209 protein-coding genes, 2 tRNA genes and 2 pseudogenes (1 of these 213 cut by a window edge) are annotated in these 226,870 nt (G+C 71.4%); 102 read left to right on the plus strand and 111 right to left on the minus strand.

What is annotated here, in order from left to right; all coding sequences use genetic code 11:
* Positions 1-560: 560 nt before the first annotated feature.
* Positions 561-956, plus strand: a complete 396-nt coding sequence (locus QSK36_RS26235) for a hypothetical protein (protein WP_183542310.1) — start codon at positions 561-563, stop codon at positions 954-956.
* A 5-nt stretch (positions 957-961) separates the two neighbouring features.
* Here the strand turns inward: QSK36_RS26235 and QSK36_RS26240 are convergent, their stop codons facing one another.
* Positions 962-2,557 carry an ABC transporter substrate-binding protein gene (locus tag QSK36_RS26240; protein WP_139579224.1) on the minus strand — a complete coding sequence of 532 codons (1,596 nt, stop codon included), beginning with the start codon at positions 2,555-2,557 and terminating at the stop codon, positions 962-964.
* Between the two features lie 175 nt (positions 2,558-2,732).
* On the opposite strand from QSK36_RS26240, the gene QSK36_RS26245 reads away from it, so the two are divergent.
* Both QSK36_RS26245 and QSK36_RS26250 read left to right on the plus strand, forming a co-directional pair.
* Positions 2,733-4,742, plus strand: coding sequence for a sensor histidine kinase (locus QSK36_RS26245; RefSeq protein ID WP_285784231.1), 2,010 nt, complete (start codon positions 2,733-2,735; stop codon positions 4,740-4,742).
* Positions 4,739-5,110 (plus strand): DUF742 domain-containing protein, encoded by a 372-nt coding sequence (locus tag QSK36_RS26250; RefSeq protein ID WP_239109313.1) that lies wholly within the window; start codon positions 4,739-4,741, stop codon positions 5,108-5,110. Before QSK36_RS26245 ends, QSK36_RS26250 begins: the two co-directional genes overlap by 4 nt.
* A gap of 24 nt (positions 5,111-5,134) precedes the next feature.
* Here QSK36_RS26250 and QSK36_RS26255 read toward each other — a convergent pair whose 3' ends face one another.
* From QSK36_RS26255 to QSK36_RS26340, 18 genes are all read right to left on the minus strand, one after another.
* Positions 5,135-6,844 (minus strand): hydantoinase B/oxoprolinase family protein, encoded by a 1,710-nt coding sequence (locus tag QSK36_RS26255; protein WP_285784232.1) that lies wholly within the window; start codon positions 6,842-6,844, stop codon positions 5,135-5,137.
* A complete protein-coding gene (locus tag QSK36_RS26260) occupies positions 6,841-8,853 on the minus strand; it encodes a hydantoinase/oxoprolinase family protein (RefSeq protein ID WP_285784233.1) in 2,013 nt (670 codons plus the stop codon). Before QSK36_RS26260 ends, QSK36_RS26255 begins: the two co-directional genes overlap by 4 nt.
* 43 nt (positions 8,854-8,896) lie before the next feature.
* A complete protein-coding gene (locus QSK36_RS26265) occupies positions 8,897-10,378 on the minus strand; it encodes a helix-turn-helix domain-containing protein (protein ID WP_285784234.1) in 1,482 nt (493 codons plus the stop codon).
* Positions 10,362-11,345 (minus strand): ABC transporter ATP-binding protein, encoded by a 984-nt coding sequence (locus tag QSK36_RS26270; protein ID WP_183542337.1) that lies wholly within the window; start codon positions 11,343-11,345, stop codon positions 10,362-10,364. Before QSK36_RS26270 ends, QSK36_RS26265 begins: the two co-directional genes overlap by 17 nt.
* Positions 11,342-12,133: an ATP-binding cassette domain-containing protein gene (locus tag QSK36_RS26275; RefSeq protein ID WP_285784235.1), complete on the minus strand. Its 792-nt coding sequence runs from the start codon at positions 12,131-12,133 to the stop codon at positions 11,342-11,344. The genes QSK36_RS26270 and QSK36_RS26275 overlap by 4 nt, the downstream gene beginning before the upstream one ends.
* A complete protein-coding gene (locus tag QSK36_RS26280) occupies positions 12,130-12,987 on the minus strand; it encodes an ABC transporter permease (RefSeq protein ID WP_182900052.1) in 858 nt (285 codons plus the stop codon). The genes QSK36_RS26275 and QSK36_RS26280 overlap by 4 nt, the downstream gene beginning before the upstream one ends.
* Complete coding sequence (locus tag QSK36_RS26285) at positions 12,984-14,000, minus strand: ABC transporter permease (RefSeq protein ID WP_139579232.1); 1,017 nt, start codon at positions 13,998-14,000, stop codon at positions 12,984-12,986. Before QSK36_RS26285 ends, QSK36_RS26280 begins: the two co-directional genes overlap by 4 nt.
* A 2-nt stretch (positions 14,001-14,002) precedes the next feature.
* The gene (locus tag QSK36_RS26290) at positions 14,003-15,637 is read right to left on the minus strand and encodes an ABC transporter substrate-binding protein (RefSeq protein ID WP_183542341.1); all 1,635 of its coding nucleotides are present in this window, start codon (positions 15,635-15,637) and stop codon (positions 14,003-14,005) included.
* A 17-nt stretch (positions 15,638-15,654) separates the two neighbouring features.
* A complete protein-coding gene (locus QSK36_RS26295; protein WP_285784236.1) occupies positions 15,655-17,202 on the minus strand; it encodes a hydantoinase/oxoprolinase family protein in 1,548 nt (515 codons plus the stop codon).
* Positions 17,199-18,281, minus strand: a complete 1,083-nt coding sequence (locus tag QSK36_RS26300; protein ID WP_285784237.1) for an S-methyl thiohydantoin desulfurase family protein — start codon at positions 18,279-18,281, stop codon at positions 17,199-17,201. The genes QSK36_RS26295 and QSK36_RS26300 overlap by 4 nt, the downstream gene beginning before the upstream one ends.
* Positions 18,282-18,380: 99 nt before the next feature.
* On the minus strand, positions 18,381-19,634 hold the full coding sequence (locus QSK36_RS26305; RefSeq protein WP_285784238.1) for an NAD(P)/FAD-dependent oxidoreductase: 1,254 nt from the start codon (positions 19,632-19,634) through the stop codon (positions 18,381-18,383).
* Between the two features lie 116 nt (positions 19,635-19,750).
* Positions 19,751-21,292 (minus strand): PucR family transcriptional regulator, encoded by a 1,542-nt coding sequence (locus tag QSK36_RS26310; RefSeq protein WP_285784239.1) that lies wholly within the window; start codon positions 21,290-21,292, stop codon positions 19,751-19,753.
* A gap of 117 nt (positions 21,293-21,409) precedes the next feature.
* Positions 21,410-21,486, minus strand: a tRNA-Met gene (locus tag QSK36_RS26315).
* A 202-nt stretch (positions 21,487-21,688) separates the two neighbouring features.
* Positions 21,689-21,765: transfer RNA gene (locus QSK36_RS26320), tRNA-Met, on the minus strand.
* Positions 21,766-21,848: 83 nt separating this feature from the next.
* The gene (locus QSK36_RS26325) at positions 21,849-24,809 is read right to left on the minus strand and encodes a UPF0182 family membrane protein (RefSeq protein WP_352240942.1); all 2,961 of its coding nucleotides are present in this window, start codon (positions 24,807-24,809) and stop codon (positions 21,849-21,851) included.
* Positions 24,810-25,014: 205 nt separating this feature from the next.
* Entirely contained in the window at positions 25,015-26,061 is a 1,047-nt protein-coding gene (locus QSK36_RS26330) for a YlbL family protein (RefSeq protein WP_139579238.1), read from the minus strand.
* Positions 26,062-26,104: 43 nt separating this feature from the next.
* Positions 26,105-26,530 (minus strand): molybdenum cofactor biosynthesis protein MoaE, encoded by a 426-nt coding sequence (locus QSK36_RS26335; protein WP_139579239.1) that lies wholly within the window; start codon positions 26,528-26,530, stop codon positions 26,105-26,107.
* Positions 26,531-26,557: 27 nt separating this feature from the next.
* Positions 26,558-27,628, minus strand: a complete 1,071-nt coding sequence (locus QSK36_RS26340) for an NAD-dependent epimerase/dehydratase family protein (RefSeq protein WP_285784241.1) — start codon at positions 27,626-27,628, stop codon at positions 26,558-26,560.
* 82 nt (positions 27,629-27,710) lie between these two features.
* On the opposite strand from QSK36_RS26340, the gene QSK36_RS26345 reads away from it, so the two are divergent.
* The 3 genes from QSK36_RS26345 to QSK36_RS26355 all read left to right on the plus strand — a co-directional run bounded on the left by QSK36_RS26345 (position 27,711) and on the right by QSK36_RS26355 (position 30,633).
* Complete coding sequence (locus tag QSK36_RS26345) at positions 27,711-28,976, plus strand: zinc-dependent metalloprotease (RefSeq protein WP_406540615.1); 1,266 nt, start codon at positions 27,711-27,713, stop codon at positions 28,974-28,976.
* Positions 28,977-29,017: 41 nt separating this feature from the next.
* Entirely contained in the window at positions 29,018-29,560 is a 543-nt protein-coding gene (locus QSK36_RS26350; RefSeq protein WP_182900045.1) for an NUDIX hydrolase, read from the plus strand.
* Between the two features lie 65 nt (positions 29,561-29,625).
* Positions 29,626-30,633, plus strand: coding sequence for an endonuclease/exonuclease/phosphatase family protein (locus QSK36_RS26355; protein WP_285784242.1), 1,008 nt, complete (start codon positions 29,626-29,628; stop codon positions 30,631-30,633).
* A 16-nt stretch (positions 30,634-30,649) separates the two neighbouring features.
* On the opposite strand, the gene QSK36_RS26360 is transcribed toward QSK36_RS26355, so the two are convergent.
* Positions 30,650-31,225, minus strand: a complete 576-nt coding sequence (locus tag QSK36_RS26360; RefSeq protein ID WP_139579243.1) for a glycosyltransferase family protein — start codon at positions 31,223-31,225, stop codon at positions 30,650-30,652.
* Complete coding sequence (locus QSK36_RS26365; protein WP_183542359.1) at positions 31,222-31,737, minus strand: M48 metallopeptidase family protein; 516 nt, start codon at positions 31,735-31,737, stop codon at positions 31,222-31,224. Before QSK36_RS26365 ends, QSK36_RS26360 begins: the two co-directional genes overlap by 4 nt.
* Positions 31,738-31,937: 200 nt before the next feature.
* Between QSK36_RS26365 and QSK36_RS26370 the strand changes: the two genes are divergently transcribed.
* Positions 31,938-33,026, plus strand: coding sequence for a ThiF family adenylyltransferase (locus QSK36_RS26370; protein WP_285784243.1), 1,089 nt, complete (start codon positions 31,938-31,940; stop codon positions 33,024-33,026).
* A 9-nt stretch (positions 33,027-33,035) separates the two neighbouring features.
* Here the strand turns inward: QSK36_RS26370 and QSK36_RS26375 are convergent, their stop codons facing one another.
* Positions 33,036-33,917, minus strand: coding sequence for a LysR family transcriptional regulator (locus QSK36_RS26375; protein WP_285784244.1), 882 nt, complete (start codon positions 33,915-33,917; stop codon positions 33,036-33,038).
* Between the two features lie 93 nt (positions 33,918-34,010).
* On the opposite strand from QSK36_RS26375, the gene QSK36_RS26380 reads away from it, so the two are divergent.
* Complete coding sequence (locus QSK36_RS26380) at positions 34,011-35,048, plus strand: nitrilase family protein (protein ID WP_285784245.1); 1,038 nt, start codon at positions 34,011-34,013, stop codon at positions 35,046-35,048.
* Between the two features lie 190 nt (positions 35,049-35,238).
* Positions 35,239-36,591, plus strand: a complete 1,353-nt coding sequence (locus QSK36_RS26385) for an ABC1 kinase family protein (RefSeq protein ID WP_502883336.1) — start codon at positions 35,239-35,241, stop codon at positions 36,589-36,591.
* Between the two features lie 16 nt (positions 36,592-36,607).
* Here QSK36_RS26385 and QSK36_RS26390 read toward each other — a convergent pair whose 3' ends face one another.
* From QSK36_RS26390 to QSK36_RS26415, 6 genes are all read right to left on the minus strand, one after another.
* Positions 36,608-37,012 carry a hypothetical protein gene (locus QSK36_RS26390; protein ID WP_285784247.1) on the minus strand — a complete coding sequence of 135 codons (405 nt, stop codon included), beginning with the start codon at positions 37,010-37,012 and terminating at the stop codon, positions 36,608-36,610.
* A gap of 220 nt (positions 37,013-37,232) precedes the next feature.
* A complete protein-coding gene (locus QSK36_RS26395) occupies positions 37,233-37,415 on the minus strand; it encodes a hypothetical protein (protein ID WP_139579248.1) in 183 nt (60 codons plus the stop codon).
* 37 nt (positions 37,416-37,452) lie between these two features.
* Positions 37,453-37,716: a WhiB family transcriptional regulator gene (locus tag QSK36_RS26400; protein ID WP_030507395.1), complete on the minus strand. Its 264-nt coding sequence runs from the start codon at positions 37,714-37,716 to the stop codon at positions 37,453-37,455.
* A 121-nt stretch (positions 37,717-37,837) separates the two neighbouring features.
* Positions 37,838-38,119, minus strand: coding sequence for a hypothetical protein (locus tag QSK36_RS26405; RefSeq protein WP_183542369.1), 282 nt, complete (start codon positions 38,117-38,119; stop codon positions 37,838-37,840).
* A gap of 121 nt (positions 38,120-38,240) precedes the next feature.
* Complete coding sequence (locus QSK36_RS26410) at positions 38,241-39,137, minus strand: acyl-CoA thioesterase (RefSeq protein WP_285784248.1); 897 nt, start codon at positions 39,135-39,137, stop codon at positions 38,241-38,243.
* Between the two features lie 24 nt (positions 39,138-39,161).
* Complete coding sequence (locus QSK36_RS26415; protein WP_225898723.1) at positions 39,162-41,216, minus strand: ATP-dependent DNA helicase UvrD2; 2,055 nt, start codon at positions 41,214-41,216, stop codon at positions 39,162-39,164.
* Positions 41,217-41,363: 147 nt separating this feature from the next.
* On the opposite strand from QSK36_RS26415, the gene QSK36_RS26420 reads away from it, so the two are divergent.
* Complete coding sequence (locus QSK36_RS26420; protein WP_285784249.1) at positions 41,364-42,347, plus strand: alpha/beta hydrolase; 984 nt, start codon at positions 41,364-41,366, stop codon at positions 42,345-42,347.
* A 76-nt stretch (positions 42,348-42,423) separates the two neighbouring features.
* Entirely contained in the window at positions 42,424-42,663 is a 240-nt protein-coding gene (locus QSK36_RS26425) for a mycoredoxin (RefSeq protein WP_139579251.1), read from the plus strand.
* 1 nt (position 42,664) lies between these two features.
* Here the strand turns inward: QSK36_RS26425 and nudC are convergent, their stop codons facing one another.
* Complete coding sequence (gene nudC, locus QSK36_RS26430) at positions 42,665-43,579, minus strand: NAD(+) diphosphatase (RefSeq protein WP_406540654.1); 915 nt, start codon at positions 43,577-43,579, stop codon at positions 42,665-42,667.
* A gap of 129 nt (positions 43,580-43,708) precedes the next feature.
* On the opposite strand from nudC, the gene QSK36_RS26435 reads away from it, so the two are divergent.
* The 4 genes from QSK36_RS26435 to QSK36_RS26450 are packed head-to-tail and all read left to right on the plus strand — an operon-like array spanning position 43,709 to position 49,232.
* A complete protein-coding gene (locus QSK36_RS26435; RefSeq protein ID WP_285784250.1) occupies positions 43,709-44,872 on the plus strand; it encodes an ATP-grasp domain-containing protein in 1,164 nt (387 codons plus the stop codon).
* Entirely contained in the window at positions 44,857-46,476 is a 1,620-nt protein-coding gene (locus QSK36_RS26440) for an IucA/IucC family protein (RefSeq protein WP_285784251.1), read from the plus strand. The genes QSK36_RS26435 and QSK36_RS26440 overlap by 16 nt, the downstream gene beginning before the upstream one ends.
* A 3-nt stretch (positions 46,477-46,479) precedes the next feature.
* Positions 46,480-48,132 (plus strand): IucA/IucC family protein, encoded by a 1,653-nt coding sequence (locus QSK36_RS26445; protein ID WP_285784252.1) that lies wholly within the window; start codon positions 46,480-46,482, stop codon positions 48,130-48,132.
* Positions 48,129-49,232 (plus strand): type III PLP-dependent enzyme domain-containing protein, encoded by a 1,104-nt coding sequence (locus QSK36_RS26450; protein ID WP_285784253.1) that lies wholly within the window; start codon positions 48,129-48,131, stop codon positions 49,230-49,232. The genes QSK36_RS26445 and QSK36_RS26450 overlap by 4 nt, the downstream gene beginning before the upstream one ends.
* Here the strand turns inward: QSK36_RS26450 and QSK36_RS26455 are convergent.
* Complete coding sequence (locus QSK36_RS26455) at positions 49,229-49,990, minus strand: ABC transporter permease (protein ID WP_285784254.1); 762 nt, start codon at positions 49,988-49,990, stop codon at positions 49,229-49,231. The genes QSK36_RS26450 and QSK36_RS26455 overlap by 4 nt on opposite strands.
* The gene (locus QSK36_RS26460; RefSeq protein WP_285784255.1) at positions 49,977-50,876 is read right to left on the minus strand and encodes an ABC transporter ATP-binding protein; all 900 of its coding nucleotides are present in this window, start codon (positions 50,874-50,876) and stop codon (positions 49,977-49,979) included. Before QSK36_RS26460 ends, QSK36_RS26455 begins: the two co-directional genes overlap by 14 nt.
* A 48-nt stretch (positions 50,877-50,924) precedes the next feature.
* Here QSK36_RS26460 and QSK36_RS26465 point away from each other — a divergent pair, with 48 nt between their 5' ends.
* Complete coding sequence (locus QSK36_RS26465; RefSeq protein WP_183542387.1) at positions 50,925-51,620, plus strand: TetR/AcrR family transcriptional regulator; 696 nt, start codon at positions 50,925-50,927, stop codon at positions 51,618-51,620.
* A 26-nt stretch (positions 51,621-51,646) separates the two neighbouring features.
* On the opposite strand, the gene QSK36_RS26470 is transcribed toward QSK36_RS26465, so the two are convergent.
* Positions 51,647-52,369, minus strand: coding sequence for a hypothetical protein (locus tag QSK36_RS26470; RefSeq protein ID WP_183542389.1), 723 nt, complete (start codon positions 52,367-52,369; stop codon positions 51,647-51,649).
* A 450-nt stretch (positions 52,370-52,819) separates the two neighbouring features.
* Between QSK36_RS26470 and QSK36_RS26475 the strand changes: the two genes are divergently transcribed.
* Positions 52,820-53,557, plus strand: a complete 738-nt coding sequence (locus QSK36_RS26475) for a Uma2 family endonuclease (protein WP_285784256.1) — start codon at positions 52,820-52,822, stop codon at positions 53,555-53,557.
* Here QSK36_RS26475 and QSK36_RS26480 read toward each other — a convergent pair.
* The 3 genes from QSK36_RS26480 to QSK36_RS26490 form a co-directional block, all read right to left on the minus strand.
* Positions 53,532-56,789 (minus strand): ATP-dependent helicase, encoded by a 3,258-nt coding sequence (locus QSK36_RS26480; RefSeq protein ID WP_285784257.1) that lies wholly within the window; start codon positions 56,787-56,789, stop codon positions 53,532-53,534. The two genes, QSK36_RS26475 and QSK36_RS26480, sit on opposite strands and share 26 nt — an antisense overlap.
* Positions 56,783-59,944, minus strand: a complete 3,162-nt coding sequence (locus QSK36_RS26485) for an ATP-dependent helicase (RefSeq protein WP_285784258.1) — start codon at positions 59,942-59,944, stop codon at positions 56,783-56,785. Before QSK36_RS26485 ends, QSK36_RS26480 begins: the two co-directional genes overlap by 7 nt.
* 131 nt (positions 59,945-60,075) lie before the next feature.
* Complete coding sequence (locus QSK36_RS26490; protein WP_285784259.1) at positions 60,076-60,927, minus strand: helix-turn-helix transcriptional regulator; 852 nt, start codon at positions 60,925-60,927, stop codon at positions 60,076-60,078.
* 38 nt (positions 60,928-60,965) lie between these two features.
* Between QSK36_RS26490 and QSK36_RS26495 the strand changes: the two genes are divergently transcribed.
* Entirely contained in the window at positions 60,966-61,796 is an 831-nt protein-coding gene (locus QSK36_RS26495; RefSeq protein WP_285784260.1) for an SDR family oxidoreductase, read from the plus strand.
* 20 nt (positions 61,797-61,816) lie between these two features.
* On the opposite strand, the gene QSK36_RS26500 is transcribed toward QSK36_RS26495, so the two are convergent.
* From QSK36_RS26500 to QSK36_RS26545, 10 genes are all read right to left on the minus strand, one after another.
* Positions 61,817-62,407, minus strand: a complete 591-nt coding sequence (locus tag QSK36_RS26500; RefSeq protein WP_183542399.1) for a Uma2 family endonuclease — start codon at positions 62,405-62,407, stop codon at positions 61,817-61,819.
* Between the two features lie 217 nt (positions 62,408-62,624).
* Positions 62,625-63,035, minus strand: a complete 411-nt coding sequence (locus tag QSK36_RS26505) for a DUF6010 family protein (protein ID WP_285784261.1) — start codon at positions 63,033-63,035, stop codon at positions 62,625-62,627.
* A 261-nt stretch (positions 63,036-63,296) separates the two neighbouring features.
* On the minus strand, positions 63,297-63,773 hold the full coding sequence (locus QSK36_RS26510; RefSeq protein ID WP_221264359.1) for a signal peptidase II: 477 nt from the start codon (positions 63,771-63,773) through the stop codon (positions 63,297-63,299).
* Positions 63,774-63,865: 92 nt separating this feature from the next.
* On the minus strand, positions 63,866-66,763 hold the full coding sequence (locus QSK36_RS26515) for a CDP-glycerol glycerophosphotransferase family protein (RefSeq protein WP_285784262.1): 2,898 nt from the start codon (positions 66,761-66,763) through the stop codon (positions 63,866-63,868).
* A 228-nt stretch (positions 66,764-66,991) separates the two neighbouring features.
* Positions 66,992-67,315 (minus strand): MGMT family protein, encoded by a 324-nt coding sequence (locus QSK36_RS26520; RefSeq protein ID WP_502883337.1) that lies wholly within the window; start codon positions 67,313-67,315, stop codon positions 66,992-66,994.
* Positions 67,312-67,680, minus strand: coding sequence for a hypothetical protein (locus QSK36_RS26525; protein WP_139579266.1), 369 nt, complete (start codon positions 67,678-67,680; stop codon positions 67,312-67,314). The genes QSK36_RS26520 and QSK36_RS26525 overlap by 4 nt, the downstream gene beginning before the upstream one ends.
* A 101-nt stretch (positions 67,681-67,781) precedes the next feature.
* Positions 67,782-68,954 carry a S8 family serine peptidase gene (locus QSK36_RS26530; RefSeq protein WP_285784264.1) on the minus strand — a complete coding sequence of 391 codons (1,173 nt, stop codon included), beginning with the start codon at positions 68,952-68,954 and terminating at the stop codon, positions 67,782-67,784.
* Positions 68,948-69,853, minus strand: a complete 906-nt coding sequence (locus QSK36_RS26535; RefSeq protein ID WP_285784265.1) for a hypothetical protein — start codon at positions 69,851-69,853, stop codon at positions 68,948-68,950. The genes QSK36_RS26530 and QSK36_RS26535 overlap by 7 nt, the downstream gene beginning before the upstream one ends.
* 9 nt (positions 69,854-69,862) lie before the next feature.
* Entirely contained in the window at positions 69,863-71,128 is a 1,266-nt protein-coding gene (locus tag QSK36_RS26540) for a S8 family peptidase (RefSeq protein WP_139579268.1), read from the minus strand.
* Positions 71,122-71,841, minus strand: a complete 720-nt coding sequence (locus QSK36_RS26545; RefSeq protein WP_225898727.1) for a hypothetical protein — start codon at positions 71,839-71,841, stop codon at positions 71,122-71,124. Before QSK36_RS26545 ends, QSK36_RS26540 begins: the two co-directional genes overlap by 7 nt.
* Before the next feature lie 151 nt (positions 71,842-71,992).
* Between QSK36_RS26545 and QSK36_RS26550 the strand changes: the two genes are divergently transcribed.
* Both QSK36_RS26550 and QSK36_RS26555 read left to right on the plus strand, forming a co-directional pair.
* Entirely contained in the window at positions 71,993-72,460 is a 468-nt protein-coding gene (locus tag QSK36_RS26550) for a hypothetical protein (protein ID WP_183542410.1), read from the plus strand.
* A complete protein-coding gene (locus QSK36_RS26555; RefSeq protein ID WP_285784410.1) occupies positions 72,460-72,771 on the plus strand; it encodes a winged helix-turn-helix domain-containing protein in 312 nt (103 codons plus the stop codon). Before QSK36_RS26550 ends, QSK36_RS26555 begins: the two co-directional genes overlap by 1 nt.
* A 63-nt stretch (positions 72,772-72,834) precedes the next feature.
* Here the strand turns inward: QSK36_RS26555 and moeZ are convergent, their stop codons facing one another.
* On the minus strand, positions 72,835-74,013 hold the full coding sequence (gene moeZ, locus QSK36_RS26560; RefSeq protein WP_183542412.1) for an adenylyltransferase/sulfurtransferase MoeZ: 1,179 nt from the start codon (positions 74,011-74,013) through the stop codon (positions 72,835-72,837).
* Positions 74,014-74,126: 113 nt separating this feature from the next.
* On the minus strand, positions 74,127-75,041 hold the full coding sequence (locus QSK36_RS26565; protein ID WP_285784266.1) for an alpha/beta fold hydrolase: 915 nt from the start codon (positions 75,039-75,041) through the stop codon (positions 74,127-74,129).
* Positions 75,042-75,434: 393 nt separating this feature from the next.
* On the opposite strand from QSK36_RS26565, the gene QSK36_RS26570 reads away from it, so the two are divergent.
* The 6 genes from QSK36_RS26570 to QSK36_RS26595 all read left to right on the plus strand — a co-directional run bounded on the left by QSK36_RS26570 (position 75,435) and on the right by QSK36_RS26595 (position 81,610).
* Positions 75,435-76,007 (plus strand): hypothetical protein, encoded by a 573-nt coding sequence (locus QSK36_RS26570; protein WP_183542417.1) that lies wholly within the window; start codon positions 75,435-75,437, stop codon positions 76,005-76,007.
* Positions 76,008-76,410: 403 nt separating this feature from the next.
* On the plus strand, positions 76,411-77,010 hold the full coding sequence (locus tag QSK36_RS26575; protein ID WP_183542419.1) for a hypothetical protein: 600 nt from the start codon (positions 76,411-76,413) through the stop codon (positions 77,008-77,010).
* 761 nt (positions 77,011-77,771) lie between these two features.
* Positions 77,772-78,245: a hypothetical protein gene (locus QSK36_RS26580; protein ID WP_183542421.1), complete on the plus strand. Its 474-nt coding sequence runs from the start codon at positions 77,772-77,774 to the stop codon at positions 78,243-78,245.
* Between the two features lie 692 nt (positions 78,246-78,937).
* Positions 78,938-79,471, plus strand: a complete 534-nt coding sequence (locus QSK36_RS26585; protein WP_183542423.1) for a hypothetical protein — start codon at positions 78,938-78,940, stop codon at positions 79,469-79,471.
* Between the two features lie 693 nt (positions 79,472-80,164).
* A complete protein-coding gene (locus QSK36_RS26590; RefSeq protein WP_285784267.1) occupies positions 80,165-80,707 on the plus strand; it encodes a hypothetical protein in 543 nt (180 codons plus the stop codon).
* A gap of 600 nt (positions 80,708-81,307) precedes the next feature.
* Entirely contained in the window at positions 81,308-81,610 is a 303-nt protein-coding gene (locus QSK36_RS26595) for a hypothetical protein (protein ID WP_183542427.1), read from the plus strand.
* A gap of 226 nt (positions 81,611-81,836) precedes the next feature.
* Here QSK36_RS26595 and ku read toward each other — a convergent pair whose 3' ends face one another.
* Positions 81,837-82,757, minus strand: coding sequence for a non-homologous end joining protein Ku (ku, locus tag QSK36_RS26600; RefSeq protein ID WP_183542429.1), 921 nt, complete (start codon positions 82,755-82,757; stop codon positions 81,837-81,839).
* Between the two features lie 104 nt (positions 82,758-82,861).
* Here ku and ligD (QSK36_RS26605) point away from each other — a divergent pair, with 104 nt between their 5' ends.
* The 5 genes from ligD (QSK36_RS26605) (at position 82,862) to QSK36_RS26625 (ending at position 85,970) form a co-directional block, all read left to right on the plus strand.
* Positions 82,862-83,806, plus strand: a complete 945-nt coding sequence (gene ligD / locus QSK36_RS26605; protein ID WP_285784268.1) for a non-homologous end-joining DNA ligase — start codon at positions 82,862-82,864, stop codon at positions 83,804-83,806.
* Positions 83,803-84,684, plus strand: coding sequence for a non-homologous end-joining DNA ligase (gene ligD / locus QSK36_RS26610; RefSeq protein WP_285784269.1), 882 nt, complete (start codon positions 83,803-83,805; stop codon positions 84,682-84,684). The genes ligD (QSK36_RS26605) and ligD (QSK36_RS26610) overlap by 4 nt, the downstream gene beginning before the upstream one ends.
* A 22-nt stretch (positions 84,685-84,706) precedes the next feature.
* On the plus strand, positions 84,707-84,952 hold the full coding sequence (locus QSK36_RS26615) for an Rv3202a family protein (protein WP_285784270.1): 246 nt from the start codon (positions 84,707-84,709) through the stop codon (positions 84,950-84,952).
* 72 nt (positions 84,953-85,024) lie between these two features.
* Positions 85,025-85,645 carry a TetR/AcrR family transcriptional regulator gene (locus tag QSK36_RS26620; RefSeq protein ID WP_030507436.1) on the plus strand — a complete coding sequence of 207 codons (621 nt, stop codon included), beginning with the start codon at positions 85,025-85,027 and terminating at the stop codon, positions 85,643-85,645.
* Positions 85,646-85,739: 94 nt separating this feature from the next.
* Positions 85,740-85,970, plus strand: a complete 231-nt coding sequence (locus QSK36_RS26625; protein WP_183542433.1) for a DUF3107 domain-containing protein — start codon at positions 85,740-85,742, stop codon at positions 85,968-85,970.
* Between the two features lie 436 nt (positions 85,971-86,406).
* On the opposite strand, the gene QSK36_RS26630 is transcribed toward QSK36_RS26625, so the two are convergent.
* Positions 86,407-87,066, minus strand: coding sequence for a ferritin-like fold-containing protein (locus QSK36_RS26630; RefSeq protein ID WP_285784271.1), 660 nt, complete (start codon positions 87,064-87,066; stop codon positions 86,407-86,409).
* Positions 87,067-87,522: 456 nt separating this feature from the next.
* Between QSK36_RS26630 and QSK36_RS26635 the strand changes: the two genes are divergently transcribed.
* The 3 genes from QSK36_RS26635 (at position 87,523) to QSK36_RS26645 (ending at position 91,568) form a co-directional block, all read left to right on the plus strand.
* A complete protein-coding gene (locus QSK36_RS26635) occupies positions 87,523-89,460 on the plus strand; it encodes a DEAD/DEAH box helicase (RefSeq protein WP_285784272.1) in 1,938 nt (645 codons plus the stop codon).
* Positions 89,461-89,764: 304 nt separating this feature from the next.
* On the plus strand, positions 89,765-90,646 hold the full coding sequence (locus QSK36_RS26640; RefSeq protein ID WP_285784274.1) for an alpha/beta fold hydrolase: 882 nt from the start codon (positions 89,765-89,767) through the stop codon (positions 90,644-90,646).
* 10 nt (positions 90,647-90,656) lie between these two features.
* Positions 90,657-91,568 (plus strand): oxygenase MpaB family protein, encoded by a 912-nt coding sequence (locus tag QSK36_RS26645; protein ID WP_285784275.1) that lies wholly within the window; start codon positions 90,657-90,659, stop codon positions 91,566-91,568.
* Here QSK36_RS26645 and QSK36_RS26650 read toward each other — a convergent pair.
* Genes QSK36_RS26650 through QSK36_RS26660 form a run of 3 tightly spaced genes read right to left on the minus strand, consistent with a single transcriptional unit; the run spans position 91,519 to position 93,886 of the window.
* Complete coding sequence (locus QSK36_RS26650; protein ID WP_183542441.1) at positions 91,519-92,484, minus strand: RecB family exonuclease; 966 nt, start codon at positions 92,482-92,484, stop codon at positions 91,519-91,521. The two genes, QSK36_RS26645 and QSK36_RS26650, sit on opposite strands and share 50 nt — an antisense overlap.
* Positions 92,485-92,488: 4 nt before the next feature.
* Positions 92,489-93,199, minus strand: coding sequence for an MBL fold metallo-hydrolase (locus QSK36_RS26655; RefSeq protein ID WP_139579288.1), 711 nt, complete (start codon positions 93,197-93,199; stop codon positions 92,489-92,491).
* A gap of 42 nt (positions 93,200-93,241) precedes the next feature.
* Positions 93,242-93,886, minus strand: coding sequence for a DUF6758 family protein (locus QSK36_RS26660; RefSeq protein WP_183542443.1), 645 nt, complete (start codon positions 93,884-93,886; stop codon positions 93,242-93,244).
* 72 nt (positions 93,887-93,958) lie between these two features.
* On the opposite strand from QSK36_RS26660, the gene QSK36_RS26665 reads away from it, so the two are divergent.
* The gene (locus tag QSK36_RS26665) at positions 93,959-94,366 is read left to right on the plus strand and encodes an NUDIX hydrolase (protein WP_139579290.1); all 408 of its coding nucleotides are present in this window, start codon (positions 93,959-93,961) and stop codon (positions 94,364-94,366) included.
* On the opposite strand, the gene QSK36_RS26670 is transcribed toward QSK36_RS26665, so the two are convergent.
* From QSK36_RS26670 to QSK36_RS26680, 3 genes are all read right to left on the minus strand, one after another.
* On the minus strand, positions 94,353-97,691 hold the full coding sequence (locus tag QSK36_RS26670) for a hypothetical protein (RefSeq protein ID WP_285784276.1): 3,339 nt from the start codon (positions 97,689-97,691) through the stop codon (positions 94,353-94,355). The two genes, QSK36_RS26665 and QSK36_RS26670, sit on opposite strands and share 14 nt — an antisense overlap.
* Positions 97,692-97,826: 135 nt before the next feature.
* Positions 97,827-98,930, minus strand: coding sequence for a CPBP family intramembrane glutamic endopeptidase (locus QSK36_RS26675; protein ID WP_285784277.1), 1,104 nt, complete (start codon positions 98,928-98,930; stop codon positions 97,827-97,829).
* 28 nt (positions 98,931-98,958) lie between these two features.
* On the minus strand, positions 98,959-99,897 hold the full coding sequence (locus QSK36_RS26680) for an HpcH/HpaI aldolase/citrate lyase family protein (protein WP_285784278.1): 939 nt from the start codon (positions 99,895-99,897) through the stop codon (positions 98,959-98,961).
* Positions 99,898-99,932: 35 nt separating this feature from the next.
* On the opposite strand from QSK36_RS26680, the gene QSK36_RS26685 reads away from it, so the two are divergent.
* Positions 99,933-100,310, plus strand: a complete 378-nt coding sequence (locus tag QSK36_RS26685) for a hypothetical protein (RefSeq protein WP_285784279.1) — start codon at positions 99,933-99,935, stop codon at positions 100,308-100,310.
* A 3-nt stretch (positions 100,311-100,313) separates the two neighbouring features.
* Here the strand turns inward: QSK36_RS26685 and QSK36_RS26690 are convergent, their stop codons facing one another.
* Positions 100,314-101,258 (minus strand): EamA family transporter, encoded by a 945-nt coding sequence (locus QSK36_RS26690; RefSeq protein ID WP_182899994.1) that lies wholly within the window; start codon positions 101,256-101,258, stop codon positions 100,314-100,316.
* 85 nt (positions 101,259-101,343) lie between these two features.
* Between QSK36_RS26690 and QSK36_RS26695 the strand changes: the two genes are divergently transcribed.
* From QSK36_RS26695 to QSK36_RS26705, 3 genes are read left to right on the plus strand one after another with little or no spacing between them, the layout of a single operon-like run.
* Entirely contained in the window at positions 101,344-102,549 is a 1,206-nt protein-coding gene (locus QSK36_RS26695) for a magnesium transporter MgtE N-terminal domain-containing protein (RefSeq protein ID WP_183542460.1), read from the plus strand.
* Entirely contained in the window at positions 102,546-103,040 is a 495-nt protein-coding gene (locus QSK36_RS26700) for a DUF1003 domain-containing protein (protein ID WP_183542462.1), read from the plus strand. Before QSK36_RS26695 ends, QSK36_RS26700 begins: the two co-directional genes overlap by 4 nt.
* A 17-nt stretch (positions 103,041-103,057) precedes the next feature.
* The gene (locus QSK36_RS26705; protein WP_167538812.1) at positions 103,058-104,197 is read left to right on the plus strand and encodes an Mrp/NBP35 family ATP-binding protein; all 1,140 of its coding nucleotides are present in this window, start codon (positions 103,058-103,060) and stop codon (positions 104,195-104,197) included.
* Between the two features lie 7 nt (positions 104,198-104,204).
* On the opposite strand, the gene QSK36_RS26710 is transcribed toward QSK36_RS26705, so the two are convergent.
* The 4 genes from QSK36_RS26710 to sigE form a co-directional block, all read right to left on the minus strand.
* A complete protein-coding gene (locus QSK36_RS26710) occupies positions 104,205-104,552 on the minus strand; it encodes a sec-independent translocase (protein WP_139579298.1) in 348 nt (115 codons plus the stop codon).
* Positions 104,553-104,645: 93 nt separating this feature from the next.
* Positions 104,646-105,935, minus strand: coding sequence for a S1C family serine protease (locus tag QSK36_RS26715; protein WP_285784280.1), 1,290 nt, complete (start codon positions 105,933-105,935; stop codon positions 104,646-104,648).
* Between the two features lie 106 nt (positions 105,936-106,041).
* Entirely contained in the window at positions 106,042-106,605 is a 564-nt protein-coding gene (locus QSK36_RS26720) for an anti-sigma factor family protein (RefSeq protein WP_139579300.1), read from the minus strand.
* Entirely contained in the window at positions 106,602-107,210 is a 609-nt protein-coding gene (sigE, locus tag QSK36_RS26725; RefSeq protein WP_079319394.1) for an RNA polymerase sigma factor SigE, read from the minus strand. Before sigE ends, QSK36_RS26720 begins: the two co-directional genes overlap by 4 nt.
* Positions 107,211-107,395: 185 nt before the next feature.
* Here sigE and QSK36_RS26730 point away from each other — a divergent pair, with 185 nt between their 5' ends.
* Positions 107,396-108,025, plus strand: coding sequence for an O-methyltransferase (locus tag QSK36_RS26730; protein ID WP_142564496.1), 630 nt, complete (start codon positions 107,396-107,398; stop codon positions 108,023-108,025).
* 24 nt (positions 108,026-108,049) lie between these two features.
* Here the strand turns inward: QSK36_RS26730 and QSK36_RS26735 are convergent, their stop codons facing one another.
* The 3 genes from QSK36_RS26735 to QSK36_RS26745 form a co-directional block, all read right to left on the minus strand.
* Positions 108,050-108,457 carry a hypothetical protein gene (locus QSK36_RS26735; protein WP_285784281.1) on the minus strand — a complete coding sequence of 136 codons (408 nt, stop codon included), beginning with the start codon at positions 108,455-108,457 and terminating at the stop codon, positions 108,050-108,052.
* A 105-nt stretch (positions 108,458-108,562) separates the two neighbouring features.
* Positions 108,563-110,011 carry a leucyl aminopeptidase gene (locus tag QSK36_RS26740; RefSeq protein ID WP_285784282.1) on the minus strand — a complete coding sequence of 483 codons (1,449 nt, stop codon included), beginning with the start codon at positions 110,009-110,011 and terminating at the stop codon, positions 108,563-108,565.
* A 77-nt stretch (positions 110,012-110,088) separates the two neighbouring features.
* Positions 110,089-110,256 (minus strand): DUF3117 domain-containing protein, encoded by a 168-nt coding sequence (locus QSK36_RS26745; RefSeq protein WP_076433904.1) that lies wholly within the window; start codon positions 110,254-110,256, stop codon positions 110,089-110,091.
* Positions 110,257-110,436: 180 nt separating this feature from the next.
* Between QSK36_RS26745 and QSK36_RS26750 the strand changes: the two genes are divergently transcribed.
* Together QSK36_RS26750 and QSK36_RS26755 are read left to right on the plus strand one after the other, a co-directional pair.
* Positions 110,437-111,207: a PaaX family transcriptional regulator gene (locus tag QSK36_RS26750; protein ID WP_139579303.1), complete on the plus strand. Its 771-nt coding sequence runs from the start codon at positions 110,437-110,439 to the stop codon at positions 111,205-111,207.
* A 51-nt stretch (positions 111,208-111,258) separates the two neighbouring features.
* Positions 111,259-112,038 carry an enoyl-CoA hydratase-related protein gene (locus QSK36_RS26755; RefSeq protein ID WP_285784283.1) on the plus strand — a complete coding sequence of 260 codons (780 nt, stop codon included), beginning with the start codon at positions 111,259-111,261 and terminating at the stop codon, positions 112,036-112,038.
* 86 nt (positions 112,039-112,124) lie between these two features.
* On the opposite strand, the gene QSK36_RS26760 is transcribed toward QSK36_RS26755, so the two are convergent.
* Together QSK36_RS26760 and QSK36_RS26765 are read right to left on the minus strand one after the other, a co-directional pair.
* The gene (locus QSK36_RS26760; RefSeq protein ID WP_285784284.1) at positions 112,125-112,706 is read right to left on the minus strand and encodes a DNA-3-methyladenine glycosylase I; all 582 of its coding nucleotides are present in this window, start codon (positions 112,704-112,706) and stop codon (positions 112,125-112,127) included.
* Positions 112,707-112,721: 15 nt separating this feature from the next.
* Entirely contained in the window at positions 112,722-113,168 is a 447-nt protein-coding gene (locus QSK36_RS26765; RefSeq protein WP_285784285.1) for a hypothetical protein, read from the minus strand.
* Between the two features lie 43 nt (positions 113,169-113,211).
* Between QSK36_RS26765 and QSK36_RS26770 the strand changes: the two genes are divergently transcribed.
* The gene (locus QSK36_RS26770) at positions 113,212-113,484 is read left to right on the plus strand and encodes a hypothetical protein (protein WP_183542475.1); all 273 of its coding nucleotides are present in this window, start codon (positions 113,212-113,214) and stop codon (positions 113,482-113,484) included.
* 8 nt (positions 113,485-113,492) lie between these two features.
* Here QSK36_RS26770 and QSK36_RS26775 read toward each other — a convergent pair whose 3' ends face one another.
* Complete coding sequence (locus QSK36_RS26775) at positions 113,493-114,071, minus strand: LOG family protein (RefSeq protein WP_183542477.1); 579 nt, start codon at positions 114,069-114,071, stop codon at positions 113,493-113,495.
* Between the two features lie 9 nt (positions 114,072-114,080).
* Positions 114,081-114,827, minus strand: coding sequence for an LOG family protein (locus QSK36_RS26780; RefSeq protein ID WP_183542479.1), 747 nt, complete (start codon positions 114,825-114,827; stop codon positions 114,081-114,083).
* 122 nt (positions 114,828-114,949) lie between these two features.
* Between QSK36_RS26780 and QSK36_RS26785 the strand changes: the two genes are divergently transcribed.
* Both QSK36_RS26785 and QSK36_RS26790 read left to right on the plus strand, forming a co-directional pair.
* The gene (locus QSK36_RS26785; RefSeq protein WP_285784286.1) at positions 114,950-115,498 is read left to right on the plus strand and encodes a hypothetical protein; all 549 of its coding nucleotides are present in this window, start codon (positions 114,950-114,952) and stop codon (positions 115,496-115,498) included.
* Positions 115,499-115,517: 19 nt separating this feature from the next.
* Positions 115,518-117,716, plus strand: coding sequence for a bifunctional polysaccharide deacetylase/glycosyltransferase family 2 protein (locus QSK36_RS26790; protein ID WP_285784287.1), 2,199 nt, complete (start codon positions 115,518-115,520; stop codon positions 117,714-117,716).
* Positions 117,717-117,791: 75 nt separating this feature from the next.
* Here QSK36_RS26790 and dapE read toward each other — a convergent pair whose 3' ends face one another.
* From dapE to fdxA, 5 genes are read right to left on the minus strand one after another with little or no spacing between them, the layout of a single operon-like run.
* Positions 117,792-118,847 carry a succinyl-diaminopimelate desuccinylase gene (gene dapE / locus QSK36_RS26795; RefSeq protein ID WP_285784288.1) on the minus strand — a complete coding sequence of 352 codons (1,056 nt, stop codon included), beginning with the start codon at positions 118,845-118,847 and terminating at the stop codon, positions 117,792-117,794.
* A gap of 24 nt (positions 118,848-118,871) precedes the next feature.
* Positions 118,872-119,636, minus strand: a complete 765-nt coding sequence (locus QSK36_RS26800; protein WP_221264408.1) for a hypothetical protein — start codon at positions 119,634-119,636, stop codon at positions 118,872-118,874.
* Positions 119,637-119,693: 57 nt separating this feature from the next.
* Positions 119,694-120,329 (minus strand): DUF4178 domain-containing protein, encoded by a 636-nt coding sequence (locus QSK36_RS26805; protein WP_182899978.1) that lies wholly within the window; start codon positions 120,327-120,329, stop codon positions 119,694-119,696.
* Positions 120,330-120,340: 11 nt separating this feature from the next.
* On the minus strand, positions 120,341-121,420 hold the full coding sequence (gene dapC / locus QSK36_RS26810) for a succinyldiaminopimelate transaminase (protein WP_285784289.1): 1,080 nt from the start codon (positions 121,418-121,420) through the stop codon (positions 120,341-120,343).
* A 44-nt stretch (positions 121,421-121,464) separates the two neighbouring features.
* Entirely contained in the window at positions 121,465-121,791 is a 327-nt protein-coding gene (fdxA, locus tag QSK36_RS26815; protein WP_030507471.1) for a ferredoxin, read from the minus strand.
* 97 nt (positions 121,792-121,888) lie between these two features.
* Between fdxA and QSK36_RS26820 the strand changes: the two genes are divergently transcribed.
* The 7 genes from QSK36_RS26820 (at position 121,889) to QSK36_RS26850 (ending at position 131,103) form a co-directional block, all read left to right on the plus strand.
* On the plus strand, positions 121,889-122,122 hold the full coding sequence (locus tag QSK36_RS26820; protein ID WP_183542491.1) for a putative acetyltransferase: 234 nt from the start codon (positions 121,889-121,891) through the stop codon (positions 122,120-122,122).
* Between the two features lie 102 nt (positions 122,123-122,224).
* Positions 122,225-123,316 carry an ABC transporter substrate-binding protein gene (locus QSK36_RS26825; RefSeq protein WP_285784290.1) on the plus strand — a complete coding sequence of 364 codons (1,092 nt, stop codon included), beginning with the start codon at positions 122,225-122,227 and terminating at the stop codon, positions 123,314-123,316.
* 125 nt (positions 123,317-123,441) lie between these two features.
* Positions 123,442-124,218: a class I SAM-dependent methyltransferase gene (locus QSK36_RS26830; RefSeq protein WP_183542493.1), complete on the plus strand. Its 777-nt coding sequence runs from the start codon at positions 123,442-123,444 to the stop codon at positions 124,216-124,218.
* A 65-nt stretch (positions 124,219-124,283) separates the two neighbouring features.
* Positions 124,284-125,909 carry a hypothetical protein gene (locus tag QSK36_RS26835; RefSeq protein WP_285784291.1) on the plus strand — a complete coding sequence of 542 codons (1,626 nt, stop codon included), beginning with the start codon at positions 124,284-124,286 and terminating at the stop codon, positions 125,907-125,909.
* A gap of 3 nt (positions 125,910-125,912) precedes the next feature.
* Entirely contained in the window at positions 125,913-127,973 is a 2,061-nt protein-coding gene (locus QSK36_RS26840; protein WP_285784292.1) for a UvrD-helicase domain-containing protein, read from the plus strand.
* A gap of 55 nt (positions 127,974-128,028) precedes the next feature.
* A complete protein-coding gene (locus QSK36_RS26845; protein ID WP_183542499.1) occupies positions 128,029-129,894 on the plus strand; it encodes a sigma factor-like helix-turn-helix DNA-binding protein in 1,866 nt (621 codons plus the stop codon).
* 54 nt (positions 129,895-129,948) lie between these two features.
* Entirely contained in the window at positions 129,949-131,103 is a 1,155-nt protein-coding gene (locus tag QSK36_RS26850; RefSeq protein ID WP_285784293.1) for a cysteine--tRNA ligase, read from the plus strand.
* 56 nt (positions 131,104-131,159) lie between these two features.
* Here QSK36_RS26850 and QSK36_RS26855 read toward each other — a convergent pair whose 3' ends face one another.
* A complete protein-coding gene (locus QSK36_RS26855) occupies positions 131,160-131,330 on the minus strand; it encodes a hypothetical protein (protein WP_285784294.1) in 171 nt (56 codons plus the stop codon).
* Positions 131,331-131,834: 504 nt separating this feature from the next.
* Between QSK36_RS26855 and QSK36_RS26860 the strand changes: the two genes are divergently transcribed.
* A complete protein-coding gene (locus tag QSK36_RS26860) occupies positions 131,835-133,649 on the plus strand; it encodes a DUF222 domain-containing protein (RefSeq protein ID WP_285784295.1) in 1,815 nt (604 codons plus the stop codon).
* Positions 133,650-133,684: 35 nt separating this feature from the next.
* Here QSK36_RS26860 and rraA read toward each other — a convergent pair whose 3' ends face one another.
* Entirely contained in the window at positions 133,685-134,167 is a 483-nt protein-coding gene (rraA, locus tag QSK36_RS26865; RefSeq protein WP_285784296.1) for a ribonuclease E activity regulator RraA, read from the minus strand.
* Positions 134,168-134,323: 156 nt separating this feature from the next.
* Between rraA and QSK36_RS26870 the strand changes: the two genes are divergently transcribed.
* Positions 134,324-134,620: a hypothetical protein gene (locus QSK36_RS26870; protein WP_285784297.1), complete on the plus strand. Its 297-nt coding sequence runs from the start codon at positions 134,324-134,326 to the stop codon at positions 134,618-134,620.
* Here QSK36_RS26870 and QSK36_RS26875 read toward each other — a convergent pair.
* The 4 genes from QSK36_RS26875 to mshB form a co-directional block, all read right to left on the minus strand.
* The gene (locus QSK36_RS26875) at positions 134,555-135,403 is read right to left on the minus strand and encodes an MBL fold metallo-hydrolase (protein WP_225898730.1); all 849 of its coding nucleotides are present in this window, start codon (positions 135,401-135,403) and stop codon (positions 134,555-134,557) included. The genes QSK36_RS26870 and QSK36_RS26875 overlap by 66 nt on opposite strands.
* Before the next feature lie 263 nt (positions 135,404-135,666).
* Entirely contained in the window at positions 135,667-136,104 is a 438-nt protein-coding gene (locus QSK36_RS26880; RefSeq protein WP_285784298.1) for a hypothetical protein, read from the minus strand.
* A 47-nt stretch (positions 136,105-136,151) separates the two neighbouring features.
* Complete coding sequence (locus QSK36_RS26885; protein ID WP_183542509.1) at positions 136,152-136,583, minus strand: DUF6113 family protein; 432 nt, start codon at positions 136,581-136,583, stop codon at positions 136,152-136,154.
* Between the two features lie 9 nt (positions 136,584-136,592).
* A complete protein-coding gene (gene mshB, locus QSK36_RS26890; protein ID WP_285784299.1) occupies positions 136,593-137,498 on the minus strand; it encodes an N-acetyl-1-D-myo-inositol-2-amino-2-deoxy-alpha-D-glucopyranoside deacetylase in 906 nt (301 codons plus the stop codon).
* A gap of 42 nt (positions 137,499-137,540) precedes the next feature.
* Between mshB and QSK36_RS26895 the strand changes: the two genes are divergently transcribed.
* A complete protein-coding gene (locus QSK36_RS26895) occupies positions 137,541-139,616 on the plus strand; it encodes a DPP IV N-terminal domain-containing protein (RefSeq protein WP_285784300.1) in 2,076 nt (691 codons plus the stop codon).
* A gap of 1 nt (position 139,617) precedes the next feature.
* Here the strand turns inward: QSK36_RS26895 and QSK36_RS26900 are convergent, their stop codons facing one another.
* Both QSK36_RS26900 and QSK36_RS26905 read right to left on the minus strand, forming a co-directional pair.
* Positions 139,618-141,378, minus strand: a complete 1,761-nt coding sequence (locus QSK36_RS26900) for an ABC transporter ATP-binding protein (RefSeq protein ID WP_285784301.1) — start codon at positions 141,376-141,378, stop codon at positions 139,618-139,620.
* Between the two features lie 2 nt (positions 141,379-141,380).
* Positions 141,381-143,111, minus strand: coding sequence for an ABC transporter transmembrane domain-containing protein (locus QSK36_RS26905; protein WP_285784302.1), 1,731 nt, complete (start codon positions 143,109-143,111; stop codon positions 141,381-141,383).
* A gap of 100 nt (positions 143,112-143,211) precedes the next feature.
* Between QSK36_RS26905 and QSK36_RS26910 the strand changes: the two genes are divergently transcribed.
* Together QSK36_RS26910 and QSK36_RS26915 are read left to right on the plus strand one after the other, a co-directional pair.
* Positions 143,212-143,445 (plus strand): RNA polymerase subunit sigma-70, encoded by a 234-nt coding sequence (locus QSK36_RS26910; protein WP_079316659.1) that lies wholly within the window; start codon positions 143,212-143,214, stop codon positions 143,443-143,445.
* Positions 143,446-144,003 (plus strand): Clp protease N-terminal domain-containing protein, encoded by a 558-nt coding sequence (locus QSK36_RS26915; protein WP_183542518.1) that lies wholly within the window; start codon positions 143,446-143,448, stop codon positions 144,001-144,003. It begins immediately after the preceding gene.
* A 36-nt stretch (positions 144,004-144,039) separates the two neighbouring features.
* On the opposite strand, the gene QSK36_RS26920 is transcribed toward QSK36_RS26915, so the two are convergent.
* The 5 genes from QSK36_RS26920 to QSK36_RS26940 all read right to left on the minus strand — a co-directional run bounded on the left by QSK36_RS26920 (position 144,040) and on the right by QSK36_RS26940 (position 148,686).
* Positions 144,040-144,390, minus strand: a complete 351-nt coding sequence (locus QSK36_RS26920; RefSeq protein ID WP_285784303.1) for an STAS domain-containing protein — start codon at positions 144,388-144,390, stop codon at positions 144,040-144,042.
* Between the two features lie 118 nt (positions 144,391-144,508).
* Positions 144,509-144,961, minus strand: a complete 453-nt coding sequence (locus QSK36_RS26925) for an STAS domain-containing protein (protein ID WP_183542523.1) — start codon at positions 144,959-144,961, stop codon at positions 144,509-144,511.
* Positions 144,962-145,112: 151 nt separating this feature from the next.
* Complete coding sequence (locus tag QSK36_RS26930; protein WP_139579333.1) at positions 145,113-145,853, minus strand: succinate dehydrogenase/fumarate reductase iron-sulfur subunit; 741 nt, start codon at positions 145,851-145,853, stop codon at positions 145,113-145,115.
* A complete protein-coding gene (locus QSK36_RS26935; protein WP_285784411.1) occupies positions 145,850-147,781 on the minus strand; it encodes a fumarate reductase/succinate dehydrogenase flavoprotein subunit in 1,932 nt (643 codons plus the stop codon). Before QSK36_RS26935 ends, QSK36_RS26930 begins: the two co-directional genes overlap by 4 nt.
* Before the next feature lie 86 nt (positions 147,782-147,867).
* Positions 147,868-148,686: a succinate dehydrogenase cytochrome b subunit gene (locus QSK36_RS26940; RefSeq protein WP_352240975.1), complete on the minus strand. Its 819-nt coding sequence runs from the start codon at positions 148,684-148,686 to the stop codon at positions 147,868-147,870.
* Between the two features lie 197 nt (positions 148,687-148,883).
* On the opposite strand from QSK36_RS26940, the gene QSK36_RS26945 reads away from it, so the two are divergent.
* From QSK36_RS26945 to QSK36_RS26975, 7 genes are all read left to right on the plus strand, one after another.
* Entirely contained in the window at positions 148,884-149,810 is a 927-nt protein-coding gene (locus tag QSK36_RS26945; RefSeq protein ID WP_182899956.1) for a LysR family transcriptional regulator, read from the plus strand.
* 84 nt (positions 149,811-149,894) lie between these two features.
* The gene (locus tag QSK36_RS26950; RefSeq protein WP_183542525.1) at positions 149,895-151,070 is read left to right on the plus strand and encodes a PP2C family protein-serine/threonine phosphatase; all 1,176 of its coding nucleotides are present in this window, start codon (positions 149,895-149,897) and stop codon (positions 151,068-151,070) included.
* Positions 151,067-152,710 carry a sensor histidine kinase gene (locus QSK36_RS26955; RefSeq protein ID WP_285784304.1) on the plus strand — a complete coding sequence of 548 codons (1,644 nt, stop codon included), beginning with the start codon at positions 151,067-151,069 and terminating at the stop codon, positions 152,708-152,710. Before QSK36_RS26950 ends, QSK36_RS26955 begins: the two co-directional genes overlap by 4 nt.
* Complete coding sequence (locus tag QSK36_RS26960; RefSeq protein ID WP_139577393.1) at positions 152,703-153,140, plus strand: response regulator; 438 nt, start codon at positions 152,703-152,705, stop codon at positions 153,138-153,140. The genes QSK36_RS26955 and QSK36_RS26960 overlap by 8 nt, the downstream gene beginning before the upstream one ends.
* Positions 153,141-153,287: 147 nt before the next feature.
* A complete protein-coding gene (gene sdhC, locus QSK36_RS26965; protein ID WP_139577392.1) occupies positions 153,288-154,073 on the plus strand; it encodes a succinate dehydrogenase subunit SdhC in 786 nt (261 codons plus the stop codon).
* A 9-nt stretch (positions 154,074-154,082) separates the two neighbouring features.
* Positions 154,083-155,969, plus strand: coding sequence for a fumarate reductase/succinate dehydrogenase flavoprotein subunit (locus QSK36_RS26970; RefSeq protein ID WP_285784305.1), 1,887 nt, complete (start codon positions 154,083-154,085; stop codon positions 155,967-155,969).
* Complete coding sequence (locus tag QSK36_RS26975) at positions 155,969-156,721, plus strand: succinate dehydrogenase/fumarate reductase iron-sulfur subunit (RefSeq protein ID WP_183542531.1); 753 nt, start codon at positions 155,969-155,971, stop codon at positions 156,719-156,721. Before QSK36_RS26970 ends, QSK36_RS26975 begins: the two co-directional genes overlap by 1 nt.
* A 51-nt stretch (positions 156,722-156,772) precedes the next feature.
* Here the strand turns inward: QSK36_RS26975 and QSK36_RS26980 are convergent, their stop codons facing one another.
* From QSK36_RS26980 to QSK36_RS27035, 12 genes are all read right to left on the minus strand, one after another.
* A complete protein-coding gene (locus QSK36_RS26980) occupies positions 156,773-157,819 on the minus strand; it encodes a hypothetical protein (RefSeq protein ID WP_285784306.1) in 1,047 nt (348 codons plus the stop codon).
* 93 nt (positions 157,820-157,912) lie between these two features.
* On the minus strand, positions 157,913-158,314 hold the full coding sequence (locus tag QSK36_RS26985) for a (deoxy)nucleoside triphosphate pyrophosphohydrolase (protein WP_285784307.1): 402 nt from the start codon (positions 158,312-158,314) through the stop codon (positions 157,913-157,915).
* Positions 158,311-159,462: a C40 family peptidase gene (locus tag QSK36_RS26990; RefSeq protein ID WP_285784308.1), complete on the minus strand. Its 1,152-nt coding sequence runs from the start codon at positions 159,460-159,462 to the stop codon at positions 158,311-158,313. The genes QSK36_RS26985 and QSK36_RS26990 overlap by 4 nt, the downstream gene beginning before the upstream one ends.
* Entirely contained in the window at positions 159,459-160,109 is a 651-nt protein-coding gene (locus tag QSK36_RS26995) for a hypothetical protein (RefSeq protein WP_182899952.1), read from the minus strand. Before QSK36_RS26995 ends, QSK36_RS26990 begins: the two co-directional genes overlap by 4 nt.
* Complete coding sequence (locus QSK36_RS27000) at positions 160,109-162,643, minus strand: type IV secretion system protein (protein WP_285784309.1); 2,535 nt, start codon at positions 162,641-162,643, stop codon at positions 160,109-160,111. The genes QSK36_RS26995 and QSK36_RS27000 overlap by 1 nt, the downstream gene beginning before the upstream one ends.
* Positions 162,640-165,117, minus strand: a complete 2,478-nt coding sequence (locus QSK36_RS27005; RefSeq protein ID WP_139577386.1) for an ATP-binding protein — start codon at positions 165,115-165,117, stop codon at positions 162,640-162,642. The genes QSK36_RS27000 and QSK36_RS27005 overlap by 4 nt, the downstream gene beginning before the upstream one ends.
* Positions 165,118-165,147: 30 nt before the next feature.
* Positions 165,148-167,664 carry a TcpE family conjugal transfer membrane protein gene (locus tag QSK36_RS27010; protein WP_285784310.1) on the minus strand — a complete coding sequence of 839 codons (2,517 nt, stop codon included), beginning with the start codon at positions 167,662-167,664 and terminating at the stop codon, positions 165,148-165,150.
* 22 nt (positions 167,665-167,686) lie between these two features.
* A complete protein-coding gene (locus QSK36_RS27015) occupies positions 167,687-167,974 on the minus strand; it encodes a hypothetical protein (RefSeq protein ID WP_139577384.1) in 288 nt (95 codons plus the stop codon).
* A 50-nt stretch (positions 167,975-168,024) separates the two neighbouring features.
* Positions 168,025-169,035: a conjugal transfer protein gene (locus QSK36_RS27020; RefSeq protein ID WP_285784311.1), complete on the minus strand. Its 1,011-nt coding sequence runs from the start codon at positions 169,033-169,035 to the stop codon at positions 168,025-168,027.
* Between the two features lie 352 nt (positions 169,036-169,387).
* Positions 169,388-169,972: a hypothetical protein gene (locus QSK36_RS27025; protein WP_285784312.1), complete on the minus strand. Its 585-nt coding sequence runs from the start codon at positions 169,970-169,972 to the stop codon at positions 169,388-169,390.
* Positions 169,973-170,281: 309 nt separating this feature from the next.
* Entirely contained in the window at positions 170,282-171,205 is a 924-nt protein-coding gene (locus QSK36_RS27030; protein WP_183542543.1) for a hypothetical protein, read from the minus strand.
* Entirely contained in the window at positions 171,198-171,695 is a 498-nt protein-coding gene (locus QSK36_RS27035; RefSeq protein ID WP_225898768.1) for an RNA polymerase sigma factor, read from the minus strand. Before QSK36_RS27035 ends, QSK36_RS27030 begins: the two co-directional genes overlap by 8 nt.
* A 91-nt stretch (positions 171,696-171,786) precedes the next feature.
* On the opposite strand from QSK36_RS27035, the gene QSK36_RS27040 reads away from it, so the two are divergent.
* The 3 genes from QSK36_RS27040 (at position 171,787) to QSK36_RS27050 (ending at position 176,099) form a co-directional block, all read left to right on the plus strand.
* The gene (locus QSK36_RS27040; RefSeq protein ID WP_285784313.1) at positions 171,787-172,263 is read left to right on the plus strand and encodes a GNAT family N-acetyltransferase; all 477 of its coding nucleotides are present in this window, start codon (positions 171,787-171,789) and stop codon (positions 172,261-172,263) included.
* A 533-nt stretch (positions 172,264-172,796) separates the two neighbouring features.
* A complete protein-coding gene (locus tag QSK36_RS27045) occupies positions 172,797-175,169 on the plus strand; it encodes a ricin-type beta-trefoil lectin domain protein (protein ID WP_285784314.1) in 2,373 nt (790 codons plus the stop codon).
* A gap of 612 nt (positions 175,170-175,781) precedes the next feature.
* Positions 175,782-176,099 carry a hypothetical protein gene (locus QSK36_RS27050; protein WP_285784315.1) on the plus strand — a complete coding sequence of 106 codons (318 nt, stop codon included), beginning with the start codon at positions 175,782-175,784 and terminating at the stop codon, positions 176,097-176,099.
* Between the two features lie 673 nt (positions 176,100-176,772).
* On the opposite strand, the gene QSK36_RS27055 is transcribed toward QSK36_RS27050, so the two are convergent.
* The 3 genes and pseudogenes from QSK36_RS27055 to QSK36_RS43560 all read right to left on the minus strand — a co-directional run.
* Positions 176,773-177,384, minus strand: coding sequence for a GNAT family N-acetyltransferase (locus tag QSK36_RS27055; RefSeq protein ID WP_285784316.1), 612 nt, complete (start codon positions 177,382-177,384; stop codon positions 176,773-176,775).
* Positions 177,385-177,395: 11 nt separating this feature from the next.
* Positions 177,396-177,923 (minus strand): GntR family transcriptional regulator, encoded by a 528-nt coding sequence (locus QSK36_RS27060; protein ID WP_285784317.1) that lies wholly within the window; start codon positions 177,921-177,923, stop codon positions 177,396-177,398.
* A 36-nt stretch (positions 177,924-177,959) separates the two neighbouring features.
* A pseudogene (locus QSK36_RS43560) lies at positions 177,960-178,235 on the minus strand (GntR family transcriptional regulator); the annotation flags it as partial.
* 118 nt (positions 178,236-178,353) lie between these two features.
* On the opposite strand from QSK36_RS43560, the gene QSK36_RS27065 reads away from it, so the two are divergent.
* The 11 genes from QSK36_RS27065 (at position 178,354) to QSK36_RS27115 (ending at position 185,651) form a co-directional block, all read left to right on the plus strand.
* Positions 178,354-178,674, plus strand: a complete 321-nt coding sequence (locus tag QSK36_RS27065) for a hypothetical protein (RefSeq protein ID WP_285784318.1) — start codon at positions 178,354-178,356, stop codon at positions 178,672-178,674.
* Between the two features lie 207 nt (positions 178,675-178,881).
* Complete coding sequence (locus tag QSK36_RS27070; RefSeq protein WP_285784319.1) at positions 178,882-179,022, plus strand: hypothetical protein; 141 nt, start codon at positions 178,882-178,884, stop codon at positions 179,020-179,022.
* Between the two features lie 108 nt (positions 179,023-179,130).
* On the plus strand, positions 179,131-180,096 hold the full coding sequence (locus QSK36_RS27075; RefSeq protein ID WP_285784320.1) for a hypothetical protein: 966 nt from the start codon (positions 179,131-179,133) through the stop codon (positions 180,094-180,096).
* Positions 180,097-180,194: 98 nt separating this feature from the next.
* Positions 180,195-181,052 (plus strand): FtsK/SpoIIIE domain-containing protein, encoded by an 858-nt coding sequence (locus tag QSK36_RS27080; protein WP_285784321.1) that lies wholly within the window; start codon positions 180,195-180,197, stop codon positions 181,050-181,052.
* A gap of 39 nt (positions 181,053-181,091) precedes the next feature.
* Positions 181,092-181,301, plus strand: coding sequence for a hypothetical protein (locus QSK36_RS27085; protein ID WP_285784322.1), 210 nt, complete (start codon positions 181,092-181,094; stop codon positions 181,299-181,301).
* A gap of 115 nt (positions 181,302-181,416) precedes the next feature.
* Positions 181,417-181,719 (plus strand): hypothetical protein, encoded by a 303-nt coding sequence (locus QSK36_RS27090; protein WP_285784323.1) that lies wholly within the window; start codon positions 181,417-181,419, stop codon positions 181,717-181,719.
* Complete coding sequence (locus tag QSK36_RS27095; protein WP_285784324.1) at positions 181,716-182,078, plus strand: RRQRL motif-containing zinc-binding protein; 363 nt, start codon at positions 181,716-181,718, stop codon at positions 182,076-182,078. The genes QSK36_RS27090 and QSK36_RS27095 overlap by 4 nt, the downstream gene beginning before the upstream one ends.
* Positions 182,078-182,749, plus strand: a complete 672-nt coding sequence (locus tag QSK36_RS27100) for a hypothetical protein (RefSeq protein ID WP_285784325.1) — start codon at positions 182,078-182,080, stop codon at positions 182,747-182,749. Before QSK36_RS27095 ends, QSK36_RS27100 begins: the two co-directional genes overlap by 1 nt.
* Entirely contained in the window at positions 182,746-184,344 is a 1,599-nt protein-coding gene (locus QSK36_RS27105; protein ID WP_285784326.1) for a replication initiator, read from the plus strand. The genes QSK36_RS27100 and QSK36_RS27105 overlap by 4 nt, the downstream gene beginning before the upstream one ends.
* 46 nt (positions 184,345-184,390) lie before the next feature.
* Positions 184,391-184,543: a helix-turn-helix transcriptional regulator gene (locus QSK36_RS27110; RefSeq protein WP_285784412.1), complete on the plus strand. Its 153-nt coding sequence runs from the start codon at positions 184,391-184,393 to the stop codon at positions 184,541-184,543.
* Between the two features lies 1 nt (position 184,544).
* Entirely contained in the window at positions 184,545-185,651 is a 1,107-nt protein-coding gene (locus tag QSK36_RS27115; RefSeq protein WP_285784327.1) for a tyrosine-type recombinase/integrase, read from the plus strand.
* 20 nt (positions 185,652-185,671) lie between these two features.
* Here the strand turns inward: QSK36_RS27115 and ychF are convergent, their stop codons facing one another.
* Positions 185,672-186,760, minus strand: a complete 1,089-nt coding sequence (gene ychF, locus QSK36_RS27120) for a redox-regulated ATPase YchF (protein ID WP_182899943.1) — start codon at positions 186,758-186,760, stop codon at positions 185,672-185,674.
* Positions 186,761-186,869: 109 nt separating this feature from the next.
* Here ychF and QSK36_RS27125 point away from each other — a divergent pair, with 109 nt between their 5' ends.
* Together QSK36_RS27125 and QSK36_RS27130 are read left to right on the plus strand one after the other, a co-directional pair.
* Complete coding sequence (locus tag QSK36_RS27125; protein ID WP_285784328.1) at positions 186,870-188,171, plus strand: DNA recombination protein RmuC; 1,302 nt, start codon at positions 186,870-186,872, stop codon at positions 188,169-188,171.
* Between the two features lie 10 nt (positions 188,172-188,181).
* A complete protein-coding gene (locus QSK36_RS27130) occupies positions 188,182-188,682 on the plus strand; it encodes a DUF6542 domain-containing protein (RefSeq protein ID WP_183542551.1) in 501 nt (166 codons plus the stop codon).
* Between the two features lie 24 nt (positions 188,683-188,706).
* On the opposite strand, the gene QSK36_RS27135 is transcribed toward QSK36_RS27130, so the two are convergent.
* Entirely contained in the window at positions 188,707-189,672 is a 966-nt protein-coding gene (locus QSK36_RS27135; RefSeq protein ID WP_183542553.1) for a 4-hydroxy-3-methylbut-2-enyl diphosphate reductase, read from the minus strand.
* A 116-nt stretch (positions 189,673-189,788) separates the two neighbouring features.
* Here QSK36_RS27135 and QSK36_RS27140 point away from each other — a divergent pair, with 116 nt between their 5' ends.
* Positions 189,789-190,793 carry a DUF8129 domain-containing protein gene (locus QSK36_RS27140; protein WP_285784329.1) on the plus strand — a complete coding sequence of 335 codons (1,005 nt, stop codon included), beginning with the start codon at positions 189,789-189,791 and terminating at the stop codon, positions 190,791-190,793.
* Between the two features lie 126 nt (positions 190,794-190,919).
* Positions 190,920-192,125: an exodeoxyribonuclease VII large subunit gene (xseA, locus tag QSK36_RS27145; RefSeq protein WP_183542557.1), complete on the plus strand. Its 1,206-nt coding sequence runs from the start codon at positions 190,920-190,922 to the stop codon at positions 192,123-192,125.
* 31 nt (positions 192,126-192,156) lie between these two features.
* Here the strand turns inward: xseA and asnB are convergent, their stop codons facing one another.
* A complete protein-coding gene (asnB, locus tag QSK36_RS27150) occupies positions 192,157-193,998 on the minus strand; it encodes an asparagine synthase (glutamine-hydrolyzing) (RefSeq protein WP_285784330.1) in 1,842 nt (613 codons plus the stop codon).
* A 134-nt stretch (positions 193,999-194,132) separates the two neighbouring features.
* On the opposite strand from asnB, the gene QSK36_RS27155 reads away from it, so the two are divergent.
* Entirely contained in the window at positions 194,133-194,390 is a 258-nt protein-coding gene (locus QSK36_RS27155) for an exodeoxyribonuclease VII small subunit (protein WP_139577372.1), read from the plus strand.
* Between the two features lie 14 nt (positions 194,391-194,404).
* Here the strand turns inward: QSK36_RS27155 and QSK36_RS27160 are convergent, their stop codons facing one another.
* Entirely contained in the window at positions 194,405-195,562 is a 1,158-nt protein-coding gene (locus QSK36_RS27160; protein WP_285784331.1) for an FAD-dependent oxidoreductase, read from the minus strand.
* A 58-nt stretch (positions 195,563-195,620) separates the two neighbouring features.
* Here QSK36_RS27160 and QSK36_RS27165 point away from each other — a divergent pair, with 58 nt between their 5' ends.
* Positions 195,621-196,187 (plus strand): TetR/AcrR family transcriptional regulator, encoded by a 567-nt coding sequence (locus tag QSK36_RS27165; protein ID WP_285784332.1) that lies wholly within the window; start codon positions 195,621-195,623, stop codon positions 196,185-196,187.
* Between the two features lie 29 nt (positions 196,188-196,216).
* Here QSK36_RS27165 and QSK36_RS27170 read toward each other — a convergent pair whose 3' ends face one another.
* Entirely contained in the window at positions 196,217-196,606 is a 390-nt protein-coding gene (locus QSK36_RS27170) for a RidA family protein (protein WP_285784333.1), read from the minus strand.
* A gap of 73 nt (positions 196,607-196,679) precedes the next feature.
* Between QSK36_RS27170 and QSK36_RS27175 the strand changes: the two are divergent.
* Positions 196,680-196,811 (plus strand): annotated as a pseudogene (locus QSK36_RS27175) (helix-turn-helix domain-containing protein); the annotation flags it as partial.
* Between the two features lie 85 nt (positions 196,812-196,896).
* Positions 196,897-197,211: a LysR family substrate-binding domain-containing protein gene (locus QSK36_RS27180; protein ID WP_285784334.1), complete on the plus strand. Its 315-nt coding sequence runs from the start codon at positions 196,897-196,899 to the stop codon at positions 197,209-197,211.
* On the opposite strand, the gene QSK36_RS27185 is transcribed toward QSK36_RS27180, so the two are convergent.
* Complete coding sequence (locus tag QSK36_RS27185; RefSeq protein ID WP_285784335.1) at positions 197,200-197,748, minus strand: DUF4245 domain-containing protein; 549 nt, start codon at positions 197,746-197,748, stop codon at positions 197,200-197,202. The two genes, QSK36_RS27180 and QSK36_RS27185, sit on opposite strands and share 12 nt — an antisense overlap.
* Positions 197,749-197,794: 46 nt before the next feature.
* Positions 197,795-198,388 carry a TetR/AcrR family transcriptional regulator gene (locus QSK36_RS27190; protein ID WP_183542569.1) on the minus strand — a complete coding sequence of 198 codons (594 nt, stop codon included), beginning with the start codon at positions 198,386-198,388 and terminating at the stop codon, positions 197,795-197,797.
* A gap of 146 nt (positions 198,389-198,534) precedes the next feature.
* Between QSK36_RS27190 and glpX the strand changes: the two genes are divergently transcribed.
* A complete protein-coding gene (gene glpX, locus QSK36_RS27195; protein ID WP_285784336.1) occupies positions 198,535-199,563 on the plus strand; it encodes a class II fructose-bisphosphatase in 1,029 nt (342 codons plus the stop codon).
* Between the two features lie 4 nt (positions 199,564-199,567).
* On the opposite strand, the gene QSK36_RS27200 is transcribed toward glpX, so the two are convergent.
* Positions 199,568-200,215, minus strand: a complete 648-nt coding sequence (locus QSK36_RS27200) for a DUF1707 SHOCT-like domain-containing protein (protein ID WP_183542571.1) — start codon at positions 200,213-200,215, stop codon at positions 199,568-199,570.
* 104 nt (positions 200,216-200,319) lie between these two features.
* Here QSK36_RS27200 and QSK36_RS27205 point away from each other — a divergent pair, with 104 nt between their 5' ends.
* A complete protein-coding gene (locus tag QSK36_RS27205; RefSeq protein ID WP_285784337.1) occupies positions 200,320-202,710 on the plus strand; it encodes an ATP-binding protein in 2,391 nt (796 codons plus the stop codon).
* 81 nt (positions 202,711-202,791) lie between these two features.
* A complete protein-coding gene (locus tag QSK36_RS27210; protein ID WP_285784338.1) occupies positions 202,792-204,003 on the plus strand; it encodes an MFS transporter in 1,212 nt (403 codons plus the stop codon).
* Here the strand turns inward: QSK36_RS27210 and pdxR are convergent.
* On the minus strand, positions 203,993-205,372 hold the full coding sequence (pdxR, locus tag QSK36_RS27215) for a MocR-like pyridoxine biosynthesis transcription factor PdxR (RefSeq protein WP_285784339.1): 1,380 nt from the start codon (positions 205,370-205,372) through the stop codon (positions 203,993-203,995). The genes QSK36_RS27210 and pdxR overlap by 11 nt on opposite strands.
* A gap of 67 nt (positions 205,373-205,439) precedes the next feature.
* Here pdxR and QSK36_RS27220 point away from each other — a divergent pair, with 67 nt between their 5' ends.
* The 11 genes from QSK36_RS27220 (at position 205,440) to QSK36_RS27270 (ending at position 222,242) form a co-directional block, all read left to right on the plus strand.
* A complete protein-coding gene (locus QSK36_RS27220; protein ID WP_285784340.1) occupies positions 205,440-206,402 on the plus strand; it encodes a DMT family transporter in 963 nt (320 codons plus the stop codon).
* 299 nt (positions 206,403-206,701) lie between these two features.
* Positions 206,702-208,354, plus strand: a complete 1,653-nt coding sequence (locus QSK36_RS27225) for a fumarate hydratase (RefSeq protein WP_285784341.1) — start codon at positions 206,702-206,704, stop codon at positions 208,352-208,354.
* Positions 208,355-208,452: 98 nt separating this feature from the next.
* Positions 208,453-209,952, plus strand: a complete 1,500-nt coding sequence (locus QSK36_RS27230; protein ID WP_285784342.1) for a serine/threonine-protein kinase — start codon at positions 208,453-208,455, stop codon at positions 209,950-209,952.
* A 42-nt stretch (positions 209,953-209,994) separates the two neighbouring features.
* Positions 209,995-211,431: a serine/threonine-protein kinase gene (locus QSK36_RS27235; protein WP_285784343.1), complete on the plus strand. Its 1,437-nt coding sequence runs from the start codon at positions 209,995-209,997 to the stop codon at positions 211,429-211,431.
* Positions 211,428-214,316 (plus strand): NACHT domain-containing protein, encoded by a 2,889-nt coding sequence (locus QSK36_RS27240; RefSeq protein WP_285784344.1) that lies wholly within the window; start codon positions 211,428-211,430, stop codon positions 214,314-214,316. Before QSK36_RS27235 ends, QSK36_RS27240 begins: the two co-directional genes overlap by 4 nt.
* Before the next feature lie 21 nt (positions 214,317-214,337).
* On the plus strand, positions 214,338-215,729 hold the full coding sequence (locus QSK36_RS27245) for a class II fumarate hydratase (protein WP_285784345.1): 1,392 nt from the start codon (positions 214,338-214,340) through the stop codon (positions 215,727-215,729).
* 67 nt (positions 215,730-215,796) lie between these two features.
* Positions 215,797-216,570: a 3-hydroxybutyrate dehydrogenase gene (locus QSK36_RS27250; protein WP_183542593.1), complete on the plus strand. Its 774-nt coding sequence runs from the start codon at positions 215,797-215,799 to the stop codon at positions 216,568-216,570.
* Positions 216,555-218,477 (plus strand): helix-turn-helix domain-containing protein, encoded by a 1,923-nt coding sequence (locus QSK36_RS27255; protein WP_285784346.1) that lies wholly within the window; start codon positions 216,555-216,557, stop codon positions 218,475-218,477. The genes QSK36_RS27250 and QSK36_RS27255 overlap by 16 nt, the downstream gene beginning before the upstream one ends.
* A gap of 77 nt (positions 218,478-218,554) precedes the next feature.
* Positions 218,555-219,892, plus strand: a complete 1,338-nt coding sequence (locus QSK36_RS27260) for an MFS transporter (RefSeq protein WP_183542597.1) — start codon at positions 218,555-218,557, stop codon at positions 219,890-219,892.
* Positions 219,892-221,226: a 3-hydroxybutyrate oligomer hydrolase family protein gene (locus QSK36_RS27265; protein ID WP_285784347.1), complete on the plus strand. Its 1,335-nt coding sequence runs from the start codon at positions 219,892-219,894 to the stop codon at positions 221,224-221,226. Before QSK36_RS27260 ends, QSK36_RS27265 begins: the two co-directional genes overlap by 1 nt.
* Positions 221,223-222,242, plus strand: coding sequence for an alpha/beta fold hydrolase (locus QSK36_RS27270; RefSeq protein ID WP_285784348.1), 1,020 nt, complete (start codon positions 221,223-221,225; stop codon positions 222,240-222,242). The genes QSK36_RS27265 and QSK36_RS27270 overlap by 4 nt, the downstream gene beginning before the upstream one ends.
* A gap of 30 nt (positions 222,243-222,272) precedes the next feature.
* Here the strand turns inward: QSK36_RS27270 and QSK36_RS27275 are convergent, their stop codons facing one another.
* The gene (locus QSK36_RS27275) at positions 222,273-224,237 is read right to left on the minus strand and encodes a glycosyltransferase family 2 protein (RefSeq protein WP_183542602.1); all 1,965 of its coding nucleotides are present in this window, start codon (positions 224,235-224,237) and stop codon (positions 222,273-222,275) included.
* 107 nt (positions 224,238-224,344) lie between these two features.
* Positions 224,345-225,055 (minus strand): aggregation-promoting factor C-terminal-like domain-containing protein, encoded by a 711-nt coding sequence (locus QSK36_RS27280; RefSeq protein ID WP_183542604.1) that lies wholly within the window; start codon positions 225,053-225,055, stop codon positions 224,345-224,347.
* A 252-nt stretch (positions 225,056-225,307) separates the two neighbouring features.
* On the opposite strand from QSK36_RS27280, the gene QSK36_RS27285 reads away from it, so the two are divergent.
* A complete protein-coding gene (locus QSK36_RS27285; RefSeq protein ID WP_079315655.1) occupies positions 225,308-225,982 on the plus strand; it encodes a response regulator in 675 nt (224 codons plus the stop codon).
* Positions 225,979-226,870, plus strand: the 5' portion of a protein-coding gene (locus tag QSK36_RS27290) for a sensor histidine kinase (RefSeq protein WP_183542606.1). Its footprint extends 554 nt past the window's final position; only the first 892 of its 1,446 coding nucleotides appear in the window; it begins with the start codon at positions 225,979-225,981; its stop codon lies off the right edge, out of view. The genes QSK36_RS27285 and QSK36_RS27290 overlap by 4 nt, the downstream gene beginning before the upstream one ends.

The following is a 226,870-nucleotide window of genomic DNA, read 5'->3' on the forward strand; positions in this document are numbered from 1 at the left end:
AAAGCACGAGGAGTCGCCGGCAACCAGCCCTCGCACACACAAGACAACCACCGAAGTGATCGAAGAGGAGTGCGCCGAACCGCGCCGACACCACAAGATTACCAGGGTCCGGCACCGCCATGACCCGGTTCGAGAACAACGCCCCCACCGCGCGGGCTATTCCCCGCCGGGACCGGCCCGGCCCGGACGTCCGGTCGTCCGACACACCAGCCCATGGCGGCTATTCCCGCAGGTAGGAGCCGGGAGCGTGCCCCGTCTCCCGTACGCGGCAAAACGGGCGAGCAAGCGGGGACAACCAGATCCGTCTCTCAGGCATCTACTTAGCGCCGCGGCGATCAGCCGGCAGGGCACGGACGATCGGGGAGGCACGACGTGAGGGACGACAGCCGCGCATGGCCGTCGCCCTCGCGTTCCGCGACGGCTCCAAGTGGCCGTCGTTGTCCCACGCAACCGAACGTCAAGCCGCTCGCAATCGCCCCGCGCTACGAAGACGATGCGGAAGTCCCCGTACGGCGCCAACCCGGCCGCCCGGACTTTCGTCGCTGGAGGTGGCCATCATCATGCGGTCGGAGTTCGACGACATCCGTGCCCACATCACCGCCGAGCCGCCGCGGCCGAGCGAGTTGCTCGAGCTCGCGCACTCACTGCTCGACGATCTGGAGCAGTTGCGAACCCGCGAGGCGATCCTGCGCTCGCACTACCTCGCTCTGCTGACCGCCGCTCGCGCCACCGTGGCGGCCGACGGCGCCGGGCACCCGGTGCCGCTCACCTTCCTCCAGCACGAACTGGCCGAGCACGGGCAGCTTCCCGACGGTGAGCAGGCGCAGCGGATCTTGTCGGACGCCGTGGCCGCGCAGTCCATGCTCGCTCACCTCGACGAGCCCGCGGGACCCCGGCGGTCCCGCGCCGCCCGCGGCCCCCTCTGCGGCGGAGTCAGCCGCAGTCTGCGGGGCTGAGCGGCTCAGCCGCCGGGGATGAGCTCGTGCACGAAGACGACGTTGGGGTAGGCCGGGTTGTCGGTGTACCCCTGGACGTTGCCCAGGTAGGCCCGCTGGTAGTTGGACACCCACGGCACCGCCACCACGGCCTCCTCCTCGATGAGCTTCCTCTGGAGTTCGGCGTACGCCCTCTCCGCGGCGGGACGGTCGTTCGTCAGCAGTGACGGCAGACGGTCGATCTTCGCGTCGACGTCCCTGTCCTTGAGGTAGGTGAGGTTGAAGGACACCGGCTCCGCGCTGTGGAAGACGTTGAGGAACCACGAGTACGCGTCGGCGTAGTCGGGCCACCAGTACATGACGAGGATGTCCTGGCGCTTGGCCGGGTCGGCGGACTTGCCCTGGTCCCACTGCTGGGTCCACTGCATCGCCTTCGCATCGAGCTGGACGTTCAGCTCGGCGAGCGCGCTCCTGAGCTTGCGTACGAGCAGTTCCTCGTCGTCGTCCCCCTGCGCGTACGTCAGTGTCAGGCGCAGGGGCCTGCCGCCCGGGCCGTACCCCGCCTCGTTCAGCAGCGCGGCGGCCCCGGCCGGGTCCTGCTTCTGGGTGAGGCCGGGGGTGTGCCCGAGCAGGCCCTCGGGGACGAGACCGGAGGCGGGCGCCCCCGCCCCCTTGAGCGCGGCGATCAGGCCGTCGTAGTCGACGGCCTTCTGCACCGCCTTGCGCAGCCGTACGTCCGCCAGCGGGCCCGAGGCGGTGTTGAACAGCACGAGCATGTTCTGGAACGACGGCACCTGCAGCGTGCGCACCCCGGCGGTGGTGCGAGCCTTCTGGTACAGGGTCCGGTTCAACCGCCGTACGTAGCTCGCCTCGCCGCGCAGCAGCAGCCGGTAGGCCCTGTCGAGGTCGGGCGTCACGCGGAACTCGGCGTTCCGGTAGTGCGGGCCCTCCCAGCCGCCCCAGTAGCCGTCGAAGGCGCGCAACAGCAGTTCCTTCTCGCGGCCCTTCTTCCAGCTCGCCACCGTGTAGGGCCCCGAGCCCGCGTCCCGGCCGGCCTGGAACCACTTCTTGAGGTCACCCGTGCCCGCCGCCTGGGTGTCGTAGATGTACGCGGCGTAGTCGGACGAGGCGATCAGGTCGAGCGGGGCGGCGTACTTGAGCCGGAACTCCACGGTGAGCGGGTCCTTGACCGTGATCTGCTGGACGGAGTCCCAGATGTAGGCCGCGCCGGCCCCTATCCGCTTGGTGCGCTCGATGGACGCCTTGACCGCGGATCCGTCCACCGGCCGCCCGGTGTGGAAGGTCATGCCGGAACGCAGGGTGAACGTCCAGACCTTGCCGTCGGACGAGGCCTGCCAGCGCTCGGCCAGGCGCGGCGCGGCCCTGCGCGTCCGGGGGTTGTACGTCGTCAGCGAGTCGTAGATGTTCTGCATCGCCATGATCTCGTTGGAGTACGAGCTGGCGGGGTCCCAATCGGTGACGATGTCGAGATTGGACAGGTAGACGAAGGTCGAGTCCTTCGTCGACGGAAGGTTCGCGGCCGAGATCTCCGGGACCTGACCTCCGCCGCATCCCGCGAGGGCCAGCACGGCCATCACTCCCAGCACGAGTAAACGGCGCATGCGTGCGGGTCCTTTCCGTGTCTACCATGATCGACGCTACTGCAAGATCACGATCAGACACGATATTTCCGGCTAATCGATCACAGAGCCCTCATCCGACCCACCCCACTGCTAGTCTCTATCCCTGTCGCAAAAAGGTTTTATGTGAGGCTTGTCCCTCACTGGGCGAGGTGCCATGAGTCCGCGCAGGCGTGACCGGCCGATCAGGTCCCGGCTCATCGGCCTGCTGCTCGTACCGCTCTTCTCGCTGATCGCCCTGTGGGCGGTCACCGCAGGCGTCACGATCGGCGAGAGCCTGAGTCTGCGTACGTACAACACGCTGTGGTCCACGCTCCGGCGGCCCGCCGACTCCCTCATCGTCGACCTGCAGGCCGAACGCCTGACCACGGCCCGATACCTCGGTTCGCACCGGACGGCCGGCCGCGACGCCATGGTCCTGCAGCGCCAGCGGACGGACAGGGCCAGGGACAAGCTCCGCACGCTGGCCCTGTCCGACGCCTCCCGCTCGGCCACCACTCCGGCCATGCGTACGCAGGTCGACGAGATGCTCGCGGGACTCAGCCAGGTCGACGAGATCCGGGCGGAGGTCGACGAGGGGGTCTCCGAGCGGCTGCGTGCCATCGAGACCTACAACCTGGTCAGCGACTCGATCTACCGCATGCACTACAGCCTGGCGCTGATCGACGACATCCCGATCTACCAGCAGTCGCGCGTGGTGATCTCGCTCGGGTACGCCAAGGAGCTGCTGACCCGGGAGCAGGCGCTGGAGGCGGCCGCCGGCACGTCCGGCCTCACCGACGAGGAACGCAAGCTGTTCACCCAGCTCGTGGGCAACCGCCGGTTCCTCATCGACCAGGCGCTGCCCGAGCTGGACGCCGGCCTGCGGCAGCTCCACGTCAACCTGATCACCACTCCGCTCTACCAGCGGCTGCGGCTGCAGGAAGAGCAGATCATCGAGGCCCCCAGGCTCTCGACGCGTACGCAGCGGGTGTGGCAGTCGACCTCCGACGACCTGGCCGACTCGTTCCAGAAGGCGCAGACCGAGGCGGCGGCCCTGCTCGCCGATCGCGCCGCGCCGATCGCCGACTCGATCCTGCGGCGGGCCGTGCTGGCCGGGGGCTTCGGCCTCCTCGCGGTCATCGCCTCGATCCTGATCTCGCTGCGGGTCGGCGGACGCCTCGCCCGCGAGCTGGCCGACCTGCGGCAGGCCGCGCTCGACCTCGCGAACAAGCGGCTGCCGGGCGTGCTGGTCAAGCTCAAGCGCGGCGACGACGTCGACCTGGCCGCCGAGGCGCCCCCGCTGCAGACCGCGGGCGGGACCGCCGAGATCCAGGACGTGGGCCGGGCCTTCTCGACCGTGCAGGAGACCGCGGTGGAGGCCGCCATCGGGCAGGCCCGCCTGCAGCGGGGTGTCAGCCAGGTCTTCCTCAACCTGGCGCGACGCAGCCAGACGCTGCTGCACCGGCAGCGGACCCAGCTGCACGGCATGCAGCGCCACGCGACCGACCCGGACATGCTGGAGGAGCTGTTCCGGCTCGACCACCTGACGACCCGCATGCGCCGCCACGCCGAGGGCCTGATCATCCTGTCGGGCAACGCCCCCGGCCGTGCTTGGCGCAAGCCCGTCCCGATGTACGACGTCGTACGCGGGGCCGCGGCCGAGGTGGAGGACTACGCCCGGGTGAACGTGCCGCCGATGGAGGACCACGGGCTCGACGGCGCCGCGGTGGCCGACGTCATCCACCTCATCGCCGAACTGATCGAGAACGCCACGATCTTCTCGCCGCCGCACACCACCGTGTCGGTGCGCGGCGAACTCGTCGGCATGGGCTTCGCGGTCGAGATCGAGGACCGCGGGCTCGGCATGACCAAGGAGCGGCTCGCCGAGCTGAACGAGCGTCTGGCCAACCCGCCGGAGTTCGACATCGCGGACACCGACCGCATGGGACTGTTCGTCGTCGCGCGCCTGGCCGCACGGCGGGACATCCGCGTGACCCTGCGGCCCTCGCCCTACGGAGGAACGACCGCCATCGTGCTGATCCCATCCGTGCTCATGGTTGGCCCCAACGATCCCGATCTCGCCCGTCTCGCCGCGGGAGAGGTCACACCGGAGGACATCATCCTCACCTCGCTGCAACGGGGGCCGCAGGAAAACGAGAACACCGGCGAGGAGGACCGAAAGTGACGGAACGCATGCAGGACCAGTGGCTGGACGAGGAGGCCGGCCCGATCGTGCCGGCCTACGCCCTGACCCGCGGACGCGTGCGGCCCTCCAGCCAGGAGATCGACCTCGTCGCCATCGTCACCGCGACCGGAGGGCCCACGCCGGTGAGCCTCGGTCCCGAGCAGTGGATGATCCTCAGCCTGTGCGCCCGCCCGGCGTCGCTGGCGGACATCGCCGCGGCGATCGACCTGCCGCTCGGCGTCGTACGGGTGCTGGTGGGCGACCTCCACGAGCAGGGTCTCGTGCAGGTGCGCCCACCCGCCAACGTCGCGCGCTTCCCCACCCCCGGCATCCTGACCGAGGTGATCAGCGGTCTTCGCGCGCTGTGACCCTCCTCGGTCGAGAGCGCCGGATCAGAGCGCGTGCGGGTAGTGCCGTGCGGCGTGCTCAGGGGTGATGTAGCCCTCCCGCAGGTCGGCGCGCACGGCCTCGGGGTCGCGCTCGGAGGGCGGGCCGTACCCGCCTCCCGAGCCGGTGCGCAGGTGCACGACCGCACCCTTGGGCAGGAAGATCCGCGTCTTCAGCGAGAAGTCCTCGGCGTGCCCGTCGGGATACTCCACCGTGAGCCGGTTGGGCCGGCCGGGCAGGCCGCCCTCCAGTCCCCAAGGCGCCAGCGCGGTCCTGGCCAGGCCCGCGGTGAGGTACTGGTCCTCCAGGATGCGGAAGGACAGGTCGAGCCCCAGGCCGCCGCGGTGGCGGCCGGGTCCGCCGGAGTCCTCGGCCAGGGCGAGCCGCTCGATCCGCCAGGGGTTGCGCGCCTCCCACACCTCGGCCGGGGTGAAGCGGGTGGCCGACTCCGAGATGTACATGAGCGCGCTCGCGCCGTCGGCCGACGGTGAGGCGCCCTGGCCCACCGGATGGGGCGCGCCGTCGGCCCACGGCTCGCCGGTCGCCTCGCGGTTGCCCCACCACACCAGGGCGTTGATGTCCCCGCCGCTGGCGGCCGGCACCGATTCGGGCACGGCCTCGGCCAGCGCCCTGATGATCAGCTCGATGGCGTGGTCGGAGGGGATGCCGTACATGAAGCAGGGCGCCGGCCGTACGGGGTGGAACAGCGAGCCGAGCCGGGTGACCAACTCCAGCGGGCGGAAGTGGCCCTCGTTGGGCTGCTCGCCGGCCCCCGCGAGGAAGGCCACCGCGATCCGGACGGCCGCCACCGTGGACGGCAGCGGGCAGTTGACCGGCCCGCCGACCTGGTCGGGGCAGTCGGTCAGGTCGACGGTCACCGACGAGCCGTCCACGGCGACCCGGACGCCGAACGGAATCGGCGTGCCGTTCACGCCGTCGGAGTCGATGACGCTGGACGCCTGGTAGACGCCGTCGGGCAGGCGCTCGAACCAGCCGCGCACCAGCGCCTCGCCGTGGGCGTACATGCGGGCGACGCAGCGGCGGAAGGTGTCCAGGCCGTGCCGCCGCACCAGCGCGCCGAGGGCCTCCGCCCCGGTCCGCGCCCCGGCCACCATCGCGTTGATGTCCCCGATGACCATCTCCGGCATCCGGCTGTTGGCCAGGATCATCCGGTAGACGTCGCTGACCAGCCGCCCGGCGTCGTACAGCTTGACCCCGGGGAAGATCGTGCCCTCCTGGTGGACGTCGACCGTGTCCGTGCAGTAGGGGTCCTTGCCGCCGATGTCGAGCCAGTGGGCCTTGATGACCGAGTACGCGACCAGCGTGTCGTCGTGGAAGATCGGCACCACCATCGCCGCGTCCTGGGGGTGGGAGCCGGTGCCGTACGGGTCGTTGTAGAGGATCACGTCGCCGGGGCTGAGCGCGGCGGGACCGCCGACGCCCTCGACGGCCTCCCGCACGCAGAAGCCGAGGGTGCCCATGAACGCCGGCAGCGTCGGGGCCTGCGCCAGCATGCACATGTCGGCGTCGTAGAAGGCGACGGCGAAGTCCAGCGCCTCGTAGATGATCGGCGAGAACGCGGTGCGGATCAGCGACTGCTTCATCTGGTCGGCGGCCGCGTTGAGGCCCTGCCGGATGATCTCGGTGGTGACGGGGTCGGCGCCGTCGCCCAGCCCGGGGTGGACCTCCGCGTATCGGGTGCGGACGATGGTCATGGGCGGTCCTTCCGTGTGATCATGAGACAGCCGCTCTCGTGCGCCTCCACCGCGAATCCGGCGTCCACGTAGGTCGTCGCGGTCGGCTCCACCACCAGCAGCGGGCCCTCGGCCACGCCGCCCAGGTCCTCCCGCCGTACGACCGGGGCCTCGGTCCAGGCGCCCCGGCGGAACGACCACAGCCGCGTCGTCCCCCGCCCGCCCTCGCCGGACGGCGGGGCCGGCACCATCGGGCGGTCCGCGTCGAGGACCACCCTGCCGGTGGCCCGCACCGTGACGATCTCCAGCGGGTCGGGCAGGGTGTGGCCGAAGGACCGGTGGTACGCCTCGGAGAACCGGGCGGACACCGCCGCCAGATCGTCCTCCCCGAGCCGCACCGGGATGGTCAGCGTGTGCTCCTGTCCCCGGTGGCGCAGGTCGAGGTCCACCTCGCGTACGGCTCCGGGCTGCGCGAGCCGCTCGAACAGCGTCTCCGTCACCCGCTCGACCAGCGGCAGCGCCTCGTCGTCCAAAGGACGCACCATCGTGCGGGCGGCCGACCGCACGATGTCGGCCTGCACCAGGCCGACGGCGGAGAAGTTGCCCGCGTTGGGCGGCACGACCACGGTGTCCACGTCGAGCTCGTCGGCGAGCAGGCAGCCGAACACCGGCCCGGCGCCGCCGAAGGCGACGACGGCCGCGCCGCGCGGGTCCACGCCCCGCTCCACCGTCACGCCGCGCACGGCCTGGGCCATGTGCGCGGCGGCGATCCTGACCACGCCCACCGCGACCGCGTCCACGCCGTCGATGCCGGTCGGGCCCGCGAGCGGCGCCAGCGCGCGGGCCGCCGCGTCCTCGGACAGTTCGATGCCGCCGGAGATGTGCCCGCGGGGGATCATGCCGAGGTGCAGGGCGGCGTCGGTCACCGTGGGCTCGGTCCCGCCGCGCTGGTAACAGGCGGGCCCGGGGTCGGCGCCCGCGCTGCGCGGGCCGACGCGCAGCAGGCCGCCCGCGTCGGCGTACGCCACGGAGCCGCCGCCGGCGCCCACCGACCGCACGTCCACCCAGGGGCTCTGCAGCGGCAGGCCGACGACCTCACCCTGGTAGAGCAGCGGGAGCCGCCCGTCCTCGATGAGCGCGGTGTCGAAGCTGGTGCCGCCCACGTCGGCGGCGACGGCCGTGCCGATGCCGAGGGAGGGGCCGAGCGAGGCGGCCAGGCGGGCGGTGGCGGCGGCCCCGGCCACCGGGCCGGACAGGATCGTCTCGAACGGCCGGGCCGCGGCCTCGGCCAGCGCCAGTGCGCCGCCGCCGGACCGGGTCACGAGCAGCTCGCCCGCGAAACCCCTCGCCCGCAGCTCGCGGTCGAGGTTGTGCAGGTAGGGGCCCATGCGGTGGCGGACGAAGGCGTCCACGACCGTGGTGCAGGTGCGCTCGTACTCCCGGTACTCCCCTGAGACCTCGTGCGACAGCGAGACCGGCCCGGCGAACCCGGCCTGCCTGAGCAGCTCGGCCGCGCGTGCCTCGTGCGCGGGGTTGGCGTAGGAGTTGACGAGCACGATCGCGACGGCGTCCACGCCCTCGGCCGCGAAGGCCTCGGCGGCCCGCCGCACGTCCTCCGGCTCCAGGTCGCGTACGACCGAGCCGTCGGCGGCCACCCGCTCGGTCACCTCCAGGCGTAGCCGCCGGGGCACGAGCGGCGGCGGCGGAGTCCAGAACAGGTCGTAGGGATCGTCGCGGTCGCCCCTGCGGATCTCCAGCACGTCGCGGAACCCGGCCGTGGTGATCAGGCCGACGGTCGCGCCCCGCCTTTCGAGCAGCGCGTTCAGGCCCACGGTGGTGCCGTGCACGAAGTGGCGGCAGCGTGCGAGCAGGTCCGCCGGCACCGCCGCGTCGACCGCGGCGAGGACCCCGCGTTCCGGCGCGGACGGCGTGGTGGGCTGTTTGGCGACCCTGATCTCGCCGGTCGCGGCGTCGTGCAGGACGAGGTCGGTGAAGGTGCCGCCGACGTCCACTCCGATGACCGTTGTCATGCCTGGCAACGTAGATGCGGCCGCGCGCCCCGTCGATGTGTCCTCACGACGACGAGATCGGCGTTGTTGTCCCCGGGAGACAGTCGTGGTCGAGCACCACGTGGCAGGCGAGCTGGAGCGCGAAGCGGGTCTGCGGGTCGGACAGGTCGGCGTCGAGCGCCTCGGCGATGCGCCTGATCCGGTGGGCCACCGCGTTGGGATGCAGGCTGAGCAGCTCGGCCGCCCTGGTGCGGGAGCCCCAGCTGTCCAGGTAGGCCTTCAGCGTGGGCACCGCGTGGGCGCTGAGCGCCCCGAGGCGTTCCAGCGGGGCGAGCATGTCGCGGGCGGCCACCAGCGCGCTCTCGCTGCCGCTCAACTCCGCGAGCAACGCGTGGACCCCGAGCCGGTCGAACCTGACGACCTCCCCGGCCGCGGCGCGTGCGGCGGCCGCCCGCGCCTGCGACGCCGTACGGCGCAGCCCGTCCGGTCCCGCCTGGCAGGTGCCGACCCCGGCCCCCAAGCTTCCTGCCCCCACGACCGGCGGGTGCGGCAGGCCGGCGCCGAGAGTCGTCCGCTCGTCGGCGGTGAGGAGCACGAGCACGCCGTCCTGCCACCGGGTGACCAGCGGCGGCGCGGACAGCTCGGCCGTCCCGCCGAGGCCCGTATCGCCAAGTCTCCCGTCGCCGAGTCCCAGTGCGCCGGGCAGCGCGGCGGCGGTCCCGCGCGCCTCGCGGAGCACCGGATCCGCCGACCCTGGGGCCGCCTCGCCGCCGGGGTCGCGTAGGAAGACCGCCACGTGCCAGCCGTCCACCGGCACGCCCTCGTGCCGGGCGCGGCGGGCGGCGGTCCGGGTGTCCTTGGCGCCGAGCAGGGCCAGCAGCGCCCGCTCGCGAGCCGCCTCCGCCTCTCGCGCGGCCGCCCGCACCCGGCCGAGCGTGGTCGCGACGACCTGGGCCACGATCGCCGCCGCCGGGTCCTCGCCCTCCCAGCACACGTAGCCGTCCGGCCGGCCGCCGACCCGGATCACGGTCGCGTTGGCCGCAGGGTCGGCCAGGTCGGCGACCATGTACGCGACCCCGACAGAGGCGGACGCCGCGCGCAGGATGTCGTCCTCGCCCGCGCCCTCCATCGCGCCGATGCCGTCGATCGCCTCGCGCGTACGGCGCAGCAGCAGCCCGGGGTCGGCGCGTACGGCCGCGCTGAGGCCGAGCACGGTGTCCGACAGCGAGTGGTCGGAGGCGCCGGCGAGCAGCGCGACCCGCTCCCGCCTGGCCAGCTCGACCGTCTCCGGCGTGGTGCCCGAGGGGCCGGGCAGCACGATCCCGGCCAGGCCGCCGCGTCCGGCCAGGCGCAGCGCGTCGAGCACGTCGCACGACCGCATGGCGTGGCGGGACAGGATCGCCAGCGCGCCGGGGGCCGCCGCGGCCAGTTCGCGCATCTCGTCGACGAGGACGACGCTGCCGACCTCCCGGGCGTCCCAGGGCCCGGCGACGAGCGTCAGCCTGCGGCCCGCGGGCGTCCTGAGCAGGTCACTGACGCGGCGCATCGGGGGTCTCACCTCCGTGGGGGACGCGCGGAGCCGAGGAGCCCGGGGTGTGCAGCACCTCCTCCGCACGGTGACATGCCACCTTACGCCCCTCGACCTCACGCGCCTGCGGCGTCTCCTCCCGGCAGCGGTCCACCGCGAGAGGGCAGCGCAGCCGGAACGGGCACCCCGTCGCCGCCGCGGCCGCCTCTGTCCGCCCGGCGGCGCGCGGCGGCTCGCCGCCCAGGCGCGGCACCGCGTCGCGCAGCGCCCGGGTGTACGGGTGGGCCGGCCGGGTGAGCAGTTCCCCGGTCGGGCCGGACTCGACGACCCGCCCGGCGAACAGCACCGACGACGTACGGCACAGCCGCCCCACGACGCCGAGGTTGTGCGTGATGAGCAGGTAGCCGAGCCCGTGTTCGGCGGCCAGCCTCTCCAGCAGGTCGAGGATCCTGGCCTGCACGGTGACGTCGAGCGCGCTGGTGGGCTCGTCGAGCACCAGCAGCCGAGGCTCCACGGCCAGGGCGCGGGCGATGGCCACCCGCTGCCGCTGGCCGCCGGACATCTCGTGCGGCCTGCGGGCGGCGAGCGCGGGGTCGAGCCCCACGTCGGCGAGGAGCGCGGCGACCCGGTCCCGCCGCTCGGCCCCGGACATGCGGTGGTGGGTGGTCAGGGCCTCGGTGATCGACGCCCCCGCCGTCATGCGGGGGTCGAGGGCCTCGCTGCCGTCCTGGAAGACCGGCTGCACGGCCCGGCGGAACTCGGCCCGGCCGGCCCTGCCGAGCCCGGCCAGGTCGCCGGTGCCGTACCGGACGACGCCGGAGCGGGGGCGCATGAGGCCGAGCAGGGCGCGGGCGAGCGTGGTCTTGCCCGAGCCGCTCTCCCCGATCAGGCCCACCCCGCCCTCGTCCACGGCGAGGCTCACGTCGTGGACCACCGCCGTCGCGCCGTACGCGAGGGTGACCCCCTCGGCGGCGAGCAGCGTCATGGGCCCTCCCCCTCGTCGAAGTCGGCGGGTTCTGGTAGCGCGGGCACCGCGGCGATCAGCTCGCGGGTGTAGGGGTCGCCCGGCCGGGCGAACACCTCGGCGGCGGACCCGCTCTCCACCACGGCGCCGTCACGCATCACCACGACCCGGTCGGCGATCGTGGAGACCAGCGCGAGGTCGTGGGAGACCAGCAGCACGGCGAGGCCGCGCTCGTCACGCAGCCGGCGCAGCACCCCGACCACCTCGGCCTGCACGGTCACGTCCAGCGCGCTGGTCGGCTCGTCGGCCAGCACGACCTGCGCGCCGAGCGCGAGGGCCAGCGCGATGGCGAACCGCTGGGCCTGGCCGCCGGACACCTGGTGGGGGTAGCGGCGCAGGATCTCCGGGTCGAGCAGCACCGCGCGGACGCCCTCCTCGGCCCGCTCCCGCGCGTCCGCGCCCTTGACGCCGTGCCGGGCGAGCGCGCGGCGCATGAGCGTGCCCAGGCGCATGGTGGGGTTGAGCGCGGCCTGCGGGCTCTGCATCACCAGGGCGGCCCGCGAGCCGCGGATCTCCCGCAGCCGCGCCGGGCTCGCCGTGAGGACGTCCACGTCGCCGACCGTGATCCGGCCGGAGACGTCCGCGCCGTGGACGAGGCCGAGCGTGCTGAGCAGGGTGGTCGTCTTGCCCGATCCGCTCTCGCCGACGATCGCCACGCACTCCCCCGCGGCCACGTCGAGTTCGGGCACCGACGCGATCACCCGGTCGCCGATCCGCACGACGAGGTCCTTCACGCTGATCAAAGTCATCGCGACAGCCTCGCCCTCAGTCCCTCGCCGAGCACGTTGAACGAGAACGCGGTGACCAGGATGGCGAGGCCGGGGAAGGTCACCACCCACCAGTCGGTGGTGAACAGCGACTGGCCCTGCTGGACCATCAGCCCCCACTCCGAGGTCGGCTCGTGGGCGCCCAGCCCGAGGTACGACAGCGCGGCGGCGGTGAGGATGACCCCGCCGCCGTCCAGCGACAGCTGCACCAGCACCGGCGTGAGCGAGTTCGGCAGCACGTGCCGCAGCACGATGAGCGGGGCGGGCACGCCCAGGCAGCGCGCGGAGTCGACGAACCCCCGGGTGGCCACGGACGCGGCGACCGACGCCGTGAGCCGGGCGTACCACGGCCACCAGGTGACCGCGATCGCCACGATCACGGTGGTCACGCTCGGCTGGAGCACCACGGCGAGCGCCAGCGACAGCAGCAGCGCGGGGAAGGCGAGGAAGACGTCGGTCACCCGCATGATCACGTCGCGGGCCCAGCCGCCGGCGTACCCGGCGACCACTCCCAGGACGACGCCGGCGACGCCGCTGACGGCCAGCACCGCGACGGCGATCAGCAACGAGGTGCGGGCGCCGAACAGGACCCGGCTGAGCACGTCGCGGCCGACCTGGTCGGTGCCGAACCAGTGGGCGCCGCTCGGCGGCAGCAGCGCCTCCAGGGGATGCGTGGCCGAGCCGCCGTCCTCCGGGTAGGGGGCGATCCACGGCGCGAGCAGCGCCGCCAGGACGACGATGCCCAGCAGCACGGCCCCCGCCACCGCGAGGCGGTCCACCCCCGCCAGGCGCCGCAGCGGCGTACGGCGGAACGCGGTCAGGGCCGGAGCCGTCATCGCGCCCTCACCCTCGGGTCGACCACGCCCTGGAGGAGGTCCACGGCGAGGTTGGCGACGACGTACAGCACGGCGACCAGCAGCGTGACCCCGGCGATGGCGGGGGTGTCGAGCGAGCGGATCGAGTCGGCGGCGTACCGTCCGAGGCCCGGCCAGTTGAACACGGCCTCCACGAGGAAGCCGTTCACGATCGAGTACGCGAAGACGAGCGCGATCAGCGACAGCACCGGGTTCAGCGCGGGCCGCAGGGCGAACCGGGTGAGCACCGCGGTCTCGCCGAAGCCGAGCGCGCGCTCCAGCCGGGCGTGATCGCGCGACGACTCCTCGATGAGGGCGGCCCTGGTCATCTGGGCCACCACCCCGGCCGGGTACGCCGCGATCACCAGGGCGGGCAGCACCAGGTGCGACAGCGTGCTCGTGAGGATCGGCCAGTTGCCGGTGATCAGCGCGTCCACGGCCGTGATGTTGGTGTAGAGGTGCAGGGGGCTGGTCCGGTCGAGCGACGCGTCGTACTCCCCCGCGACGGGGAACCAGCCGAGCCCGCTGGCGAAGACCGTCTGCAGGGCCAGCGCCAGCCAGAACACCGGCACCGACACGGCCAGCATCGACGACAGCCGCACCGACAGGTCGGGCAGGCGGCCCTTGTAGCGGGCGGCGGCGATCCCCAGCGGGATTCCCACGACCAGCGCGATGATCAGCGCCGCACCCACGAGTTCCAGGGAGGCGGGGAACGCCTGGAAGAGGTCGTCGCGCACGGGCTGCCGGGTGTGCAGGCTGGTCCCCCAGTCACCGCCCAGCAGGTCGCGCACGTAGTTCCACAACTGCACCGGCAGCGGGTCGTCCAGGCCGAACCGCCGCCGGGCCTCGGCGAGCTCGGCCGCCGTCGCCTTCGGCCCGGCGTACGCCACGGCCGGGTCGCCGGGCACCAGGCGCATGACGGCGAACGTGAGGACGATCACGCCGGCCACGACCAGGACGGCCTGGCCGAGCCGGCGGATCAGATACCTCGGCATGATCAGGCGCCGGGCTTCAGGTCGTAGACGAACACCACGTTGGGGTAGGCCGGGTTGTCCACGTACCCCTGGACCGACTTGGCGAAGGCCCGCTGGTAGTTCTGCACGTACGGCACGGCCACCGCCGCCTGCTCGCCGATGATCTTGTTCTGGAGGTCGGCGTACGCCTTCTCGGCGGCGGCCTTGTCGGTCGCGGTGAGCGCGGGCAGCCCGTCGATCTCCTTGTCGATCGCCGCGTCCTTCAGGTAGGAGAGGTTGAACTGCACGTCCTTCTCGCCGTGGAAGACGTTGACGAACCACGAGTAGGCGTCGGCGTAGTCGGGGAACCAGTACATGACGAAGATGTCCTGGCGCTTCGACGGGTCCTTCGCCTTGCCCTGGTCCCACTGCGTGGTCCACTGCAGCGGCTTGGCCGACAGCTTCACGTTCAGCTTGTCGAGCGCCGAGGAGAGCAGCGTGACCAGCAGCTCCTGGTCGCTGTCGCCCTGGGCGTAGGTCAGCGTCAGGTCGAGCTGCTTGCCGCCGGGGCCGTACCCGGCCTCCTTGAGCAGCGCCTCGGCGCCCGCGAGGTCCTGCTTGGGCGTCATGCCGGGGACGTTGCCGAGCAGGCCCTCGGGGACCAGGCCGCTGGCGGCCACGCCCGAGCCCTTCATCGCCGCCACGAGGCCGTCGTAGTCGATGGCCTTCTGCAGGGCCTGGCGGAGCTTCACGTCCTTGAGCGGGCCGTCGGCCGTGTTGAACAGCACGAGCAGGTTCTGGAACGACGGCGTCTGCGAGGTCTGCACGGTGTCCGTGCTGCCCGCCTGGGCGAACAGCTGCGAGTTGAGCCGCTGGACGAACGACACCTCGCCGCGCTGCAACAGCTGCCAGGCGGTGGTCAGCTCGGGCGTGACCCGATAGGCGATCTTCTTGTAGTGCTGGCCGTCCCAGCCGCCCCAGTAGCCGTCGAACGCCTTGAGCGTGAGCTCGGTCTCCTTGCCCTTCTGCCAGCTCTCGATCGTGTACGGCCCGGAGCCCGCGTCGTGGCCCTCGCCGAACCACTTCTTCAGGTCGCCGGAGGCGGCCGTGGTGTCGTAGACGTACGACGCGTAGCCGGCCGAGGCGACCAGGTCGAGCGGCGTGGGGTACTTGAGCGTGAACTCGAGCGTCGTGGCGTCCTTGGCCTCGATCTTCTTGACCGCGCCCCAGATGTAGGCCGCGCCCTGCCCCTCCTTCATCGTGCGCTCGATCGCGGCCTTGGCCGCGGCGGCGTCCACCGGCTTGCCGGTGTGGAACTTCACGCCGTCGCGCAGCGTGAACGTCCACTTCTTGCCGTCGGGCGAGGAGGTCCACGAGGCGGCCAGCCGCGGCTCGGCCTTCTTCGTCTGCGGGTTGTAGCGGGTCAGCGACTCGTAGATGTTCTCCATCGCGATGTTCTCGTTGGAATACGAGCTCGCGGGGTCCCAGTCGGTGACGACGTCCAGGTTGGGGACGTACACGAACGTGCTGTCGGCCGTGCCTCCGGCCGAGCCCGCCGAGGAGCCGGGCTGCGGGGTGGAGTCGGCGGCGCCGCGAACCTGCCCGCCCGAGCAGGCCGCGGCGGTGACGGTCACGGCGGCCACGGCCCCCGCGGCGAGAAGACGCTTGTGCCAGCGCATGTGAGGGAGTTCCTTTCCTATCCGGCCTGCCGGGTGAGGGGGCCGGCGGCCTTGACGTGCAGGCGCACCGCGGGCTCAGGAAGGTAGCTGAGAGGGATCTCGCTGAGCTCGACGATCTGAACGGTTGCGGGGTCGGCCCCGGCGGCGACGGCCCGCGCGGCCGCCTCCTCCTTGGCGTTGTCGATCAATCTAGCCCTGGAGCTCCCGCCTCCAGAAGCGGGCACGATCGTTTCGAGCCTGCCGCTGGCGAGGGCGATGGCCGCGCCCACGGCGTTGGCCACCTCGGCGTGCGCGGGACGGATCACCTCACGTGCCCCGGGCACCTGATCGGCCAGCAGGAACGCGCCGCCGCCGACCGCCACGAGCGGCCGGTCGGCGCGACCCAGCGCCACCCGGTCCACCGCGTCCGCGACGGCCTCGTCGGCCGCCCGTATGGCCCGGGCCAGCCGCTCGTGCCACTCCTCGGGGACGGGACGGGTGCCCACCGTTCCCCGCCCGGCCGCCACCGCGGCGTCGGTCATGGTGGGGGTGGAGCCGCCGAAGACGAGCGCCTCCGTGCCGATCCGGTAGCCCACAGAACGCGGCTCCGCCCCGACGATCGTGCCGCCGCCGAGCGCGATGGACAGGATGTCGGGCATCCGGAAGTTGGTCGTGACCCCGCCGATCTCGACCGCCGCGGCCGACTCCCGGGGGAAGCCGCCCACGAGCACACCGAGGTCGGTCGAGGTGCCGCCGACGTCGGCCACGATCGCGTCCGTCACGCCCGACAGGTACGCCGCGCCGCGCAGCGAGTTGGCCGGCCCCGAGCCGATGGTCAGCACCGGGTAGCGGGCCGCGTAGTCGACGGCCATCAGCGTGCCGTCGTTCTGCGCGAAGTACGTCTCGACCTCCAGGCCCCGCGCCTCGAGGGCCTCGCGCAGCGCGGCGGTGACGTCGCGGGCCACGCCGTACAGGGCGGCGTTGAGCACGGTCGCGTTCTCGCGCTCCAGCAGGCCGAGCGAGCCGATCTCGTGGCTGAGGCTCACCGGCACGTCGCCGATCTCGGCGCGGATGATCTCGGCGACCCGGTTCTCCTGGTCGGCGCCCGCGGGGCTGAACACGCCGGCGACGGCGACCGCGTCGGCGGGCGTGGTGGCCACGAACTTCCTGACCGCGTCAACGTCGAGAGGCGCGATCTCGCGCCCGTCGACGAAGTGCCCGCCCCGCACGATCGCGGTTCCCGCCGCGACGGTGTCGCGCAGGTCGTCGGGCCACTCGCTGAGCGGCGGCACGGAGGTGGTCGCCGGGGCGCCGAGACGCAGCACGGCCACCCTGCCGAGCGCGCGCCGTTCGAGGATGGCGTTGGTCGCGTGGGTGGTGCCGAGCATCACCCGCTTCACCCGCTTTTCCAGGCCCGGATCGGGCAGCTCGGCGAGGACCGCGTCGAGCGCGGCGCGCAGGCCCTCGGTCACGTCGGGGCTGGTGGGCCGCTTGGCGGTGGCGAGGACCCGGTCGTCGTCGTCCAGCACCACCGCGTCGGTGTTGGTGCCGCCCACGTCGATGCCGACCCGCAGCGTGGTCCTCATGCGATCTTCTCCACCGGCAGGTAGTCCATGTCGTAGCCGAACGCCCGCGGGCCCGCCGTCTCCAGGCCCTTCTGCGTACGCCACAGGGGGTCGCAGGGCCAGGCGAGCACGGTCACCCGCTGGCCGTACCGCAGCCCCTCGGTCTGGATCGCCGTCGCCGTCTGGCTGTCGACCACCGTGATCAGGTCGGGCACCATGGCCCTGACCCGGCCGTCCTCGACGGCGACGAGGTTCTCGTTCTGGATCTCCAGGGTCAGCGTCCTGCCCCGGTCGTCGCCGGTGCCCTCGATCGTCGCCGTGCCCCGGGCGAACCCGCCGGTGGTCCTGCGCTCCAGGTCGCCCAGCTTGCCGGTGATCAGCCGTACGGCGCCGAGCTCCGCGGTCAGGGCGGCCAGCGGGTCGGCGGCGCCCTCGGTCGCCCGGCCGACCGCGATCGCCCGGGTCACCGTGCCCTCGATCACCGCGCCCGCGCACTCGCGCGCGGTCAGCACGTAGTCGGCCATCAGGGCGCTCGACCCCGCCGCCACGCAGACGGCCCGCGCGATCTGCTCCGACCACAGGCCGTCGATCGGCCGGATCGTCACGACGTTGCCGACGACGTCGGTCATGACCACGAGGTTGGCCGGGATCCCGGCCACGTACATCGAGACCATCTGGACCTCGGGGAAGGCCCGGCCCATCGCGTCGGCGTCGAGCAGCGGCAGCCCGAGCCTGGCCGCCCAGGCCACCGGGGCGACGCCGTTGCCGCCGCCGATCTCCGAGGACATGACCGCGGCGGGCGGCCGGCCGAAGATCCGCTCGATCTCCTCGGCGATCCTGACCGGCTCGTCCGTGCCGTGGACCATCTCATTGCTGACGGTCGGGGCGCCGATCCCCGACAGCGGCAGCACGAGGGCGTCATCGGGCAGCTCGTCCAGGGTGATCAGCGGCACCTCGCCGTGCTCGCGTATCGCGCGCCGTGCGGCGATGGCGCCGGGGCGGACGTCCCCGCCGCCGCCGGTGCCGAGCACGGCGCAGCCGCGGGCCAGCGCGGCGACGTCCTCCAGTGTGATGCGGGCCTGCATGCGGGGAGCCTTCACCACCGGACGGTCCCGCCTCAATGTCACTGCGCGACACATATCGGGCGATTGTTGTCGCCCCGCGACAAGGCCCTCAAGGCGGCGCTCAGCTGAACGGGCTCAGCGCAGCGGGTCGAACTCCCGCAGGGCGGCGGGCTGCTTGCCGGTGGTGATCTGCTCGGCGAGGAGCCGTCCGGTGGCCGGACCGTGAGCCAGGCCCCACATGCCGTGCCCGCCGGCCACGTAGACGCCCGGGGCGTCGGTCGCGCCGATCAAGGGTCGCCCGTCCGGCGTGACCGGCCGCGGGCCGACCCAGACGTCGGTGCGTTCCTCCCAGCGCACGCCCCGCAGCAGGGGGCGGGCCGAGGCGATGATCGCCCGCAGCCGGGCCTCGACGGCCGGAGCGTCCGGGTCGCGGAACTCCATCGTGCCCGCGACGCGCAGCCCGCCTTGGTAGGGCGTGCACGCCACCCGCACGTCCGGCAGGTAGATCGGGCCGGGGACGGGGTGGTCCACCGGCACGGTGAAGGAATAGCCGCGGCCGGCCCGCACGGGGACGCGTACGCCCCAGCGGCCCGCCAGCCGGGACAGCCAGGCACCGGTGGCCAGCACCGCCGCGTCGGCGGACAGGAGGGTGCCGTCCCTGGCCACCACGACGACCTTCCCGGCGTCGCTGCGCACGTCGGCGACCTCGTGCTTCTCGATCGTCGCGCCCCGGGCGACGACGGCCTCGCCCAGCGCGTGGACGAAGCGGCCGGGGTCGACGTAGCGCTGCCCGTCGATCCGCACGCCCGCGGTCAAGGCCTCCGAGGCGAGCGGCAGGGCCTCGGCCAGTCGCCGTGCGTCCAGCGCGGTGTGATCGACCGGCTGCCCGGCCTCGGCCATCCTGCGCAGCTCGTGAAGCAGGCCCTGGGCCTGGCGCGGCGTCCGGAAGCCTGCGATGATCGGCGCGTCCTCGACGGGGGCGGCCACGCCGTTGGCGGCGAGCACCTCGTACGCCTCGATGCACTCGTCGTTGAGCGGCAGGTTGGCGCGCACGGCCCGGGTCCACGACGACCATCGGCAGTTGGCGGCGAAACGGGTGAGGAACGCCCACAGTCCCGGATCGACGGTCGCCGGGACGTGCAGCGGGGCAGCCGGGTTGAACAGCGAGCGCAGGCCGTAACGCAGCACGGAGGGCTCGTTCAGCGGGATGGCCAGGCCGGGCGCGATCCAGCCCGCGTTGCCCCAGGACGCGCCGGCCGCCACGCCCCGGCGGTCGACCACGGTGACCTCCACACCGCGTTCCTGCAGGAACCACGCGGTGGACAGGCCCACGATCCCCGCGCCCACCACGATGACCGACCGCGGCCAGTCGTCAACGCGCTCGGACATGTCCCACCTCCACACCAGGCGACTGCTTGCCCGGCCAGCATCGCCCGCGCGGCGCCGCACACCGTTGTAGCGGCCGCACAATCACGGCGCCCTTGTTGTGGGTTTCGGACAACCCCCTATTCGTCCTCGGCCGCCAGAGTGATGACCATGGCGAGGCGCTTGCGCGGGTCGTCCAGATTCAGCGGGGTCACCTCGCTCATCCTGCGCAGGCGGTTGCGGACCGTGTTGGCGTGCACGCCGAGCCGTTCGGCGGCGGCCATGAGATCGCCCTGGGCCTCCAGCCACGCCCGTAACGTCGCCACATAGTGGGTGTCGTGGAGCGCGTCGTGCCGGCGCAGCGCGCTCACCGGTCCACGTGCGGGCACGCGGCCCGCCCGCGCCGCGGCGCGCAACCGGTGCAGCAGGATGTCGTCCCAGGACTCGTCGTACGCGGGCGGCCCGCCGGCGGGCACGGCGTGGGAGGTGTCCCTCTCGTGCAGCGCCAGGCACTCCTCCGCCTCCCGGCGGCTCGCCGGCAGCTCCGCCGCCTGGGCCGCCGCGCCGATGCCGGCCGCGACACGCACCCGCGGCGGGAGCCCCGCCCCCAGCGCGGCCACCCATTCCCGTGCCGCCGCCGCTCCCGCGTCCGGCAGGATCGTGTAGAGCGTGTCGCCGAGCAGCGTGCTCCTCCCGGGCCTGGACCAGCCGAAACCGGTGGTGGCCCGCTCGAAGGCCAGCAGGAGCATGGCGTGCGGCTCCTCGGAGGTGTGCGTGCGGACCGCGACGACCCGCGTCTCCCGCGCGGCCAGTCCCAGGCGGCTGACCACGGTCGCGGCGTCGGCGGTGCCCTCCAGCAGCCGGACGACCAGGTCGGACTCCACCTGCCGTTCCAGGTCCGCGCTCGCCCGGGAGCGCAGCAGGTGCAACGCCACGGTGCGCGCGCCGTTCGCCAGCGCGGTGTGCCGCGTCCCGGTCAGGGGACTGCCGCACGTCACCCATACCGACCCGAGCAGCTCCCGCCCGGCCCGCACCGCCACCACCATCCGCCCGGTCATGCCGTGCGACGGGTCCGGCTCGACGAAGATCGGCTCGTCCGTCGCCGCCAGGCGGGCGAACACCCCCCGGGCCCGGAACATCTCGCGCAGCCGCTCAGGAACCTGCCGCACCAGGATCGTCTCCAGGCGAGCCGGGTCGCCCGCCTGCTGCGAGCGGGAGTACGCGAGCACCCGCGAGAGCGGGTCCTCGATGGTCACGGCGCCGCCGACGGCGTCCGCCAGGCTGTCGGCCAGCGCGAACAGGTCCGTGGGCCCCCGGCCCGACTCGGTCTCCCGCCCTTCCAGCACCAGCCCGTAGACCACTCCGACAAGGTGGCTCCACGAGACGGCGGGGTCGACGAGCATCACGGCCACGTCGTTGCTCTCGCCGGCCACGGCCGCCTCACGCGCGGTCTCGGCGCCCGCCCGCACCAGGACCACCGTGGCCTGGGCCGCGACCGCCCACCGCACCGCCTCGGTCACCGACCCGGCTCCCACGGCCACGAGCACGTCACCGGTGACCCGGCCGTCGGTGGCGTCCGGCATCGCCACGCTTCGCAGCCGAGCCGAGCGCCTCTCGGGCCGCCCGCACAGCCGTACGCCGTATGAGCCCAGCACGTTGACCAGGCGATCCAACGTGATCATGCGCTACTCCCGCCCGAGGCCGACGGCTGTGCCCGTATCGGACCGCACTGGACTGGATCAGACCCGTGGAAGGCCGAAGGCCCGGTCTCCGTTTCCGGAGGCCGGGCCTTCGACTCTTGGTAGCGGGGACAGGATTTGAACCTGCGACCTCTGGGTTATGAGCCCAGCGAGCTACCGAACTGCTCCACCCCGCGTCGTTGTGTTTGAAGCTTACCGGGCGCCGTGGACAAGTGCCAAATCGTTTGTGGTGTCAGGCGAGTTCGTACCTCCAGCCGGAGGCGAGGGAGGAGGAGACCGCGACCTCGCGGCGCCCGTGATCGTATTCGTCGACGACGGGGTGACCGGTAAACGACCAGAGGCCCGGCCTCCGTTTCCGGAGACCGGGCCTCTGACACTTGGTAGCGGGGACAGGATTTGAACCTGCGACCTCTGGGTTATGAGCCCAGCGAGCTACCGAGCTGCTCCACCCCGCGTCGGCTCTACGAGCGTATCCCGGCATCACGCCGAAGGCAAACCGGAGCCCCGCGCCCGTGGGGACGCGGGGCTCCGGAAGGGCTCAGCCGCTCGGTGTGGGGCTGGGAGTCGCACCGGCCGGTGGACTCCCGCTCGGACTCGGGCTCCCGCTCGGGACCGGAGCCTGGGACGCCGCCGGGACGGGCGTCCCGCCCTTGAGCTTGGCCAGGTCGTCCAGCGCCTTCTTCAGCGCGGTCTGCGCGTCGCCGTACGCCTTCCAGTCGGGCGGGTTCGACGACAGCGCCTTCTGCGAATCGTCGTACGCCCGCTGGGCCCGGCCGAGCGCCGACGTCAGCGCCGAGGAGTTCTCCGGCGGAGTGACCTGACCGGGTGGCTGGTTCGCCGTCTGGTGGGGTGTCTGGTCCGGCGGCGTGGCCACGGTGCCGCCGAACACCTGCTCCAGCGCGTTGCTGAGCGTGGGGCCGAAGCCGACCTTCTCGCCGTACAGCACGAGCACCCGGCGGAGGGTCGGATACTTGCCCGAGGTCTCCGCGCGCGGCTGGATGTAGACCGGCTCGACGTACAGCAGGCCGCCGCCGAAGGGCAGCGTGAGCAGGTTGCCGTACAGCACGTCGGTGCCGCCGCCGCGCAGCAGGTTGAGCTCGGTCGACACCGTGGTGTTCGACTCGAACAGGTTCTGCGCCTGTGGCGGACCCTGGATCGCGGTCGTGCTCGGCAACTGGAGGATCTCCAATGGCGGGTTCGGCGCGGCGGCCGTCGCGTCGACCGCCATGAACGCCGCCATGTTCTGCCGCTGGTTGGGCACGAACGTGGTCGTCAGCGAGAAGCGCTCGGTGTCGCTGCCCGGCATCTTCATCGTCACGTAGTACGGCGGCTGCTTGCTCTTGCCGGTCGCCGGGTCCTCGGGGACCTTCCAGAAGTCCTGGCCGCTGAAGAACGCGTTGGCGTCGGTGACGTGGTAGGAGGTGAGGATCTCCCGCTGCGCCTTGAACAGGTCGGCCGGGTAGCGCAGGTGGGCGCGCAACGCCTGGCTGATCTGCGAGGCCGGCTTGACGACCCCGCCGAAGGCCTTCTCCCAGGTCTTGAGCACCGGGTCGGACTCGTCCCAGGCGTACAGGGTCACCGTGCCGTCGTAGGCGTCCACGGTCGCCTTGACCGAGTTGCGGATGTAGTTGATCTCGTCCCTGGGCACCTGCGGCACGCCGAGACGGCTCGACTGCACGTCGGTGGTCAGCGACTCCAGGCTCTTGCGCTCTGAGTAGGGGTAGGAGTCGGAGGTCGTGTACGCGTCCACGATCCACACGATGCGCCCGTTCACCAGTGCGGGGTACGGGTCGCGGTCCAGCGTGAGGAACGGCGCGACCTGCTGGATGCGGTCCACCGGCTCGCGGTTGTAGAGGATGCGGGACTCGGCGTTGATGTTCGAGTTCAGCAGCAGGTTGGTCTCGCCGTACTTCACCGCGTAGAGCAGGCGGCGGAAGAAGTTCCCGATCGAGACGCCGCCCTTGCCCTCATAGGTGTTGTTCACCTGGCCGGTGTTGTTCTGCTGCTCGGCGCCCGCCTGTCCCTGCTGGGGGTAGTCCAGCTCGTTGGGCCTGGCCGACTGCGGCCCGCCGACGATGGAGTAGTCGGGCGAGTTCTCGCCGAAGTAGACGCGGGGCTCGTAGTCGCCAAGGTCGCCGACCGGCGGGATGTCGCGCTCGCTGAACTCCGGCAGGCCGCTGCTGTCCACCTTGTTGCCGGGCGCGGCGACGAAGCCGAAGCCGTGCGTGTAGACCAGGTGGTCGTTGATCCAGTTGCGCTGCCCGTCCGGCGGGCGGCCGATCTCGCGGACCGCCACCACCGTGTCGCGCGGCTTGCCGTCGACGGGGTACCTGTCGATGTCGAGCTGCTCGGGGAACTGGTAGTAGCCGCGGATCTGCTGCTTCTGCTGGAACGTCGGCGACAGCAGGCTCGGGTCGAGCAGGCGCATGCCGGGGATGGCCGACGCCTCGGTCTGCAGCACGGAGGCGTCGGTGTCGGTCTTGGCGCTGTACTCCGTGACCTTCGCCGTGTCGACTCCGTAGGCTTTTCGGGTCGCGTCGATGTTGCGCTGGATGTACGCCTGCTCCTTGCTCTGCTGGTTCGGCTTGACCTGGAACTGCTCGACCAGCGAGGGATACACGGTGCCGATCAGGACGGCCGACAGCACGAGCAGCCCGAACGCCACGCCCGGGAACATCCCGCCCGGCCTGATGACGCCGGCGAAGAAGATCAGCGCGCAGATGAGGGAGATGACCGCGAGGATCCCCTTGGCCGGGAGCACCGCGTGCACGTCGGTGTACGACGCGCCGAAGACCTTGCCTCGGTCGGAGAAGACCAGGCTGTACCTGTCGAGCCAGTAGGCCGCGGCCTTGAGCAGGACGAACACGCCGAGCAGCACCGACAGGTGCGCCCGGGCGGCCCGGGTGGCGTGCACCCCGCCGGGCGAGGAGATGCGGAACCCGCCGTACAGGTAGTGCACGACCGTGGCCGCGATGATCGACAGCACCACGGCCGTGAACAGGAAGTTCAGCAGCATCCGCAGGAACGGAATCGTGAACACGAAGAACGACAGGTCGAGGCCGAACTGCGCGTCCTTCTCGTTGAAGGGCGTGCGGTTCACGAACTGCAGCCAGGTCCGCCACAGCCCCGCCGTGGACGAGCCCGTGAACAGGGCGAGGACGCCCATGCCGACCAGGAAGACCAGCCGCCGGTGCGGGTCGAGCGCGACGCGGTAGCGGTCGGCGCCCTGCGGCGCCCCGAACATCCCCGGCCCGAACATCGGGCGGGTGCGGTGCGCGAGCACCATGTTGCCGCCCACGATGGCGATCATCAGGACGGCGCCCACGATGAACAGCACCACCTGGGTGAGCAGCATCGTGGAGAACACCGAGGAGAAGTTCACCGAGTCGTACCAGAGGTAGTCGGTGTAGATCCCCGAAAAGATCAGCAGTAATACGACGATCGCCACGACGGCGATCAGCACGGGTATCAGAAGGCGCGGCCGTCGGGGCAAGCGCACCGCCCGTCCGGCTCCGGGGCTCCGGAAGCTCAACGCTCAACCCCTTGTCTCAGATTGGCAGGGCCATGATTGTCAGAGGGCAACGGTCCGTGCTTGGAAACCTACACTGCGACCGGCGTGGTCGTGGTAACAGATCTGATCGTTCTCATGACGCCCCCCGGCCTCAAGACGGGCAGGTCACGGCCCCCGCGCCCCCGGCGTACGCTCAGCCGGCCGGGCAGGCGGGGACCTCGCCCGAGTGATCGCGCAGGGCGTCGATCGCCTTGATCGCGCCGTCCAGCGTCTCGACCCGCACCAGGCGCAGCCCGGCGGGCACGGCCTTGACGGCGTCGGCGCAGTTGCCCGCGGGCGTGAGGAAGACCGTCGCGCCCGCCCGGCGCGCGCCGACCATCTTCTGCTCGATGCCGCCGATCGGGCCGACCTGGCCGGCCGGGTCGATCGTCCCGGTTCCCGCGACCGACATGCCTCCGGTGAGCGCCCCCGGCGTCAGCTTGTCGTAGATGCCCAGCGAGAACATCAGGCCCGCGCTCGGCCCGCCGACCTCGCCGACGCTGATGTCGACCGTGAACGGGAACCGGTAGCCCGACCGCATCTGGACGCCGACCTTGGCCTTGCCGTCCTTGCCCGCCACGGTGCCGACCTGCACCTGCGTCGATGTGCCAGCACGCCTGACCGTGAACGTCACCTGCTCGCCGGGCTTGCGGCTCTGCACGGACGCCGCGACGGACGCGAGCTCGCCCACCGTCGTGCCGTCCACCGCCGTGATCTCGTCGCCCGGCTTGAGCTTCCCGTCGGCCGGCGCCCCCTTGTCGGTCTCGGCGACCGTGACCACCTTCTCGATGGGGACCTTGAGGGCGTTCAGCGCGGCGGCGGTGGCCGACTGCTGCGAGTCGGTCATCTCCTGCGTGTTCTGCTCCTCGACCTGCTGGGCCGAGGTGGACTTCGGGAACAGCGTCTCCTCCGGCACCACGGCGACCGTCGGATCGAGCCAGCCGCGCAGCGCGGTGAGCAGGTCGAGACGGTTGTCGGGCCCGCCCTGATAGGCGACGGTGACCAGGCTCAGCCTGCCCTGTGTGGGATAGGTCTGATGGCCCGAGATCGTGATGACCGGTTTGCCCTTGACGTCCCCGATCGTGTTCTCGGTGGGGCCGGGGCTCAGCACGACGTACGGCACCGGCAGCATGGCGCCGATCACGGCCAACGCGAGCGCGAGGAAACCCGCGACCAGCAGGGTCAGAGCGCGTCGGGACATGGACGAACTCTATGCGTTCCGGGCTCCGGGCATTTCGCGGGCGCTAGTCGCAGGCGCCCACCCATTCGGCGTCTCCGTCGGCGAACACCTGGTGCTTCCAGATGGGCACCTCGTGCTTGAGGTCGTCGATGAGCCTGCGACAGGCCTCGAACGCCTCGCCGCGGTGGGGGCAGGCGGCCGCCACGACGACGGCGATCTCCCCCAGGCGCAGGTCGCCCACCCTGTGGACGGCCGCCAGCGCCGTCACCTGGTGGTCGGCCGCCACCTTCTCCGCGACCCTGCGCAGGTGCTCCTCGGCGGACGGGTGCGCCGAGTACGACAGGAGCGTCACCGGCCTGCCGCCGTCCTGCTCGCGTACGGTGCCGACGAAGACCGCCGTGCCCCCGGCGGCATGGTCCTCCACCGCGCCCAGCACCTCGTCCACGGACAACGGGGTGTCGCGTATGCCCAGCAATCGGATGACGTCCACGTCCCCGAGGTTAACGCCTGAGCCCGATCAGGTGCGGCGCTTGCGGCGGGCGGCGCGGACGATCGCGGCCGTGCCGATGACCGCGACGGTCGCGCCCGCGGCGGTGATCGTGGCCTCCTTGCCCGACAGGCGGCGGCCGACGACCGCGTGCCTGCCCTCGCACAGTTCGAGCAGTTCCCGCAGCGCGGCCTCGTTGGTCCAGGCGGGCTTCCAGCCCGCCTCCCGCAGCGCCACGCCGTCGACCACCCAGGGATAGACCACGTAGTGCAGGTCGGTCGCGGCGGTCGGCGTGATGCCGAGCCGGTGCAGCCGCTGCGCCGTGCCGAACGTCACGCCGGCCGGCAGCTCGAACCGCTTCAGGCCGGAGATCTCCTCCACCTGCTCCATCTCCAGCCAGCCCTCGGAGCCGACCGCCACGACTCCGCCGACCTTGCCCAGGGCGGCGGCCTCCAGCGCGGACACCAGGTCGTCGACGTGGCAGAACTGCCAGCGCGGCAGGCAGCCCTTCACCACCAGCAGCCGCGGCGCCTCGAAGTGGCGGGTGATGACGGTGTCGACGCCCGGACCGACCAGGGCGGCGGGCCGCAGCACGGTCACCTCCAGGCCGGGATGCGCCCGCAGCGACCGCCGCACCAGGGCCTCGATCTCCAGGTGATCGCCCACCAGGCCGGTGTCGGGCTCGGCCGCGACCGGGGCGTCCTCGGGCAGGGGCACCGGGTTGTCGGCGGCGGCGCCGTACACCATCGCGCTCGTCACCAGCACGACCCGCCGCACCCGGGCCGCGGCGCAGGCCGTGAGCACGGTCTGGGCGGCGCGCAGGTTGTAGCGGCGGCGCTCGGCGTGATCGGTGTCGAGCGACTCGTCCGAGCCGAGATGCACCAGGACGTCCACATCGGAGATCCGGTTCGCCAAGAGCGGATCACGAATGTCGAGGACCCGCCAGGTGACGTCAGGGACGTCGCCGCGCTGCTCGTCGATGGCCACCACGCGGCGGAAATCCGCAGACGAGGCCACCTTCGCGAGGAACGCCCGGCCGAGACCGGAGGCGGCGCCGGTGACGGCGACGACGGGGGGACGCAGGCGTTTCGAGGTAGGCACGAGGTCCTCACTTTGCACTGATCCGCCCCACGGCGGATAACGTGGCGGATGTGGACTCCTCCATCCTGCACGAGGTGGCGCGGTGACTGACCTGCCAGGTCGCGAAAACGACCCCAACGACAATCCGTTCGCCATGTTCGGCAGCCCGGAGCAGATCGCCGCGGCCATGCGGCAGTTCGCCGACATGCTGTCCGCCTCACCGGAGGCCGGGCCCGTCAACTGGGACATGGCGAAGAACATCGCACGGCACGCCGTGGTCGCCGAGGGCGATCCGAGCGTCATGGAGGGCGAGCGACGTCAGATCGTCGAGGCCCTCAACCTGGCCGACCTGTGGCTCAACGAGGTGACCACGCTGCCGAGCGGCGTGACCACCCCGCAGGCCTGGAGCCGGTCGGAGTGGATCGAGAAGACGATCCCGGTCTGGAAGCAGCTGTGCGATCCCGTCGCCGCCCAGATGGTGGAGACGATGGGCGGCACGCTCGGCGGGGCGGGCCTGCCGCCCGAGGCGCAGGCCATGGCCGGGCCGCTCATGGGCATGCTCAGGCAGATGGGCAGCATGATGGTCGGCCAGCAGATCGGCCAGGCACTCGGCTCGCTCGCCCGTGAGGTGGTCGGCTCCTCCGACATCGGCCTGCCCCTGTCGGACACCGCCGCCCTGCTGCCCGGAGGCGTCGCCGCCTTCAGCAGCGGCCTGGAGACGCCCTCGGATGAGATCCGTCTCTACCTGGCGCTGCGCGAGGCTGCGCACCACCGGCTGTTCCAGCACGTGCCGTGGCTGCGGGCGCACCTGCTCGGCGCGGTCGAGGAGTACGCCCAGGGCATCACGGTGGACGTGTCCGCCCTGCAGGACAAGCTCCAGGGGCTCGACCTCAGCGACCCCGAGCGGATCCAGGAGGTCCTGGGCGGCGGCGAGCTGCTCAAGCCCGAGGAGACCGAGCGGCAGAAGGCCGCGCTCACCCGGCTGGAGACCGCGCTCGCGCTGGTCGAGGGCTGGGTGGCCACGGTGGTCGACGCCGCCGCCGAGGGCAAGCTCCCGTCCGCCGCGGCGCTGGCCGAGACCGTGCGGCGCCGCCGTGCCACGGGCGGCCCGGCCGAGCGGACCTTCGCCACGCTGGTGGGCCTTGAGCTGCGCCCGAGACGACTGCGTGAGGCGGCCGCCCTGTGGAAGGTTCTGGGCGACGAGCGCGGGGTCGAGGGCAGGGACGCCGTCTGGGGCCACCCCGACCTGATGCCCACCGCGGACGACCTCGACAACCCCGAGTCGTTCGTGAAGGGCGAGGCCGAGTTCGACCTGTCGGCGCTGGAAGAGCCCAAGGAGCCCGGCTCCGACGGGGAGAGCGGCGAGTAGCACCGGCCGCGAGGCTCGCCGGCTGTCGGTAGGCTGCGCCGGTGAGCCTGCACCGTGACGCGCAAGCCGTACTCGGCGGATGGGTCGCGCCCACCCCCGAGGAGGAGCGGCTCCGCGAGGAGTTCCTGACGCACCTGCGCGGCCACGAGGACGCGATGTGGCGCGAGTGCGCTCCCGGTCACCTCACGGCGACGACGGCCGTCCTGTCGCACGACGGCGAACGGGTGCTGCTGACCCTGCACCCCAAGGCCGGGATGTGGCTGCCCATGGGCGGGCACTGCGAGGCGTCCGACACCACGCTCGCGCAGGTCGCGCTGCGCGAGGCCACCGAGGAGTCGGGCATCCCCGGGCTGACCCTGCTGGACGGGCCGCTCGCCCTCGACCGGCACAAGGTCTGGTGCCACCCGCCGCACAGCTGGCATCTCGACGTCGAGTACGGCGCGGTCGCGCCACCGGGGGCCGAGGCGGTGATCAGCGACGAGTCCCTCGACCTGCGCTGGTTCCCGGTGGAGGAGATCCCGGAGCTGAGCGACGAGGCCACGCGGCGGCTCGCCCGCCGCGCCCGGTCGCTGTGCCGCGCCTGACTTCTGCACGGTTCGCGCACATCTCCCTTACACCGCGCTTCACATCCGGTGGTTAGTGTCGCCACATGACCAAGGTTGACGTGGGCGGTGAGATCGTCTCTCCCCCGCGCCGCAGGCTCCGGGTCTCCCCGCTCCTGGCGTGGATCGCGGTGGCGCCGTTCACGGTCTGGGCGGCGGCCCGGCTCGCCGGAATCGACGGCGTCGCTCGCCTCCGGGGAGTGGGCGTCGCGCTGATGACGGGCACGCCGTACGTCGCGGCCGCGTCGCTCCTGGCGGTGCTGATCGCACTGGCCGCCCGCCGCGTGGCCGTGATCACGGTGGCGGTGGCCGCGTCGGCCCTCCTGGCCGCCGTGGTGCTGCCCCGCGCGGCCGGCTCGGCTCCCACGGCCACCGGGCCGTCGCTGCGGATCCTGACGGTCAACCTCTTCTTCGGCGCGGGCGACGCCGCGACCGTGGTGGACCTCGTACGCAGGCTCGAACCGGACGTGCTCAACACCCAGGAACTCACCCCCGAGGCCGTCGAGGCGCTGGACGCGGCGGGCGTGGCGAGGCTGCTGCCGTACCGGCACCTGGAGGACGGGCCCGGGCCCTCGGGCAGCGGGATCTATGCCCGCCACCCCCTGACCGAAGCGCCCGACTTCGTGCCCGAGGGCGGCCACAACATGCCGAGGGCCCGGCTTACCCTGCCGTCCGGACCGCCCGTGGAGATCGTCGACGTGCACACCCTCGCCCCGCTGAACGGCCATGACGTGGCCCAGTGGACCGCCGAGCTGGCGGCACTCCCGGCCGCGTCCCCCGGCGTCGTACGCGTCCTGGCCGGCGACTTCAACGCGAGCCTCGATCACGCGGCCCTGCGCGCGGTGCTCGGGCGGGGCTACGCGGACGCGGCCGACGCGACCGGCGACGGCCTGACCACCACCTGGCCGGCCGACAGGCGGTACCCGCCGTTGATCACCATCGACCACGTGCTGTACGACCAGCGGGCGTCGGCGGTGAAGACAAGCGTTCACAGGGTCCCGGGCAGCGACCACCGGGCGTTCTTCGCCGAGCTTCGCCTGCCCGGAAGCCTGTGACCCCTGCGAGCAGGACTCAGGTCAGCAGAGCCCGGGTGTTGTCCCAGCCCTCGAGGCCGGGGTCGAGGCGGGCCACGTCCTGCGGTTTCCTGAGCCGGTGCCAGCCGGGACCGGTGGCGACCATGCGGGGACCCGGCGCCCGGCGGCGCATCGCCGCGACGACGTCGGGTTCGTCGAAATCGGGCGCGGCCCACTCGGGGACCGGCAGGCGCGCCGCCACGGCGACGGCGCCGCCGCCCTCGGCCGGGCAGACCGCGAGGTGCGCCCGTCCGAGTTCCCGGAAGAGCTTTCCGATCAGCAGCGGCGGCAGGTCGGGGGCGTCGGCGCTGACGATCACGCCCTCCTCCTCCTGAGGCAGCGCGGCGAAAGCGTCGGCGGGTGAGGCGATCGGCAGGACGGGCGTGCCCGGCCAGGCGATGTCCTCGAGCCCCGGCACGCCGGCCGAAAGGATCACCGGGCGCACCAGTTCGAGCCCGGCGACCATCTCATAGGTGTCCTCGGCCATCGCCGTCAGGAACTCGGCCGGGTCCACGCCGGGCGGAGCCGCCTCCGCCATGCCCGGCGTGACCAGCACCGCGGCGACCCGGGTCAACACTCCTCCGGGGAGCCGTTGGCGGCCATCGAGAAGCCCTCCAGGAAACCCCTGGCACGTTCCGCCCGTGGGTAGCGCTCCACGAGGGCCCAGAAACGCGGGCCGTGACTCGGCACGAGCAGGTGGACGAGCTCGTGCATGATGACGTAGTCGACGACCCAGGCCGGCATGCCCCGCAGCCGGGTCGACAGCCTGATCGTGCCGTGGTCGGGGGTGCACGAGCCCCACCTGTGGAGCTGGTTCTCCACCCAGCGCACACTGGTCGGCAGGGCCTTTCCGCCCAGGTAGCGCGCCGACAGCTCCGCCGCCCGTTCGAGCAGGTCGTCGTCGCTCGGGCGTCTTCGCTGCTCCTTCGCCGCAAGGCGGTCGAGCATGCGGCGTACCCACTGCTCCTCGTCGGTCGTGCTCAGACCGGCCGGAAGCAACACGATGGTCTTGTCTCCATCGCGGTACGCGGAAACGGTTCGCCGCCGTCGTGCGCTCCGACGAACCTCGACTGTCTCGGGGGGCACATATGAAAGGTAGCCGACACGCGCCGAATTCCACAGGGGGTGGTACACGTTCTCCCTGGTCAATCGGGCGAACGTGACCTTGCGGGCGTGAAAACTACGGGGTTGCGGATATTCACCAACCACGATCACCCCGGTAATTATCCACAGCCCCGCTGGTTCCGACGCCGGGGCTTTCCGGCGTATGGCAAGGTCTGGCGATTATGAGACCTCGCCTCAAGCCCGTGCTGCGCCGGGTCGAACGAGACGGCCGCACGCTGCAGTTCGGTGTCCATCCGCTGCGTGCCGTCGTGCTGACCGGCGTCGAGCCGCCCGTACGCCGCCTGATCGACGGCCTGGACGGCACCCGCACCCTCCATCAGGCGGTGGCCGGCAGCGGCCTCGACGAGGCGTCCGCCCAGGAGGTGGTCGCCCGGCTCGCCGCGCACGGCCTGATCGAGGACGCCGCGACCCGGCCGGAACCCCTCGCCGACCTGCCGCCGGCCGAGCGCGACCGCCTCCGCCCCGAGCTGGACAGGCTGTCGCTGACCTCCACCGACGGCGGCATGGGCGCCCTGTCGGCGCGGAGGGCGGCCCGGGTCCGCGTGTACGGCGCAGGCCGGGTCGGCGCCCGGATCGTCACCCTGCTCGCCGCGGCCGGAGTGGGCCACATCTGCGTGGTCGACCCCGGCACGGCCACCGCGGGCGACGTGGTCCCCGGCGGGCTCGGCCGCGCGGAGGCCGGAATGACCCGCGAGGAGGCCGCCGTGCTCGCGGCCCGGCGGATCTCCCCCGCCGTCAACGCCTGGCCCGGCCGGGCCGCCTCCCGCCTGTCCGACGGCGGGGTGCGCCCCGACCTCGTGATCCTCGCGCCCGCCGATCCGCTCGACGCCACGCTGGTCCACGAGATCGTCGCCGAGGGCGTGGCGCACCTGCTGGTCTGCGCCTTCGAGGGACACGGCTCGGTGGGGCCCTTCGTCGTCCCGGGGCTCACCCCCTGCCTGCGCTGCCTCGATCTCACCCGCCGCGACCGGGACCCATCCTGGCCGCTCGTGGGCGCCCGGCTCGGGGGTTACCCCGCGGGCGAGATCGCCTGCGACGTGGTGCTGTCCTGCCTGGTCGCCGCGCAGGCGGCGGGTCAGGCTCTGGCCTATCTCGACGAGGGACGCGTGCCCGACGGCCTGCTGGAAGTGTCGCCCGGATGGCGCTGGCGGCATCGCGCCCGCGAGCCGCATCCCGACTGCGGCTGCGTCCGGAGCGACCTGGCCGGCGCCGCCGTGATCGCGCCGCGAGCTCCCGGCCAGGCCGCGTGAACCGGCCTCTCAGACGGCGCGGAGGTCCCGGACCACCTCCAGGAAGTTGTGGATCACGGCGGTGCGACGCGCTCCGCTCCAGACGACGCCGATCCGCCAGACCGCGACCGGGTGGTCGATCGGAGTGATCGTCACCGTCGGCGGCGCGATACGGGCGGCGCCGGCCGGCGCGAACGCCACACCGACTCCCGCCGCGACCAGGGCCAGCACGGTCTGCAGGTCGTGCGCCTCCTGCACCACGTCCGGGAGGGCGCCCACGACGGTGCGGAGCCGGTCGACCTGCCGATCGAGCCCCGGCCCCCTGGCCGCGGCCAGCCGTACGACGCCGTGCGTCGCGGCCCACCCGGGGAGATCCGCGGCAGTGGAAGGCGGAGGACCGTGCCGGTCGGTCGCGGCGATCGCGAGCCGGTCGGTGCCGACTGTCAGGTGCTCCCACCCGTCGCCGACGGGGAGCCGGACGAAACCGACGTCGAGCTCGCCCGTTTCGAGGCGCTCGACCTGGGCCTGCGAGGACATGTCCTCCAAGGTCACGCGCACCTCGGAGTAACGGCGCCGGAAGGCCGCGACCGCGTGAGGGGCCAGGTCGATGCTCGACAGGCCGAAGCCGACCGCCAGCCTCCCGAGCTCACCGTGGGCCATGCCGGCCATCCGGGCGGACAGGGCGTCGGCCCGGCGCAGCAGATCGTGCGCGTCCGGCAGCAGGAGGACGCCGAGATCGGTCAGCATGGCCCCGTGCCGACCCCGGTGGAACAGCCTGCCGCCGACCCGCGCCTCCAGCGACTGGATCTGCTTGGTCAAGGTGGGCTGTGTCACCGAGAGATCCCGCGCCGCACGGCCGTAGTTGCGGTGCGCGGCGAGTGTGACGAACGCGCGGAGCAGGCCCAGATCCATTCCGGGATTCTATGGAAGTGCGATGAACATTCATTGGACGCATCGAAGCGGTCTGGGATGTCCTGGTGGTCCCGAGGCGATCAGGAGGACGAGATGAGACAGGTCATGGAGGACGGTGCGGCCACGAAGGCGGTGCGGTGCGCAAGCGTGCAGTTCGAGCACCGGCCCGACGACAAGGCCTACAACCTGAGCAGGATCGAGCACTTCGTCCGCTCAGCCGCGGCCGACGGGGTGAAGATCGTCACCTTTCCGGAGATGTGCGTGCTCGGCTACTGGCACCTGCGCCGGCACACCGCCGAGCGGCTGCGGGAGCTGGCCGAGCCACTGACAGGACCATCGGTCGGCTTCGTGCGCGCCTTGGCGGTCGAGCACGGCATGGCGGTGGGCGCGGGCTTCCTGGAGATCGACGAGGAGGGCCGGCTGTTCAACAGCTACGCGGTCTGCCTCCCGGACGGGCGTGTCCACCGCCACCGGAAGCTGCATGCGTTCGAGCACGAGGCCATCGGCAGCGGTGACTCCTACACCGTCTTCGACACACCCTGGGGCTTCCGCGCGGGCGTCCTCGTCTGCTGGGACAACAACCTCGTGGAGAACGTACGGGCGACCGCGCTGATGGGCGCCTCGGTGCTGCTCGCGCCGCACCAGACCGGCGGCACCGCCTCCCGCAGCCCCCACGGCATGCGGCCGATCCCGGCGGAGCTGTGGCGGCGCAGGCTCAGCGATCCCCAGGCGATCGACGCCGAGTTGCGCGGGCCGAACGGACGCGAGTGGCTGATGCGGTGGCTGCCCGCGCGCGCCCACGACAACGGCCTGTTCATCCTGTTCAGCAACGGGATCGGCCAGGACGACGACGAGGTCCGCACAGGCAACGCCATGATCCTCGACCCGTACGGCAGGGTCGTCGCGGAGACCTGGGCCGCCGCCGACGACATGGTCGTCGCCGATCTCGATCTCGAGTCGCTGCCGCTGTCGACCGGCCGTCGGTGGCTGCAGGGACGACGGCCGGAGCTGTACGGCATTCTCACCCGGCGCTTCGGGGACGAGCGGGACCCCCGAACCGCCCGGTTCGCCGTGGAGCCCGTGCCGGTCACGCGCACTCCCGGACGTACGGACCGGCCCGGTTCCGCCTGACCAGGCTCGCGCGCCGGGCACGGCCGCCGTACGGCCCAGCAATCCTTTCACCGGCGGATACTCCCGTAACGACAGCGATGATGTGACCAATGTCATAGACGGCGTATTTCCCCGAAAGGCTCGCGACCGCCGGAGCCGCGGCGGCCACACGATCGGAAATTGTGGTCGATAGCACCCTTCATCGCCGACAATGGGTCGTGTGAGTGACCTTCCCCACCGTGCCGTGACCCGCTCGGCAAAGCTCGCGACACTCCCCCTCGGGTTCGCCGGCCGCACCGCGCTCGGACTGGGCAGGCGGCTCGGTGGCGCCTCCGCGGAGATCGTCGCCCGGGAGATCCAGCAGCGCACGGCCGACCAGATCTTCAAGGTGCTCGGTGAGCTCAAGGGCGGGGCCATGAAGCTCGGCCAGGCCCTGTCGATCTTCGAGGCCGCGCTGCCGCCCGAGATCGCCGGGCCGTACCGGGCGACGCTGACCCGCCTGCAGGACGCCGCGCCGCCGCTTCCGGCCGCCACCGTCCACCGGGTCCTGACCGAGCAGCTTGGCGACGACTGGCGGGAGAACTTCCTGGAGTTCGACGACCGGCCGAGCGCCGCGGCGTCGATCGGGCAGGTGCACCGCGCCGTGTGGCACGACGGCCGCCCGGTCGCCGTGAAGATCCAGTATCCGGGGGCGGGCAAGGCTCTGATCTCCGACTTCAACCAGCTCGCGCGGCTGGGCAAGCTCTTCGGCGCGCTGCTGCCTGGACTGGACATCAAGCCGGTGCTGGCCGAGCTGAAGGAGCGGGTGGCCGAGGAGCTCGACTACCTCAAGGAGGCCGAGGCCCAGCACGCGTTCGCCGAGGAGTTCCGCGACGACCCGGACTTCCACGTGCCCGCCGTGATCGCGGCCAACGAGCAGATCCTCGTCTCCGAGTGGATGACGGGCACCCCGCTCTCCAGGATCATCGCCGACGGCACGCAGGAGGAGCGCAACCACGCCGGCCTGCTGTTCGTCCGCTTCCTGTTCTGCTCTCCGGCCCGGGTCGGGATGCTGCACGCCGACCCCCACCCCGGCAACTTCTGGCTGACGGAGGACGGGCGGCTCGGCGTGCTGGACTTCGGGGCGGTCAACCGCATGCCCGACGGCTACCCCGTCGCCTTCGGCAGGCTCACGCGCATCTTCAACCAGGGCGACATGGACACGGTCGTGCACGGGCTGCGCGCGGAGGGGTTCATCCGCCCGCACATCGAGGTCGACGTCGACGCCCTGCGGGCCTTCCTCGCGCCGTACGTCGAGCCGACCCGGGTCGAGGAGTTCGCCTTCAGCAGGGAATGGCTGCGGGAGCAGGCGGCGACCGTGGCCGACCTGCGGCCGAACAACGTGGTCCGCCAGCTCAACCTGCCCGCGTCGTACGTGCTGATCCACCGCGTGCACGCGGCCGGCGTCGGCGTGCTGTGCCAGCTCGGCGCCACCGCCCGCTTCCGCGACGAGGTGGTGCGCTGGGTCCCCGGCTTCGCCGACGAGACGGGCGAGTCCGAGGACAGCGCGCTCGCCCTGACCTGAGCCGGCAGACTCCGGGCTATCGGCCGCCCCTGCTCTCCACCGTCCGGAGATTCTGGTTGATGACGCAGCGCTTGATCCCTCTCTTGCAGTTGCCGTTGAGGGTGTTGGTGAAGACGCTGACGCTCGACACCTGCTGAATGCCCGCGAACGTGACGGCGCTGTTGGCCGCGGGGGCGTTCACGTTGCGCCGGCCCCCCGATATCTGCTTGGGCGGGCTCTTGATCGTGGGCGAGTTCGAGGTGTTGGTGCCCCCGGTGACCTGGGTCGCTCCGTCGCCGTGACCGTCGCCGTGACCGTGGCGAATCGGCGCCGCCTCGGCCCCCGGCATGACCGAACCCCACAGTCCGATGACGAGCGCGGCGACGGCGAGCCTCCGCGCACCCGCCACGAGATCAAGCGCGCCTGACGTCCGGTCGCCCATCGATGTCCCACCCACCGCTCGTGCATCGCTTCGCCTGCCGCCCGTGACCATCAGGCATCGGGGGCGCTCCGGCTCATACCCCGTGATCCTCGCCGTCTCCCACGACAGGCGATCTTCTGTGCGTCCGGTGATCTCTTCTTTACGAGAACGGCCGAAGGCCCGGGCCGTTCACCGGGCCCGGGCCTTCGGATCGCACCGTCGGTAGCGCGTCAGGCTCGCGTCACATGCGCGCCAGCGCGGAACTCAGCCGCCGGGACGCGCGCTCGGCCTGCCGGCGTGCCCTCTGCACGCTCCTGATCCGGCCGGCCAGCCGCTCCTCAGCCGCCTCGCGGTGGAGGGTTCGTATTCGCTCATGCGCCAGTTCTTGATGCAGATACAGGGCGGTGATCGGGGAGATGCTCATCTGGATCGGTTCCTTCCGGAATTGCTGTGGTTGCTGGTCAGGCGGCGACAGGGGACTTGCGCGGGCGCCCACGGGGACGCTTGCGGGGCACGACGACCCCCCGCAGGATGAGCTCCCCGCCCCAGACGCCCCACGGCTCCTCGCGCTCCAGCGCGCGGGCCAGGCAGGCCTTCTGGATCGGGCAGCCGCCGCAGAGCGCCTTGGCGAACTCCACGTCCTCGGGAGACTCGGCGAACCACAGGTCGGGCTCGGTACGACAGGGGATTTCGGCTTCGATCAGGTCCATGACCGGGGCCGCCATCTGCGTCACCTCTTCGAATGGTTTGGTCTGGGTGTCCTCGTTCTGGGGTGTGGATTCGTGGCCGACAAACAAGAAGGCCGCGGATCCTAGTGCGGATCCGCGGCCCGGAGGTGGAGACCGGTCAGGGTATGACTGGTCCTCTCCAGGCATAGTGCGGACCCTGCGCACCGCCGCGAGCGGCGGCGCGGATCTGCTCATCGCTCATCGGCCGGTTGACATAAACCGGGCGCTGGGCGGGGTTGCCATGGGTGGCCGGGCGGGCGAACGCGCCGAAGGCGGCCGAGCCCGCGACTCCGGTGACCAGAGCCTGGGCAGGAGCGGCCTCGCCACGCCGCAGTTTCGTCGGCACGACAATGGCGGCCGGGCATGCGGAGGCGAGCCACAGCGCGCGGGACGTCGTCATGTTCCTCACTGGACTCACCTCCATTTCAGTGCGATCTCGCCGGACCTGAGCGTCCGGCTGACTTGTCCAAGACCCTAAACCGCCGCGGCAGGGTGGGCAACCTATTTTCTACCTGCGATTTTCACGACTTCGTGACATCGGGATGCAGCGCGGGCGACACCCGGATGAGGCATTCCTGAACCACGGATACGGCGAGTTCCCCCGCGGCGGTGAACATCTGCCCGCGGGCGAGCCCGCGCGCCTCCCCCGACCAGGGCGACTCCTGGGCGTACAGCAGCCATTCGTCGGCCCGGAAGGGCCGGTGGAACCACATCGCGTGGTCCAGGGACGCGCCGGACACCGCCGAGGACCCCCAGGCGAGGCCGTGGGCCAGCAGCACGGTGTCCACCAGCGTGAAGTCGCTGGCGTAGGCCGCGAGCACGACGTGCAGCAGCGGGTCGTCGGGCAGGTCGGCGTCGTACCGGAACCAGACGTTGTTCTCCGGGGTGACCAGGGCGGGGTCGTGGGCCGCCTCCCACGTCAGCGCGTTCACATACCGCGCGTCCACCGGGCGCGGCTTGGCCAGCAGCTCGCGCCAGCCCGGCTCGTCGCCCACGACGTCGAGCATCCGCTCCTGGAAGGTCGGCAGGGTCTCGGGGTCCGGCACCTGCGGCATGCGCGCGGCCTGGTGGCTCACGCCCGGCTCCTGGATGTGGAACGACGCCGACATCGAGAAGATCGCCTTGCCGTGCTGGATGGCCGTGATACGCCGGGTCGTGAACGACCGCCCGTCGCGCACCCGCTCGACGTTGTAGACGATCGGGATGGCCGGGTCCCCCGGCCGGATGAAGTAGGCGTGCAGCGAGTGGACCATCCGGTCGGACGGCACCGTACGGCCGGCCGCCACGAGCGCCTGCGCCGCCACCTGGCCGCCGAAGACCCGCTGGATGCGCTCCTCCGGGCTGCGCCCCCGGAAGATGTCGAGCTCGATCGGTTCGAGGTCGAGCAGGTCCAGCAGCTCCTTCAGGGCCGAGTTCACAGGGGCCTCCAGCGCACGCGGGTATTACTCGTCGGTAACACTATCGGCGCCGCGGCAGAGCTCGAGGACCGCGTCGCCGTACCGCTCAAGTTTGACGCGTCCGATTCCGGCGATCGCGAGCAGGTCCTCCTCAGAGGTGGGCACCCGCTCGGCGATGGCCTGGAGGGTGACGTCCGTGAAGACGACGTACGCCGGCACCTTGGCCTCCTTCGCCGCCGCCGTGCGCCACGCCTTGAGGCGTTCGAGCAGGGCCTCGTCGTAGTCCGCCGGGCAGGTCGCGCAGCGGCCCAGCTTCTGCTCGGCCGCGGCCGAGAGCGTCTTGCCGCAGATCCGGCAGTGCAGCGGCGCCGCCGACCGCTTCGCCCGCCCGCCCGCGCCTCCCGGCCGCTCGGCCCTGGCCGGGCTCGCCGTACGCGGGGACAGCCCGTCGAGGAAGCGCGACGGCCTGCGGGCGCGGCGGCCTCCCGGCGAGCGGGCGAGCGCCCACGACATGTGCAGGTGCTCGCGGGCCCGGGTGATCCCGACGTACAGCAGCCGCCGCTCCTCCTCGATCTGGTCCGGCGTCTCCGCGTAGACGATCGGGACCATGCCGTCGGTGAGGCCGACGAGGAAGACGGCGTCCCACTCCAGGCCCTTGGCGGCGTGCAGGGAGGCGAGCGTCACGCCCTCGACCGGCGGCGCGTGCTGCTCCATCGCCCTGCGCTCCAGCTCGCCGACGAACCTCGGCAGGTCGGCGCCCTCGGTCGCCATGTCCTCGGCCAGATCGGCGAGCGCCTTGAGCGACTCCCACTTCTCTCTGGCCTTGCCGCCTCCGGGCGGCTCGGCGGTCAGCCCGATGCCCGAGAGGATCGCGTGCACGGCGGGCGCGAGCGGCTCGTCGGCCGACGACCGGGCCGCGCCGCGCAGCAGCACCACGGCCTGGCGCACCTCGGGGCGCTCGAAGAACCGCTCCGCCCCGCGCAGCAGGTAGGGCACGCCGGCGTCGGTGAACGCCTGCTCGTACGCCTCCGACTGGGCGTTGACGCGGAACAGCACCGCGATCTCGCGGGTGGGCACGCCGTCCGCCATCAGCTTCTTGACCGTGAGCGCGACGCCGAGCGCCTCGGCCTGCTCGTCGTCGTACTCGGTGAAGACCGGCTCGGGTCCGTCAGGCCGCTGGGCGACCAGTTCCAGCCGGTGGGGCGAGCGCGCCATGACGCGGTTGGCCAGCGTGACCACCTGCGGGGTCGAGCGGTAGTCGCGCACCAGCCTGATCACGGCCGCCGAGGGATGCTCGACGGCGAAGTTGGTCAGGTAGTGGGGCGTCGCGCCGGTGAACGAGTAGATGGTCTGGTTGGGGTCGCCCACCACGCACACGTCGTCGCGCCCGCCGAGCCAGGTGTCGAGCAGCAGCTTCTGCAGCGGGTTGACGTCCTGGAACTCGTCGACCACGAAGTAGCGGTACTGCTGGCGGATCTGCGCCGCGACCTCCCGGTGCTCGGTCATCACGGCCGCCGTGAGCTCCAGGATCGTCTCGAAGTCGATCAGGTTGCGCTGGCGGCGCAGGCTCTCGTACCCCTCGTACAGCCGCGCCACCTCCTCGGGCGCGATCGGCGGGGTGCGGCGGGCCTTGGCCGCGGCGGCCGGGTAGTCCTCCGGGCCGATCTGGGTGACCTTCGCCCACTCGATCTCGCTCGCGACGTCGCGCAGCTCACCGCGGTCGGGGTTCCTGCGCAGGCGCCTGGCCGCCTCCACGAGCAGCGGCAGCTTCGACTCGACCACCTGCGGCGGATCGCCGCCGATCACTCGCGGCCAGAAGTAGCTGAGCTGACGCAGGGCCGCCGCGTGGAACGTGCGGGCCTGCACGCCGGGCGCCCCGAGACCGCGCAGCCGCTGCTTCAGCTCGGCCGCCGCGCGGGTCGTGAAGGTCACGGCGAGCACACCCTGCGGCTCGACCACCCCGGTCTGCACGGCGTACGCGATGCGGTGCGTGATGGCGCGGGTCTTGCCGGTCCCCGCCCCGGCGAGCACGCACACCGGTCCGCGCACCGCCTGGGCGACCTCGCGCTGCTCGGGATCCAGACCGTCGAGGACGTCCAAGGAACGGCTCCCAACATGCGTTGCGGACGTTGTTACTGGCATCATCCTTCCAGCAGCCGACCGAGCATGTCCCGGGGACCGGTCGGCGCACGACGCGACATCGGGGAGGAAGACGCCGTGGCCACCGCGGTCCGAACTGCTTTAGGCATGGGCGCCGCCGCCCTCGCCGCCCTCATGCTCGCCCCGCCGGACGCCCAGGCGGCCACCTCGGCGGGCGCTCCCGTCCACCACCCCTCCGCTTCCCCGACCCCGTCCGCGACACCGTCCGCCGCGCCCTCGGCCTCGCCCTCCGCGAGCCCGTCGCCCTCGCCGTCCCCCTCGGCCTCGCCCTCGCCGGCCCTCACGCCGTCCGACGTGCGGATCCGCACCTACGCGTACGGCTCGCACGCGCGCCAGGCCATGGACGTGTGGTGGCACACCGTCGGACCGCGGCGCCCCGCCGTCTTCGTCATCCACGGCGGCTGGTGGTCAGGGGGCGACAAGAAGTACATGACGTCGATCAGCCGCAGCTACTCCCAGCTCGGCTACACGGTCGTCAACCTCGACTACCGGCTGTCGGGCGACGCGGCCTGGCCGGCGCAGCGCACCGACGTGCTGACCGCCGTCAACGCCGTGCGCAGGCACGCGGCGTTCTTCAACACCGACCCCGACCGCTACGTCCTGATCGGGTTCTCCGCCGGCGGCCACCTCGCCGCCGCCGTCGGCGCGTACGGCGACGGCCGGCCGGGGCTGCGCGGCGTCGTCGGGATCTCCCCGCCCGTCTCGCCGCTGTCGGCGTTCACGGACGGCAGCGCGTTCGGCAGCAAGGAGCAGCAGAAACTGCGCAAGGCGGCCATCAAGCTGGCCGGCGGCTGCACGCCCGCCCAGTGCCCGCGCGTCTGGTCGAGCATGGAGGTGCCCTTCCACGCCTCGGCAGGCGACCCGCCGATGCTCGCCTTCCACTCCTCCGAGGAGTTCGTCCCGCCCTACCAGAGCGAGATGCTCGAGGAGTCGCTGGCGAGCGTCGGGGTCCGGATGACCGTCAAGACGATGGCCGGCACCCAGCACAGCGCCCCGCTGTACCGGGAGCCGGGGGTCGCCGAGACCGTCCAGGCCTGGATCATCGCCCGGCTGGGGCGCGTCGCCGGGTAGCCGGGAACACGTGGCGCGCTCGCGATGTTGCCATGACTGCTCTCGGCAACAGTGATGCGCACGGAAGGGACGACAGATGGCGCTGACGGTTTACACCACAAGCTGGTGCGGCCCCTGCAAGCGGCTGAAGGGCCAGCTCACCCGGGAGGGCATCGTCTTCAGCGAGGTCGACATCGAGCGCCACCCGGACGCCGCCGACTTCGTCGCGAGCGTGAACAACGGCAACCAGGTCGTCCCCACCGTGGTCGCGGACTGTCACACCATGACCAACCCCTCGGTCGCCGAGGTGAAGCGGCACCTCGAAGGCGCCTGCTGATTCACCAGTCGGTGTCGGGGATCGGCGCTCCGTACCAGGTCTCGATCAGCCGCCGGGCGATCGAGACCTGGCCGGGCAGCACCAGGTCACCCGAACGCACCTGGGCCTCCAGCTCCTCCCGGGACAGCCAGCGGGCCTCGGCGATCTCCTCCAGGTCGGGACGCAGGTCGGTGGTGACGGCGCGGGCGAAGAAGCCGAGCATCAAACTGCGCGGGAACGGCCAGGGTTGACTGCCGAGATACCGCGGCGCGGTGACGGCGACGCCCACCTCTTCCAGGACCTCGCGGACCACCGCGTGCTCCAGCGACTCCCCCGGCTCGACGAACCCGGCGAGCACCGACATCCGGCCCCGGGGCCACTGCGGGCCGCGCGCGAGCAGGATGCGGCCCTCGTCGTCGTGCACCAGCATGATCACCGCGGGGTCGACGCGCGGGAAGTGCTGGCTGCCGTCGCGCGGGCACACCCGCATGTGGCCCGACGCGGTGACGTCCGTGAGGCCGCCGCACCTCGGGCAGTACTCGTGACTCGCGTGCCACGCCTCCAGGGCCACCGCGTAGACGAGGAGCCCGGCGTCGCGGTCGTCCAGCAGCACCGCGGCCTCCCGCAGGCCCACCGCGTCCCCGGTGCTTCCGAGGGGCTCGGGCAGCGGGGCGTTGACCGCGAAGTAGGGCACGCCGTCCTCGTCCACGCCCAGCAGGTAACGCGTGCCCTCCGGCGCCTCGGCCGGCGAGGTGAGCACCAGGGCCGCGCCGTCGGTGAAGCGGCGCACCAGCGTGCGGCCGTCGTGGATGAGGAAAACCCTCGTCTTCTCCGCCTCCCACGCGCGCCGCAGCCATTCCTCGTCGCCGCGCAGCGCCGCCGATCTGTCGATGGCGCTCCTCGCCAGGAGCAGGGGGCCGAGCAGTCCGTCCGCGATTTCCACGCCGTCATCCTTCCACTGCCGCCGCTCCGGCAATCTTCCTGCCCATGCCCGTTCCCCGGCCAAAAGGTCGACGTCCCCGGCTAAGATGCAGTCGCTTAGGTTAGCCTTACCTATGGAGGGCCGGTGCGGCTGTACCTCACCACGCTCAACCCGACCGACTCGGTGACCGGCGGGTTCCTCCCCGCCGCGGCCGCGCTGGGCTGGGACGTGACGATACTCACCGACCAGCCTGATCGGTATCCGGGGTACGACGTCGTGGCGGCGGACGTCCGCGACCCCCGGGCGGTGATCGACGCGGTGGCCGCCCACCACCGGCCCGATGTGATCTTCTCCAACTCCGACCACCTCCAGGCCGCCACCGCGCTCGCCGCCGGATATTTCGGCCTGCCGGGCAAGGACTGGCGGGCCTGCGTGACCGCCAAGAACAAGGCGCTCACCCGCCGCGCCCTCGCCGCCGTCGAACCCGTCAGGTCCGTACGGCTGCCGCCCGGCGGAGGGGTGCCGGAGGGCCTGCCGTACCCGGTCGTGGTCAAGCCCGCGCTGGGCGTGGCCAGCGAGGACGTGGTGCTGGTGGAGGGCCCGGACGCGCTGGCCGCCGCCGTGACGGCGATCAGGGAGCGGCGGCCGGAGGAGGTCCTGGTCGCGGAGGAGTTCCTCGACGGGCCGGTCCGCACGCTGGAGACGCTCGGCGACGGCACCACCCGGGAAGTCGTCGGCGGGTTCGCCACCACGCTCGGCCCGCTGCCGCACTTCGTGGAGGAGCGCCTGGACTGGCGGCCCCCCGACGCCGGCCACCTGGCCCACCTGGGCGCGGCGCTCGACGCGGCGGGGGTCGGCTTCGGGGTGTGCCACACCGAGTATGCCGTCACCCCGGACGGTCCCCGCGTCATCGAGATCAACTATCGGCTGATCGGCGACAACTGCGACTTCCTGCTGGCGGACCTGCTCGGTGTGCCCCTGCACCAGTGGATCCTGCGCGTCCACGCGGGCGAGCCGGTGTCCTCGTTCGACCTGGACGGCCTTCGCGCGGCGTACGGATCCGTGGTGAGCCTCGTGGCCGAGCGCTCCGGCACGGTGACCGCCGCGCCGCCGGACATCTCCGTGCCTCGTACGGGCGACGGCGTGCGGCTGTGGCACCGGGCACTGCGCCAGATCGGCGATCATGTCGAGGTGACGGGCACGAACCGCGACTACCTCGGCCTGCTCCGCGCCGTCGGCCCGGACGCCGCCGGCGTCGACGCCGCGATCGACACCTTCAGGAAGGAGCACCCTTGGGTGCTCGCATGATCCCGGCGGCGCGCGACCACCGGGGGGCGACGGGCGGAGAGCACTACCTGGCCGCGCGGGTGCTGAACGCCCTGCTGCGGGAGGACTATGCCGGGATCTCCGCCAGGGTCACCCACGACAAGGACGGGGTGGCGATCGTCCTCGCCTCGGGACGACGGGTCGGGCTCGCCGCGGGCGACCCGTTCCAGGACTTCGCCACGGCCCCGTACGAGCGCCTGCGCCTGGCGGAGGTGCTGGAGACGCTGGAGGCCGTCGCCCACCCCGCAGACGCCGAGGGGGTCGCCGCCTTCGAGCGGGAGTGCCACGAGACGCTCGCGGCCCTGGAGGCCCACCACCGGATGCGCGGCGAGGTGGCGCGGCGGCTGCGGAGGCGTCACGGCCTCATCCGCTACGAGTCGCTGGCGGCCGCGGTGGACCATCCGCTCTATCCGACGGCCAGGTGCCGTCTCGGGGTCTCCCCCGCCGACCTGGCGGCCTACGCCCCGGAGTTCGCCCCCGAGTTCCGCATGAGGTGGACGGCGGCGCCGCGCGAGCGGGTGACGCTCTCCCGGCCGGATCTCCCGGGGTGGTGGCCCGCGCCCGGCGACGTAGGGCTGCCGCCCGGCCTGGCCCGCACGCACGTGCTCCTTCCCGTCCATCCGCTGACGGAGCCGCTGGTGGCCGGGCTTCCCGGGCTGGTCGCGGGTCCGCAGCCGTATGTGACCGTGCGGCCGACCCTGTCGACCCGGACGGTGGAGGTCTCCGAGCGCGTCCATCTCAAGGTGCCGCTCCCGGCGAGCACGCTGGGCCTGCGCAACCGCCGGTCGATCAAACCGGGCACCTTGCGGGACGGAGCGCTGGCCGAGTCGCTGCTGCGAGAGATCCTGGCCCGTGAGCCCGGCCTGCGCGTCTGCCTCGCGGGCGAGCAGACCTACGGGCACGCGGAGCACGAATACCTGGGCTGGCTCGTCCGCGACCTGCCCGAAGGGGAGATCGTGCCGGTCGCCGCCCTGCTCGCGCCGCTCGGCGACTCCGGCGGGCGGCTCGTCCTGCACGAGGTGGCCGAGCGCCACCACGGCGGCGACGCGGAGGCGTTGCTGCGCGACTACCTCACGGCGCTGCTCGCGTGGAACGTCACGCTGTTCGTCCGGTACGGCGTCGCGTTGGAGGCCCACCAGCAGAATCTCGCGCTGGTGTTCGGCGACGGACCCGTGCGGCTGCTGGTCAAGGACAACGACGGGCTGCTGGCCTCGCCCCGGCGGCTGCACGCGGCGGGGATCGAGGCGCCCGGCTTCGGCGACGAGCGCATGCTGACCGACGACCCCTACGCGCTCGCCGACGTCTTCGTGACGATCACCCTGCACCTGGCCGCCATGGCCGTGGCCCACGGCGCGCTGCCCGGCTCCGCCGCCACGCTCGTCGGACGGGCTCTGACGGCCGCGCTGGAGCCGTACGGGGACGACCCGATGGCCCGGCTGCTGCGGGCCCGCACGCTGGAGGCCGCCCGTCTCACCGGCAAGTCGATGGTCGTCGCCGGGACGCTCGTGGCCAAGGACCGCACCGGGGCCAGGGACGTCAACAAGTTCTACGGCACGACCGGCCCCAACTACCTGAGGGGTGCCTGAGCCATGGACCGCCTGCTCCTTGATTCGCACGCCCTGGACTCACACGCCCTGGGCCCGCACACCCGTGACCCGCACGCGGCCCCGGCAGAGGAGGCGGCGCTCGGAGCGCTGCTGCGCTGCTGGCTGCGCGAGGTCGGCGGCCCCCGTGGGCACGTGCACGCCGCCGGGCCTCACCTGACGCTCCGCGTGGCCGGGACGCCGGTGCGCGTCCGCGTCAGCGGCGGCATCGCGCTGCGCTTCGACGGCCCGCCCGAGCATCTGGTGGAGGGGCGCTGGCGGCCCCTCGACCTGCCCTCGTTCGTCGCCCTGGTGGAACGGGAGCTGGATGGCGGCAACGAGGAGTTCGCCGCCCAGGTGCGGGCCGGGCGGGAGGCGGTCGCGGCGATCCTGGCCGCCCGCGCGCGGGCCGTCCCGCCCGCCGATCCGTGGCTCGCCTCCGAGCAGGCCCTCGTGGCCGGGCACCCGTTCCACCCCGCCCCCAAGGCGCGCTCGGGCGACGGCTGGCTGGACTACGCGCCGGAGACGCACGCGCGGTTCGCGCCGCGCCTGCTCGGGGTGCGCGCCGACCTGGTGGCCCAGGAGGGCGACACGACGGCGCTCGACGCGTTCGGGGACGCGCCGGCGGGATACGTCCCGCTGCCCGCCCATCCCTGGCAGCTCGACCTGCTGGCCGCCGAGCTGCGCGGGCCGCTCGCGGACGGTCGGCTGGTCGACCTCGGGACCGGCCCCCGCGCGATCGTGCCCACGTCGTCGGTCAGGACCGTGTACGACCCCGGCACCGGCATGTGCCTGAAGTTCAGCCTGGACGTGCGGATCACCAACTGCGTGCGCAAGAACGCGTGGTATGAGCTGTCCGGCGCGGTCGAGCTGACCCGGCGGCTCACCCCCGTCTTCGAACGGCTGGCCCGGAGTCTCCCCGGCACGCGGTGGCTGCCCGAGCCCGGCTACCGCTCGGCCGCCCTCGGCACCCGGCTGCTCGAAGGGCTCGGGGTGATCGTCCGTAGCGGCCCGTGGGCGGTGTGCGGGCCGGGGACCACGCCGGTCCTCGCCGGCGCCCTGGCCGCCGGCGCGGACGGGGTTCCCGAGGCCGTCCTGGCCCGCCGGGCGGCCGACCCGGTCGGGTGGTGGGAGGCGTACGTCGAGCGCGTGGCGTTCCCGGTGCTCGACGCCTTCTTCGAGCACGGGGTCGTGCTCGAAGCGCACGTGCAGAACGTGCTCGTCGGATTCGACGCCGCCGGGTGGCCGGTCGAGGCGGTCTTCCGCGACCTGGAGGGCACCAAGCTGGTCTCCGGCCGCCACGACCTGACCGGCGTGCCGGGCGAGGTGGCGGGTCCCCTGTCGTTCGACGCCGCGCGGGGCTGGAACCGGGTCGCCTACTGCCTGTTCGTCAACCACCTGGCGGAGGTGGCCGCGACGGTGGCCGGCACGGCCGACGACGTCCTGAGCGCGTTGTGGGCGGTCGCCCGGGAGTCCCTGGAGCGTTATGTCGCGGACCACACCACCGATTCGGTCGCTCCGCTGACGCGGCTGCTGGCCGGGACACCGCTGCCGGCCAAGGCCAACCTGGGCGTGCGCTGGGCGAGGGCGGCCGACCGGGCCGCCGGATATGTGCCCGTTCCGAGCCCGTTCTGCGAGGCGGAAGGAGAGCGCCGATGAGCATCGAGATCCCGGCGGGTGTGCGGAAGGTCGCCGGGTCGCTTGACGACGTCCCCGCCTACGTCTACGACCTGGCCGGGCTCGCCCGCCACGCCGCCGACGTGCGGACCGCCCTGGCGGGGACGGAGATCTGCTACGCCGTCAAGGCCAATCCCGACCCGGCGGTGCTGCGGGCGCTCGCGCCGCACGTGGACGGCTTCGAGGTCTCCTCCGGAGGCGAGTTCGCACATGCCAGGGCGGTGCTGCCGGAGGTCCCGCTGAGCTTCGGCGGGCCGGGGAAGACCGGCGCGGAGCTGGCCCTCGCCCCCTCGGCGTACCGCTGGCACGTCGAGAGCCCGGCCGAGTTGCGGCGTATGCGCGAACCCGCGAACGTGCTGCTGCGGGTCAACCTCGACGTGAACGTCAGCGGCGCGGCCCTCGCGATGGGCGGCGGCGCCACGCCGTTCGGCATGGACCCCGGCGGGGTCGCCGAGTGTCTGGCCCTGCTCGGGTCCTCGCCGGTGCGGCTGCGCGGCGTCCACGCCCACCTCGCGAGCGGCCTGGCCGCCCCTGACCTGCTCACGCTCGCCGAGGCCGTCCTGGCGTACGGCAGGAGCCTCGGTCTGCGCGAGTTCAACCTGGGCGGCGGCATGGCCGTCTCCTACACCCGCCCGGAGGAGCGGTTCGACTGGGCGGCGTACGGCGCGGGCCTGCGGGCGCTGGCCCGGCCGGGCGAGACGCTGCGCGTGGAGCCGGGACGCGCCCTGACGGCCTACTGCGGCTGGTATCTCACGACGGTGCTCGACGTGAAGCGCGTCCACGGGGAGCGCTTCGCCGTGCTCTCCGGCGGCACCCACCACCTGCGGACGCCGGTGACGAAGGGACACGACCAGCCGTTCGCCGTCCTCGCGAGGAGCGAGAAGGGCGAGGACGGGCCGGTGACCCTGGTGGGGCGGCTCTGCACGCCCAAGGACGTCTTCGCCCGCCGGGTGACCGCCGCACTCGCCGTCGGCGACGTCGTGGCCTTCGCCATGGCAGGGGCGTACGCCTGGAACATCTCCCACCACGACTTCCTCATGCACCCGAAGCCCGCCTTCCACTACCTGCCGCCGGCCGGCTAGAGCGCCACCAGCCGTCCGCTGCGTCCCCTCAGGCGTCCCACGGCCAGGGTGCCGCAGGCCAGCGCGACGGCGAGGAGAACGCCGCAGACCTCCGCCACGGTTCGCGCTTCGCCGGCGAGGGCGGCGCGCAGCCCGTTCACGGCCCAGTAGCCGGGAGAGGCCGGGGCCACGACCGCGACCCAGTGCGGCAGTTCGCCGAGCGGGACGAGCGCGCCGCCGAGGCTGCTGAGCAGCATGCCACCGATGTCGTACGCGGCCGACAACTCGCCCATGCCGCGTACGAGCACGCCGAGCAGGGCGCCGAGGGCGAGCAGGGTGCAACTCCAGCAGAGCAGGATGCCCAGCAGGAGCGGTGGCTGGGGAACACGCAGGTCCAGGACGTACACGCCGAAGCCGACAACGAGCAGTTGCTGGGCGAGCAGAGCGCCGAAGACGGGCACGGCCTTGCCCACGAGGATCTCCGCGGGGCGGAGCGCCGTGCCGCGCAGGCGGTCCCAGGTGCGGCCGAGCCTTTCGGTGAGGATCGCGCTGCCCGAGATGCTGAGCGCGAGCAGCGAGAAGGTCACCAGCGTGCCCACGACCGCCTGCTCCGTACCCGCCGCCCCGCCCTGCGCGGCCGCATACAGCGGGCGCAGCAGGGTGAGGAAGACGAGCGGCAGAATCATCCGGCTCAGGAGCGGGCCGGGCTCGCCCAGCATCAGCAGCAGGTTGTGGCGTATCAGGACGCCGATGCGGCGCACGGAATCACTCGGCTGCATCGCGCGCCTCCATGTCCTGCCCGGCGACACTGTCCTGCCCGGCGACCGCGGCTTCCAGCGAGCGGTAGAGGTCGTCCAGGCTGGGGCGACGCACGTCGACGGAGGCGGGCGTACGGCCCGACGCGAGAAGCGCGGCGAGGTCGGCGGCGGGGTCCGCGGTCGGCAGGCGCAGTTCGGGCTCGGCCGGGTCGTCGAAGGTGACCCTGAGCTCGCCCGGCAGACCTCGGGTGAGCTCCTGCTGGGTGCCGCGCGCGATGACGCGCCCGGCACGGGCGAGCGCCACCGTGGCGTCGAGATCGACGAGTTCCGGCAGGTAGTGGGTCGTGTAGAGGACGGCGGCCCCCGCCTCGGCGCGGGCCCTGACCGCCGTCAGCAGGGCCGCGCGCGTCTCCGGGTCGGCGCCCGCGGTCGGCTCGTCCAGCAGGAGCAACGGCGGTGAGCCCACCATGGCCGTGGCCGCCTGGACACGGCGGCGCTGACCGCCGGACAGGACGCCGACGGGCCGGTCCGCGAGCGGGGCGAGGTGAAGCTCGTCCAGGACGCGAACGATCTCCGCGGTCCGACGCCGCCCGCTCAGCCCTGCGAGTCCCGCGAACAGCCGCAGGTTCTCCCGTACGCTGACGCGGTTGTACAGGGCGAGCTCCTGGGGAGCCACGCCGAGCAGACGTCGCACGCCACGGCCCGCGCGGAGCGCGTCATGCCCGGCGACGCGTAGGCGCCCGGCGTCGGGGCGTACCAGGCCGGTGACGACCTCGACGAAGGTGGTCTTGCCCGCGCCGTTGTGGCCGATCAGGCCGGTGATCTCGCCGGGCGCGACCGTGAGGTCGAAGCCGTCGAGCACACGGCGCGGGCCGTAGCGCTTCACCAAGTTCTCTGCGGCGAGCATCCGATCTCCCCGGAGGGTATACAGCGTATACGTCTACACTGTATACCCGTGGGCGGCAGACGGGAAGAGATTCTGGACGCGGCGCTGGCCATCGCCGACGAGCGCGGGCTCGACGGGGTCTCGATGCGTGCGGTAGCCGAGCGCGTCGGGGTGACGCCGATGGCGCTGTATCGGCATGTCGGCGGCAAGGCCGAACTGCTCGACGCCATGGCCGGACACCTGCTCTCGGCACTCCTGCCGCCGGACGACGGCAAGGACCGGCAGGGGGATCAGCAGGGGGCTCAGCGGTGGGACGAACGGCTCGCCGCCCTCGCGCGCGGCTTCCGGGCAATGGTCCGGCGGCACCCCTGGGCGGCACCCCTGCTGTTCTCCCGGCCCGCCGTCACGCCGGACGCCGTACGCGCGGTGGACGTGATTTTCACCGCGCTCATCGAGGCCGGGGTGCCGGATCGCGAAGTGCCCCGGCTGGAGCGCCTGGTCAGCACCTTCGTGATCGGCTTCGCCGCCTCCGAGGTCTCAGGCCGCTTCGCGGGTGGCAGCCTCGATCCGCGCGGGCGCCGCGGCCGGCTTCCGGAAGGCGAGCTTCCCGCTCACGCCAGGCTCAAGCCCTGGCTCCACCTGCCCGCCGACCTCACCACCGAGTTCGAGGCCGACCTGGACGACGTCCTGCGGCTGATCGAAGCGGCCGCGCGCCCGCGGACGGACGGCGAGAGCGGGTCGTCCACGCCGCAGAGCTCCGCCTGAGGGACGGCCCGGCCGCCCCGCGGTGGTCACCAGGACAGCGTCAGCGTGCCGTCGAGGACCTTGGCGGAGTTGGCGAGGCGGGCCTGGTGGAGCGACCTGACGACGTCGAGCCGGGCGCGGTTCCGGCCGATGACCCGGTTCTGGGTCTCCACGTGGACCGTGCGGCGTACGGCGAAGTAGCCGGTCTCGGCCCGGCATCGCGCGTCCGCGACCGCGGTGTCGATCTCGGCCTGCGTGCCGCGCGGCTTGGGGCTCAGGTCGTCGTTGACGGTCGCCGCCCAGCGCGGGTCACCGGAGGCCTGGGCGGTGCTCCGGTAGTCGAAGCCCTCCGACCGCATGCAGTCGCTCCACTCGCGCTCGGCCGCCGCGATCCGCGGGTCCTTGTAGGCGAGCTCGGCCGCGCTGTCGACGTAGCGCGGGACCTCGTCGTCGTCGAACCTCTTGCCGGCATCGGCCGGGGCCACGCCCCGCGCTCCCCGGTTCAGCAGGGCGTCCGCCTTGGCCATGCAGCCTCCGGGCGGCACCGTCCGCCCGTGGAACCGCCGGACCTTCCCGTACAGCACATAGAACTCATCGTCGGTGGCGGAGTACGACGGAATGCCGGTCATCTCGTCCGGGTTTCGCCCCTTCTCCAGATATCCGGATTTGCTGGCCTGCCGGGGATCGAGCCACCCGAGGAGATCGACATTGCGCAGGTCGGTCACCGGTTCGACGGCGGGGAACCGGAAATCGAGCCCCACATGGCGCATGCATTCCTCCATCAGCATGAACCGGGCTCGTATCACCTGGGCGCGATCCTTCGCACCGAGACTGTAGGCGTCGAGAGGGAGCGTGAGATCCGGCGGTTCCGGGGGATTCACCGCTGCCAGCACCGAACACCCGGTCACTGCCGCGACGCAGGCCGCCGCCATCGCCATCCGCACAACCGACATAGGCCATTCATAGCCGATCATGAACCGGCGCGTCGGTCATCAAAAATAATCGCTCTCGCAGAAAATCCGGATCCCGTCGCAAGAAATTTGCGACAGGTACGTCACCCATGACCGATTCGCAGAGCCGGTTTTCCTCTCCCCGGTAGGGCTTTCCTTCACCTCATCGCCCCTTTCGAAGAATCTCCCTGCCATCACCCCCCTGCTACTTTCCGTGGCGTTCCAGCAACTTTCCGTACCATCAATGGAGGAGCAGGAGAGGATGGCGACATGGCCCTCACGAAGCCGACCAAGCGCGGCAGGCACGACCAGCCGGTCCCACAGAAGCAGAACGCCCCCGTCCCCGACGATCTCGTCTCGGACGAGCACGAGCCCCCAGAGGCCGGCAAGCCCGAAAGTCTCGAGGACCAGCTGCTGCGCTTGTGCCTGGCGCTCAACGAGGCCGGTTACCGGGCGGAGATCCACAACGGGCAGGTCGTCGTGAGTCCTGCGGCGAACATGCAGCACGCAGTCATTCTTGACCAGCTCTCCAACCTGCTGTATCCCCTCAAGCTGCCCAACCGCTGGCGCTTCTTCTACAACTGGGGAGTTCATATTCCACCCCAGCCCGACCTTCGACTGCCGGACCTCATGGTCCTGCCGGAGCAGGCCGAAGCGTTCGACGAAATGCGTGCGCACGGGCGCGGTCTCCTGCTCGTGGTTGAGGTGTGCTCGCCTGGGACGTACAAGGTCGACTGGCAGGAGAAGCCGCTCGACTACGCGCGGGCGGGCGTACCGCTCTACCTGATCGTGGACCCCCTGGCGTCTCCCCGCAGAGTGACGCTGATGAGCGATCCTCTCCCCGATCTGGAGCCCCTCGACTACCACCGGCAGGCGTACCGGCAGATCGTCACGGCGGAGGAGGGCGAGGTCCTGGAGCTACCGTGGCCCTTCGGGATCAAGATTGAGACGAGCGCACTCTTCGACCAGGACGAGCCGGGGGTCAGTCCTGAGGAACCCGCTGAATGAACGCGGTGAGGCCGTCCGCGTCGAGGAGGTCGACGGGGCGGACGGTCTCGTTCGAGCGGACGTAGTGGAAGGCCGCCCCGACCTTCTCCAGCGGCACCCCGGCCAGCGCGGCCCAGGCCACCCGGTAGGCGGCGAGCTGCACCGACGCGGTCTCGGCGGCCCTGCCCTGCGGCCGTTCACCGGTCTTCCAGTCGATCACCACGTAGCCGTCGCCCTCCCGGAAGACCGCGTCCATCCGCCCGCGCAGCAGGCGGTCGCCGATCATCGTCTCGAACGGGATCTCCAGGTCGACCGGCTCGCGCGCGGCCCACTCGCTCTCCTCGAACCGCTCCTGCAGCTCGGCGAGCTGGACGTCGGTCTCCGACATCTCGTCGGCGGCGCCCGGCAGCTCCAGGTCGTCGATCAGACGCTGCTGGCCCCAGCGCGACTCCAGCCACCGGTGGAAGGTGGTGCCCCTGCGCGCCAGCGGGGCGGGCCTGCGCGGCACCGGCCTGCGCACCTGCCGGGCGAACGCCGCCGGATCCTGGGCCAGCGTGACCAGTGACGACACCGACAGCCGCGACGGCAGCTCCACCACCGCCCCGGCCCGCTGGCGGTTCGTCTCCCGCTCGCGCAGCAGCAGGTCGGTGTCGCGTGCCCAGGCCCGCATCCGCTCCCGGTCCCGGTCCCTGAGGAGCACGTGACCGTCGGCCGCCGCGGGTGGGGCGTCGCCCATCATCGCCTCCTCGACGAGGCGGGCGCCGTCGAGGATCGCGTCGCGCACCGTGACGGACGGCCACTCGGCCACCGGCGGCTCGGCGAGCAGCGGATTGTCCGCACTCTCCGGATCCTCGGCCCAGCGGACGGCCCGGGCGCCCGCCTCGCGGATCTCGCGCAGGAAGTCCGACGGCTCCAGCGGCCGGGACGAGGTGCCCCAGCGGTAGCCGGAGGCGATCAGCAGGTAGTGCGCCCTCGTGACGGCGACGTACGCCAGCCGCCGCTCCTCCATCAGGTCGCGGTCGCGGCAGCGCTCGTCGAAGGCGCCCAGCGCCTCCCGGTCCAGCCCGGCCAGCTCGGGCAGGTCCGCACTGTCCCCCCGCAGCGGGTACGGCAGCTTGCGCGGGTTCTCCGTCCACCGGGAGTTGGTGACCGGGGTCGCGGGGAACATGCTGCCCTTGATCAGCCCGCCCTTCTGGGAGGTGAGCTGCGACAGGCCCGGCACCACCACGACCGGCCACTCCAGTCCCTTGGACGCGTGGACGGTCATCAGCTTGACGGTGTTGCTGTCGCCGACCCGCCCGGCCTCCAGCCCGAACTCCTCGCTCTCCGCCGCCTTCAGGTACGCCAGGAACGCGCCGAGCGTCGGGTCCTCCGAGTCTCCGGCGAACCGGGAGGCGGCGTCGAGGAAGGCGTCGAGGTCGGCACGGGCGGCCAGCGGGCTGCCTCCCCTGGCGGCGACCTCGACGTCGAGCCCGAGCCGGCGTTCGATCTCGCTGATCAGGTCGGGCAGCGGCTGCCCGGCGTGGGCGCGCAACTGGCGCAGCTCGCGGGCGGCGGCGGGCAGCCGCATCCGCGCGAGCGGGGAGAACCTCTCCAGCCAGTCGGGCCGGTCGGGCAGCTCGTCGAGCGCGTCGATCAGGCTGCCGCGTTCCTCGGCGAGGTCGGCGACGACCTGGTCGAGCGGGTCCTCCGGGCGCGGCCCTCCCCTGGCCGCCCTGATCTCCTTGTTGAGCTCGCGGGCCAGGTCACCGAGCACCTTCAGGTCGGCCGGGCCGATCCGCCGGCGCGGCCCGGCGAGCAGCCGGACCAGCGCGTCCCCTGCGGTCGGGTCGTACAGGGCGCGCAGGGTCGCCACGATGTCGGCCACCTCGGGCACGGTGAGCAGCCCGCCGAGGCCCACGACCTCCACGGGGATCCCCCGGGCCTCCAGGGCCCGGCGCAGGGCCGGGAACTGCGACCGCTTGCGGGCGAGGATCGCGACGTCCTGCGGCTGCAGGGCGGGGCCGCGCTTGACCCGCTCGCCCTCGCCCCACGGCAGGCCGTCCGGGGCGCCCTCGCCGTGCAGCATCCCGGCCAGGCCCTCGGCGATCCACTCCGCCTCGTCCTCGGCCGTCTCGTGGAAGGCGCACAGCACCCGCCCCCGGCCCGCCCGGTTGCCACCCGGCACCAGCACCGGCACCTCACGGGCCTCCCGGCGCAGGGGCACCTGGATCCGGGCCGCGACGCCGAGCACGTGCTCGCCGTTGCGGAAGCTGACCGACAGCCGCCGCACCTCCGCGGGGTCTCCGGACGCCGCCGGGAAGTCCCTGGGGAACCGGGACAGGTTGCCCGCCGACGCGCCGCGCCAGCCGTAGATCGACTGACAGGGGTCGCCGACCGCCGTGACCGGGTGGCCCCCGCCGTACAGCGAACGCAGCAGCACGAGCTGGGCGTGGCTGGTGTCCTGGTACTCGTCGAGCAGCACGACCGAGAACCGGGACCGCTCGGACGCGCCGACCTCCGGATGCCGCGAGGCGATCCGCGCGGCCAGCGCCATCTGGTCGCCGTAGTCGATGACCTCCCGGCCGCGCTTGAGCCGTTCGTACGCCTCGACCATCGGCAGCAGTTGCTCACGGATGGCCTGGGTCTCCACCGGCTTGCGCTGGTCCTTGACGATGCGCCCGGTGAGCGAGGCCAGGCGCTCGCGCAACCAGTCGCCGACCTCGCGGACGTCCGCCGGTGCGCGCAGGTGCTCGGCCAGCTCCCCGGCCAGTTCGAGCACGGCGGCGGTGACGCTGGGCGGGGACAGGTCCACCCGGTCCATCGGCCCGTCGTACTGGCCGACCACCCGGGCCGCCATCTGCCAGGCGACGGCGGGTGTGACGAGCCGCATGGTGGGCTCCAGCCCCTCCCGCAGCGCGTGGTCGGTCACCAGCCGCGCGGCGTACGCATGGTAGGTGGAGACCGTCGGCTCGGAGTCGAGCAGCTCCGGCTCGACCAGCCCGGCCGCCGCCAGCCCGGCCAGCCGCTGGCGCACCCGCTCGGCCAGCTCGGCGGCGGCCTTGCGGGTGAAGGTGAGGCCGAGGATCTGCTCGGGCCTGGCCAGACCGTTGGCGACCATCCAGACCACCCGCCCGGCCATGGTCTCGCTCTTGCCGGACCCGGCCCCCGCGACCACCACCATCGGCTCCAGGGGCGCCTCGATGACGGCCGCCTGCTCGGGGGTGGGCGGGAGGATCCCGAGCCGGCCGGCCAGCTCACCGGGCGTCAGCACACCTGTCCTCCGTTGTCGTTCACAGGGCAGGCGATTTTAGCGGCACAGGTGCGGCAGCCGTCGTTGACCGTGGCGACGAACACGTTGGCGGACATGCCGGTCGCCACCGTCTTGACCAGGTTCTCCGCCCAGTCGGGCTCGGAGTCGTCGGCGAGCGCCCGCTGCGCCTGCTCCCTGGCGTCGGCCGACTGGCCCGCCGCCTTGCCCAGGTGCAGCAGGGACGCGCCGCCCGGCTGGATGAGGCCGTGCCGCTCGAACGCCCCGAGCGTCGTGGCGAGCTGGTACACCCCGAGCTGCGGATGCCGGTCGATCTCGGTGTCCTTGGGCCTGCCGCTGCCGGTCTTGATGTCGATGATCACGGCCCGGCCGGCCTCGTCCCGCTCGACCCGGTCCACCCGGCCGGTGATCTGGATGTCGTGGCCCGGCACCCGTACGGTGAACGCCTCCTCCACCGCGACCAGGTCACGTGGTCTGTCCTTCTGCCACCGGACGAACCTGTCGACCATCTGCTCGGCGACGCGGCGCTGCTTGCGGTTGAACCACAGCCCGCCGAAGTCGAACTGGTCCCAGATGTCGTCGAGCCGCTTGACGTAGTCGGTGCCGTCCTCGGTGGACATCGCGGCGATCGCGTGGACGACCGTGCCGAGGCTCTGGGTGACGTTCGACGATCCGGCCCCGACCGCGGTCTCCAGCATCCAGCGCAGCCCGCACTTGGTGAAGCTCTCCACCGACGACGGCGAGATCTGGACGACGTCGTCGGGCCAGCCGAGCGGCCGGTCGTCGGAGATCGGGGTCAGCGCGTACCACTCGCCGGGATTGGCGCCGGGCACCCCGGCCTGGGCCAGCCTGGCGAGGTGCGCGGCGGCCTCGCGGCGCAGCGCCTCGGACTTGCTCGTGTCGCACACGGCCGCGCGCAGGTCCGCGACCAGCGCGGACATGCTGAGCCACCGGGCCCGGTCGTCCACGGTCGCCGCCTCCACGCCGCCGGGCAGCAGCTCCGTGAGGAACCGGGAGGGCCGTTCGTCGGTGTCCTCGCCGCCGACGGCGGTGACGACGAGCTTCCTGCGGGCGCGGGTGGCCGCGACGTAGAACAGCCGCCGCTCCTCGGCGAGCAGCTTGGACGCCAGCGCGGCCGTCGCGGTCTGCGTGGTGTCCAGCGCCGAGCCGCCGGCGAACTCCATCAGCGCCTCGGTGCCGAGGAGCGAGCCGCGCAGGCGCAGGTCGGGCCACAGGCCCTCCTGGACGCCGGCGACCACCACCACGTCCCATTCCAGGCCCTTGGACCGGTGCGCGGTCAGGATCCGTACGGCGTCGCCCTCGGGGGCGGACTCGGCCAGCGAATCGCCGGCGATCTCCTGGGAGGTCAGGTCGTCGAGGAACACCGCGACCCCGGCCTTGGGCAGCCGGTCGGTGAAGCGGGCCACGTGGTCGAACAGGGCGACGACGGCGTCGAGGTCGCGGTCGGCCTGGGCGCCCCGGGCCCCGCCCGCGAGGCTGGCCTCCGTCCAGCGCTCCGCGAGCCCGCTGGCCTGCCAGATCTCCCACAGCGTCTCCTCGGCGCCCCGGCCGTGCCGTACGGCCTCGCGGGCGGTCGCGACGAGCCGCGCGAGGCGTTCCGCCGGCGCCGCGACATGCGGCTCGACGCCGCCCAGCTCCCGGGCGTCGCGCAGCGCCGCGACCAGCAGCTCGTCCGACGAGCGCGGGGTGAAGGGCAGCGCCGGCCGGCCTGCCTCCTCCGCGGCGGCGGCCTCCGCGGCGACCGCCTCGTGCTCGGCGATCCGCAGAGCGCGGCGCAGCCGGCGTACGCCGATCATGTCGGTGCCGCCGAGCGGACCGGTCAGCAGCTCCTCGGCGGTCGCCACGTCGAGCGTGCCCGGCGCGGCGGCGATCCGCAGCAGCGTGATCAGCGGCCGGACGCCGGGCTCCTGCACCAGCGGGAGCTCGTCGCCCGCGACCACGACGGGCACCCCCGCGGTGACCAGCGCCCGCCGCAGCAGCGGCACGTGCCGTACGGCGCTGCGCACCAGCACCGCCATGCGCGACCAGGGCACCCCGTCGAGCAGGTGCGCCCGGCGCAGCGTGTCGGCCACCACCGCGGCCTCCTGGCTGGCGCTGTCGGCCAGCAGGACCTTCACCTCGCCCGGATCGGCGTCCGCGACCGGGATCAGGTCACGGTGGCCGCCCGTCCTGGTCTCGTGACCCGGTACGGCGGGAAGGCGGTAGGCGACGCGCCGGGAGGTCTCGAGCAGGGCCGGGCCGCTGCGGCGGCACACCCGCAGCGCGACCACCGGGGCGTCCCGCCCGCCCCGGGTCGGGAACCGCTCGGGGAACCGCAGGATGCCCTGCACGTCGGCGCCGCGGAAGCCGTAGATGGACTGGTCGGGGTCGCCCACGGCGATCAGGTCGCGGCCGTCTCCCGCGAGCTGCCTGAGCAGGAACTCCTGCGCCGGGTCGGTGTCCTGGTATTCGTCGACGAGCACCAGGTCGTACGCGTCCCGCTCGCGCCGCCGCACCTCGCCGTCGGCCAGCAGGCCGGCCGCCTCGCGGATCAGCTCCGAGTAGTCCAGCGCGGGCACCGGGTCGAGGTCGAAGCGGTCCTGGTAGCGGTAGGAGAACAGCCCGGCGGCCTCCCAGTCGGGCCTGCCGTGCTCACGGCCCAGCTGCACCAGCGCGTCGCCGTACAGGCCGCGCTCGGCCGCACGGGACAGGAAGTCGCGCAGCTCCTCGGCGAACCCCCGGGTCTTGAGCAGCTCGCGCATGTCCGGAGGCCAGTGCCGCGCGCCGTCCTCCAGCTCGCCGTGCAGCAGCCGCCGGATCTCCAGCAACTGCTCGGGACCGGTGAGCAGGCGCGGCGGCGGCTCACCGGCCAGCACCGCCTCACGGCGCAGCAGCGCGTACGCGTAGCTGTGGAAGGTGAGGGCCAGCGGGGTCCTGGTGGTCCTGCGCATCCGGGCGGTGATCCGCTCGCGCAGTTCACCGGCCGCCTTGCGGCTGAAGGTGAGGACGAGCACACGCTCGGGGTCCACGCCGCGGCGCTCGACCCGGTCGACGACGGTCTCCACGATCGTGGTGGTCTTGCCGGTGCCCGGCCCGGCGAGCACGAGCAGGGGCCCGCTCTCGTGCTCGACGACGGCGCGCTGATGTTCGTCCAGCACGGGAGCCGCGCGACGTCCCACGCCCCCGCGACGCACCAGTCGGTAGTTCTGACCACTCACAGCACAGCATTCCACCAGATCACGGAGACAGATCGTGCCCGAATGCCCACTCCGTGTCCTAGAAGGGCGGATCAGCCGGCGGTCGTCACCCGTACGTCCGGCTTGTCCAGGTCGCCGCGCCGGGCCTGCCGGAGCCCGTCCAGCGTGCGGCCGGTCGGGGAGGCCGGATCGGCGGTGTACACGACGACCAGCAGGTCGGGATCCCCGGGCAGGGCCAGGGTCTCGTACGCGAAGTCCAGGTCGCCGAGCTCCGGGTGTCGCAGCAGCTTGACCCCGAAGGTCTTCTCGGCGACCCGGTGCTCCTCCCACAGGCGGGCGAAGCCGGGGTCCGCGGACAGGTCGGCGACGAGCGGGCCCAGCAGTGGGTCGTCGGGGTGCCTCCCGGCGTACAGGCGCAGGTGGGCGATGGTCTCGGCGGCCACGGCCGCCCAGTCGCGGTAGAACGAGCGCGCCCGCGGAGTCAGGAACGTCTGGCGGGCCATGTTGCGCTCACCCGCGGGCATGGCCGAGAACCCGTTGATCCGGTCGGAGAGGGCGTTCCAGGCGAGCACATCCATCCGCGGCCCCAGGACGAACGCCGGCACGGAGTCGGCCGCGTCCAGAAGCATCCGCACTCCGGGCCGGATGCCGGCGCTGGGAGCCTGCAGGTCGTCCGGCGGGCGGAGGAGGCGGCGCAGGTGCGCCCGCTCGGTGCCGTCCATGCGCAGCACTCGGGCGACCGCGTCGAGCACCTCGTCGGAGACGTTGCGTACGCGCTGCTGCTCCAGGCGGATGTAGTAGTCGACGCTCACGCCCGCGAGCAGCGCGACCTCCTCGCGCCGCAACCCGCTGACTCGCCGCCGCCCGTGCGCCGGGAGCCCGGCGTCCTCGGGCCGGATCCGGGCCCGGCGAGAACGCAGGAACCGTCCCAGATCACCATCCATGGAGCCCAAGCCTAGTACTGGCTTTACCAGGAAAAGGCGTGCGCTGGGTAGAGCCGGCCCGTCCCGCCAGAGTGGCTCTCGTCAACCTCGAACTCGAAGGAGTCACGATGAGCTACGACAACCTGGCCGGACGCGTCGCCGTTGTCACCGGGGCCGCCAGCGGCATGGGAGAGGCGACGGCGCGGCTGCTGGCCGCCTCCGGCGCGAGGGTCGCGCTGCTCGCCCGCCGCGCCGACCGACTGGAGGACCTGGTCCGGAAGATCGCCGCGGACGGCGGCACCGCGCTGGCCGTGACCGCCGACGTCACCCGGGACGACAGCGTGGCCGCCGCCGTGGACCGTGTCCACGCCGAGCTCGGGCCTGTGGACCTGGTGGTCAACGCCGCGGGCGTGATGCTGCCCAACCCGATCGACGACGGCCGAATCGACGAGTGGACGCGGATGCTCGACACGAACATCGCGGGCGCCCTGCGGATCACGCGGGCCTTCACGGCCGACCTGCTCGCCGCGGCGGAGGAGGGCCGGACGGCCGACCTCGTCAACATCTCGTCGATCGGCTCCCACCTCGTCTTCCCCGGCTATGCCGTCTACGGGGCGACCAAGGCCGCCCTCACCCATCTGTCCGCGAACCTGCGCGCGGAGTTCGGCCCGCGCGGGGTGCGGGTGACCAACATCGAGCCGGGCCTGACGACGACGGAGCTGGGCGACCACGTCGACAGCCCGGAGCTCGGGGCGCAACTGGCCGGCATGTTCCAGGTCATCACGCCCATGACCGCGGAGGAGATCGCCGACCTGATCGCGTACGCGGTCAGCCGGGCCAAGCACGTCAACCTCCGTCAGGTCGTCGTGCTGCCGACGAACCAGGCCTGAGAAGAAGCCGGGCGTCTCACTCAAGCGAGCAGCTCACCGGTGGCCAGATCGATGTCGAACGGCGTCGGCAGCCGGAGCGACTCCCCGGCACGGACTGTCTCGACCCGCTCGTACGGCTCGCGGAGGTCGTCCATTGCGAGATCCTTGCGCGGCCGGCTCATCAGCGTCACGGTCGCGGGGTCGGTCACCGGGTCGACGATCAGGAGAAGCGGCACCCCCGCACGGGCATACTCCAGTGGCTTCTCGTCCCAGTCGATCGACCGCGTTCCCCTGGAGCACACTTCGACCACGAGCAGCGCACTGTGTCCGAGGATGTGCATGTCGTCGTACTGCTCGGCGTCCTGGGGCGCGATCATGAGATCGGGAAGCCGCATGTCGGGGAACGGCGGAATGTGCACTCCCCAGTTGGAATGGATGACCCACCGATTCTCCCGGACCGAGTCGAAAAGCTGGTTCATCAGCCGGAAGGTGACGTTCGACTGTTCACGGCTGACCTTCGGGCTCACGACGACCCGGCCATAGGTGATCTCGGCCGGGTAACCGGCATCGTTGAGTTCCTGGCACAGGCGCCGGATGTCGTCCTCGCCGTCGATCGGCTCCGGCTCGGGCACTTCGCCGGGCTCCGAGGCCGCAGATCTGAAGACATGCCGCCGTCTGCCCTGTCTCGTCGGCTTTGTGAGCGCCATCCCCTCGCCATCCTCTCCGTCTCCCTACACCTCGATGGTACGCATGGTCATTCGAGAGACACGGAAAGTAACAGATTCGAAAGGAGGTGACGACAAGAGGCGGAGAGTGTGCGCACGGCTGTAGTGGAAGAAAGCACACCCGCTAGGAGGAAACCGCATCCCGTGTGTGCGACCGGGTGACTCGGGTCCGGACGAGGCTGATGAGCGAGGGACCGCCCCAGAAGCACCACAGGGCGATGACGGGATCGCAGATGGCGCAGCCGAAGGACGAGTCGTGGGCGAAGGGAATGATCGGGCTGCCCTTGAGGTGATGGAGGATGTCCCATCCGGTGTGCAGCAGCCAGGCGATCCCGATGAACGACCACGACTCCAGGCCGCGATAGGCGCAGTACGCGACGAGGGCGGTGAAGGGGAACTCCCAGCCGCCGAGGCCCCCGCCGCTGAGGTAGGCGGCCCCCGCTCCGCCCACCATGATCGCGTTGAAGCGACGGCGGTGCGGTTCGGGGATCAACGACATCAGCACGGCGTAGGCGAGGCCGATCAGGATCGGCATGACAAGACTCATGATCGTGCGGCTCTCTCAAAGGGCTGTCGTGATGACGCGAGCAGACGGCCGGCACCGCTGATGGCGACGGCGAACCCGCGTCAGAAAGCCAACCAGCCGGCCGCGTGCCTTCCCAGGGGCATTGGCGACACATGCCGACGGGATCCCGCCAGGCGCCGGGGAGAAATGCCGAGCCCCGGGCCGCGTGGAGACGGGCCCGGGGCCGCAGAAGTCATACCGGTCAGGTGGAGAACCGCCGGGGCGGTCCGCCTACGCGGTTGGACGTCCCTGATCAGGCACGCCCCCGAGAGGGACATCGCGCAGGCTGAGCAGCAGGAGGAGGGCGCAGCCCCCCACGAGCGCGATGTCGGCGACATTGCCGACGAACAGGCCGCCGTAGTCGATGAAGTCCACGACATGGCCCTGGGCGAAGGCGGGCGGGCGGAAGAGGCGGTCGAGCAGATGGGATGTGGCGCCCCCGAGCAACGCACCCAGCACGAAGGTCCAGGCCGGCGACCGCAGCCGCCGCCCGACGTAAAGGATGCCGGCGACCGCGGCGGCCGCCGTCAGGGTGAACAGCCACGTCACCCCCGTGCCGGTCGAGAAGGCGGCGCCGGCATTCAGCAACAACCGGAACCGGATCAGCTGCGGGATCACCGTGATGCTCTCACCGTCAGAAAGCGCGGAGGTCGCCCAGAACTTGGAGGCCTGGTCCACGAGAAGAACCGTCGCGGCCAGCACGAGCATCCGCCCATATGGCCGCATACCTGGTCTCGTCCCCTGCGAACCTCGTCCGTCCGACACCCCTACCTCGCAATCCGCAACGTTCTCAGTGCCGATCAGGACGTGAAGACGCGATCGATGACCCGCGCGGTGGCCTTGCCGTTGTCGTGCGGCGCGTAGGTCCGCGTGAAGGCCGCGTAACGGTCGGTCAGCTTGGCGGTCACGGCGTTGATGTTCCGCAGGACCTCCACGACCTCGGGCGAGGTCTCCAGGCGCGGCCCCGGGCGCTGGGACTCCAGGTCGAGGTACAGCCCGCGGGACGAGCGATACTTGGCCAGGTCCGGCGTGAACAGCACGACCGGCCGCCCGGTCGCCACGAAGTCGAACATGACCGACGAGTAGTCGGTGACGAGCACGTCGGCGATCAGCAGCAGATCGGCGGTGTCGGGGTAGGTCGTCACGTCGATTGCGAAGCCGTCGTGTGCGTTCACGTGCGGGAAGGCCTGCATCATGTGCCCGCGGACCAGCACGACGTGGTCGGCGCCGAGTGCCCGCTTCGCGTCCGCCAGGTCGAGCTTGACCGTGGCGTTCCTGCGGTCGTAGTCGCGGTAGGTCGGCGCGTACAGCACGACCCGCTTGCCCTCGGGGATGCCGATCCGGCGCCGGATCTCCGCCGCCAGCGCGTCGCGCTCGCCGGAGACGAGGACGTCGTTGCGCGGGTAGCCCGACTCAAGGATCTCGCCCTCGTAACCGAAGGCCTTGCGCAGGACGGACGACGCCCACGGGCTCTGCGACAGCAGCAGGTCCCAGCCGCGGACCTCCACGGCCTGGCGGTGCCACACCGGGGGCCTGGGCTCGCGCTTCATGTGGGCCTGGTCGCGGCCGATGTGCTTGACCGGCGTGCCGTGCCAGGTTTGCACGCAGACCTGGTCCTCACGGGTGCGGAACCACTGCGGCATGAAGCCGTTGGACACGATGTAGCGGGCGCGGGCCAGCGCCTCGTAGTGCTCCCGGCTGCCCTCGCGGACGACCGTGGGCACCACGCCGTCGCCGAGCCCCAGCTCTCGCGAGCCCGGCGGGACGAACGCGCCGTCCCTGACGACCCAGATGTGCTCGCCCTCGTCGCCGCGCCGCATCCGCTCCTCGTAGATGGCACGCGGGTTGTCGGAGTAGGCGCGGCCGTCGAAGGAGACGTAGACGGTGGCCTCGCGCAGCGGCCGGGCGCGCTCGGCCGGGTAGAAGGTGCGGCTGAGCGCCCACACGCCCGCCGCGCTCCGCTCGTCGCCGGGCCGGTCCTCGGCCGCCACCAGCACCGGCACGTCGTAGCGGGTGGCGACGAACCGGTAGACCCGGCCGCCGATGAGCCTCGGGCTCTCGTCCAGCGCGTCGAGGCCGGCGTGGTCGAACCGGGCGGGCACCATGGCGGGGCCATACCTGCCGGGCGGGGCCACCGAGACGTTCCAGGTGCCCTCGGCCAGCGGCACGGCCGACCCGAAGCGCGGCATCGCGCCGGGCGACAGCCGTACGGTGAAGCGCTCGCCGTCGCGCTCGAGCGGCACGCGGATGGTGAGCCCGCCCCGGTGCCGCAGCACGAGGTCGCGCGGGCCCTGGTCGGGGTCGGGGTAGCGGCCGGTGAGCGTGATCGACCCGTCGTGCCACTCGGCCGTGGTGATCACGGGCAGGATCTTGTGACCGGAGATGACGACCCGGTCGCGCCGGTCGCCCTGCACCGTGACCTCGCGCTCGCCGAGCAGTAGGCGGGTCTCCTCCGCGCCCTCCAGCATGACGGCCGCGGCCGGGTCTCCCTTGGGCTCGACCCACAGCCGCCGGGACTCCGCGTTGAGCAGGGTGCCGACCGCGAGCGACAGCGAGAAGCGGCTGCCGCCCTCGACCGGGGCGAAGTCGGCCGACATGCGGTGGCCGCCGACACGGGCCTTGCCCTTGGTGACGGGCCGGCCCGGCAGGAAGCCGGTGAGCTCGATGTTGTCGCCGTTCAGCCGCACACCGGCGAGCTGGGCGCGGGTCGGCTGGTAGACCACCTGCAGCGCCTTGTCGGAGGTCCACACGGGCCGCACCCACCAGCGCGGGCGCACCTGCAGCCCGGCCGGGCGCTCGGTGCGGCCGATCACCGGACCGCGCAGCACGCCCTTGGCACGGGCGGCGCGGCTCCAGATCACGATCTCGGCCCGCCAGGTGGTGGTGTCCTGGACGGTGTGGCGGCGGCGCAGCACCCGCTTCGTGCCGCGCACCAGGGCCCGCACCCCGGCGCGCCAGCGTAGGGCGAACGGATGCAGCTCGGCCGTGAAGCCCGCCCAGTCGTAGTTGCATCCGGGTTCGCGGGCGGCGTGGGTGGCCTCGGGCCGGTAGGTCCTGCGGGTCCTCATCGTGACCCGGGGCAGCCAGCGGGGGCCGTGCAGCACGACGGTGGCGCGGTTGAACCGCCCGCTGCGGACCGACAGGCCCGCGATGTAGGCGTGCCCGGTCACCCTCAGGCGGTTGCCCGCCCAGGTGATGTCGTCGATCTGCGTGACCGGCACGAGGTCGGCTGCCCGCAGGCGCAGCAGCGAGGGGTCGCCGACCTCGACCGGCAGGTCGGCATACCACCGCAGGCCCCGCCGCACCCGGCGGGAGGGCTCGGCCGCGGCGGCGGCCAGCTTGGCCAGCGCGTCGCTCTCCGCGAGCTCGCCCGGGTCCTGCGTCTCGATCAGGTGACAGGCGACCCGGCGCCCGACCGGCAGCTCCCGCTTGACCTTCGGGTCGACCTCCCCGAGGTAGGGCCGGAGCGCGTCGATGGTCTGGCGGCGGCGGGCGGGCCCGCGCTTGGCTGCGGCGTCGAGGCGCAGACCCAGGGGACCGACGATCGCCTCACGGTCGACCTCCCGGCGCTGCGCGGGGCTTAGCCCCTCCGCGCGCACGAGCGCGACCAGCGCGTCGATCGGCTCGCCTCGGTCGTAAAGCTCCTGGACAGCCCGCAGTCGTTCAGCGACGGCGTCGCTCGTGGGTGCGGGTGTCATTCGGGAGGCACCACCCTTCGCCAGACCTGTGTTCAGAAAATGGTAATGCCCTCAGAACACTGCCAGACCTGACTCGCGGAAGCCTGTGGATTTCCTGTGAATCAGCGGGTGACACCCCTGTGGCACCGGGTGACGAGCGGCACTACGTCGGGGGAAGGGCGCGGATCCGACCGCCCGGGGCGCGGCTTGTCAGCCCCCGCGTCAGGGCTGGGGAACGGGCTACGATGATCACCGCGACGGTCGGTCCCGGCCGTCCCAGCGGGCCGCGCGCATGTCGGCCCGCGCGCCGCGGACCGGGGTGCCCTCCTCGCGCCACCGGACCAGGCATTCGGCCTCGAGACCGGGCGCGGGAGTGCCGTCGGCACGGATCACCCGCCACCACGGCACGGCTCCGCCCCACAGCGACATCACGCGGCCGACCTGCCGCGGGCCGCCCTCGCCGAGATACTCGGCGACGTCTCCGTACGACATCACCTTGCCGCGCGGGATCCGCTCGACCAGGTCGAGCACCCGCTCCGCGTACGGCGGCGGCTGGCCGCGGCCGTCCCTCAAGCGCTCCACTCGGTCGGCCCGGCCGCGATGATCTCTTCGAGCTTGCCGAACTCGTAGGTGGACGATCCGTTGATCTGCTCGACGACGCCGTTCCTGATGCCGTACGCCTCGCCGTCCTCACCCACGAGCCGGGCCCCCATGAGATCGGTGAGAAGTGCCAGCTGGGCGACCTGCCAGTCGGACCCGGGCCGGCCGAAAAGCCGTCCCGACCAGGTCGCGATCGGGTGCACGGAGTCGCCGTGGCGCGCGACGACCTCGCCCGCCTCGTGCGACCCGCGCAGCTCGAATCCGGCCCGCGCCGAGACGCTCGCGAGTTCGGCGTAGGCGAGCGGTGCATCCCGCTCTACGCGCAGCTCGTACCCCATGAGCCGCGACCCTAGCGAAATTTGACCTGGCCTTGTCACCGGAAACACGAACATCGGGAAGACCGCGTCCGAAATGCTGCAGAACGGCGGCCAACATGTGATCACCGGCGGCGGAGCGCCACGGCCGCGGCGCAGAAACCGCCGATTCCGAGGGCCACGGCGATGCCGTAGATCCAGAGCCTAACCGGATCCGGCCCCGGGCGCGCGGGCCCCTGCGAGACCGGGCCCTTGCCGAAATGCGCGTCGTCCTGCACCGAGGACGCGTGCCCATATCCGGTCAGTTCCGCGGCCTTCCGCAGGGCCGCCGCCGCGTCCACAACGCCGAATCCTATTTTGTCGTCATAACCCGCGGACGGATGAGGACGGGATGTCGCCGTCAAAGCACGCGACACCAATTCCGGCGGCAAATCTGGATATTTAGCCTTTATTAGTGCGATAGCGCCCGCGACGAGCGCGCTGGCCACACCGGTCCCCGACACGGCCCCCCGGCGGCCCCCTGCGAGGGTGACGGGCACGCGGTCCCCCGGCGCGGCGACCAGGACCGAGAGGTTGTCACTGCTGCCCGGCGTCTTGGCGCCCTTGCGGTCGACGGCGGCGACGCCCACCACTCCCGGGTAGCCCGCGGGGAACGCCCAGTAGGAGGTGCCGTTCTCCCGGGCGTACGGCGACCGGCCGGCGTCCCCCACGGCCGCGACGACCACCACGCCCCTCGCCAGCGCGAAGGAGATGGCGTCCCGCTCCACGCGGTCCACCGCGTACGCCGGGACGGGCAGGCAGATGACCTTGGCACCCCGGCCGGTCGCGTAGCGGATGCCGCGCGCGAGCGGACTGTCCTGCGTCTCTCCCGCAGGGCTCTCGGGCTCGACCGAGCCGCCCTCGGGACGGCTCCTGACCACGGGGAGGGACAGCACCCGCGCCTCCGGCGCGATCCCGGACGTCCCCCCGCCGCGCCCGCTCCCGGCGATCGCCGAGGCCAGCGCGGTCACGTCGTCGCCCGGCCGCACCGTGTCGTCGCCGAACATCGCGCCCGTCATGTCAGGGCCGCGCTCGACCCGGCCGCTCAACTCGGGCACGCCGGCGTCGGGCTGCCCACTGCCGAGCAGGGCGACGGTCACGCCCGCGCCCCTGCTGACCTGCCAGGCGGCCGCGGCGTTGACGGCGTCGAGCGCCCACCGCGAGTCCTCGCCGCCGGGTGCCGGCGCCGCCGCGACCGCCGGTCCGGTCCCCAGGAGGACGGCCGTGAGCGCCGCGCAGAGGAAGGCCGGCCTCAGCACACGTTCCCCTGGGTGCAGCGGGGGACGTCGGGGGGCTCTCCGAGGGCGCGCGCGATGCGCCCGGCCACGGTCTCGGCCACGGGCCACATCTCGCTGTTCACCTGTTCCTCCAGGGGGACGGAGGCACGCGTCCTCCCGTCGGTGTACCCCACAGCGGAGAAGACGATGTACGGCCCGGCGCCCACCCATCCGGTGCGCTGGCGCTGGTCCGCGCCGAAGGTGTCGGTGACCGTGCCGGGGAAGGCCACGGGCCGCACGCCCACCCGGTCGTCCACGGGCAGTTCGCCCGCCGCGTCGGCGCGGGCCTGCTCGCTCGGCAGCACGGCGACGCCCACGGTGACGGCGAACGTCGAGGTCTGGTCGACGTAGGTGGCGCGCAACACGGCCTGGCAGCCGTGCCTGCGCAGCACCGACGCCACCGGCGAGTCGACCGCCGCGGCGCACGCCGCCTCGGGGGCGATGCCCACCCTGCGCGCGTACTGCTGGGCGCGGCCGAGCGCCGTGTACGGAAGCTCCTCAGGGAAGACCATGCCCGCGGGCCACGCGCGCCACCGCCGGGCCACGTCCTCGGCCACGTAGCGGGCGCGCTCGGCGTCGGTGAGCGGCCTTGACCTGTTCTCCTGGATCAGCCCGACCGACCCCAGCAGCACGTTCACGGCGGCGACGGCGAGGACGACGCCCATGATCGTCAGATAGAGCGAGCGGAAGCGGATGCCGCGCTCGAGTTCGGCCCGCTCCCTGGCCGCCTGGGCCGCGGCGGCCCGTCCCCTCGACGCCGTCCAGGGCCGCGCGCGGGCGCGGCGGGCAGACGCGCCGAGCGGCAGTGCCCGCGGGCCCGCCCGCCGGACACCGGACGGCGTCCGCGCCGTCTGCGGGCTGCGGGACTGCTCGGGCGGCATACCTCGATGCTACGTCGGCAGGCCCGTCGGCCAAGGAGCCGGCGGCAGCGCGTCGTCTTCCTCCCGCTGTCGTCTGCGCGCCCGCCGGGTGAGCACGAGCAGGACGGCCACACCCGCGCCGGAGCCGGCGAAGGCGCCGAGCGCGATGGCGCCGCAGAGGAGGATCCCCCCCGTGTCGCGCCGCACGACCACGATGGGGTCCTGGTCGTTCGCGGCCGAGCGGACGGCACGTGCGGGGCTCTGCACGCCCGCCCCCGACGCCGTGGCGCGGTGGCGGGCGAGGGTGGCCGCGACGCTCAGCGCCCGGTACGCGTTGACCACCCCGAACCCGGTGCCGGTGTTGTACGGCCCCTTCCTGGCCGGCGACGACGTGAGCGCCTGCGCGACGAGGGCGGGCGACATGCGGGGATAACGCGACTTGATCAGCGCGGCGACGCCGGAGACGAGCGCGGTCGCCTGGGAGGTTCCCCGGCCGACCCAGTATTCGTCGCCGGGACCGGCTCCGAGGACGTCGACGCCCGGCGCGGCCACCATCACCGAGGAGTTGCGGTTGGAGAACGAGGCCCGCCGCAGTGTGGACGTGACGGCGGCCACCGAGATCACGCCGGGGATCGCCGCCGGGTAGGAGTACGGCGCGGTCCGCTTGCCCGCGCCGTCGTTGCCCGCCGCGGCGACGAGGACGACGCCCTTGGAGATCGCGTACCTGATCGCCGTACGCTCGTCCTTCGTCGGCATGTCCTTCGACAGCGACAGGTTGATGACCTCGGCGCCGTGGTCGACGGCGTAGCGGATGCCCTTGGCGACCACGGCCTCATACCGTGCGTCGGAGTTGAACGTGCGGAACCCGGGCTCCTCGTCCTCGAGGATCACCCGCACGGACAGCACCCTGGCCTCCGGCGCGATGCCGATGATGCCGTCGGCGCCGCCGGGACCGTGCCCGTGCCCGGCGATGAGCGAGGCCATGTACGTGCCGTGCAGGCGCACCGGCTGCACCCCGCGCGGGTTGGCCCCGGCCGTGAAGTCCCTCCCGGTGACGACCGATCCGGCGAGGTCGCGATGATCGGGATCGACACCCGAGTCGAGGACCGCGACGGTCACGCCCCTGCCTCTCGTCAGCCGCCAGGCGTCGTCGGCGTCGAGCGTGCGCAGCACGTCCTGCTGGCTGAGCCGTACGTCGTCGGCCCTGGCCGGGCCGGGAACGAGGAACGCGCCGCCCGACAGGGCGAGCGCGGCGGCGGACGCCGCGAGGACCGCGCGGCGCAGCGCGGTCAGCACCGCCACTCCTTGGCGGTGCAGTCCGGGGACGCCGGCGCGGTGAGGATCGCGCCGACCTCCTCGGCCAGGTCCGCCGTGAACGAGAACATGGTCTCCCGCTGCTCGCCGAGCGCACGGGCCGGGCGCCCGTCGACCTGCCCCGCCGTCGTCATCACGAGGTACGGCCCGGCCGTACGCAGGGTCAGCGACTGACGCCCGCTCGCGGTGAAGCGGTCGGTCACGGTGCCGGGGAACGGGAGGGCGCGCAGCCCGGGGGCGGCCGACCCACCGCCGGGGAAGATGGGGATGGCCGAGCGCGCCCTGAGCTCGTCGGGGAAGGCCGCAACGCCGATCGTCACCACGACGCCCTGCAGGGCGTCGAGATAGGTGGCCCGCAGGATCGCGCGACAGCCGGCCGCCGTCATCTGGCCGGCGATGGCCGTGTCGACGGCGCCGCGGCAGTCGGTGCGCGAGGAGATGCCCACCCGCCGCGCCAGCTCACGCCCGCCCTGCTCGCTCGTGTAGGCCAGGGTGGCGGGGAAGATCCGGCCGGCCGGCCAGCGCTCCCACCTCAGCGCCGTCTCGGCCGCCTGCGCCTCGCGCAGCTCCGCGGCGCTCGGTCCTCTCGTCAGCTCGGCCACGGCGGCGCTGGCCGCGATCCCGCCGACGATCGCGCAGACAAGGGTGATCGCGGAGGCCACGGCCACGGCCGGCCAGGTCCGCGTCTCGCCCACTGCGCCTCCGTTCCCTTCGCGGCCTCCCTCCTCCAGTGACCTTAACGCGACCTACCGCCCGCCATCCCCACAAATGCCCTCGGAAAGTACTTGACGCTTCGGAAAGTGAAAAGTACTTTCCAAGTTGGAAAGAGCATTGGGAGGAGCCTCCATGAACCACGAGGAAGCGGCGCGCAGCCTGGCGACGATCCGGCAGACGCAGATGAAGGCGGTCAGGTCCCGGCCCTGGTTCCCGACCTGGTACGTCGTCGCCGTCGGGCTGTTCGTGACCGGTGTGCAGTTCGTCACCGAGCCGGGCACGCCCGTTCCGGTGATGGTGATCACGGGTGTCCTGCTGTTCGCCGGCATGGGCGCGCTGGTCGCCGTCTTCGTCCGGACGCGTGCGATGACGACTCACCGCAGCCTGATTCGCCTGGACGCCATGGCGCTCTTCGCGCTCTGGCTCCTCCTGAGCATCGTGATCTGCCTGGCCGTCGCCTTCCGCCTGGACGCGGCCGAGGTGGCCTACGCCCGGACGTACGGCGGCCTCGCCATGACGGCGTTCCAGCTCGTGACCGGGCCCTTCGTCGGGCGCCGGATCTCCGCGTTGCTCGCCCGGGGGATCGAGAGCCGCTCGTGATGGAGCTCGATCCGGTCATCCACGCGCCGACCCGGCTGCAGATCGTCTCGCTGCTCGCGGCGGCCGAGGAGGCGGAGTTCGGGTTCGTCCGCGACACCGTCGGCGTCAGCGACTCCGTCCTGTCCAAGCACGGCAGCGCGCTGGAGAGCGCCGGATACGTCGCCGTACGCAAGGGATACGTGGGCAAGCGACCCAAGACGTGGTTCAAGCTCACGGACCAGGGACGGGCGGCGTTCACCGCGTACGTCGAGAACCTGCAGCGCATCGTCGCGCCCAGCGGCCTCAGCGTGGTTCCGGACGAACGCGTTTAGCGCGTGAACGGCGACGGCCGCCGCCTCGTCCGGAGGCGGCGGCCGTCGTCGTGTCGTCGCGGATCAGTAGGTCGGCAGGCTGGGGTCGACCGTCTTGATCCAGCTCAGCACGCCGCCGCCCACGTGGACGGCGTCGGAGAAGCCGGCGTTCTTGAGGACCGCGAGCACCTCGGCCGAGCGGGCGCCCGACTTGCAGTGCAGCACGATCTTCTTGTCCTGCGGCAGCTTCTCCAGGGCCGAGCCGTTGAGGAACTCGCCCTTGGGGATCAGCACGGCGCCGGGGATGTTGACGATCTCGTACTCGTTCGGCTCGCGGACATCGATGATCATGATGTCCTCGCCCCGCTCGCGCATCGCCTCGAGCTCGCCCGCGGTGATCGTGCTGCCCGCGGCGGCCTGCTGCGCCTCGTCCGAGAGCGTGCCGCAGAACGCCTCGTAGTCGATCAGCTCGGTGATCGAGGGGTTCTTGCCGCACAGCGGGCACTCGGGGTCCTTGCGGACCTTGACGTCGCGATACTTCATCTCGAGCGCGTCGTAGATCATCAGGCGGCCGACGAGCGGCTCGCCGACGCCGGTGATGACCTTGATGGCCTCGTTCACCTGGACGGAGCCGATGGACGCGCACAGCACGCCGAGCACGCCGCCCTCGGCGCAGCTCGGGACCATGCCCGGCGGCGGGGGCTCGGGGTAGAGGCAGCGGTAGCACGGGCCGTGCTCGGCCCAGAAGACGCTCGCCTGGCCGTCGAACCGGTAGATGGACCCCCACACGTACGGCTTGCCGAGCAGCACCGCCGCGTCGTTGACCATGTAGCGGGTGGCGAAGTTGTCCGTGCCGTCCACGATGAGGTCGTAGCCGGAGAAGATGTCCATCACGTTGTCGGTCGTGAGAGCGACGTTGTGGATGATGACGTTGACCAGCGGGTTGATCTCGCGCACGCTCGCGGCGGCCGACTCGGCCTTGAGGCGGCCCACGTCCGACTGCCCGTGGATCACCTGGCGCTGCAGGTTCGACTCGTCCACGACGTCGAAGTCGACGATGCCGAGCGTCCCGACACCGGCCGCGGCCAGGTACAGCAGCGCGGGAGAGCCCAGGCCGCCCGCGCCCACACACAGCACCTTGGCGTTCTTGAGGCGCTTCTGACCCGCCATGCCGACGTCGGGGATGATCAGATGGCGCGAGTAGCGGCGCACCTCGTCAACCGTCAGCTCTGCTGCCGGCTCTACCAGCGGTGGCAACGACACAGTCCCACTCCTGCTTTCCGTGTCCCGTTTTCGTGCCAATGGTCGCGCTCGGCTCCATGGGCCCAACACAAGCTCTTCTCACAACTTAACCGGGGTGGCCCCGCATTCCCCAATCACGCTGTTCGGCGCAGGGGCGTCCTCGTGTAGGCCAGCAGGCGGCGCGCCTCCCGGGCCACGAGCTCGGGATACTCCATCTGCGCCACGTGACCGGCGTGCGGAAGGGTGACCAGGCGCACGTCGCGGAAGACCCGTCCGGCCCGGTGCGCCATGCGGGCGTGGACCAGCCGGTCGCGCAGGCCGTACACGACGAGGGTGGGCGCGGAGACCCGCTCGGCCTGCCGCCAGAGGTTGTCGGGGCCCACGCGGAAGTACTCGCGCACGATCGCGCGGGCGCAGCCGACCATGGCCGCCCCCGCGTGCGGCAGGCCGTCACGGCGGCGCAGTTCCTCTATCGCCTCGTGCAACCGCTCCGGGTGGACCCGCCCGGCGTCGGCGTAACACATGCTGAGCGTCGCCTGGACGCGCCGCTCAGGCGGCAGCGCGCTGAGCCAGCGGACGGCCAGCTCGCCCAGGCGCGGGGCGGCCGACATGGCGATCCTGGCGGGGCCGTACCTCGGCCGCAGGTCGGGCAGCGCCGGCGAGACCAGCGTCAGCGACCTGACGAGGTCGGGCCGCGTGGCCGCGACCCGCACCGAGACCGCGCCGCCCATGGAATTGCCGAAAAGGTGGACCGGCCCCTCTCCCAGAGCCTCGACGAGCCGGACCAGCGCCCTGGCGTGGGCGGGGACCGAATAGTCGCCGTCCACGGGCTCCGGGGAGTGCCCGGCCCCCGGCAGGTCGAGGGCGACCCCCCGCACCTCGTCGGAGAGCTCGCCCATCAGGTCGGTCCAGTTGGTCGCCGAGCCCGCCAGGCCGTGCACGTATACAGCGGTCTCGGGCGGCCCCTTCGGGGTCGTCCGCACATGGATGCGCGCGTCCCCCACGTCGATGAGCCGGCCGGGCCACGGTGGAATCGGCTCGACACCCACGCGTCCTCCCCTGTTCGCCTCGTGCTTCTCGACCATAACCCTGCCCGTACGCCACCTCGGGAGGCACTCCCGCTACCCGGGGGACGCGGGATCGATCATCCGGGTTCGCCCCGATCAGCGAGAGCGACATAGGGGCAATATCACCCTCATTCGGACATTTCGAAATGCGGATACGAATCGCAATTCGGACCAAAGCGATCCTATCGGTGCCAACGATGCCAATAAAGCGATAAGTGAATGGCAAAAGCCGCCGACCGCCGTTTGTCGCTCCTACGGTGAGGAAAACAAGACAATGCAGGGATGATCCACCAAGGGTCATCAGTAAGGGCATTTTCCGAACGACTTGGAAAACGCCGGAGTGTCGGGGCAACAATCCTTCAAGGAGGACATGAAATGCCCAAGTTCAACAACCTGGTCGGGATCCTCGCGATCAGCGCCGCGCTCACCGGTGGTGCCGTCACCCTGGGTACCGCTGTCGCCGCCACCAGCGCGAACGCCGCGACCGTCATGGGCGGCTACGTGGGCGGCGGTGGCTACTACCCCTACGCGAACTACAACCGCAATTCGCAGCGGCAGAAGCACAAGGCGCTGAACGGCAACAAGAACAAGAACAAGAACAAGACGAAGCAGTGGCAGCACGAGCGGCAGAACCAGGGCCAGAACCAGTTCCTGCTGCGTGACTTCACGCTCGTCCTCACGCCGTTCCAGAAGACGGACACCGACGCGCGGGCGCTTCCGTACAACTGGCAGTACGGAAACACGCAGTCGTACCCGTACACCCGTACGAACAGCTACAGCGACCAGTTCAACAACCCGCGTCAGGGCCAGGACTCCCTGGCTCAGCCGAAGACGAACACGGCCACCGAGGTCGACCCGCGCGTGAAGAAGAAGGACATCGACGCGGACATCGACGTGAACATGGAGAAGGAGAAGAAGAAGGACTACCAGCCGGAGATCGTGCCCTGACCGGATCCGCACGAGCGGCCTCGGTGAACGTCCCCGGCCACGGCGGGTGACGCGGCAGCGACGGCCACCCCGTACTCGTGACGCGCGGCCTCACCTGAGGCAGGGCCCGCGAGCGACGGAAGACACACGCGAGCGATGGAGCGGCGGACACCGCCCGGCGGGATGGGCGGCGACCGGATGACCGTGAGAGACGGCACCGGCGCCACCCGTCCGCCGCTCCGTCCGCGGTCGAACGAGCAGTTGAGAGAGCAGAGCACCGGCGGCGTGTCCGAGGAGAGGACCGCCGGTGCCAGGCGAACGCATCGCGCCGCGTCACACACGACGGCGCCGAACCCACTATCACCCGCCCTGGTCCCTCACCGGACCGGGCCGGGGTCGCGATATTCAGAGGAGAAACACCCAAATGTCCGCGTTGAAGAACATCGCCGGGCTTCTCGCCCTCGGCACCGCGCTGAGCGGCGCGGCCATCGCGCTCGGTGGCGCCACCGCCGGCACGGCCAGCGCAGCGACCGTCATGGGCGGGTACATTCCCGCTCCGTCCGGCGGTGTCCGTTACGTCCGGCCGAGCTACAACTACAACAGCAACCGGCAGCGCCAGGGGCACAAGGCGCTGAACCGCAACAAGAACAAGAACAAGAACAAGAACCACGAGTGGCAGCACGCTCGTCAGTCCGAGAACCAGAGCCAGTTCCTGCTGCGTGACTTCACGCTCGTTCTCACGCCGTTCCAGAAGTCGTCGAACGGCTCCGCCGCGGTTCCGTGGAACGCCCAGTGGTCGCAGAACTCCACGATCCCGACGACGAACACCAGCGACTACAACCAGATGCACAACCGGCCCTGGCAGGACCAGTCCTCGCAGGCCGACCCGCGCACGAACACGGCCACCCAGGTCAACCCGCAGGCCAAGACCAAGGATGTCGACGTCGACGTCGACGCCGACATCAAGAAGAAGGAAGAGGAGAAGAAGGAGCACGCGCCGCGGCCTGAGGACATCACGCCCTGATTCAGGACCTACCGCGTCGCCGGATGACCGACTGTGATGAGACCCGGGCCGCGGGCCCGGGGATCGACTGAAGGGCGCCCGTGCTCACCGTGCCCGTGGACCGCGTCCACGGGCCTCCGGGGAGCACGGGCGCTCCTCGCTGTCCGCAATCCCCCGTCTCCCACCGCTCGCCCCGGTCCGGCCGCGCGACATCCGCGGGCGCGGACTTCAGGCAGTTCCCCGACAGACCCGAGGCCCGGCCGCGTCGCGAGTCCCTCCGATCGGCACGGCGCTCGCCCGAATCAGCCCGCCCCTGCCCCGCCTTCGCCCTGCCTCGCCTTCGCCCTGCCCCGCCTTCGCCCTGCCCCGCCTTCGCCCTGCCTGCCACGCGGCCTCACGCCGTCGTACGCACGCCGGCATGGCGTGCCCCACGGGCCGCACCCAGCCGTCTTTCCGTTTCCCCGTTTCCGCGTTTCCGCTGCGAACGCCTCACGCGTCCGGCGTTCACCTTGCCCCGGCACGCCGTCCGCCTACGCCGCCGCCAGCCCGGGACGAGAATCGGACATTCTAGGACAAGTCGCCCTTTATTATTCTAAGTCCCGCCATAAAGCCCTAATAGCTGATCAAAGGCTACAGAGGTGCGTTTGTCGGGCTCGCGCGTCGGACATCAACGTATCGCAGGAACCCGGCCCACGGGGGCCATAGAGATATTTCTCTCGAATCTCCAGTGAGAGAAATATCGGAGGATGCGGGGAATTCCAATCCTTTCAAGGGGGACAGCAATGCCTAAGTTCAAGAACGTTCTCGCCGGCCTCGCACTCGGCACCGCGATCGCGGGGGGCGCGATCGCCATGGGCGCCACAGCCGCGAGCGCCAGCTGTGGAGACGGCTTCTTCGGTATGGGCGGCATGCCCTGCAACAACAACACCTTCGTTCCCATCGGGCTGAACAACAACAACAACTGCCAGCCGTTCAACAACAACAACTGCAACAACAACAACTGGTGCAACAACAACCAGAACAACAGCTTCTGGAACAACCAGAACTTCTGGAACCAGAGCGCTTTCTGCGACAACCTCGACAGCGACTCCAACTTCGCCATCGTCGGCCCCTGCGCCACGATCGCCTTCAGCGACAAGACCAACCGCGAGAGCAACTGGTTCAACAACGGCCAGTTCAACAACAACAGCTGGTGGAACAACAACCAGAACAACAACTGGTGCAACAACAACAACGACAACAACTTCTGCAACTGACAAGGCGGGGCCGGCAACGGCCCACGAGACGACCGCGCCGCTCGAAATCCTGCCAGGTGAAGGGATGACGAAAACGGCCGGCCACACCGTCCTCCACCGCCTTGACAGGAGAACGGCGCCCTGAGGCGCAGTCACGTTCCCGCGGCGTCGCAAGCTCCGTGAGCACTCCAACGCTCCGGGAACGGCCGTTCGATCCAGCAGAGACAAGGGCTCCGGCGAGACTCTCGCCGGAGCCCTGACTTTTTCCCCCGTACGACGGACTCAGGCACGGAGCCCGAAGCGACAGATTCGTGTGTGGGTTCCGGCCGGCACGGAGCCTCCAGGACGCCTTTCTCGGCCCGTCCAATCGGCCGCGGCCCTGCGGCAGCATCATAGGCCGACGACGCCCACAACGCCGCAGGCGCTCAAGCTGTCGCCTCCGTTTCCGTCGCACAGCCGAGCTCCGACGCGTGAACGCTCCCGCCCGAAACCGGTCATTCAAGACATTTCTCTCTTAATACCTCTAAGTCAGTTCATAAGACTCTAACTAGTGATCAAAAGGCTTAGATGGCCGTTTGTCAGGCCAGCGCGCTGGAAATCATGACAGCACAGGAAGTTAGGGCCCAATTGGGGGCCCGAAGGATATTTCCCACAACAAAGAGAAATGTCCTAAACAAATTCAGGGATACTGAATCCTGTCAAGGGGGACACGCATGTCCAAGCTCCACAAGATCATCGCCGGTGTCGCGCTCAGCACCGCCGCTGTCGGCGGCGCGCTCGCCCTGGGTGCCGGTGCCGCCGGCGCCGCGACCAGGACCGGCGACGTCGACCGTCCCATCGTCCGGGACGGCCTGGCCAACGGTGTCGACGACAGCACGGGTGGCATCGCCCAGGGCAACAGGGGTATCGGCGAGCGCGGTGATCGGGAGAACGTCTTCCCCGTCTTCTTCAACCCGAACAACAACAACAACAACTTCGAACGGAACGACCGCAACCAGAACCAGAACCAGAACGACAACAACAACTGGTGGAACAACCAGAGCTTCTGGAACCAGGGGGCGTTCGCCGACCGGCGGGACGACTTCTCCGGTTTCGGCCTCGTCGCCAAGGACGTCGCGATCGGCTTCCAGGACAAGACGAACAAGGACAACACCTGGTTCAACAACAACTGGTGGAACAACAACAACTGGTGGAACAACAACGACAACAACTGGTGGAACAACAACAACAACGACCGCGTGAACTGAGAAGGCAGGTCAAGCGGCTCCTGCGAGACGATCGCGCCGCTCCGAGAAGGTGACGGATCCGGAGAGCCTCCCACGAGGTCTCCGACCCCGGCACACGGACTGGCGCCGTTGAGTGCAGAGACACGTTCCTCGACCGGCCGGCCGCTCGCTCACCGAGCGACGGCGGCCTGAACGGGGACGGCCGTCAATCCTCCTACAGTGACAACCAAGGGCTCCGGCGGGAAGGTTCCGCCGGAGCCCTGCTCTTTTCCCTGACCGCGGTCATCGCCACCACCCCCTTCCCTCCGCGGCCTTTCCCCCGGCCCACGATCTCAGCCACTCCCCGGCCTCGTCCGACGCGAGCGGGATGACATGCGGGCGACGGCACGCTCCCCGCACCGACCCCACCGCATCGCAATGCGGGTAAGCCGGCCCCCCACTCGCCGAGCGTCAGAACGCGGCCGCACCAGGGGGGCAAATCGTACCTATCACTACATAAGGCGCATTATCCATCGAATCAAGCCTATACGCAGCTAATCATTAATCAAAAGCAGCAGACATCAGTTTGTCGGGCCGCCCGGCAGGAAATCACCCTAGCGTCGGAAGCAAGGCTCAATAAGAGCCAGTAAGGAATTCCCGTCCGCAGCATGCGGACGAGAAATGCCGACAGACACAGGGCAATTCGAAATTGAATCCTGTCAGGGAGGAACCATAATGCCCAACCTCAAGAAGATCTTCGCAGGGCTCGCGCTCAGCACCGCGGTCGTCGGCGGGGCCGTCGCCATGGGCGCCACGGCCGCCAGCGCCGATGACAACCCCTTCTTCACGAAGAACGTCGACCGCCCCATCGCCAAGGACGGCGCGGCCAACGGCGTCGACGACAGCACGGGCGGCATCGCCCAGGACAACAAGAAGGGGGATGACTTCTTCCCGCGCACGTTCTTCCCGAACAACAACCGGGAGCGTAACGACCGCAACCACAACATCAACGACCGCAACCAGAACAACATGTGGGACACCAACAACTGGTGGGGCCAGAACCTCTACAAGGATGACAAGGCTGGGCACGACGCCTTCGGCCTCGTCGCCAAGGACGTCGCCTTCGGCTTCCAGGAGAAGGACGACCGCGCCTTCAACTGGCTCAACAACAACTGGTGGGCCGACCAGAACTGGTGGGACAACAACAACAACGACTGGTGGAACCGCAACGACCGCGAGCACATCAACAACGCCAAGAACAACAACAACAACGTCTGATCCGCGAGGCGTGACACCTCGCGCGACACCGCGCCGTCCGGCCGGGTGACGGGAGTCGGTGGGCAGGACCGCCCACCAGCTCCTCTCCGCCGCGGGCCGGAGACGACGGCGCCGGTGAGTGCAGCCGGGTGTTTCCAGCGCATCCGCGCACCGAGCGACGGGAAGCCTGGAAACACCTTCCACCGGATGGCATGAGACAAGGGCTCCGGCGAGATCCTCGCCGGAGCCCTGACCTTTTCCGGCGCCCGATCCCGCCCCGCCACCACCTCACGCACCGTCCCGAGTGAGCCGGCTAACGAGGGCCGAAGCGAACGAGAATATGGGATTGAGCGAAACCGCGGCGGGGAAGCAAAGCGTGCCCTACCCCGGATCCCGCACGGACACGTCAGACAGGAACGTCGATCAGGTCAGCGGTCGCCTAACCCGGGGCATCGTGCCACAACGCGAGCCCAAATTCCCTCCGGCCCAGTTTGCCGGCAGGCCGCATCGGCAATTAAGACGCCACGGGCGATGACCGGACATACGGGACATCACCCGGACATTTCCGACAGTCACCGGGAATGTCGCACTCGGGCACTCCATCCTTCGAGGAGGACCTCAATGCCCAAATTCCGGAACGTCATCACCGGTCTGGCGGTCAGCACGGTAATGGCCGGCGGCGCGCTCGCCCTGAGCGCCACCACGGCTCACGCAGCCACCCCTGGCACCCCGACGATCAGCAGCAACTGGGGCCACGGCACGGGCCACTGCGGACGTCGCGGACGCGGCTGCCGTAATACGGCCGTCAACCGCAACGACTTCCGCTTCTTCAAGTTCAAGAAGGAGAAGAAGGTCAATCGGAACACCGCGGCCTTCGCATCCGGTGACGCCGTCGTCGATATCGACGGCGACGACGACGACTGACACTGACGGGTGACACCCAGTCGTACGGGGCCGTCGGCGCGAAGCCGCGGTGTCCGGGCCCGCCCTGATCACGCCTCCGCCACCTCCGTGGCGATCGGGCGGCGGTGAACGGGCGGCCGAGAGCCTACGGCCCTGTACGGATCGCCCACTTCCATACCGTGAAGAAAGCCCCGGCGGCGATGCCCGCCGGGGCTCCTCCGAAGAGATCTGAACAGACCTGGCAGGCTCAGGCGGAGCGGCGGGTCTTCCGCTTCTTCGGCGCCTTCTCCTCCGCGTCCGCGCCGTCCGACGCGGCCTTCCTGGCGGCGGCACCGGAGGAGGTGGCCTTGGCCTTGGCGGCTCCGCCGGGCGACTTGGCCGCGGCGGGACCCTGGCGCTCCCGCTTGGCCGCCTCGACACTGGCCCGCAGCGCGGCCATGAGGTCGACGGCCGGCCCGGCCTCGGCGGGGGCCTCGGGGGCGACGACCTCCTTGCCCGCCACCTTGGCCTCGATGACCTCCTGCAGCGCCTCCCGGTAGGCGTCCTTGTACTCCGCGGGATCGAAGTCCGCCACCATCGTGTCGATCAGGGACTCGGCCATCTTCAGTTCCTGGGGCCGTACGTCGACGTCCTCCTCCAGGAACCCGAAGTCGGCCTCGCGGATCTCGTCGGGCCAGAGCATGGTCTCCAGCACGAAGACGCCGTCGCGGACCCGGAGCGCGGCCAGCGACTCGCGCTGCCGCAGGGCGACCTTCACGACCGCCACCTGTCCCGACCGCTCCAGGGCGTCCCGCAACAGCACGTACGGCTTGGCGCCCTGCCCGTCCGGCTCCAGGTAGTAGGACTTGGCGAAGTAGATGGGGTCGATCTGGTCCGCGGGGGTGAACTGCAGCACGTCGATCCTGCGGGAGGAGGTCAGCGGCAGGTCGGCGAAGTCCTCGTCGGTCAGCACGACCATCTCGCCGGTCGCGAGCTCGTACCCCTTGGCGATGTCGGCGTAGGGCACCTCTTCGCCGTCGACCGAGCAGACCCTCTTGTATTTGATCCTTCCGCCGTCCTCCCGGTGCACCTGGTGGAACGTGACGTCCTTCTGTTCGGTCGCCGAGTAGAGCTTCACCGGGATGGTGACAAGACCGAACGAGATCGCGCCTTTCCAGATGCTGCGCATAGCCACATTCTCGTCTCTGTGTTCGAACAACGCTATGGTGGGATTCAAGGGAGTTACCTCATGGGCAGGTACCCACTATGGCGGTGCCGTATCCGATCGAGCCGATGCTTGCCATTCCAGGAGAAATCCCCTCCGACCCCGGGGCGTACGCGCTGGAGGTGAAGTGGGACGGCATCCGCGCGCTCGCGTACGTCGACGGCGGCGTGCGGGTCACCGGACGGCACGGCGCCGACTTCACCTCCCGCTATCCCGAGATCTCCGCCGCCATGGCCCCGCTGGCCGGGCGCAGGGCGGTCGTCGACGGCGAGGTGGTGGCCTTCGACGCCGAGGGCCGGCCCAGCTTCGCCCGGCTGCAAAGACGCATGCACATCACCGATCCCGCCGGGGCCCACCTGCTCGGCCGACTGCCGGTCTCCTACCTGCCCTTCGACCTGCTCCATCTCGACGGGCACACGCTGCTCGACCTGCCGTACCTGGACCGCCGGGCGCTGCTCGACTCGCTCGGCCTGGGCGCGCCGCCGTACCTCCCCTGCGAACCGGCGGTGCTGGAGGCGACCAAGCGGCAGGGACTGGAGGGCGTGGTCGCCAAGCGTCTCGACTCGCCGTACCGGCCGGGCCGCAGGGCCGAATGGTGGATCAAGGTCAAGAACCTGCGCACCGCCGAGGTGGTCGTCGGCGGCTGGCGGCCGGGCAAGGGCCGCCGCGCGGGCGGCGTCGGCTCGCTCCTGCTCGGCATGTACGCCGGGGTCTCCCCGGCCCGGTTCCTCTTCGTCGGCCACGTGGGCACCGGGTTCACCGACGCGATGCTCGGCGACATCCTCCGCCTGATTGAGCCGCTCGAGATCGGGCAGAGCCCCTTCTCTGACGGGCTTCCGAGGGAGATCTCCCGGAACGCCCGGTGGGTCAGGCCCGAGGTGGTCGGCGAGGTGGCGTTCACGATGTGGACTCGGGACGGCGGTAAGCGCGACGGGCGGCTGCGCACACCCGTGTGGCGGGGCGTGCGCGCCGACAAGATCCCCGCGGAGGTGCGGCGGGAGGAGCAGCGATGACGGACAAGGTGCGGGTGAAGGTGGAGGGTCGCCTGCTTGTCCTGACCAATCTGGACAAGGTTCTCTACCCCGACGCCGCCTTCACCAAGGCCGAGGTGATCGACTACTACACCCGGATCGCACCGGCCCTGCTACCGCACCTGAAGGGGCGCCCGCTCACGGTCAAGCGTTATCCGAACGGCGTCGACGGCCAGTTCTTCTTCGAGAAGAACGTCCCCGAGCACACGCCCGACTGGGTCCGTACGGTGACACTGCCCGCGCCGGGCAGCACCAAGAACCGCGAGGAGATCGATTTCGCGGTCGTGGAGGACCTGCCGACCCTGGTCTACTACGCCAACCTGGCCGCCCTGGAGATCCACGTGCCCATGTGGCGGGTGGCCAAGGACGGCGAGCCGCAGCCGCCCGACACGCTCGTCTTCGACCTCGATCCCGGCGCCCCCGCCACCATCGTCGACTGCTGCCGGGTCGCCGTCCTGCTGCGCCGGGCTCTGGCCGACGACGGCCTGGACAGCCACGCCAAGACCAGCGGCCAGAAGGGCATGCAGCTCTACGTCCCCTGGGACCGGGGCCCGGGCACCTCCGACTACGCCAAGGCGCTCGCCCGCCGGATGCAGGCCGAGCATCCGTTCGTGACGAGCGTGATGGCGAAGAAGGAGCGGCCGGGCAAGGTCTTCATCGACTGGAGCCAGAACAACCCGGCCAAGACGACGGTCGCGCCCTACTCGCTGCGCGCCGCCGGGCGGCCGACCGCGTCCACTCCCCTGCTGTGGGAGGAGGTCGAGGCGTGCGACAGCCCGGACCAACTGGTGTTCACCGCACCTGACGTGCTGCAGCGCGTGGCGCAACACGGCGACCTGTTCGTACCCCTCACCGCTTAGCCCGGCCGCCACCCTGGCCGTAGTGTTGGACCTGTCGCAGCCGACCTTCGAACGGAAGGACAAGCAGATGCCCGAGATGGACCCCCTCGACGAGGTGGTCGAGGAGATCTCGATCGAGGCGCCGGAGGCTGACGCGGTCGAGCAGCACCAGCTCGTCAAGGTCGCCGAGGACAGGCGCTGGCCCGAGCGTGTTCCGTTCGAAGCCGACCCGGCCGACGTGGCCGAGCAGGAGCGTACGGTCGACCTCGACGACGACGACTATCGCTGATCCGGATTACCGACACGTAGGATGAGGCCTCGGGGCGGGAGCCCCCGATGCGCATCTTGCAAGGAGACTGCCGTGACCGCTACCCCGGACGCCAAGCCCCGGGGCACCCGGCTACCCCGGATGGCCCGCCGCCGCCAGTTGCTGAGCGCGGCACAGGAAGTGTTCGTGGAGAACGGCTACCACGCGGCGGCGATGGACGAGATCGCCGAGCGGGCCGGTGTGAGCAAGCCGGTGCTCTACCAGCACTTCCCGGGCAAGCTGGAGCTGTACCTCGCGCTGCTCGATCTGCACGTCGACGACATGGTGACCCGATGCCGCCAGGCGCTCGAGTCCACCACCGACAACAAGCAGCGGGTGCAGGCCGCCATCGGCGCGTTCTTCGACTTCGTCTCCAGCCAGGGCGAGGCGTTCCGGCTCGTCTTCGAGTCCGACCTGCGCAACGTCGCACCCGTACGGCAGCGGATGGAGCGTTCGCTGCACGAGAGCGCCGAGGCGATCAGCCGGGTCATCCAGGAGGACACCGGCTGCTCCAGCGACGAGGCGCACCTGCTCGGCGTGGGCCTGGTCGGCATGGCCGAGGTGAGCGCGCGCTACTGGCTGAGCAGCCACGGCTCGATCCCCAAGGAGGCGGCGACCCAGCTCATGGCGCGCCTGGCCTGGCGCGGCATCAGCGGTTTCCCGCGCACCGGCTGACCGGAATCATGTTCGCTTCACGCGATCACGGGGCTGACCGCTCCCCGAGGCGACGACGATGGGTAGGGAACAGCCCTCGCGAAAGGGGAGCCCGATGGAAATAAAGATCGGCGTGCGGTCGGTGCACCGTGAGCTCGTCGTGGAGACCGACCTGTCGGCCGAGGAGATCGAGGAGGAGCTCCGCAAGGCGCTCGCCTCCGACAAGGGTGTCTTCTCACTCACCGACACCAAGGGCCGCCGAGTGGTCGTCCCCGTGGACTCGCTTGGCTTCGTCGAGATCGGCGAGGACCAGTCGCGCCCCGTCGGCTTCGGCGGGACGCTCTAAAGCGCCTCCGCCATCGCCACCGGCCGGCCGGCGGCGCGCGCCCACCACGCGCGCCGTCCCGGCGGCTGACCGTGATCGGCGCGGGGTCAGGAGCGTCCGTAACCGCATCCGCGGGGGCGGCGGGTCAGATCCGCGTGATGGGGATCCCGCCTCCCGCTGATCGTCGGACAGCCCGCGCTTCCTCTCCGCAACACCGCACGCGGAGTCCAGGTGTTCGGCCCACATCTCGTCAAGGAAGTGCCGTAGCGGCGCGAGGCCCTCATGCTCGCACCGTACATCCGTTTGGCACGTGCGCGACCCATGAACGCCGGACCGGCCGGTGCCCGGGGCGGGCCTCCGGCCCTCCCGATGACCGCCGTTTCGGGATTCGGGCCAGGTCAGCGGGGATCGAGGGCGCGGAGCGCCGCATCGACGACCCCGCGCCAAGCCATGAAGATCACGGGCCGGGAGTGAGGCCGAGCGCGGCCATCCGCTTGCCGTGCTCCTCGGTCAGCCTGGCGAACATCCGCCCGACCTCCGCCAGGTTCTCGCCCTCCTCACCCACCAGCAGGGCGGCGAGCTGCGGCCGGACGGCGGCGAGCCGCTGCCCCTGGCTCAGCGCCTCGCCGACCATGCGGCGCGCCCACAGCGCGAGACGGCCGCACAGTCGCGGGTCGGCGTCCAGCGCGGCGCGCACCCGCTCCACCGCGAACTCCCCACGGCTCTCGTCGGTCAGCACCTCGTCCACCAGGGCGCTGATCGAGGGAGTGGTGTGGCGCGCCGCCTCGCGGTAGAAGTCGCCCGCGATCCCCACGCCGACGTACGCCTTGATGAGCGCCTCGTACCAGTCCTTCGGCCTGGTCTGGGCGTGCCAGGCGTCGATCGCCTCCGTGAAGGGGGCCATGGCCTCCTCCGGATCGACGCCGAGCGAGGCCAGCCGGTCCCGCAGCACCCGGAAGTGCCCGTACTCGGTCGCGGCCACGTCCCCGAGGGCGGCCCTGTCGTTCAGCGTCGGAGCCAGCAGGGCGGCGTCCTCGGCCAGCCGGAGGAAGGCGGTGAGCTCGGCGTACGCGAGGACACCGAGCAGGTCCACAGTCCCGGGAGAGGAATCACTCATGGGTGCAGCGTACGGCTCCCGGGCTCCCCCGCCGGCGCCCCGCTCGTCCCCCGCTTCCCGGCGGCTTCCCGTCCGGCACAGCAAGAGCTTTTAGCGAGAAGACGCAGAAATCGGTTCCGTGTTGTGGTATCGAGTAGACTGCTTCGTGGAAGTGCGACCGCACTGTGTGGATCAGTACTGTGTCGATCACCGTATCGATCCCTGTGTCGATCCGGGGCCATCCCCGGACCCCCAGGAACCACTGGATGCAGCGGTCGCTGATTCACGACGAGGGCGCGACTGTCCGCGAGGACCCGGACCGGGGAGGCTCTGCCGGCCGGCTGTCCCGGAGGGCCGCCTTCGCACTGATTGAGGCAGGCCACGCTGACAACGACGTTCCGAGACCTGGGAGTCATCCCGGAGATCGCTGATGCGCTCGAGACCGAGGGCATCACTTCACCATTCCCGATTCAGGAGATGGCGCTCCCGCTGGCGCTGGCCGGCCAGGACGTCATCGGACAGGCGCGCACGGGCACGGGCAAGACCTATGCCTTCGGCGTCGCCATGCTCCAGCTCGTCGGCAAACCGAGGAAGAACCGCAAGAAGCCCCGCGGTCTGGTCCTCGTGCCGACCCGCGAGCTGGCCCTTCAGGTGACCGAGGACCTGGTCCTCGCCGCCGGGAAGCTGGGTTCGCGCATCCTCACCGTTTACGGCGGGCGCGCGTACGAGCCGCAGATCGAGGCGCTCAAGAACGGCGTCGACGTGATCGTCGGAACGCCCGGGCGGCTGCTCGACCTGGTCAAGCAGAAGCACCTCGACCTCAGCCAGATCACCATGCTCGTCCTCGACGAGGCCGACCGCATGCTGGATCTCGGCTTCCTTCCGGACATCGAGCGGATCATCAAGCTGGTGCCCGAGAAGCGGCAGACCATGCTGTTCTCGGCGACCATGCCCGGCGAGATCGTGAACCTGGCCCGCCGTTACCTCACCCAGCCGACCCGGGTCCGGGCGGAGAGCGGCACGGCCGAGGCCGAGACGACCACGCTGACGACGCAGCACGTCTACCGCACGCACCGCATGGACAAGATCGAGATCCTGGCCCGCCTGCTGCAGAGCAGGGGCGCCGGGCTCACGATGGTCTTCTGCGAGACCAAGCGGGCCTGCGACATGGTCGCCGAGCAGCTCAAGGACAAGGGCTTCGCGGTGGCGGCAGTCCACGGCGACCTCGGCCAAGGCCAGCGCGAGCAGGCGCTGCGGGCGTTCCGCAGCGGCAAGATCAACGTGCTGGTGGCCACCGACGTCGCGGCGCGCGGCATCGACATCGACGACGTCACCCACGTCGTCAACTACGACTGCCCGCAGGACGAGAAGGCTTACGTCCACCGGATCGGCCGTACGGGCCGGGCGGGCCGCACGGGCGTCGCCGTGACCTTCGTCGAGTGGACCGAGCTGGCCCGCTGGAAGGTCATCAACAACGCCCTCTCGCTGGACTTCACCGAGCCCGTCGAGACCTATTCGAGCTCCCCGCATCTGTACGGCGAGCTCGACATCCCCGAGGGGACCAAGGGCGTGCTGCCGCGCGCCCAGCGCTCCCGGGCGGGCCTGGAGGCCGAGGAGATCGAGGACCTCGGAGAGACCGGGCGCACCCGCTCCCGCGGCAAGTCCGGTCGCGGCGATCGGGAGGAGCGCCGCGAGCGCCCCGCCCGCACCCGCGAGCGGCGGCGGACCCGTGGGGGCCGCTTCCAGGACGCCGAGGCGCCCTCGGGGGAGACCGAGGCGCCGGCTCCGCTGGAGGCTCCCGTGGAGACTCCTGCCGAGGCCACTGTGAATGCCACTGTGAATGCCGATGTGGAGACCGCTGGGGAGACCGCAGCCGAGGCCGCGCCGGGGCGCCGTGGGCGCAGGGGCGCGAACGCGGCGGCCCTGACCGGCGCGCTGGCCGACGTCGGGGCCGTACGGCCCGGCAAGGACGGCCCGTTGGACAGCGCGGTGGACGGCGCGGAAGAGCACGCCGAGGCCGGTGACCGGCCGGAGCCGGAGGCGGCGGCCACCCGCAGGACCACCCGCCGCAGGACCCGCGCCGCCGACCCGGCGCCCGCGGTCGAGGAGCAGGTGGAGGAACGCCCGGCCCGGCGCCGCAGGACCCGTGCCGCCGACACCGCCGACCAGGTACTTCCGGTGGAGGAGCCGGCCGTGGAAGCGCCCGCGAGCGAGGTCGCCGACGAGCCCGCCGAGCGGCCGGCCCCGCAGCCGGAGCCGGAGCCGGAGCGGATCATCCCGGCCAGTCCGTTCATGATTGTGTTCAGGTCTCCCGACCTCGCGACCGATGACGACGATCCCGCGCCGTCCGCCGCGAGCGAGCGCGCCCAGCAGCGGCGCCGCCCGCCCCGGCCGCGTCCCCGCCGTACGGGGTGAGGGGCCGGCACAGGCCCGCTCGGCGATGAGCACGACCGCAGGGGCAGGGAGGGCACCGGACAACCGGTGCTCTCCCTGCCCCCGTTCTTTGAGGGCCGCTTCGCCCCGCAGTGGGTATGACCTGGACAGGAGGCATGCGCAATGACCGTCCGAAACCCTCGTAGTCCCTTCGGCAGTGTCGCCGGGATCTTCTCTGGGTATCGTGATGCCACGTGAGTGAGCGAGCCTTCAGCAGACGGTCCAGGACGTGGGGCCGGTCCGGCCCATCGGTTCCCGGGATCCGGGGTGAGGTGGAGGAGGCCTCGTGAGCACGCCACGGTTCCTGACCCTTCCTCCGGGTGTCAGCAGTGAGCAGATCGAGACGCCGCTGGGCTCGTTCGCGGCACTCGAAGCGCTTCCGTCCAGCGGTGTCCCCGAACGCTGGCCCGCTCTTCTCGTCCCCGGTTTCACGGGATCGAAAGAGGACTTCATCGCCGTGCTGCAGACGCTCGCGCAGGCCGGCCGCAGGGTGATCGCGGTCGACATGCGCGGGCAGTACGAGACACCGGGCCCGGACGATCCGTCGGCGTACTCGTGCGCGGCACTCGGCGCGGACATCGACGCGATCGCCGCGGTGGTCGGCCAGGGCGAGCCCGTCCACCTGCTGGGACACTCCTTCGGCGGGCTGGTCGCCCGGGAGACGGCGCTGCACGGCGCCAAGCTCGCCTCGCTCACGCTCATGAGCTCGGGGCCCGCGGGCATCGTCGGGCCGCGGGAGCGGATGGGCCGGATGATGCTGGCCGAGCTTCCGGAGTACGGCCTCGACTACATGTGGTCGAACAGGATGGAGCCCGAGGCGCTGGCGGCGGGCGTCCCCGACGACATCGTCGCGTTCCTGCGCAAGCGGCTGCTCGCCAACCACCCCACCGGTCTCGTGGCGATGGCGCACGAGGTCCTGGGCGCTCACGACCGCTGCGCGGAGCTGGCCGGGTGCGGGCTCGACCTCCTGGTCCTGTACGGCGAGCACGACGACGGCTGGCCGCCGCTGCTGCAGGCCGAGATGGCCCGCAGGCTCGACGCGGAGTGCGTCGTGGTGCCCGGGGCGCTCCACTCGCCGGCCGTCGAGGCCCCCGAGACCACCGCGGCGGCCCTGACCCGATTCTGGAACACGGCGGAGAGCCGGCTGCTCCAGCACCAGCACGGATGACCCGGTCGCCATGCCCGCGAAGAGCGGCCTGACCGCCCAGCCTCCGGAGTCCGCGACGTGGCTGGTCCACGTCGACCGGACCATGTGGGTGGGCGGCGTACGCGGCCTGATGCTGCAGGCCCTGCATCCGCTGGCGATGCGGGGCGTGTGGCAGAACTCCAACTTCCGGGACGACCCCTTCGGCCGGCTGCGCCGTACGGCGGACTTCGTGGGCCGCGTGACGTACGGCAGCCCCGAGGAGGCCGAGGAGATCGGCAGGCGGGTGCGCGCGATCCACCGGACCCTGCGCATCCGCGACCCCGACACAGGCAGGACCCACCGGGTGGACGAGCCCGAGCTGCTGCTGTGGGTCCACTGCGCGGAGGTGATGTCCTACCTGGAGGTCGTCCGCCGTGCGGGCGTCCCGATCAGCGACCGGCAGGCCGACCAGTACCTCGCGGAGCAGCGGCGCAGCGCCATGTACGTCGGTCTCCACGCGGACGACGTGCCCGGCTCGGTCGGCGAGATGAACGACTACTTCGCCCGGATGCGGCCGGTCCTGCGGGTCATCCCCGAGTCGGCCGCCGCCGTGCGGTTCCTGCTCTGGCCGCGCCTGCCGGAGAGCATGCGCTTCCTGTCCCCGGCCAAGCCGGTCTACTTCCCGTTCGGCGCGCTGTGCTACTACACGCTGCCCGACTGGGCCCGCCGCCTGTACGGCGCGCTTCCCGAGGTGCCTCAGATCGCGGTCACGACAGCGTTGCGGGCCTTCCGGCTGACCATGAACACGATCCCCGACTTCGTGCACCAGCAGGTGCTGGACGAGGGCACCAGAGCGATGCTGCGGGCCTCGCGCGAACGCCTGGGCGCCGCCGGATACGACGTCGGCAAGGGCCTCAGGGCGCTGGTCGATCCTCGCCGCCGTCCCGGCCCTGCGCGGGGCTGAGGCCGGAAGAGCCGGGCGTCTCGGCCAGGCCGTCCCAGGGAAGCCGGTCGGGCGAGGCGGCCCGCCCCTCGGGGCAGTGGCGGCGGAAGTCGCACCAGGAGCAGATGGGGCCCGGTTCTGGCGGGAACAGCCGGTCGATCTCGGGCGGCACCGCGAGCGCCCCCGCGCCCTCCTCCCGTCTCGGTGCGGGAACGCCGCCCTTCGTGGGTCCGGCCCATTCGCGATAGGCGTCGTCGGCGTCGGCCGCCTCCGTCGCGATGTCCTCGGCCCGGCTCAGGTGCCGGGCGAGCGACTCGTCGGTGTGCTCCCACTCCGCGACCGTCTCGGTGGGCAGGTGGTGCAGCTCCACCCGGCGGCAGGCCCGGCGCATCATGCGGGACGAGGCGATCGCGTAGACGGCCAGCGCGATCGACGAACGGGCGTCGTCGGAGGTCGGCGGGCGGCGGCCGGTCTTGTAGTCGACCACGACCAGTTCGTCCCCGCGCCGGTCGAGCCGGTCCACGCGCCCCGACACGGCGATGACCGACGTACGCGTGGCGACCGTGCGCTCGACGCCCACCGGCTCGTCACCGGGGTCGAGCGTGGCGACGTAGGAGGAGACCATCTCGCGGGCCCGGTCCCGCCACGCGGCCGACTGCTCCTCGTCCCTGAACCCCTCGCGGATCCAGCCGTTGGTCAGCAGCACGGCCGCCATCACCGGCGTACGCCGGTCGTACGGCTCCCGCCACCACGCGGCCAGCGCGTTGTGGACCGAGGCCCCCACGCTGTTGTGCGCCCACGGGGGCCCCTTCTGCGGAGCGGGCCGGTCGAGGTAGGTGAAGCGGTAGCGGCGCCTGCAGTCGAGCCAGGTGTTCAGGCGCGACGGCGTGCAGGTGTAGAGCCGCCTCGGCATGCCGTCGAGGCCGAGCTGCTCCACGGCCCTACTCGTCGAGGTTCAGCTTGATGCCGGACGCCCCGGTGCCGTCCACGAGGGGCGGCGCCGCGTCGGCCTCCTGGGCGCCGGTCAGCGACCCCGACAGCCAGCGGTCGAACTCCGGCTCCAGGTCGCCGATCCTGCCCTCCTCGCCGTGCGCGGGCAGCACCCTCGTCTCGTGCGGCAGCGTGAACAGCCTCTCGCCGATCGAGGTGAGCTGGTCGGCGAGCGCGGGGTACTCCCCGCCGAGCTTGCCGGGCCCGTCCATGAGCAGGGTCTTGCCGGTGAAGACCGCGCCGAGGCCCTCGCAGTAGAGCGAGACGCCCCCCGGCGTGACGCCCGGCGTGGAGAGCACCTCCAGCTCGACGTCGGCCACGGAGAACAGCCCCTCGTCCTCCATGTCGATGTCGGGCCAGGTCTCCTCCCAGGTCTGCCGCCACAGGCGCTTGTCCTTGGGGTGGACGGCGATCACGGCCTCGTCCCTGGCCGCCACCTCGATCGCGGCGCCCACGTGGTCGGGCAGGCCGTGGGTGCAGATGACGGCGAGGACCTCGCGGTCGCCGACCTTCTCCAGGATCTTGTCGGCGTCCCGCGCCGGGTCGATGACGATCACCTCGTCGTCGTCGCCCACGATCCAGGTGTTGTTCTCGACCTTGTGCTCGTCGCCTTCGATGTCCACGAGGCCCGAGGTCACCACTCGTTCGATACGCGCTGTCACGGCTCAGAACCTTACTATCCCTCGCGCTTCGTACCCGCCGTACTAAAGATCCCCGTCGAGGCGCGGCGAGAAGGCGCCGAAGGGCAGGTCGAGCGCCTGGTCCTGGTCCCGCAGGTCACGCAGCGACAGGTTGGCCAGCGCGACGAAGCAGCCGGCCTCGACGGGCCAGGTGATCGTCCACAGCCAGTTGCCGAGGGCCTCGCCCACGTAGACGGCCCGGTCTTCCGGCACCCCACGCCCCGCGCACCACAGCGCCGTCGGATGGCCGCGCGCGTCGATCTTGGCGTGCGGGGGACCGGCGTCGAAGCCCGCCCCGGGGTCCGGGCCCGGCAGCCCGGCGTACGCGGCGCCGAGACCGATACCGGGTTCCTCTGCGATGAGCAGCATGTCGGCGGGACCGTGGGTGACCGACGGGCCGGAGAGGGCGACGACGCTCGCCCTCGTGCCGGAGCGCTCGTCACCCACCTCGCCGAAGCCCGTCACCAGCCATCCGGAGGGCAGCGGCCACGGGAGCCAGACGGGCACCCTGGCCGCCTCGCACAAGGCCTCCAGAGCGGCCTGAGACGGCCGCCGGGGCGGTTGGAAGGGCAGGACGTCCCCGTGGGCGGCGCATCGCCAGGAACTCGACCAGACGTTCGGTTCGTGTAGCGGCCCGAAGCACCGCGGACATGTTGGCGCGGTTCTCACAAATATTCACGGTGCTTCCGTGACGTCCGTACGTCAAGAGTCTGCCCGTTATCTAGTCGTAATCTTGGTGATGTGCGGTGCATCCGATGTGTGGGCGCGATCGTCTCCGACGCCGAGGGGCGTCTGCTGCTGGTGCGGCGGGGCCGCCCTCCCGGCGAGGGGCTGTGGTCGCTGCCCGGCGGCAGGGTCGAGCCCGGCGAGACCGACGAGCAGGCGCTGCGCCGCGAGCTGCGCGAGGAGACCGGCCTCGACGTCACCGTCGTGCGGCTCGCCGGGACCGTGCTGCGGCCCGCCCCCGGCGGCGCGACCTTCGAGATCCACGACTACGTGGCGACCGCCTCGGGCGTGCCGGTCGCCGGGGACGACGCCGCCGACGCCCGCTGGTGCGCGCCGTCCGACCTCCTACGGCTCCCGCTGACCGACGGCCTCGCCGACGCCCTCGCCGAATGGGGGGTCATCTCCGGGATCACCGCTCCGTGACGGTGCTGCGCCATATCGTCAAGTGATCGTCGGCATATCCGGCGGCGTAGCCGGCCGACCTGCCGATGGCCACGACGCGGTCGCCGGAGACCGCCACCGCCCCGAGCCACTGCGCCCCCTGGCCGCCGAGGCCGTCCTGGGTGAGCGTCTGGCGCGACCAGTCCACGCCGTCCTCGGACACCCAGGCGGCGCTGTCGGCGTCGCCGCCCTCCGCCGGCGACCGGTGCGACCCGACCGCGACCAGTCCCCGCCCGGTCGCGGTCAGGTCGAGGACCGAGGCGGCGGCGTCGGCGGGCAGCGTGCCGTACTCCCAGCTCGCGCCGTCGTCGGTGGACAGCGCGGAGAACGGCCGCGGACCGTCCTCGGTCATCGCGGTGCCGGCGACCACCACGCCGGCCTCGGTCGCGACCACGTGGCGCAGCCCGGCCGAGGTGGTGTCCGGCGGCAGGACCCGGCCGCGTGCGTTCCAGTTGAGCCCGTCGGTGGAGACCCAGACCACCCCGGTCTCACGGTCGGCGGTGCCCGACCCGCCGACCGCCATGAACCCGTCGGGCGTCGCCGTGACGTCGTAGAGGCGCACCCCCGCCCCTCCGGCCGGCATGCTGCCCGGCGCGGAACGGGTGAACCGCTTGAGGTCGGGGCTGAACCACAGGGCGGGCAGCGTCCCTGTGGCGGACCTGTCCTCCCCCGCCAGGACGTAGCCCTTCGGCCCGGCGGCCACCATGCTGGGCGCGAGCAGGAAGTGGCCCGCGGGCACCTCGACAGCGGGACCGGGCCGCCAGCTCTTCCCGTCGGCCGAGGTGACCAGCAGCGGCCGGGTCACCGCCGGGTCGGTCGTCGTGCTGCCGGCGGCGAGCCATCCCCTGGGGCCGTGCGCCACGCCGCTGAGCGCCTGGCGCCCCGGTCCGCCCAGCAGGTCGGGGAACGCCGCGTCCTTCCAGTTGGCTCCGTTGTTGCCGCTCGTCCAGATCGCGGCGTCGCCGTTGGCCGCGCCCACGGCCACGAACGTGCCGCCGGAGGCGGCGACGTCGGCGGTGTCCCTGGCGAGCCGGTTGAGCCCGGCGATCTCCTTGAGCGGCACGGTGTGCGCCGCCTCGCCCTTCCCCGCGGTGATCAGCACAGGAAGGTTCTCCACGTCGCCGGGCCCGCGCTTGTCGCCGCCCGCCACGAGCACCCCGGCGTCGGTGATGGCCAGCCCGCGCAGCGTCCCGGGGATCCCGCCGAGGTCGGCGCTCCTGGTCCACTTGCGCCCGTCCTGGCTGGTGTAGACGGCATACCGTTCCCAGGCCGACTCGGCCACCGCCGCGACGCCCGCCGCCGACGCGGCCAGGCCGCGCACGCCCGTCCCCTCAGCGCCGAGCGGCCCTATCGTGCCGCACTGGGTCCAGTCGGCGCCTTCGGGCGAGCAGTAGACCCGGACCTCGCCGCCGTCCGACTTCTGCCGGGTGGGCACGAGCACGAAGCCCTTCTTGGTCACGGCCAGCGCGCCGGGCTCGGGCCGTACGTCCGCCAGGGCCGCGGCCGTGCGCAACCAGGTGCGGCCGCCGTCGTCGGAGCGCAGGACGACCGAGATGGAGTCGCCGGAGCCCGGATCGGCGAGCGCCACCACCCGGTCGCCCCGGGCGGCCACCGCCCGCATCGCCCTGACCTTGTCGGGGGTGCCGATCTGGTCGGTGTCCACCCTCGTCCAGCCGACGCCGTCGGGTGACACCCAGGCGACCGGGCCCGCCGTGCCGTCACGCAGGGTCGTGGCGCCGACGGCGAGGAAGCCGGTAGCGGTCCGCGCCACGTCGGTGATCCTGTCCTGGCTCCAGAACGCGGTCAGCCGGGCGGGGTCCACCGCGGTCCAGGACCGGCCGTCGGAGGAGACCCACATGCCGCGCGCGGCCGGGCCGGCGGAGCCGGGTGCGTCGGTTCCGACGGCGAGCCAGCGGCCGTCGCCTCCCGCGACCCTGCCGACCGCCCCGGGCGCGGACTCGTACCCCGGGGCGTCGGCGACCCGGCCTGTCTGCCAGTGCGCGCCGCCGTCGGCGGACACGAGGAACAGCGGCCGGGCGAGCGGGCTCGTCGTGTCGCTGCCCGCCGCCACCACCGTCGCGCCGGCCGCGGCGAACGCGGTGAGCACCTGGCTGGAGCCGTTGCCCGGCAGCCCGGGCGCCGAGAACGCCGCGTCGCCCGACTGGCCGTCGCCGGCGGCGAGGCGCAGCCCGGCCGTGGACGGGCCGCCGGCCCACCTGACGACGGCCACGCCCAGCACGGCGGCCGCGACGAGGACCACGGCGATCACCGCCGGAGCGACCATCCGGGGGAGGCGCGGAGGGAACCGCCGGACCGGCAGCACCCGCCTGTGGCGGCGTCCGCCGCTCCCCCGGGGCGGGCCGACGGCCACGAGCATGTCGGGACGGGCCGGGCGGCCCCCCGGCGGACGGCCGATGCGCTCGACCGGCTCGACCGGCTCGACCCGCGGGTCGTCGTGCTCGGGCTCGACCGGGATCTCGGGGCTCATGCGGATGCCGGAGGGCTCTGCCAGGCCGTGACGGGAGGCGGGCTCGGGCGGCGTGTGCGCCCACACGTGCTCCCCCCGCTCACCGGGATCGTGCTCACCGGGATCGTGCTCGCGCAGCGGTCCCGATGCGGAGGTGTCGATTTCGGGGGCGCCGGGCCCGTCCGGGTTCTCGCGGGGGATCTGGGCACGCCGCCGCCGGGGCGGGCCCGAGGCGACCAGCTTGTCCGGCCGGTTCACGATCCGGCGGCGCCGGCCCTCCTCCTGCGCCGTGGATTCCTGGGCCGTGGACTCCTGGGCCTCCTGTGCCGTCTCCCCCGCCGACCTGGCACCCTCGCCATGCCAGGTCGTGGGGGCGTCCGCGCGGCCGGGCGGGCCGGTCGCGCCGGCGTCGCCGGGCTCGCCGGGGTCCTCGGGACTTCGTCCGCCGGAGCGGCTGTGACGCGGTTCACCCGTCCCGGACGGCCCCGTTCCGTACGGTGCCGCGTACGGCCTGCGGCCGGTCCTGGGCCGGCGGTCGCGCCGTGCTTCCGGCTCCGGCCCGTCGCCTGCGTCCGATCCCGGGCGCGGGGCCCAGATGCCGCCGCGTAAGTCCGGGTCGCGTAAGTCCGGGTCGCCGATCTTGCGGTACGGCCGGGTGTCCTCGTCGTCCCCCGGCTCGCCCACGTCATCCTGGGCCGCGTCCTCGGGAATCGGGGCCGCGAACGGAGGCCGCGCCCATGGGGACGGGCCCGGCGGCCGGTGATGCAGCTCCGGCGGGGGCACGGAGGAGGGTTCGCCGGCGTCGCGCCGTCGGTCACGCTCGTGGGGGCCTGAGGCCACGCTCAGTACCTCCTCCCCGGAGAGGTCAATCCGGACCGTTCCACCTGTCGTACGGCAAAGCGATCACAGTGATACCCCATCACGAATCCAGAGCAACACGGGAAGAGCGTGGGGGCCATACCTCTCTAGTGAGATTTATCGGGAGAGAGTCTGAATTGCCCACTTTCGGGCGATTATCAGCACGCCGACGCCGAAAACCGCGAACTGGACGGCCGATCCGATCAGCGCCTCCCAGGGCACCTCGCCCTGTTCCATCGCGCTTCCCATGTCCCCCGAGGCCGCGACGACTCCGAACGCCACGATGTTGTTGGTCGCGTGCAGGGCGATCGGCGCCTCCAGTCCGCCGGTGCGGACCGCCAGCCACCCCATGAGCATGCCGAACGCGAAGACGTAGACGATTCCCCAGCCCGTGTAGCCGTGCGAGGCGGCGAAGGCCGCCGCGCCCACCAGGATCGCCGGCCACGGATTGCGCAGGTACGCCCCGAACCCCTGGATGATCCACCCGCGGTAGGCGTACTCCTCGGCCGCCGACTGGAACGGCACCAGCAGCAGGATCACGATGATGGCCGGGAGGAACTCCTCCCAGCCCGCCCAGCGGAATCCGGGATCCACCCCTGCGGACATCAGCGTCCCCGCCTCGACCGCCTGACCGAGCACGACCGCCACCAGCGCGACCAGCAGGCAGGCCCCCAGCCATCGCCACCGCAGCCGCAGGGCCACCGACGACAGTGACCCCGGCGGCCTTCGCTGGAACAGCCACGCCGCGCCGAGCACCAGCGGCAGCAACAGCGCGATGACCCCCAGCTGGAACCCGAGGTCGAGGACGGGATCGGCGAACAGCCGGGTTCCCGTCCGCACCATGGGCACGCCGGTGACCAGCGAGACCACGAAGGCCACCAGGCCGACGGCGATCGAGAGCGCCAGGAAGGCCGCGATGATCGCCGCCGTGCCGAGGATCGGCCGCCACCAGCGGTGCAACGGCGTACGGGCCAGGCGGTCGTAACGCGTGCCGGGTGGAGCCGGGACGTCCCAGCGGGTACGCGGGGGCGGCCCCCACGCGTACGGCCCCGGATAGGACCACTGCGGCTGGGCCGCAGGGTGCGGCGGCGGCTGCGGCAGCGGCTGCGGCGGACCGGCCGGCCAGGCGGTCCCGCCCGCGTACGGCCCGGGCGCCAGGTAGGGACCGGGCAGCTGGTTCGGGCCGGCGGCCTGATCCGGGCCCGGCTGTGGTTCGTTCATATGTCCATTCTTCGCGTGCCGCGGGTGATCAGCTGGGCGGGGTGAAGGAGCTGGACCGGGGAAGGCCGGCGGCTCGGCCCTTGGCCGCCACCACCAGGGCCATCTTCCGCGACGCCTCGTCGATCATCTCGTTGCCCAGCATGACCGCGCCACGCTTCTCGACCGTCGTGTAGTACTCGTACGCGTCGAGGATGAGCTCGGCGTGGTCGTAGTCCTCCTGCGACGGCGAGAACACCTCGTTGGCCGCCTCCACCTGCGACGGGTGGAGCACCCACTTGCCGTCGAACCCGAGGGCGGCCGACCGCATGGCCACCCGGCGGAAGCCGTCCAGGTCGCGGATCTGCAGGTATGGTCCGTCGATCGCCTGGAGGCCGTGCGCGCGGGCGGCCATCAGGATGCGCATGAGGATGTAGTGGTAGGCGTCCCCCTCGCCGTACCCGGGGGGCTGCTCGCCCACGACGAGCGTCCGCATGCCGATCGAGGCCATGAAGTCCGCCGGGCCGAAGACCAGCGTCTCCAGCCGGGGCGAGGAGGCGGCGATGTCGTCCACGTTGACGAGGCCCCGGGCGTCCTCGATCTGCGCCTCGATGCCGATGCCGCCCTCGGGCAGGCCGGTGGCCCGCTCGATCTGGCCGAGAAGGGTGTCGAGCCAGGCCACGTGGGAGGCGTCCCCGACCTTCGGCAGCATGAGGCAGTCGAGCCGGTCGCCGGCGCCTTCGACGACCTCGATGACGTCCCGGTAGGTCCAGCGGGTGGTGAGGTCGTTGACCCTGACGACGACCGTCTTCCCCGTCCAGTCGCCCTCCCTGAGCGCGGCGACGACGTTGCGGCGCGCCTCGTCCTTCGCGCCGGGGGCGACGGAGTCCTCCAGGTCGAGGAAGACCTCGTCGGCGGCCAGGCCCTGCGCCTTGTCCAGGAAACGCGGGTTGCTGCCCGGCACCGCCAGGCACGAACGTCGAGCGCGCATGGGCACACCGTAGCGCGGTCAATAGGCTGGGAGGCATGAACCTCCCGGTGATCGAAGAGGGCGCGAAGAAGTCCAACGTGCTCTGGCTCGGCCTGCCGTCCGGGACCCGGCTGGCCTGGCACGTGTGGCACGACGGCGCGGTCTACGTGGTGGCCGGCGGGGAGGAGCAGTCCCTGCCCGGGCTGGCCGAGGTCGCGGCCGGGCGGGGCGAGATCGAGGTCGTGCTGCGCAGCAAGGACAACGGCGCCGAACTCGTCCGTTTCCCCGCCGTCGCCGAGGTGGTGGACCAGGCGGCCGCCCCCGAGGCCGTGGCCGCGCTGGCCAAGGAGCGTCTGAACGCCCGCGACGCCGCCGGTCTGACCGCCCGCTGGGCCGAGGGGTCCACCGTCCTACGGCTCACCCCCCGCGCCTGAGCCTCACACGCGCACGGTCTCGGTCACCTCGACGCTGTGGTGCTCTGAGCCGAGCCGTACGGTCGCGGTCTGGGCCAGCAGGGCCCCGGCGAGCACGATCACGCCTCCGGCGATCTGGGCGGCGCCCAGCCGCTCGCCGAGCAGCACCCAGGCGACCACCGCCCCCGCGATGACCTCCACCGAGGCGACCGTCGCCCCGACCGCGGCCGACAGCCGCCGCACGGCCGTGACCCCGGTCGCGTACGCGACCACGGTGGCCACCACGACCAGCACGACGCCGGCCGCGGCGACCGGCACCGTGTGACCGGAGACCTCGACGGCGCGGCTGAACGCCGGCCAGTCGATGTTCCAGGGCCGGGAGAGGGGCAGCAGGACCACCGCCGAGCCGAGCATGCCCCAGCCGATCAGGCCCAGCGTGTCCACGTCGTCCCCGAACGAATCGCTCATCAGGAAATATCCGGCGCAGCAGGCGGCGGCGACCAGGGCGAGCAGCAGCCCGAGCGCGTCGAGGCGCAGCCCCTCCCAGACCTGCACGACGATCGCCAGCCCGACGACCGCGATCAGCGCCCCCAGGTAGGCCGAGCGCGGCAGCCGTAGCCGCCGGACGAACCGCACCCACAGGACCACCATCACGGGCGAGGTGTACTCGATCAGCAGCGCCACACCGACCGGCAGCCGGGTGATGGCCACGAAGTACAGGGCCTGCACGGCGGCCACGGCGATCACGGCGTACGCCGCGAAGAACAGCAGGCGGTCGCGGGGGATGCGCAGCGCGCGCGGCCTGACGGCGGCCAGGACCGCCAGCAGGAGCACGCCGGCCCCCGCCATGCGGACCCACACGGCCTCCAGCGGCGTGAGCCCCGCCATGCCGAGGATCTTCGCCATCGGTCCGGAGAACCCGAAGCAGAAGGCCGAGACGCCCGCGATCGCCAGGCTGACAGCCCTCATCGTCACCTGCCCATGTAATTACCAATAAACGGCTTTGATCCTGTCATAACCCGGAGCGGTCCGCATCCTTGCGTAACCTGACAGAGTGGATCGGATCTTCGTGGCCCGCCTGGCGGGGCTGGCGGTCTTCGACCCGGCCGGCGACCAGATCGGCCGGATCCGGGACGTCGTCGTCTCGCTGCGGGGACCGCTGCTCCCCCGGGTCCACGGCTTCGTCGTCGAGGTCCAGCCACGCCGCCGGGTCTTCCTGCCGATCACCAGGATCACAAGCATCGAGGCCCGCGCCCTCATCTTCACCGGCAAGCTCAACATGCGCAGGTTCGAGTGCCGGGACGCCGAGACCCTGGCCATAGGGGAGATGCTCGACCGCACCGTCGAGTACAAGGGCGAGCGGGTGACCGTGCAGGACCTGGCCATGGAGCAGCCGCGGCCGTCCGACTGGCTCATCACGAAGGTCGCGGTGCGCCGCGGGACGCGGCGCAGGGGCGAGACGCTGATCGTCGACTGGGACGAGATCACCGGCTTCGCGGGCATCCAGAAGGATCAGGGCGCGGCCAACCTGCTCGCCGTCTTCGAGGCGCTGCGCCCGGCCGACCTGGCGAACATGCTGCACGAACTGCCCACCAAGCGGATGGCCGAGGTCGCCGCCGCCCTGGACGACGACCGGCTCGCCGACGTGCTGGAGGAGTTGCCCGAGCGCGACCAGGTGCTCGTGCTGAGCCGGCTGCACCGGGAGCGTGCCGCCGACGTGCTTGAGGAGATGAGCCCGGACGACGCCGCCGACCTGCTGCAGGAGCTGCCCGCGGAGCAGGCCGAGGGGCTGCTGCGGCTCATGGTGCCGGAGGAGGCCGCGCCGGTCCGGCGGCTGCTGACCTACGGCGAGTTCACCGCCGGCGGCATGATGACGACCGAGCCGGTCATCCTCCCGCCGACCTCGACCGTGGCCGAGGCCCTCGCGCACATCCGTCAGGAGGAGCGGTCCCCCGCCATCGCCGCCCAGGTGTACGTGACCCGCCCGCCGAGCGAGACGCCGACCGGGCGCTTCCTGGGGGTGGCGCACTTCCAGCGACTGCTCAGGGAGCCGCCGTCGACGATGCTCGGCAGCGTGATAGACATCACGGTGGACCCGATCAGGCCCGAGTTCACGGTGCACGAGGTGGCGTCGTACCTCGCGACGTACAACCTGGTCGCGGTCCCCGTCGTGGACGAGCTGAGCCGGTTGCTCGGCGCGGTGACCGTCGACGACGTGCTCGACCACATGCTGCCGGAGGACTGGCGGGAACGCCCATGACAGAACGCCTCGACCAGCCGCGCGAACTGACCTACCGCCTGCGGCTCTACTACGACCCCGAGGCGTTCGGCGAGTTCTCGGAACGGTTCGCGCGGTTCCTCGGCACGGCGCGGTTCATCGTCTACATGACCGTGTTCGTCGGGGTGTGGCTGCTGTGGAACGTGTTCGCGCCGTACACGTTCGATCCCTATCCGTTCATCTTCCTGACCCTGATGCTCTCGCTCCAGGCGTCGTACGCCGCGCCGCTGATCCTGCTGGCGCAGAACCGGCAGGCCGACCGCGACCGCATCCAGTACGAGCAGGACAAGATGACGGCCGAGCGCAATCAGGCCGAGATCGAGTACCTCACCCGGGAGATCGCCGGCCTGCGCATGGCGCTCGGCGAGGTGGCCACGCGTGACTACATCCGCTCCGAGCTCCAGCGCCTGCAGGAGGAGCTGAGCGAGTCCGGGGCCAGATCACGCGGGGCGGGTTCGGAGGATTCCCGCTGAGTCCATAGCATGGATTCATGGCACCATCCCCTGAACTGGTCATGGCCGCGCTGGCGACGGTGAACGACCCGGAGATCCGCCGGCCGATCACCGAGCTCGGCATGGTCAAGAACGTCGACATCTCCCCCGACGGGGTGGTGCGCGTTGGCGTGCTCCTGACCGTCGCCGGCTGCCCGCTGAAGGACACCATCACCCGCGACGTCACCGGAGCCGTGTCCCGGATCGACGGCGTGTCCCGCGTCCACGTGGACATGGACGTCATGAGCGCCGAGCAGCGCAAGGAACTGCAGACGAAGCTGCGCGGCGACCGCGGGCCCGAGAAGGAGATCCCCTTCGCCAAGCCCGGATCGCTGACCCGCGTGTTCGCCGTCGCGAGCGGCAAGGGCGGCGTCGGCAAGTCGTCGGTCACGGTGAACCTCGCCGCCGCGATGGCCTCCCAGGGCCTGAAGGTCGGCGTCGTGGACGCCGACATCTACGGCCACTCCGTGCCGCGCATGCTCGGCGTGAGCGAGCGGCCCACCAAGGTCGAGGACATGATCATGCCGCCCGTGGCGCATGACATCAAGGTCATCTCGGTCGGCATGTTCAAGCCCGAGGGCAACACGCCGGTGGTGTGGCGCGGCCCGATGCTCGACCGCGCGCTGTACCAGTTCCTCACCGACGTCTACTGGGGCGACCTCGACGTCCTGCTGATGGACCTGCCCCCGGGCACCGGCGACATCGCGATCTCGGTCGCCCAGCGCATGCCCACGGCCGAGATCCTGGTCGTGACGACCCCGCAGCAGGCCGCCGCCGAGGTGGCCGAGCGCGCCGGGTCGATCGCCGCCCAGACCCACCAGCAGATCGCGGGCGTCATCGAGAACATGGCGTGGCTGCCCTGCCCGCACTGCGACGAGCGCATCTCGGTGTTCGGCGAGGGCGGCGGCCAGACCGTGGCCGACGCGCTGACCCGCACGCTGGGCGCGCGCGTGCCGCTGCTCGGCCAGGTGCCGATCGACATGCGGCTGCGTGAGGGCGGCGATGAGGGCAAGCCGCTCGTGCTGACCGACCCCGACGCCCCGGCGGCCGCCGAGCTGCGCAGGATCGCGGCCGGGCTCGGCAAGAAGTCGACCAGCCTCAAGGGCCTGAAGCTCGACATCTCACCGGTCAAGCACTAGCCCCCGGTCAGGTCGCCTCGTTGTCGTACGGCGGGATCTCCCCCACGCCCAGTTCCGGCGTGGGGGCGGCGACCGGCTCGGCCGTCGTGTCCGGGGTGCTGTTCCAGTCGTTCTCGAGGTCGTCGAGCAGGTGCTTGCGCACGAAGTTCTTGGGGTTGAGGTCGGCCGGGTCGAAGTTGGCGAACTCTGGCCCCATGTTGGCCTGCAGGTCCGCCTTCGCGTTGTTGGCCATCTGCCGGAGCTGCCGCAGCGTACGGCCCGCCTGCGAGGCGGCCTGTGGCAGCTTCTCCGGTCCGAAGACGAGTAGGGCGATCACCACAAGCGCCAGGGCCTCCCCCCAGCCGAGTCCGAACATGGCGATCTCCTCCTGCACGTGCGACGCTGAAATCAGACTAATGCCCGCGCCCCAAGCTGTGGACAGCGGACGCCCTGCTTCATGAGGCCGGCTTCAGGAGGGCCGCGCGCTGGGGGCGGGAGCCGCGCCGACCGTGACCGTCGCCGTCCGCACCTCGCCGTCGTGCCGGAACCTGATCCGCACCTGGTCGCCGGGGGCCTTGCTGCGGATGGTCACGATCAGCTCCCGGCTGTCGCTCACGGGCTGGCCGTCGACCTCCAGGATGACGTCCCCCGCGTGCAGGCCTGCCTTCGCGGCCGGACCTCCCGGCGTGACCGGCACGGCGCCGCTCTCGGTCTGGGTGGCGATCCGCACCCCCTGGCCCTGGTAGCTCTGGTCGATCGTGATGCCGATCCTGGAGGTGCGGGCCGTTCCGGTGGTGATGAGCTCCTTGGCGATCCGGCGCACCTGGTTCACCGGGATCGCGAAGCCGAGGCCGATGCTGCCGGACTGCTGGCCGAGCAGGGACCCGCCGACGGTGGCGATCGCCGAGTTCACCCCGATGACCTCACCGGCGGCGTTGACCAGAGGGCCGCCCGAGTTGCCGGGGTTGATGGCGGCGTCCGTCTGGATCGCGTTGATGAGCGCGTAGTCGGACCCGGTGCTGCCGCCCGCCTCGACGGGCCGGTTGAGCGAGCTGACGATGCCGGTGGTCACCGTGCCGGACAGGCCGAGGGGCGAGCCGACCGCGATGACCGGGTCGCCGACGACCACGCCGTCGGAGTTGCCGAGGGACAGCTCCGGCGCCTTGACGGTCCCGTCGGGCTTGACGACCGCGATGTCGGAGTTGGGGTCGCGGCCGACGACGCGCGCCCCCGAGGAGGTGCGGTCGTTGTAGCGGATGCGGATCTCCCCGGCCTGTCCCGCGACGGCCACGACGTGGTTGTTCGTGACGATGTAACCGCCCTTGATGACGAAGCCCGACCCGGTGCCGGACTCGCTGTTGCCCTTGACCTCAAGCGAGACCACGCTGGGCAGGACCTTGGCGGCCACCCCGGCCACCGACTCGGGCGGCCGGGCCGTGGGCTGCTTCGACGGCGTGCTCAGCGCGTATCCGGGATCGATGCCGGAGGACGGACGCGTCAGCAGGAACGTGCCCCAGCTCGCCAGCCCGCCCGCCACGAGCGCGATGACCACGGCCAGGGCGGCGTACAGCGCGATGTTGGGGCCGCGCGGCTCCCGCTGCGGCACGACGGGATACAGCGGCGGCGGAGCCCATCCAGGGCCCATGCCGTACGCGCCGGTGGAGGGCGGAGGGCCGCCCGGAGAGCCCTGCGGCTCCTCGCCCGCGGGAAGGAACTCGGGCCGGTCCGACGCGCCGTACGGACGCGTGTTGTCGGTCATCGCGGCAGTCACTCCTCGCACACGGCGTCATCCGCTGGGCAGCCGCGGCAACGAGGGAAGCGGCACACGTCGGCTACAGTGTCCGATCGTATGCCGATTCCTCGAATCAGCGCGAAAGCCCCCTGGTGACGCTGGGTGACGGGGTGGGCGACACGCTCACCACGGGCGCCCTGTTCTGGGCGGGATGCTGTACGAACATCTGGCCGGGCGTCGGGTTCGGGGTGGCCGTGGATCCCCCGGCCATGAGCATGGTGCCGAGGGCGACGGCGGCGCCGGCCATTCCCACGGCGACGTATCCCGCGCGTCTGGCCCTTCCGGGCCGCCCCGGCCCCGATCGTCCGTCGTCCCGGCCCCTGGGCCGGTTGTCCATGGGCCCGGCGGCGTGCATGCCGGGTAGCCGCCCGGTGCCGAAGGCCGGATGGTCGGGAAAGGGCCGCATCCGCGGCGGCAACGGCCCTCCCGGCTCCGCCATGCGCAGCAGCGACATGGTGAGGTCCGCCGGCATGGCGGGCGGATCCATGGACCGCAGGCGGGTCTTCAGCGCCCGCATCGCGTCGACCTCCGCGCGGCAGTCCGCGCAGAACGTCAGGTGCGCGAGCGCGCGTTCCCGCTCGTTGTGACTGAGTTCGCCGTCGATGAGCGCGGAGACGCGCTCGCCAAGATGACTCACAGTCCCTCCCTGCTGATTGAAGGGGGGGTTTGATCGCCGTTCCGGTTCGCGGAGGGCGCCCGGTGGTCGAGCGCCTCCCGCAGTTGGGCGCGGCCGCGGTGGATGCGGCTGCGCACCGTGCCGAGTTTCACGCCGAGCGTCGCGGCGATCTCCTCGTAGGACAGTCCCTCGATGTCGCACAGCACCACGGCCGCCCGGAACTCCGGCGCCAGGGCGTCGAGCGCGGCCTGGATGTCGGGCTCCAGGTGCGCGTCGTCGTACGCCTGCGCCGGGGACGGCTCGCGGCCGTGCAGCCGCTCGGCGGCGTCGTCCGCCAGCCCCTCGAAGCGGATGCGCTGCCTGCGCCGCGCCATGTCGAGGAAGAGGTTCGTCGTGATCCGGTGCAGCCACCCCTCGAACGTGCCCGGGGTGTAGCTCGACAGGGACCGGAAGACCCGGACGAAGACTTCCTGAGTGAGGTCCTCGGCGTCGTGGACGTTGCCCGTCAGCCGATAGGCCAGCCGGTAGACCCGAGCGGAATGAGTTCGGACGACCTCCTCCCAGGTGGGAGGCGTCCAGTCGGACACCGAAGTCTCCGCCTGGTGGTCGTGCTCGTCCACCGGCATTCCTCTCTGCAGGATCGTCGCTACAGCCATAGTGCCTGGTTTCGCCCCTTCCTGCGCACCGCGAGCTGAGCGGTCTCGAACAAAGACCGTTCAAAGCGTGCAACGTCCCCGTTGTGGCGTGAGTTCCCGTTCCGGTCCGACTCCCCTAGGCTGCGTCCAAGATGAAGCAGGGGAGGGAGAGGCCGATGGCGACACCGGCCAGCCTGGAGTACGCGGAGGAGTTCGTCCCGGAGGACGACATCCTGCGGACCGCGCGCCGGCGGGGCATCGAGGTCGGGGCGCGCCCGATCCTGCCCGGGTGCGGAGCGGCGCTCTGCTTCCTCGCCACCGTGGTGAACGCACGCTCGGTGGTGGAGGTCGGCACCGGGTGCGGGGTCTCCGGCCTGTGGCTGCTGCGCGGCATGCGCCCGGACGGCACGCTCACGAGCGTGGACGTGGAGCCGGAGCATCAGCGCATGGCTCGGCAGACGTTCGCGGAGGCGGGGTTCTCCGGCAGCCGCATCCGCCTGATCGGCGGCCGCGCCCTCGACGTCCTTCCCCGCCTCGCCGACGGCGGCTACGACATGGTCTTCTGCGACGCGGCCAAGCAGGAGTACATCGACTACCTCACCGAGTCGGTACGGCTCCTGCGCCGGGGCGGGGTCGTCGTCTTCGGCGACGCCTTCTGCGACGACCAGGTTGCCGACCCCACTCAACGCGACCCGGACACGGTCGCGATCCGGGAGCTGGGCAAACTCGTCAGGAACGACGAACGGCTGCGCCCCCTGATGCTGCCGCTCGGCTCCGGGCTGCTGGCCGCCGTCAGGCTCGACTGACCGGCGCCCGCCGAGCGCTCCGCCTCACGTCATCTTGTACGCCCTCACCAGGGTCTGCTTCACCCCGCAGCGGGCGAACCGCAGCTTGTACGGCGTGCTCACGCAGGCCCAGAACTCGATCCTTCCGCTGTTCATCTTCCTGGTCTTCTGCTCGACGCAGTCCACGTCCTTGTAGAAGTTCATGTAGCGGTAGGTGTGACCGCCGTAGCGGATCTTGGCCATGGCGTAGCGGTGGTCGGTGCTGCGGTCGCAGATGATGATCGTGTTGCGGTCGGTCAGCGTGGCCTCCGCCAGCGCGTTGCCGTGACCGTCGCCGATCCGCGCCGTGGCGAGCGGCGAGGCCGCGGCGGAGACGGAGGCGGAGGCCGAGGCGGCGCCCACAGTGGCGAAGGCCAGACCGGCGACGGCCGTGGCGAGCAGCAGCTTCCTCATCGCGGTTCCCTTCCGTTTTGTGCGGCTTCCAGTGTTTTCTTCCAGGGGGTTGGAGAGCGGAAGTCGCCGGAAAGTTCGCAGTGGCGGGCTTTGCGATCGAGCCCGTCAGACGTCGTTCGCGGGAACAGCGGTGAGGTAGCGCAGGAGCAGGCGGACGCCGAAGCCGGTGCCGCCCTTGGTGGTCTCGCCCTCGTCGGAGGCGGCCCGCGCGGGCCCGGCGATGTCCAGGTGCGCCCAGGGCCGCGCGCCGGTGAACTCCCGCAGGAACAGCGCGGCGGCGATCGACCCCGCCGCGCCCGACATCGTCCTGTCGACGTTGGCGAGGTCGGCCACGTCGGAGTCGAGCATCGCGCGATAGTCCTCGACGAGCGGCATCCGCCACAGCCGCTCTCCGCCGGCCTCCCCTGCGGCGATCAGGTCCGCGGCCAGCGACTCGTCGGTGGCGTAGAGCGCGCCCAGGTTCACGCCGAGCGCGACCTTGGCCGCGCCGGTAAGCGTGGCGACGTCGATCACGACGTCCGGGTCCAGTTCGGCGTGCGCGTACGCCAGCGCGTCGGCCAGCACCAGACGGCCCTCCGCGTCGGTGTTCAGCACCTCGACCGTGCGCCCGCCGTACTGGGTGATGACGTCTCCGGGCCGCTGCGCCGAGCCGGAGATGGAGTTCTCCGCGCACGCCACGAGGCCGGTGACCCGCACCGGCGCCTCGAAGGCCGCCAGCGCGCTCATCGCGGCGATGACGGCGGCCCCGCCCGCCATGTCGGTCTTCATCGCCTTCATGCCCTCGGTGGGCTTCAGGGACAGGCCGCCGGTGTCGAACGTGATGCCCTTGCCGGCGAGCACCACATGGGCGCGCGGGTTCTCCGGCGTGTAGGAGAGCTGGACCAGGCACGGCGGACTGACCGACCCCTGCCCGACCGCCCGGATGCCGCCGAACTCGCCGAGCTCGGGCTCCTCCCACACGCGTACGTCGAGCCCGGACTCGGCGGCGACCGCCTTCGCCTGCTCGGCGAGCCAGGCGGGCGTCTTCACCGAGGAGGGGGTGTTGACGAGGTCACGGGCGAGCGCGGTGGCCCGCGCGACCGCCTCGCCGCGCTTCAGGTCACGCTCGTCCCCGCCGACGAAGACGATCTCCCCGCACGGCTTCGTGCGGCCGTTGCCGATGGTGAACGTGTACGCCGCGAGCAGCGCGCCCTCGACCAGGGCGGCCGCGTCCCCGTCGGACGGGACGACGACCGACAGCGACGCCCGGCCCTTCGCCCGCCTCGCGACGGCCGCCCCGGCCTTGCGCAGCGCGGCGGCCGAGCCGTCGCCGGTGCCGTACAGCAGGACGCGCCGCACGCCGCCGTCCCGGACGGTGGGCACCTCCACGACCTCGCCGGGCTCTCCCTTGGCCTCGTAGTGCGCCAGCAGCGCGTCCACCGGTACGGGAGACTCCAGCCAGGGTGCCGGGGCAGGGGCCGGTCCGGGACCGAAAGGCACGGCCACCAGGTCGGCGTCCGGCGCGGGCCCGGCACCGTGAGAACCGGTGAGGACCGGCGTGGTCTCGATGGGCACGTCCACCTCCAACAGGGCGGCCCCGGGGCGGGATCACCCGCCGCCAGGGCCGTGAATCGAACAGGTCGGCTGACGAATCAGCCGACCACCTTCTTAAGCGCGTCACCGAGGGCGCTGGCCTCGTCCGCGGACAGCTCCACGACGAGTCGGCCGCCACCTTCGAGAGGGACCCGCATGACGATGCCCCGTCCTTCCTTGGTGACCTCCAGCGGACCGTCACCGGTCCGCGGCTTCATCGCCGCCATGCGTGTATCCCTTCCCGCGTTGTCGGCCGCCCCGGAGGGTAACCGGCGTATTCACGTTTCTGTGATGTTCTATTATCCCGCCTCCGAGCTCAAAAAGGTAACGGCCCGGCTCCGGTCAGTGGATCAATGCGACGGGACACGCGTTGTGGGCGGACCGGACGTGACCCCACACTGGGTGGGGTGAACGCCCGAGCCGCGCTTTTCGATCTCTATGGGGACCACCTTCGCACCCGTGGCGGCCGTGCCTCCGTGGCCGCGCTCGTGAGGCTGCTCTCGCCGCTCGACATCGCGGCGCCGGCCGTCAGGACCGCGATATCCCGCATGGTCCGGCAGGGCTGGCTCGACCCCGTACGGCTGCCGCAGGGACCGGGGTACGCGGTCACGCCGAAATGCGAGCGCAGGCTCGACGAGACGGCGGCCCGCGTCTACCGGCGGGGCGACGCGCCGTGGGCCGGCCGCTGGCACGTCCTGGTGCTCGAACCGGTCAGGGACCGGGCACGGCGCGAGCGGCTGCGCGCCGACCTCGCCTTCCTCGGGTACGCCCCGCTGTCGGAGACGACCTGGATCGGCCCGCGGCCCTCGCCCGAGCTCGACGCGCTGCGGGTCCCCGGCCACCGGTTCGACGCCGCGTACGAGGGCGACCCGCGGGACCTGCTCGCACGCGCGTGGGACCTGGACGGCATCGGTAGCGCGTACGAGGATTGGCTGGCCAGCGCGGCGGACCTGGTGGGCTCGCTGCCGGAGGACGCCCCGGACGACAGGGTCTTCGCGGTCCGCAGCAGACTGGTGCACGGCTGGCGCAACTTCCTGTTCCGCGACCCTGGGCTGCCCGCCGACCTGCTGCCGCCGGGCTGGCCGGGCGAGAAGGCCCGCACCTTCTTCGAGCAGGAGGCCGCCCGGCTGCTGCCCGCCGCCGCCGCGTTCGTCGAGCGCAATCTGATGACGACCTGATTGACGACCTGATTGACGACCTGATTGACGACCTGAATGGAGCCGCCCGAGATGACCGTGACGTATGACGTCGACGAAGCCGTCGCCACGATCACGCTGAACCGCCCCGACGCGATGAACTCGCTGACCGTCGCGATGAAGACCGCCCTGCTCGCGGCCGTGCGGCGCGCCGACGACGACGCGTCGGTGCGGGCCGTGCTCCTGACCGGCGCGGGCCGGGCCTTCTGCGCGGGGCAGGACCTGCGCGAGCACGCCGACAACCTCGAGCGGGGCCTCGGCCTGGCGAACACCGTGCGCGAGCACTACAACCCGGTCGTGCTGGCCGTCGCCACGATGGGCAAGCCCGTCGTGGCCGCCGTCAACGGGGTGGCCGCGGGGGCGGGGGCCTCGCTGGCGTTCGCGTGCGACTTCCGCGTGGCGGCCGAGACCGCGAAGTTCTCGATGGCGTTCACCGGGATCGGGCTCGCGCCGGACTCCGGGGCGTCCTGGACCCTCCAGCGGCTCGTCGGTCCAGCGCGCGCCCGGGAGATGCTGCTGCTCGGCGACGTCGTGAACGCGACCACGGCCCTGGAGCTCGGCCTGGTCGGGCAGGTGGTCCCGGCCGACCGGCTGGCGTCCGCCGCCCGCGACCTCGCCGTACGGCTCGCGCAGGGGCCCACCCGGGCGTACGCCGCGACCAAGGCGGCGCTGGACCACGCGGCGTCGTCCTCCCTCGCCGAGGCGCTGGAGCGGGAGGCGGAGCTTCAGGACGAGTGCGCGGCCACCGCCGACCACGCGGCGGCGACCAAGGCGTTCCTCAACAAGGAACGCCCTCACTTCGAAGGCCGCTAGGCGCTTCGAAGCAATCAACACAGCGAGGGCCGCTAGGCGCCTCGAAGCAATCAACACAGCGAAGGCCGCTAGGCGCTTCGAAGCAATCAAACGCAGCGCAGGGCGGTGACGGCCGCACGGACGTGGCAGTCGGCCACGTGGTCGTTGACCAGGCCGATGGCCTGCATCAGGGCGTACGCCGTGGTGGGGCCGACGAAGCGGAAGCCGTTCTTCTTGAGCTCCTTGGCCAGCGCCGTGGAACCGGCGGTGCGGGCCGGGACGTCGGCGAGAGTGGCCGGGACCCTGCCGGGCTCCTCGGCGTACTTCCACACCAGCGCGGACAGCCCGTCCGGCACCTCAAGGGCGGCGCGGGCGTTGGCGACGGCCGCCTCGATCTTGGCGCGGTTGCGCACGATGCCCGCGTCGCCGAGCAGCCGCTCCACGTCGCCCTCGTCAAAGGCCGCCACCGCCGGGATCGAGAACCCGGCGAACGCCTTGCGGAAGTTGTCACGCTTGCGCAGGATCGTCAGCCACGACAGGCCGGACTGGAACGCCTCCAAGGTGACCCGCTCGAAGACGAGGTCGTCCCCGTGGACCGGACGGCCCCACTCCTCGTCGTGGTAGGCGACGTAGTCGGGCGTCGTGCCCGCCCATCCGCAGCGGACCAGCCCGTCGTACACCGTCACCACGCTGTCACCACGCTGTCACCATGCCTCTTCCGCGTCGGCGCGGTCTCCGTCCCAGCCCTCGCGGGCCGGCGCCGAGGGCACTTCCGGCTCACGCTCGGAGTCCTCGGCCTGCTTCGTTTCCGCCTGCTTCGTTTCGGCCTGCTTCGTCTCCTCGCGTGCCTGCAGCCGCGCGTACGATAACTCGGTCACGCGCTGCTCCAGCACGGCGATGCGGGTGTCGCGCTCCCCGAGCGCGACCGAGACGCGGTGCAGCGTCTCGTCCACCGCCTGGGTGCTGTAGCCCACGAGACCGATCGGAAGCTGAAGCGCGATCAGGTCGGCGGGAGTCATCTGGCCGGCCGCGGGCAGTTCGAGCGGCGGCACGTCAGGAGGAAACTCCGCCATCTCGCCGCCGTGTCCAAGCGAGACCATGACCACACAGGCGATCACGGCGAGTCCGGCGATGACGAGTACGACCAGCACATACGAATCGTGCCACAACTCTTCTCCATGCGAGCATGGAAGCATGACGCGCGTGATCGGGCCCGACGACGAGATCGAGTCCGGCTGGGTCGAGGCCGCCTCGCTGCCGGAGGCGTCCGCGCTGGCCCGGGCGGGACACACCGTCGTGGTGACGCTCCCCGGCGATGAGACCGAGGCGATCGCGGCCGCCGCGGCCTACGCCTGGGCGGGCGCGAGCGTCTTCCGGACGTCCCACGACGTGCGGCAGGCCCTCGACATGACCGAGGCCCTGCTGGGCCTCCGGCCCCCCGCTCTGACCCGCCGCGGCCTCGCCTAGTAGCCCTCTCAGCTCTCGCCGAGTTCCTCGCCCGTCGGGCTGAGGTGGAGGGCAGGCTGCTCCAGCATGTCGAGCGCCTCCTCCACCGTGGTCGCCCACGAGATCGCATCGAACACGTTCGGCCGCGTGAAGCCCTGCTCGTACATGCCGTCGACCAGGTCGCGCAGCGGCCCGTACAGGCCCCACGGGTCGAGGACGACCAGCGGCCGCTCGTGTATGCCGAGCACCCGGGTGGTCCAGATCTCGAACAGCTCCTCCAAGGTGCCGATGCCGCCCGGAAGCACGAGGAACGCGTCGGACCTGGCGTCCATGACCCCCTTGCGCTCACGCATGTCGGCGGTGACGATCAGCTCGTCGGAGTCGGTGTCGGCGATCTCGACGTCGACGAGGGCCTGGGGGATGACCCCGACCGTGCGGCCGCCGCCGTCGCGGACGGCCCGGGCGACCTCGCCCATGCAGGAGACGATGGCGCCCCCGCTCACGAGGCCGTGGCCGCGGCGGGCCAGTTCGGCGCCCACCTCCCGGGCGAGGTCGACGTACTTGCGGTCGATCTTCTGGCTGGACGAGCAGTACACGCAGACGAACACGTCGCAACCCTACTGAGTGGCGGAGCGCCGGTCGGCCTCCACGATGAGGCGCACGGCCTCGTCGGGGTCGTCGGTGACCGAGACCAGCTCGACGTCCTGCGGCGAGATCTTCCCGGTGACCAGCAGCGTGTCGCGGATCCAGTCGATCAGCGGCGACCAGAACGAGACGCCCATCATGATCACCGGGAACGAGGTGACCTTCCGCGTCTGCACCAGGGTCAGCGCCTCGAACAGCTCGTCGAGCGTTCCGAATCCGCCGGGCAGGGCCACGAACCCGCTGGCGTACTTGACGAACATCGTCTTGCGCACGAAGAAGTAGCGGAACTCGATGCCGAGGTCCACGTAGTCGTTGAGGCGCTGTTCGTGCGGCAGCTCGATGCCGAGGCCGACCGAGACGCCGCCGGCTTCCAGCGCGCCCCTGTTGGCCGCCTCCATCACTCCGGGGCCACCGCCGGTGATCACCGCGTAGCCCGCCTTGGCGAGCGCCGCGCCGACCTTCACCCCGAGTTCGTACTCGGGGGTGTCGGGACCGGTGCGGGCGGAACCGAAGACGGTCACCGCCGGAGGAAGGTCGGCGAGGGCGCCGAAGCCCTCGACGAACTCCGACTGGATGCGCAGGACCCGCCAGGGATCCTCGTGCAGCCAGCCGGTGGGGCCGCGACGGTCGAGCAGGCGCTGGTCGTGAGTGGATTCGGGGACAAGGCCGCCGCGGACCAGCGACGGACCCTGCCGGCGTTCGGGTCGGGTGTGGTTCATGACGGTCACGCTAACGGTCGGGATCGGGAACGGTGCAAGACGCGCGAATTACCCGATTAGTTATGCCCCAAACGTCATATTGCGTCCCAAACATCAGCCCAGCCTCAATAGCATCGGAACCCGTGAGAGAGCCACACCCCACGAGCACAGCCGTCTTCGTCGACCACAGCGGTCGCAGAAGCAAGGTGCTGACCGTCACCGCGATCGTCACCGGAGTGCTGGTCACGGCTCTCACGGTGACTCTGCTGGTCGGCGTGCTCGGCGGCGTGGTCGGCGGCTCCGGCCTCCCCGCGCTGAACTGGCCGGGGCAGGGTGGTCGACCGGACGCGGCGCATCCGCAGTCGCGCTCGCCCAGCCCCTCCCCCTCCCCCTCGCCGGAGACGAGCACCTCCGCCCGGCCTCCGGCGCCGACGCCCGCCGCCCGTCCAACGCGGCCGGCCACCTCGCCCGCCGCTCGGCCGTCCGCCTCCCGGCCGCCCCGCCCGTCCGCCTCCCCGTCCTCCGTCCCGTCCCGCGTCCCCTCCTCGGCGCCGACCCGGCGGCCCTCGCCGTCCGAGACGGCGGGACCACCTGCGGAACCGTCGCCCGAGGTCACGGAGGCGCCGACGGCGAACCCCGGCCACGGCGGCACACCGCCGGGTCAGGTCAGCCGGACGCGCGGACCCAAGTGAAGAGGGTGAGCGCACGGTGATGGCAGGACGACGCGGCAAACGGGCCGACCCCCGCGGCCACTGGTTCCTCGTGGCGATCGCGGCCCTGCTGACGGCCGGCGCGCTGCTGCTCAACGGCTTCGCGCACAACGTCGTCGGCGAGACGCACGCGCCCCCTCCCCCGGGCGAGGAGCACTCCGCCGAGCTCGACCGGATGCGCTCGGGCGGGCCGGTCGTGAACGCCTCGGGCCCGCGCCCTCGCACCGTGCGTACGGCCGCCCGGACGGTCGCGCTGACCTTCGACGACGGCCCCGACCCGAAGTGGACCCCTCGGATCCTCGACGTGCTGCGCAGGCACGGCGCCAAGGCGACCTTCTTCGTGGTGGGCGCCCACGCGGCCGAGCACCCCGAGCTGGTCCGCAGGATCCTCGCGGAGGGTCACGAGCTCGGCAACCACACCTACACCCACGCCGACCTGACGACCACCCCGCTCTGGCGCACCCGGCTGGAGATGTCCCTCACGCAGAAGGTCCTCGCGGGCACGACGGGGGTGCACACGCGCCTGGCGCGCCTGCCGTACTCCTCCTCGCCGTCGGCGGTCGGCAGCGCCCAGCTCGCGGCCATGCACGCACTCGGGGACGAGGGATACCTGGTGGCACTCACCGACCTCGACTCGCGGGACTGGAGCCGTCCCGCCGTCGACCGGATGGTGAGGGACACGTTCCCGCCTCGGGGCCGGGGCGCGGTGGTCATGTTCCACGACGCCGGAGGCGACCGGAGCCGGACTGTGGCCGCCGTCGACGCCTTGCTGGACGCACTGAAGAAAAGGGGCTACTCGGCCACCACGCTCACCAAGGCCGCCGGGCTGCCTTCGGCCCACACACCCGCCGGGACCACCGAGCGCTTCCTCGGGAGCGTTCTCGCCATCGCCCAGCGGGTCTCGGCCGCCTTCACCGGCTCACTGGGCTGGATCCTCTCCGTCGCCGGGGTGCTCACCCTCGCCCGCCTGGCGTTCTTCGTCTCGCTGGCCTGGGTCCACGCCCGCAGGACCCGCCGCAGGCGCCCGGAGAACACCCCCAGGCGCAGGCGCGACCGCGTTCCCTTGTGGCCGGCCCCTCCGGCCGTGTCCGTGATCGTCCCCGCGTACAACGAGGAGGCGGGGATCGAGGCGACGGTCCGCTCGCTCGTGACGACGGACTACCCGGGGCAGGTCGAGGTGCTGGTCGTGGACGACGGCTCCGGCGACCGCACGGCGGAGATCGCCGCCTCGCTGAATCTGCCCGGCGTACGCGTCATCCGTCAGCCCAACGGCGGCAAGCCCGCCGCGCTCAACACCGGCATCGCCCACGCCTCACATGACATCCTGATCATGGTGGACGGCGACACCGTCTTCGAGCCGTCGACCATCGGGAACCTCGTCCAACCGCTCGCCGACCCCTCGGTGGGCGCGGTCAGCGGCAACACGAAGGTCGGCAACCGCCGCGGCATGATCGGCCGATGGCAGCACATCGAGTACGTCATCGGGTTCAACCTCGACCGGCGCGCCTTCGACCTGCTCGGCTGCATGGCGACGGTGCCCGGCGCGATCGGCGCCTTCCGCCGGCAGGCGCTGCTGTCGGTGGGCGGCGTCAGCCTCGACACCCTCGCCGAGGACACCGACCTCACGATGGCGATCTGCCGGGAGGGCTGGCGGGTCGTCTACGAGGAGCGGGCCCGGGCGTGGACCGAGGCGCCCACCTCGCTGCGGCAACTGTGGCGCCAGCGCTACCGCTGGTGCTACGGCACTCTGCAGGCGATGTGGAAGCACCGCGGGGCGGTGCTGGAGCGAGGACCGTTCGGCCGCCGGTGCCTCGGGTATCTCACGCTCTTCCAGGTGATCCTCCCGCTGCTGGCCCCGGTCGTCGACATCATGGCCGTCTACAGCGTGGCGGTGGCAGACCCGCTGCCCGTCGTCGCGGTCTGGGCCGGATTCGTCACCGCCCAGGCCCTCAGCGGGTGGTACGCGCTGCGTCTGGACGGAGAACGGGCGTCGGCGCTGTGGGTGCTCCCCCTGCAGCAGTTCGTCTACCGGCAGCTGATGTACCTGGTGGTCATCCAGTCCGTCGCCACGGCCGTTCTCGGGGTGCGCCTGCGCTGGCACACGGTGCGGCGGGAGGGCACCTTCAACACCCTGAAGAATCTTGAAAACATTCCCGGGAACCTGGAACCGGTCTTCGCCGAGGCTCCGTCTAAGGAATGAGGGTGCTGCTCGGGACGAAAGTGGCTTTCCCCGCCAAATGGCCGGCGAGGAAAGCCACTTTCTTCTATCTACGGGTTATTCGGCCAGCCAGGCCGTCATCCGGCGCTCACTCTCGACGATCTTGTCCAGGCTCACGTTCTCCCCCGCCGTGTGTGCGATGTCGGGGTTGCCCGGGCCGCAGTTGACGGCGGGCATCCCGAGCGCGGAGAACCGCGCGACGTCGGTCCAGCCGAGCTTGGCCCGGGGCGTGCCGCCGATCGCGGCGGCGAACGCCGCGGCGACGGGGTGGGTCAGCCCCGGCCGCGCACCCGGCGCTCCGTCGGTGAGCCGCACGTCGAAGCCGTCGAAGACCTCCTGGACGTGGGCGAACGCCTCCTCCAGGGTGCGGTCGGGGGCGAAGCGGTAGTTCACGGTCGCGACGCACTCGTCCGGGATCACGTTCCCGGCCACCCCGCCGCGTACGCCCACCGCGTTGAGCCCCTCGCGGAACTGGAGGCCGTCCACCACCGGGCGCCGCGCCTCGTACCGGCCGAGGGTCTCCAGGACCGGCGCGATGCCGTGGATGGCGTTGACGCCCTCCCACGACCGGGCGCTGTGCGCGCGCACACCCTTCACCGTGATCTCGGCGCGCAGCGTGCCCTGGCAGCCGCCCTCGATCAGCCCGTCGGTCGGCTCCATCACGACCGCGAAGTCACCCGTGATCCATTCGGGATGGGTGCGGGTGAGCCGCAGCAGGCCGCTCCGCTCGGCCTCGATCTCCTCGCAGTCGTAGAAGACGAAGGTCAGGTCGCGGTTCGGCTCGGCCAGCAGGCAGAGCTTGAGCTGGACGGCCACGCCGCTCTTCATGTCGGACGTCCCGCAGCCGTACAGCACGCCGTCCTCGACCCTGCTGGGCAGGTTGTCCGCCACCGGGACCGTGTCGATGTGCCCGGCGATCACCACGCGCTCGGCCCGGCCGAGGTCGGTCCGCGCCACCACCGCGTCACCGTCCCGCAGCACCGTCAGGTGCGGCAGCGGATCGAGCGCCTCCTCGACGGCGTCGGCCAGCGCCTTCTCCGCGCCGCTCACCGATTCGATGTCCACCAGTTGCGCCGTCAGCGCGCCCACGTCCTGGGCAAGGTCAAGCCGCATGCCATCCGACCCTAATCCACGGGTTCACGCGACCTGCACGGTGGCGACGGGCTTGGTGGCCTTGCGCCAGCCGTCGTGGCCGCTGGCGGCCGTCCAGGTGACGCCCTCGTAGCGCACCTGGCGCAGGCCGTACTTCTGTGCGTGGGTGACGTACCAGGCGGCGACCAGCCAGCCGCGCTTGGGCGCGGAGTCCGTGCCGAGCGCGCGCACGAGCTGCTTGCGCGCGGTCTCGGTCTGCGGCGTGACCGGCTTGTCGGACGGCGGGTACCAGCAGTGCACGGCCTGGGGCACGCGCCCGATGAACGCCGCCGAGAGGATCTTGGCGTTGTACTCGTGCTCGGCGTAGGCCGAGCCGTCGGCGGAGCGCTGCACGGCCTGGGCCGCCTCGTGCAGCGGCAGGGTCCGGTAGTGCTTCACCTTCTCCAGCGCGGCGAAGAACTTCCGCGACGCGTAGACCGGGTCCTGCAACTGCTCGGCCGTCCCCCAGCCCTGCGAGGGCCGCTGCTGGAACACGCCCACCGAGTCGCGGTCGCCGTACGGCAGGTTGGCCAGCTTGGACTCCTGGATCGCCGTGATGTAGGCGATCTGAAGGGCGCGCTCGGGCAGCTTGCGCCGCACCGCGACGGCGGCGATGGTCGCGGCCATCTGGGCCTGCTCGATGTCGAGGTCGAGCGTGCCGCCGGGAGTCTTGATCATGCAGTGTTCGCCCAGAGCGAACGGTTCTGTCCGCTTCAGCAGGTGATAGGCGCCGTAGAAGATGGCGGCGCCCAGCAGGACGACGATGACCATGACGGTCACGACAGGTTTGGTAAGGCGCCGTTCCACAAGCAGAACCTACCCGTGCGATCAGGGAAGCCGATCCACCCGGATCGAACCCGGAGTGAGCGGTCGGGCGTAGGACGCCTCCCACTGGCCGCCCTGCACACGCTGGAACGACAGCAGGCGGCCGTCGCCGGCCCGGTAGTCGGCGAAGTCGAGCAGGCCGCGCTCGGGCAGCCCGGTGGTCCCCTCGGAGCGGAAGGCGGCCGTGCCGCGCTCGATGGGATAGAACTCCAGACCGTCCACGATGAGCATGTGCCTGGCCGGCACCATGCCCTGGGTCGGCACGTCGGTCCACAACAGGACCTCCAGGTGGAGGGGCTCGCCCTCCTTGCCCGGCCGTTCCTCGACCGACAGCCAGTTGTAGCGCCGGGCGCCCTCGTCCAGCAGGTATTCCGTCCACTTCTCGCCCTGCATCGTGCAGTGCAGGGCGCCGACGGCCCGATAGCGGGCGGCCTCCACGTAGACGGTGTCCCCCACCCTGATCGTGCGAGGGTCGAAGAAGTCGGGATCGGCCTCGGGGTCACGCGCCGGCGACTCTCCCGGAGCGGCGGGCGGCGTGCGGACCGGCTCTCGCGCGCGCGTGCGCCGGGTCGCGGCGACGGCGCCCAGCACGACGACGACCGTGGCGAGGCCCAGCACGATCACGATCGCTGTCGTCATGGCGGGCGATCCTACTGGAGGCGGCTCACCGCCGCATCGACGCGCTCGTCCGTGGCGGTGACGGCGATGCGGACGTGACCGCGCCCGGCGGCGCCGTAGAACTCGCCCGGCGCGACGAGGATGCCTCTCTCGGCCAGGGCGCGCACCTGGTCCCAGCAGCCGGTGCCGTCGGTGGCCCACAGGTAGAGCCCGGCGGCCGAGTGCTCGACCCGCCAGCCGGCCCGCTCCAGCGCGGGCCGCAGCACCGCCCTGCGGCGGGCGTACCGCTCCCGCTGCGCGTCGGCGTGCGCGTCGTCGTCGAGCACGGCCGCTGTCGCGGCCTGGACCGGGGCGGGCATCATCATGCCGGCGTGCTTGCGCACCTCCAGCAGCAGCCGTACGAGCCGGGGGTCGCCGGCGACGAAGCCGGCGCGGTATCCGGCGAAGTTCGACCGCTTCGACAGCGAGTGGACCGCGAGCAGGTTCTCGTGGGAGCCCTCGCACACGTCCGGGTGGAGGACGGAGACCGGGTGCTCCTCCCAGCCCAGCTCGATGTAGCACTCGTCGGACGCGACGACCGCGCCGCGCTCGCGCGCCCACGCGACGACCTTGCGCAGGTGCTCGGCGGGCAGGACGCGCCCGGTGGGGTTGGACGGCGAGTTCACCCAGACGAGGGGCACCCGCTCGGGGCCCAGCGCGAGGAGCCCGTCGGTCGCGTAGGGCTCGGCCCCGGCCAGCCTCGCGCCCACGTCGTACGTCGGATAGGCGAGCTCGGGGAAGACCACGCGCTCGCCGGGCCGCACGCCGAGCAGCGTCGGCAGCCAGGCCACCAGTTCCTTGGAGCCGATGGTCGGCAGCACGTCGGCGGGGTCGATCGTGACGCCGTGCCGCCGCCGCAGCCAGCCCGCGGCCGCCTCACGCAGCCGCGGCGTGCCGTACGTCAGGGGATAGCCGGGGCTGTCGGCGGCGGCGGCGAGCGCCTCACGAGCGACCGGGGGCACCGGGTCGACCGGCGTGCCGACCGACAGGTCGACGATTCCGCCGGGATGCGCCCGCGCCAGGTCCTGATAGGGCACGAGCCGATCCCATGGGAAGTCCGGCAACGCAAGCAAAGAAAATCCCCCAGTCGTCACGGACCGCGCTGATCAGGCGTCGGTCAGTGGTCCTCGCCCTGCGGCGGGAGCGCCGCGACGAGCGGGTGGTCCTTGTTGATCTTTCCGACCTTCGAGGCGCCGCCGGGCGAGCCCAGCTCCTCGAAGAAATCGACGTTGGCCTTGTAGAAGTCCTTCCACTGCTCGGGAAGGTCGTCCTCGTAGAAAATCGCCTCTACGGGGCACACCGGCTCGCACGCACCGCAGTCCACGCACTCGTCGGGGTGGATGTAGAGCATGCGTTCGCCCTCGTAGATGCAATCGACGGGGCACTCCTCGATGCACGCCTTGTCCAGGACGTCCACGCAAGGCTGCGCGATGACGTACGTCACCTCGGGCTCCTTCTGGGTTGCACGGCTCGACCGCGGGTTGCTAGCCCTAGTATTGCGGTGCCTGCCGACTAGCCGGAACAGGAGGGGGGCAATCGTCGTGGCCCCTCGTTTCGGAGCCCGTCTTGTGGTCGCCATCACCCCCGCCGACGTGGGCAAACGGGTGACGACGCGACGCAGAGTGCCCGGCGGGCACCGGGACGCCGTCGGCGTGTTGGAATCCTGGCACGACGGCGTGCTCACCGTGCGGAAACGGGACGGAAGCCTCGTAGAGATCGCCGAGGACACCCTGGCCGCCGCCAAGGTCGTGCCGCCCGCGCCGCCTGCCCGGTAATCCTCTTACCCAGTAATCGGCGTGCATGGTGCGGACGCCGACTCGGTAATGCCCCAGCGCGCCGCCGCGAACGGCCGCCGCGACGCGGGGAGCATACGCGGCGTGACCATACGTGCCTGCGTCGTGACGGTTTCCTCGGCGGCCGTCCTCCTGTTCACGGCCTCCGCGTGCTCGAAGCCGTCGTCGTCGGACAAGCCGCTGCCGCCCCTGAACCCCCGGGCCGACAGCCTGGAGTCCGGGTTCGGCACCATGGACAGGCTCGTCGAGGCGGCCAAGAAGGAGGGCGCGCTCACGGTCGTGGGCCTGCCGGGCGGCTGGGTCGGTTACAAGGAGATCATCGCCCGCTTCTCCGACAAGTACGGCATCAAGGTGACCTCGATCGTGCCGGAGGCGAGCAGCAAGCAGGAGATCGACACCGCGGCCCGTCTGAAGGGGACGAATCAGGCGCCGGACGTGTTCGATCTCACCCTGGAGGTCGCGGTCGCCGACGCCAAGCTGTTCGCGCCCTACCGCGTGGCCGGCTGGGCGGACATCCCCGACGAGGCCAAGGAGCAGCGGGGACGCTGGTTCGCCGCCTACGGCGGATACATGTCGATCGGCTACGACCCGAGAAAGGTCCCCGCCCCCGTGTCGTACGGCGCGCTGGTCAGGCCGGGGACGACCGTGGCACTGCCGGGTGACCCGCGCCGGGTTGCCTCGGCGTTCAGCGCCGTGATGGCCGCCTCGCTCGGCAACGGACTGCCGGACGCCGCGCGGGGCGTAAACCTGTTCGCGCGGCTGAAGAAGGGCGGCATGCTCGGCCGGCCCGACCAGGCGACCGCGGTGGTGGACTGGGACTACATGAACGCGGCGCGGGCCGCCTCCGGCCGCGGCGCGGCGGCTTGGCGGGTGACGATCCCGAAGAACGAGGTGCTCGCCTCCTACTACATGCAGGCGATCAGCGCCGACGCGCCGCACCCGGCCGCCGCCCGGCTGTGGGAGGAGTTCCTGCTGTCCGACGAGGGCCAGAACCTCTTCCTCAAGGCGTACGCGCGGCCCGCCCGGATGGAGGCCATGGAGATGCGCGACACGCTGGACGGGGACGCCGCCGCCAGGCTGCCGGAGGCGTCCGGCGACCCGGTGATCCTGAACATCCCCGAGCAGGATCAGGCCAAGTCATATGTGACCGCGCATTGGGCCCAGATGGTCGGCTGAGTCCTCCGATCTCGCGGAGGCGACGGAAGCCGTAAAGTGTGTCGTTATCCCAGCAGTCTCACAAGTCGGCATGAGATTGCGGCAATCCCGACACCGGGCACCACGTGTCAGAATGCGAGCCGATCTTGAGGTACGAAACTCCCAGTCTCACCCGGTGGAACGCTCGCGCCTACGACAGCTCCTTCGGCTACGTCTCGGCTCAGGGCGCGCCGCTGGTGGAACTGCTCGACCCGCGCCCCGGTGAGCGCGTGCTCGACCTCGGATGCGGCACCGGGGTGCTCACCGCCGACATCGCCAGGCGCGGCGCCCACGTGCTGGGCATCGACGGCTCCCACTCCATGATCGAGCAGGCCATCGCGCACCATCCCGGACTCGACTTCACCGTGGGCGACGGCTACGACTTCACCGTCGCCCAGCCGTACGACGCGGTCTTCTCGAACGCCGCGCTGCACTGGATGAGCCGCGACCCCGACGCGGTGATCGACTGCGTGCGGGAGGCGCTGCGGCCGGGCGGCCGGTTCGTCGCCGAGATGGGCGGCGCGGGCAACTGCGCGGCCCTGACCTCCGCCGTGCTCACCGCCTGGCGCGAGTACGGCCTGCCCGAGCCCGAGCTGCCGTGGTACTTCCCCAGCCCCGCCGAGTACGCCCACCGCCTGGAGAAGGGCGGGTTCACGGTCCGGCTGCTGGAGTATTTCGACCGCCCCACGCCGCTCGACGAGTGCCCGAACGGCGCGGCCGACTGGGTCCGGATGTTCGCCGGCTCGCTGCTCGACCGGGTCCCCCCGGCGGCCGTGGAGCCGCTGCTGCGCCGGGTCAACGAACTGGCCGCCCCCGCGCTGCGCCGGGAGACCGGCTGGATGGCCGACTACGTCCGTCTCCGTTTCGCCGCAGAACGTCACTGACATCTCCACCACGACGGGGCGATTTGCCAGACTATGGACTGGTCTTTGTGAGTGATGGGGAACGCATGAACTTCTGCCTGAGTGACCTCGTGCCACCGCTGCGCTGGAGTGACGCTGCCCGCATCACGGCACTGGCCGACCGGCCCGGCCTGCCGGACGCCTGGTGGCGGACGCTGCCCCTGCACCGGGTGCTCGCCGTCCTGGACGCCGAGGCGCTGGGCGACCTGCTCACCGAGCTCGCGCTCGACCACTGGCCGGCGGCGGCCGTCGGCGACGTGCTGCCCGCGCTGCACGTGCTCGACCCCGACGAGGCCGACGACCCCCAGGTCGCGATCGCGCTCGACCGGGCGGGGTCGTGGCACGGCCTGCTCGCGCTGTCCGGCCGGGAACTGGCCGACCAGCCGTTCGTCAAGGCCCGCCCCGTGCTGACCGCTCTGTTCGGCGCCGTGTTCTTACGGATGTCCCCGGAGGAGGCCCGGCCTGTCTCCGAGCCGGTGCCCGAGCCGGTCTCCGAGCCGGTGGAGGATCCCCCGGACGAACAGGTGGCGGAACAACAGGCCCCGGACATCCCCGAGCTGATCGACGCCGCGTTCGGCGACCTGGACGACCAGACCTGGATGGTGGCGCAGAACCGGGTCTTCTCCGACGAGCCGTCCGATCCCGAGCAGCTGGCCAGACTGCTCGCCGTCCACCCCTCCGTCATCCACGACCTCGAAGCGGCCCTGCGCGACCGGCTGTCCCGCTGGCTCGCGCTGCCGGAGGCGAAGCCGTACAACGAGCATCTGACCTGGCTCACCGACACCTTCGGAGCCGCGGTCCCGAAGGAGCGGTTCGTCACGGCGGCCGAGTGGCACGGGCGCGAACTGCGCACGCTGGAGGTGCCCGCCTGGCGGTTCGTGCTCGCCACGTTCCCCGGATACCGCCTCTTCGGCGACTGGCTCGTGGCCGGTGACATCGAGGAACTGCGGGAGAGGACGCGGAGCCTGATCGCCTCCGCCGAGCGCCCGCCGACCGTCCCCCAGGCGCTGGAGATGATCGGCTCTCTGGGCGTCCGTCCCGACGTCGCCAGGCAGTGGCTGGAGAGCGTGCCGCAACTGCGCGCTCAGAAGGCGTCGGAGATCAGTACGGCGGACCGCCAGCCGGACCGTCAGCCGGTCGGGCAGCAGGGCGGTCAGCAGGGCGGGCTCAAGGACGTCGCGCTGACCCGGCGGTGCTTCCGGCAGCCGGACGGCAGGTGGTGGCTCAGGGTGGACGTCTCCGGCGACCACCTCAACGGCGCCGAGGTGCCGCTGCCGAGCGGGTTCGCGGCGTACGTCGGTCTCGCGCCGGGCGAGGACCGCACGGTGCGCAGCGCGGCCGGGGAGGTCGGCCTCTCCTGGCACGCGCGGCCGGTCCTGGGCTCCCTCCAGCGGATTCTCAGCGAGGTCTCGGCCGAGGAGGGCAGCCACATCTTCCTGACCCTGTCCGAGGAGGGCATGCTGCGCGTACGGCACCTGCCGGCGGCGGACGGCGGCGACGAGACGAGCCGCGCGCTGCGCCTGGTGGGCTACACCGCGCCGAGCGGCACGCCCGAGCAGGCCGCGCGGGTGATCGCGACGCGCGTCGGCCTCACCGCGCCCGTCGGGCGGCCCGAACTCCTCGCGCGGCTGCGAGAACGCGGGGACCGCGACCTGCTGACCCTGCTGGGATAGCCGATGCCCCGGCTCGCGATCTCCCCGGAGTTCCTGCGCGGGCTCGGCGCGCTCACCCGGCCGGTCCGCCGGGACGTGGCCGTCGCGGTGCGCCGGTTCCTGCTGAACGCGTCCGCCGCGCCGCACCCCGAGAGGGTGCGCAACTGCCGTGATCCCCGCATCGCCACGCTGCGGCTCGCCGACCGCCACCGGGGGGTGGTGGTGCGTCAGGAGGACGTCTACTGGCTGCTCACCGTGCTGCCGGACGCCGAGGCGTGGTCGTACGCGCAGCGGCACAGGTTCGGCGTCAACACGGCCATCGGGATCGTCGAGACCTGGGACGCCGAGGCCCTGGAGCGGGTCGAGCCGGCCCTGCGCCGTGCGTCGGAGACCGGCGGCCGGCCGCTGTTCGAGAACTGGTGCGACGCCGATCTGCTGAACATCGGCGTCGACGCCCACCTGCTGCCGCTGCTGCGGCTGATGACGTCGGAGTCGCATCTCGCGGCCGTGGAGCCGCTGCTCCCGCACAGCCAGTACGCGCCGCTCGCCGCGCTCGCCCGCGGCGGCTCGCTCGCGGCGGCCTGGCGCGAGCTGGACGCCTGCCGCTCCCGCGTCGCCGACGAGATCGACCCTGAGGACCTCCTGGCGGCGCTGCGGCGCAGCCCCGACCGGGCCGCGTTCGCCGCCGACGCCGCGGAGCTCGAGCGCATCCTCACGCTGCCCGGCTGGTGCACGTTCCTCTACCCGCCGCAGCACACGTACGCCAACTGGCCGGCGTACGAGCAGCCGGTGCTGATCACCGGGGGTGCGGGCACCGGGAAGACGGTCATCGCGCTGCACCGGGCGGCCCTGCTGGCCCGCGCGGCCACCGGCCCGGTGCTACTGGTGACGTTCTCCCAGAGCCTCGCGACCGAGTTGTCCGCGCGGCTTGACATGATCGTCAAGGACGAGGTGGTCCGCAAGCGCGTCGAGGTGGGCAACGTCGACAGGATCGCGCACCGCATCGTCGCCGAGGCGGAGGGCCGCGCCCCCGCCCTCGTCTCCTCCGACGACCTGGCCGAGCTGTGGCAGGAGGCGGCCGTCGGGCGCTTCGGCAGCGCGTTCCTGCTGCGCGAGTGGGAGCAGGTGATCCTCGCGCAGAACCTGCGGACGCTGGAGGAGTATCAGGCCGCCACCCGGCTCGGCCGCGGCGTCCGGCTCGACGCCGATGCCAGGACGACGGTGTGGGAGGCCGTCCAGCAGGTCGTACGGCGCCTGCGCGAGTCCGGCCGGCGCACCCTGCTCCAGCTCGCCTCGGAGGCGGCGGGCCTGCTCGGGCGGGCCGTGGGCGACCTGCTGGGCGACGAGGCGCCGGGGCGTGAGCCGTACCGGCACATCGTGGTGGACGAGGCGCAGGACCTGCACCCGGCCCAGTGGCGGCTGCTGCGGGCGGCGGTCCCCGCCGCCCCGAACGACCTGTTCATCGTGGGAGACCCGCACCAGCGCATGTTCGACACGCGGGTCGCGCTGGCGGACGTCGGCATCCCCGCCCGCCAGTTCCGCCTCAAGATCTCTCACCGGCTGCCCGCCGAGATCCTCTCGTGGGGAGTGCGCCTGCGCGGCGGTGGCCCGGCGGACGGCCTGGTCGCGGGCAACGCCGCGATGTACGGCTACCGCGCGCTGGACTACGGCGCGCGGCCGATGGTGCGCCAGTACGTGGACGCGGAGGCGGAGATGGCCGGGCTCGTCTCCACCGTGGCCGAATGGCTGGAGGAGGGCGTGCCGACCGCCCAGATCGCGGTGGCCGCGCGTACCCCGGACCTCGTGCGTACCGCCCGCACCGCACTACGCGAAGCGGGCATCACGGTCAAAGTCACCTCCCTTCATGGCATGAAAGGGCTGGAATTCCGCCGCGTGGCCGTGATAGGCGTGGCTGACGGAATCGTGCCGGCGCCGGACGCGCTGACCCCGGCCGACGAGGACCCGACGGCCCGGGCGCACGATCTGCAACGCGAACGGGGGCTGCTCTACGTGGCGTGCACGCGGGCGGGGGAGTTGCTCTACGTGTCCTATTCGGGGCGCGCCAGTCCCTTCATCCCGGCCTGACGTCCGATCCCCTAGTCTGAACTGCGGATATATTCCCCTTGCCGGTTGGACCTGCATGAACCTCAGCCTTAGCGACATCGTGCCTCCGCTGCGCTGGACCGCGCCCAGCCAGGTAGAGCCGATCGCGAGCGACCCCGGTCTTCCCGACGCGTGGTGGCAGGCGCTTCCCCTCGGCCGGGCCTGCGCGGCGGTGGGAACCGGCCAGGTCGCCTCCCGGCTCGCCGACCTCACCACCGCCTGCTGGTCGCACCTGGTCCTCGGCGACATCCTCCCGCTGCTGAGGTTCACCCACCCGGAGGAGAGCCTCCAGACGCCCGGCCCCCGGGAGAGCGTCCACGACCTGTACGTCGACGTGATCGACAAGCTGCTGGCCACGGAGCCCGCACAGGAGCCGGCCGGGGCGCCCGTCCCGCCGGCCCTTCCCGAGCGGCCGATGCCCGAGGTCATCGACGAGATCTTCGCCCGGCTGGACGACCGCCAGCGGGCCATCGCACGCGACCGGCTCTACTTCGACACCTCCCAGCCACCGGGCCAGGCCCAGCGGGCCACACTGGACGAGCTGGCCCAGCGCTTCTCGGTCACCCGCGAGCGGATCCGGCAGATCGAGCGCGACCTGCGCGACCACGTGATGGACTGGCTGAACGGCCCGTCCGCCGCGCCGCTGAACGCCCACCTGTCCTGGCTGCGCACCCGGCTGGGCTCGGCCGTGCCCGCCGACGACGTCGCCGCCGCCGTGCCGTGGCACCGCACCGAGCTGATCACGCTCGCGATCCCCGCCTGGCGGTTCGTCCGTACGCTGCTGACCGGGTACGAGCAGGTGGACGGATGGCTGGTCGCGGGCGGCGCGGACGAGCTCAGGGAGAAGACGCGGCAGCTGTTCGCCGACGGCCCCCGGCCGCTGGAGGAGGCGGTCTCCCTCGTCGCCCAGCTCGGCATCCGGGAGGACGTCGCCGAGCGCTGGCTGGCGTCGGTGCCGCACCTGCGGGTCATGGACGGCCACGTCGTCCCCTGGCCGCGCAGCATGGGCGACAAGGCGGAGGCCGTGCTGGCGGTCGCCCACGCCCCGCTCACCCCCGAGGACATCCAGGGTCGTATCGGCGAGGACTACAGCATCGTCGGCATCCGCAACCAGCTCGCCTCCGACGAGCGGTTCATCCGGCTCGACCGCAGCAAGTACGGGCTGCGGCGCTGGGGCGGCGACGAGTACCTCGGCATCCGGGAGATGATCGTTCGGGAGATCGAGCGCGCGGGCGGCGAGGCGTCCGTGAGCACGGTCGTGGACAACCTGACCTCCCACTACGACGTGAGCGAGAGCTCCATCAGGGCGTACGCCGGAGGGCCCGGGTTCGAGCGGACCCAGCGCGGCTACATCAGGGTGGCCGCCCAGGACCAGGCCGAGCCGTACCAGCCGCGCCGGGACGTCTCGATGACCCGCCGCTGCTTCCGCAGCAGGGACGGCCGCTGGTGGCACCGTGTCGACGTGAACGCCGAGCACCTGCGCGGCTCGGGTTCCCCGCTGCCGACCGGCTTCGCCGCGCACCTCGGCATGGCGCCCGGCGGGCAGCTCACCGCCTCCACCGCGTCGGGCGAGGTGGTGATCAGCTGGCACAACCAGCCGACCATCGGCTCGATCAGGAACGTCCTCGCGGAGTACAACGCGTCCGAGGGCGACCATGTCTTCCTCACGGTCTCCGACGGCGGCGAGCTGCTGACCCGCTTCCTGCCCACGGCGGGGGCCGGGCTGCCCGCGATCAACCAGGCGCTGCACCTGATCGGGTACACCGCTCCGGTCGCGTCGGAGGCCGAGGGCCTGCGTCTCATCGGCGCCCGCATCGGCCTGCCCGAGGGGGCCGTCCGCGAGGATGTCCTCGACCGCCTGCGCGAACGCGGCGACCGCGACATCATCCGCTTCCTGACCTGATTCCGGCTCAGGGGCCGGGGCGGGGATGTCGGGGGCAGCACGTAGGCTCGGAGCATGTTGCGGCTCCACGACACCCTGACCCGGCAGGTCGTGCCCGTCGCCCCGGCCGGTTCGCGGGTTCTGCGGATGTACACCTGCGCCGCGCACGGGCCCGCCGGCCTCGCCGACCTGCGCCCCGCCCTGCTCGCCGACCTGGTCCGCCGCGTCGCCGAACGCGCCAATCTGCGGGTGCTCGCCTGCCGCAACGTCTCCGACCTCGTCCACCGAGACGGCGGTGAGGGCGGTGACGACCGTGACGAACGTGACGGCCGTGACGTGAATGGCGCGTCTCTCGACGCCGACACGCTCGCGCTCAACATGCGCGCCCCCGAGCACTCCCCCCGGACCAGCGAGACGATGGGCCTGGTGATCGAGCTCATCGGGCGGCTCATCGAGCGCGGCCACGCGTACGCCACCCCGGAGGGGGCGGTGTTCTTCGACGCGGCGTCCTTCCCCACGTACGGCGAGATCTCCGGCAAGCCGGGCTCGGCGTCCGACTGGCCCCTCTGGGAGCCGGTGTCGCAATCCCTGGGGCATTCGGCCGGCGGCGACGCCGGAGCGGCCTGGAACGCGCCCTGGGGCCGCGGTCTCCCCGGTCGCGACGTGGAGTGCTCGGCCACGCCGCTGCGGTTCCTCGGCCCCCACTTCGACCTGTACGTGGGCGGGGCCGACCTGTGCTTCCCCCACCACGAGAGGGCGCGGGCGCAGTCGAACGCCGCCACAGGTCAGGAGGCCGCCGCCCACTGGGCGCACTCCGGGCACCTGCTGTTCGAGGGCCGCCCGGCCGACACCGGGCACGTCGTGCCGCTGTCCGGCGTCGTCGCCGCCGGTCTCGATCCCCTCGCCGTACGGCTTGCCCTGCTGGAGCACCACTACCGGCGGCCGGTCGATCTCACCTGGGACGCTCTTCACGCCGCCGACGAGGAACTGCGGCGGCTGCGGCGGCGGGTGGCCGAATGGGCGGAGTCACCGAGCCGCCCGATCGACGACGCCCACTCCGAGCGCGTCCAGCGGGCGCTGGACGACGACCTCGACACGCCCGGGGCGCTACGCCTGCTGCGCGACCTGGAGGCCGACGAGTCGGTCGCGCCGGGGTCCAGGTTCGAGACCTTCCTCCACTTCGACCACGTGCTCGCCCTCGACCTGCCCGCCGACATCGGCCGCATCTGACGGGCACTTCTCACGCCTGAACGGGCCGGCCGGCCCGCTTCTCAGGCGTGAACGGGTCAGCCGGTCGGCTTCTCGCGTACTGACGGCTGGCCGGGCAGTGACGGCCGGCCCGACAGTGACGGCCGGCCCGGCAGTGACGGCTGGCCCGGCAGCGACGGCTGGCCCGGCAGCGGCTCCACGTCCGGCCCGGCCCGTAGGCAGGCCGACGCCGCGTCAGCGCCTGGCATGTTGGACGGCCCCTTCACTCCTTTCCCGCAATCTCGTCCGCCGCGCCCGGCGCCCGAGCCCGTAACCCGCAGGGCGTTGAACGCGGCTGTGAGAGGGGCACCCCGGACAGCCGGCCCTCGCGGGCCGCAAGCGCGCGGCCGGACGGCTCGACCTGTCGCTCCAACAATTCGCTGCCCATCGGGTGTGCAAGGCATGATGACGTGAAAGAATTCATACAAGTATTCGAATTCAGCGAGGAGGGCGTGGTGGATCTGTTCGCTATCGATCCTGACCGCTCTCGTCGTTCGAACAACACTGCCGGCGACTGGTGGGACCGGTTGACCGCTGACTCGCCGTTGTGGGCGTCCAGGGACTCACATTCCTGCGGCTGTGGAGCCGAAAACGAGGAGGTCTCGGGCGCCGCCGGCAGTGATGCCGCTGGGGACGGTGCCGGTGCTGCGGATGGCTCGGGAGCCGGTCCTTGTGGATCAGGTGCCGGTCGGGGCCGATCGTCGTGGGTGTTGGTGGGTTCTCTGCGTGAGTCGGCGCAGGCGTTGGCGTTGGCGGCGTTGCCCGACGATGCGGACATCTGCCTCGCCGAGGCCGAGGATCTGCTGTTTGCGCGGGATCGGATCACGTCCGCGTTGGCGGATCGCGTGGGACGGGTGCATGGTGCGGGGCAGGCCAAGCAGCATGGGCATGCCTCCACCCGCAGCTGGCTGCGCACCGCCGGAGGGGTGAGCGTCGCAGGTGCCGGGCGCCTGCTCACGCTGGCGGTGGAGTTGGCGCGTCTGCCCCGAGTGCGGGAGAAGTTCGCCGCCGGGGACTTGGCGGCGGGGGTGGTGGAGGCGATCTGCACCGCCACCGCACAGTTGAACGACGAGCACGCCAACCTGGCTGAGCCGATTTTGCTGGAGCTGGCGGGCAAGGCAGGGGCGGCGGAGGTGGCCAAAGCCGGCCGCTACCTGCGGGCGGTGCTCGACCCCGACGGGGAAGACCGCGACGAGCAGGCGGACTACGGGCGGCGGTTCCTGAGGGTCCGCCCCGCGAAGGGCGGGGGCGTGGAGGGGGAGTTCTACCTCCCCCGTGAGCCTGCCGCCCGGCTGCTGACCTTGCTCAGCCTTTACGCCAAGCCGAAGGCCGAGGGGGACGATCGGCCGTTGCGGGTCCGCCAGGCGGATGCGTTCATCGCTCACCTGGAGGAGAAGATCGCCGCCGAGCTCCTGGTCCTGGTCACCGCCGAGTCCCTCCCCACCGACCCCGGCACCGACCCCCAGCCCGCCGGCCCCGGCACCGACCACCCCGAAGACATTGACGACGCCCAGGATGCCGAGGATGCCCAGGACGCGGAGGGCGCCGAGGCCGACGAGGACGGCCGGGACAGCGAGGACACCGGCGCCACCGGAAGCGCTGACGACCCCGGCGACGTCGAAGATGCCAGTGCCAGTGCCCCCGGCGAGATGGGCGGCCCCTGCGACGTGGGCAGCACCGGCGCTGCCGCACCTGCCCAGGATGAGGGCCTGTGCCATCCTGCCGACCCTGCCCACCCCGCCGACTGCGGCGACTGCAGGGACTGCGGGGACTGCGGTGACGCCGGGGCAGATGCCGGTTCACCTTCACAGACAGCGCGGCCGGATCCTCCTCCCGAGGACGCCGCTGCGCATCGCGCCCACGCCGGGCATCGGCCTGCGGGGAACTGCCGGCATGGGCAGAGCACGCCTGAGAGCCAAGGCCACGGCCACGAGCATCGGAGGCACGGCAAGGGCGGGTGCGGGTGCGGCGGCGAGGCACAGTGCTCGCGTGCGCCAGGGACGCGGCCGGGCGTGCCGGGATCGGAGTCGGGCAGGCCAGCGGGAACAGCGCCAGGGACGCTGCTCGGAACAGCGCCGGGGGCGTTGCTGGGGGCGGCGCCGGGGGCGTTGCTGGGGGCGGCGCCGGGGGTGTTGCTGGCGACCGGGCAGATGCTGCCGGTCTCCAGCGTGCACCGCCTTGCCCGCACCTCCACCCTGGTCCGCCTGGTCATGGACGCCGACGGGCAGGTGCTGGACATGGGCCGCAAGGTCCGCCTGGCCACCCCCGCCCAACGCAGGGCCGTCTACGCCCGCTACGCCACCTGCTGGATCGACGGCTGCCCACTCCCCGCCACCATGTGCCAGATCGACCACGCCGACAACTGGAGCAACGGCGGCCTCACCGACCTCAAACTGCTCGGACCGGCCTGCCAGTTCCACAACCGCGACCGCTACCAGCATCCCGACCGCTACACCCGCCGCAAAGCCGGCACCGACCGCTGGGCCTTCACCTACCAGCCGACCCGCATCAAGCGGCTACGTATCTAGCGAGCCGGGTGGCGGCACGGACAGTCGCCGGGAGCTCAGATGTCGAGGCGGTGGTCGCTGACAAGGATGCCGTCCTCGTCGCTGTAGAGCCACTCTCCCGGAGCGAAGGTCACGTCCCCGAAGGTCACCGGGACGTCGATCTCCCCCAGGCCGGTCTTGGCGCTTTTCCTAGGGTTGGCGCCGAGCGCCTTGACGCCGAGGTCGAGGTCGGCCAGCGCAGCCGTGTCCCGTACCGCGCCATGGATCACTACGCCCGCCCAGCCGTTCTCCACCGCCGAGGTCGCGATCATGTCGCCGAGCAGCGCCGTGCGCAGCGATCCGCCGCCGTCGACCACCAGCACCCGGCCCTCGCCCGGCGTCGCGAGCACCTGCTTGACGAGCGCGTTGTCCTCCAGGCAGCGGACCGTGGAGATCTGGCCGGAGAATCGCGCGTGTGAGCCATACGAGCGGAACTGGGTGACGCAACTGCGCAGCGCGTCGCCGTGGGCGTCGTAGAGATCAGCGGTCGCGAAGCTCATGGCCGCATTGTGCCAGGGCCGCCGATGCCGCTTTCCGGCGGCACCATCGACGCGCCGCTGGGCCGGGGCCCGTTGCCGCCGCCCGGAAATGCACGGTTCTCCATTCCGTAAATGCCTTGATTACCCGAGCAGAGCCCTCCGGGAAAAAATGCAGGCGTGCATGATGTTGCGCACACCGCGTCGCCCGTGCCTGGCGGCGGGGAGGCAACCCAGGAGGCGGCAGAAAAGGCGGCTGAGAAGGCGGTGCCGACGGTGGAGGACGCGGTGTTCCCCCTGGACGCGTTCGAGCCGACACCCGAGCAGCGGGCCCGGCTCGTCAACGCCGTACGCCATTCGGTGGCCCTGTGCCGGAGCCGCCCTCCCGCAAGCGCCATCCCGGCCGTCCCGTCAGGGCAGCGTACGGCTCTCGCCGACGGCGAGGTCCCACAGGTCGGCGGGGTCGAGGCCGCGTGACTCCCATACGACGCGGGCCTCGCGCACGGGCTCCAGCAGCGGCTCGCCCGACAGCACGAACGTCCCCCAGTGCATGGTGGCCATCCGCCGCGCGCCCACGTCGAGGCAGCCCTGCACGGCCTGGGCGGGGTCGACGTGGGAGACCTTCATGAACCAGCGCGGCTCGTAGGCGCCGACCGGCATGAGAGCGAGGTCGATGCCCGGGTAACGCTCGCCGATCTGGGCGAACCGCTCCCCGTAGGCCGTGTCGCCGGCGAAGTAGACCCGGCGCTCGGGGGAGGTGAGCACCCATCCGCCCCAGAGGGTGCGGCAGGTGTCCCAGAGCGTACGGCGGCTCCAGTGGTGAGCCGGGACGAAGTCGAACGTCACGTCGCCGAGGCGAGCCGACTCCCACCAGTCCAGTTCGGTCACGTCGCGGAAGCCGCGCCGCCGGAACCACCCGCCGAGCTTGGCGGGCACGAAGACGGCAGTGTCCCTCGGCAGGCGGCGGATCGTCGGCGCGTCCAGGTGGTCGTAGTGGTTGTGGCTGATCACGACCGCGTCGACCTCGGGCAGGTCGGACCAGGCGACGCCGGGAGGGGTGAGCCGCTGGCGCACACCAGGGATCTTGCGGGACCACACCGGATCGGTCAGCACGGTCAGTCCGCCGATCTGGAGAACGAACGTCGCGTGGCCGACCCAGGTCACCATGGTCTCGGTCGCGGCGGCGCGGGGCAGGCCGACACGGTGGACGGGAATCTGGTCGCTGTCACCGATGTCGGGCCGCAGCTGCCCGTGCCACATGACACTGGTGACCTCGCGGAAGTCCGGAAGAGGGGCGGTCAGCCTGTCGGCGAAGCTGGACGGCCACCGGCGGGGTCCGGCAGGCCGAACAATCGGCGCACTCGGCGCTTTCGGAACGGGAGAAACGGGGATTTCTGGCGCCTCAGGGCTTTCCGGTTGAATCGTCTGCGACATGGGGAACTCCCTTCCGCTCTCCATGATCCCCGCAGAGCCGAAATTATTCCTCCTACGACCGGTCGATTCCCTTCATGTTTCCTCCGCCTTCAGGTGGAACGCGACCTCCTCCACCTTCTCCTCCACCACGGATGCACCCGGGGATAGCCACCGTCGTCCAGGCCGGCCATCCGTTCGAAAAGGTTCCACGAGGCCGGATGGCCGCAGACGGCGTACGAGGCGGCCGAGGCGAGCACGTACAGCACGAGCATGGGCAGGCCGACGCAGAACGCGTACTGGGAGGCGTGGCGGGACTCGTGGTCGAGCAGGCAGCCGGTGAGATAGCCCTCCCCGTGCTTGGTCAGGATCACGTTGCCCACGGTGAACGCCCCGGCGACGGGAAACGGGATGCGGTAGCCGTGCGCGTAGACGAGGCCCCGCTCCCCCCTGCGGGTGCGGGCTCCGCCGATCCGCGCGATCAGCAGCCCGAGGGGCGTGGAGAGGTTGACGTAGTTGATGACCTGCCGGACCCGGTGCGACCGCCGCATGTCCCCAGGATCGGCGAGCGGCTGAGCCTAGACAAGCACGGGCAAGCTCAGACCCGGCCGTACGACCTCAGCAGCCACGAACCGGCGGACCGGGTGACGACCACGGCGGCCGCGACGGCGACGGCGCCGCCGTACAGGTACCAGTAGCCGGCGGAGTTGCCCGCGATGGCGAGGTCGCCGGCCCGCTGCGGCGTGGCCAGCAGGAACGATACGAGGAGCCAGCCGGCGGCGGGAACGAGCGCGCCCAGTTTGCTGCCCATCATCCAGCCCATGACGTACGGCACGGCGAACAGGGCGACCAGCCAGGCGATCGCGGCGACCGGCACCTGCCCGGCGTACCACGCGTGCTGGAAGCCCCCGACGACGCCGAGCACCACACCCAGCAGGAAGAGCACGCCGTACGCCGCACCGGTCACGGCCCCGGCCAGCGGGCCGGGAGCGTCCTCGGTCCCGACGGCGACCTGCGTCTCCTGGGTCATGCCGCCAATTTAGCCGATGCCGGCGAACAGGTCGGTCTCACGGTCGTAGGGCTCGCCCAGGCCGCCCACCTCGGGCGGGGCGCCGATGGCGGGCTTGCCGGGGACCCCGGCACGCAGGATGAAGTGCTCGACCCCGAGGGCCTGCTGGCCGACGTTGTTCGACAGCGCGAACCACGGCGCGTCCACGGCGATCTGCGTCGCGTGCGCCCGCATCGCGTCGAGCTTGGCCTCCACGTAGGGCCGGGCGTCGATCTCCGTCGTCACGTCCTCGTCGGCGCATCCCGGCATGTCGTCGATCGACTCAGGCACCCAGAAGTCGACGCCGGCCTCGCGCATGGTCTCGATGGTCCGCCGCAGCACCGACTTGGGCATGGCGGTGAGGTAGAACTTGGCGATCCGCCACGGCTCCCCGCCGGGAAACGCGGGATCGGCGGCCAGTTCGAAGGCCCGCCAGGAGACGCGGTGCGCCTGGATGTGGTCGGGATGGCCGTAGAAGCCGTTCTCGTCGTAGGTGACGAGGACCTGGGGCCTGACCTCGCGGATCACCTTGACCAGCTCGCCCGCGGCCTCGTCGAGGCCGGCCCGCCAGAAGCAGCCGGGGCGGTCGTTGGTCGCCGCGCCCATCATGCCCGAGTCGCGCCAGCGGCCGGCCTCCCCGAGGAAGCGGTGATCGGTGACGCCGAGCGCCTTGCAGGCGGCGGCCAGCTCGCCGATGCGGTACTGGCCGAGCGTGTCGTCCCTGTCGGCGGCGTGGTGGGCGAGCTCCGGGGGAATGACCTCGCCTTCCTCCCCCAGAGTGCAGGTCACGAGCGTCACGTGCGCCCCCTCGGCGGCGTACTTGGCCATGGTCGCGCCGGTGCCGATGGACTCGTCGTCGGGGTGGGCGTGCACGAGCAGCAAGCGACGGTCAGTCATGCCTCCGAGGGTAGTGCCCTCGTGCTGGCAGTATGAGGAGCTATGACGGAGAGCTTCCCACGGTTGCATGCCAGGACCCGGCGGTTCACCCTCGGGGTGCCGCGCAACTTCACGATCTCCCCTGACGGCGGTCGGGTGACCTTCCTCAGGACGAGATCGGGCACCGACCCGGTGACCTGCCTGTGGGAGCTGGACGTCGCGTCCGGAGCCGAGCGGCTCGTCGTCGACCCCCTCGCTCTGGGCGCCGCCGACGAGGACCTGCCGCCGGAGGAGCGCGCCCGCCGCGAGCGGTCGCGGGAGTCGGCGGGCGGCGTGGTGGCGTACGCCACGGACCGGGAGGTCCGGCAGGCCGTCTTCGCGCTGTCGGGCGACCTCTACCTGGCCGGTCTCGCCTCGGGCGAGGTGCGGCGGCTCCCGGCGGCCGGGCCGGTCATCGACCCCCGGCTCGACCCCACCGGCGCGCGGGTCGCGTACGTCACGGGCGGCGCCCTGCACGTGCTGGAGATCGCCACCGGCGCGGACACCCCGATCGCCGAGCCGGAGAGCGAGCTGGTCACCTACGGCCTCGCGGAGTTCATCGCGGCCGAGGAGATGGAGCGGATGCGCGGCTACTGGTGGTCGCCCTCCGGCGACCGCCTGCTCGTCTCCCGGGTGGACGAGTCTCCGGTGTCCCTGTGGCACATCGCCGACCCGGCCAACCCCGATCGTCAGCCCGTCCCGCAGCGCTATCCCGCCGCCGGCACGGCCAACGCCGAGGTCACGCTGCACGTCATCGGCCTGGACGGCGCGCGTACGGCGGTGCCGTTCGAGCAGGAGTACCTGGTGACGGCGGCCTGGGACGCACACGGCCTCGCGATCGTCACGCTCTCACGGGACCAGCGGACGATGCGCCTGCTGTCCGCCGACCCGGACACCGGCGAGACGACGCTCCTGCGCGAGGACACCGACCCGGCCTGGGTGGACATCGTCACCGGCGTCCCGGCCCGGCTGTCCGACGGGACGCTCGTATGGGTGGCCGACGCCGACGGCGGCCACCGCCTCGTGGTCGGCGACGAGCCGGTCACGCCGCCGTCCCTGCAGGTGCGCGCGGTGCTCGACGTCGACGGCGACACCGTGCTCTTCCAGGCGAGCGGCGAGCCCACCGAGATCCATCTGTGGACCTACGCGGCGGGCACCATCAGCGCCGTCACGACCGAACCGGGCGTCCACTCCGGCCGCCGGGCGGGCGGCGTGACGCTCGTCGCCCGGCAGAGCCTCGACACCGAGGGAACGACAGTTTCAGTCGGGGCAGTATCGATCAGGTCCCTCGCCGAGCGCCCCGGGCTGGAGCCGCGCGTGTCGCTCGTCCGGGCGGGCTCGCGGGAGCTGTCCACGGCGGTCCTGCTGCCCTCGTGGCACGTGCCCGGCTCGGGCCCGCTGCCCGTCCTGATGGACCCGTACGGCGGGCCGCACGCCCAGCGCGTGCTGTCGGCCCGGCGGATGTTCCTGGAGTCCCAGTGGTGGGCCGAGCAGGGCTTCGCGGTGGTCGTGGCCGACGGGCGCGGCACGCCGGGGCGCGGCCCGGCCTTCGAACGCGAGATGCTGCACGACTTCACGATCTCGCTGCAGGACCAGGTGGACGCCCTCCAGGGCGTGGCGGCCCTGCACCCGGGCGACCTCGACCTCTCCCGGGTGGCGATCCGGGGCTGGTCGTTCGGCGGCTACCTCGCCGCGCTCGCCGTGCTGCGCCGCCCCGACGTGTTCCACGCCGCCGTCGCCGGGGCGCCGGTCACCGACTGGCGCCTGTACGACACCTGCTACACCGAGCGCTACCTCGGCCACCCCGACGAGGGGCACTACGAGCGCTCGTCGCTCCTCGCCGACGCGGAAAAGGGAGACGCGGAGAAGGGAGACGCGGAGAAGCTGGAGCGCCCGCTCCTGCTGATCCACGGCCTGGCCGACGACAACGTGGTCGCCGCGCACACGCTGCGGCTGTCGTCGGCCCTGCTCGCGGCCGGCCGCCCGCACACCGTGCTCCCGCTGTCGGGCGTCACCCACATGACGCCGCAGGAGGTCGTCGCGGAGAACCTGCTGCTCCTGCAGCTCGACTTCCTCAGGAAGTCGCTCAACGTGAGCTGAGTCAGCGGGCGGTGCCGTGCCAGCTGTCCCACAGCGCGGCGTAGGCACCGCCCGCCGCCACCAGGTCGTCGTGGGAGCCCAGCTCGCTGATCCGGCCGTCCTCCACCACGGCCACCCGGTCGGCGTCGTGCGCCGTGTACAGCCGGTGCGCGATGGCGATCACCGTACGGCCCTCAAGCACGGCCGCGAGCGACCGCTCCAGGTGGCGGGCGGCCCGCGGGTCGATCAGCGAGGTCGCCTCGTCCAGGACGAGCGTGTGCGGATCGGCCAGCACCAGCCGGGCGAGCGCGAGCTGCTGCGCCTGGGCCGGGGAGATCGCCGCGCCGCCGGACCCGACCGCGGTGTTCAACTCCTCGGCAGATTCATGACTCAGAGCCGCCACCCACTCCCAGGCGTCCACGGCCTCCAGCGCGCGGCGCACCTCGGCGTCCGAGGCGTCGGGCCTGGCGATCAGGAGGTTGTCGCGCAGCGTCCCTCGGAACACGTGGTGCTCCTGGGTGACCAGGGCGACGTGCCCGCGCAGCTCGTCGAGCGGCAGCTCGACCAGCGGCACCCCGCCGACCGTGACCGACCCGCTCCCCGGCGCATGCACCCCGGCGATGAGGCGGCCCAGCGTCGACTTGCCCGCCCCTGAGGGCCCGACCATGGCCAGGCGCTCCCCCGGGCGTACGTCGAGGTCGATGCCGTGCAGCACGTCGTGGCCCTCGCGGTAGGCGTACCGTACGCCGCTGGCCTTGAGCTCCTCCCCCACCGGCCGGGCGTCGCCCGCGACCCGGTCGTCGGGCACGTTGGCCACGCCCAGCAGCCGGGCCATCGAGGCCCCGCCGACCTGGAGCTCGTCCACCCACGAAAGCAGCCGGTCGAGCGGGTCGATGAGCTGCTGCACGTAGAGCGTGGCGGTCGTCACCTGGGCCACCGTCACCCAGCCCTCGATGGAGAGCAGCCCGCCGATGAGCAGGGTCGCCATGACCGGGACCACGTAGCCGAACTCGACGGCCGGGAACCACACCATGCGCAGGCCCAGGGTGTACCGCTCGGCGGCGAACGACCGGGCGATGTCCCGGTCCGTACGGTCCCGGCGGCGGCCCTCCAGCCCCAGCGCCTCGATCGTGCGGGCCCCCTCGACGGTCTCGGCCAGGCCCTCGGTCATGTCGGCGTACGCCGCGTTCTCCCGCAGGTAGCCGTCCCTGGCGCGGTTGAGATACCACCGGGTGGCGCCCCACAGCAGCGGCACGGCGACCAGCGACGGCACCGCCATCACCGGCCCGACGAGGATCACCGCGCCGACGACGAAGGCGCCGGTCACGACCGCGATCAGCGTCTCGGGCACGGCGTGCCGCACGCTCCGGGACAGCGCGTCCACGTCTCTGGACGTACGGGTGATGAGGTCGCCGGAACCGGCCCGCTCGACCGTGGAGAGCGGCAGCGCGAGCACCCGGCCGACGAAGTCCTCCCTCAGCTCGGCCAGCACCTTCTCGCCCAGCCGCGACGACGCGTACACCGCGAACCTGATCAGCACGGCCTGCGCGGCCACGAAGGCGGCGATGGCCAGGGCGACGGCGTCCACGCGCAGGTCGGTCCGGCCCTTGGCCAGGCCCCCCACCAGGTCGCCGAGCATGCGGGGCGCGACAAGCCCGGCGACCGCCGCCAGCGCGTGCAGGGCCAGCGCGAGGCCCAGCTCGCGGGGATACTTCAGCGTCAGCCGCCGCGCGTAGGCGCGCACCTGCGCCCTGTCGGCGACCGGCAGGATCTCGCGGGCCATGCTCAGTCTTCCCCTCGCGTCAACTCGCGTGTGACGGTGGCCCGGTAGGCGGGCTCGGTCTCCAGCAGCGCCCGGTGGCTGCCCTCGGCCCGCACGACGCCGCCCTCGACGTACAGCACGTGGTCGGCCCGGTCGAGCACGAGCGGGCTGGTCGTGCAGACCAGCGTCGCGCGGCCCGCCCGCGCCTTGCCCAGACGTTCGGCGACGCGCGCCTCCGTGTGCGCGTCGACGGCGCTGGTGGGCTCGACCAGGATCAGGATCTCCGCGTGGGCGAGCAGCGCCCGGGCCAGCCGCAGCCGCTGCTGCTGACCGCCGGAGAACTCGCGGCCCGACTCGGCCACGTGCGCGTCCAGGCCCTCGGGCAGCGCCGCCACGATGTCCTCGGCGCACGAGGCGTACAGCGCCTGGCGGACGTCCTCGTCGGTGGCCGTTCCCCGCACGTCGAGCTCGTCGCGCAGCCGTCCGGTGAACAGCCGCGCGCCGTTGTCGGCCACCAGGATGTGCCGCCTGGCCTCGGCGAGCGGCAGCTCCGCCAGCGGCCTGCCGCCGACCGTGACGTCGCCGGGGGCGAACCTGCCCAGGCGGTCGGCGATGGCGATGGCGTCCTCCGGCGCGGCCGCCGCGAGCGCCGTGAGCCGGCCGGGCCGGACCTCGACGCCCGACTCGCCGTCGCGGAGCATGCCCGGCAGCGTGTCCGGCAGCGTGTCCGGTCCCGCGGAGAAGCGGCCGTCGCCGCCGGTGATCTCGGGCTCCAGCGACAGGATGCGGCAGACGCGGCGCGCCGCCACGTGCCCCTTGGTCACCTTGTCGGCGGCCTCGGTCAGGGTACGCAGAGGCGCGATCAGGAAGACCGCGTAGCCGTAGAACGCGACGAGCTGACCGGGCGTGATGCGGCCGTCGAGCGCGAAGCGCGCGCCGAGCCAGGTCACGCACGCGATCAGCACGCCGGGCAACAGGATCTGGGCGCCCTCCAGCAGGGACTCCACCGAGGCCACCCGCACGCCCGCCTGCCGTACGCGCTGCGATTCCTCGCGGTAGCGCGCGGCGAAGACCTGTTCGCCGCCGACGCCGCGCAGCACCCGCAGGCCGGCCACGATGTCGGCGGCCCGGGTGGCCAGGTCGCCCTGCAGGTCGCGCTGCTCGTGCTGGCGCCGGTGCAGCGGCTTGAGCAGAGGACCCACCGCGGCCGCCATCAGCGGCACTCCGACCAGCACGACCAGGCCCAGCGGAACCGAGGTGGCGAGGAGGATCACGGTCACCGCGACGATGGCGACGGCCGCGCCGGTGCCGCGCAGGAGGATGTCCATGGCGTTGCCGATGTGCGCGATGTCCGAGTTGCCCACGCTGACGACCTCGCCCGTCGACAGGCGTTTCGGCAGCGTCGCCCCGAGCCTGGCCGCCTGCCGTACGGTCACCTGCACGGTGCGGTAGGCCGCCGACAGCCAGGCGAAGACGGCGAAGCGGTGGCGGGTGACACCGGCGACCGCCTGGACCACGCCGAGGCCGAGCACCACCGCCGACCACTTGAGCAGCGTGCCCGCGTCCCGCGCGGTCATCGCGTCGATCGCCTTGCCCAGGGCCGCCGGCACGAGCGCCTGCCCCAGCCACCACAGCACCGCCAGGCCGGCTCCGGCCAGCATCGGGGCGGCCTGGCCGCGGGCCACCCACCACAGGTAGCGCAGCGGCCCGCGGGCGTCGGGACTGCCGGGATCGGCCACAGGAAGAGAGCGCATGGTCGTTCCAGACTCGCAAAAACGCAGGTCGAGGGGCAAACCGTTTTACCTTGCGTCAACCAGGGTTGACATGCGGAGGTTGTCAACCTATGTTGACGATATGAGCGATACGGCACAGCTGGCGAGCGACGCCGGCAGCCGCGATCCGGCCGTCGGTCTGCGGGCCGTACGGGCCCTGCGGCTCCTGGTGGAACGGCTCGAAGCGCTGCAGGTGGAGAACGCACGCACCGCGGGGTGGTCGTGGCAGGACATCGCGCTCCTGCTCGGGGTGTCCCGGCAGGCGGTGCACAAGAAGTACGCGGGCGGGCGAGGACTGCTGAGACGGGAGAAGTAGATGCTGGAAAGGTTCACCGACGACGCCCGGCAGGTCGTCATACACGCCAACGAGCAGGCCAGGGAGCTCCGGCACGGGCAGGTGGGCACCGAGCACATCCTGCTCGGCTTGCTGAGCCGCCCGGAGACGCTGTCCGCCCGGCTCCTCACCGCCCGCGGGGTCACCCATGAGCGGGTGCGGGCCGATGTCGTCCGGATCCTCGGCGACGCCACCGGCGGGGACATCGACGCCGAGGCCCTGGAGACGATCGGCATCGACCTGTCGGCCGTCCGGGAGAGGGTCGAGGAGGCCTTCGGCGTCGGGGCCCTCGACCGGGAGCCGCGCCGCGGCCGCCGGGGGGTGCTCCTCAGCGGGCGCCGGGCCCCGTTCGGCCCCAGGGCCAAGAAGACCCTCGAACTCGCGCTGCGCGAGGCCATCGCGCTCAAGAGCAGGGACATCCGCGACGGGCACATCCTCCTCGGCGTCATCCGGGAGGGCGAGGGCCTGGGTGTCCGCATCCTGACCGACGCCGGGGTCGACCTGTCCGAGCTCCGAGCGGAGGTCAGGAGCGTCCTCTGACGAGCCGGTGTCAGTCGTCCGTGTCAGTCGTCCGTGTCAGTCGTCCAGGGTCGCCAGGGCGTCCGCGGGGGTCTCGTAGATGGGGAACGCCGCGTGCAGCCCGGTCACCGTGAGGATCCTCCGGAAGACGCCCCGAACGCCGGCGAGCTTCATGAACCCGCCCGCCTCCACTGCGCGGTCGTGCGCCTCCAGAAGAAGCCGCAGGCCCATGGAGTCGCAGAAGGTCATCTCGGAGGTGTCCACGACCAGCCGGGTACCGCCCTCCTCCGACAACTTGCCGAACACGGTGCGCAGCCGCTCGCCGGAGATCACGTCCAGCTCGCCGGTCAGGGTGACGAGAGTGTGCGTCGCCTCATGGCTCACCGTGACGCCAAGTCTCGTCGTCATCGCCTGTCCTCGTCCCGAAAGATCTTCCTGGTCAAAGATCTACAGAGAAGTTACACCTCTACTTACCCCGGCAGGCAGAGGGAGGCAAGGAGGACGGGACGGCGGAGGCCGGTAGTGATCAGCGGTCGCCGGCGATCTCGTACAACCCGCCGGGATCGGAGTCAGAGTCGGGCTCGCCGCCGGACCGGGGGTGGCGCGGGCCGGCGTCCGCCGCGTGGCTGAGCGCCTCAGCGACCGTCGGGTGCTGTTCGAACACGTTGCGCAGGCCGGTGATCGTCAGCACCCGGCGCAGCACGCCCTGCACGCCGCTCAGGATCAACCGGACGTTCAGGGCCTGGCCGCGCTGCAACGCGGAGATCAGCTCGCTCAGCCCGCGAGAGTCGCAGAACTCCAGCTCGGCGACGTCGATCACGAGGACGGACGTCCCCGACGACTCCCAGACCCGGTGCAACTCGTCGTGAAGCAGGTGGACGGTGCCGGCGTCGAGATCGCCTTCCACACGCACGACGACGGCCGCGCCATGGACTGCGGACGCGACCTTCAAGGTGGAACGTGGACCGGTCACGGGCATGCTCACTCCCTCGCCTGCGGGGACACGGCAGGCGCGTTACGCCAACACAAATCACACGTTACCCGGGAGGAGAGGTGATTATGTTCCGGCAGCGACGACAGGGCCGGCGCGCGGCGTGGATCCGTGCGCCGGCCGTGCGTTCACTCGGGTGTTACTTGGAGGCGGCCTTGAGGTAGTCGGCGTTCATCTGAGCGATCGTGTCGAACGGGATGCCCTTGGGGCACACCGCCGTGCACTCGCCGGTGTTGGTGCAGCCGCCGAAGCCCTCGGCGTCCATCTGCTCGACCATCGCCCTGGCACGCGACTCGCGCTCCGGCTGACCCTGCGGCAGCAGGCTCAGGTGCGTGATCTTCGCCGCGGTGAACAGCGAGGCCGAGCCGTTCGGGCAGGCCGCGACACAGGCGCCGCAGCCGATGCAGGTCGCGGCGTCGAAGGCGGCGTCGGCGTCGGCCTTCGGCACCGGGACGGAGTGCGCCTCCGGGGCGGACCCGGCGGGAACGGAGATGAAGCCGCCCGCCTGGATGATCCGGTCGAACGCCGACCTGTCCACGACGAGGTCCTTGACCACCGGGAACGCCGCGGCCCGCCACGGCTCGATCGTGATGACGTCGCCGTCCTTGAAGTGCCGCATGTGCAGCTGGCAGGTCGTGGTGAGCTTCTGCTCGCCGTGCGCGACGCCGTTGATGACCATGCCGCACATGCCGCAGATGCCCTCGCGGCAGTCGTGGTCGAAGGCGACCGGGTCGTCGCCCTCGAGGATCAGCCGCTCGTTGAGGACGTCGAGCATTTCCAGGAACGACATGTCCGGAGAGACGTCTTCGACCCGGTAGGTCACCATCCGTCCCTTGTCCGACGAGCCGTTCTGCCGCCAGATCTTGAGGGTCAGGTTCACTTGTAGCTCCGCTGGGTCATCTTGACGTACTCGTAGTTCAGCTCTTCCTTGTGCAGGACCGGACCCTCCGGAGTCCACTCCCACGCGGCGACGTAGGCGAAGTTCTCGTCGTCGCGCAGCGCCTCACCGTCCGCGTCCTGCGACTCGGCCCGGAAGTGACCGCCGCACGACTCCGTACGGTGCAGGGCGTCGACGCACATCAGCTCGGCGAGCTCGAAGAAGTCGGCCACCCGGCCGGCGCGTTCGAGCGCCTGGTTGAGCCCCTCGGCGTCGCCCGGCACCTTGACGTTGTTCCAGAACTCCTCGCGCAGCTCGGGGATGCGCTCCAGCGCCTTGCGCAGCGACTCCTCGGTGCGCTCCATGCCGCAGTAGTCCCACATGATCCGGCCGAGCTCCCGGTGGTAGGAGTCGGCGGTGCGGTTGCCGTTCACAGACAGGAGCTTGTCGATCTTGTCCTGGACGGCCTTCCTGGCCTCCGCGACGTCGCCCTCCTCGACCGGTCCGAACGCGCCGGCCCCGGCGAGGTAGTCGCCGATCGTCGTGGGCAGCACGAAGTAGCCGTCCGCGAGGCCCTGCATGAGGGCGGAGGCGCCCAGGCGGTTCGCGCCGTGGTCGGAGAAGTTGGCCTCGCCGACCACGAACAGCCCGGGGATGGTCGACTGCAGGTCGTAGTCCACCCACAGCCCGCCCATCGTGTAGTGGACGGCCGGGTAGATGCGCATCGGCACCTCGTACGGGTTCTCGCCGGTGATGCGCTCGTACATCTCGAAGAGGTTGCCGTACTTCTTCTCGACGGCCTCCCGGCCCATCCGCCTGATGGCGTCGGCGAAGTCGAGGTAGACGCCGAGCCCGCCGGGACCGACGCCGCGGCCCTCGTCGCAGACGTTCTTGGCGGCGCGGCTGGCGATGTCACGCGGCACGAGGTTGCCGAACGCCGGGTAGATGCGCTCCAGGTAGTAGTCGCGCTCGTCCTCGGGGATGTCGCCGGGAGCCCGGTCGTCGCCCTTGAGCTTCGGCACCCACACCCGGCCGTCGTTGCGCAGCGACTCCGACATCAGCGTCAGCTTCGACTGGTGGTCGCCGCTCTGCGGGATGCAGGTCGGGTGGATCTGCGTGTAGCAGGGGTTGCCGAAGTAGGCGCCCTTCTTGTGCGCCCGCCAGATCGCCGTGGTGTTGCAGCCCTTGGCGTTGGTGGACAGGTAGAACACGTTGCCGTAGCCGCCGCTGGCGAGCACGACCGCGTCGGCGAGGTGGGTCTCGATCTCGCCGGTGACCATGTCGCGGACCACGACGCCCCGGGCCCGGCCGCCGCTGACGATGAGCTCCAGCATCTCGTGGCGGGTGTGGACCTCCACGTTCCCCGCCGCGACCTGCCGCTCCAGGGCCTGGTAGGCGCCGAGCAGGAGCTGCTGGCCCGTCTGGCCGCGGGCGTAGAAGGTGCGCGACACCTGGGTGCCGCCGAACGACCGGGTATCGAGCAGGCCGCCGTACTCGCGGGCGAACGGCACGCCCTGCGCCACGGCCTGGTCGATGATGTTCACGCTGACCTGGGCGAGGCGGTAGACGTTCGACTCGCGGGCGCGGTAGTCGCCGCCCTTCACCGTGTCGTAGAACAGCCGGTAGACGCTGTCGCCGTCGCCGCGATAGTTCTTGGCGGCGTTGATGCCGCCCTGCGCGGCGATGGAGTGGGCCCGCCGGGGCGAGTCCTGGTAGCAGAACGACTTGACCTTGTATCCCAGCTCGCCGAGTGTGGCCGCGGCGGAGCCGCCGGCCAGGCCGGTGCCGACGACGATGACGGTCAGCTTGCGCTTGTTGACCGGGTTGACCAGCTTGGCCTGGAAACGGCGCTTGTCCCAGCGGTCCTCGACCGGGCCCGCCGGTGCCTTGGTGTCCTGGATGGGCTCACCCACCCGGTAATGCCCGACGATGGCCGGTTCTGCGCCCCGGCTCTTCTGCTGGGCGTTCCCCTGCTGGTTCTCTTGCTGGTTCTCTTGCTGGGCGCGGCGGCGGAACTTCACTTGACCACTCCGATCAGAATGCAGACGGGCGCGGCGACGAACCCGAGCACCAGCACCGCGGAGACCGCGACGGCGATCGTCTGCAGCGTGCTGCGGACGCGGGGGCGGCGGGTCAGGCCGAGCGACTGGAACGCGCTCCACAGGCCGTGGCGCAGGTGCAGGCCGACCATCACCATGGCGACGAGGTAGAACAGCGCCACCCACCAGCGGTCGGGCTGGAAGCCGGCGATCATCCGGTCGTACGGCGTGGCGTCGCCGCCCTTGGGGTTCACGGTGCCGAAGGTCATGTCCAGCAGGTGCCAGATCACGAACAGCACGATGATCACGCCGCCATACCGCATGGTGTGCGTGGCATACCCGTTGGCCTGCGACTTCCGCTTGGCCGCGTACTTCACGGGCCGCGCCTTGGCCGCCCGGCGGGCGAGCGACACCGCCGCCCACATGTGCAGCACGACGCAGACCACGAGCACGATCTCGGTGATCGTCAACAGGGTCCGGTTCGGCAGCGCGGGCGAGCCCACGGTGCGCAACCAGTCGGCATAGTGGTTGAAGGAGTCGGCGCCCAAGAAGATCTTGAGGTTGCCCAGCATGTGGCCGATCAGGAAGAGCACGAGAACCGCGCCCGTGACGGCCATGACGGCCTTCCTGCCGGCCGAGGTGCCGAGCAGGCCGCGACGGGAGGGCGTACGCGGCGCGGGCCCGGCGGGCTTACGAGGTGCGTCATGCGTGGGAACCGGAGCGGTCGCCGAGCCCCTATCCGCAGAAGCAGGGTCCACGGAAGCGGAGTCCACAGAGTGGTCAACAGTGGCAGTCACGAATCCACACGCTAGGTTCGTGCTGTTCAGACGTCCAAGTCATGACAGATCTGGTTTCGATAGCCCCCGGCTATGCACTGTGTCCCGCACGGTTTCCAAGAGTCGAAGGTCCCGAGGGTGTGCGACGAATTTCACATCGCGTCCACACCACGGGGGCGCATCGAGCCGGCTTCGGCGATAGCCCTAGGCTATTGAATGTGCAGCTCCAGCAACTGGCCTACTTCATGGCCGTGGCCGAGACGCGGCACTTCACCCAGGCCGCGGAGCGGATGCGGGTCGCCCAGCCGTCGCTGAGCAAGCAGATCAAGAGTCTCGAGACCGAGCTGGGGGCGCCCCTGTTCAGCCGGGCCCGGGGCAACGTCACGCTCACCGCGGCGGGTGAGGCGCTGCTCCCGCTCGCGCGCCGCATGCTCGCCGACGCGGAGACCGCCCGGCGCGAGGTCGCCGAGCTTGCCGGGCTGCGGCGGGGGCGGGTGCGCCTCGGCGCGACCCCCTCGCTGTGCGCCGGGCTGCTGGCCGACGCGCTGGCCCGCTTCCACCGCGACTACCCCGGCGTGGAGCTGAAGGTCGAGGAGGGCGGGTCCCGCGACCTCGTCCGCGACCTCGCCCGGGGTCAGCTCGACCTGGCGCTGATCATCCTGCCGCTGCAGAGCAGCGACCCGTCCCTGGTGACCCGGGAGATCCTGAGCGAGAACCTCGTCGTGGCCTCCGCGTCGGCCCCGGGGCGCAGGTCGTACATGCGGATCGAGGACCTGCGCGGACGGCCCATGGTCATGTTCCGCAGGGGCTACGACGTGCGCGAGGCGACGCTGGCGGCCTGCCGGCAGGCGGGGTTCGAGCCGCGCTTCGCGGTGGAGGGCGGAGAGATGGACGCGGTGCTGCGGTTCGTCGAGGCGGGGCTGGGCATCGCGGTGGTGCCCTCGATGGTGCTGGAGAACCGGCCGAGGCTGACGGGCACGCCGTTGCTGCCCGGCCTGCGCCGTACGGTCGCCCTCGCCCACCGCAAGGACGTGGAGCCGACCCGGGCGGCGCAGGCCTTCCGTGGGACGCTGCTGTCGTTCCTCGGCGAGGCCGCGCGTGATGGGACCCTTCCTCAGGGAATAGAGGCGCTCGTAGACGTGTGACCCCTAACCGAGCGGTTCCCAGACGATAGGTTTGTGCAACACGATGCTGCACGACGATGATGCCGACGCTGACGAGAGGCGTTCGTGACCCCGGTCTCCCCTGATCTGCCCGATCCGCTCACCCTCCTGCTGATCGAGGACGACGCCGGTGACGCGTTTCTCGTCGAGGAGTTGCTGGCGGGCGCCGAGAGGCCGCCGAAGATCACCTGGGCGCGGACCCTCGCCGAGGGACGCGCGCGGCTCACGGACGACGTGCAGTGCGTGCTCGTCGATCTCTCCCTTCCCGACGCATCCGGGCTCGAGGCGCTGCAGCAGGTCCTCGCCATGGCCCCGGACACGGCGGTGCTCGTCCTGACCGGGCTGGGCGACGCGCACGTCGGCATCGAGGCGGTCGCCGCCGGAGCGCAGGACTTCCTGGTCAAGCAGGACGTCGACGCCCGGCTGCTGATCCGCGCCATCCGCTACGCCATCGAGCGCAAGCGCGCCGACCTCGCCATGCGCGAACTCCTGCAGGAACGCATCGTCAGCAAGGAGAACTCCCGGCTCGAACGCGGCCTGCTGCCCGTCCCCCTGCTCGACCCCATGCTCCTCCACCACCAGGCCCGCTACCTTCCCGGACGTACGGGCGGGCTGCTGGCCGGCGACTTCTGGGACACCGTGCAGACGCCCGACGGGGCGGTGCACGTGCTGATCGGAGACGTGTGCGGGCACGGGCCCGACGAGGCCGCCCTCGGCACGGCGCTGCGCATCGCCTGGCGCACGCTGGTGCTGGCCGGGCAGAGCGGCAACGACGTGCTGCGCACGCTCGACACGCTGCTGCGGCACGAGCGCAAGTCGCCGGAGATCTTCACCACGATGTGCACCGCGACCATCGCCCCCGACCTGACCACCGCCCGCCTGCACGTGATCGGTCACCCGCCGCCGCTGCTGCTGCGCGACGGCGTGCTCGGCGTGGTCACCGAGACGCCGTCAGGCCCGCCGCTCGGAATCTTCCCGGACATCGTGTGGACGCCCATCGACGTCACCCTGGGCGATCGGTGGTCGCTGCTGCTCTACACCGACGGGCTGATCGAGGCCACGGTCGGCGAGAACCGCGACCTGCTCGGCACCGAGGGGCTCGCGAACCTGATCCGCGCCCAGGCCGGGATCGACCTCGACCGCATCATCGCCAGTCTCGACGGCGCCATGCACGACGACGTCGCGGCCGTCCTCGTCGCCCGCGGCCATGAGAAGCAGGACGTACGGGAGAGCGGGGCGTGAGCGCGCCGGAGCCCCCCACCGTGGAAGCGCAGGTGGAGGCGCAGGTGGAGGCGCAGGTGGAGGCGCATGCGACGGCACCGGCCCCGCTGCCCCCGCTGACGCCGTCCGCGCGGGGCGCGCGCCTGCCGGTCAGCCGGTGGTTCGTGCTCGCCGGAACGGGCGTCCTGCTCATCTTCGTGATCGCGCTCAGCGCGATCCTGCTCGCGCTCTCCACGACGCACGAGGCCCGGCAGACCCTCGTCGACGCGGTCGACCCCGCCGCCCTGCAGACGCTGCGCGTCGCCCGGGCGGTGCAGGCGCAGGAGGGCGCGATCCGCGGGTACGGGCTCACCGGCGAGCAGCAGTACCTCGACTCCTACCGCCAGGGGGTCGCCGAGGAGCGCTCGGCGACCGACGAGATCGCCAGGCTCGTCCCCCGGTTGCCCCAGGGGTACGGCGTCCGCCGCCAGATCCGCGAGATCACCGACGCCACGACCGCGTGGCGGCGCGACTACGCCGAGCCCGTGGTCGCGCGGACCCTCAAGAGCGGTCCGGGCCCGCTGACCGACCTGGCCAAGAGCAACCTCCAGCGATTCTCGGCGGTCAGGAGCGCGCTCGACACGCAACAGGCACTGCTGGGGCGGCTGCACGACGTCGCCAGAGATCGGCTCTACTCCGGCTGGAACACCATCTATGGGGCGGTCGCGGCGCTGGCCGGCGCGATGGTGCTGGCGATCGTGTTCTGCGCGCTGATCGTGCGCCGCGCGGTCGTGGGCCCGATCGCGCGGCTGACCCGGCAGGTCCGGGCCGTGGCCGCGGGCGACTTCGACCACGAGCTCGGGGTCGAGCGGCCGGCCGAGCTGTGGGAGCTGTCGGGCCACATCGACGGCATGCGCCACCGGATCATGACCGAGTGGCAGTCGTCCGTCGAGGCCCGCCAGCAGCTCGCCGAGCAGGCCGAGGAGCTCAAGCGCTCCAACCGCGAGCTGGAGCAGTTCGCCTACGTGGCCAGCCACGACCTGCAGGAGCCGCTGCGCAAGGTGGCGAGCTTCACCCAGATGCTGGAGCAGCGCTACGCCGACCGGCTCGACGACCGCGCCCGGCAGTACATCGGCTTCGCGGTCGACGGCGCGCGCCGCATGCAGCTGCTCATCAACGACCTGCTCGACTTCTCGCGGGTGGGCCGGGTCGGCGGCGAACCGGAGGAGATGGACACGGGCGACGCGCTGGCCGGCGCCCTGCGCAACCTCGACGCCCGGCTGTCGGAGACCGGCGCGACCGTCACCCACGACGACATGCCCAAGGTCGTCGGCAACCGCACGCTGCTGACCCAGCTCTTCCAGAACCTCGTCAGCAACGCGCTCAAGTTCCGCTCCGAGGAGCCTCCCCGCGTCCACATGGGCGTACGGCGGGACGGCGACATGTGGGAGTTCAGCTGCTCGGACAACGGGATCGGCGTCGAGCCGAAGTACGCCGACCGCATCTTCCTGATCTTCCAGCGGCTGCACCCGAGGGACGTCTATCCCGGGACGGGCATCGGACTGGCCCTGTGCCGCAAAATCGTCGAATATCATGGCGGCCGGATCTGGCTCGACACGAACGAGGACGCCGGAGCCACGTTCCGCTGGACCCTGCCGGCCCTGGGAGACCCCGATGAATGAGTACCGCCCGATCGAGGTCCTCCTGGTCGAGGACGACCCGGGCGACGTCCTGCTCTGCCAGGAGGCGTTCTCCTACAACAAGGTCGGCAACAACCTCCACGTGGTCAACGACGGCGAGCAGGCGCTGGCCTTCCTGCGCGCCGAGGGGCAGTACGACTCGGCGCCCCGGCCCGACCTGGTGCTGCTCGACCTCAACCTGCCGCGCGTGAACGGGTTCGAGGTGCTGGAGGAGGTCAAGAAGGACCCCTCACTGCGGAGCATTCCCGTTGTGATCCTCACCACATCGGAGGCCGAGCAGGATATCCTGCGGGGATACAACCTGCACGCCAACGCGTACATCACCAAACCCGTGGATTTCGACCAGTTCACCCGGGTAGTACGGCAGATCGACGAATTCTTCGTGACCGTGGTCAAGCTGCCGGGGAAGTGACCGAGATCACAGCGGGGAGGAGTGACCCTCCTCACACTTCGTGATGTGCTCGTCGTAATGTGTGCCCCACCAATAACGCGCACGGCCTGAGCAGTACGGCGCGGTCACTCCGGCGTGCGCGGAGTCAGTGAGGGTGGAAGGTCTCCGATGACCCAGACAACGGCCGAGAGCGCGGCAAGGAAACAACGCGCACAGATCAGGGTGCGCACGCTTCGAACCGATCGATGGTGGCTGGCTCCGGCGTTCACGTTCGCCGGACTCCTGTTGTTCTTGATTTATGGATTTTGGGCGATCTTCGACAAGAGCTACTTCGTCGACCCGTACATCGCGCCCTTCTCGTCGCCGTGTCTGGCGACGTCCTGTCCCGAGGGGGCCCGGTTGTTCGGGCTCGCCCCGTTCGGCGACTGGTACACGTTGCCGCCCGGGATACTGATCCTCGGCCTGCCGGGCGGTTTCCGGCTCACCTGCTACTACTACCGCAAGGCCTACTACCGGTCGTTCTGGTTGTCGCCGCCGGCGTGCGCCGTGGCGGAGCCGCACGGGAAGTACACCGGTGAGACGCGTCTGCCGCTGATCCTGCAGAACATCCACCGCTACTTCTTCTACCTCGCCATCGTCATCGGCCTGATCCTGACGTACGACGCGGTGCTCGCGCTGGTGCACAAGCCCGCCGGGCTGGGCAGCTGGATTCTGCTCGCGAACGCGGCCCTGATTCTCTGCTACACGTTCGGCTGCCACTCGTGCCGTCACATCACCGCCGGGCGCCTGAACCACTTCTCCAGGCACCCGCTGCGCTACAAGGCGTGGACCCTGGTCTCGAAGCTCAACGCCAGGCACCAGCAGTTCGCCTGGGCCTCGCTGTTCTCGGTCATGATCGCCGACCTGTACGTCCGGCTCGTCGCCAAGGGCGTCATCAACTTCCCGTTCGCTTAAGGATTTCAAGTGGAGCGTCACGAATACGACGTCGTCGTCATCGGGGCCGGTGGAGCGGGGCTCCGCGCGGCGATCGAGGCGCGGCAGCAGGGCAAGCGGACGGCGATCGTCTGCAAGTCGTTGTTCGGCAAGGCCCACACGGTCATGGCCGAGGGCGGCGCCGCCGCGGCGATGGGCAACGTCAACCCGAGCGACAACTGGATGGTGCACTTCCGCGACACCATGCGCGGAGGCAAGTTCCTCAACAACTGGCGCATGGCGGAGCTGCACGCCAAGGAGGCCCCGGACCGCGTCTGGGAGCTGGAGGCCTGGGGCGCGCTGTTCGACCGCACCAAGGACGGCAAGATCAGCCAGCGCAACTTCGGCGGCCACGAGTACCCGCGCCTCGCCCACGTCGGCGACCGCACCGGTCTGGAGCTGATCCGCACTCTCCAGCAGCGCGTCGTCGCCCTGCAGCAGGAGGACGAGAAGCTGCACGGCGACCCTGAGGCGTACATCAAGGTCTTCGCCGAGTGCACGATCACCCGGCTGCTGAAGGACGGGGACGCCATCTCCGGGGCCTTCGGCTACTGGCGTGAGACGGGCGACTTCATCGTCTTCGACGCCCCCGCCGTGGTGCTGGCCACCGGCGGCATCGGCAAGTCCTACGTCGTCACGTCGAACTCCTGGGAGTACACCGGTGACGGTCACGCGCTGGCCCTGCTCGCCGGCGCGAAGCTCATCAACATGGAGTTCATCCAGTTCCACCCGACGGGCATGGTCTGGCCCCCGTCGGTGCGCGGCATCCTGGTGACCGAGTCGGTGCGCGGCGACGGCGGCGTCCTGCGCAACTCCGAGGGCCGCCGCTTCATGTTCGACTACATCCCGGACGTGTTCAAGGACAAGTACGCCACGACCGAGGAGGAGGGGGACCGCTGGTACGACGACCAGGCCAACAACCGGCGTCCGCCGGAGCTGCTGCCGCGTGACGAGGTGGCCAGGGCGATCAACGCCGAGGTGAAGGCCGGGCGCGGCTCACCGCAGGGCGGCGTGTTCCTCGACGTGTCCACCCGCCTGCCCGCCGCCGAGATCACCAAGCGGCTGCCGTCGATGCACCACCAGTTCAAGGAGCTGGCGGACGTCGACATCACCAAGGAGCCCATGCAGGTCGGCCCGACCTGCCACTACATCATGGGCGGCGTCGAGGTGGACGCCGACACCGGCGCGGCGTCGGTCCCCGGTCTGTTCGCGGCCGGCGAGGTCTCCGGCGGCATGCACGGCTCCAACCGCCTCGGCGGCAACTCGCTGTCCGACCTGCTGGTGTTCGGCCGCCGGGCCGGCGCGGGAGCCGCGGAGTACGTGGACGGGCTGGCCAAGCGGCCGACCGTGACCGGCGTCGAGGAGGCCAAGGCCGAGGCCCTGGCCCCGCTGGAGCGGAGCGGCGGGGAGAACCCGTACGAGGTCCACCACGAGCTGCAGCGCACCATGAACGACCTGGTCGGCATCATCCGCAAGTCGGAGGAGATCAGCGAGGCCCTCCAGGTCGTCGAGAAGCTCAAGGAGCGGGCCAAGAACGCCGCCTCCTCGGGCAGCCGGATCTACAACCCCGGCTGGCACCTCGCGCTCGACCTGCGCAACATGCTGCTGGTCAGCGAGTGCGTGGCGAAGGCCGCGCTGCTGCGGGAGGAGAGCCGCGGCGGCCACACCCGCGACGACTTCCCCGGCATGTCGGCCGAGTGGCGGCGCAAGCTGCTGGTCTGCTCCGCGAAGCCGGACGGCACGTCCATCACGGTCGAGGAGAGGGTCCAGCCGTCCATGCGGGGCGACCTCATCGGTCTGTTCGAGCGCTCCGAGCTGGAGAAGTACCTCACCGAGGAAGAGCTGGCGGAATACGACGCCGCGGTCAAGGAGTCGTGATGGGATACAAGGCGAAGTTCCGCATCTGGCGCGGCGAGGGCGGCGAGGGCCGCCTGGAGGACTTCACCGTCGAGGTGAACGAGGGCGAGGTCGTCCTCGACGTCATCCACAGGCTCCAGGCCACGCAGGCCCCCGACCTCGCGGTTCGCTGGAACTGCAAGGCCGGCAAGTGCGGCTCGTGCTCGATGGAGATCAACGGCAAGCCCCGGCTGGGCTGCATGACCCGGATGTCCACCTTCGAGGAGAGCGAGACCATCACGGTCACGCCGCTGCGGACGTTCCCGGTCATCAAGGACCTGGTGACGGACGTGTCGTTCAACTACCAGAAGGCCCGCGAGATCCCCTCGTTCACGCCGCCCGCCGACGTGAAGCCGGGCGAGTACCGCATGCAGCAGGTCGACGTCGAGCGCTCGCAGGAGTTCCGCAAGTGCATCGAGTGCTTCATGTGCCAGAACGTCTGCCACGTGATCCGCGACCATGAGGAGAACAAGCCGGCCTTCGCCGGGCCGCGCTTCTTCATCCGGATCGCCGAGCTCGACATGCATCCGTACGACGTGGCGGAGCGCAAGGAGCCGGCGCAGGAGGAGCACGGCCTGGGCTACTGCAACATCACCAAGTGTTGCACCGAGGTCTGCCCGGAGCACATCAAGATCACCGACAACGCGATCATCCCGATGAAGGAGCGCGTGGTCGACCGGAAGTACGACCCGCTGGTCTGGCTGGGCTCGAAGATTTTCAAGCGCCAGCGCTGAGCCCCTGCCAGAGGCGCCGATCGGTCCGTCCGATCGGCGCCTTTCTGTTCGTCAGCGCTGGGTGGTCGGGTCCTCGCCCACGGGCGGCTGCGGGAGGTGGCCGGGCCGGGTGGCCTCGGTCCAGACCCCGGCCTGGGCCTCGCCGACCGCCTGGCTCCAGGGATCGGCCGCGCCCTGGGGCGCCGGGGCCGGGCCCGGGTACTGCTGCGCCTGCTGTGCCTGCATCTGGGCGGGGTCGGCCACCGGGTACCCGTACGGCTGGGCGTAGCCGTACGGCACCGGGTAGCCGTAGGGCTGCTGCGGATAGCTCATGGTGTAGGGCTGGACGGGCACGAAGCCCATCATCGGCGCGTAGCCGGGGGTGGCCGCCGCCGGGTAGGCCGCCACCTCGGGAGCCGGCGTCCGTGCCGCGGCCGGGCCTCCTCGCCGTACCGCGGCGGCGTGCGCCATCCTGCGCAGCCGGCCTTCGAAGATCAGCCAGGCGATCAGTGCGATGCCCACGAGCACCCCGGCGGGGATGGCGAGCCGATGGGCCAGCGTCGGCTTGTCGTACTCGGGAGACGCGTTGCGGATCTCGATCGGCACCGTCTCGGGATCGGGCTGCTCGAACGACACGCCCGCGCTGGGCGTCTGCTGCGGCACCTCCGGCGACGGCTCGGCCGACGCGGGGGGCAGGCTCACCTGCCCGTTGTCCTCCGGGCTCGGGCTGGGATTCGGAACGGAGAGGTCGGTCGAAGAGGGGAGCGTCTGCGTCGACTGCGGCGGGTTCTGCTCCGTGGTGGACGCGGGGGGAGCGGTCGTCGTCGGGACCGCCTTGGGCGTCTTGGTCTTGGTCTGCTTCGGCGTCGGCGTGATGGTGACGGTCTTGGTCACCACGGGCTCGGCCGTGGGGCTCGGATCCGCCGAGGAGGTGGCCGGCGGCGTCTGGGTGACGGTGACCGTGACCACGGCGCACTGGGGGTCCGTAGTGGGGTCGCACGGCTCCACCGGGTCGGCGTTGGCGCCGATCACCGGGCCCACGGCCACGATCGCCAGCGTGGCGATGGCCACCGACGCGACAGCCGAGGACGCGGCTCTCATGTACGCGCGTCCGATCACCGCTCGCCTCCTGTCGGCCCGGCTTCGAGGTCAAGACCGATTGTAGTTCGGTACAAGGAGGAGCAAAGCCGGATCTTGCGAACGATTCGGCGACTATGCATCCCGGCTCGGCAACAGCTTCTCGATCGCGGCGACGACCGGCAGATCCGCCGGAACCCAGGGGACGTCGTACAACTCGTGCGGCTCCAGCCAGCGCAGCGCGAGGTGCTCCAGCGGGCGGGGCACGCCCGCGACGACGGTGGCGAACCACACGTGCATCCTGTAACCGTTATCCAGCGGCCAGTCCCCGCCGACACGGGGTCCGAGGACGATCTGGACCCCGAGCTCCTCGACGCACTCGCGAACCAGCGCCGCGCGCTCGTCCTCCCCCGGGTCGACCTTCCCGCCGGGGAACTCCCAGCCGCCGCGCAGCGCCGGGGGTCCGGACCGCTGGGCGGCCAGGAGGCGGCCGCCCTCGACGATCGCGGCCCCGACGACGAGCCGCGTGCCCGTCACGTCTGCGCCCGCTTCAGTTGCGCGATGACGGTCTCGTTCTCCAGCGGCCGGGTGAAGCCCACGATGTTGGGCCGGTCGCGGTACGTCGAGATTTTGATGGGCCCGCACAGCGTGCACCGTGCCTCGATCATCTTGCCGGGCGACACGACCATCCCGACATGCCCTGGACTGTCCTTGGACGTGCCGGGACCGGCGTTGAAGAAGACGAGGTCGCCGGGCTGCTCCTGCCCCTCCTCGATCTTCATGCCGAAGGGCCACTGGCCGAAGGTCGTGCGGGGAATGGTCAGACCCGCGTTGCGGTAGGCCATGTAGATGATCCCCGAGCAGTCGAAGGCGTCCGGGCCCGTGCCGCCCCACCGGTACGGCTTGCCCCGCTGGGCCAGAGCGTACTCGAGGATCTTGCGTACGACGTCGTCGGGGGCGCTGTCGACGTAGCCGGAGTCGCAGGCCGGGTCGGCCTCGGGCGGCACGCCGATGTCCCCGGTCGCCGCGTAGCGCTTGGCGATCTCCAGCACCTGGTCGACGTACCAGGTGGCCCGGTTGTAGACGAAGATCGCCCTTCTGAGGTCGTCGGGCGCGCCGTTGCGCTTGAGCATCTTGGCCGCGCCGAGGATGGCGTCCGCCGGGTTGTAGACGTCGCCGTAGCCGTCCCCGTCGCCGTCGGAGGCGTAGCCGTTGATGCCCGGCTCGATCTTCATCTTGGCCTGGCCGCCCCAGGTGCTGACGAGGAACTGCATCGGCCCCGCGGCCCCCGCGTAGTTGGTGCCGCTGCGCACCCCCGGCAGCGTCGAGCGGCCGTGGTTCGTCTCCCGCTTGCCGATGGCGGCCAGGACGTTCCACTGCACGCCGATCTGCTTGCCGAACTTCTTGTAGAGCTCCAGGTAGTCGTCCGGGATGTCCCCCTGGGCCGTCTGAGAGACGTCGGCGGCGCCCTCCCCCGTGGCCGCCTCGGCGCAGTTCTCCGCCGCGCCGCCGCCGAAGAGGATCGACGGGCTGGGGGTCATCAGGATGATCGAGCCGAACAGCGTGGCCGGGACGATCACGATGAGGGCCACGGCGATCGTCCGCCAGTCCCGCCCCGCCGACGCGAGCCTGCGTACGACGCGCGTCGAGGCGCCGGACGAAGTGATGCGCGGCGGGGCGGTCACGGCGAGCTGTCCCCGTCCTGACCGGCGTCGGCCAGTTGCAGGTCGTACACCCGCCAGTCGGTCCCCGCCTTGATCACGGTCACGGCGAACTGCTCGGGCACGTCCTTCTGGCCGTTCCTGTCCGTCACGTGACGAACCGAGTCGACGACGAACACCACCTGGGCGGCCGTCATGTCGCGGATCGTCGTCACCTTCGCCGACCCCTTGGAGGTCACCTGGTCGGCCTCGTTCTGCTCCACCACCGCGGGGTCGGTGACGGTCCTGGTGAGCTGGCCGGCGAACTCGTCGGTCGCGAACCGCTTCAGCCGGTCGGCTCGCGCCGCCGGCTCCTCGCCGGGGGAGAAGGTGCCGTACGCCTCGGTGAAGCGGCGCGCCAGGTCGGCCGCCGCGCCGATCTCCTCCCTCGACAGCGGCAGGTACGCGTACACGTCGAAGGCGCCGGGAGTCGTGGCCACCGGGCTGGGCTCCCGGACCGCGGCCGTCGCCCGCGAGGTGGCCACGACGGACTGCTCCCTCGTCTGCTCGTCGGCCCCGGAGGAGGAGCTCGACGGCGGGCTCATCGTGAGGTAGGCGCCGACGGCGGCGAGCACCACGACGGCCGCCGCGAAGGCGAGGCCCTTCCCCCGATCACTGTTCCGGCTTCTCATCAGTCGCCGTCGGCGGGCTTGGCCCAGAACGGGGTCGGCGCGTCGCTGTCGCGGCGTGTGCCCTCTCCCCTGCTCGGCAGCCAGAGCGGGGGCGGCTCGGCCGACCGGGGACGGCTGGAGGACGAGCCGCCGGACGAACCGGAGTCACGCGGCGGGGCGGGCCGGGAACGGCCGCCGTCGCCCCGCCGGGACGATCCGCCGAACAGGCCACCGGACGAACCGCCGGACGACCTGTTCGAGGACCTGCCGGAGGAGCCGCCGAACAGGCCGCCCGAACCACCCGAGCCGCCCGACCTGCTCGACCCGCCCGACGAGCCGCGCGAACCGCCGAAGAACCCGCCCGAGCTCCCGCCGGACGGCCTGCTGGACGACGGCCGGGAGGCCCAGCCGCCGGACCTGCCGCTGAACCAGCCGCCACCGGAACCACCGCTGGAACCGCCGCTGGAACCGCCGCTCGATCCGCCACTCGATCCACCGCTCGGACGGCCGCGGGACGGTGCGGGCTGTGCGGCGGCGGACGGCGCGGGCACGGCAGAGGCGCCGGTGACCCGCTGCGGCGGGGCCGCCGGGCTTCCGCCGGACGACGCCGCGGCGGAAGCGGCCTGGACGGCGGAGGACATGCCCGGGCCGGACGGCATGGACGCCCGTACGGACCCGGCGGACCGCACTCCCGACAGGTTGAGCGGCGGGGCCGTGCCCGGACGTGAGGCGGTGACCCCGGCCTTGCGGCGACCGGCCCCCTGCGCGTCGGCGTCGAGCGGCGCGGGTTGCGCCCCCGCACGCGCTCCGGCCTGGGCGGGCACGTTGCCCGCGCCCTCCTCGCCGCGCACGCGGCCCTGCGCCACCCCCGCCGCGGCGGCCGCCGCCGTGCCCGCTCCGGTCGCCATCGCGGCCGCGCCGATGACCGGCTCGGCCTTGCGCAGGCCCCACCGGGCCGCCCGGGCCGCCGCGACCGGCGGCAGCGCGTTGGCCGCCCGCGACAGGGTCGGCGCGGTGGCGGCCTCGCCGAGCATCCGGGTGGTGATCGTGTGCCCGTCCATCGAGGCGAACAGGTGCTGGAACGGCCGTCTGTAGAAGAAGACCGCGATCGTCAGCAGCGCCATGAACAGGATCTGCATGCCCCAGGGCAGGCTGGTCGAGATGATCAGCGCGTAGCCGTACACCAGGACGCCCAGCACCAGGGCCAGCACGGCCTGGCGCAGCAGGGTGCCGACCAGCATCTCCACCCAGCGCATGGCGATGATGCGGCCGGAGCCCGGATGCACGCCGATCAACAGGAAGATCGGCCCGAGCATCAGCAGCAGCAGGAAGCCGACCTTCAGGACGAGCAGCGACACCGCGACGAGGAAGATGAGCAGACCGGCGACCATCGCCGCGATGAACGCGCCGATCGCGATGCCCAGGCGGCTGGTCCAGTCCTTGCCCTGGAACAGGAAGTACGCCGGGGTGCTCTGCATCGGCTTGGCGACCTCCGCCTCGAACCGCTGCTGGTGGGAGTCGGAGGCCGGCGTCTGATCGGCGGCCTGCTCAGCGGCGTCGATGGCCTGGAGGTTGAGCAGCTTGGCGCCCAGGCCCTTCACGAGACCGGAGTTGGGGTCGGCCGTGCCGAACTCGCCCATCAGCCACGGCTTGCAGACCAGGACCGACCACAGCGCGTCGGCGTTCTGCTCCACGCCGGGCGTCCCCTGGCGGCCGTAGCCGCCCGCGGTCGGAGCGCTCGGCACCTCGCCCGGCGCGGTCTCCTTCATCGGCAGGCAGGACGCGCCGCCCGCGCCCGGCAGCCCGGAGAACGCCGAGTTCACGATCTCGCCGGTCTTGTCGGTCACGGTCTTGCCGAGGCTGGTGAAGTCGCCCGGGCGGCTGAAGAACCAGATGGCGACCGTGACCGCGAGGACCATCCAGATGACGCCCTCGGTGGTCGTCGTCGCGCGCTTGCGGATCAGGCCGTACCACGCCAGCCAGATCGCGCCGAGGATGACGATCGGCCGCAGGTAGGGCCAGTACATCGCGTTGGCGAGGTTGGTGACGATCTCGTCGGCGACGTCCTTGATGGGCTGCAGCGGGCCCTCGGTGGCCGCCGCCTGGTAGGTGCTGATCGTCAGCCGGTCGACGGCCTTGGCCCACGAGAAGACCGTGTTGGCCCACGCGTTGCCGAGCACGGCCGTGACGTCGGAGCACCCGAGGTCGTAGGTGTGCCAGAACTGGCCGGCCATGCCGTACCGCTCGTAGTTGGTCGCCGGCGGCTTCGGCGCCTGGGTGGTGTTCTGCTGGGTCCCCTGGCCGGCGGCCGTCGTCTCTTCGCTCGACGGCGGCTGGACCAGCCCGTCGACGCCGCCGCCCACGATCTCGGGAGCGAGGCTGGGCGACAGGTCACAGGGCCCGACCGCGCTCGCCGTGCCGGTGGGGAAGACCAGCGGCAGCGTCACGAACGCCGCGAACGCGACGAACAGCAGCGCCAGGCTCCGGCGAATCCTCCTGCCGCGTCTGGCACCCTCCCTGGTGCGGCCCTTCGGACCGTTCCTGCCCACGCTCACGATCGCACCTCCTGCGCGACCCCCGACCGACCGGAGCCCCCGTCAAGAAGATCATGCACGTTCTCGTTGGGTTTGTCGTGTGTCGGATTGGTGTCAAGCCAGCGCAGCAGTTCCTCCGAGATAAGGTCCACCCCGATACGGCCGGCCCGGCCGTCCAGATCCCGGAAGACGCACTCCCCGTTGCCCAGGGAGCGCAGCACCGCCTTGTGCTCCTCCGACGGGTCCACGCCGAGGAGCTCCATCACGTGCTCGACCTCCACGCGTTCCGTCGAACGGAACGCGAAGACCGACGACAGACAGTTGGTCACCTGCTCGTTGAGCAGGTCACCGGCGTTCTGCGAGACCAGGACGAGCGCCGTGTTGCGCGAGCGGCCCATCCGGGAGACCTCCGGCACGAGCTTGGCGCCCTCGGGGGTCGATGTGATCGCCCACGCCTCGTCGAGGAAGATCGCCTTCGGTGTGCGCCGGTCGAGCCCGTTCATCAGGCGGCGCGCGAACTGCGACACGAGGTAGAGCAGCGCGACCGACAGCCGCTGCTCGTAGGAGTAGTCGTCCCTGGCCGTCATCACGTCGGGCAGCGTGAGGCCGCCCAGCGTGAACACGGTCGTCCAGCCCTCGGTGTCGACCTGCTCGCCGCCCGAGGCGTCGAAGCACAGCCTGGCCAGGTGCATCTCCGACATCGACCGCAGCACGGCGCCGAGGTTCTTGGACGCCGGGTCGGTGGACTGCTCCAGGTGGTCCACCACCTTGCCCAGTGAAGGGTCGGGCTCGTTGGAGATCGCGGCGACCGCCTGGATCATGGCGGACTCGCGCTCCTCCGACATCCTCGGCAGCAGCAGCCGCAGGGTCTCGGTGGCCATCGTCTTCTTCGTCGCGATGTCGTCGCCGAACGAGAACGGATCGAGCAGGCCCGGCGCGGCCGACCCCAGCGGGATGACCCTGGCCTTGCGGCCCCGGTTGCGCAGCAGCCGCACGAGCGACTCGGCGTCGCCCTTGGGGTCGATGACCGCGATCGTGACGCCGCGCAGCGCCATCTGGTAGATGAGCAGCAGCGCGAGCGTGGTCTTGCCGCCGCCCGGCTCGCCGGTGATCGCGATGGCGGTCGGGCGGTTGCGCGCCGCCGCGACGAGCGGGTCGAAGTGCACGATGCTGCGCGCCCGTCCCAGCGTCTCCCCGACGTACGGCCCGATCCATCCGGCGTTCGACTCGTCCACCCGGTCGCCGAGCTCGACGGTCGCGGTGGCCATGCCGCCCGCGATCGTGCGCAGCGGCTGCCGCTGGGCGTACGCGTTGACCCGCAGCCGCTCGCCGGGAAGGGCCTCGCAGAACAGCGAGAACTGGTCGCCGGTGGAGTTGACGACGTCGATGCCGAGGTCGCGGTAGTGCTCCACGACGGCCTCGACCCGCTGGACGCACATCTCCTCGGTCGGCGCGCTGACGCTCAGCCGGTGCCAGCCGTACACGAACGGCAGCCGTTCCTTGGTGATGCCGTGCTCCAGCATGCGGGCGGCGTCGATCTGCTCGGCCAGCGCGAGCGGCGCCTCCGCGCCCGCCTCACGGATGTGGATGTCCATGTCGCGGGCGTGGGCCAGCTTGCGCGCCACGTCCTTGCTCGCCCTGACCGGGGGGATCAGCCGCATCCGGCTGGAGACCTCCACCGGGAACGGCAACTGGTCGGCGAAGTGCAGCCACGGCTCGCCGTCGGGGAACGGCATGAGATCGGGGAAGCGGGCGAACGACAGGTGCGCCGTGTAGGAGTCTCCGGCCGGCTGCTCGATCCGCAGCAGCGACCTGCCGTTGTGGATCTGCCCCTCGACCAGCGCCTCGATCTCGCCCTTGCCCCATCTGCGGCGCGGCGTGGCCGAGGCCAGCGGCTCGCCGAGGCCGCCCGCCGCCGCGTGCTGGAACAGCCAGGCGATCTCCGTGGAGGTGGCGTGGCGGGCGTACAACGCGCTGGAGGCCAGGGCCCGGCCGAGCCGCTCGGCGGCCTCGGTCCACCGGGCGATCTCCTTGTCCGGCACGTGGTCGTCCTCGATGCCGAGCGCCTTCTCGCTGCGCTGGTAGAAGCCGAAGAGCTGGGCCAGCACGCCGGTGCCGAGCTGCGCGCCGCGCGGCCCGAGCCGTACGCCGAGGTAGATCTCCTTGCTCCAGAAGTCCTTGGCCCAGACGTGGCGGTACATCTCCTCCAGGTACTCCCGCCAGCCCGGGCCCTCGTCGGAGGTCGAGTTGAGCGCCATCGCCCACTCCGCCGCCGGGTAGGCCCGGTGCGCGATCCGCAGGTGCACCTCGGCGTCGGGCATCCTGATCGCGGCCAGCGCGATCGTGACGTTGGTGGCCAGCGCCTCGCGCTCCTCGGGGGTGAGGAACTCGTAGCTCACCGTCGGCAGCCGGAAGTAGGCCCAGGCCGCCGAGTCGGTGAGGAGAACGCGATCGTCGAAGTAACGCACCGCGAGGCGACTGCGCGCCCTGCTCATCGACCTCTCACCAGCTTCCTCGCTCGCCCCTCATCTGGCCACCTCCTGCTTGGCCTGGACAGCCGCCAGACCACTCACGATCACTCCCGCAAGCGCAACGTACGCCCTGCGGCCGCCCATTCGGAGGTGATTGACGTCGACCGGTCCCGGCCGCCCGGGGGCCAGCTCGTCCTCCCAGGGCACCCGGACGATCGCCCGGCAGCGGCCGCTGGCCACCGCCTCGGCCTGCTCCACGTCGGGGAGGCTGCGGCGGCTCACGCCGTTGATCACCATCACGGCGCGTCGCCGCAGGTCGGAGCAGCCGTGCCCGTCGAGCCACTCGTAGGTCATCGCCACCGCCTCGGAGGCGTCCTCGCTCGCGGGGGCGACCAGCACGAGCTGGTCGGCGTACGGCAGGAGCCGGGCCGCCAGCGCGGCCGCGGGGTCGATCACGGTAAGCCGGTAGTGCCGGTCGAGCGCGGCGAGCGTCCTGCGCCAGTCGGCCAGGAACGCGCGTTCCGCCAGGCGCTGCGTCACCCGGTCGTCGGTGTCCGCCCCGACGACCTCCAGTCCCGATTCGCAGCGCGTCGTGTACGCCCGCATGCCGAGGTAGCCGGTCACCTCTTCCGAGCCCTCGATGAGCGAGCTCAGCGTCTCGGGGGACTCGGCGGCGATCCTCGTCGTGAGCGTGTCCTCTCCGGTGTTCGCGTCGAGCGCGAGCACGCGGTCCTCGCGATAACGGGCCAGCGTGTGGCCCAGCATTAACGCCGTGGTGGTCTGCCCGGCGCCGCCCGTGCAGCCGAGCACCATGATCCGCCTGCTCGTGGTGAGCGGGATGCGGGTCCGGGCCTCGTCGGCCTCCATGCCGTCCGTACGGCTGCCGCCCACGACGACCTGCGCCAGGCGCCGCCAGCCGCCCGAGGTGTCGCGCCCGACGACGGCCTCGACGCGGCGCAGCCGCGGCGGCTCCTCGTGCGGCGACCTGCCGGGGGTGGTCGTTCCCGGGGTGGGCAGCGACGGCCGGGCGGGACCGGCCGGGCCGGCCGCGCGGGGCCCCGCGGGCACGGCCCGGATCGACACCCCCGCCGGAGCGGCCGTAGGCGGCGTCACGTCCCCCTTGCCCATGGCGCTCTCGTACGGCCTGGACCCCGGCGCATGCGTCCTCTCCCGCGCGGGGTGCGCGCCGGAACCGGCGTCGGCCGCCGGAGCGTGCTCGGTCGCGGCGTCCGCCGGAGGAGCCGCCGCGGCCGCGACCTCCATCGCGGCCCGCCCGGCCGGCACGTCCTCGTCCGTCTCCGCGTCCTCCGTGGCCGCGGGCACCTCGCCCGCCGGCTCGCCCCATGCGCCGTCCGGCACGCGGGGGCGCACGAGCCTCGGCGGACGGCCCTTGCGGTGCTGCTCAAGGGCCTCGGCGTCTCGCTGCGCCGTGTTCTCCCGGTCCGCGTCGTCGGCGGGCTCCCGGGGCGCGGAGTCCGCCTCGGGCTCCTGCGGCGCCGCTGCGGCGACGGCGGTGTCCGCGGTCTCTGCGCTCTCTGTGGTGTCGTCGCTGGTGTCGTCGGTGCCGGCGTCGTGCGTACGCGCGTCGCCGGGACGCTCCTCCTGCGCCGGCTCCGCCGTGGCCGGCTCGGTGAAGGAGGCCACACCGGGCGGCCGTACGGCGCGGGGTTCGGCCGAAGCGGCGAGCCGGCGCAGGCGGCGCAGCGTCTCGGTGCCGATGGGCGGGACGGCGGGCGCCTCCGAAGCCTCAGCGGGAGCGGCAGGGAGCGCCTGCTGCACAGAGCCCTGCTCATGGCTCTCATGGCTCTCATGGGCGTCACGTCCCCCGCCGTGCGCCTCATGCGGCTCGTGTTCGCGATCCGGACCGGTGACCGGCCCGATCTGCGGCTCCGCCGGGTGCGCGGGCGGTGCGGACGGTTCCGTGAGGTAGAAGACGCGGTCACCGGTGGCGCCGGCCCGGGCGGCGGCACCGCTGCGAGAGGGGGTGGTGGGGGGTGTGTCGGTGACCGGCGCGGCGGCTGCCGCCGCGGCCGCCACGGCCGGGCGGACGACACGCGAGGGGTCCACCTGGTGCGCGCCCACCCGCGCGGCGGCGCCCGAGGCCGCCCGTGCGCCGGTCCTGGAGACCTTCGGGACGGGCACCTTGACCGAGACCGGGCGGCGCGCCTTGCGGGCCGCCCTGGCGTGCGCCGCCGCGGCCGGCGGCGTGGTCCGCCAGACGCGCGCCGTGAGGGCGATCTCGTCCGGCTCGTCGAACGGAGCCATGCGGCACCAGGTCCGGGGCTCGCTCATGTAGCGGAGCTGCGACTGGAGCAGCTCGGTGAGGCGCTTGCTCTCGATGACGGGACGGGTGGACAGCCAGGTGAGCACGCCCGGAGGAACGAGGTAGATGACGTGCCAGGGGGCCGCGAACGGCAGTCCGATCAGGTAGAGGAAGACCCACCACGGCACGGAGACACCCACGAACACACCGATCCAGACGACCGGAAGCGGCATTGGCAGCCGTAGGTCGTACAGCTTGTACAGCCGCTTCTCAATGCGCCAGATATTGGTATATGTGGGCAGATCCACCCCGAACCTCCTCTCCGCCCGATCACTTGATGCCAAGTGCGCCCGCGATCGCCTTCGCCGTCACCTCGATGATGTTGGGAACGTAGAAGATCACGCCGATCGCGATCGCCAGGATGATGAACTGGACGAACCTGGTGATCTCGCGGGTGAAGAGGAAGAAGATCGCCACGACGGAGACGACCGCGAGGAAGAGCGGAGCGAAGAACTTCCGGAGGAAGTCGGCGAGACCTTCGGTGTTGATGCCCGTCGTCGGCGCCGGTGACGGCGCGGCAAGATCAAGGACGTGGTCCGCGATGGTCTTCAGTATCAACTCTCGCCCTCCCGGGGGGATGGATCAGCGATGTCTTTGCCGGGCATGCGCTACCCCACGGACCGGTTCGCACCCTGGATGTCCCTGACGAACCACTTGCCGCCCTGCTTTTCGATCGTCAACTGATATGCCTGCTCGAGACCGGCCGGCTGCGCCGCCGGATCCTGCGACGGGCTCGCCACCGCCGTCGACTGTCCGGACGCCACCGCCCACACGACCACCGCCGTGACCTTCCTGCTGTCGGCACCGCCCGGCGGCACCACGACGTCCTTCAGCTCGGCGAGGGTGAACTCTCCGTTGAACCCGTTGACGGTGACCCCGCTCGCGACGTAACGCTGGAGGTCGACCTGGTTGCCCGCGGCGTACGCCTTGAAGAAGCCTTCGAGCTGGGGACGCAGTTCGGCCTCGGTGGCGGAGTCGCGGTCGGGGTCCGGGAGCTGCGGCAGGCCCGCCGGCCCCGGCGCGGGCAGCAGAGCCGGCTGGGCCGAGACCACGAACCCGCCGTTGTCGTAGTAGACCGGCACGGACAGCAGACCGCGGCTGCCCCCCGACTGGTACGTCACGGTCACCCGGGCGTTGTGGTCGTCGATCACGTCGATCCCGGCGAACTGGAAGGCTCCCGCCGACATGCGTCCGTACCCGTTCCAGCCGAACTGCTCGTCGGCGCCTTCCGGCAGGAACGACTTCAGCCGTTCCGCGCGCTGCTGGGGGCTGGCCGCGTCGTAGTTGAGGTAGACCGCCGCGAACTGGTTGGCGAAGGCCGCCGCCTGCGTCGCCGGGAACCCGGACGTGACCGTGCCGGTCGGCGTCGTGGTGGGCTGATCGCCCCCCGCCAGCCGTTCCAACGGGGCGCGTATGCCGTTGACCAGGATGACGACGATCAGTGCCCAGAGGATGACCCGCCCGGTCCAGACGAGCCAGCGGCCTCCACCGCCGCTCCAGCCTCTGCGGCGGGGGGCCGCGCCGTGCGCGGCGCTCGCCGCCTCGAAGCCTTCCAGTGGGTACGGGTCAGGGTCGCCAGCGATCCGAGGATCCTGCTGGACGTCTGACCTGCGAGCCATCACGCCTCCGCTCGCGCCGATCCCTCCGGCTGGCGCGGTTTCCTCTTGCTCTCGATCCGGTTAACCGCATTGAAGTATTCACCCTAGCGGTCTCGCCAATTCTTCCAGGTAAGCCACGCCCATGGTGCAAGCATCGCCGCGACCGAGCAAACCGGGTCTACATCCCGTAGAGGCGCCCCACACCTATCCACTCCGCGGAAAAGCACGTTACGCCTGGCCAGCGGGGGCATCGATTACCTAACCGCCACCTATTGCTGTCTTCGCAGCTCGCAGGCATGGCGAAACCGACCGTACGCGCCACGACGGCCCCGCTCCGCGCGGGGCCGTCGTGTCGTGAACTACGCCTGCGCCCTCACTGGCACGCCCCAGAGGAGGACGACTCGCCCGACTTCGGCAGGAAGCCCGCCGGCGGGACGCTCTCCGGACCCGAGATCGCGGGCGGGACGTTCTCCGGAGCACTGCCCAGAGCGCTACCCGGAGCGCTCTCCGGCAGCGAGGAGCTCTGCGACTGGCTCGCCGACGACTGCGACTGTGACTGCGCCTGCTCCGACACCCGCTGCTGCGCGCGCTGGGACATCTGCTCGATGCGCTGCTGCGCGCTCGCCGCCTCCTGCATGATCTGTTGTGTGGCGCTGCTCGCCTCGTCCCTGATGCTCTGCCGGGCCTCCTCCGCCATCTGCTCCATCGGGGCACCCATGCCCGGGAACTCCGCGACCGTGATGCTCGGCACGCCGATCGGCACCGTCCCGGCCATGGGCACGGCCTCGGTCGCCAGCAGCGGCTCGCTGATGGTGGTGGTGTACGACGTCGCCCGCACCGAGCCGCCGGGCTCGCTCGTGGCCGCGGAGGCGGTGCCGCCGAGCAGCGCGATTCCGCCGGCCGTGAGCGTCGAGGCGAAAATCGCCGCGAGAGCCAGCTGCCTGGATTTCCGATGCATGGTTCCCCCCTTGGGCCCGATCGGGCCTCGCCAGGTCAGGCCACCTGGGCTTTTCCCGGTGCCCGAATTCGGCCGCCTCCCCTTCCGCCATGCCGGATTACGGCATCGATGAGATTTGTCGCGAAAAGGGATTCAAACGGCGACTATGCGCCAAACGGCCTCATCTCGATGCTTCAACGAAGCTCACGAATGCGTCTAGGGCAGTTGGCCCAAGCGTTTCCGCCAGGCGTGGAGGATCTGACCGGAGGGAGAGGTGTGGCGGGTGATGCCGCTCACGTCATGACCGCCGCTTTGCTCGACCCGGCCGTCTCAGGGCCGTTCGAGATCGTAGGTGACGTCCGCCACGCGGACCGTCCGGACCAGCGGATCCTCAATGATCTTCCGCAGTTCCCCGATCGTCGCCGACGAGTCCACGTAGGCGTAGGCCAGGCCGTCGTTCGCGGCCTTGCGCAGCCGGGCCAGGCTCAGATCGAAGTCGTGCAGGTTGTCGTCGTCGTAGTCCTTGAGGATGCCGACCCAGCGGCGGAAGTTCGCGAGGTCCGACTCGATCGGCTCGTCGGCCTCTCCCGGCATCGGGGCCCGGTCCCACATGGTCGGCCCTCCCCAGGTGATGGGGATCTCCCTGGGACGCCGCTCGAAGACCACCTTGTCGGCATCCGACGTGTGTCTGGCGGTGAAGGCGGCCAGATCCCCGATGGAGAGCGGCTTGGCGAACTCGACCACCGCCAGCGCGTTGAGCCCCTCCGGGAGCCTGGCCAGCACCTTGCGGCTGTCCTCCTTGGGCTGGTTGCCCGTGCCGACGTTGATCAGCGCCCTGCTCAGCGTGGTGCCGGCGTAGTTGCCGAGCGGCAGCCTGCCCACGTGGCCGAAGAAATCCTGGGTGACGACATGCTCCACGCCGACGTAACCCTCGACGAAGCCCCCGACGGCCCGAATCGGCCGCACGGCCACGGTGAACGACATCGACAGCGGCGTGGTGGCACCCCGCTCTCGGATCTCGACGTCGTAGCCGGGGTTGTAGATCTTGAAGGCGGTGCCCAGCACGTCGGTCATGTGCTGCTCCCGGTCGCCGCGCCGCTGGATCAGGCCGGAGCCCACCGTCGCCGCCAGGACGAGGACGAGCAGTGCCGCCAGCACCGTGATCGCGGTGCGGGCGACACCCCGCCGTACGGCCCGGCGGGTCGCCTTGGGATCGAAGTCGGGCATGGCCGGCAGCAGATCGTCGTCAGTCATGAGGACCTCCGTAGAGATCGGCGAAGGCCGCTCTGGCCCGCCACACGGCCGTCTTGACAGTGGTGTGCTTCCTGCCGGTCATCGCGGCCACCTCGACCAGCGAGAAGCCCTCGAAGTAGACCAGGGTGAGCAGCCTGCGGTGCTCCTCAGGCAGCCGATCCAAGACGTCGCGCACGGCCAGCGACTCCGCGTGCAGCGCGGGCACGCCGAGCTCGTCGGGATCAGGTAGGTCCAGCTCTCGGCGGTGGCGCCGGAGGTGGTCGACCAGGACGTTGCGGGCGATGGCGAGAAGCCACGCGGCCGGGTTCCCGCCGCGCCAGCCGAGCAGCGCCCTGGTCGCCTTGACGAACGTCTCCTGGGCGAGGTCCTCGGCGAGGTGGGGATCGCGGGTGCGGCGTAACAGGAACCCGCACACGAGCGCCCAGTGCTCGCGGTACAGCTCCTCGATGATGATGCCCCCCGCGTCTTCGTGTCTGTCACAACAGACCAGACGCGATCGGGCCGGGAATGGTCACCCACCTCTTCCGCGGATGCTCGAAAATATCTTGCGGTCCGCCGGGCCGGGCAGGAAGGTTGCGGAGGTGGCCACACCTCCGCGAGAGCACCTGGTACGGCGGGCGACGGCGGCCGACTCCGCTGTCGTCGCCGAGTTGCTGGACGCCTTCAACCGGGAGTTCGACACGCCGTCACCGGGAAGGGAGGTGCTCACGGCGCGCCTCCGCCGAATGATCGCCGGGGACCACCTCGTCGCCCTTCTCACCGGCGAACCGGCCGTCGGCGTCGCGGTGTTGTCCTTCCGGCCCAACGTCTGGCAGGAGGGTCCGGCCGCGCTCCTGGACGAGCTGTACGTGCGGCCCGGCACGCGCGGACAGCGGTTCGGCCACTTCCTGCTGGAAGAGGCGTGCCGCGTCGCGCGGGAACGCGGCGCGGAGACGCTCGAGATCAACGTCGACGGTGAGGACACCGACACCCGCCGCTTCTACGAGGCGCACGGCTTCGCCAACAGCGAGCCCGGGGCGACCGAGCCGATGTTCTACTACTACCGCGACCTCGTCTGAGAACGCCGGCTGAGCGGCCTTCTGGCCTGACGTCGTTGATCGCGGCTGCCGCGCGCGGTCGAAGTCCGGCCCGCTGGAGACACGGCCACCGCTCTCGCCGCGCCGCCGCACGCGCACAGGCTGTCCTCCTCCACACCCTCGAAGCCGTCCGCCGGTCGTAAGCAGAAACCTCGATGGCTCGCGTTCCAACAATCTCTGCCATAACCAAGCGCAACCGAACGTACGCGTACGCCTGAAACATTCATGGCAGGCGACGGTCGACATGCACGTTTCTGCTGCATGCCAGTTCAACCATGTTCACACGCCACCTTTCCAACCTGACCATGCCTTGACACGTCCCAACCGCTTTGACATTTTCAAACGGCTTCCAACAGAAAGCGTGACCGACGGTATCGAGGCGAGCGTGCTGGGGCCAACCGCTCTGGACCCAGCAGGGCCGGTGAACCGCCCGTCACTCATCCCCCAACGGACGGCCCCGGAGGTCCGGCATGCGCAAACGTCGACCAGTCGGCGACAGGAAATGGGTCCGCATCATGATGGCGACGATCGCAGCGGCCGTGACCGGCGCCGGCGCCGTGGTGATGACCGCGCCGGCGGCCCAGGCGGCCACGACGACCATCACGGTGAACGGCGGCTCGACGGGACGCACGTTCGACGGGGTGGGGGCGATCAGCGGCGGCGGCGGCAACTCCCGGCTGCTCATCGACTACCCGGACACGCAGCGCTCACAGATCCTGGACTACCTGTTCAAGCCCGGGTACGGCGCGGCGGTGCAGTTGCTGAAACTGGAGATCGGCGGTGACGCCAACTCCACCGACGGCTCCGAGCCCAGCATCGAGCACACCCGCGGTGACATCAACTGCAACGTCGGCTACGAGTTCTGGCTGGGCGAGCAGGCGGTGGCGCGCAACCCGAACATCAAGCTGATCGCGCTGCCGTGGACCGCGCCGGGCTGGATCGGCGGCGGGAACTTCTGGTCCCAGGACATGATCAACTACGACATCTCCTGGCTCAACTGCGCCAAGCAGCACGGCCTGACGATCAACTACATCGGCGGGTGGAACGAGCGCGGGCACAACAAGAGCTGGTACGAGAGCCTCCGGTCGGCCCTCGACTCCAACGGCTACGGCAGCGTACAGATCGTCGGCGACGACAGCTTCGGCCTGTCCACCGCGGACGACATGCAGAGCGACCCCGCGTTCAAGGCCGCGGTCGGCGTGGTCGGGGCGCACTACCTGTGCGGCTACCTGGGCGACGCCACCTCGTGTCCGTCCAGCGCGAACGCCGTGGCCACCGGCAAGCCGATCTGGAACAGCGAGTTCGGATCGCAGGACTACATCAGCGGCTCGGCCCCCTACATCCGCAGCATCACCCGCGGATACCTCGACGGCCAGATGACGGGCTTCGTCAACTGGCCGCTGGTGGCCGCGCTCTACCCGAACCTGCCCTTCAACACCACCGCCCTGGCGGTCGCCAACTCACCGTGGTCGGGCTCCTATCAGCTGGGCCGCAGCCTGTGGGCGAACGCCCAGGTCGCCCAGTTCACCCAGCCGGGCTGGCGCTTCCTCACCGGCTCCGCGAGCGGATACCTCGGCGGGAACCGGAGCAACGGCAGCTACATCTCCCTGAAGTCCACGAACAACACCGACTACTCGACCATCTACGAGACCACCACGTCGACGACCACGCAGACCGTGAACGTCAACGTGACAGGTGGGCTGAGCACCGGGACCGTGCACGTGTGGTCCACCAACCTCGGCTCCAACAACCCCGCCGACTGGTTCGTCAGGCAGCCGGACATCACCCCCAGCAACGGCTCCTACTCGCTCACCATGCAGCCCAACCGGATCTACTCGGTGACCACGACCACCGGCCAGGGCAAGGGCACGGAGGCCGGCCCGGCGAGCGCGCCGCTGGCTCTGCCGTACTCCGACGACTTCGACGCCTACGCCTCCCGCACCGAGGCCAAGTACTTCTCCGACATGCAGGGATCCTTCGAGGTCCGGCCCTGCGCCGCCGGCCGCGCCGGTCAGTGCCTGCAGCAGGTGACCCCCCAGCGCCCGATCGAATGGCAGGACGACAGCGACGCCTTCGGCCTGGTCGGCGATCCGTCCTGGAGCAACTACAAGGTCAGCGTGGACGTCGACTTCCAGCAGGCCGGCACCATCACGCTGCTCGGGCGGGCGAACACGCAGCAGCGCCCGCAGAGCCACCAGGCGGCCTACCAGTTGCGGCTGAACAGCTCCGGAGCCTGGTCCATCGCCAAGAGCACCACGTCCGGCACGGTGAGCACCCTCACCTCGGGCTCCCGAGGCTCGCTCGGGACCAACACCTGGCACACGGTCTCGCTCAGCTTCTCGGGCAACCAGATCAGCGCCACCCTCGACGGCGCCGCGCTCGGCTCGGTGACGGACAACTCCTACTTCACCGGACAGGTCGGGCTCGGAGTGGTCGGATACCAGACCGACATGTTCGACAACCTCTCCGTCACCGCGACCAGCGGCGGAAACGGCGACACCAGCGTCGGCCCCCTCAGGGGCCAGGCCTCCGGCCGCTGCGTCGACGTCCCCAACTCGTCCCAGACCAACGGCACCCAGGTCGCGCTCTGGGACTGCAACAGCGGCGCCAACCAGACCTGGACCCTCACGCCGTCCAAGCAGCTGATGGTCTACGGCACCAAGTGCCTGGACGCCTACGGACAGGGCACGGCGGACGGGACCCGGGTCGACATCTACGACTGCAACGGCGGCGCCAACCAGCAGTGGACGCTCAACTCCGACGGCTCGATCGTCGGGGTCGGCTCGAACAAGTGCCTGGACGCCTACGGCGCCGGCACCGCCAACGGCACGCAGCTGGTGATCTGGACGTGCAACGGCGGCGCGAACCAGAAGTGGTCGCGCAGCTGAGCCGGCGGTGACACCGGCAGGCCGGGTCCGCGCCGCAGCCCGCGGCGCGGACCCGGCCGGCCGCTCCCGCCGCCCGCCTGAGCGGCTTCGCGTCGGGTCAGACGTTGAAGCGGAACTCTGATCGCCATCCTGCCGACCTGGGTCGGGATGCTTGCTGCGCTGGTCGGGCGGTCTTCTGGGCTCGCGTCGGTGGTCGTTGGCTGCCGACGTTTCACGGTGTCTTGTGCCCCCTACGTGCCCCAGCATCAGACCGAGGCGCAGCCGTGGGGCCACGTTCAGATCACACGTGCGAGTAGAGCTCGAACTCTCTACTGCCACTACGTGACCTGCGCCTATAGCGCCGAGTAGTGCTCTGACGAGGCAATACGGTTCTCAACGTCACTGATCCACTTTCGGCGTCTTACGGTCTTGGACGAAGGGCGCTACCCGTACTCATCGCGCGGATCCGCTCTTACCGACGCCCTTGCCCTCCGGGCGTAGCCTTTTCGCATCCCCAACAGCGTCACCAGGGCCGTCTCTTGAGATCGGCATTTCCACCGTACGCTGGGAGGGCCAGAGATATGGCGGACGCGGAGCGGGTGAATGATGATTCGAAATACGAGTGGAGTCTGTGTGACCTCCAGAGTTCGAGCGCTGAGCATTGGGCTGGTGATCGTCAGCGCTCTGGCCTCGAGTGCCTGTCAACCTCGCGCCGAGGCGATGTTTCATATCATCAACTACAGTCAGGAAACCGTCACGGTGGGGTGGAAATCGAACGGTGGGTCTTTCCTGACCCTTGATCCTGGGGAAGGATATCCCTACGGCGTCGCGGACAGCGATTGCACCAATCCGGAGCCGGACGCGATCCTGATCGCGACGAGCGAGACTGGAAAGACCTATACCTATGGCCCGCAGATCTGCAAGGGAACATCCTGGCTGATAGGGAAATAGCGAGCGTGCATGACGTGTGGTCCCCATGTGGTTTCCCGCTGCGGCTCAGAGCTTCCGAGGACCAGCCGGCCTCCATCCCCACTCGCTTCAAGTCGCGCGCCAGGCTGAATATCCCTGAGTCCGGCTAGGGTGCCGGTACAGAAAACGCGCCGCTCACCCTGTCCATCCCGTCTGCCGTCGACCCCACCGCGGAGCGGCAGCGGGCCGGTGACGGAGGTGCAAGCCCGGCTTGACGTGTCCCTTCGCCTGTGCACCTTCCACGGCCATTGGACGCCAACGGTCACAGCCGGGCTTGCGGCGGAGGAGGCGGGCTGCTGGGCTTGCCTGGGGTCGATGGTGGGCGGGATGGCTCCCACATCAGCCACCCCACAACCCGCACCTGTATTCGAGGGCCATCCCGGAGTCGGAGCGCCCCCCGCCGGAGGCGCCACCATGCGCGGCGCGGCACTGGCGGCTGTTCCAGCCCGGCCCGCCGCCCTGTGACTGACCTGTACTGTCGCGCGGCGGCCCGTCTCGACTCGTCCGCGCCAGCCGTCCGGCGTGCTCTTAGCCGGCCGCCGGGAGCGCCAGCGGGAGGCGGCGGCGTTGCCGTGACGGCGGCGCGTGCGGCCCGGCTTCGGGCCGCCTTGAAGACGTACAGAAAGTTCTCACAGGGCTCGAACCTGTGCCTGAGTCAGTGAGCGTCCTGAGTAGCTGTGTACGCGGACTGCCGCGACCTCACGGCCTGTCGGACGGAAGGCCACTCTTCGCGGATGATGCTGTAGTACACCGAGTGTCGAATGTGGCCGTCCCGGAGGATCCGATGATTACGGAAGACGCCCTCCTTGGTTGCGCCGAGCCCAGAGATCGCGCGCTGTGATCGTATGTTGCGACTGTCAGTTTTGAAAGCAACGCGAATTGCACCCAAAACCTCGAATGCATGCTCAATCAGAAGATAGGCGGCTTCGCGGGCAGCACCAGTGCGCCAATGGCTCGGGGTAACCCAGGCCCACCCTAATTCAACAGCATAGTGCTTACGCTGAATGTCGATATAGCTGATACTTCCGATTGCCTTTTTGGTCTCGCGCGCAATAATCGCGAAGGGTAAGCGCAATCCTTGTTCTTGCTCGCTTATAGCCTCGCTTATGAGGGCTGCTACAGGTTCTTCTGTTTGCGGGGTTGGCTCATCCAAGTATGTCCACACGTCGTCATACTTAGCGGCGATTGTCAGATCGTCTAAGTGATTCCAACTAAGCGGTTCTAGGTCGATGATGTGGCCGGACAGGCGCGTTGGCTCGACCGACATCGGGGAATGCCTCATTCAGCTGGCACCTCATAAACGAGGACGTGTTTGTCACCTGCGAGTAGCTGGTCGAACGCCTCAATCGGGCGTCCGTCCGTGTCGTATGCGATGCGTACTACACGAACGACGCATACTCCTTGGTCAAGTCGCAGGGTCACCGCCTCCTCGGGTGTCGGCATTCGGAAACTAATTTCGTCAATGAAGTACGAAATAGGTTTTCCGTTCACTCTCTCAAGGACAGCCAATACGCCTTCCTCGACGGGAGCCGCCTGAGCGATTGCCGTGTCGCGAACTAGCTCATGCAGATAGTAGCTGTCCCCAAGTTGATAGGGCTCTTCGTCTACCAGCATCACGCGCCGCCTGGCGAGAAGGTCTGTTCCTTCCGGTACGGCGAGCCACCTTGAAGTTTCTTCGGTAGCTGGCACGGGGCCGACGCTGACGATCTCTTGACGGCCTATTCTTCCCTGTCTAGCTATTTCGGCGTTGAATGTGGCGGCATGGTTCTCGGCGCGCCGAGCGCGACTGTCCTGCGCCATTGCCATGACACGTATGGGTCGGCGCTTGCGCACATAAGTGCCTTGACCTTGCCCGGAGCCGATTAGGCCTTGCGACTTTAGGGCAGATAGTGCCAGGCGGACCGTAGTTCTTGAAGCATTGAAACGCTCCGCCAATTCACGCTCGGCGGGCAACCTTTCACCTGGAGAGAAGTCTCCTCGGACGATTGCGTCTCGAAGGGTGTTAGCCAGAGTTACATGTCTTGGCTCGGTCGAGGTGGGTTCGATGCTCTGACTTGCGCTGTCTGTCACTGAAATCTCCGCTCGCGAGACGTGCTGTTCCTGCGTCTCGTAGAGCACTCTACAGGCTTGGTACGGACCAAGCTTGACAGCCCCCCGCCACCGTGGTGTCCTTGGTAGGTACCAAGTGGGCCGCCCAAGAAGGGCGGCATGGTCCTCAACCGAAGGGAAGAGCTCGATGAAGCTCTACGTGGACACGAGCAACAAGCAGGTGACGGTGTCGAAGGAAGCGGTCGAGAAGACCGACCAGAACGGTCGCCAGAAGACCGAGCGCGAGACCGGCCGGCCGATGTGGTCGACGCAGGTGTTCGTCCTGGACGAGGACGGCGGCGAGGTCCTTTCCGTCACTACGGCCGGTGTCCGGCCCGAGGTGAAGGTGGGACAGCTCGTCACCCTGTCCAAGCTGGAGGCCCTGCCGTGGTCGACCAACGGTCGCAGCGGCGTGGCGTTTCGCGCGGTGGAGATCAAGGCGGCTTCTCCGGCGGTCAAGTCCGCCTGACCCCGGCTTCAGACGCTCAAAGTTCGCCTGACGTGTCCCCAGCGTGATGCCACCCGGAGACATCTCCGAGCATCACTTCCGGCCAACGGCCTGACTCGGCACACCGGAGATCACTCCGAAGCTGCCGAACGATCACAAAAGGTTCCCGGGCACGCCTACCCGACCAAGAGAAGGACGTGCCCGGTCCTCAACAGAGGAGTTTCCAGCATGCCACGAAACGACGTGCCGACAGAGGACCGCTCGAAGATGTGGCCCAACGGTGCCAACGACATCCCGGCGGGCAAGCCGATGTATTCGTGCACCTGCGGGGCGGTCAGCTCCAGCCCGATCAACCACAACCACAACTAGTCATCGCTGACTTCGTGTGGTCTGCGTGCGGGGCCGCCAATCTCCCCAGATCCGGCCCCGCCGCACTCATCTCCAACCGACATCCCTCATGGCAAAGGAAGTCGACTCATGGCCAAGAGTAGTGGCCGTTCCATGTCCCGGCGAGGCTCCGGCCGCCGCGGCACCGTCACCGTGATTGAGGACCACGTCTCCCGGTCCTACACCCGTAACGCCAAAATCGCCTTCTGGGTGGTGGCCATCGTGGTCGGCCTGCTGGCCGCGACCGTCCTGGCCGACAAGTGGCACCCCATCCTCGCCCTCATCCTCGGTGGTGCCATCGGCGCAGGTGTTGCCCTGCCGATCGCCGCCGTGATCGCCATCTGGCCCGTGCTGCGGGTCATCGTCTGGTGGCTGCCGGAAATCCTCGCCGCGTTCGAGCTGGTGGCCGGTTTCGTGCTCCTGGCCCAGCACACCACCTTGCCCGTGCGCCTGGCGGTCATCGCCGCGCTCGCGGTCCCGTTCGCCTTCCCCAAGGTCCGCTACCTGTTCATGAAGACGGCCTGGTGCTTCATCTCCCGGCACCGCCTTCGGACCTGCTTCGCCGAATTCATCATCGGCAACAACCGCGCCTCGCTGCCGTTCATCTTGTGGGCTCGCCCCACGTTGGTCGGCGAATCGGTGTGGCTGTGGCTCCGTCCCGGCCTTGCCATGTCGGACCTGGAAGGCCGCCTGGAGCAGATCGCCTCCGCCTGCTGGGCCGACAAGGTCACCGTCGAGCGGGCCTCGCAGTCCAACTCCGCTCTCGTGCGGATCGATATCAGCCGGCGCGACGCCCTTACCGGGCGCGTCGTCTCTCCCCTCACCGATGAGATCACCACAGCGGACGACACGCTGATCCAGCCGTCAACGCTGGTCCTCGACACCGGGGCCGGTGGGCTGGACCTGGACGACGTCACCGACGCGGTCGTCCTCGACACGAAGAACACCACCAAGAACGGTCGACCCGACAGCGGAAAGAAGCCCGGCCCCGCCCGGGATGCCGTCACGGTCCCGGCCGCCCACGGCGCGGAAGACATCAGCGACTACATCGACTGACGCAGTCCGTTCGCGCCGCACTCCATCACTTCCACCCTCGGGACGGCCGCGCCTCGTGCCGGTCGTCCCACCTCCCTGCCCGATGGAGGGACACCACCATGACCACCGACAACACCCCCGACGAGGGGGTGCCGATAGGGCCGATGCTGTCGATGTATGACCCGATCTTCATCGGGATCGACGAGATGCGCCAGCCGGTCTACCTGCCGCTCATCTACCGCAACATCCTCGCCGCCGGCGAACCGGGCGGCGGAAAGTCCGGCCTGGTCCAGTGCATCGGCTGCCACGCCGCCCTGTGCGACCGCACCCGCCTGGTCCTCCTTGACGGCAAACAGGTCGAGCTCGGCATGCTCGCCCCGGCCGCCGACAAGTTCGTCGGCCCCGACATCGACGAGGCCATCATCACCCTGCGCCGTCTCCAGCAGGTGATGAACAACCGCTACACCTGGTTGTCAGCCCGCCGCCGACGCAAAATCGAGCACTACGACGACGTCAACGTCATCGTCGTCATCATCGACGAGATCGCCTACTTCTCGGCCACCGTGGGCGATGAGCGCCAGCAGCGCGAATTCATCTCCCTCCTCCGCGACCTGGTCGCCCGCGGCCGAGCCGCCGGAATCGTCGTCGTCGCGGCCACCCAGCGGCCCAGTGTCGACATCATCCCCAAGTCCATGCGGGACCTGTTCGGCTACCGGGCCGCGTTCCGCTGCACCTCTTCGGGGTCCAGCGACATCATCCTCGGCGACGGCTGGTCCGGGTCCGGCTACACGGCTACCGACATCGCCCCCACCAGCCAGGGCGTCTGCTACCTCATCGCCGAAGGCGGCACCCCCCGAAAGATCAAGGTCGCCTATCTCACCGACAGCGACATCGCCCACATCGCTGACTACGCCGTCGCGATCCGCCGCACCGGCCGCAACGGCTCGCCCTCGCCCACCCGCCGACTCGCCGCCTGATTTCCGGCGGGCTGGTCACGACATGGAAGGACACCTGCGGTGATCCACAAACGGTATCGCCTCAACGGCACCCCGGACCTACGGCGGTGGGTCTTCGAATGCGACCGCTGCCACTGCCGCCGCAGCATCGCCGATATCCGGGACTGGCTCATCCCTAGCCACCCGCAACCGTGGGTGCGCACCTACTGCCCACCATGCGTCGAGCGCATCGCCGCGCTGCTCATCACCATCGCCACGCGCAGCGCCTGAACAAGCAACAGGGGCCGGTTCCACCTCTCACAGTTTCCCGGCCCCTGCCTCCACTTCTCCACCCTCAAGCGAAGGACGTGGATTCATGCAGCGTACCTGCACCGGGCCTTCCGCCATGCCGGAAGCAGCTTCCACCGACAAGCCCACCTTGACGCCCGAACCTCCACGGCGGGTCGTCGAGAACGACGAGTACGCCGCCTTCGCCCGGCGCGTCATCCGGGCCTACGGCCGCCGTATCGCCACGGGCGATGTCGAAGCACTCGCCGACGCCGTCGCTCTCGTCGCCGAACTCGATACCGCCATCGCTCACGCCGTCACTGGCCTGCGCTCACAGGGCTACTCCTGGGCCGACATCGCCCGCCCCTTGAACGTCACCCGGCAGGCCGCTCAACAGCGCTGGGGCGGTGAGCCCCGATGAGCCGCCTCTACTGGGACCCCACCGGGGCCGAATTCGGCATCCCCACCTACCCCTACCGGATGGCCCCTTCGGGCCTGGCTACCCGGCGTCAACTCGCCGCCCTTGGCCTGCGCCCCGGCGGCCAAGACGTCCAAGCGCAGATCCTCTGGCGACGGGGCAAGCGCGTCGCCTACCTCTACAAGGTCGATCAGGCCAAGCCCAAGCGCATCCCCACGGCCGCGCAACTGGCCGCCCTGGAGCGGGCGATGAAAGCCCGCCGCACCTGCCCGCGCTGCCTGCGTGACCTCGGCTACTGCCTCCGCAAGCGGTGGCCGGCCTGCCTGGACTGCCAGACCCCTGACGAGAAAGCAGCCGCCTGATGGCCAGGACCGAACGCATCGAATCCGCCGTTCAGATCGGCATCCTGCTCGTCATCGGCGGGATGGCCGGAGCGGTCTCCTTCACTCACGTCCACGACTGGACCATGCACCACGTCCCCGCCGGAACCGGGGACTGGTTCGGCTGGACCAACGCCATCATCTCCGAACTCACCCCCACCGCCGCCGGACTGGAGATCCGCCGACGTAAGCGCGTGGGAGCCTCCGTCGCCTACCCGATGGCCGTCCTGGTCGCCGCCGCCGCGCTGTCGGTCTCCGCGCAACTCGCGGTCGCCACTCACAGCCCGAGCGGATGGCTGCTCAACGTCATACCGGCGCTGGCCTTCCTCGCCCTCACCAAACTCGTTCTGTCCTCGGGAACCTCCACCCACCCCAGCACTGACGACATCCTCGACGTCCGCGACGAGCAGCTCGCGGACACCATCACCGTCACAGCGGAAGTCCCCTGTGAGGAGACTCCCGCACTCGACCCCCCGGCCGCCCTGCCCGAGGAACTGATTCAGGGCGCACGCATGGCCGTCTTCGCTCACCAGCAGCGCAGTGAGCACCCCATCACCCCAGCAGGACTCGCCGAACACCTCGGCATCGGCACCGACGTCGCCGCCGCCCTGCTGAACCACCTCGACGGCACCCATGACGGGGGCCGCCCATGACCTCCAGCTCGTCGGCACCTTCGACGCTGGCTCTCGTCCCCGGGAAGACTGGGCACCAGCTCACCTTCCCGGGCACGGGGGCGAAGGTCGAAACCGACCCCACGCCCGGCGCTGCCCCGTTCTTCGCCCGCGACAGCGCCATCACCCGCGCCGGAGACGGCTACTTCGCCTGGCTCGATCACATCTGGTCCGCCGCCGGATGCTCAGCCCCCGTCCGCCTTCACGGCCAGGTCCTCACCGTCGACCCCCACACCGGGCAACTGCTGAGCACGCTGCCCACCTCGGCCCTACCCGACGGCGTCATCTACAAAGCCTGCGGAAACCGCCGCGCCACCGTCTGCCCCTCCTGCGCCGAGACCTACCGCCGCGACGCCTACCAGCTCGTCCGTTCCGGCCTCGTTGGTGGCAAAGGCGTCGACGAGTCGGTCTCGACCCACCCGGCCGTCTTCGCCACCTTCACCGCCCCCACCTTCGGCCCCGTCCACACCCGGCACGTCCGCACCCACACCTGCGCCGACACCGCCCGCTGCACCTGCCGGCCAGAACCCTGCCACGCCCGCCGCACCATCGAGACCTGCCCCCACGGCGTCCCGCAAGCCTGCTTCGCCCGCCACGAGCCTGCCGACGAGCGGATCGGCCAACCGCTGTGCCTGGACTGCTACGACCACGACCACCACGTCGTATGGAACAACCAGGCCGGAGAACTCTGGCGCCGCACCAAACAGGCGATGGAACGGCACCTCAACCAGCTCACCCGTCGCCGCGGCCTTCCCAGGGTTCGCATCGCCCACGGCAAAGCCGCCGAATATCAGCGACGCGGAGCCGTTCACTTCCACGTCCTGCTCCGCCTCGACGGGTTCGACCCCGACGACCCCACCGCCGTCATCCCCCCGCCGGACGGGCTCACCATCGACGACCTGGCCGACGCCGTCCAGCACGCCGCCACCACCATCGCCTACACCACCCCCGCCCACGACGAACGCCCCACCGGCTGGCCCATCGCCTGGGGCGACCAGCTCGACATACGCCCGCTCACCCTCCGGGGAGACAACCCCGTCACCGACGCCATGGTCGCCGCCTACCTGGCCAAGTACGCCACCAAAGGCACCGAGGTCACCGGCCACGCCTCCCGCCGCCTCGACGAGGCCACCATCGACCAGCACGCCGACCGCAACGGCACCCACACCCAACGGCTCATCGCCGCCTGCTGGGACCTCGGCCACCCCGACCACCCCGGATTCGACGGCCTGCGCCGCTGGGCCCACATGCTCGGCTTCGGCGGCCACTTCTTCACCAAAGCCCGCCGCTACTCCACCACCTTCGCCGCCCTACGCGCCGCCCGCGTCCGCTACCGCCGCGCCCAAGACACCAGCCACGAATACGCCGCAGACGCATTCGACCGTCAAGCCGACCTTGACGACGAAACGACGCTCATCATCGGCGACCTCTCCTACGCCGGATCCGGCTGGAAAACCACCGGAGACGCCCTCCTCGCCAACACCGCCGCCGACCAAGCCCGCCAACGACGCGCCATCGGCCGCGAAGAACTCGCCCACCAGCTCGCTACCGAAGACACCGAACTCGTCGCCGCCTGACCGAAGGAGTGTGCTCGTGGATCTCGACAACAGCCGAACGTGGGGAGTGGAGGAGGTCTCATACTTCCTCGGTGTCCCGGTCGGCACCCTGTATCAATGGCGCTACCGTCGCACTGGGCCTCCGGCCTTCAAGGTAGGCCGACACCTGCGTTACGACCCGGCTGCCGTTCGCGCCTGGCTCGCTAAGCAGGTGGCGTGAGATGGGCAGCGTGGAGAAACGGGTTCGTGACGGCAAGGTCACTTACCTGGCCCGATGGCGTGACGACGCACGACGCCAGCGTAAGCGTTCGTTCTCGCGAAAGATCGATGCCGACCGGTTCCTGGCTCAGGTTGAGGCCGACATCCTTCGGGGTCAGTACGTTGATCCGTCAGACAAGACGACGGTGATCGAGTACTCCCGGATCTGGGTCGCCGGTCGCGCACACCGCCCGACAACAGCCCGCCGGGTGGTCAGTCTGATCGAGACCCACATCGCTGGCACTCCCCTCGGTAGTCGCCGTCTCGCTGCCGTGGTGCCCTCCGAGGTGCAGGCGTGGGCGGCCGACCGTGCCAAGGTGCTCGCCCCAACCACCTTGCGCAACCTCGTCGGGCTGCTGCGCTCGATCTACGCGGCGGCGGTACTGGATCGTCTGGTCGGTCGCTCGCCCGTCGTCCGGCTGACGTTGCCGGCCGCACATCGGGAACGGATCGTCCCGTTGACCGTGGACCAGGTGCGGGCGCTGGCCGACGCTATGCCGAGAAGAAACCGCGCGATGGTCATCATTCAGGCCGGACTCGGTTTGAGGCTCGGGGAATTGCTGGCCTTGCGGGTGCAAGACGTCGACCTGGCGGCGCGGACCGTCCGTGTGGAGTGGCAGTTCGCTCCACAGTCCAAGGTCAGGACCGAGCCCAAGACCCGCCGGTCCCGTCGTTCCGTACCGCTCCCCCGTGTCGTCGCTGAAGCAATCGAGAAACACATGCAGGACTGGCCGCCTGCTGAGGACGGGACTCTGTTCACCACCCGATTCGGCACGCCGTATCGGCATGACTACTACGGCACCCTGATCTTCAAGAAGGCGGTTGCCGCTGCCGGGCTGCCCGAGGGCACCACGTCTCACGACCTGCGCCATCACTATGCATCCGTGTTGCTGATGCAGGGTGAATCGGTCATCGTCGTGGCCGAACGTCTGGGGCACGAGAACGCCAACCTCGTTCTCTCGACCTATGGTCACCTGATGCCGGACTCCGAGGAACGGACTCGCCGAGCGGTAGATGACGCCTGGTCGTGTGCCCCAGATGTGCCCCAAAACGAGGCTCCGGAGGCATGAGCAGGGCGGACAGGGCCGGTTCAGACGTTGAAGCGGAACTCCACGACGTCGCCGTCGCGCATCACGTAGTCCTTGCCCTCGATGCGGGCCTTGCCCGCCGCCCTGGCCGCGGTCATCGAACCCGCCTCCACCAGGTCGTCGAACGAGATGACCTCGGCCTTGATGAAACCGCGCTGGAAGTCGGTGTGGATGACCCCGGCGGCCTCGGGGGCGGTCGCGCCCTTGCGGATCGTCCAGGCCCGGGCCTCCTTGGGCCCGGCCGTCAGGTACGTCTGCAGGCCCAGCGTCTCGAAGCCGACCCGGGCGAGCTGGGCGAGGCCCGACTCCTCCTGGCCGACGGACTGCAGCAGCTCCAGCGCCTCGTCGTCGGGCAGCTCCACCAGCTCAGACTCGATCTTGGCGTCGAGGAACACGGCCTCCGCCGGCGCCACGAGCGCCGAGAGCTTGGCCCGCAGGTCGGCGTCGGTCAGCTCGTCGGCGTCGAGGTTGAAGACGTACAGGAACGGCTTGGCCGTGAGGAGGTGCAGCTCACGCAGGTCGGCGAGGTCGATCCCGGCCGCCTTGCCCCCGGCGTACAGGGTCGTGCCGGTGTCGAGCAGCTTCGCGGCGGCCTCGGCGGCCTCCAGCAGGACCTTGCGGTCCTTGTTGGTGCGCGCCTCCTTCTGCAGGCGGGGCAGCGCCTTCTCGATCGTCTGCAGGTCGGCGAGGATCAGCTCGGTGTTGATCGTCTCGATGTCGCGCTCCGGCGCCACCTCGCCGTCGACGTGGGTGACGTCGGGGTCGGAGAAGACCCGGATGACCTGGCAGATCGCGTCGGTCTCGCGGATGTTGGCGAGGAACTGGTTGCCCCTGCCCTGGCCTTCCGACGCGCCCTTCACCAGGCCCGCGATGTCGACGAACTCGACCTTGGCCGGGAGGACGCGCACGGAGCTGTAGATCTCCGCCAGCTTGTCCAGACGGGAGTCCGGCACGCCGACGATGCCCACGTTCGGCTCGATCGTGGCGAACGGGTAGTTGGCCGCCAGGGCGTTCCCGCTCTTGGTCAGGGCGTTGAAAAGCGTGGACTTGCCGACGTTGGGCAGGCCGACGATGCCGATGCTCAGGCTCACGTACCACGAGTTTAGGGGCCTCTGAGGGTGCGCCGGACATCGACGGCCTCGGCCCGCTCCCAGGCGCGCCTCCCTGTTTGGCACGCCAATGCCTGAAATCATCCAGACCGTGGATGTCGTGGCTCTCGCACTGGGACTGGTGATCGGCGTCGTGGTCGGAGCGGCCCTGGCCGGGATGCGGACGGCGGGCCGTACCGCCCAGGAGGCCGCCAGGGTGGCCGAGGCCGAGGCGCGGACGCGGGCGGCCGAGGACAAGGTGGCCTACATGGAGAACCAGCTCACCGAGCGGTTCCAGGCCATCTCCGCACACGCCCTCGACGTGGCCAACCTGCGTTTCCTCGAACTCGCCGAGAACCGGCTGAACACCACGAGGGCCGAGGCGGCCGGGGACCTCGACCAGCGCAGGCAGGCGGTCGAGAACCTGGTCGCGCCGCTGCGGGAGACGCTCTCCAAGGTGGAGAGCCAGCTCAGGGAGAGCGAGTCGGGCGCCCGCGCCGCCCGCGCCGAGCTGAGCAAGCAGATGGAGTTCGTACGGGAGAGCTCCGATCGGCTCAAGGCCCAGACGGACGCGCTGGTGCGGGCGCTCCAGCGGCCGGAGGCCCGGGGACGGTGGGGTGAGCTGCAGCTGCGCCGGGTGGCGGAGATCGCCGGGATGGCCCGCTTCTGCGACTTCGACGAGCAGGTGAGCGCCGTCACCCGCGACGGCGTGGTCCGGCCCGACATGGTCGTACGGCTCAGTGGCGGCAAGAACGTTATCGTGGACGCGAAGGTCTCACTCGCGGCCTACCTGGAGGCCGCCGAGGCCGCCGATCCCGACTTCGCCTCGGCCCGGCTGGACGCCCACGCGCGGCACGTGCGCGAGCACGTGGACCGGTTAGCCGCCAAGTCCTACTGGCAGGCGTTCAATCCGTCGCCCGAGTTCGTGGTCCTGTTCATTCCCGGCGAGGCGTTCCTCGCGCCCGCGCTGGAGCGCGACCCGGGACTGCTGGAGTACGCGATGCGCAGGCGCGTCCACATCGCCACTCCCACGACGCTCGTCACGATGCTCCGCACCGCACAGTACGCCTGGCAGCAGACCGCGGTCAGCGAGAACGCCAAGGCCGTCTTCGATCTGGGCAAGGAACTGTACGAGCGGCTCGGCGGCCTCGGACGGCACGTGGACGCTCTGGGCAAGGCGCTCACGAGAGCGGTCACCGCGTACAACCAGACGGTCGGCTCGCTGGAGAGCAGGGTCCTGGTCAGCGCGCGGAGGATGAACGACCTCGGTCTGGTGGACTACCCGCTCGACGCCCCGTCGGCGGTGGAGGAGGTCCCCCGGCCGGTCGCCATCCCCGAACTCGAAGGTGAAGAGCGGGTAAGCCCCCCTCCCCCGCATCGTCAGAACGGTAAATTGACGCGAGACTTGTCGTAAGGGGGGCCCGATGACAGGCACCGGTCGAGCGGGGCTGCGGCTGACCGCTCGGGGGGCGATCGTCATGCTCTTCGTGATCACTCTGGTGGGCATGCCGTTGCTGCCCGGGCCCGCGTTCGTGGCCGGTTGTCTCGCGGCGGTCCTGCTGGTGCGTCCCCGGGACCTGCTGCCGCTGGTGGTGACGCCTCCGCTGGTCTTCTTCGTCGCGGCGCTGCTGGTGGAACTCGTGCGGGCGCTCAGCTCGGGCTCGATGCTCCAGACGTTCGGGCTCGGGATGTTCACCGCGCTGTCGTCCGGCGCGCCGTGGCTGTTCCTCGGGTCCGCGCTGGCGCTGGGCATCGCGTGGGTGCGCGGCCTGCCCGCCAGCCTGAGGGAGATGCGCGGCGCGCCCGCGCCCACACCGGCTCCGGCCTCCCGCTTCCGTTCGCGCCGTGGGCGCGTCCGCACGTTCGACCCGGAGCCGGAGGGCTACTTCGAGCCCCGCGTGTACGGCAGGGCCGCCGACGAGTGAACCCGGATCAGCGCTGCACCTGGGCTAGACCGTGCGGAGGTCCTTGCGGAGTTCGTGGGGCAGGGCGAACCGCATGCTCTCCTGCACCGACTCGACCTCCTCGACATCGGTGAAACCGTGGCCGGCCAGCTTGGCGAGCACTCCCCGCACGAGTTCCTCCGGGACGGAGGCGCCACTGGTCAGGCCGACCGTGCGCACGCCCTCCAGCCACTCGTCCCGTACGAACGAGGCGTCGTCGACGAGGTAGGACGCGGCGGCGCCGTAGTCCTTGGCGACCTCGACGAGCCGCTTGGAGTTGGAGGAGTTGGCCGAGCCGACGACGATGACCAGGTCGGACTCGGCGGCGATCTGCTTGACGGCCGTCTGCCTGTTGGAGGTGGCGTAGCAGATGTCGTCGCTCGGCGGGTCGATGAGGTTGGGGAACCGCCCCCGCAGCCGGGCGACCGTCTCGGTGGTCTCGTCCACCGAGAGGGTGGTCTGGGAGAGCCAGACCACCTTCTCCGGGTCCCGTACGGACACGTCCTCGACGCCGTCGAGCCCGTCCACGAGCTGGATGTGCTCGGGCGCCTCACCGGCGGTGCCCTCGACCTCCTCGTGCCCCTCGTGCCCGATGAGCAGGATGTCGTAGTCCTTGGCCGCGAATCTCTTGGCCTCGTTGTGCACCTTGGTCACCAGCGGGCACGTCGCGTCGATCGTCCGGAGACGGCGGCTCGCGGCCTCCTCGTGCACGGCGGGCGCGACACCGTGAGCGGAGAAGACGACGATGGCGCCCTCGGGGACCTCCTCGGTCTCCTCCACGAAGACGGCGCCGCGCTCCTCCAGCGTCTTCACGACGTGGGTGTTGTGCACGATCTGCTTGCGAACGTAGATTGGCGCGCCATACTGCTCCAGCGCCCGCTCGACCGCTTGCACCGCACGGTCGACACCCGCGCAGTAGCCGCGGGGCTTGGCGACCAGGACACGGCGGGTCGCTGAGGTCTGCACGTCCATGTTCCTATGCTATGTGGAACGCGAGCCGCCCCTTGACCCTGGTCTTGCAAGACTGGGTGTACCAGATACGCATCTCCCCGGGAGCAGAAATGTCCGTCCTTAGAGCAATAACGACAGTGCTTCAGACCGCTCTGAACGGGGTCGGACAGGCGCTGCTGGTCGGCGACAAGATCAAGGCCACCGTCAAGGAGCGCTTCGCCGGTGGCGAGGCGCAGGACGGCGAACGTCCCGAGACCGCCGAGGCCCCGCGGACCGAGGAGGCCGCCGAGCAGGCCGCCGGGGAGCGGCCCGCGCGCCGGGAGCCCGTCATCTTCGCCCCCCGCCCGAGCAAGACCGAGAAGCCCGAGAAGGCTGAGCAGCCCGAGAAGGCGGAGCAGCCCGAGAAGGCGGAGCAGGCCGAGGCGGTGACGGCCGAGGCGCCGGCCGCTGAGACTCCGTCCGTCGAGGCCGTCGAGGCCGTCGAGGCCGCGGCCGAGCCGAAGCCCGAGGCCGCCCCTGCCGTCGAGGCGGAGAAGCTCGACCTGCCCGCCGCACCCGTCGAGGCCGAGCCCCCGGCCGTCGCCGAGGTAGCGGGCGGGACCGCCGCACCCAAGAAGCCGCGCACCCGCCGCAAGGCCGCCGCCGGAACCGCCGGGACGACCGAAACCGCTGGAACCGCGGAGACCGCGGAAGAGGCCGCTCCCGCCGAGGCCAAGAAGCCGCGCACGCGCCGCAAGGCCACGACCGAAGCCGCCGAGGCCGCCGAGGTCACCGAAGCCACGAGCGGTGCCGAGACCACGACCACCGCCGCGCCGAAGGCCACCAGGGCCCGCAGGAAGCCCGCCGCCGCGAAGGCGCCGGAGAGCCCTGCCGAGGCGCCGGCGGAGCAGCCCGCCGCGGCAGCGGCCGAGCCGGCTGAGCAGCCCGTGGAACAGCCGGCGGCGGACGAGACGACCGCCGAGACGGCGGAGCCGATGCCGGGCTACGCGAACCTCTCCGTGGCGTCGCTGCGGGCGCGGATGCGCGGCAAGTCGGCCGAGCAGGTGCACGCGCTGCTGGACTACGAGCAGGCGCACCTGAACCGCCCCGAAGTGGTCCGGATGTTCCAGAACCGGCTGTCCAAGCTCCAGTCCGAGGCCTGATCCGGGTCGCGCCCGCCCGGCCGTACGCCGGGCGGGTGGGTGAGGCGTCCTCCGCCCGGCCGTATGCGGATTGTCGGCAGGTACGGCTAGCCTGCAGGTGCGAGCCGGGCCAGGCGAGGAGGGCATTTGAGCGCGAAGACGTCCCCGGAGGCGCCGCTGCCGATCAGGTCGGTGCTGCAGATGGTCGCCCAGTGGATCGGCAAGCTGGGCACCGTCTGGGTCGAAGGGCAGATCACCGAGCTGACCGCCAGGGGCGGCACCGTCTTCCTGACGCTGCGCGATCCCGTGGCCAACGTCTCGGCGCGGATCACCTGCGCGCGGGCGGTCTACGAGGCGAGCGTGCCGCGTCCCGTCGACGGCGCGCGCGTCGTGATGCACGTCAAGCCGGACTTCTGGGTCAACAAGGGCTCGTTCGCGTTCACGGCCCTGGAGATCCGTCCGGTCGGCATCGGCGAACTGCTGGCCCGGCTCGAACGGCTCCGCCAGGTGCTGGCGGGCGAGGGCCTGTTCAACGTGGACAGGAAGAGACGGCTGCCGTTCCTGCCGGGCACCGTCGGGCTCATCTGCGGGCGCGACTCGGCGGCCGAGCGTGACGTGCTGGAGAACTCCCGCCGCCGCTGGCCCGCCGTCCGTTTCAAGGTGGAGCAGGTCGCCGTCCAGGGGTCGTACGCCGTGGGCGAGGTGACCGAGGCGCTGCGCAAGCTCGACGCCGACCGCGAGGTCGATGTGATCATCATCGCCCGGGGCGGCGGCTCCCTCGAGGACCTGCTGCCGTTCTCCGACGAGTCGCTGGTGCGGGCCGTCGCGGCCTGCCGCACGCCGGTGGTGAGCGCGATCGGCCACGAGCAGGACAGTCCGCTGCTCGATCTCGTGGCCGACGTGCGCGCCTCGACCCCCACGGACGCGGCCAAGAAGGTCGTGCCCGACGTGGGCGAGCAGCTCACGCTCGTCCACCAGCTCAGGGACCGGGGCCGCCGGGTGCTGCGGGGCTGGGTCGAGCGCGAGATCTCCTGGCTCGACTCCGTACGCTCCCGGCCGTCGCTCGCCGATCCCGTCCGGGAGCTCGACCGGCGGGCCGAGCAGGTCGACGCGCTGCGCGAGCGGTCCAGGCGCTGCCTTTCCGCGTCCCTGGACCGCTCGGCCGACTCGCTGGAACATCTCAGGGCCCGGCTCGTGGCCCTCTCCCCGGCAGCGACGCTGGAGCGGGGTTACGCCATCGCGCAGCGTCCCTCCGGAGAGGTCGTCCGCCTGGCCGGGGACGTCAAGCCGGGTGACGAGCTCACGATCCGCTTCTCCGACGACCGCGTGACGGTGACCGCCCAGGACGCCTGAACCGGGGCCGTGGGGCGCGGGCCGCGGCGGGTCAGATGGCGAGACGCACGTCGTAGGCGCCGAGCCACGCGTTCATCTGCAGGATGCCCTCCAGCGACGTCCGGGCGCCCTGCAGGCTGACCGCGCCCATGGGCTGGTCGAGCATCGTGCGCACCTTGCCCGCGTCCACCAGGCAGCCGATGGCCGGGTCCCCGGCGAGCACGCGGGTCACCTCGGCACGCAGCGCACGCTCGTACGCCGGGTCCTGTGTCGAGGGGTACGGCACCTTGCGGCGCTCGACCACCGACCGGGGCAGCACGTCGGCCGTCGCCGCGCGCAGCAGGCTCTTCTCGTGCCCGTCGAAGGTCTTCATGGCCCAGGGCGCGTTGAAGACGTATTCGACCAGGCGGTGGTCGCAGAACGGCACCCGGACCTCCAGTCCCACGGCCATGCTCATGCGGTCCTTGCGGTCGAGCAGGATCTGCACGAACCGGGTCAGGTGCAGGTAGCTGACCTCCCGCATCCGCTTCTGCAGCCCGGTCTCCCCCGGCACCCGGGGCACCTCGGCCAGCGCCCGCTGGTAGCTGTCCGCACGGTAGGCGGGGATGTCGAGCTTGCCCAGCAGTTCCTCGTTCAGGGACTCGCCCCGGCTGGACAGGCCCGTCTGGCCCTGTATGGCGAGCCACGGGAAGGTGCCGGAGTTGACCGCCTCGGGATCGTGGAACCACCGGTAGCCGCCGAACACCTCGTCGGCCGACTCCCCCGACAGCGCCACCGTCGAGTGCCCCCTGATCGCCTTGAAGAGCAGGTAGAGCGAGGTGTCCATGTCGCCGATGCCGAGCGGGAGGTCCCTCGCCCGCAGGACGGCCGCACGCACGGCGGGATCCATGAGGTCGGCCGAGTCCAGCACGATGTCCGTGTGATCGGAGCCGACGTGCCGCACGACGTCGTGGACGTACGGCGTGTCCGGGGTGTCGCGCATGTCGTCGGCCTGGAAGTTCTCGCTGTAGCCGGCGAAGTCGACGGAGAACGACCGCACCCCGCCCTGGCCGGCCAGCGCGCGGGCCGCGAGCGCGGTGACCGCGCTGGAGTCGAGCCCGCCGGACAGCAGCGTGCACAGCGGCACGTCGGAGATGAGCTGCCGCTCGATGATGTCGTCGAGCAGCTCCCGCACGGTCCGGATGGTGGTCTGCAGGTCGTCGGTGTGCTCGCGGGCCTCCAGCTGCCAGTAGCGGCGCTTGCTCAGGCCCTCGCGCCGCACCTTCACCACCTGGCCGGGCCGCACCTCGTACATCCCCCGGAAGACGGCGCTCTCCGGCGTCTTGACGAAGGCCAGGATCTCGCGCAGGCCGTCGGCGTCGATCACCCGCTCGGCGAGCGGGTTGGCCATGACGGCCTTGGGCTCGGAGCCGAACAGCACCCCGTTGGGTGTCGGGTAGTAGTACAGAGGCTTGATCCCCATACGGTCGCGCACGAGCAGCAGCTCCTCGCGGCGCGCGTCCCAGATGGCGAAGGCGTACATGCCGTTGAGGCGGGAGACGAAGTCCTCGCCCCATTCGAGGTACGCCTCCAGGACGACCTCGGTGTCGCTCTGGGTCCGGAACCGGTGCCCGCGCCGGGTGAGTTCGGCGCGCAGTTCCCTGAAGTTGTAGACCTCGCCGCTGTAGGTGAGCGCCGCCACGACATCGCCGCCGGTTTCGGCGGCCATCGGCTGGCGCCCGCCCTCGATGTCGATGATGGCCAGCCGCCGGTGGCCGAACGCGGCGTGCGGAGCGAGCCACATCCCCTCGGCGTCGGGCCCCCGGCACGCCATCGTGTCCGTCATGGCCTGCACGGTCTCCCGTTCGCGACGAAGGTCACGTCCGTAGTCCACCCAGCCGCTGATTCCACACATGAAGATGACCCCCCGATCATCGCCCCCGAAGATGGTTAGTATACCTAAGTAACGGACAAACCATCTGATTTATGCCCAAAGCGGACACGCCTAAGAGGCCACGGAGTGTCGGTCCCGGCCTCTAAGGTGGGGACGTGGCTGAGGACAAGCAGACCCCGCCGGACAGGCAGACCCCGTCGTACGAGCAGGCCCGCGAGGAGCTGACCGAGGTGGTGCGCCGTCTGGAGACCGGCGGGCTCACGCTGGAGCAGTCGATAGAGCTGTGGGAGCGGGGAGAGCGGCTGGCGGCGATCTGCGAGGAGTGGCTCCAGGGCGCCCGCGCGAAGCTGGCCGCCGCGATGGCCCAGCGCCAGGAGCCTCAGCCGAACGGCCCCGAAGAGGCGCCCTTCTGACACCGGGCAGGCGGCTAGGCGTGCCAGAGGGCGGCGAGTTGCCGGGCGGCCAGGCGGGACGGCACGGCCCGCAGCAACGTGTCGCGTAGCCACGCGGCGACGCCGGTCCGGGAGGTCAGCCGCGACTGCCGCGACGCCGCCAGCATCATGCGATTGGCCCTGGGCCTGCGCTCGGCGTCGTAGCGCAGGAGCCGCCGGGCGACGTCGGCCGGCTCGGCGCCGGCCAGATGGCGGGCCAGGTGGCGACACAGTGCGGCGGCGTCTTCGAATGCCTGGCTGGCGCCCTGGCCGAGGTCCGGCGACATGGCGTGCGCGGCGTCGCCGAGGAGCGCGATCCTGCCGGCCGCGAACGAGGGCAGGGGTTCGGCCAGGCGGGCGATCGGGTCGACGTAGATGTCGGCGGGCGGGGTCGCCTCGATCAGTGCCGTGACGACAGGGTGCCAGTCGGCCATCAGGGACAGCATCTGCCGGCGTGCCTCGTCCGCGCTCGGCGGTGTGCCGTGCAGGACAGAGTCGGTGAACCAGTACAGGCGGTCCTCGCCGACGGGGAAAAGGCCGAACATCGCCCCGCTGCGACGGTCGACCAACTGGCTGACGAGCAGGTCCTGCGCCATTCCGGGAGGGCGGGGCAGCATGCCGCGCAGGTCCATCCGGCCGGTCCGCCGCAGCCCGGGGTGACCGGGGAAGAGCTGCGCGCGCAGCGTGCTGCCGATGCCGTCGGCCACGATCACGGCGTCCGCTCTCGCGACGGGCTCGCCTCCGCTGATCACGGTCACTTCTGCGGGGCCGGACTCCAGGCGCTCGACCGGGGTCGCGGTCCGCACCAGCTCGGGCGGCAGCGGGGCGCGGAGCGATCGGTGCAGTTCCGCTCGCTCGATCATGGCGGGCGCCCCGACCTCCTGCCGCGCCCGGGCCAGGTCGGCGACCAGCAGCGGCCGTCCGCGCCAGTCCCGCAATCCCCCGCGGGCCGTATGGATGACGTGCCCGCGAACGTCTTCGGCCAGCCCCAGTGCGTCCAGCGCGCGAAGCCCGTTGGGCATGACCACGATCCCGGTGCCCGCTTCCCTGAGCTCGGCGCTCCGTTCGAGGAGTGTCACCTCATGACCCAGGCGATGCAGCCCCACCGCCGCCGCCACTCCTCCGAGCCCGGCGCCGACCACCACAATCCGCACGAGACCTCCCGCTCATTCACTACGATCGTACTAGTACGGCTATTGGTATCATCTGCCCATGCCGCCCACTAATCCGGCCCGTCGCCGGGCCCTGACCGATGCCGCCATCGAACTGCTGGCGTCATCGGGCGTGCACGGCCTCACCCACCGGGCGGTGGAGAAAGCGGCGGACGTCCCGCCGGGAACGGCTTCCAACTACTTCCGCAGCCGGGAAGCACTGCTGGTGGCCACCGCGGAGCGCATCGCCGAGTTGCATCACGCAGACACCGCTCAGGCCGTCAAGCAGCCGGCGACGCTGGTCGACCTGCTGACGGAATCGTTGTTCACAGCGGCGACCACGCTGCGCACCCGCTACCTCGCGATCTTCGAACTGCAACTGGAGGCCGCGCGCCGGCCGGTGATCGCCTCGGCGCTCGCGGGACTGCAGGACACGGCGTCGCTGGTCACCGCCGGGCACCACGACGAACTCGGCCTCGGCATTCCACGCGCGAAAATCCCCGCCATGATCGCGCTCTACGGTGGTGCGCTGTTCACCTTGGTCAGCGCACCACCGGAGCACGTCAGCAGGGACGTCGTCCGGAACATGGCCGAGGTCATCGTCTACGGCTGCGATCCGCCGACGTGAGCGTGCGTCCGGCGTGATGGCAAGGCCCGTCAGACGCCGGGCCGCCGCGCGTCGACCTCGATTTCGATCTTCATGCGGGGGTCGGCCAGACCGCACTCCATCATCGTGGCCGCCGGCCGCACGTCGCCGAAGCGGCGGCGCAGAACCGGCCAGCACGGCTCGAAGTCGGCCCGGTCGGGCAGCAGGTAGCGCACCCGCACCACGTCGGCGAAGCCGCACCCTGCCTCGGCCAGCGCGGCCTCGATGTTGCGCAGACACTGTTCGGCCTGCTCCACCACGTTCTCGGAGATCGTCATCGTGGTGTAGTCGAAACCGGTCGTCCCGGAGACATGCACCCGGTCGCCGTCCACCACGGCCCGGGCATAGCCGATCTGCTCCTCGAACGTCGAGCCGCTGAGGATCACGCGTCGCTCCGCCATACGCCGAACGCTAGGCCGACGCCCATCGATACGTCTAATACATCCTCAGGCATGGTCTGATATCTCTGTGCGTATGGAGCGTCCCGAACTCCCCCTCGCGCAGTTGCACGCCTTCGTCGTGCTCGCCGAGGAACTGCACTTCGGCCACGCCGCGGCCCGCCTGGGCATCGCCCAGCCGCCGCTCAGCCAGCAGATCCGCCGCCTGGAGGACAAGGTGGGCCACGCGCTGTTCACCCGCGAACCGGGACGTGTCGCCCTGACCGCGGGCGCGGCTGGCGGACGAGCCCTTCGTGCTCCTGCCCCGGGAGGCCGGCCCGCGGCTCCACGACCAGATCACCGGCCTGTGCGCGGCGGCGGGCTTCACCCCCTGGGTCGCCCAGCGGGCGGTGGAATGGCAGACCGTGTGCGCCCTCGTGGAGACCGGCCTGGGCGTCTCCCTGGCTCCGGCGAGCATCCGGCGCATCCGGCTCAAGGGCGTCGCCTTCCGCACGGTCGAGCCCAACGCGCGCACCCGGGTCGCCGTCGGCTGGCGTAAGGACGATCCGAGCCCCCTGGTCGCGCACCTGCTGGCGACCGTCAGCCGGAACCCGGATTCAGCCCGATGACGGCACCGGAGAGGGCTTGGGCTGCGGCGTGAGCGTCCGGGCGAGGGCGGTCAGCTCGTCCCAGTCGGCCGTTCCGGTGACGACCGTCGCGTGATCGGGGAAGACGCGGACCAGCGTCCGCTGGTTCTTGTCCTGGCGGAACCGCTCCTCCCAGGTGACGCCGTCGATCTGGCGGCTCCCGCCGGCCTTGTCGGTGTTGGCCATGCGGTTGACGAAGTCCGCGGACGGCCTCTCGTCGCTCTGGGCGAGCATGGCGTGCTGCCGCTTGGCGGTCGCGAATCCCAGCCGCCACGTCACGGCGCCGTTCTTCTGGGTCAGCGACGAGCTGTTGGGCACCCAATTGGGCAGCACCCGGCTCGGGGCGACGACCTCGTACGCCGCCGTGCGCGCCGCGTTGGCCCGGTCGATCGAGAACTCCACCCGCGGGATGTGCTCGGTGCGGCTCTGCGGCGTGATGAGCAGGAACGCTCCGACGGCGGCGAGGCAGACGAAGAGCGCGAACGCGTAGCCGTAGAAGCCCTGGGTGAATCGTCCCACGTAATGCGAGATTAGTCGGTGGAGCGGGTGGTGGCCGTACCGGCCGTCACGGGTGCCGAATATCGCCGATGATGCGAAGAGCGTCCTCGGCCATCTTCCGGGCCCGTTCCGGGTCGTCGGACAGCGTGACCTCCTGCACGACGGCCGCCAGGGCGCCGGTGACGACGACGACCAGGGCGTCCTCGTGCTCGAACAGCGCGGCGGTGCGCCTGGCCCACTGCCGGAGGCGGTCGCGCATGATGACCTCGAACCCGGGCGGGGCGTCGCCGCGCAGGAAGAGCGCGGCGAGATCGCGCTCGGCGAGGCAGCCCTCCAGGTAGGCCCGCGCGGCGGCGAGGAACTGGGGCATCGGGTCGGTCTCCCCGTCCGCCCGAGCCTCCTGCACGGCCTGCCGGGTGCGCTGGGTCTGCCGCTTCTGGAACTCCTCGAACAGCGTCAGGTAGAGGTCGGCCTTGCCGGAGAAGTGGTGGTACAGGCTGCCGACGCTGGCGCCGGCCCTGGCCACGACGTCGGTGACGCCCGCCTCGGCGAAGCCGCTCGTGATGAACGTCTCCTTCGCGGCGTCCAGGAGAGCTCCCCGGGTCGCCGCGCCGCGCTCCGACGTGCGCATCGTCACTGGTCGTTCGGTGTCGCCGCTCATGCGGCGACGATATCTCCGACCCGTCCTTTCCGGGGGTCCGCGCCCGCAAATGGCCTTCTACCTGGCCCAACAGGTTCAGACCAATCGGACAAGAAGGGCTTCGCGAACTACGATCGCTAGAAGGGCACCTACCTAAAAGGGGATCAATGGCTGATCACGTACCGGCCGCTCTGGCGACGGGGGAACACGCACCCGACCGCAACCTGGCTCTGGAACTGGTCAGGGTGACCGAGGCGGCGGCGATGGCGGCCGCGCGCTGGGTGGGACGCGGCGACAAGAACGGGGCGGACGGCGCCGCCGTGAACGCCATGCGCCAGCTGATCAACACGGTCTCGATGAAGGGCGTCGTGGTGATCGGCGAGGGCGAGAAGGACAACGCCCCGATGCTGTACAACGGCGAGGAGGTCGGCGACGGGACAGGCCCCGAGTGCGACGTGGCCGTGGACCCGATCGACGGCACCCGGCTGTGCGCGCTCGGCATGAACAACGCGATCTCCGTGATCGCGGTCAGCGAGCGCGGCTCGATGTACGACCCGTCCGCGGTCTTCTACATGGAGAAGCTCGTCACGGGCCCGCAGGCGGCCGAGCATGTGGACATCGACGCCCCGGTGGCCGACAACATCCGCGCCGTGGCCCGGGCCAAGGGCGCCAAGCCGTCCGACGTCACCGTGGTGATCCTGGACCGGCCCCGGCACGAGCGGATCGTCAAGGAGATCCGGGAGACCGGCGCCCGGATCCGTTTCATCACCGACGGAGACGTGGCCGGCGCGATCATGGCGGCGCGCAACGGCACCGGCGTCGACCTGATGCTCGGCATCGGCGGCACGCCCGAGGGCATCGTCGCCGCCTGCGCGCTCAAGTGCATGGGCGGCGTCATCCAGGGCAAGCTGTGGCCGCGCGACGAGGAGGAGCGCCGCAAGGCCCTCGACGCCGGGCTCGACCTCGACCAGGTGCTCATGACCGACGACCTCGTACGCTCCGACGACGTGTTCTTCGCCGCGACCGGCATCACCGACGGCGAACTGATGCACGGCGTGCGGTTCCAGGGCGGGGCGGCGGTCACGCACTCCCTCGTCATGCGGGGACGGTCGGGCACGATCCGCAAGATCGAGAGCGAGCACCAGCTCTGGAAGCTCGGCGCCTACAGCGCCATCAACTTCGACACAGCCATGTAGGACCTCAACGGCCGAACAGGCGGCGGCGGGGCCGCTTCGGCGAGCGGGCGACGACCCTGCCGCCGAAGACGAACCCGGCGAGCTCGATCACGGGCGCGTCCGGCGCGAAGCCGGTCGCGCCCGGCGGGAGCCGCACCTCGTTCCTGAGCGACCGGACGCGGGCGTCCGGGGCGGTCACGATCCGCACGCCCTCGGGGACCGTCAGGTTGACCGTGCCGGCCATGACGGCGAGCTGCACCACCACGTGCCGCGACTGGAGCAGCGCCTCGCACAGGTCCATCGTGACCGTGCCGCCCAGGGACGTCACCGGCACCTGGGAGGGCACGACCCACCGGCCGCCACGGGTCTCCGTACGGAAGAAGGCGGTGACGGGACGGCTGTCCATCCGGAACGGCTGGCTCTCCGGCGGCAGCAGGTCCACGGTCAGCTCGGCCAGCTCGCCGAGGGTCCGCGCGGCCCAGACGCGCTCCACCCGTTCCTCGTGCTCCAGCGGCGTGAGCCGCCCGTCGGTGACGGCGTCCACGAGCACCGCGACGATGCGCTCCCGATCGGCGTCGGAGGCCCGCAGCAGGGAGGGGTCGGGCGTGTCCGGAGTGCGCGGCGAGAGGAAGGCGGAGATCCACTTCACGGCTGAGGACTCGCTGCTGCTCACACCATCGAGAGTAAGCGGTCAACGCGCGCCGGTCACCACGCGACGCGGCGCCGACGTCGCACCCGGCATTGACCAGGGACTTCGTGGCCGCTTAGCGTGAGGAGGTGGTCGCGGGGGCGGTGACACGGCAGGTCGGCAACCTTCCGGCCGACTTGACGAGTTTCGTCGGCCGGAGGCGTGAGCTGGCCGAGATCAGGCGGCTGCTTTCGGCGTCGCGTCTGGTGACCCTCACGGGTGTGGGCGGCGTCGGCAAGACCCGGCTGGCCCTGCGGGCGGCCGCCGAGCAGCGCCGCGCGTTCGACAGCGTCTGGCTGGTGGACCTCAGCACCGTCACCGATCCCGCGCTCGTGGCGGAGACGGTGGCGGCGACCATGGGCGTGCGGGACGAGCCGGCGGCCTGCCCGGTGGACGCGCTGGAGCACGTGCTGTCCTCGCAGCGGACCCTGCTCGTGCTGGACAACTGCGAGCACCTGCGTGACGCCTGCGCCGTGCTCGCCGACCGGCTCCTGCGCACGGCTCCCGAGCTGCGCATCCTCGCGACGAGCCGGCAGTCGCTCGGCATCACGGGCGAGCACCAGATGAAGATCTCGCCGCTGCCCGTCCCCGAGCCGGACCGGCCGCTCAGCCGCAGGTCTCTGGAGTTGTACGACGGGATCAGCCTGCTGACGGAACGGGCGGCGGCGGTCCTGCCCGGCTTCACCGTCACCGAGGACAACCAGGCGGCCGTCGCCGAGCTGTGCCGCCAGCTCGACGGCATCCCCCTGGCCATCGAACTCGCCGCCGTACGGCTGCGGGCCCTGTCGGTGAACGCGCTCGTCGAGCGCCTGCGCGACCGCTACCGCATGCTCACCGGGGGCAGCAGTACGGCGGTGCCGCGTCAGCAGACCCTGCACGCGCTGGTCGACTGGAGCTTCCAGCTGCTGCCCGGCGCCGAGCGGACGCTGTGGACCCGGTTGTCGATCTTTCCCTCTCACTTCGACCTGGACGCCGTCGAGGCGGTGTGCACCGGCGGCGGCATCGAACGGGACGACGTGCTCGACCTGCTCGACGCGCTGCTGGACAAGTCGCTGCTGCTGCGCGAGGAGCACTCCGACACGGTCCGCTACCGCATGCTCGACACCCTGCGCGAGTTCGGCCGCAAGCGGCTCGGCGGGCCGGCGGAGCGCCGGTCGCTCCAGCGGCGGCACCGGGATCACTATCTCCTGCTGTCGCGGCAGGCGGCCGCCGAGTGGTTCGGCCCCGACCAGTTCTCCTGGCTCAGGCGGCTCGACCTGGAGCAGGCGAACCTGCGCGCCGCGATGGACTTCTGCCTGCAGGAGCCCTGCGAGGCGGAGGCCGGGCTGTGGATGGCCCTCTGCCTGACCGACCCCTGCTGGCTGGCCAACGCGTACTACAACGAGGGCCGTCACTGGCTGGACCGCATGCTGTGGGCGGCGCCCGAGCCCACCGTCCTGCGGGCGCTGGCGCTGTGCGCCGACGCGGAACTGGTGCTCACCCAGGGCGACACCGACAGGGGCCGGCGTCTGCTGGCCGAGAGCCGGGCGCTCGCCGAGAAACTGGGCGACCCGGAAGCGCTCGCCCAGACGTCCCTGGTCGCCGGGATGGCGGAGCACTACGCGGGCGACTACGCGAGAGGCATCCCGCTGCTGGAACGGGCGGTCGCGGAGGAGGAGGCCGTCGGCAACCTGAGCGGCCTGCTGATCGCCCTGATCACGCTCGCGGCCGGCGTCGGCTACCTCGGCGACCGGGCCCGCGCCACGGAGCTGTTCGAGCGCGCTCTCGCGCTGACCGAGGCCCACGGCGAGTGCTCCGGCCGGGCCTGGGTCTTCACGATCTTCGCCGTCCACCTGTGGCAGGGCGGGGAGAACGCCCGCGCGCTGGCGATGGCACGCGAGGCCCTTCTGCTCGGCCGCGACCTGGGCGACCGGATGAACATCGCGTTGAACCTGGAGGTCGTCGCCTGGGTGCAGACCGGCGAAGGCAGCCACCCCTGCGCCGCCCGGCTGCTCGCGGCCTCGGAGGAGATCGGCCGTACGGTGGGCCTGACGCCGTCCCGCGACAAGCGGTTCGCCGAGTTCCACGAGCGGTGCCTCACCGGTCTCCGTACGAGCCTGGGCGACCGGGCCCTGAGCCGCGAGACCCGCAGGGGGAACCGGCTGACGATGGACGAGGCGATCGGGGAGGCGCTCGGCGAGCGGGCCGCGGGCGGGCCTGCGCGCGCGGACGAGGCGGTCACGGAGGCCGAGCCCACGCCGCCCGGGCGCCCCACGACGGCGGTCTCGGCGGCCGAGCCGTCCCCGCTCACCCGGCGTGAGCAGGAGATCGCCGAGCTGATCGCCCAGGGACGGAGCAACAAGGAGATCGCCTCCGCCCTCGTCATCTCGCAGCGCACCGTGGAGGGCCACGTCGAGCACATCCTGGACAAACTCGGCTTCGCCTCCCGGGCCCAGATCGCCGCCTGGATGGCCGCACGCGAAGCAGGCGGCCGGTCCTGACCCGCTCACCCCATTGACCGGGCGGGTGGCGGCTCCTACGCTGGCGAAAACTTGAACCCCCCTCATGTTCGTGGAGGACCGGTGCCCACTCCTCGCGACCGGCAGGCGCGGCTCGCCACGTTCGCGGTGTTCTTCGTCCAGGGCCTCACCTTCGCCACGCTGCTCACCCAGGTGGCGGCGCTGCAGAAGAAGCACGGCCTGTCGGACGGCGAGCTGACCATCCTGCTCCTCGTCGTCCCGCTCATCGCGGGGGCCGGGAGCGCGCTCGCCGGCGCCGCCGCGTCCCGGTGGGGCAGCCGCCTGATCCTGCGCCTGGTGCAGCCGCTCGCCTGCGCCGCCGTCGTGCTCGCGGGCCTCGCCCCGAACGTCCCCATGCTGGTGGCGGCCAACGTCCTGTTCGGCCTCGGCCTGGGCGGGGTGGACGCGGGCATGAACATGCAGGGCGTCGCGGTCGAACGCGAGTACGGCCGGGCGGTGCTCACCGGGTTCCACGCGCTGTGGAGCGTGGCGGCGGTCATCGGGTCGCTGTGGGCCTCCGCGGCGGCCACGCTCGGCCTCGGCCTGCCCGTCACGTTCTCGATCGCCCTCGTCCCGGCCGCCGCCGTCGCCGTCCTGTCCTCGCTCTGGCTCTACCGGCCGGAGGAGGAGCACCGCGCGGTCGCAGCCGCGGTCCGGGCGCAGGACGCGGGCGCCGGCAGGCCGGCCGGGGTCGCGTGGCGCCCGATCATCCCTCTCTGCCTCGCGATGGCGTTCCTCTACGTCGGCGACTCGTCGGTCTCCAACTTCGGCACCGTCTTCATGGACAAGGTCCTGCACGCCTCGGCGACCGTGATCCCGCTGGCCCTGGGGGCCTACCAGCTCACCACGTTCCTGGTGCGCGTCGGCGGCGACTTCGCGGTGCGCAGGTGGGGCCCGGCGGCCATCGTGCGCGCCGGGGGCGCCGTCGCGACGCTGGGCTTCGTCGCGATCGTGGCGGCCCCGACGGTGCCGCTGGCGATCGCGGGCTTCGCCCTCACCGGGATCGGCCTGTCCGTCGTCGCCCCGCAGTCGTTCTCCGCGGCCGGCCGCCTCGACCCCGCGGGCACGGGCGTGGCGATCGCCCGGGTCAACATGTTCAACTACGTGGGGTTCATCGTCGGAGCCGCGCTCGTCGGCGGCCTCGCCGACGCCTCCGGCTTCCGTGTCGCCTTCGCCGCACCGCTCGTCCTCGCCGGCGCGATCATCCTGCTCGCGCGCGGCTTCCAGCCGCGTACGGCCGACCCGGCCACCGCGACCACCGTCGTCACCCCCTGACATCCCCCTCGACGTTCCCCGCCAGGGCGCGTACGGCCTCGGCGACACGGTGGGCGGGCAGGCGGGCGAAGCCGAGCACCAGCCCCGGCGATCCGTGGGCCGACGTCACGACCTCCGCGGACAGGCCCGCGGCGCGGGCGGCCTCGGCCAGGCCGGACGGGTCGCCCCCGTCGTTGACCTCGGCGTACAGGTGCAGCCCGGCCGAGATGCCGCGCACGTTCATCCAGGGCAGGTCCTCGGCCAGGGCGCCGACGAGAGCGTCCCTGCGCCGCCGGTACTCCCGGCGCATCCGGCGCAGGTGCCGGTCGTACGCCCCGCCGTCGATGAGGTGGGCGAGCACGTACTGGTCGATGACCGGCGAGCCGAGGTCGAACTCCCCGCGCGCGCGCCGTACGGCACGGGCGACGCGCGGGGGCGCCGCGATCCAGCCGAGCCGCAGCCCCGGGGCGAGGGCCTTGCTCACGCTGCCGGCGAGCACGACCCGGTCGGGCGCGAGGCCCTGCAGGCACCCGACGGGGTCGCGGTCGAAGCGGAACTCCGCGTCGTAGTCGTCTTCCAATACGAGGGCGCCCGTCCGGGCCGCCCAGTCGACCAGCGCGGCGCGGCGGGCAGGGGACAGGACGACGCCGGTCGGGTACTGGTGCGCGGGAGTGACCACCACGGCGTCGGCGTCGCCCGGCAGGGCCCCGACGACGATCCCCTCGCTGTCGACGGGCACGGGGACGATGTCCGCCCCGGCCCGCCGGAGCAGCGGAAGCTGACGCGCGCTCGTCGGGTCCTCGACGGCCAGGACGATGCCGCGGCCCCGGTCCCGCGCCAGGGCCTGGACGACGAGGCTGAGCCCCTGAGCCACCCCGGTCACGACCACGACGTCGTCCGGTGACGCGTCGGCCGCGCGCACCCTGCCGAGATACGCGGCGAGTTCGCGGCGCAGGACCGGCACACCGCCGGGGTCGCCGTAGTCGAGCGCGTCGTTGGGCAGCGTGGCCAGGACGTGACGGACGGCGGCGAGCCATGCCTGCCGGGGAAACAGGCCGAGATCCGGCGACGTGGGCCGATGGCCGTAGTGGGGCCAGCAGCTCTCCCGCTCGTCTCCGGGGCGCCCGGGGACGGCCTGCCGCCCGGCCCCCGCGGCGACCCTGGTGCCCGCGCCCGTTCTGGATTCGAGGACTCCCTCGGCCACCAGTTGCTCGTACGCCTCGACCACCACGCCGCGCGACAGGCCGAGATCGCGGGCGAGGTCGCGGGTGGCGGGCAGACGGACGCCGGGGACGAGCCGCCCGGACCGGACGGCCTCGCGCACCTCGCGGGCGATCTGCCCGGCGAGCCCGCCGGCGGCTCTGTCGACCATGAGATGAAGATCGGCCATTGGCCCACACTAACGGCCACCGATTGGACCATGAACCAGGACCAAGCCGTCCCTAGCATCACCTGACATGAACACTCATGCGGCCGGAGCGGCGGGTGCGATGTTCCTCGTGGGAACGTTGGCGGCGGTCTCCGGCGTTATCGCGGACTATCCGGTCTACGGGGGTCAGGCGCTCCGCTACGCCCTCGCCGCCGTGATCCTGCTCGCCGTCGCCCGGGCGCGCGGCCTCGGCCTCGTGCGGCTCCGGCCGCGACAGTGGGCGCTGCTCGCCGCGCTGTCGCTGACCGGGCTCGTGCTGTTCAACGTCTGCGTGGTCGAGGCGACCCGTGCGGCCGGGCCCGCGCTGCCCGGCATCGTCCTCGGCACCGTGCCGCTGGCGCTCGCCCTCGTGGGCCCGATCTTCACGGGGGCCCGGCCGTCTCCGCGCGTCGTGGCGGCGGGTCTGGTGGTGGTCGCCGGGGCCTCGCTGGCGACCGGCGCCGGCAGCGGCAACCTGACCGGGCTGTCGTGGTCCCTTGGCGCCCTGGTCTGCGAGCTGTGCTTCTCGCTGCTGGCCCTGCCGCTGCTACCGCTGATCGGTCCCGTCAGGCTGTCGGCCTGGACGGCCGCGCTCGCGGTGCCGTTCCTGCTGCTCTCCGGCGTCGCCCTGGACGGCCGTCACGTGCTGCGCGCCCCGACCGCCGCCGAGGCGGGCGGCCTGGCCTACCTCGCCCTGGTGGTGACGACCGTGGCGTTCTTCCTGTGGTACCGCTCGCTGCCCCACCTGGGCGCGGACCGGGCCGGGCTGTTCGCCGGGATGATCCCCGTCGGCGCGCTCGCCACGGCCGCCCTTCTGGGGATCGCCCTCCCCTCGGCGGCCGACCTGGCGGGAGCGGCCCTCGTGATCAGCGGGATCGCCCTCGGGCTCCGCTCGCCCTCACCTCGTCTGCCCGCTCGGCCACCCGCTCAGCCGCCCGCTCGGCAGGCTGCTCAGCCGGCCGCGGCTCCTCGCGTGGCGTCGCTCGCGCCCCGGGAGGGGACAACCACGTGATGTCGCCGTCCTTGACCTGCCGCAGCACGAGCGTGAGCAGCGACACCGCCAGGGCCACGAGAATGCCGATCGCGAAGATGACCATGACCCATACTTCGGCGTTCATGACCCCTCCCCTCTACTGTCCTATGTCTTAATTATCCCGCTTTGTGGTCGAATATTCAGTATGAAGTTATTCAAAACCTACTCACAGCCCGGACATGATGACCGCCGCCCGCGCGCCGTACGCTGTGCAAAGACCATGGGCGGTCCGCACGGCGGGCGCGCCCCACCAGGCAGACCACGAGGAACCGAGGACGATGCCGGAGTTCGACTACACCGACCTGCTCCCGCTTGGACCGGACGAGACGGAGTACCGCCTGATCACCAGCGAGGGGGTGCGGGTCACCGAGGCCGCCGGGCGCAGGTTCCTGGAGGTCGAGCCGGAGGCCCTGCGGCTGCTCACCGAGACCGCGATCCACGACATCTCGCACTACCTGCGGGCATCCCACCTGGCCCAGCTTCGCAAGATCGTCGACGACCCCGAGTCGAGCGGCAACGACCGTTTCGTCGCCCTCGACCTGCTCAAGAACGCGAGCATCTCGGCCGGCGGCGTGCTGCCGATGTGCCAGGACACCGGCACCGCGATCGTCATGGGCAAGCGCGGCCGGCACGTGCTGACCGACGGGCGCGACGCCGAGCACCTCAGCCGCGGCGTCTACGACGCCTACACCAGGCTCAACCTGCGCTACTCGCAGATGGCGCCGCTGACCATGTGGGACGAGAAGAACACCGGCTCCAACCTGCCGGCCCAGATCGAGCTGTACGCCGAGGACCCGAACGGCCACCCGGACGAGTACAAGTTCCTGTTCATGGCCAAGGGCGGCGGCTCGGCCAACAAGTCGTTCCTCTACCAGGAGACCAAGGCGGTGCTCAACGAGAAGCGCATGCTCGCCTTCCTGGAGGAGAAGATCCGCTCGCTCGGCACCGCCGCCTGCCCGCCGTACCATCTGGCGATCGTCGTGGGCGGCACCAGCGCGGAGTACGCCCTGAAGACGGCGAAGTACGCCTCGGCCCGCTACCTCGACTCCATCCCCACCGAGGGCTCGCCGAGCGGGCACGGCTTCCGCGACCTGGAGATGGAGAAGAAGGTCTTCGAGCTGACCCAGAAGCTGGGCATCGGCGCGCAGTTCGGCGGCAAGTACTTCTGCCACGACGTGCGCGTCATCCGGCTGCCCAGGCACGGCGCGTCCTGCCCGGTCGCCATCGCGGTGAGCTGCAGCGCGGACCGGCAGGCGCTGGCGAAGATCACACCGGAGGGCGTCTTCCTCGAGCAGCTGGAGACCGACCCCGCCCGCTTCCTGCCCGACACCACCGACGAGCACCTCGGCGGCGACGTGGTCAGCGTCGACCTCAACCGCCCGATGCCGGAGATCCTCGCCGAGCTGAGCAAGTATCCGGTGAAGACCCGGCTGTCGCTCACCGGCCCCCTCGTCGTGGCCCGCGACATCGCCCACGCGAAGATCGCCGAACGGCTCGACGCCGGCGAGGACATGCCGCAGTACATGAAGGACCACGCCGTCTACTACGCCGGGCCCGCCAAGACCCCCGAGGGCTACGCGTCCGGCTCCTTCGGCCCCACCACCGCCGGGCGGATGGACTCGTACGTCGAGCGCTTCCAGGCGGCGGGCGGCTCGATGGTGATGCTGGCCAAGGGCAACCGGTCGAAGCAGGTCACCGAGGCGTGCCGGCAGCACGGCGGCTTCTACCTCGGCTCCATCGGCGGCCCGGCCGCCCGGCTGGCCCAGGACTGCATCAAAAAGGTGGAGGTCCTGGAATATCCGGAGCTGGGCATGGAGGCGGTCTGGAAGATCGAGGTCGTGGACTTCCCGGCCTTCATCGTCGTCGACGACAAGGGCAACGACTTCTTCGCCGACACGACCGGTCCCGTCCTTACCATCGGGCGGCGCTGATCTGCAGGGAGGTTGTCAGGATCTTTGACAGAAGATCTCAACAATTTCCCGGCATGGTCTCTACAGGTCGCACTACACAAATCGGTAAGCTGCCACCCATGCGTGCGCCGTCCGGATACCTGTTAGCCGCGCGCTATCGGCTGATCGAGCCGGTCGGGCGCGGCGGGATGGGCACTGTGTGGCGCGCGCGTGACGAGCTGCTCGACCGCGAGGTGGCTGTCAAGGAGGTGCGGCTCCCCCTGGTCCTCGACGAGGACCTGCGGGCGGAGCTGTGCGCGCGCACCGAACGCGAGGGCCGGGCGACCGCCATGGTCGCCCACCCCTCGGTCATCACGGTCTTCGACGTCATCACCGAGGACGACCGCCCCTGGATCGTGATGGAGCTGCTCAGGGCGCGGTCGCTGGAGGAGCTCATCCGCCAGGAGGGCCCGCTGCCGCCGCGCCGGGTGGCCGACATCGGCAGGCAGGTGCTCGGCGCGCTGCGCGCCGTCCATGCCAAGGGCATCCTGCACCGGGACGTGAAGCCCAGCAACGTGCTGGTGACCGACGACGATCGGGCGGTGCTGACCGACTTCGGGCTGGCCGCGCTGGAGGGCGACGCCTCCATCACCCAGGCCGGGATCGTCCTCGGCTCCGCCGGGTACATCGCCCCCGAACGCGTCCTCGGCGACAAGGCGAGCCCGGCGGCCGATCTGTGGTCGTTGGGGGCCACCCTCTACACCGCCGTCGAGGGCCGCGGCCTGCACGGCCGCCGTACGGCGGCAGCCGCGCTCGCGGCGCTGACCAGCGGCGCTCCGATCCCCATGGACAAGGCGGGGCCGCTCGCCCCGGTCCTTCGCGGCCTGCTCCAGATCGACCCCGCGGCCAGGCTCGACGGCGTCCGCGCGGCCCACGCGCTGTCCAGGATCTCCGCCGGAGGTATGGCCGAGGACCCGTTCGCGTCCCCGTTCCGGGCCGGCCGGCCCACGCCGCCGCCCACGGCCCCGCAGCCCACCGCTCCCGAACCCCGCAAGCCGCCGCAGCGCAGCCAGCGGGGACAGCACCGGGCCGACTCGCGGCCCACGCCCAAGGTGACCCCGCGCGACCGCGACTCCGGGCCCCACCGTCAGCAGGGGCAGTACGGCCAGCCGCACCGGCCCGGGGAGTACGACCAGCCGCACCGGCCGGGGGAGTACGCCCAGTCCCATCCGTATGACCCGTACGCCTCCGGGCGATACGACCTGTACACCTCGGGTCGGTACGACCTGTACGGCCCGCACGGGCAGTCCGGACAGTATGGACAGTTCAGCCAGAGCGGTCAGCTGCGGCACAGCGGCCCATACAGTGGCCCACACAGTGGCTCTTTCAGCGGCCCGCACCAGCAGTCGGGGCAGCCGGGGCAGTCCGGCCACCACCGCGGTTATCCACGCGACTTCGGCTACTCGCGGGAGACGCCTGCCGTGCCGTCCCAGCGGCGGCGGCCGAGCGAGGGTCTGCACCGCAAACCGCCGGAGCCCGCCCTCCACCACGTCGTACGCATCCCCATGATGCGGCACGTGGCAAAGATGATCAAGATCCTGCTCCCGCGCCGGTATTGGCCGAGAATCTTCATCAAGTAACCAGAAAGCGATTTCCAAGGTGGAATCGCTATCTTTCTAGATATGCCGGAACAGCACCCTCGGCCGCTCGCCGACCGCTACGAGCTGCGCACCCGCATCGGCCGGGGAACCATGGGCACCGTCTGGCGGGCGTACGACCGGTCACTGGGCCGGGAGATCGCGGTCAAGGAGATCCGCCAGGACCCCTCGCTCAGCCCGCGGCAACGGCAGGAGCTGCGCGAACGCATGATGCGCGAGGGCCGCATGGCGGCGCGCGTCAGCCATCCCTCCGTCGCCACCATCCACGACGTGATCGTGTCCGACGGCATCCCGTGGATCATCATGGAGCTCGTCGAGGGCCGCTCGCTGGAACAGGTGATCGACGAAGAGGGGCCGCTGCCGCCGCGTCTGGTCGCGGAGATCGGCTACGACCTGCTCGGCGCGCTGCGGGCGGCCCACGCCCAGGACATCCTGCACCGCGACGTCAAACCGGCGAACGTGCTGCTGACCGAGACCGGCAGAGTGGTGCTGACCGACTTCGGCATCGCCAAGGCGCTGGGCGACCACGCGCTCACCCAGACCGGCATGGTGATCGGCTCGCCGGGATACACCGCCCCGGAGCGGGCCAGGGGCGATTACACCGGCCCCGAGTCCGACCTGTGGTCGCTCGGCGCGACGCTGTACTTCGCCGTCGAGGGACGACCGGCCTATGAGCGCTCGACCGTCGGCGAGACGCTGGCCGCGTTGATGACGGAGGAGGCCGACCCGCCCGCCCAGGCCGGGCCGCTGCGACCGGTCCTGGACGGGCTGCTGGTGAAGGACCACACCGCGCGCCTCACGCCGGAGCGTGCCGCCGCGATGCTGCGCCTGATCGCCGACACCCCCACGGGCTCCATTCCCGTGGTGCCCCCGGCACCGCCCCCGCCCGCCCCGGCTCCCCCCGGTGATGCGAAGGCGCGCCGCGACGGCAACGGCTCGGCCGACCGGTCCCACGTCGCGGAGTCTCGCGGCGGCACCCCGGCCGCCACTGGAGCCGCCACTGGGGCGGCCGCCCGACCCCCCGGAGGGAACATGACCGGAGACGACGAGGACGACGCGAACCGCACCATGGTCGTCCCCCGCCCCGCAGGCGGCCTACGCCTCCCTTCCCCGCCGCCTGGCGGCTCCCGGAACGGTGCCCCAGGCGAGCCCGAGCACGTCCCCGAGGCCGCCGACAGGCACAACACCACGGTGCCCGGCAGGCTGCCCGGCCGGGGACCGGCGACGCCCCCGCCTCCCGGTCCCGTCGCCGAGAACCGTCCCGCGCCCGTCATGCCGGGGCCTCCCGCCGGCCCGCCCGTCCCGGGGAGGCCGCCCAGCCTGGGCACGGACCTGTTCGCGATGCAAAGTCCCGCCGGCCCGGACGCCAAGACGCAGGCCCGGGTGCTCGTGACGATGGGGATCGTGCTCGTCGGCGTCCTCGTGCTGATCCTTCTGGGCGTCTTCATCTTCGCCAAATGATTCGTAAAGGGATCAGCTACGCCGATGCCGTCCGCCTGCTCGGGCAGGAGAGCAAGGTCGCGAAGGCCCTCGCCGGCACCCTGATCGATGCCGTACCGGTGTTGTCCCTGTTCGACATCAAGGACGAGGCCGTACGGCTGGCGGGTGAGGCGACCGGCGTGCTTCGCGACCGGGTGACGGGCCTGAACCGGTATGACCGTACGGCCCGGTTGGAGGCGGCCCAGGCCGTCCTCGTCGTCGTGGCGTTCTTCGAGGCCCTCGACGAGCTGCGCCTGCCGTTCGATCCGAAGGAACTCCGCCTCACCGGGGCCGAGGAGGGGATGCTGGCCGGAGTCGGCCCACAACCGGGATCGATCGTCGACACGCTGATGAGGATCGCGCCGGCCGGTTTCCGGGCCGATCGCTCCTACGCGGACATGCTCGACTCGATCGAGGCCTACCACCACGGGCTCGCGTCGGCGCTGACCAGGTTCGTCTCGGGGCTGGCGGTCCGCGACCGGCTGGACGCGACCGAATGGGCACGCGCCAGGACGGCGATCGAGCAGGAACTGCCCGAGGCCGCCTGCCGGAGATACGAGGAACTCCACCGGCGGCTGGCTTCGGACATCCCCGAGTTCGCACTGTGGCGTGACGCGATCGAGCGGAGGCACGTGACCACGGGCCTGGGCGAGCTGGAGAGGCTGCTCACCGAGATCGCCGCCCGCACCAGGACGCCGGAGCACCGGCACACGCTGTCGCGCGCCCATCGGGCCGTCCTCGATCGGCCGATCGCGCAGTCCGGTGAGGTCCCCCCGGGCATGCGCATGCCCACCCTCGTCGAGGCGTACGTGAACCCGCGCTTCCGGCCGGCCGAGTACGGAACGCAGGACGATCCCAGCGCCGAATCATGGTGGGACCAGAGGGAACCGAGCGACGACATCACAGGCTTCCTGGCCCGCCACTTCACTTCGCCCGAGGCCACCAGGATGCCGCTGGTCGTGCTGGGCCAGCCCGGTGCCGGGAAGTCCGTGCTCACCAAGATCCTGGCCGGTCGCCTCCCGGCCGGCGATTATCTCCCGGTGCGCGTGCCGCTGCGGGAGGTGCCCGCCGACGGGACGATCCAGGAGCAGATCGAGGCCGCGGTGCGGGAGGCCACCGGTGAGCACGTCAGCTGGCCCGAGCTGACGCGGTCGGCGGACGGCGCGCTGCCGGTGATCATGCTGGACGGGCTGGACGAGCTGCTCCAGGCCACGGGCGTCCACCGGTCCGACTATCTGAGCCGGGTGGCCGACTTCCAGCGCCGGGAGGCGGAGCTGGGCCGCCCGGCGGTCGTGCTCGTGACCACACGCACGGCCGTCGCCGACCGGATGCGCTTCCCGCCGGGGTGCCTGACGATCCGGCTCGAACCCTTCAGCGCGGAGCAGGTCCGCCGCTGGCTGGCGGTGTGGAACGCCGCGAACCAGGACTACTTCACCGCGCACGGCCTGGAACCCCTGCCACCGGAGTCGGCATTGACGCACGGCGACCTGGCGTCGCAGCCGTTGCTGCTGCTGATGCTCGCCCTGTACGACGCCGACGCCAACGCCCTGCGGCGCGGCGAGACCGGGCTCGGCCAGGCCGAGCTGTACGAGCGGCTGCTGACCCGCTTCGCCCGCCGTGAGGTGGACAAGCACCAGCCGGGGCTGCCGGAGACGGCGGCGGCGCAGGCCGTGGAAGTGGAGCTGCGCACCCTGGCCGTCGCGGCGTTCGCGATGTTCAACCGCGGCAGGCAGTGGGTCACGACCAAGAGCCTCAACAGAGACCTGACCGCGCTGCTCCCGGCTCAGGCGGCCCAGACCACGAGCTTCCAGGCGCCCCTCTCCCGAGCCGACCGGGTGATCGGGAAGTTCTTCTTCGTCCATCAGGCGTCCGCGGAAAGGGACGGCACCAAACTCCAGACCTACGAGTTCCTGCACGCCACCTTCGGCGAGTATCTCGTCGCGCGGATGACGCGCGATGTCCTGCGCGGCATGGTCGCCCGCGAGACGGCGGCCGCGGCCGACCCGTTCTTCGCTCCCCCGCAGCCGGACGACGGGCTCCTCCACGCGCTGCTGTCGTTCTCACTGCTGACCGAGCGGCAGCCGACCGTGGAGTTTCTCCGCGACCTGCTGCCCGCCCTCGACCGCGAGCCCGCAACGGACCTGCTCGTCCGGCTGCTGCACAGCGCCGAGACCCGGACCGACCAGAGCTACGCCGACTACCGGCCCGGGAGGAACACGTTCGTCACCCGGTGCGCCTACTACACGGCCAACCTGGTCATCCTCGCCTCCCTCGTCGCCGGCGGAATCACCGCCGGCCGGCTGTTCCCCGGCGACGGACATCCCGTCCGTTCCTGGCCTCACCTGACGACTCTCTGGTACGCACGCCTGAGCGGAAAGGCCTTCGAGAGCCTGGTCCGGCACTTCCGGGTCGAGCGGATGTTCCAGCATGGCAACCGCGATCTGATCGTCCGGTACATCGGCGACGGCGACTACCGGCGAGTAGGCGGCTTCGAACCCGGTTGGGATGAGGAGGGGACCCCGCCGAGTCCTCACACACTCAACATGGTGCACTTTTGTGGCGATCGGGAACTCGACGGGCTGGCCGGGGCCGCCGAGCCGGCGATCATGGCCGCGGATCTCCGCTCCGCCGCCCAACTCTTCAGCTACAGCGAAGAAGCCGTGGAGCACCTCGCCGACGCGTGGCGGCTCACCGGGGGGATGCGGGAGACGATCGAGGCGATCACGGCAGACCTGCGTGCTGAGTACCGGAACGATCCCGCGAGAGTCGCGGCGGCCTTTCGGAGGGTGACGGGCTCTGAGCTGCCCGACGCGGTGGTCGAGACCGACCGTTCAGAAGACACGGATCCGGGCAGGAAAGTGCCGTAGGAAGAGCCGAAGGACTGAGGCATGGACGAATTCCGCATCGAGCACGACTCCATGGGCGAGGTCCGGGTGCCCGCCCGCGCCAAGTGGCGGGCCCAGACGCAGCGGGCGGTGGAGAACTTCCCGGTGTCCGGCCGGGGGCTCGAGCCGGCGCACATCGCGGCGCTCGCCCGCATCAAGGCCGCCTGCGCCAAGGTCAACGCCGAGTACGGCGTCATCGACAAGGACATGGCGCAGGCCGTCCAGGAGGCGGCCGAGGAGGTCGCCGAGGGACGCTGGGACGACCAGTTCCCCGTGGACGTCTTCCAGACCGGCTCAGGCACCTCGTCGAACATGAACATGAACGAGGTGGTCGCCACGCTGGCACAGGAGCGGCTCGGCCGGGCCGTCCACCCCAACGACCACGTCAACGCCGCCCAGTCGTCCAACGACGTCTTCCCGTCCTCCATCCACGTCGCGGCGACGTACGCCGTGGTGCACGAGCTGACGCCCGCGCTGGAGCACCTGGCGACCGCGCTGGAGGAGAAGGCGACCGAGTTCGCCGACGTGGTGAAGTCGGGCCGCACCCACCTGATGGACGCGACGCCGGTCACGCTCGGCCAGGAGTTCGGCGGCTACTCCACTCAGATCGAGCTGGCGCTCGAACGGCTTCAGGCGGCGCTGCCGCGCCTGGCCGAGCTGCCGCTGGGCGGCACGGCCGTGGGCACCGGCGTCAACGTGCCGGGTCCCGGCTGGGCACAGGCCGTGATCGCCGAGCTGAGCCGGACGACCGGCCTGCCGTTCACCGAGGCCAGGGACCACTTCGAGGCGCAGGGCGCGCGTGACGGCCTGGTCGAGCTGTCGGGCATGCTCAAGGTGATCGCCGTGTCGCTCAACAAGATCGCCAACGACCTGCGCTGGATGGGGTCGGGCCCGCGCGCCGGGCTGGCCGAGATCAACCTGCCCGACCTGCAGCCGGGCTCGTCGATCATGCCGGGGAAGGTCAACCCGGTGATCCCGGAGGCCGTCACGATGGTGGCCGCGCAGGTCGTGGGCAACGACGCCGCGATCACGATGGCCGGGGCCTCGGGCTCGTTCGAGCTCAACGTGATGCTGCCGGTGATGGCCCGCAACGTGCTGGAGTCGATCCGGCTGCTGGCCAACGTGTCGCGGCTGCTCGCCGACCGGTGCGTCGGCGGGATCACCGCCAACGTGGAGCGCCTGCGCGAGTTCGCCGAGTCGTCGCCCTCGATCGTCACCCCGCTCAACCGATATGTGGGGTACGAGGAGGCCGCCAAGATCGCCAAGCAGGCGCTGAAGGAGCGCAAGACGATCCGGGAGGTCGTCATCGAGCGCGGCCACGTGGCGAGCGGCGCGCTGACCGAGGAGCAGCTCGACCAGGCGCTGGACGTGCTGTCCATGACCAGCCCCACATAGGAGGGCGGGCATCTATGTCGCCGGCCGCCATGTGCCCGGAAGAACCTGGTTCCTATCGTGAGGCAGCATGAGCCTTGAAGGGCGCACGGCCCTCGTCACCGGCGCGGGGAGCGGCATCGGACGGGCGTGTGCCCGGCGCCTGGCCGCCGAGGGCGCGCACGTCGTCGTCGCCGACATCAACGCCGAGGCCGCGGGCAAGGTGGCGGCCGAGATCGGCGGCACGCCGGTGGCCGTCGACCTGTCCGATCCGGAGTTCCTGGTGGCCTGGCGGGGTCAGCTCCCGCCCTCCCCGGCCACCCACCTCCGGGCCGACATCGTCGTGAACAACGCGGGGTTCCAGCACGTGGCCCCGATCGAGGAGTTCCCGCCCGAGATCTTCAGCAAGATCATGCGGGTGATGGTCGAGGCGCCGTTCCTGCTCGTGCGGGACGTGCTGCCCGGGATGTACGAGCGCGGCTGGGGCCGCATCGTCAACATCTCCTCGGTGCACGGCCTGCGCGCCTCGCCGTTCAAGGCGGCCTACGTGACGGCCAAGCACGCGCTGGAGGGCCTGTCGAAGGTGATCGCCCTCGAAGGGGCGCCGCACGGCGTGACCTCCAACTGCGTCAATCCCGCGTACGTGCGGACGCCGCTGGTGGAGAACCAGATCGCCGACCAGGCGCGCACCCACGGGATCAGCGAGGACGAGGTGGTGGAGCAGATCATGCTCGCCCCCGCGGCGATCAAGCGGCTGATCGAGCCGGACGAGGTGGCCGAGATGGTCGCCTACCTGTGCGGCCCCCAGGGATCGTTCGTCACCGGCGTCTCGATCCCCATCGACGGAGGATGGAGCGCGCGCTGACCACTCCCGCTCCCAAGAACACGACGGCCCCCAGAAACACGGACGGCGCGTACGCCTACCTCGACCTGCTCGCCCGTGAGGCGTCGGCGGTCGAGTTCGAGGGCCCGATCCTGCAGGCCAGGGCGGCCGGGGCCGACTCCGCGACGCTGGAGGAGCTGGAGCGGGCCAAGGTCGCGGCGCTGCAGGTGCGGGCCGTGCTGCGCCGGCGGGCCAAGCGCGAGGCGGAGCTGTCGGCGCTGTTCGACACCGCCAGCGACCTGGCCGGGCTGCGCGACCTCGACGCGGTGCTCGAGGCCATCGTGCACCGGGCCAGGCAGCTGCTCGCGACCGACATCGCATACATGACGCTGAACGACCCCGAGCGCGGCGACACCTACATGCGGGTGACCGACGGGTCGATCTCGGCCAGCTTCCGGCGGCTGCGGCTGCCCATGGGCGCCGGGCTGGGCGGGCTGGTCGCGCAGAGCGGCACGCCGTACAACACGGCGGACTACTTCGCCGACCCCAGGTTCCGTCACACGAACACGATCGACGTGGCCGTCCACGAGGAGGGCCTGGTGGCGATCCTCGGGGTGCCGCTGCGGCTCGGCACGCAGGTCATCGGCGTGCTGTTCGCGGCCAACCGCAGCGCCAGGCCGTTCGTGCAGGAGGAGGTGGCGCTGCTGTGCTCGCTGGCGGCGCACGCCGCCGTGGCCATCGACACCGCCCGGCTGCTGCAGGAGACCCGGGCCGCGCTGGCCGAGCTGAGCGAGGCGAACACGCTGATCAGGGCGCACAGCGAGTCGATCGAGCGGGCCGCAGACGCGCACGACCGGATGACCGGCCTCGTGTTGCGCGGCGGCGGGGTCGAGGACGTCGCCGCGGTCGTCACCGAGGTGCTGGGCGGCCGCCTGACCGTGCTGGACGACGAGGGCCGCCCCCTCGTGGGCGAGTCCGGCGACCTGGACACGGGTGTCTTCGACGCCGCCCAGTCCTCGCGGGCTCTGGGCCGCACGGTGAAGCGGGGCGACGCGTACGTCGCGTCGGTGGACGTCGGGGCGGCGCCGCTGTGCACGCTGGTCCTGCGGACCGACCACCCGGTGTCCGACACCGACCAGCGGATCCTGGAGCGCGCCGCGATCGTCACCGCGCTGCTGCTGCTGTTCCGCCGCAGCGTGGCCGAGGCGGAGGGACGGGTGCGCGGTGAACTGCTCGACGACCTGGTCTCCCGCCCCGAACTGCGCGGGCTCGACGACCGGGCGCGGCGGCTCGGCGTCGATCTCGGCGCGCCGCACGTGCTGGTCGTGGCGCGGCACGACGGGCAGCGGGAGCGCGGCGCCTTCTGGGCGTCGTCGCAGGCGACGCTGGCCCATGGGCTGGCCACCGCCCGGGGCGATGAGGTCGTGCTGCTGCTGCCCGGCGACCGGCCCGGCGCGCTGGCCCGGCGTGTCGCGGCCGAGCTGAGCGCCTCGCTCGGCCGCCCGGCGACGGCGGGGGCCGCGCCGGCCTCCGGGCCGGTGACGGCCGTGGCGTCCGCCTACCAGGAGGCCCTTCGCTGTGCGGGTGCGCTGGTGGCCCTCGGCCGTACGGGTGACGGCGCGAGTGCCGAGGAGCTGGGCTTCGTCGGCCTGCTCGTGGGCGAGCGGCGCGAGGTGTCCGGCTTCCTGTCCGGCGCGCTCGGGCCGGTGCTCGACTACGACGCGCGCCGGGGAACCGCACTGGTCAAGACGCTGAGCTCCTACTTCGGCACGGGCGGCTCGCTGTCGCGTACGGCCGAGGCCCTGCACATCCACGTCAACACGGTGACCCAGCGGCTCGACCGGGTGGGGCAGTTGCTCGGCGAGGACTGGCAGGAGCCCGAGCGCGCCCTGGAGATCCAGCTCGCCCTGCGGCTGCACCGGCTGCGCACCCACATGCCGGACGCCTGAGGTGTGTGGCGGCGCCCCATAGGAGTGACCTCGGTCACTGCATACCGTGTGCGGAACCCCCCATCGGAGGAGTTCCCATGGCAAACACCCCACCTGCCCGGATCGGAAAGGTCGTCGGGGCCAGCCTGATCGGCACCACCATCGAGTGGTACGACTTCTTCCTGTACGGCTCGGCCGCCGCCCTGGTATTCAACAAGCTGTTCTTCCCCACCGAGGACGAGCTGACCGGCACACTGCTGGCGTTCCTCACCTACGCCGTCGGCTTCGTCGCCCGGCCCCTCGGCGGGCTGGTCTTCGGCCACTACGGCGACCGGCTCGGCCGCAAACGGCTGCTGGTCATCAGCCTGCTCATGATGGGCGGGGCGACGTTCCTCATCGGCTGCCTGCCGACGTACGCCGCGCTCGGCGCCGGCGCGCCCCTGCTGCTGACCCTGCTCCGCCTGGTGCAGGGTTTCGCCCTCGGCGGCGAGTGGGGCGGCGCGGTGCTGCTGGTCTCCGAGCACGGCGACCCCCGCAACCGCGGCTTCTGGGCGTCCTGGCCGCAGGCCGGCGCTCCCGGCGGCAACCTGATCGCCACCGGGGTGCTGGCGCTGCTGGCCGCGGTGCAGCCCGACGACGCCTTCCTCGCCTGGGGCTGGCGGATCGCGTTCCTGCTGTCCGGCGTGCTCGTGCTGATCGGCCTGTGGATCAGGCTGACGGTCACCGAGTCGCCGGTGTTCCAGGAGGCGCTGGAGCGGCAGGAGCCCACTCAGAAGGCCCCCATCGTCGGCGTGCTGCGCCATCACTGGCGCGACGTCCTGGTGGCGATGGGCGCCCGCATGGCGGAGAACGTCTCCTACTACGTGATCACCGCGTTCGTCCTCGTGTACGGCACGACGGCGGCGGGCCTGCCCAAGGGCACCGTGCTCAACGCCGTGCTGATCGGCTCGGCGTTCCACTTCGTCACGATCCCGCTGTGGGGCGCACTGTCGGACCGGATCGGCCGCAGGCCCGTCTACCTTCTCGGCGCCGTCGGCGTCGGCCTGTGGGCCTTCGCGTTCTTCCCGCTGATCGACACCAAGAACTTCGCCCTGGTCACCGTGGCGGTGACGGTCGGCCTGCTGCTCCACGGCGCGATGTACGGCCCGCAGGCGGCGTTCTTCTCCGAGCTGTTCGCCACCCGGATGCGTTACTCGGGCGTGTCGATCGGCTACCAGCTCGCCTCGATCGCGGCCGGCGGCGTGGCCCCGCTGATCGCGGTCGCCCTGCTCGACGCGTACGGATCGAGCGTGCCGATCTCCGTCTACGTGGTGGCGGCGGCGATCCTCACGATCATCGCGGTGATCGCCTCCAGGGAGACCCGTGACCGCGACCTGTCCGCCATCGAGCCGACCTCGGGCGCGGCCCAGGCCGCCGCGATCGTGAAGGAGGCCTGATGCGCGCCGGTGCCGTCGTGCTGGCCGCCCTGGCGCTGGCCCTCCCCCTGGCCGCCGCCGTCCCGTCCGAGGCCGCCGCGTGCCCGAACGTGACCGTCCCGGGCGCGCAGAAGCAGGTCACGGCCTGCCTCGACGATCTCACCACGAAGGGCACTCTGGCCTCCGGCCACACCGACCAGTCGGACTGGTCGGGCCTCAACTCCCCCGGCGCCGTCAACCCCGGCGGCGTGCCCGGCATGCAGATCGACGGCTACTTCCCCGACACCTCCACCGGGAACACCAACCACGGCTGGAACCACGACGCGCAGTTCGTCATCCGGCTGCCCCGGCACTGGAACGGCGGCCTGGTCGTCGCCGGGTCGCCCGGCAACCGGGAGACGTACGCCAACGACTTCACGATCTCCGACTGGGCGCTGGCCAAGGGCTACGCGTACGCCTCGACCGACAAGGGCAACACCGGCGTCTACTTCTACCGTGACGGCGTACGGCCCGGCGACGCGGTGGCCGAGTGGAACCGCCGGGTCAGCGAGCTGGCGGTCGCCGCCAAGGCCGTCGTCCGGCAGCGGTACGGCAGGCCGGCCCGCACGACGATCGCGGCCGGCCAGTCCAACGGCGGCTACCTGGTCCGCTGGCAGATCGAGAACCGTCCCGACCTGTTCGACGGCGGCGTCGACTGGGAGGGCACGCTCTTCACCGCCGACGGACCCAACCTGCTGACGTTCCTGCCGCCCGCGCTGCGCGCGTACGCGAAGGGCGACACGGCCGGGGTCGCGGCGGCGGGCTTCGCGCCCGAGTCCGACTTCCTGTGGCCGTTCCACTACCAGTACTACTGGGACCTCACCCAGCGCCTCTACCGTGAGGAGTTCGACCCCACCTATGACGGCGACGCCGAGGCGGGCACGCCGTTCTGCGCCTCCGGCACGCCCGGCTGCGACACGGACTACGACTACGCCTCCAGGCCCGCGGCCGTGAAGCAGGCGGTCGCGCGGGTGAGCCTCACCGGGAAGATCAAGCGGCCGCTGGTCATCGTCCACGGCACCCTGGACACGCTGCTGCCGATCCGCGAGGATTCCGACGTCTACGCCAAGATGATCGCCGACCGGCACCGCGACCGGCTGCTGCGCTACTACCGCGTCGAGGGCGGCAACCACGTCGACAGCCTCTACCCGGCCTTCCCCGACCGCCTGCGGCCCCTGCTCCCCTGCTTCCGCAGCGCGTTCACCGCGCTGGAGGCGTGGATCGGCACGGGCACGCCGCCGCCCCCGGACGCCACCCTGCCTCGCCCGGCCACAGGCGACCTCGAGAACACCTGCACCCTGGGAGCAACACCATGACCCTGCCTATATCCGCCGAGCGCGTCAGCACGCCCCGCCTGACCCTGAACGTCCTGTCCGTGCCCGGCTCGGCGGGCGACCCGGTGGTGCTCGTGCACGGCAACGTCTCCTCCAGCGCGTTCTGGCGCTCGACGATGACCGCGATCGCGGCGGAGGGGTTCCGGCCGTACGCGCTCGACCTGCGCGGCTTCGGCGACTCCGACCCCGAGCCGGTGGACGCGAGCCGGGGCGTGCGCGACTACTCCGACGACCTGCTCGCGCTGCTCGACCGGATCGGGCCCGCGCACCTCGTGGGCTGGAGCCTCGGCGGCGGGGTCGTCATGCAGGCCATGCGCGACCGGCCCGAGGCGGTCCGCAGCGCCACGCTGGTCGACCCCGTCTCGCCGTACGGCTTCGGCGGCACCGTCGGCCCCGACGGCGTGCTCACCAGCCCCGACGGCGTGGGCTCCGGCGGCGGCGCGGCCAACCCCGAGTTCGTGGCGGCGCTCCGGGCGGGCGACCGGTCGGCCGACTCCCCCGTCTCGCCCCGCAACGTGCTGCGCGCCACGTACGTCGCCGCCGGAACCGACCTGGGCGGGGAGGAGGACGCGTTCGTGGAGTCGATGCTGTCCACCCGGATCGGCGAGGACCACTACCCGGGCGACTCCCTGCCCTCGGACGCCTGGCCGGGCGTGGCCCCCGGCAAGCGGGGCGTGCTCAACACGATCGCGCCGACCAACTTCCGGATCGACGACCTGCACGAGATCGACCCGAAGCCGCCCATCCTCTGGATCAGGGGCGACCAGGACGTGATCGTCTCGGACACGTCGCTGTTCGACCTGGCACACCTGGGGGCGATCGGCGCCGTGCCCGGCTGGGACGGCACGCCCGCCCAGCCCATGGTGACCCAGACGCGGGCCGTGCTGGACCGCTACGGCGCCTACCGGGAGGTCGTCGTCGAGGGCGCCGGCCACGGCCCGCACCTCGACAAGCCGGCGGAGTTCCGCGCGGCGCTGCTCGCGCACCTGCGCGGATAGTCGGCGCGGACAGCCCCGCGCGGTCCGGAGTCAGCGGCGCTCGCGCAGGACGCGGACGGCGATGCGCCGCAGCAGTGAGGGGGCCTGCGGCGACGCCCCGGCGGGCAGCACGTGCACCTGCCCGCCGCGGCGCACCGTCAGCCCGAACAGCAGGTCCACGTCCTTCTGGTCGACCCGGAGCGCGGGCCGCCAGGACCCCGGGCCGAGGCACTCGTCCCCGCCGATCCGGCTCACCGGCACCCGCGCGACGAGCTGCCCGGCCACCCGGCCGGGTATCCCCGGCTCGACCAGCGCGGGCACGACCATGCTGCGCCCGCGCCCGTCCTGCTCGCGCAGCACCAGCTCGGCCGGCGGCCCGCCGCTCGGCGGCACGTACGGCACGGGCACGACGACGAAGACGTGCCCCTCCTGCCTGGCCACGGTGGCCCGGGACGAGACCAGCGCGATCGACTCGGGGAACGACTTCGGCTCCACGCAGACGCCCAGCTCGCCACGCTCGGACCAGCACGGCACGACGAGCCGCCTGGGCTCGCCGGCGAGCGCGCCCGCGCAGCTCATCGGCAGGGCGGGGCGGGCCACCCGGGTGCGGCCCGCATGGATGCCCCGCATGCGCACGTGGACCTCCCACAGCCCGGCGGGCAGCGGCCGTCCGATGGCCGCCGCGCCGGCGTCGAGGCGGGCCTGGCCGCTCACCCACACGCGCACCTGGCCGCCGCGCGCCTGGTCGCCGAGGCCCGCGCGGCCCACCGAGCAGGTGACCGGCAGGGAGTGGACCACGCCGGTCTCCACGTGGCGGACGCAGACCTCCACACGGGCCCTGCGCACCGCGTCGGTCACGTCGGCGCCCTCGTCGTCGAGCAGGCCGTCGAGCAGGCCCTCGACCCCGGGGGGCGGAGTCCACAGCAGCCGGTCGCCCCGCTGCCGCAGCCACAGCGGGGCGCCCCCGGCCCGCAGGATCTCCACGCTCAGGTCGAGCAGCAGCACGCCCTGGTCCCAGCGCAGCTCCCGCAGCTCCGCGCTGAGCCTGGTGCCCCGGGACGCCTCGGCGAGCGCGACCAGCGCGTCGAGGCGGTCCAGGCGCAGCAGCGCCGTACGGGCGCGCAGGTGCGCGGGAAGGTGGACGTCGAGCGAGGCGGGAAAGCGGTCGAGGGTGAAGCGGCGCAGGAAGGAGAACAGGACCATCCGCTCGTCCGGCTCGGCGGCGAGGAACCGCGCGCCCGCGAGACGGCGCAGCCCGAGCGTCCGATACCAGTGGGCCTGGATGCGCTCCCGCTGCGAGCCCGGCTCGGTGTAGGCGTCCACCACATCGAAGATCGCGTTGAGGCCGTCGAAGAGCGCCTCGGCGTCCGGCGCCTCCTCCTCCGCCGTCCCCGGGGAAGCCGGGCCCAGGTGGCAGCAGATCTCGTCGGCCAGCACGGCGATCACCTTCGCGGCGAGGTACGCCCTGGTCACGAACGCCTGCTCGGACAGCGGCCGGTCGGCGAAGCGGAGCTGGCAGGTCTCCAGGAAGTCGCGGCTGAACAGCTTGTGCGCCGTCGGCAGCGCGAGGAGGTGGTCGCGCAGCACGTCGGCCCGGTCCCGGTCGCGGGCGAATGTGGCCGGCGGCGGCCCCTGGTCGGCGAGCCTGCCGATCAGCACGTCGGCGTCGGTCTCCACGGCCCTGTCGTACATCCGCTCCAGTGCGTGCGGCTCAAGCCTGTCGTACTGGCCGAGCAGGTAGACGTACTCGCCGCGGGCCACCGACAGGCCGACGTTGCGCCCGCGCGCGGGCGAGCCGCTGTGGTCGAGGTGCAGGACCCGCACGTTGTCGCGCTGCTCGGCGATCGCGTCGAGCCGCCTGCGGGTCCCGTCCGTCGACCCGTCGTCCGCGAAGACGACCTCGTACTCGTCCGGCGGCAGCGACTGCTCCAGCACCGAGCGCACACACGCGCCGAAGGCGTCGTTCGACAGCCCGGGGTTGGACACGGGCATAACCACGCTGACCTTCACACCCATGAGGCCAAGGGTGCAGTGCGACCCCCGCCGTACGCGCGGGCTTGCCGAAAGGTCGAGAAACCCTGACCAGAGTTTCGCGGACCAGGGAGACCTGAGACTGGGAGACCTCAGTACCAGCCGGTGGACTGGGAGTGCCCCCAGGCGCCGCAGGGCGTCTTGTAGCGGCCGGCGATGTAGCCGAGACCCCACTTGATCTGGGTGGCGGGGTTGGTCTGCCAGTCGGAGCCCGCGCTCGCCATCTTGCTGCCGGGCAGCGCCTGGGGGATTCCGTAGGCGCCGCTGTAGCGGTTCATGGCCCGCTCGTTCCAGTGGCTCTCCCTGTCCCACAGCTTCTCCAGGCAGCCCCACTCGCCGCCCCAGCCGCGTGCCTCGGCCATCTGCTTGCCGAGCGCCTTGTTGCTGCCGGGGTCCGGGGTGGAGCCGGGCGGGAAGTCGGCCGGGGTGAAGCCGCCGCCGCCGGGGGCCTTCTGCGCGATCTCGACCGGGTCGAGACCCTTCTTCCGGTCGTCGCGGGTGCTCTGCAGCCTGTCCTTGCGCAGCGCCTGGACCGCCTGCTCCTTGAGGATGTCGGTCTCGGGGTCGGGCGCGTTCGGGTCAAGGGCGAGGAAGCTGTCCGGGCCCAGCACCTGCTTGGGCGCGTTGCCGTGCTCGATCGAGGTGCGGACCACGAAGGCCGTCCCGCCCGCGAGCACGGCCACGCTGACGCCGAGGATCGCGATCCGCTTGGGAGTCAGCCGGCCCGACCCGGAGCGGCCGCCGGCTCCCCGCCGGGGCCGGGAGGCGCGGGGGCGATCCTTCAACTGCTGACCAGAGCTCACGGCTTATGAGCTTGCCCTGTGGTGGGGGGTGCTCCGCAACCGAATCGTGGTACCTGTTTGGTGACGTCTTGACCCGACCGCCGATCACATGGACTTTCCCCCATAATGTGATTTTGGTCACACTTTGCGCCACAGGGAGAGGCATGGGTGCCCGGCACCAGCCTGCTCCCGCTTCTTGATGATGGCGTGCGGGCGAGGTCACAGGACTGCGACAAATAGGGGAATTGGTGAGGTCCGCACCATAATGACCGGGTGGCAGGCATCCTCCTGGTCGAAGACGACCCCTCGGTCCGCGCCGGACTCGAGCTCGCGCTCACCCGGCAGGGCCACTCGGTGACCGCGTACGCCACCGGCGAGGAGGCCCTCGACCACGTACGCTCCCGCCGTCCCGAGATCGCGATCCTCGATGTCATGCTGCCCGGCATCGACGGGGTCGAGGTGTGCCGCCGCATCCGCAGGCTCGATCCGCTGCCGATCATCCTGCTCACGGCCAGGGGCGACGATCTCGACGTGGTGGTGGGGCTGGAGGCAGGCGCGGACGACTACGTCGTCAAGCCGGTCGAGCCACGGGTCCTGGACGCCCGCATCCGCGCCATTCTGCGCCGCCTCGAGTCGGCCTCGCCCGACCGCCTCACCTTCGGCGACCTCGTGATCGACCGCGGAGCCCTCAAGGTGAGCCTCGCGGGCAAGGAGATCCACCTCACCCCGACCGAGCTGCGCCTGCTGCTCGAACTGGTCCGCCACCCCGGTCAGGTGCTCAACCGCCGCTACCTCCTGCGCGCCGTCTGGGACCACACGCATGTGGCGGACTCGCGGCTGGTCGACGCGTGCGTGCAGCGCATCAGGGCCAAGATCGAGCCGGTGCCCGCCGACCCCGTCTACATCCACACCGTGCGCGGCTTCGGGTACCGCTTCAGCCCGCCATGACCTGGGTGCCCACCGGGCTGCGGGCCCGGCTGGTGATCACCTTCCTGCTGGTGGCGGTCACCGCGTCCGCCATGGTGGCGGGCCTGGGATACCAGATCGTCCGCCGGGGGCTCCTGGAGCGCGCGGAGCGGGGCGCGGTCGCCGACGTGCGCGAGACGCTGTCCAGGATCACGCTGCCGATCGGCGCGAGCGACGTGGTCTGGCCGAGCGACACCACCGTCACCGACGAGGACCTCGGCGGGGTGGTGCAGGCGCTCGAGGCCCCGGACCGGACCGTCATCGTCACCTACGGCGACCACCGGCGCTCCAACACCGGCGCCAGGTTCACCATGACCGACGTGCCCGACCAGCTCCGCTGGCAGGCGGCCCGGCGGCTGGTCTACCAGAGGGTGCTGTTCGGGGACCATCCGTGGCTGATCGTCGCCACGCAGATCCAGCGGGCCACCCGCGACGGCGTGCTGCGCCCGACGGGCCTGACGGCCTACGTCTTCGTGCCGCTGTCGGAGGAGGAGGCCGTGCTGTCCCGCCTCAGGGCGGCCCTCGCGCAGGCCGGAGGCATCACGCTCGTCCTGGCGCTGACCCTGGCCCTGCTGTCGGCCCGGCGGGTGCTGCTGCCCGTACGGCGGCTGGGCGCGGCCGCCCGCGCCCTCGGCGCCGGTGAGCTGCAGGTCCGCCTCCCCGTACGGGGCAGGGACGAGCTGGCGGAGCTGACCGCGACGTTCAACGAGACGGCGGCGGCGCTGGAGGACACCGTCTCAGAGCTGCGGACGCTGGAGTCGATGTCGCGGCGGTTCGTCGCGGACGTCTCGCACGAGCTGCGCACGCCGCTGACCGCGATGACCGCGGTGACGGACATGCTGTCGGAGGACGCCGAGGACCTGCCGGACG

Origin of the sequence: Microbispora sp. NBRC 16548 (assembly GCF_030268985.1) — a bacterium.
GTDB classification, from domain to species: domain Bacteria; phylum Actinomycetota; class Actinomycetes; order Streptosporangiales; family Streptosporangiaceae; genus Microbispora; species Microbispora catharanthi.

What these genes read in the sequence shown, in the direction of transcription:
- QSK36_RS26235 (WP_183542310.1), top strand. Translation starts at nt 561, where the DNA reads ATGCGGTCGGAGTTCGACGACATCCGTGCCCACATCACCGCCGAGCCG.
- QSK36_RS26240 (WP_139579224.1), bottom strand. Translation starts at nt 2,557, where the DNA reads ATGCGCCGTTTACTCGTGCTGGGAGTGATGGCCGTGCTGGCCCTCGCG.
- QSK36_RS26245 (WP_285784231.1), top strand. Translation starts at nt 2,733, where the DNA reads ATGAGTCCGCGCAGGCGTGACCGGCCGATCAGGTCCCGGCTCATCGGC.
- QSK36_RS26255 (WP_285784232.1), bottom strand. Translation starts at nt 6,844, where the DNA reads ATGACCATCGTCCGCACCCGATACGCGGAGGTCCACCCCGGGCTGGGC.
- QSK36_RS26260 (WP_285784233.1), bottom strand. Translation starts at nt 8,853, where the DNA reads ATGACAACGGTCATCGGAGTGGACGTCGGCGGCACCTTCACCGACCTC.
- QSK36_RS26265 (WP_285784234.1), bottom strand. Translation starts at nt 10,378, where the DNA reads ATGCGCCGCGTCAGTGACCTGCTCAGGACGCCCGCGGGCCGCAGGCTG.
- QSK36_RS26270 (WP_183542337.1), bottom strand. Translation starts at nt 11,345, where the DNA reads ATGACGCTGCTCGCCGCCGAGGGGGTCACCCTCGCGTACGGCGCGACG.
- QSK36_RS26275 (WP_285784235.1), bottom strand. Translation starts at nt 12,133, where the DNA reads ATGACTTTGATCAGCGTGAAGGACCTCGTCGTGCGGATCGGCGACCGG.
- QSK36_RS26280 (WP_182900052.1), bottom strand. Translation starts at nt 12,987, where the DNA reads ATGACGGCTCCGGCCCTGACCGCGTTCCGCCGTACGCCGCTGCGGCGC.
- QSK36_RS26285 (WP_139579232.1), bottom strand. Translation starts at nt 14,000, where the DNA reads ATGCCGAGGTATCTGATCCGCCGGCTCGGCCAGGCCGTCCTGGTCGTG.
- QSK36_RS26290 (WP_183542341.1), bottom strand. Translation starts at nt 15,637, where the DNA reads ATGCGCTGGCACAAGCGTCTTCTCGCCGCGGGGGCCGTGGCCGCCGTG.
- QSK36_RS26295 (WP_285784236.1), bottom strand. Translation starts at nt 17,202, where the DNA reads ATGAGGACCACGCTGCGGGTCGGCATCGACGTGGGCGGCACCAACACC.
- QSK36_RS26305 (WP_285784238.1), bottom strand. Translation starts at nt 19,634, where the DNA reads ATGTCCGAGCGCGTTGACGACTGGCCGCGGTCGGTCATCGTGGTGGGC.
- QSK36_RS26310 (WP_285784239.1), bottom strand. Translation starts at nt 21,292, where the DNA reads ATGATCACGTTGGATCGCCTGGTCAACGTGCTGGGCTCATACGGCGTA.
- QSK36_RS26330 (WP_139579238.1), bottom strand. Translation starts at nt 26,061, where the DNA reads ATGTCCCGACGCGCTCTGACCCTGCTGGTCGCGGGTTTCCTCGCGCTC.
- QSK36_RS26355 (WP_285784242.1), top strand. Translation starts at nt 29,626, where the DNA reads ATGACCAAGGTTGACGTGGGCGGTGAGATCGTCTCTCCCCCGCGCCGC.
- QSK36_RS26370 (WP_285784243.1), top strand. Translation starts at nt 31,938, where the DNA reads ATGAGACCTCGCCTCAAGCCCGTGCTGCGCCGGGTCGAACGAGACGGC.
- QSK36_RS26375 (WP_285784244.1), bottom strand. Translation starts at nt 33,917, where the DNA reads ATGGATCTGGGCCTGCTCCGCGCGTTCGTCACACTCGCCGCGCACCGC.
- QSK36_RS26380 (WP_285784245.1), top strand. Translation starts at nt 34,011, where the DNA reads ATGAGACAGGTCATGGAGGACGGTGCGGCCACGAAGGCGGTGCGGTGC.
- QSK36_RS26385 (WP_502883336.1), top strand. Translation starts at nt 35,239, where the DNA reads ATGGGTCGTGTGAGTGACCTTCCCCACCGTGCCGTGACCCGCTCGGCA.
- QSK36_RS26390 (WP_285784247.1), bottom strand. Translation starts at nt 37,012, where the DNA reads ATGGGCGACCGGACGTCAGGCGCGCTTGATCTCGTGGCGGGTGCGCGG.
- QSK36_RS26395 (WP_139579248.1), bottom strand. Translation starts at nt 37,415, where the DNA reads ATGAGCATCTCCCCGATCACCGCCCTGTATCTGCATCAAGAACTGGCG.
- QSK36_RS26400 (WP_030507395.1), bottom strand. Translation starts at nt 37,716, where the DNA reads ATGGCGGCCCCGGTCATGGACCTGATCGAAGCCGAAATCCCCTGTCGT.
- QSK36_RS26405 (WP_183542369.1), bottom strand. Translation starts at nt 38,119, where the DNA reads ATGACGACGTCCCGCGCGCTGTGGCTCGCCTCCGCATGCCCGGCCGCC.
- QSK36_RS26420 (WP_285784249.1), top strand. Translation starts at nt 41,364, where the DNA reads ATGGGCGCCGCCGCCCTCGCCGCCCTCATGCTCGCCCCGCCGGACGCC.
- QSK36_RS26425 (WP_139579251.1), top strand. Translation starts at nt 42,424, where the DNA reads ATGGCGCTGACGGTTTACACCACAAGCTGGTGCGGCCCCTGCAAGCGG.
- QSK36_RS26445 (WP_285784252.1), top strand. Translation starts at nt 46,480, where the DNA reads ATGGACCGCCTGCTCCTTGATTCGCACGCCCTGGACTCACACGCCCTG.
- QSK36_RS26450 (WP_285784253.1), top strand. Translation starts at nt 48,129, where the DNA reads ATGAGCATCGAGATCCCGGCGGGTGTGCGGAAGGTCGCCGGGTCGCTT.
- QSK36_RS26455 (WP_285784254.1), bottom strand. Translation starts at nt 49,990, where the DNA reads ATGCAGCCGAGTGATTCCGTGCGCCGCATCGGCGTCCTGATACGCCAC.
- QSK36_RS26460 (WP_285784255.1), bottom strand. Translation starts at nt 50,876, where the DNA reads ATGCTCGCCGCAGAGAACTTGGTGAAGCGCTACGGCCCGCGCCGTGTG.
- QSK36_RS26470 (WP_183542389.1), bottom strand. Translation starts at nt 52,369, where the DNA reads ATGCGCCATGTGGGGCTCGATTTCCGGTTCCCCGCCGTCGAACCGGTG.
- QSK36_RS26475 (WP_285784256.1), top strand. Translation starts at nt 52,820, where the DNA reads ATGGCCCTCACGAAGCCGACCAAGCGCGGCAGGCACGACCAGCCGGTC.
- QSK36_RS26490 (WP_285784259.1), bottom strand. Translation starts at nt 60,927, where the DNA reads ATGGATGGTGATCTGGGACGGTTCCTGCGTTCTCGCCGGGCCCGGATC.
- QSK36_RS26505 (WP_285784261.1), bottom strand. Translation starts at nt 63,035, where the DNA reads ATGCCGATCCTGATCGGCCTCGCCTACGCCGTGCTGATGTCGTTGATC.
- QSK36_RS26510 (WP_221264359.1), bottom strand. Translation starts at nt 63,773, where the DNA reads ATGCTCGTGCTGGCCGCGACGGTTCTTCTCGTGGACCAGGCCTCCAAG.
- QSK36_RS26515 (WP_285784262.1), bottom strand. Translation starts at nt 66,763, where the DNA reads ATGACACCCGCACCCACGAGCGACGCCGTCGCTGAACGACTGCGGGCT.
- QSK36_RS26525 (WP_139579266.1), bottom strand. Translation starts at nt 67,680, where the DNA reads ATGGGGTACGAGCTGCGCGTAGAGCGGGATGCACCGCTCGCCTACGCC.
- QSK36_RS26535 (WP_285784265.1), bottom strand. Translation starts at nt 69,853, where the DNA reads ATGCCGCCCGAGCAGTCCCGCAGCCCGCAGACGGCGCGGACGCCGTCC.
- QSK36_RS26550 (WP_183542410.1), top strand. Translation starts at nt 71,993, where the DNA reads ATGAACCACGAGGAAGCGGCGCGCAGCCTGGCGACGATCCGGCAGACG.
- QSK36_RS26555 (WP_285784410.1), top strand. Translation starts at nt 72,460, where the DNA reads ATGGAGCTCGATCCGGTCATCCACGCGCCGACCCGGCTGCAGATCGTC.
- QSK36_RS26570 (WP_183542417.1), top strand. Translation starts at nt 75,435, where the DNA reads ATGCCCAAGTTCAACAACCTGGTCGGGATCCTCGCGATCAGCGCCGCG.
- QSK36_RS26575 (WP_183542419.1), top strand. Translation starts at nt 76,411, where the DNA reads ATGTCCGCGTTGAAGAACATCGCCGGGCTTCTCGCCCTCGGCACCGCG.
- QSK36_RS26580 (WP_183542421.1), top strand. Translation starts at nt 77,772, where the DNA reads ATGCCTAAGTTCAAGAACGTTCTCGCCGGCCTCGCACTCGGCACCGCG.
- QSK36_RS26585 (WP_183542423.1), top strand. Translation starts at nt 78,938, where the DNA reads ATGTCCAAGCTCCACAAGATCATCGCCGGTGTCGCGCTCAGCACCGCC.
- QSK36_RS26590 (WP_285784267.1), top strand. Translation starts at nt 80,165, where the DNA reads ATGCCCAACCTCAAGAAGATCTTCGCAGGGCTCGCGCTCAGCACCGCG.
- QSK36_RS26595 (WP_183542427.1), top strand. Translation starts at nt 81,308, where the DNA reads ATGCCCAAATTCCGGAACGTCATCACCGGTCTGGCGGTCAGCACGGTA.
- ku (WP_183542429.1), bottom strand. Translation starts at nt 82,757, where the DNA reads ATGCGCAGCATCTGGAAAGGCGCGATCTCGTTCGGTCTTGTCACCATC.
- ligD (WP_285784268.1), top strand. Translation starts at nt 82,862, where the DNA reads ATGCTTGCCATTCCAGGAGAAATCCCCTCCGACCCCGGGGCGTACGCG.
- ligD (WP_285784269.1), top strand. Translation starts at nt 83,803, where the DNA reads ATGACGGACAAGGTGCGGGTGAAGGTGGAGGGTCGCCTGCTTGTCCTG.
- QSK36_RS26625 (WP_183542433.1), top strand. Translation starts at nt 85,740, where the DNA reads ATGGAAATAAAGATCGGCGTGCGGTCGGTGCACCGTGAGCTCGTCGTG.
- QSK36_RS26630 (WP_285784271.1), bottom strand. Translation starts at nt 87,066, where the DNA reads ATGAGTGATTCCTCTCCCGGGACTGTGGACCTGCTCGGTGTCCTCGCG.
- QSK36_RS26635 (WP_285784272.1), top strand. Translation starts at nt 87,523, where the DNA reads ATGGCGCTCCCGCTGGCGCTGGCCGGCCAGGACGTCATCGGACAGGCG.
- QSK36_RS26645 (WP_285784275.1), top strand. Translation starts at nt 90,657, where the DNA reads ATGCCCGCGAAGAGCGGCCTGACCGCCCAGCCTCCGGAGTCCGCGACG.
- QSK36_RS26675 (WP_285784277.1), bottom strand. Translation starts at nt 98,930, where the DNA reads ATGAACGAACCACAGCCGGGCCCGGATCAGGCCGCCGGCCCGAACCAG.
- QSK36_RS26680 (WP_285784278.1), bottom strand. Translation starts at nt 99,897, where the DNA reads ATGCGCGCTCGACGTTCGTGCCTGGCGGTGCCGGGCAGCAACCCGCGT.
- QSK36_RS26685 (WP_285784279.1), top strand. Translation starts at nt 99,933, where the DNA reads ATGAACCTCCCGGTGATCGAAGAGGGCGCGAAGAAGTCCAACGTGCTC.
- QSK36_RS26690 (WP_182899994.1), bottom strand. Translation starts at nt 101,258, where the DNA reads ATGAGGGCTGTCAGCCTGGCGATCGCGGGCGTCTCGGCCTTCTGCTTC.
- QSK36_RS26700 (WP_183542462.1), top strand. Translation starts at nt 102,546, where the DNA reads ATGACAGAACGCCTCGACCAGCCGCGCGAACTGACCTACCGCCTGCGG.
- QSK36_RS26705 (WP_167538812.1), top strand. Translation starts at nt 103,058, where the DNA reads ATGGCACCATCCCCTGAACTGGTCATGGCCGCGCTGGCGACGGTGAAC.
- QSK36_RS26710 (WP_139579298.1), bottom strand. Translation starts at nt 104,552, where the DNA reads ATGTTCGGACTCGGCTGGGGGGAGGCCCTGGCGCTTGTGGTGATCGCC.
- QSK36_RS26715 (WP_285784280.1), bottom strand. Translation starts at nt 105,935, where the DNA reads ATGACCGACAACACGCGTCCGTACGGCGCGTCGGACCGGCCCGAGTTC.
- sigE (WP_079319394.1), bottom strand. Translation starts at nt 107,210, where the DNA reads ATGCCGGTGGACGAGCACGACCACCAGGCGGAGACTTCGGTGTCCGAC.
- QSK36_RS26730 (WP_142564496.1), top strand. Translation starts at nt 107,396, where the DNA reads ATGGCGACACCGGCCAGCCTGGAGTACGCGGAGGAGTTCGTCCCGGAG.
- QSK36_RS26735 (WP_285784281.1), bottom strand. Translation starts at nt 108,457, where the DNA reads ATGAGGAAGCTGCTGCTCGCCACGGCCGTCGCCGGTCTGGCCTTCGCC.
- QSK36_RS26745 (WP_076433904.1), bottom strand. Translation starts at nt 110,256, where the DNA reads ATGGCGGCGATGAAGCCGCGGACCGGTGACGGTCCGCTGGAGGTCACC.
- QSK36_RS26755 (WP_285784283.1), top strand. Translation starts at nt 111,259, where the DNA reads ATGACCGTGACGTATGACGTCGACGAAGCCGTCGCCACGATCACGCTG.
- QSK36_RS26770 (WP_183542475.1), top strand. Translation starts at nt 113,212, where the DNA reads ATGACGCGCGTGATCGGGCCCGACGACGAGATCGAGTCCGGCTGGGTC.
- QSK36_RS26780 (WP_183542479.1), bottom strand. Translation starts at nt 114,827, where the DNA reads ATGAACCACACCCGACCCGAACGCCGGCAGGGTCCGTCGCTGGTCCGC.
- QSK36_RS26790 (WP_285784287.1), top strand. Translation starts at nt 115,518, where the DNA reads ATGGCAGGACGACGCGGCAAACGGGCCGACCCCCGCGGCCACTGGTTC.
- dapE (WP_285784288.1), bottom strand. Translation starts at nt 118,847, where the DNA reads ATGCGGCTTGACCTTGCCCAGGACGTGGGCGCGCTGACGGCGCAACTG.
- QSK36_RS26800 (WP_221264408.1), bottom strand. Translation starts at nt 119,636, where the DNA reads ATGGTCATCGTCGTCCTGCTGGGCGCCGCCATCTTCTACGGCGCCTAT.
- QSK36_RS26805 (WP_182899978.1), bottom strand. Translation starts at nt 120,329, where the DNA reads ATGACGACAGCGATCGTGATCGTGCTGGGCCTCGCCACGGTCGTCGTC.
- QSK36_RS26835 (WP_285784291.1), top strand. Translation starts at nt 124,284, where the DNA reads ATGAACTTCTGCCTGAGTGACCTCGTGCCACCGCTGCGCTGGAGTGAC.
- QSK36_RS26840 (WP_285784292.1), top strand. Translation starts at nt 125,913, where the DNA reads ATGCCCCGGCTCGCGATCTCCCCGGAGTTCCTGCGCGGGCTCGGCGCG.
- QSK36_RS26845 (WP_183542499.1), top strand. Translation starts at nt 128,029, where the DNA reads ATGAACCTCAGCCTTAGCGACATCGTGCCTCCGCTGCGCTGGACCGCG.
- QSK36_RS26850 (WP_285784293.1), top strand. Translation starts at nt 129,949, where the DNA reads ATGTTGCGGCTCCACGACACCCTGACCCGGCAGGTCGTGCCCGTCGCC.
- QSK36_RS26855 (WP_285784294.1), bottom strand. Translation starts at nt 131,330, where the DNA reads ATGCCAGGCGCTGACGCGGCGTCGGCCTGCCTACGGGCCGGGCCGGAC.
- rraA (WP_285784296.1), bottom strand. Translation starts at nt 134,167, where the DNA reads ATGAGCTTCGCGACCGCTGATCTCTACGACGCCCACGGCGACGCGCTG.
- QSK36_RS26875 (WP_225898730.1), bottom strand. Translation starts at nt 135,403, where the DNA reads ATGTGGCACGGGCAGCTGCGGCCCGACATCGGTGACAGCGACCAGATT.
- QSK36_RS26880 (WP_285784298.1), bottom strand. Translation starts at nt 136,104, where the DNA reads ATGCGGCGGTCGCACCGGGTCCGGCAGGTCATCAACTACGTCAACCTC.
- QSK36_RS26885 (WP_183542509.1), bottom strand. Translation starts at nt 136,583, where the DNA reads ATGACCCAGGAGACGCAGGTCGCCGTCGGGACCGAGGACGCTCCCGGC.
- mshB (WP_285784299.1), bottom strand. Translation starts at nt 137,498, where the DNA reads ATGACTGACCGTCGCTTGCTGCTCGTGCACGCCCACCCCGACGACGAG.
- QSK36_RS26895 (WP_285784300.1), top strand. Translation starts at nt 137,541, where the DNA reads ATGACGGAGAGCTTCCCACGGTTGCATGCCAGGACCCGGCGGTTCACC.
- QSK36_RS26900 (WP_285784301.1), bottom strand. Translation starts at nt 141,378, where the DNA reads ATGGCCCGCGAGATCCTGCCGGTCGCCGACAGGGCGCAGGTGCGCGCC.
- QSK36_RS26905 (WP_285784302.1), bottom strand. Translation starts at nt 143,111, where the DNA reads ATGCGCTCTCTTCCTGTGGCCGATCCCGGCAGTCCCGACGCCCGCGGG.
- QSK36_RS26910 (WP_079316659.1), top strand. Translation starts at nt 143,212, where the DNA reads ATGAGCGATACGGCACAGCTGGCGAGCGACGCCGGCAGCCGCGATCCG.
- QSK36_RS26915 (WP_183542518.1), top strand. Translation starts at nt 143,446, where the DNA reads ATGCTGGAAAGGTTCACCGACGACGCCCGGCAGGTCGTCATACACGCC.
- QSK36_RS26920 (WP_285784303.1), bottom strand. Translation starts at nt 144,390, where the DNA reads ATGACGACGAGACTTGGCGTCACGGTGAGCCATGAGGCGACGCACACT.
- QSK36_RS26925 (WP_183542523.1), bottom strand. Translation starts at nt 144,961, where the DNA reads ATGCCCGTGACCGGTCCACGTTCCACCTTGAAGGTCGCGTCCGCAGTC.
- QSK36_RS26960 (WP_139577393.1), top strand. Translation starts at nt 152,703, where the DNA reads ATGAATGAGTACCGCCCGATCGAGGTCCTCCTGGTCGAGGACGACCCG.
- sdhC (WP_139577392.1), top strand. Translation starts at nt 153,288, where the DNA reads ATGACCCAGACAACGGCCGAGAGCGCGGCAAGGAAACAACGCGCACAG.
- QSK36_RS26975 (WP_183542531.1), top strand. Translation starts at nt 155,969, where the DNA reads ATGGGATACAAGGCGAAGTTCCGCATCTGGCGCGGCGAGGGCGGCGAG.
- QSK36_RS26995 (WP_182899952.1), bottom strand. Translation starts at nt 160,109, where the DNA reads ATGAGAAGCCGGAACAGTGATCGGGGGAAGGGCCTCGCCTTCGCGGCG.
- QSK36_RS27005 (WP_139577386.1), bottom strand. Translation starts at nt 165,117, where the DNA reads ATGAGCAGGGCGCGCAGTCGCCTCGCGGTGCGTTACTTCGACGATCGC.
- QSK36_RS27020 (WP_285784311.1), bottom strand. Translation starts at nt 169,035, where the DNA reads ATGGCTCGCAGGTCAGACGTCCAGCAGGATCCTCGGATCGCTGGCGAC.
- QSK36_RS27025 (WP_285784312.1), bottom strand. Translation starts at nt 169,972, where the DNA reads ATGCATCGGAAATCCAGGCAGCTGGCTCTCGCGGCGATTTTCGCCTCG.
- QSK36_RS27030 (WP_183542543.1), bottom strand. Translation starts at nt 171,205, where the DNA reads ATGACTGACGACGATCTGCTGCCGGCCATGCCCGACTTCGATCCCAAG.
- QSK36_RS27045 (WP_285784314.1), top strand. Translation starts at nt 172,797, where the DNA reads ATGATGGCGACGATCGCAGCGGCCGTGACCGGCGCCGGCGCCGTGGTG.
- QSK36_RS27055 (WP_285784316.1), bottom strand. Translation starts at nt 177,384, where the DNA reads ATGTCGGTCGAGCCAACGCGCCTGTCCGGCCACATCATCGACCTAGAA.
- QSK36_RS27060 (WP_285784317.1), bottom strand. Translation starts at nt 177,923, where the DNA reads ATGGCAATGGCGCAGGACAGTCGCGCTCGGCGCGCCGAGAACCATGCC.
- QSK36_RS27065 (WP_285784318.1), top strand. Translation starts at nt 178,354, where the DNA reads ATGAAGCTCTACGTGGACACGAGCAACAAGCAGGTGACGGTGTCGAAG.
- QSK36_RS27070 (WP_285784319.1), top strand. Translation starts at nt 178,882, where the DNA reads ATGCCACGAAACGACGTGCCGACAGAGGACCGCTCGAAGATGTGGCCC.
- QSK36_RS27075 (WP_285784320.1), top strand. Translation starts at nt 179,131, where the DNA reads ATGGCCAAGAGTAGTGGCCGTTCCATGTCCCGGCGAGGCTCCGGCCGC.
- QSK36_RS27080 (WP_285784321.1), top strand. Translation starts at nt 180,195, where the DNA reads ATGACCACCGACAACACCCCCGACGAGGGGGTGCCGATAGGGCCGATG.
- QSK36_RS27090 (WP_285784323.1), top strand. Translation starts at nt 181,417, where the DNA reads ATGCCGGAAGCAGCTTCCACCGACAAGCCCACCTTGACGCCCGAACCT.
- QSK36_RS27095 (WP_285784324.1), top strand. Translation starts at nt 181,716, where the DNA reads ATGAGCCGCCTCTACTGGGACCCCACCGGGGCCGAATTCGGCATCCCC.
- QSK36_RS27100 (WP_285784325.1), top strand. Translation starts at nt 182,078, where the DNA reads ATGGCCAGGACCGAACGCATCGAATCCGCCGTTCAGATCGGCATCCTG.
- QSK36_RS27105 (WP_285784326.1), top strand. Translation starts at nt 182,746, where the DNA reads ATGACCTCCAGCTCGTCGGCACCTTCGACGCTGGCTCTCGTCCCCGGG.
- QSK36_RS27115 (WP_285784327.1), top strand. Translation starts at nt 184,545, where the DNA reads ATGGGCAGCGTGGAGAAACGGGTTCGTGACGGCAAGGTCACTTACCTG.
- QSK36_RS27130 (WP_183542551.1), top strand. Translation starts at nt 188,182, where the DNA reads ATGACAGGCACCGGTCGAGCGGGGCTGCGGCTGACCGCTCGGGGGGCG.
- QSK36_RS27135 (WP_183542553.1), bottom strand. Translation starts at nt 189,672, where the DNA reads ATGGACGTGCAGACCTCAGCGACCCGCCGTGTCCTGGTCGCCAAGCCC.
- asnB (WP_285784330.1), bottom strand. Translation starts at nt 193,998, where the DNA reads ATGTGTGGAATCAGCGGCTGGGTGGACTACGGACGTGACCTTCGTCGC.
- QSK36_RS27165 (WP_285784332.1), top strand. Translation starts at nt 195,621, where the DNA reads ATGCCGCCCACTAATCCGGCCCGTCGCCGGGCCCTGACCGATGCCGCC.
- QSK36_RS27170 (WP_285784333.1), bottom strand. Translation starts at nt 196,606, where the DNA reads ATGGCGGAGCGACGCGTGATCCTCAGCGGCTCGACGTTCGAGGAGCAG.
- QSK36_RS27190 (WP_183542569.1), bottom strand. Translation starts at nt 198,388, where the DNA reads ATGAGCGGCGACACCGAACGACCAGTGACGATGCGCACGTCGGAGCGC.
- glpX (WP_285784336.1), top strand. Translation starts at nt 198,535, where the DNA reads ATGGCTGATCACGTACCGGCCGCTCTGGCGACGGGGGAACACGCACCC.
- pdxR (WP_285784339.1), bottom strand. Translation starts at nt 205,372, where the DNA reads ATGGCCGATCTTCATCTCATGGTCGACAGAGCCGCCGGCGGGCTCGCC.
- QSK36_RS27220 (WP_285784340.1), top strand. Translation starts at nt 205,440, where the DNA reads ATGAACACTCATGCGGCCGGAGCGGCGGGTGCGATGTTCCTCGTGGGA.
- QSK36_RS27225 (WP_285784341.1), top strand. Translation starts at nt 206,702, where the DNA reads ATGCCGGAGTTCGACTACACCGACCTGCTCCCGCTTGGACCGGACGAG.
- QSK36_RS27230 (WP_285784342.1), top strand. Translation starts at nt 208,453, where the DNA reads ATGCGTGCGCCGTCCGGATACCTGTTAGCCGCGCGCTATCGGCTGATC.
- QSK36_RS27235 (WP_285784343.1), top strand. Translation starts at nt 209,995, where the DNA reads ATGCCGGAACAGCACCCTCGGCCGCTCGCCGACCGCTACGAGCTGCGC.
- QSK36_RS27240 (WP_285784344.1), top strand. Translation starts at nt 211,428, where the DNA reads ATGATTCGTAAAGGGATCAGCTACGCCGATGCCGTCCGCCTGCTCGGG.
- QSK36_RS27245 (WP_285784345.1), top strand. Translation starts at nt 214,338, where the DNA reads ATGGACGAATTCCGCATCGAGCACGACTCCATGGGCGAGGTCCGGGTG.
- QSK36_RS27250 (WP_183542593.1), top strand. Translation starts at nt 215,797, where the DNA reads ATGAGCCTTGAAGGGCGCACGGCCCTCGTCACCGGCGCGGGGAGCGGC.
- QSK36_RS27255 (WP_285784346.1), top strand. Translation starts at nt 216,555, where the DNA reads ATGGAGCGCGCGCTGACCACTCCCGCTCCCAAGAACACGACGGCCCCC.
- QSK36_RS27260 (WP_183542597.1), top strand. Translation starts at nt 218,555, where the DNA reads ATGGCAAACACCCCACCTGCCCGGATCGGAAAGGTCGTCGGGGCCAGC.
- QSK36_RS27265 (WP_285784347.1), top strand. Translation starts at nt 219,892, where the DNA reads ATGCGCGCCGGTGCCGTCGTGCTGGCCGCCCTGGCGCTGGCCCTCCCC.
- QSK36_RS27270 (WP_285784348.1), top strand. Translation starts at nt 221,223, where the DNA reads ATGACCCTGCCTATATCCGCCGAGCGCGTCAGCACGCCCCGCCTGACC.
- QSK36_RS27275 (WP_183542602.1), bottom strand. Translation starts at nt 224,237, where the DNA reads ATGGGTGTGAAGGTCAGCGTGGTTATGCCCGTGTCCAACCCCGGGCTG.